A 230,686-nucleotide genomic window follows, 5' to 3' on the forward strand; every position below is an offset into this window, starting at 1 on the left:
CCGCTCGACTTGCATGTATTAGGCACGCCGCCAGCGTTCGTCCTGAGCCAGGATCAAACTCTCCATTATAGAGTAGTCGATTGCTCAATAGTTGCTGGCGTATCGCCGTCCGAAGACGCGCGATTCGCTTTGATCTGCCGAAGCTGATCAGTAAGTCTTTTGCTCCAATCGCCTAAAGGCGACTCTCGCAAATATTGTTTCTCGCGCTAAGCGCTCGAAACATATTCGTTGACGTTTTGCTGTTCAGTTTTCAAGGTTCATGTTGTGCGCCTTGTTTTGGCGACTTGACTAATATAGCACGCTAGAAAAATCGCGTCAAGCTTTTATGAAAAACTTTTACACTTCTTATTATAACGTAATATTCTTAATATTCAACTAAAAAATTATTACAGTTTTGAAAGGGGGTTGCTTCCTTTCATACAAATACTTCCCTCCTTCTCCAATCGTTAATAATGGTGTATGCAAATAGAATGATAATCATAAATGAACCATCTATTAATGATTCATATACATGGGCTTTCTACTATATAGTAGAAAACTTTCTTATAGACATAAAAAAAGCTGCCGACATAAGTCGACAGCCTCTCTTTAAGCAAGAAATATAAAATACAAAACAAAGATAACAAACAGCCCATACATGATAGGATGAATTTCTTTTCTTCTTCCCGCGACGATCATCGTGATTGGATAGAAAATGAATCCGATTGCGATCCCGGTTGCGATACTATAACCAAGCGGCATCGCGATCATTGTAAGAAATGCTGGAACAGCGATTTCAAACTTACCCCATTCAATCTGTCCGAGAGCTGAGACCATCAAGACTCCGACGATGATCAAAGCTGGTGCTGTTACCGCACTGGTAATGACCGACAACAACGGGTAGAAAAGAATCGCAACTAAGAAGAGCAATCCTGTGACCACCGACGCAAAACCGGAACGTGCTCCTGCTGCTACACCAGATGTCGACTCGATATAGGACGTTGTTGTCGAAGTTCCGAAGATTGCCCCACTTACAGTCGCAATTGAATCTGAGAGCAAAGCTTTTCCTGCACGCGGTAATTTATTGTCTTTCATCAAGCCGGCTTGGTTCGCTACCGCTACCAATGTTCCTGCGGTGTCGAAAAAGTCTACGAACAAAAATGTTAGCACGATGACCAAAAATTGAATGGTCATCAATGAACCGGGATCATTGAAGATCGGCTCTAGCGCAACGCCGAATGTCGGCGCAAGGCTTGGAACATTCAAATCGATGATCGCAGTCGGCAAGCTGACTACTTGGAAAATCATCCCTACCACGGCAGCGATTAGAATGCCAAAGAAAATTCCGCCTTTCACTCCGCGCACCATCATGATCACGGTGATGAACAAACCGAAAATCGCGAGCAAAGCTGAACCATTTGTCAAATCGCCAAGCCCCACAAGCGTATCAGGATTGCCTACAACGATTCCTGCATTCTGCAGCCCGATAAATGTGATGTAAAGCCCGATGCCGGCACCGACTGCATATTTCAGCTGAGCCGGGATGGCGTTGATGATTGTTTCACGAATGCCTGACAGAGTCAGAAGAATAAAAATCAATCCGGATACCAATACCCCGGTCAATGCAGTTTGCCAAGGCACTCCGTACGTAAGAACAACTGTATAGGAGAAGAAAGCGTTGAGCCCCATCCCCGGCGCTAGAGCAAGCGGATATTTAGCGATGATTCCCATCAATAGGCTACCGATAGCGGCCGCTAGAGCAGTCGCCATGAATACAGCTCCGTAATCCATGCGAAGGGCAGGATCTAAATCAGGAATCGAGTCCATCGTCAGCGTCAATGGGTTGACAACCAAAATATAAGCCATTGCCAGGAATGTCGTTAAGCCGCCGATGAATTCCTGTCGATAGTTTGTTCCAAGTTCTTCAAATTGAAAATACTTCTTCATGCATAATTCCTCCGTACGCTTTTGTATAAGTCTAAGAAAAAACGCATACAGCGATTTGCCGTATGCGTCCGATTATCCCCGCCCGAAAACAGGGAGTCCCCCTTTTTTATGTGGGGGACTAAAATCGTAGTCGGATCATTTACGGTGAACCGGTAGAGACTTTCAGGCCATATCCCTGAATTTATACGACAAGCTTATTTAATTTCAGTTATAGAATACCATGATAGGTATTGGAAAACAAGATAAAACACGAACAATTATATCTTTTAATAATTTAAAGTTCGTAAAAAATAGAAAGACGGCTGCTAATTGCAGCCGTTTGTTTCTATTCCCACTCGATTGTTGCAGGCGGCTTGCTCGTAATATCGTATAATACACGATTGATGTGATCTACTTCGTTGACTAGGCGTACACTGATTTTCTCGAGTACGTCCCACGGGATGCGTGCCCAGTCCGACGTCATGCCGTCAATCGATGTAACTGCACGGATCCCGATTGCGTAGTCATATGTGCGGGCATCGCCCATGACGCCGACGCTGCGGATATCCGGCAGAACCGTGAAGTATTGCCAAACGTCGCGGTCAAGACCGGCTTTTTTGATTTCATCGCGCAAAATCCAATCCGATTCGCGGACGATTTCAAGCTTTTCTTCCGTTACCGCTCCCATGATGCGGATGCCGAGGCCTGGGCCTGGGAAAGGCTGGCGCCAAACGATTTCATCCGGCATGCCAAGCTCGGTACCGAGTGCACGTACTTCATCTTTGAACAAAGTGTTGAGCGGTTCGATCAATTCGAATTGCATGTCTTCCGGCAATCCGCCTACGTTGTGGTGGGATTTGATTGTTTGGGCTGTCGTTGTGCCGCTTTCGATAATATCTGTATAGAGTGTGCCTTGGGCAAGGAAATCCATGCCTTTCAGTTTCTCTGCTTCATCGTCGAATACATAGATGAATTCATTGCCGATGATTTTGCGTTTCTGTTCAGGGTCGCTGACGCCTTCAAGTTTTTTCATAAAGCGCTCGCGGGCATCGATCTTGATGACGTTCATATGGAAACCGTCAGCAAAGGTTTTCATGACGCTTTCCGCTTCCCCTTTGCGGAGCAGGCCGTGGTCGACGAACATGCAAGTCAATTGATCGCCGATCGCTTTGTGGATCAAGACGGCCACAACAGAAGAATCGACGCCGCCGCTCAGTGCGCAAAGGACTTTTTTGTCGCCCACTTGCTCACGGATTTTCGCGATTTCCAATTCAATGTAGTTTTCCATCGACCATTCGTCTTTCATGCCGCAGACATCGAAGACGAATTGGCGCAGCATTTCGTTTCCATAAACAGAATGGCGAACTTCCGGATGATACTGGACGCCGTACAATTTGCGCTCTTCGTTTGCCATTGCTGCAATTGGGCAGCCGGGGCTTGTCGCGATAACATCAAATCCAGGAGGTGCCGCTGTGACGAGATCTCCATGGCTCATCCAGACAACTTGTTCTTCTGGCACTTCCTTGAAGATGGAGCTTTCTTTCGTCAAGGTCAATTCGGCTTTTCCGTATTCGCGGTTGGAAGCTTTTTCGACTTTTCCTTCCATACGAAGCGCCATCAATTGCATGCCGTAGCAGATGCCGAGGATCGGCAATCCCATTTCAAAAATTTCCGGGTCGATGGAGAACGCATTTTCGTCATAGACGGAATTCGGCCCGCCCGAGAAGATGATTCCCGTCGCATTCATTTCCTTAATTTCAGTCGCGGTAATCGTGTGCGGGTGGAGTTCGCTATAAACACCGATTTCACGGATGCGGCGCGTGATCAATTGGTTGTATTGGCTGCCGAAATCCAAGACGACGATTTTTTTCTGTTCCTTTAACATAGGGCTGACTGGCAAATCCTTCACCTCTTCTATTCGATTCAGGCCACAATATAAAAAAGAACGCGAAAAATCACTCCTCGCGTTCTTGTCCTCTACGTTTAAAAGACGAATGCGCATGCAAATAAGCATGCGTCATCCGCCTTCATAGTCAAGTCATTTCCGGTGACTTGGTAGAGACATCCGAACCGTATCATCGGACATATATGAGGGCACTGTATTCTATAATTTTCTCAATTGTACAGGCTAGTGTTTTCAAAATCAACCGCTTGTCCGATTGATTAAATTTTCCCAACTTTCCTTCAGTTTTGGCCAATCGACTGACTGAGCGTCCCCGCCGTAAACGGATTTTTCATAAGCTGCCGTCAATTCTGTCATTTCTTTCGTTCCATAAAATGAATCAACGTATTCGGCATACGAACGCAATGTTTGGCCTGGGGCTCGTTTTATTCCATAAAGCTCCAATTGCTTCAAGAGCCGCAGATAGGCTTTTTCGAAGGTTTCCGCCCCGCCCTCTTTCCGGCGATAATACGGGATCAACACTTTCGGCATCCATTTTTTACGAATCTTGAACAGCATTAAAGCGAATAAAAGCAAGCCGATTGTTGCTGCGATAAGTTTGCCTACATGATCGGAGACAAAAGCAAGGAAACGCTCACCCGCTGTCGGTGCGGCAGTTGTTCCTGTATCGGCGTCCGGTTGTTCAGGCTGTGCTTCGGGTTCAGGTTCAGGACGGTCAGGCATCTCTTCTTCTTCCGTTTCCGAAGCATCAATTTCCAAATCGAAATCAATGGATGAGGCGCCGGTAAAGCCGATGGTCGGCTCGAACATCATCCAGCCCACACCCGGCATATAAGCTTCCACCCACGAATGCGCGTTGTTATTCGTAACTTCATACACATCGTAGCCATCCACCGTATCGATGACTTCCCCTTCATTGAAGCCTTTCACCCAGCGTGCTGGAATATCGAGCGAACGCAGTAAAACGACCATGGAAGTTGAGAAATTATCGCAATAGCCCCGCTGCGTTTCAAAGAGGAATTGATCGACATAATCTTCGTCCTCTTCTGGAACTGCGATATCGCTTTGGCTATACTCAAAACCATTCGTACTGAAATAGCGTTCAACCGCCTGCGCCTGCCCATAAACCGTGCCTGACCCGGCGGCGATTTCTTCCGCCAGTTCCCCGACCCGTTCCGGCAATTCATCAGGCAATTGCAGATAGCGGTCATATTCAGGCGGCAAGTCGGACAGGTCTGCCGTATCGGTTTCACGCAGCGCCGTCAGGCTGTAGGACGGTTCACTATAGAACACTTCATAGACATCGGGTTCAAAAGCGGCATTTTCCTGCAACGTGTCGAAGCGCTGTTGAATTGTATCGTAGCGATAATCAGGTGTTTCTTCCATTAAGAAAGAAGTAGTGCCGTAAGGATAGAGAACAAATGGGAATGGCAGCTGCATATCGACGAGAGCCGAAGAGCGCTCTTCCCCTGCTGGTGGAAAGTCTGTCGCGACTTCATCTCCGTTTTGGTAAAGCTGCTCATCCGCATTTTCTTCTGAAAGTTCCCAGCCTTTGGTTGTATAGACATCTTTCACTTCAACTTTCCAGTATTGGCCCTCTTCGACTTCCGCCCTGAAGACAGTCGTATCATCAGAGACAAAAGAGCCGCCGAGCTGTGAATCATCAACGCCGTAGCCGATGCGCCCAACGCCCCCTTCCCCGACACCGCCCTTTCCGGAATAGGAGGTAATGTACGGAACAGGGTCCGGCCAAATCGGCTCGGCTTTCGGCAGATAAAATGCTAGAGCAGTCGAGGCGACCAACAGCAATAATAAGGGAATCGAAAAGACCAGTAATTTCTCCGTCTTCGCTGCCGCACCGTGACGCTCCATCCATCTAGCCAAATGCAATAATCCTGCTAACAACAAGCCGATGACCATGATGCGGACTATCGCCGCATCGCCTGAATACGGGCTGAATGTATCCAATACAGCCACAAAAATGACCGTCAGTAGATAGAATAGGAAGATGCTCAGCCGGAAACTGACCCAATAATGAATAAGATAGATGGCCATCCACAACAGCGCAAAAAATAGGACGGTGCGAAATACATCAGTCGTCGCCTGCCAATCTTGGCTCAAGAGCGCGGATATGCTGATGCTCGCCTGCTCCACGATAAAAGCTAGGCTTTCTGCTGTAAAAAATAGATTGCCGGTATAGACGTACACGATAAACCATAGGACATAAAACAATTTAAGCGGGCCCGTGATCCACCACGGAATGTCGAAGAACGCCATGACGAGACCCAGTGCCACAAAAGCCAAAAACAGCCGATGATGGCCGGTTTCGGTCAATTCAATGACAGGACGGAGCCATTCCGACAACAGGAAAAATACCAATATATACAATAAGCCCATAAATACTTTATTTTTTCTGATGGATGTCATTAACGGTTCGCCTCCATAAACGCCGAAGCGAAATTCTCTGGCCCGATAACTTTCACGTGAAAACCTTTGGATCTTGCGTATTGATGGTTTTTTTCATCTTCCGGGGTGACCGACTGGCCTGCTTCTGTCACGACCAGGCACAAGCACTGGCTCAAACTCGTTACATTCCGGCGGATTTCATCCACCATTTCGCGTGACAATGAACCCGTCACATAGACTAGGCTCGACACGCGGACTTGCTTCAAATCCTGTCCGACAACCGCTTCGATCGGCCGGTCTAAATCATCCTGGACTTTTGCCAAATGATAGAGGGCCCGCTGCAATTGTTCATCACTTTGGATTAGCGGGAAAAAGGCGCGCGGCGTGCCGGCGGATAAATAGGCGACACTGGCATGGGATGCGACGACAGATGTAAGGATAGAGGCGATCAATTCAACTTGTATTTCGAAAACCGGGGATGGCGAACGGTCATCAAGCAAGAACAAATCCTGTGATTGGCGGTCTTCAAATTCTTTTGTGCGCATCGTCTGCGTCCGCGCAAACGATTTCCAGTGAATCCACGATACCCGGTCTCCCGGCTGGTAATCGCGGATGCCGCTCGCCATTGTCGTATCTTTCACTAAAGTGAATGGGGCTGCAATCGAGCCTTGGTCAAAACTGGAACCGATTGGGCGGTACATCATTTCAACAGTGTTCGGATAAACCAAGACCGACTGGCGGGCTGGCAACAGCTGGCGTTTTTTCACCCATCCGAAAAAATCGGCGGTTTCTACCGTGACGCCTTCTAACACATGCTCGCCCCTTGGCATTTCCCCGATTTCATACGTCCAGGAAACTTCACGGCGAAACCCCGGAAGCAGCAGCTGGCGACCTGCTTCCGCCATGCGGACTTTAAGGCGGGCAGATTGCGCTTGTTCCTCGAGGACGGTGTAAAGCAGTGGAAATGGAAACGCCCGCCGAACGGTGACAGTGGCTGAAAAGCGGTGGCCGCTCCTCACTCGCGGCGTGTGGATCACCCGCTGTGCGCGTAAATTCTGCAACGGATAGAACCACAATAAGACCGAGTAGAGAATGAAAGGAAGAGATACGTAGAAAATGAACCAACTGACGAAACCGCCTTGGAACATGGCGAACGAAAAAGTCAAAAAAAGCAGGATGAGCACAAATATCATCCTGCCCGAAGAACCCAAAATGTGTTTGACCCGCCTCATTGATTTACAAGCCTTTGTACAGGAACACGTGTCTTCGCAATGATGCGCTCTGTCAATTCTTCGGCTGTAATGCCGTCATAGCGGGCTTCCGAACGGAGCATGATGCGATGGCCAAAGACGAATTTCGCTAAGTACTGCACATCATCCGGCGTGACATAATCACGCCCTTTGAGCATGGCATAAGCTTGTGCCGCTTTCATCAAGGCAATCGAGCCACGCGGGCTGACGCCAAGATAGACATAAGGATCGCGGCGGGTTTGGGTCGCGAGTTCTACAATATAGGTACGGACCGTATCATCTACGCGAATCGTCCGCACTTCTTCCTGCAATTTAAGCAGTTCTTCGAGCGTCAGCACTGATTCCAGTTCTTCGATTGGCGGAATCGACTGGGAACGGGTCAATACTTCAATTTCTTCTTCCCGCGTCGGATAGCCCATTTTCACTCTCAGCAAAAAGCGGTCCAATTGCGCTTCCGGCAATGGGTAGGTTCCTTCGTATTCGATCGGGTTTTGAGTCGCCATGACGAAAAACGGTTTGGGGATCTGCATCGTCACGCCATCTGTCGTGACTGACGCCTCCTCCATCGCTTCCAATAATGCGGACTGTGTTTTCGGGGATGTCCGGTTGATTTCATCCGCCAAGACGATATTCCCCATGATCGGGCCCGGGCGGAAATGGAATTGCATGTCTTTCGGATTATAGATGGAAACGCCTACCACGTCTGACGGCAAGAGATCCGGGGTGAACTGGATGCGCTTAAAATCCGCTCCGACCGATTTTGCCAGCGCCCGGACCAGCATCGTTTTGCCAACGCCCGGAACATCTTCAAGCAAAACATGGCCATGCGATAACAAAGCGACCAAACTCAACTCGGCGATTTCGCGTTTCCCGATAATCACTTTTTCGATATTATCTATGACTTTTCCTAAACGTTCTGTCGCTTTCATATCGGTTCCTCCCATATAAGTGAAAAAGGTTTTGAATTATCACAATCTTATTGCCATCATATCGGATTCCAGTCGATAACTCAACTGAGCCATGCGGTATGCCGGTTTAGAAGTATTTCTTTGCCACCCTTAAAATAGAAAAACGGGAAAAGCTCATGCTTTCCCCGTTCGTTGATCTTATTTACTTTTTTTCCAGAAATCATCGAAAATTGTTACCGGCAAATTGCGCTTATGCTGGGTCTTCAAATAATAGCCTTCCAGTTTTTCACGCGCGTCTTCAGCAATTTCCTTGCCTTCAAGATAGTCATCGATTTGCTCATAGGTAATGCCAAGCGCGACTTCATCCGGAATGGCCGGCTTGTCTTCTTCCAAATCGGCTGTCGGGACTTTTGTATACAAATGCTCCGGCGAGCCGAGTGCCTTCAGCATTTCACGCCCTTGACGCTTATTCAATCGGAATAATGGCACCACATCAGCCGCACCATCACCGTATTTCGTATAAAAGCCGGTAATAGCCTCAGCTGCGTGGTCGGTGCCGAGAACGACCGCATCGTGCATGGCGGCAACAGAATACTGTGCTTTCATGCGTTCACGCGCTTTCTCGTTGCCTTTTGCAAAATCCGTCAACTTGATGCCTTCCGCTTCTAACGCACGGTCGCTTGCATCGACTGCTTCTTTAATATTAATAGTATAAATTTTAGTCGGCTGGATAAATTCGATGGCATCCTGTGCATCGTGTTCATCTGATTGGACGCCGTATGGCAGGCGTACGCCGTAAAAACCATAAGTTTGGCTGCCTGTTTCCTCGTTCAGTTCATCGACTGCCATTTGAGCCAGCTTGCCCGCAAGCGTCGAATCCTGGCCGCCCGAAATGCCGAGCACGAAGCCTTTGAGGAATGAATGGTGCTTTAAGTATTCTTTGAGGAATTCGACCGTGCGCTTGATTTCTTCCTGCGGATTAATAGAGGGCTGTACCTTCAATTCATTGATGATCTGCTGTTGTAATGTCGACATGTGGATCCTCCTTATTTGTTCGTGAATTCCTGAACCGATTCCCGCACTTCCTGGATGTTCCGCATTTTATTGTTCCAACATTTTTCGCTTAAATCGACCGGGTATTCTTCCGGGTTAAGCGACCGCTTGTACTCCTCCCACAGCAAATCGAGCGTTCCTACCGCGTACTTCTGTATTTCCTCGAGCGGCGGGTTTTCATAAACGACTTCGCCTTTATTGATGACTTGCTGATGGATGTTGACGGCATCGAAATTGGTGACGAACTTCGAGACGAATGTATGGACTGGGTGGAACATTTTCAAACGTTCTTCAGAAGCCGGGTTTTCGTCGTGCATCGTGATGTAATCACCTTCTGATTTCCCATTTTCCCTATCTATAATCCGGTAAACGTTTTTCAATCCAGGCGTTGTCACTTTTTCCGCATTGCCGGAAATCTTGATGGTGTCTTCCATTTCGCCTGCACCGTTTTCGATCGAGACAAGTTTGTATACCGCACCCAGCGCCGGCTGGTCATAGGCAGTGATAAGCTTCGTCCCGATTCCCCATGCATCGACGCGCGCGCCTTGCGCTTTCAAGTTGAGGATGGTGTATTCATCCAAATCGTTGGAAACGACCACTTCCGTCTCAGGGAACCCTGCCTCATCGAGCATTTTTCTCGCTTCCTTGGATAAAAAGGCAATATCCCCGCTATCCAGGCGGATGCCGCGGAAATTGATTTTATCCCCGAGCTCCTTCGCCACTTGTATGGCGATCGGCAAGCCGGATTTCAGCGTGTCGTAAGTGTCGACCAAAAAGACACATTCACGATGGCGTTTTGCATAGGCATGAAACGCCTCGTACTCGTCTTTATAGGCTTGGATCATGGAATGGGCATGGGTGCCGGCTGCTGGAATGCCGAATAATTTAGCGGCACGGGTGTTGCTGGTCGCTTCCAAACCGCCGATGTACGCAGCCCGGGTGCCCCATATCGCTGCATCCATTTCCTGTGCACGGCGCGTACCGAATTCCATGACGCGCTCTGTGCCAACGACTTGTTTGATGCGGCTTGCTTTGGTGGCAATCAACGTCTGGTAATTGACGATATTCAAAAGCGCTGTCTCGACTAATTGCGCTTCCAAAAGAGGCGCTTCGATGCGAATCAGCGGTTCATTTTGGAAAACAAGCTCGCCTTCAACGACTGAATAGACATCGCCCGTAAAACGGATGTCTTTTAGGTAATCCAAAAAATCATCCTTATAGCCAAGTTCATTGCGCAAATAAGCTATATCGCTTTCCGAAAAATGGAAGTTATTTAAATAATCGAGTACTCGCTCAAGCCCCGCAAATGTGGCATAACCATTGCCGAATGGCAATTTCCGGAAAAACAATTCAAAAACTGCTTTCCGTTCGTGCATTCCATCCGCCCAGTAGGTCTCCGCCATATTGATTTGGTATAAATCGGTATGTAATGCCAAGCTGTCATCTGCATAACGCGTTTCCACAAAAATCCCCTTCTTCCACAGTAATGACTATCATTATACATCAAATTTCTTATTTTATAAGATGATGAATTTCCGCATAGCCCTATCATTGACATATACCCAAAAATATGAGATGGTATTCAGAGTTAACTACGAGGTAACATATAAATTTTGATGACTGGCATTCTACGCAATGTTTTTGAAGATACTTATTCACACTGGCGCAATTACAGGATTGCAAGGACGTAAAAGAAGGTAGGGTTTACGTTGCTTAAGTTTAAAGCACCCAGTGGAACTATTACCGCGGCAATGAAAGCAAACACTTTCAATGGAAATGATTCCCCGTTCGTTACGGGTTAATATTTAAGTCAAAACGCATGATTGTTACCTATAACAAAGGGCTGTCCTCACTTGAGGGCAGCCCTTTTCCAATATTTCAGTATTTCAATGCTACATTTTTCAAGACGGTATAATTACGCAAGGCTTCGAGCCCTTTCTCACGGCCAAAGCCACTTTTTTTATAGCCTCCGAATGGCATTTGCACACCGCCACCAGCGCCATAATTATTGATGAACACTTGTCCCGCGCGAATTTTTGAAGCGACTCGGTGGGCCCGGGCGCCGTCTTTTGTCCAGATGCCTGCCACTAGCCCATAATCTGTCCCATTCGCAAGCCGTATCGCTTCCTCTTCCGTCTCAAAAGCGAAAGCCGCAACGACCGGTGCAAAAATCTCTTCCTGGGCAACATGGCTTTTAGGGGATAAACCATCAATGATGGTCGGCTGGAAGAAATAGCCACCGGCCAATTCTTCTCCTTCTTGCCTTTTGCCTCCGCAGAGGAACTTCGCGCCTTCCTCCCTCGCTATGTGCATGAAGCTTTCAATCCGCTCAAATTGTTTTTCGTTCAGCACTGGGCCAAGGTCGAAATCGTCTTCGCCTTTGCCGAGACGCACTGTTGTTAAGCGTTCAGATAGCTTGTGGAGGAATTCTCGTTTGATCGATTGATGGATCAATAACCTGGACCCCGCCGAACATGTCTGCCCCGCATTTTGGATAATGGAACGCATCACCCAGTCAAGCGCTTCCGCTTGGTCGCAGTCCTCGAACAAAATGTTCGGAGATTTGCCCCCGAGTTCCAGCGTGACCGGCTTGACGTTTTTTGCAGCTGCCGCCATGACAGCAGAACCGGTCTGGACCGACCCCGTAAAGGTAATATGATCGATATCGGGATGTTCGCAAAGCGCGGCCCCTGCTTCAAAACCATAGCCTGTTACAACATTGAAGACACCTTTTGGCAATTCAGTCTGATCAATGATTTCCGCAAGCTTTAGCGCCGTCAAGGGGGTGTCTTCCGCAGGTTTTGCAACGACCGTATTGCCTGTCGCGATTGCGGCTGCCGCTGAACGCGCAATAATCTGCAGCGGATAATTCCATGGCACAATATGTGCGGTCACGCCAATCGGCTCCCGCAATGTGTAGTCGAGAATGCCGGGCTGCACTGGAATGGTTTCACCGAAAATCTTGTCGGCCATGCCGGCATAGTATTCAAAATACTGAGCTGCCGCTTCGACATCTTTCCTTCCTTGGGTCAGGGGTTTTCCTGTATCGCGTGTTTCAAGCAGCGCAATCGCTTCCAGGTCTTCCCGCAGTGCTGCAGCGATTTTTTGCATAATCCGCCCGCGCTCTGCCGGGTGGAATTGCTGCCAAGCTTCCGATTCGAAGCATGCTCTCGCAGAGGCCACTGCACGGTCGATGTCTTTCGCTTCTCCCCGTGGCACTTTCGCGAGCACTGCACCGGTCGACGGGTCTTTCGTTTCGAACCATTCCAGGTTAACGCTGTCCTGCCAATCGCCTGCCACATACATTTTCTGCTTATCCATTTGTTCGCTTCCTCCCATTAGATCCCCCGCCCGCCGTCAACATTGACGACGCTTCCGGTCATCATTTTCGCTAAATCCGAACTCATATACAAAAGGGTATTGGCAATATCCTGAGGCTGAATCAAGTCGCCAAGGGGAACGCTTTTACGGAAAGTATGTTCTTTCATCGCCTCTACATCGGATCCCGCTGCTGTAAATTCCCCAAGCATTTGAGTATCGGATGGTCCCGGGTTGATGCAATTGACCCGGATCTGATAAGGGGCCAACTCGATCGCCAAAGCTTTCGTCAACGATACCGCAGCGCCTTTCGATGCGATATAGGCATTCAAGCCGGGGCGCGGCCGTTCGACAGAGATCGATGCCACATTCAGGATTGATCCTGACCCTTGTTGCTTCATATATGGGACCGCTGCACGTGAAGTGAGGAAGACCGCCTTCGTATTGATGGAAAAGATTCGCTCCCACATTTCCAGTGAAACGTCTTCGATGTCCGTCGCCGGTTGGGCGATTCCCGCCACATTCGCCACTGTATCGATGCGTCCATAAGCATTATGGATTTTTTTAAACGCCGCTTCGACGCTTGCTTCTTCTGTCAAATTGCAGTCGATGATAAGCAATTTCTCTGGATGCCGGTTTTTCAGTCCATTTAATGAATCCGTCCGGATATCGAGCGCAGCGACGTTTGCACCGCTTTCCAGGAAAGTCTCCACTGCCGCCTTGCCCATGCCGCCACCCGCTCCAGTAATGATTGCTGTTTTGCCATCCAATCGAATATCCATTTAACGCCCTTCTTTCGCTGTGAGTTTTTCTTTCACTGCTTGTGCAATCTCCATACCGAGCTGCTCGGTCGTGGCGTTGCCCCCGAGATCCGGCGTACGGACCTTTCCTTCGCCTAGGACTTGCTCGATTGCCGACACGATTGCCTTGGCCAATTCCGGCCTGCCGAGGTGGTCGACCATTAATGCAGCCGACCAGATTTGTGCGATCGGGTTGGCGATGCCTTTTCCGGCGATGTCCGGCGCAGAACCATGGATCGCTTCAAACATCGATGGAAAATCACGTTCGGGGTTGATATTGCCTGATGGCGTGACACCGAGCCCACCGACAATGGCGGCACCCAAATCCGTCAAAATATCCCCGAACAGATTCGAGGCGACCACCACATCGAATGATTCCGGACGCTCGACAAAATAGGCGGCGAGTGCATCGATAAAATAACTTTCAAGTTCGATGCCGTCATACTCCCCCGCCACCGCAGCGACCGCTTCATCCCACAACTTCATGGAATGGATGATCGCGTTCGACTTCGTGGCGCTCGTCACTTTTTTACGGCCTGCAGCCTGTGCGTACTCGTATGCATAGCGCGTGATGCGCTCAACGCCAGCACGGGTGATGACTGTATTTTGTATCGCCATTTCCTGCGGCTGTTCAGCATACAAGCGCCCACCCGCGTTCGAATATTCCCCTTCCGCATTTTCGCGGAACACGACGAAATCGACAGGCGCATCATTTTTCAACGGCGACTCAATGCCCGCCAATCGTTTAATCGGCCTCATATTGACATATTGGCGGAAGTTCTTGCGGATCGGCATGATCAATTGCCAAATGCTGATTTCATCCGCAACACGTGCATCACCGATGGCACCGAACAAAATCGCATCGAATGCTTTTAATTGCTCAAGGCCATCTTCTGGCATCATACTGCCATGTTCCAAATAATATTCACTGTTCCAATTGAATTCGGTAAAATGGATGTCGAATTCCGGGTCCACTTCACGAAGCAGTTCCAGTACACGAACTGCTTCCCTCGTCACATCCGGACCGATGCCATCGCCCGGCAATACCGCTATATTGTAAGTCGCCATGAACTTCCCCCTAACTTAATCTCCTAATAAGAACAAACTGATTTCCGGTATAAAGGACAGAATGATTACATCAATCACCATGATGAGAATGAAAGGCACAATTGCCCGCAACAGGCTTTCGAATTTGGTGCCCGCGATATTCGCAGCCACAAACAAATTAACCCCGACCGGAGGCGTGATAAATCCGATGCCAAGGTTGACAACCATGATAATGCCAAAGTGGACCAAGTCGATACCGAGCGCACTCGCAATCGGTGCAAGAATCGGCGTCAGGATAATGATGGCTGCAGATGTCTCCAGGAAAACACCGCATAGCAGCAGCACTAAGTTGATAATCAATAAAGCGACGATCCAATTGTCGGTCAAGCTCAGCATCATCTCGGTTAGTTCAGCCGGGATGCGCTGGCGCGTCAGATAATAACCGAAAACGGAGGCTCCCGCGATGATGAACATGATAACCGCGGTCGTCACGACCGAAGAAGAGAAAATCGCTGCAAGGTCTGTGAACTTGATTTCCCGGTAGACGAATAAACCGATGACAAGGCCGTAAACCACCGCGACAACCGCCGCTTCTGTTGGAGTGAAAATACCGCCATAGATGCCGCCGAGAATGATGACCGGCATCAATAAAGCGAGAAACGCATCGGCAAACGCTTTGAAAAAATCTTTCGTTCCGAATTTCTCTCCCCCGCCGTAGCCTTTTTTCAAGGAAACGAAATAGACGAGCAAGATCAAAGACAACATGACCATCAGCCCCGGAACGATTCCGGCGATGAACAGATCGCCGACCGATACACCGGCTGCTACACCATATAAAACAAGCGGGACGCTAGGCGGAATCATGATTCCGATGGTGCCGCCAGCCGCTTGGATGGCAGTGGAAAAGCTTTTATCATAGCCTTTATTGACCATCGCCGGAATCATCAGCGCACCGACCGCAGCTGTCGTGGCGGCTGCCGAACCTGAAATCGCCGCAAAAAATGCGCAGGCTACGATGGAAACAATCCCGAGCCCGCCTTTGACGCGGCCGAAGATGACATTCGCCAAGTGAATCAGGCGGTTTGAAATCCCGCCGCTTTCCATCAATTTACCTGCCAAAATGAAAAATGGAATCGCCATCAATGGAAAAGAATCCACCGAATTGAACATACGTTGAATGATGACGATGATTGATACATTGCCTTCCAAATAAAAAATCAGTGCAGAAGCTAGTCCGAGTGCTACGGCAATCGGTACATTAATCAAAAATAAGGCAATCAAAAGTATAAACAATAAGATGGCCATATTCACACACCCCCGCTTTTAAAGTCCTGCGTAAAGCGTGCAGCCATATTAATGATTAAAACGGCACCACTGATCGGGATGATCATGTAAATTGCCCCCATCGGTATGCGCAAAACCGGTGAAGTTTGAGCCATGCCCTGCATCGCTAAGTTATAGCCTTCGACAACCATAAGCAAAAAAAACATGAGACTCGCAATAGAGGCCAGGATATAGAGCGCTTTCTTTGCGGGTGTCCGGAATAAGTTGACGAAGAACTCCATGCCGATATGCGCTTTTAGCGACATTGCATAGGCCGCACCCAAAAATGTCAGCCAAATCAGGCTGTAACGTGCCACTTCTTCCGTCCAAGCGAGCGGCGAACCGAGCACAAAACGGAAAATGACTTGCAGAAATACAACTGTCACGAGTACTGCCATAAGTAGATTTAAGAAATGCTTAATTCCTAAATTCAAATAACCGATCCATCTCATCATCGATTTCCCCCGATAGAAAAAAAGAGAGAGGGCACTCTCTCTTTTTTAAGTTTCTACTATATGTTACTTATGCCATCTCAAAACGCTGCGAAAACTTCATTGAAAAGAAGCCTTCTATTACTGGGCATCTAAAATACGGTTCAGCAATTCCTGGTGCTCGATCTGATCATAAACTGGGCGTACCGCTTCCTGGAACGGGGCAGTATCGACGTCCTCAATGATTTCCATGCCCTCATCTTTCAGGTTCTGCAATGACTCCTGCTCCATTTCAACAATCAGGTCGCGTTCCATAGCGCCTGCCTTCTGGCCTTCTTCCATAACAATGTCCCGGAGGTCTTCCGGAAGTTGGTCATAAGTCTGCTGGCTCATCATATAAATCGCCACAGAGTAAACGTGGCCCGTCAAACTCATATATTGTTGGTTAGCGTCATACAAGCTGAATTGGTCCGCCACGATTGCCGGGTTTTCCTGGGCATCCACGACGCCTTGCTGAAGCGCTGTGATTGCCTCGGTCCAGGCCATCGGTGTCGGCTGAGCCCCTAGTTCTTCAAAGGCCGCCAAGTGAATTTCGTTTTCCTGGGTGCGGATTTTCAATCCTTCCAAATCTGCTGGCGTATTGATCGGTCGTACGGCATTCGTCACATGGCGATAGCCGTTTTCTCCCCACGACAAACCGATGATGCCATTTTCTTCAAGCTTCGTGAATAATTCATCGCCGATTTCCCCTTCGAGAATTTCTACCGCAGAGTCCCGATCGTTAAAAAGAAAAGGCACATCCAAAACACCAAGCTCCGGCACAAAGTTGGTGACCGGCGCGGTAGAAGAAACGACTAAGTCGACCGTGCCAAGCCCCATGCCTTCCGTCAATTCGCGTTCTGCCCCGATTTCACTGTTGGCAAACACTTCAATTGTCACGCGGCCATCTGTGCGTTCTTCCACATTTTCGGCCATTTCCAAAAAGCCGAGATGATAAGGGTGATCTTCTGGCAAGGAATGCCCAGCCTGTAAATTAAAAGTTTCTCCCGAATCACCGCCGGATGTGTCACCATCAGAATTTCCACAAGCCGTTAAAGCAAGCGCGCCCCCCACCAACACAGTCGCAAACCCCATTTTTTTCATCGCCATCTTGTTTCCCCCTTTGTTTATTGCTTATCGCATTATTGCGGAATTACTAGTTTCATAAAACAGCTTTCCTCGATTCAAGAGTTTTTTTTGGACCCACAGCTTTTTAGCGCATGCACGACCAACTAAGCATCGCCATGTTTATGCCTTTTTTCTCTCGCAGGTTTTATCTATTCAAATAATCCGTAACGGCTCCTTTGGAAGAACAGGAAACATTATGTGCGTATTTTCCGAGAACGCCTTTGCGGTGAAGCGGCGGCGCGACCCATTCGCTTCTGCGCTTATCGAGTTCTTCTTCGGAAACGTCCATGGAGATTTCCTGCAGATCCGAATCGATCGTGACCATATCGCCTTCCTGGAGCAAAGCAATCGGCCCGCCTGATTGCGCTTCCGGGGAAATATGCCCTACAACCAGGCCATGCGTACCGCCCGAGAATCTTCCGTCAGTCAACAGCGCGACGGATTCGCCCATTCCTTTCCCGACGAGAATCGCTGAAATCGACAGCATTTCCGGCATTCCCGGCCCGCCTTTCGGGCCGACGTAGCGGATGACCAACACATCGCCATCGTTGATTTCATTCGCCATGACCGCTGCGGTCGCTTCTTTTTCATTATTGAAGACGCGCGCCGGGCCTGTATGGCGGTTGACTTTGACGCCGGACACTTTCGCGACGGCACCTGTCGGGGACAGGTTACCTTTCAAGACGATCAACGGGCCGTCTTTTCGTTTCGGGTTATCGAACGGCATGATGACGTCCTGCCCTTCTGTCAGGCTCTGTGCTTCCTGCAAGTTTTCTGCCACGGTTTTTCCGGTAACGGTCATGCAGTCGCCGTGCAAATAACCGGCTTCCAATAGCATCTTCATGACAGCTTGAACGCCGCCGACGCGGTGAAGGTCTTGCATGACGTATTTGCCGCTCGGTTTCAGGTCCGCAATATGCGGAACTGTTTTTTGTAGGCGATTGAAATCATCGATCGTCAAGTCCACTTCTGCGGCGTGCGCGATTGCCAATAAGTGAAGGATGGCATTGGTTGAGCCGCCGAGCGCCATAACAACGGTGATGGCATTTTCGAATGCTTCTTTGGTCATGATGTCTTTCGGATAGACGCCAAGCTCAAGAAGATTATGCACCGCAGCACCCGCCGCTTCACAGTCCGCTTCCTTGTACTCGGACACTGCCGGATTCGAGGAACTTCCCGGCAAACTCATGCCCATCGCTTCAGCAGCTGACGCCATCGTATTGGCTGTGTACATCCCGCCGCACGACCCTGCACCTGGGCACGCACTGCATTCAATCTTGCGCAGCGCCGAATCGTCAATAGCTCCATTATTATGCTGGCCGACGCCTTCAAATACGGAAACGATGTCGATGTCCTGGCCGTTGTAGCGCCCGGCTGCAATGGTTCCACCGTAGACGAATACTGCCGGCACTTCAGAGTTGGCGATGGCAATCAAACAGCCAGGGATGTTTTTATCGCAGCCACCAATTGCCACAAGCCCATCCAGGCTTTCAGCGCCGACGACCGTCTCGATGGAATCCGCGATGACATCACGGCTCGATAATGAATACTTCATGCCTTCCGTCCCCATGGAAATCCCGTCAGAAACGGTGATGGTATTGAAGATGAACGGTACAGCCCCCGCTTCTTTAGCTCCTTTTTTTGCAGCTCTTGCCAGTTCGTCAATATGTATATTGCAGGGGGTTACTTCACTCCATGTGCTCGCGATGCCGACCATCGGCTGCTTGAATCCTTCATCCGTCACTCCGACTGCCCGTAGCATGGCACGGTTGGGCGCTTTCATCGCCCCTTCGCTGAATACTTTACTCTTGATGCGCAAATCCTTTTTCATAAGTATCCTATCCTTTCTTTTCTATGTATCCGCTTTGTGGATTCATAGGGCACCTATTAACTTTGAGGGTCCCTTGGATCAACTAGCTGACAGCAAGGAAGCATTTTCCTCGCTGATTTGAGTTTCTCTTAATTATAGATGACATTTTTCAGAATTCAATGAATAAAACGATAATTAATAATAATATTTCACAATTTGTCACAGATATTATATATGTATACGCTTTCACATGATATAAAAGCTTTTCTGGCTACGAATGGTTATTACACTGACTGAATTTACATAGTGCGCTATAACATTAAAAAGCACGCACTTTGTAAGCTGCGTGCCGTTTTTTGATATTAGCCCAATTTGAAGCAGACGACTTTCGTGTCGGTCATTTCCTGGATGGCGTATTTGACGCCTTCCCTGCCGAGCCCCGATTGCTTGACGCCGCCAAATGGCATGGCATCTATCCGGAAATCGCTGCTGTCGTTAATCATGACGCCGCCCACTTCAAGTTCTTCGATCGCACGGTGGGCATGGTCAAGGTTTTTCGTAAAGATTCCTGCCTGCAGCCCATAATCGACGGCATTTGCCCGTTCGATCGCTTCATCCAAATCAGCCACTCGATAGAGCAATACGACAGGGCCAAAGATTTCTTCCGATGCGAGTGCACAGTCTTCTGGCACATCCGTGAGGACAGTCGGCGAAAAGAACGCGCCGTCCCGTTCGCCGCCGGTCTCGAGTGTGGCGCCTTTATCCAGCGCCTCCTGGACCAGCCCTTCGACGCGCTTCGCTTCTTTTTCCGTAATCAACGGACCCATATCCGTCAGTTCGGATTGTTTATCGCCGACGATATAGCGTTCGGTCTGTTCGATGAATTGTTCTTTGAACGAATCGAATACGCGGTCTTCGATATAGACCCGCTGGACGCCGAGGCAGTTTTGCCCGGCTGCCCAAAATGCACCCGATACAGATGATGCCACCGCGTCTTGTAAATCGGCGTCTTTGAGCACGATGACGGGCGAATTCGATCCAAGTTCCATGCCCACTTTTTTCAAGCCCGCTTTCTTGGTGATTGCAAGCCCGGTCTCGACGCCGCCGGTAAAGCTGATCATTCGGACAGCGGGGTGTTCAACTAAGACATCCCCGATTTCCCCGCCTCTCCCCGTGATAACAGACAGGATTTTTTCCGGCAAGCCCGCATGAGAAAAGGCTTGCGCCAATAGCAGCGCACTGAGCGGCGTGACAGTCGCCGGCTTGACGATGATGGCGTTGCCTGATGCAATCGCCGGGCCGACTTTATGCGCCACCAAATTCAGCGGGTCGTTAAACGGCGTGATTGCCCCGATGATGCCGAGTGGAAAACGACGGTAATAACCGACTTTTCCGATTCCGCCGGGCGATTGGTCGAACGGGATCGTCTCTCCGGTGATACGCCTCGCTTCTTCTGCGCTCAAGCGCAAAGTTTCCACTGCCCGCCCCACTTCTTTTCGTGCTTCACGAATGGTCTTGCTGCTTTCTTTGGAGATGGTGCGCGCATAATGGTCCTTATTCGCCTCAATATAATCTGCCGCTTTCCCGATAATTTGCATGCGTTCGATGACCGGCATCCGCGCTGCAATTTCAGCGCCTGACTTGGCAGCCCCGATGCACGTTTCCATATCTTCTTTCGTTGCGGCAGGCACCCGGTCGACCAGCGATCCGTCCTGGGGATCGGTAACATCGATCCAGTGTTTGCCGTCTACCCATTCACCTGCCAGAAACATCTTCCGGCCTTCGACATGTGTCGCCATCTATTTTGCCTCCTTTCATGACCGCACCGTTTCCCTGGCCTTTGCAATCGTCAATAAATCGATGAGCAAGGAAAAACCCGTTTCCGTTTTGCCGGCTCCTGCGCCGCTCAATGTGACGGGTCCGAGCAGGTCGGTTTCATAAGTAATGGCATTGAGCGCCCCCGACACGGAAGCGAGCGGATCGTCCAGCGGCACTTTTTCGGCTGATACTTTCGCCGAAACTACCCCGTTTTCTTTTTTGGCCGCAGCGATCAGCTTCCAGCGCTTCCCTTCCCTGCGTGCTTGTTCGATCAGTTCCGGGGTCATTTGCGAAATGCCGGTGCATTCGACGTCTTCGACCGACAACGGCATGCCCATGACATGCTGCGTGAGGATAACAATTTTATAGCGCGCATCAAGCCCTTCGACGTCGCTCGTCGGGTCCGCTTCCGCATAGCCGAGCTTTTGAGCTTCCTTGAGCGCCGATTCATAGCTTTCGCCTTCGTCCATGCGCATGAGCATGAAATTGGTCGTGCCGTTCAAGATGCCCCGGATTTCAGTGATGTCATTTCCAGCAAGTGTCATGGCCGGCATCCGTAAAGCAGGCGTCCCGCTCATGACCGTGCCTTCAAAGCCCCATGACACCTGATGCTTGTTTGCCAACGATGATAGTTCCTGGTAAGCGAGTGCAACCGGTCCTTTATTGGTCATAACGACATTCTTGCCGCTTTGGAATGCTGCGCGGCAATGGTCGATTGCGGGCTGCCCTGTTTTTACGTCCGTATAGGACACTTCGACCACGGTGTCGGCATTCGATTGCCGGATTGTCTCCAGGCTGTTCCAGCCGGTGATCAGCCCTTCCGTTTTCGGGTAGCTGTCCAAGCTCCCGGTCTTTTGCACAACGCCCAATACCGTTTCGAGATCGAGCCCATCCGGATGATACAACGAACCTTTCTTGAAATCGGATATCGCGACGACTTTCGCTTCAAAGCCTTCGCGCTCCCTCAGGCTTTGCCGTTTACTATGCAGGATTTCAGCGAGCCCTTGGCCGACGACTCCGAATCCGATAAATGCCAGTTTATGTGTCATGCTTTCCCTCCTTCTCTCCGTGTCCGCCCGGTTATGTGAAAAAGCCGATTGCCGCATTCGCTAAAATCGCAGCGCCGAGCGGCAAACTGCGCTCATCGATGTCGAAATGCGGTGTATGCAAATCCCGATCGATTCCATCATCCAGCGAACAGCCGAGGAAAAACATCGCCCCCGGCAGCTGCTGCGTAACATAAGCGAAGTCTTCTCCTCCCATGCCGAACGCCTGATGGGTACATTTGACGGATGGATCCGTTTTTCGTATGGCTTTTGTGACCTGTCCATTCACATGCCGGTCATTGATTAGCGCAGGCTCCCCCCGCTGGAAACGGAAGGAATAATCGCCTCCCAATTGTTTGGCGAGTGCGAAAGCATCGCGGATTTCTGTTTCCAGCAAATCACGCGTCCTGGCCGAGTAGCTCCTGACTGTTCCTTCCACTTGAACTTCGTGCGGGATGATGTTGCTGGCAGTTCCTGCATGAATCTGCCCGACACTGACGACCGCGGGTTCAAGCGCGGATATTTTCCGTGCTACGATGCCATGCAGCGCCTGTAAAATGAGGCCGAGCATCCAAGTCGGGTCGCTGCCGAGTTCAGGATATGCCCCATGGCCGCCAGTTCCCCGGATCGTTCCGTGATAGACATCGACGTTCGCCATGCTGATGCCGTCATGCATTTGAACCGCACCGACCGGTAGCCACGGGCACATGTGAAGAGCAATCGCCAGCTCCGCTTCGTTGTAAACGCCCGCTTGAAGGAGATACGGCGATCCTGACATGGACTCGTCGTCAATCATTTCTTCTGCCGGCTGGAAAATGAATTTGACCGTTCCGTTCCATTGCTTCGCCTGGTAATGTTCGGCAAGAAGCGAAGCCGCACCGAGCAGGATGGCGGCATGCGCATCGTGTCCACAGGCATGCATGACCCCAGCGGTTTTCGACCGGTAATCGCATGTATTCGCTTCATCGATCGGCAAGGCGTCGATATCCGCGCGCAGCGCAATGACCGGTTCCCGGCCGCTCCCGAGCGTTGCAATCACGCTCGTTTCTAAGCCGATTCCCCGCTCGACAGCAATGCCATCGATAGTCGCCAGCACAGATGCGATGAAATCCGCCGTCTCGAATTCCCGGAAGCTCAGTTCGGGGAATTGGTGCAGCGTCCGCCGCCATTCGCTAAGTTTTCTGCTCATTTTTTCCGCCTTGATCAGGAGTTCATCTTTGTTCTCCATGTTTACACCCGGCTTTCCGATTAGACGTTCATCACCGTTTCGACGTGCTGGAACGCCTGCTCAAAATCGTTGATGATGTCTTCGATTTCCTCAATGCCGCAAGAGACGCGGATCAAGCCTTCCGGAATGCCCATGGCGGCACGTTCTTCCGGTGTGCATTCCACGTGGCTCGTCGTGCGCGCTGGGCCGACAGTCGTCTCGACCGCTCCGAGATTCGCTGCACGGTTCGCATATTGGAGTTTCGGCAGCAAGTCGCGCACTGTGTCGACGCCGCCTTTCACCGAGAAGCTCAGCATGCCGCCGAATCCTTTCATCTGGCGCTTCGCGATATCGTGATTCGGATGCGTTTCGAGCCCCGGGTAGAAGACGTCTTCGACGATGTCCTTCGTCTGCAAGTACTTCGCGAGTGCCATGGCGTTCTTGCTTTGTTCACGGATGCGCAAATGCAAGGTTTTCATGCCGCGCAGCAGCAGGTAAGCGGCCATCGGGTCCATCGTCGCGCCGTTGATTTCGCGGTAATGATAAACCTGTTCAACAAGTTCATGCGATCCGACCAAGACGCCGCCGAGTGCATCTGCGTGCCCCCCGAGGAATTTCGTTGCGCTGTGGAGGACGAGGTCGACGCCGTCTTCAAGCGGGTTTTGGTTGATCGGCGTGCCGAAAGTGTTGTCGATGATGACGAGTGCGCCTGCTTCGTGACCCGCTTTTGCCATGCGTGCAATGTCCGTGATTTTGACAGTCGGATTGGTCGGTGTCTCCAAATAAAGGATCTTGCAGCCTTTTTGGAGTTCCACTTCAATTGCCTCGTGGTCTCCGGTATCGACAAGCGCAACGTCGATTTGCTGGCGCGGCAGGAATTCCGTGAAAATCTTGTTCGTCCCGCCGTACGTATCTTTGATCGAGACGATGCGGTCGCCCGGCACAAGGAAGGCTGCGAGCGTATTGCTGATGGCCGCCATGCCGGTCGAGAAGCTGGTCGCTGCTTCTGCGCCTTCGAGCAATTTCACTTTGTCTTCGAAAGCCTGGACGGTCGGGTTCGTATTGCGCCCGTAAATATGTCCTTTTTTCTTGCCGATCGCGACGTCGTACCAGTCGTCCATATCGTCATACGTATAGGCAACGCTCAAGACGACCGGCACTTGCGATGCCCCGTGTACCAGATATTCTTTTTCTCCGCCCCAGACTGCTTGTGTGGATTGATGGATTTTTTTGTTTGTCATGAGCTCACTCCTCAAATTTTGATGCCTTGTAGGCAATATCGTTTTTCATTTCCAATCGATCAGGCGCCGCCTTGATAACCGATCAAATGCCCTTTTGTAAACAAGCCCCTCGGCATATTCGCCAGCGTCTCACAGCCGGATTCCGTCACGCGGAAGGTTTCGCTTACTTCAAACCCGGAATCATCGAACCACATTGCCGGAATCATATGGAACGTCATGTTCGGTTCGAGCACAGTGCGGTCGCCCATGCGGATGCTTGCGGTATGCTCACCCCAATCCGGCGGGTAATTCAAGCCTACTGAATAGCCGATGCGCGCTTCTTTTTCAAATCCGTAACGGGCGATCGTTTTCGTCCAAGTGGCACATACTTCCTCTAAATAAATGCCCGGTTTGATCATCGCAAGGCATTCGTTGATGCCTTCTGTCGTCACCTCAGCAAGATGCTGAAGCTCCGCATCCGGCGTTCCGATAAACACGGTGCGTGCCAGCGGCGAATGATAACGTTTATAACAGCCCGATATCTCCAGCGTGACCGATTCCCCTTGTTTATAGCGCTTGTCGGTCCATGTCAGATGCGGTGCGGCGGTGCGTTCACCCGTCGGCAAAAGCGGCATGATCGATGGATAATCGCCGCCGTGTTCTTTCGTGCCGCTCACTTGCACTTCCAGTATCCTTGCCGCGACGTCGCACTCCCGGACACCTTCACCAATCATTTCCATGCCTGCTGTCATCGCTTTTTCCGAAAAACGTGCGGCGCGTTTCATGTAGACGATTTCAGTATCGGATTTCACCACCCTTACCCAATTGACCAAGGAGGTGGCATCGTGGAAACGGGCATTCGGCAGTCCTTTTTGCAGGCTGGCAAAACATTTCGCTGTAAAGTAATAACTATCCATTTCAACGCCAATCGAACGCCGATCCTGGCCGATTTGCGTCAAGATTTCCGCTACAAAATCCATTGGGTGGCGCAATTCCGTTTGGACATAGATTTCAGGGTAGGCAATGATATTGTCGTGATAAAGCCAAGTAGTGATCTTCGCGCCATTTGCATCCATTACGCGGCCAACCCATATAGGCTGATCTTCGTCTTCAATGACAATGAGCATCTGGTGTACATAGAACGACCAGGCATCATACCCCGATAAATAATTCATATTGGCAGGGTCGGTAATGAGCAGCACTTCAATTCCTTGTTCTGCCATCCGCTGTTTCGTTTTTCTGATACGCCCCTGATACTCTGCAGTTCCAAACGCCATGGGAAATCCCCTCCTCAGTTCACGGATTGAAAGTCGGAATAGTCAATCTATTATCCTTGTGTTCACTATAACTTCCTGGCTTCTTTTCATGCATCCGTCATAGTGTATGAAAATGCGCGCAGCCCTTTAGTCAATTTTTTCACAAAAAAAAGCCTTCTTGAGCAGAAGGCTTTTATTCAAGCATCATCATGTTCAGTTGCCCGTATGCGGTAGGTCCGGACGCATAATTCCAATAGAAACAAATCATCCGGGTCGACCAGCGACAATCCGGTCAAAGACTCAATTTTACGCAAACGGTAAAGCAGCGATTGGCGATGCAGATTCAAGGCGCGCGCTGTTTGGCTGACATTGCCCTGATAATGGTTGTAGGCTGAAAAGGTGCCGATCAGGTCCATTTGCCGCTGCCGGTCATAAGCGACGAGCGGTTCAATCGTCGACAGGATGATGTCTTTCATCCCTTCCGTTTTCGCCAGTTGCAACAGCAGCCGGTCTGCACGGGTATCGCGGTAATCCATCCGATGCCCCGGCCCTTTTTTCATGCGCCCGATTTCCAGCGCCGCTTTCGCATGCCGGAAACTGCTGCTGAACCCTTCGAATCCTTCCGCGTGATCGCCTATGCCCCAAGACAACACGACTTCCGGCAATAAATTCCCCAGCCGCCGTTCGATCAAATCCAGGAAATTGATTTGGTTTTCCTGTCCACTTTCAGGCGGCTTTTCCAGGAAGGTGATCAAATATCCGTCGGCATAGCCCGTCATCACCGTGCGCTTCATGGCATGCGCCGCGTAATGGATTTCTTCTTCAATATAGGCCACCATGCTTTTCGACCACTCTGTATACGAACTGCGGTCGGGTTTTCGACGTTCGAATAATTCACGGAAATTCTCCGGGCTTCCCGCCAGTCCAATATACGGGAGCTCCAGGTCATAGCCGAGTGCGCGCGCCCTGGAAGCCGCTTGCTCTTTGGTCGAGAACTCCCCGTTAGCCAGTTCGCGGACGAAATCCATGCGCAGCGCAGCTTTTGTCTCTTCGACGGCATTTTGCCTGGAGCGCCATAAGGAAATGGTCGTTGCGGCATGTTCCAGCACATGGACTGAAAAAACATCGAGACGCCCATCCCCGGCATTTTCCGGAAGTTCTATAAATATGTACCCTTGGGCTTCCTCCGATACTTGAAGCACCGGTACTTGGACGAGTCTTCGGCCGCCCATTTCGCCGCTGCGGAATTTCTGGATCATCGGGTCGCGGTTTCCTTTCGGAGCTTCCTGGCGAATCGGAAACTTCCCTTTGCGCACCTGCTGATGCCACATTTCCAATTTGGCACGCGAAAAACCGGCAGCTGCTTGCACGGCCCCGTATGCATCGGTTATGAGCAGTGCACTATCGAGCTCGCGGCGGATATAAGCAGCGATTTTCTCCAACTCCGCATCCGCCAAGATCAGTTTCAATAAATCCTGCTGCACTTGCTCTGATCGCTGCCGCTCTTGCCGGTGCAGATCGTTCAAATCGATCATCACTTCTTCGATGACCGTGGAAAAGCGCAGCTCCCACGGCAATTCAACGAGCACGAATGCCTGCTCTTCAGCCAGTTCCGCAATCTCTTTCGGAATTTCAAAAACATGCCGCCCCATCGCAATCATGAGGGCGGCCGCCCCGGAATCGATGATATCCTGGACAAATCCGCGGAAAATCTCTACATCGTTTTTACACCCCATCGCAGTTGTCAGCACCAGCTCATTGCGGCGCACGAAATTCTCCACCGGCATTTCCATCACCGACACCCAGTGTACAGGCTGCGCATGTGCATATTTTTTGGCGGTACGGACGACCGCCCCTTCCATCAATTCATAATCCAAGACATCCTGCACGGTCAGCTGCATGTGATCCCCTCCGCGCCTAATCGTTTCTGCCAGTATAGCAAAAACAAGCCTGTTGAAAAAGCTGTTATCCGAATAATCAGAACAACAGATCAATGAAATGGATTTTGCCATTCCATCAGCAAAGCGTAATTGTGCGATTCTTCATCATCCAAATAACCGGGTACTATGGTGACGGGCATGCGCCCGCTGCTTAGCAAGAAGCTGATGACCGGATCCTTCAGTTCACCTGCCAGTACTTGTTCGATATACTGTTCAGCCGTCAGCTTCTCTGCATGTCGATGATACCCGGGCATGCGCCCGCCGCCGATAAGCCTGTCGAGCCGGTCTGCGACGACCCGTTCATACATCGCTTCCATCAATAGCTTGCCAAGTTTCAGTTTGCGGAATTTCGGCTTGATGCCGATATCGACGACATACAGCGATTTCCCGTCCGGGTCGTGCGTTCCGATCGATCCCGAATCGGTCACTTCTTCCCAAGTATGCAAAGGGCGAGCAGGATCGAACTTCGTGAGCATCCCTGTCATGGATCCTGCGATCTCACCATCGATTTCGACGCAAATTGCGCCTTCTGGATAAAGCGCGATATGATTTTTTAGCTGCTGCTCATTCCATAGCAATTCCGGCGGAAACGGCGGCGGAAAGCTTTCACGCTGCACTTCGATCAAGCCTGGAAAATCGGCTTCGGTGTAGGTCCGGATAGTCGCCAAGACCGGACGCCCGTCTTTGAAAACGTATTGCTGTTTTTTATACATGGCACTCCTGCCTTTCTTTTTGTTTAGTTTACCCCAGCAAGGCCCATATACACATAAAAAACAACCGGCAAGTGGCTTTGGCTGAGGCGAATTTTGCCCAAAAGAAAAGCCTGCCAAGCCGGCAGGCTTCTCTATCTTTCTTTGGTTAAACCGGCGGCAATACTTGCGGCCCGTTGATTGTTACACTTCCGTCAGCACTTTCTGCTTCAGCTGCAATTTGAGGCAACCCAGCCGACAACGCCAAGATCAACGCTAAAGCGGCGCCTGCCAATAATTTTTTCTTTTCCATATCATTCACCTTCGCTTTCCAGAAATTGAGTTTGATAGTAATAAGCTTTCTGCCAATCCTGCTGCTTTTTGTAATGAGCGGCAAGTTCTTCAGAAAGATGCTTAGTGTCTTTTATATAACCATATTTTTTGAAAAATGGAAACATTTTATCTTCTTTATAGTTCAAAAGTTCCTGTTGGGAAAATTCCCGTTTCCCGTAATAATCACTGTACAGTTTAAAGTATTCTTCATCTTTAGGAGTGCCGGGCATGCGCAATTGTTCGACCAGCTCACCAGCCTCTTCTTCGCTTACACCTTTCAGTTCCAGGAGATTGACGATTACTGCTTTATAAATATAGCTCCCGGGCTGCACTACATCTTTCAGCTCCGAAAACAGCTCGAATGCTTCGCTGTCCTGCTTCTGGCTTTTCAGCAATTCCGCATAATTATAGAGAACCGATTGGTATAGTTCATGTTGATGCGTCAAATGGGCGTTGCGTTTCACCACTTCATACAAGCTGGCGGCCTGGGTGCTCAGGTTGCGCCTTGTGTAGTTGATCGCCAGCAGCAATTGCGCGTGAAGGAGACGGATGTAATTGTGGTGCATCTCATAAGAGCGCACCGCCCGCTCTGCAAAGTATGCGGAAAGCTCGAGACGGTCATGCACTATTAGAATTCTTGCTTTTTGGTAATAGAATTCCCCTTCCAGTTTTTGCGGGATGCTTTGAAGGCCTTGATCCAATCGGTCCATCAAGTCCATTGCCTCTTTTTGCTGGCCTAAAGTAGTGAAATAAAGCGCTTGGAAAAATCGGCTCATCCACAGCTCCGGTGCTGTAAAAGACGCTTTCAACTTTTCCAGCAGTTTTTGTTGGTGTGTCGCTTTGTCCATTTGCATATCCAAGACGTAATAACGGAATTTATACAATTCGTACTGATTTACCAGATCGGTAGATTGGAGATAATCATCTTCACCCAGTAGCTCTTCATGGATTTTATGCAAATTATCGAGATCGTAATGAAGTGCGCAATCAATAAAACGCCCGAGTTGTTGTTCGAGCCGCTTCTGGTGTTCCAGTTCTTTTTTCAATTGCACGCCCATTTTGGTCAGCAGTGCTTCATAAGTTTCTTCGTGTGGCGTATAGGTATTGGATTCGATCTTGCTCAAATGCGATATCGAACAGATGCCATCAGCGAGCTGTGACTGTGTGAGATTGTGCTTGAGCCGATAGTATTTAATCACAGAACCGATGTTCATAAACTCACCTTTCTTTGTCAGAATATATAAATAATAACATAAAAAAACAAGCCCGGCTGTTACAGCCGGGCTTGTTTTGAGCTAACTCTTATGGCAGGCGGTAGAATCCGAATCCAGAAGCGGAGTCGTCTCCAGATCCTGCGTAATAGCCGGACAAGATATCGTTGTCAGCTGCGCGGTTTTGAAGATCACCGCGGATTTGCGTGTGTGTCGCAGATGGGTTTGCTGCCCAGATTTTCGCTGCAAGGCCTGCTGCATGAGGAGATGCCATCGACGTACCGCTGATTGTTGCATAGCCTCCGTCATACCAAGCAGAATAGATGCTTGCGCCTGGTGCTGATACTTCTACATCATATTTGCCGATTGAATAGTCGCCAGCATATTGGCTGTATCCGCGGGATGAGAAATCCGCTACGCGGTACGTGCCGTTTTGCTGCACGTTTTCAAGAGCTGCTACCGCTACGGCATTTTGCAATGCGCCCGGGAAGCCGATCGACCCTTGATACGGGCCTTCGTTGCCTGCTGCGGCAATGACAAGAACACCTTTACCGTATGCGTAGTTGACCGCATTCGTGATCAAGCTGCTTTCTGCTGAAGAGCCAAGAGACATATTGATGACGGTTTTCTGGTTCAGCGCAGAAGCCTGATCGGCTACGTGGCGGATGGCCGTTGCGATATCATCGGCAGAACCGGATCCATTATCGCCAAGAACTTTGTAGCCCCAAAGATCTGCTTGCGGAGCTACACCGTACAATCCGCCATTGCCGTTCGCAAGAGCCGAGCCGGCTACGTGCGTGCCGTGCCCTTGACGGTCTGTGCAAGAACCGTTGCGGATGCTGGTTCCGACAGTGAAGTCTTTACATTGCTCGACGTTCGCCGCAAGGTCGGGATGGCTTGTGTTGACGCCAGTGTCCAGCACGGCAATGTTGACGCCTGAACCGCCGCTTGTTTTCGTAATGGAGCTGTTATTGTATACTGCTTTGATGCCCCAAGGTGTGGACTGGGAAGCGGCAGCTGTTTTATAACGCGCTTGCGGTTCAAGCGTCGTCGTTTCCACGGTGTATTCCGGAACCTTTTCAATGGTCACATTCTTGTTTTTCTTCAATGCTTCATATTGCTTTTCATTCATTTCGGTCGTGAAGCCCTCGCTATTGAAATCCCAGTGGACGCCGTATTGATCTTTCGCTTTTTCGAGCTCATTTTTTCCTGGCATGTCGATGAGCACGCGGATCTTGCCATTTGCGTTCGCATTTTGTGCGTCCGGAGCTTCATTTGCTGAAACCCCCATTGCCGGTACGAGCATCGTCGCTGCCAGCATTGCTGTTGTAATGAACTTTGCCGATTTTTTCATCTTTCGAATCCCCTTTTCCGAATAGATTTTCATGGCTCTGTGCAGCAAGCGGCGTCCCGCCTGTTGTCCTGCGGCTATTGCCATGCTTTAAATCTAGCAGAGAAAAATAGATTGCGTAATTGGGAAAATACTTGCCCGGGAAAGAGATTACTACCATTAATAGTTCATTACACCTACACCTATATACCTTTAAGCCAGTCTACAAAGAAGCCATTTTGGGGCGACTTTTACTTCAACAGGTAGACACGCGCTTCATATGGCTGCAGTTTACCGTCCAGATGGCTGTCGTAATTCGATAATAGCAATTCACCGTCTACCGGGCTCCACCACGGGCATGTGTCATCGTCGAGATGCGAAATGACCAAGTATCGTGCTTCCCCGTACTCGCGTGTATAGGCATAGACGAACGGGCATTCCAAAAACGCCAAATGCGTGCTTCCGTACACCAAAGCTTCGTGTTGTTTTCGCAAACGCAGCATCTTCTTATAGAAAGACAGGACCGATTGCGGATCTTTGCGCTGCGCTTTTACATTCAGCCAATTGAAATTCGGGTTTACCGGAATCCACGGCTTGCCGCCTGTAAAACCGGCGTTTGCGCCGAAATTCCATTGCATCGGTGTTCTTGCATGGTCCCGGCTGATTTTCTTGATGGTCTTCATCAAATCTTCGTGAGGGACGCCTTTTTTGCGGTTATAGCGATACATGTTCTTCGTCTCGATATCCCGGTACATATTGATATCGTCAAACGGCGCATTGGTCATGCCGATTTCCTGGCCTTGGTAAATGAATGGCGTGCCTTGCATGAAAAAATACATGCACCCGAGCGCGGTCGCACTTTCCCGCCAATGCTCCCGGTCATTGCCCCAGGTCGAAACGGTGCGCGGGCGGTCGTGGTTTTCCAGATACAAGGAATTCCAGGCAATCCCTTGTGCACTGCGCTGCCAGCGATCAAGCACCAGCCGCAAATCATCGACATCGACTCCCCCTTCTGTTTCTTCATCCCACGCCTCTTCATGCGCTTCCAAGTGGAAGATCATATTGAATTTCCCTTCCGCTTCGCTGATCCACTCGCCGATTTCATGTGAACGTACGCTATTCGCTTCGCCGACCGTCACTACATCGTATTTGGCAAAAGTCTCCCGCCTCAATTCCGCCAGTAAATCCTGTATCCCTTCAACATTCGTCATTTTTGGCCAGGCCGGCACATAATTCAGCCCTTCCGGATTCGGCATGTCCGTATAATCTTTTTTCAAATGATTGATGGCATCCACTCGGAAGCCGTCGATTCCTTTATCAAGCCACCAGAGGATCATATCGTAGAGCGCTCGACGCAATTCCGGGTTTTCCCAATTCAAATCGACTTGGCTTTTGGAAAATAAATGGAAATAGTATTGCCTCGTTTTCGGGTCGTACGTCCAAGCCGGCCCGCCGAATATGCTTTCCCAATTCGTCGGCTTATCGCGCCAGACATACCAATCGCGTTTCGGGTTGTCGCGCGACGATTTCGACTCGAGAAACCACGGGTGGTGGTCGCTCGTGTGGTTCAAGACCAAATCCATCATGATTTTCATGCCGCGGGAGTGAATGTCCTCAAGCAAACGGTCGAAGTCATCCATCGTGCCCATTTCATCCATGATCGCCTGATAATCGCTGACGTCATAGCCGTTATCGACATTCGGCGATTTGTAGACCGGGCACAGCCAAATCATGTCGACGCCGAGTTCCTGCAGATAATCGAGTTGTGCCCGGACGCCGTTCAAGTCCCCAATTCCGTCGCCGTTCGTATCGAAAAAGCTGCGCGGGTAAATCTGATAGACTACCGACTCTTTCCACCATGTCTTCTTCAAGCTCATCCCCCTCTTCCTGCTGTTGTGGAATTGATGTGCTCATATTGGCCATTGGCAACCGTTATTTTTTATATAGTATACGCCTTTTCCCATGAAATTCCTCTTTGCTTGCATGATAAAAACCGCCCGCGGCATGCGGACGGTTTCGGTCAATTGTTCAAGTAATACTGTTCCATGGCACTCGCGGAAAAGCCTGCGACGTAATCGCTGCCGCCATCGTCTTCGATCGACTCGATCATCATCGCCAAAATGAAGTCCTGCTGCTCAGCGTGATAGGAAACGAAGAAGCCGTTCTCTTGGCCCTCCTCACCGAGAGCGCCTTTCAATTCAGCTGTCCCGGTTTTCCCGGCGATCGGCACAGCGTCAATATCGGCCGATTTGGCGTAGCCGTCCGTAACGACATTGCGGAGATTTTCTTGAAGCACCGCCGCATTGCCTTCGCTGATTAAACCTTCTTTCCACACTTGCCCTGCTTCTTCGCTGGCGTAAAGCGTCGGCTCATAGATCGTGCCGCCGTTAAGGAATGGTTCGTAAATCGAGGCTAGATGCAAGATGTTGGAGAGCATCTGCCCTTGACCGAATGACGTATCCGCCAATTGCCCTTCTGAACCCAGGCTGCCGTCATTGGAGATTTGCGAACTCTCCAAGCCGATCGCAAATGGGATTTCCTCGCCGAAGCCATACGCAGTCAAACCGTCGATGAATGTCTCCGTCCCCATCTCAAGCGCCTGCCTTGCGAAATAAATATTGTCCGAATAGACGAGCGCACGGTTCAAATCAATCGGGTTCGGCGCTTCTGGGTGAAGGCGAGATACCCGGTAGGAGCCCCATGAGCTGTCTTTTTGCCAAGTCTGGCCGTTGATTTCGAGGCCTTGCTGCGGATCGAGTGTTCCCGCTTCCATGCCAATCGCCGCTGTTACCGGCTTAATGGTCGATCCCGGTGCATACCTTGCCGCAAAGCGCGTGAACAACGGGTTCAATGGATCTTCAGCCAGTTCCGTATAGCGCTCTCCGCCGATTCCTGCGATAAATTCATTCGGATCGAAGCCCGGGGAACTGATAAGCGCTAAAGTTTCGCCGTTTTCGGGAGATACCGCCGCAGCCGTGCCCGGTTCTCCTTGCATCGAATCATATACGGCGGTCTGCAATTCGGCATCGATCGTCAGTTCGACGTCTTCTCCGGCTGTCGGTTCCTGTTCAGCGAGGACGATATCTTCCGCTCCCTCTTCCTGCTTCTGGATCAGGATGCGTGCGCCGCTCTCACCCCGCAGGCGTTCTTCCAAGCGCCGTTCAAGCCCCTGGCGGCCGATCAAGTCATTCGCGCCATAACCTTGGCCCTTTAACTCTTCCAATTGCTCGGCCGTGATGGACCCGATATAGCCGGTCAAATGGCCGAACGCTTCGCCGTAAGGATATTCGCGCATCGCCGTTTCCTGATAAGTCACGACATCGCTTGCTTCCACGTCTGCGATCAATTGTTCCGCCGATTTCGCCGCCTTCGTCAGCGGCACGAATTGATCGGGCTGGACCCAGCTTTGGTTCAAGCTTTCTTCAATCGACTCTGCCGTCAATCCGAGCAGTTCAGCGGCTTCCTCCAGATCGCCGTCCCCTTCTAGCCGCTCCGGCACCACGCCGAGATTATAGCCGGTGCCATTGATGGCAAGGCCGCGCCCTTCACGGTCCACGATTTCCCCTCGCTCAGCAGCTTCTGTCCGAACTGCGACCTCATCGCCTTCTTCAAGATCCTTGAAGATCAATGACGGGTCCCAGTCGACAAACCAGTTCTCTCCACTTTCCTGCTCTTCGTGGACCAGTGAAACTGTCTGGTCGAATTCAACCGGCCCGGCAAGCGTCTCCATCTTGATAGTAAGCGGAAACTCGGCCGGCTCCGCTTCGTCCCACTCCGCATCTTCCTGCGCGGAGTAGCTGACTTCCAGATTTTCGATCCCGAGGTCTTCAATCAATTGCTGCTGGCGCTCATCGAACGCTTCTGGGGGGAACGCTTCTTTCGAGGCTTGCGCCAGATAGTCTTCGTACATGGCGGTGAAATCCTGTTCGTTCCAGTAGCCGACGTATTCATCCAACCGGTCTTCCGGCGTCGGCTGCGGCTGGCATCCTGCCAGAGCAATTACCCCTGCCCCCGCTGCTATTGCTATGTATCGTTTCATTTCCATGACCTCCTGTAACTTTCTGCTTGCTAGATTACCCCTTGCTTTGCACAAAATCCCCCTTATTCTAAGCGGAAAATTAATAGTACGCAAAATAATAGCCAGTCTGACTCCATTAACCGAGCAACAAACCCAAGCTAATTGAAGTTTCTCTTTATTTTACCAATAAGTGGCACCGAAGAAAACCCGATTCACTCGGTTTCAAAGCTTTGCAGTTTTTCTTGCCGGGTATGCTATCGTTTCCTCCACTATGGTAAAATCAGTAATCATAGAAGAGGAGGATGCTTATGATCAACTTAACATATTCCGAGGCCATCGAGTCTGCGGTGGATCTCAAAATGAAAACACGTTTGCAGCAAATCCGGGAAGATCTGTATGCGAAACAAGGTGCCGGCTCTGATTTCCTCGGCTGGCTCGACTGGCCGTCTACATTGCCGGAGGAGTTCCTAAAAAAAATCGAAGATACTGCCAAAGCGATCCGCGACAAGGCCGATGTCTTGGTCGTCATCGGAATCGGCGGCTCTTATCTTGGGGCAAAAGCCGTCCTTTCTGCGCTGTCGTCCTATTTCCCGAAAGACGAGCAATTGGAAGTGCTGTTTGCGGGACATCAAGTGAGCGGTGAATACTTGAAGCAATTGCTTGCCCATTTAGAGGGCAAGGAAGTCGTCATCAATGTCATCTCCAAATCCGGCAAGACGACGGAACCGGCCATCGCGTTCCGTTTCCTGCGCGATTACATGGAAAAACGCTATGGCGACGGGGCGGCGGAACGCATCATCGTGACAACCGACGCGGAAAAAGGGGCGCTTCGCCAACTGGCCGAAACAAAAGGCTATGAACGCTTTATCGTGCCGGATGATGTCGGCGGGCGCTACTCCGTCTTCACAGCAGTCGGGCTGTTGCCGATTGCTGCTGCCGGGCATTCGATCCGTAAGCTTGTAGACGGCGCAAAAGACGCGGAAGCGGCTTACCGGGAGGCAGGCCCTGACCGGAACCCCGCGATGCAATACGCGGCGATCCGCCATCACCTGTATGTCCAGGGCTATACGACAGAAGTGAACGCCATCTTCGAGCCGAAGCTGTCGTTCGTCCAGGAATGGTGGAAGCAATTATTCGGCGAAAGCGAAGGAAAAGAAGGAAAAGGCATCTTCCCGGCATCCGTCGTCTTCACGACGGACTTGCATTCGCTTGGCCAATTCATCCAGGACGGTCAGCGCAACCTGTTCGAAACCTTCCTGCTCGTGAAAGAAGCCCAGGAAGATCTGGAGATTTTCGAGACACCTGAAGACGGCGACGAATTGAATTATATTGCGGGCTTGTCCTTGCAGGAATTCAACCACATCGCCCATAAAGGCACATCAAATGCCCACTTGTCCGGCGGCGTGCCGCAATTGAGCTTGACGGTGGACCGCATCGACGAATCCCAGATTGGCCATTTATTGTATTTCTATATGCTGAGCTGTGCATACAGCGCGTATCTCCTCGGCATCAACCCGTTCGACCAGCCGGGCGTTGAAGAATACAAGAACAATATCTTCAAGCTGTTGAAAAAACCAGGATTCTAAAAAAAAAACGCTTTTCCCGACCCGCCTTTTGGCCAATCGGGAAAAGCGTTTTTCAATAGGATATTTCTGTTCATAAGCCTTAAGCGAGCTTGTACACCCGCGCTTCATACGGTTTTAATTGGTGCAAGTCACGGTCTTCGTAGTTGGCGAGCAGCAGTTCTGCGCCTTCCGGTTCCAGCCAAGTGCAGGTCGTGCTTCCAAGGTTCGAGAGAATGAGCACTTGTTCGTCACCTTGCGTCCGGGTGTAAGCGTAAACGTCCTCGCAGTCGGTCTCGGCCAAATCGTAGCTGCCATAGACCAACACGTCCATGTTTTTGCGCAAGAAAATCATTTGCTTATAAAACGACAACACGGATGCCGGGTCTTGCATCTGGCTTTCGACATTAAGCCACTCGAAATTCGGGTTCATCTGCAGCCACGGAGAGCCTGTCGTGAATCCGGCATTTTCTCCCGCGTTCCACTGCATCGGCGTGCGGGAATGGTCGCGGCTGGTCGACTTCAATAAAGTCATGATCGCATCGTGTTCCATACCTTCCGCTAAATTGTAGAAATACAAATTATGCGTATGGACATCATCATAATGATGGATTTCCTCAAACGGCGCATTGGTCATGCCGATTTCCTGGCCCTGATAGATGAACGGTGTCCCCTGCATGAAGAAATACATGCAAGCGAGCGCAGTTGTACTTTCGCGCCAATATTCGCCGTCATTTCCCCAAGTCGAGACGACGCGCGGCTTGTCGTGGTTTTCGATGAACAGCGCATTCCAGCCGACGCCGTCGACCGCTTTTTGCCAGCGTGTCAAGACGGTTTTCAAGTCATTGACGTTGATGCCTTGTTTGATATCGCTGTCCCACAGCGTCAAATCCTCGAATTGAAACACCATGTCGAATTTGCCGTCTTCTTCGCTGATCCATTCGTCGATGTCTTCCGCATAGACGCCGTTCGCTTCCCCGACAGTCATGATGTCGTATTTCGCAAATGTCTCATCGCGGAGTTCTGCAAGCAAGGGCTGGATGCCGTCGACATTCATCATTTTCTCCCATGCCGGCACCCACGGCTTGCCTTCTTCAATCGGCAAGTCGCTGAAGTCTTTCTTGATATGGCTGATGGCGTCAACGCGGAACCCATCGATGCCTTTATCAAGCCACCAATTGACCATTTTGTAGATCTCTTTGCGGACTTCCGGATTTTCCCAGTTTAAATCCGGCTGCTTTTTCGAGAAGATGTGCAAATAGTATTGCCCGGTCTTCTCGTCGAGCTCCCATGCCGGCCCGCCGAATATGCTTTCCCAATTGGTCGGGCGGTCGCGCCAAATATACCAGTCGCGTTTTGGGTTGTCGAGTGACGAACGCGATTCCAAAAACCACGGATGCTCATCGCTCGTATGGTTGATGACGAGGTCGATGATCAATTTCATGCCGCGCGCATGCACTTCCTCAAGCAAACGGTCGAAGTCGGCCATCGTCCCGAGTTCATCCATGATGTCCTGATAATCGCTGATGTCATAGCCATTATCGTCATTTGGCGATTTGTACATCGGGCAAATCCAGATGACATCGATCCCGAGTTCCTTCAGATAATCCAGTTTTTCCGTGACGCCATTGATATCCCCGATGCCGTCTCCATTCGAGTCGTTGAAGCTGCGTGGATAGACTTGATACGCCACTGCTTCTTTCCACCATGTTTTGTTCATAATCGTTTCCTTTCAAAGACTTTGACAAGAGCCTCTTTCGATCAATGTCGCCGGAACGATGATGTTCCGGGGAGGCGAATTGCCATCGTTTATTTTTTCCAATACCAGATTTGCCGCTTCCATTCCAAGGTCAAAAATCGAGATATCCACCGTGCTGAGCGGTGGTTTCAAATGGCTCGACAAAGTATGGTTGTTGAACCCAACGATCGATACATCAGCCGGTACAGTGATATTCAAATCTTCCAAATAACTGATGACTTCATAGGCGACCAGGTCATCGTGCGTGACGATGGCCGTCGGCGGCTTCTGTTGTTCCATCAAGTTGCGGATTGCCTGCTGTTCATGGCCTTCCATCTGTTCCTGTGTAACGACATACTCCTGGATGAACGGGATCTTCGCTTCGCCCAGCGCTTGCCGGTAGCCGCTCAACCGATCCGCAGACACGATAAAATCGGATGCGCCGCCGACAAATGAAATGTCCCGGTGGCCCAGTGAAATCAAATGGCCCACCACTTCTTTCGCAATGGCGACATTATCATTATCGACATAGGAAATGGCGTCCGGGCGAGTGTAAGGCCGTCCGACTACAGAGAACGGAATGCCGTTTGCGAGCAGGTAATCCATGACTTTATCATCGATTTTCGAATACAGCAAGATGATGCCGTCGACGCGTTTTCCTTGTGTCATCGCCACCACTTCTTCATAAATTTCCTGCTCGGTCGCGCTGGTCGATAAATACAGGCCGTACTGGCTTTGGTGGGCGCTGACGGAAATGCCGCGCAACACTTCCGGGAAAAACGGGTTCTGGAAAGCAAGCGTCGTGGAATTTTCCATGATGACACCGATCGCTTTGCTTTTTTGCGCCACCAGGTTGCGCGCCTGGAAGTTTGGGTAATAACCGAGCTCTTCCATGGCTTTTCGTACTTTGCGCTTCGTTTTCGGGGTGATCTTCGGATGATCCGCAATAACCCTAGAAACCGTCGCCGGCGAAACTTCCGCCAGTTTCGCGACATCTTTAATTGTGATCGCCATTGCGATTGCCCCCTTATTTTACAGCGCCATCCGAGACACCTTTGATGATCGAGCGCTGCGCAAAGAAATAAAAGATGATGACTGGGATGATTGCCAGCGTCAGCCCCGCGAGCGCCAAATGCCATTGTTTCGTATATTCGCCGAAGAAGAAGAACATCTTCAGCGGTATCGTTTCACTGCCTGTCGTGTTGATGACAAGAGACGGCAGGAGATAATCGTTCCAGATCCAGATGATATTGAGTATGGCGACCGTGACGGTGATCGGCTTGAGGATCGGGAAGATGATATGCCAAAACACTTGCCAGCGATTCGCCCCGTCAATTTTCGCCGCTTCATCGAGCGATTTCGGGACATTATTCAAAGCCCCATGATACAGGAAAATCGACAGGCTCGCACCGAAACCGATATACATGAAAATCAGCCCGCCGCGGTTGAGCATATCAAACTGTCCGAACACCGTGACGAGCGGGATCATCACCGATTGAAACGGGATGAGCATCGCCGAGACGAACAGGAAAAACAGGAATGTGGAAATCTTGCTTTTCGCACGCGACAACGCGTAGGCAGCCATCGCCGAGAATAAGACGATCAGGACGACACTGACGACCGTGATCAATAAGGAATTGAACAAAGTTCTGAGAAAATCGAGTTCCTGGAATGCTACGAGGTAGTTATCGAAGCTCCACGCTTCAGGCGGGCTCGTCGTATCAAGAAAGATTTCCTTTTTCGACTTGAAGGAATTGACGAACATCAAATAAAACGGCAATAGCCATAGAATCGCAAGTGCGACGCCGAGCACTTCGACTTTTATATTCCAGCGGTTGCGCATTACATTTCGACCTCCCGGCGTTTATTAATATACACTTGAATGAGCGCGATAATAGCGACAATCAGGAAGAAGATGATCGCTTTTGCCTGCGCATAGGCGAAGGCATTTTGCACGAACGCTGTCTTGAAAATCTCCATGGCGACCATTTCGGTCGAATTGTACGGGCCGCCCGCTGTCAGCGACAAGTTTTGGTCGTATAGCTTGAATGTATTCGACAAAGTCAAGAACATGCTGACGGTGAACGCCGGTGCGACGAGCGGGAAGATAATGTAGCGGAATCGCTGAGCCGTCGACGCCCCGTCAATTTCAGCCGCCTCGATCAACTCTTTCGGCAAACCTTCCAAATAAGCGATATAAATGACCATGATGTATCCGGCCATCTGCCAGCTCATCAAAATGACCAAGCCCCAAAAACCGGTTTCAGTCGTCGACAGCCATGCTTGCAAGCTTTCCATGCCGACCGCTTCGCCGACGCTCGCGAACACTTTCAGGAAAATGAACTGCCAGATAAAGCCGAGGATCAACCCGCCGATCAAGTTGGGCATAAAGAAAGTCGTTCGCAGCAAACTGCTCGTTTTGATTTTTGACGTGACGATCAAAGCGAGCGACAGCCCGATGAAATTGATCAAAATGACGGACACAACCGAGAACTTCGTCGTGAACCAAAGTGAATCAAGAAAGCGCTCATCCGTGAACAAATTCAGGTAGTTCTGCAACCCGACAAATTCGCCGGTTTGGATGCCGTTCCATGCCGTGAATGAATAGAAAAGCCCGAGCAGCATCGGCACAACGACGACAAGTGCCAGCGCCAATAATACAGGCGCCAAAAATAACCAATAGGAAAGATCCCGTGTACGCATAGTTTAGCCTCTCTTTCTAGTTAAGCCCTGAAACAAAACAAAGCAGCACAATGGCTGCTCTGTTTTGATGGACAAATTACTCTTTGCGGCTCGTTTCCCATGCCGCTTTCGCTGAATCGACCACTTCGTCCCAGCTCGCTTCATCGCTCAAGTATTTCTGGATGCCAGCGCCGAGTTCATCTTCGCCCCAGCCAGTCGGATAGCCCATGAAGACCCAGCCGATTGTTTCGCCGGCTTCTGAAGCATCGTAAATCGCTTTGGACATCGGATCGGTAATTTTGGATGTGTCATAGCCTTCGTATGCCGGGATGAATTTAAAGTCTTCCAAAACGGCTGTTTTTCCAGTGTCGGACGTGTAGAGCCAATCGAGGAAATCTTTTGATGCCGCTACGACTTCTTCATCTTGGTTCGAGTTGACGCCCCAGTACATCGGCACGCCGACCGGCAATCCGCCGTCTTCCAAGCCTTCAACCGGGATCGGCATCATGCCGACGCCTGAATCCGCGAGTTCCTGGTCGATTCCCGCAATCGAGCCGTACACCCAGTTTCCTTGCTGGATGATCGCCACGCGTTCAAGCGAGAACAATTCTTCCACTTGCTGCGAATAATCGAGGCTCACGGTCGGCTGCTTCGAATACTTGTTTTGCAAATCGAGAATCTTTTTGAAGCCTTCGCCGTATTCAAATTCCACTGCATCTGCATCGTAAGCCGTCAAGACATTATTATCGAACTCGGGCGCGAGGAACGTGTTCGACAAATGCAGCCCCGTCACCCATGTCTCTTTTCCTGGAAGAGCGAAAACGGATTCAAGGCCGAGTTCGTCTTTTTTCGAATCAAGCGTTTTCACCGCTTCTTCCAAGCTTGCATAATCGGTGATGGATGCGGCATCGATTCCCGCTTCCTCGAACAAGCGCGTATTGTAGATGAATCCGTAGCCTTCCTGGTTATACGGCAATCCAAGCACTTCCGATTCGACCGTCACCCCATCAAGCGTGCCTTCAAGGGCTGCATCCGCTGCACCTGTATCGGACAGGTCCGTCAAATTATCTTTCCAATCCGCGACGTCCTGAGGCCCCCCGATGTTAAAGATGGCCGGTTCGTTGCCCGATGCAAAGCGGGAGCGAAGTGCAGCACCGTAATCTTCGCCGCCGCCGACTGTCGTGATTTCGATGTTGACATCAGGATTTTCATCTTCGTATTGTGCGACGACAGCTTCAAACTGGTCTTTGAACTCTACTTTAAATTGGAAAATGTCGACTGTTACTTGTTCGCCGCTGCCTTCTGCAGTTGCTCCTTCATCCCCTGAACTGCATGCTGCAAGCGCCCCGGCTGACAATAAAACAGATGCCAATAACCCTTTGCTGAACTTTAATTCCTTCATTTGAACTCCCCCTTTGAGTTGTTGTGCAAACGATTGCACAATAAAGCAGAAAAAAATGGAAACTCTTTGGTAAGCGTTTCCAACAATTAATTAAATACAGATTATCACAATGAAAACGTTTGCACAATCTATTTTTAAAATATTTTAATTATTTTTATGTCGTGTAATTGCACGGTCGACAACCGGCGTCCTGCACGCCTTGCACCAGCCTTTTCACTTGGGCATGGCGCGAGGCGCAGGACAATTGATCATTTGTTTTTATTTATCCAAAACGAGCAGCGCTGCCCCAAGCATGCCGGCGTCATTTTCGAATTGTGCCACTTCCACCGGCAGTGGATTCAATAGCACTTCCGCCAATTGGCGCTTCAGTTCATCCATCCAGGCAGAGGCCGATTCCGACACGCCGCCGCCAATGATGAGCATGTCCATATCGAAGATGGCCTGCAAGCTGCTAATGTAGATCGCCAAGTCTTCCGTAAATTCAGCGACCAGCTTTTTCGCCCGGGCATCTGTTTTGGCCAGTTCGAACAATTCCGGCGGCGTCACCGATAGCCCCGCCTTCTTGATGCGGCGCACGAGTGCGGTGCCAGACACATATTGCTCCGCGCAGCCAAGCCGGCCGCAAGCGCATCGTGCGCCGTTTGGATACAAAATCATATGGCCCAGTTCTGCAGCCCCGCCGTGCGGGCCGCCGCTTAAGAGCTTGCCGTCCCAGATGATGCCGCCGCCAAGCCCCGTGCCGAGCGTGATGCAAACGACGCGCCCGAGCCCTCGCGCTGCACCGAATTTCGCTTCAGCGAGCGCCGCACAATTGGCATCGTTCTCCACTTCCACGTATCGCCCTGCCGCTTGTTCCAGCGGTGCTTTGACCTCTGTCCCTGTCCAGCCCGGCAGCATGTCGCCAGCGAAAACGATGCGCCCTGCTTTCGGGTCGACAAATCCGTGCGTCCCGATGCCGATTGCGGACACATCAGGATGCTCCTCTAAAAACAACAGCACTTGACGCTCCAAATGCGGATATAGCGGAAATTCCGTTTTCACTTGACGCTCTGCGAGTATCCGGCCTTCTGCATCGATGACCCCCATGCGGATTTTTGTTCCCCCAATGTCTACACCGATCACTTTACTCATTTTCCCCATCCTTTCCTAAACTCATTCACCTATTTTTTGATTGCCATCATAAAAGCATAAAGCTTCATATGGCCTTAGCTGCACTGCGTCCCGATTTTCTTGCGGAGGATAATTTCCGATCAGCACCTGGCCCGTTGGCAACGGCAGTTCACGCGGCGTTTCGGAAAAATTGCAGTAAACCGTCAATTGCGCGTTTTCCGTATTGCGTATGTAGGCAAAAATCTCTTCGTCTTCACGGTGCAATAGCTTGAAATCGCCTTCTGTGATGACCGGCAAGTCTTTTCGGAACGCGATCAATCTTTGGTAATAATTAAAGACTGAATCCGCTTCGCGCCGCTTTTCCGCATTGATCTCCGGGTAATTCGGGTTGACTGAGATCCACGGCTCCCCTTTGGTGAAACCGGCATTTTCAGAAGCATCCCAATGCATCGGCGTTCTGGCGTTGTCACGGCCTTTTGCGTGAATCGACCTCATGAGCTCTTCGTGCGGTATGCCCCCGGCCCGCTTTTCCTTATACATATTCAAGGTCTCGATATCCCGGTAATCATCGATCGATGAAAACGCCACATTGGTCATGCCCAGTTCTTCCCCTTGGTAAATATACGGCGTCCCTTGCAGGAAATGAAGGCAAGTCGCGAGCATTTTCGCCGATTGCTTCCGGTATTTTCCGTCGTTTCCGAAACGCGAGACGATACGCGGCTGGTCGTGATTGTTCCAATACAAACTGTTCCAGCCTTTTCCGTAAAGCTCCACTTGCCATTTCTCCAAATTTTCTTTTAAATCCGTGAGGCGCAGCGGCTGAAGCTCCCATTTCCCGCTCGGTCCCTGGTCCAAGTTCATGTGCTCGAAAGTGAAAATCATATTCAGTTCGTTGCGCTCCGGCCCCGTATACAGTTTGGCGTCTTCCGCGCTAGCACCCGGCATCTCCCCGACAGTGACGATGTCGTAATCGGATAGCACGTTTTTGTTCATCTCCTGCAAAAACTCATGGACGCGCGGCCCGTTGAAAAAATAAGGCGTGCCGTCCCCATCGATGCCGTCGGGAAAATTCTGATCTTTGGAAATCAAATTGATGACATCCATCCGGAAGCCGTCGACGCCTTTATCGAGCCACCAGCGCATCATCTTGTACACTTCTTCCCTCAGCTCTTCGTTCTCCCAGTTCAAGTCCGGCTGTTTCTTGGAGAACAAGTGCAGATAGTATTGCTGCCTTTCTTCATCGAATTGCCAAGCCGAACCGCTGAAAAAAGAGCGCCAATTGTTCGGCTGGTCTTTCCAGATGTAATAGTCAGGGCGTTCCGTAAACCAACCGTGCTCGTCAGAGGTATGATTGACAACCAAATCCATGACAAGGCGCATCCCGCGCTCATGGATTCCGTCAAGCATCCGGTCGAAGTCGGCCATCGTCCCGAACTCCTGCATGATTTTTTGGTAATCGCGGATGTCGTAGCCATTGTCATCGTTCGGGGAATCGTAGACGGGCGATAGCCATAACACATCGACCCCGAGTTCCGCCAAATAATCCAGCTTGCTGATGATTCCTTGAATGTCGCCGATCCCGTCGCCATTGGAATCCATGAAACTTCTCGGATAAATTTGATACACAACCGCTTTCTTCCACCACTCTGTCATAGTCTCGCCCACTTTCTTGAGAGTTAGTTCATTTCTATTCATCATACGGAAAATTGGAAAAGAAACACAGAACTTTTTAAGTAAACCTTTTCAAAAAATAAGTTGACTTAAAATATCCCATTCTCTATACTCAGTTTTAGTACATAGTATATGGAGGGTTTTTCATGACAACTTCAGTAACCAGATCCAGCAATCATTCCCGCACCTTAACACTCGTGCACATCGCCATGTTCGCGGCACTGATGGCGATCGGCGCCAATATTTCCTCATTCCTGATTGTCGGGGGCGTGCCGATCACTTTGCAGACCTTCTTTGCGGTTCTTGCCGGCATTCTGCTCGGCAAGCGCCTTGGCGCTGCCGCAATGATCGTCTATGCCGCAATCGGCCTTGCCGGCGTACCCGTCTTCGCCAAGTTTTCGGGTGGCATGGACACCTTGATCTCCCCGACATTCGGCTTTATCGTTTCCTACATCTTCACCGCTTTTGCGGCCGGCTGGATTGCGGAAAAAATGCCTTCCAAAAAAGGATTTATTTTAGCAGCTCTCGCAGCCACCGCCATTAACTATATTTTCGGTACCAATTGGATGTACGCCGCTTATAAACTCTGGTTCGCTGCGCCGGAAGGCTTCACTTACGGCATGGCTTGGGCATGGATGGCGGTACCTCTTCCGAAAGACGTGCTGCTCGCGGTCTTCGCCGGCCTGTTCGGCTTCCGGATGCAGCCCATCATTAAGAAATACTTGCCTTAACAGGAAAAGCCATCTGCCGGAGTTCCGGCAGATGGCTTATTTTTGTACAATCGGTTCGTCTACGCGCAGCTTGTAGTTTTGTTCGATGATGCGGATCAACCTGGCCAGGCTGGCATTGACGGGTGTTTCGATTCCGTGCTGTTTCCCAAGTTTTACAATGCCGCCGTTGATGACATCGATTTCGGTCTGGCGTTTCTTCAAGACATCCATGAGCATCGATGATTTATTGCCGCCGATATCCTGCCGGCCCATTCTCAAGCATTCTTCAACGACTGACTCCACGTCCGCGTCCACGCCTTCCGCACGGGCGACGAGCACCGCCTCTTCTGTGACCGCGCGCAGCAAATCTTCCCCTTCCTGCGTGTTGAGGATGTCCCCGTTCTTCAGGCGGGTCAGGGCCGTGACGGAGTTGAAAGCCGCATTGACGAATAGTTTATTCCAAATGACCGCTTTGACATCCGCCGACACTTCCGTTTTCATGCCCGCTTCGGTCAGTTTCCGTGCAAACGTTTCGAGTGTCTTGCTTGCGGCGCCTTCCTCTACATCGCCCAGATAGTTTGTGCCCCAGCCCCTATGGAGAATTGTGCCATCGTTCTCGACACTTGCCCCATGCCCGAGCGTGCCCGATACGACGGTGTTCAGCGGAAACAGCTGCTGGATCGTTTCGGCGTTGCCGATGCCGTTTTGCATCGTGACGATTACCGTTGTTTCAGCCAGCTTCCCGCGCAGTTTTCCGAGCACCGCTTCATTTGCCTGCGCTTTCAGCAAGACGAGAAGGATATCCACCTGCTCATCGGCTTTCAAATCCTGTACGACTTCCAACTCGGTTTGCGTAACCGAATTGTCCTTTTCGACGATGCGCAAACCTTGCTGATTGATCGCTTCCACGTGGCTATTCAAGCGGTTGTATAAGCGCACGTCTCCCCCGCTTGCCTTCAGTTTGCCCCCTGCTAAACACGCCATCGCGCCTGCCCCGGCAATTAAAATCTTCATCCCATTCCGCCTCCATTCATGTCTGCTTTCTTTCTTCACTATACCAAAAAGGCCTTCTGCGTGGCAGAAGGCCTGTTCTTAGTTTGTCGCTTTTTTGTCGCGCTTGGCTTTGTCGTTTTTGCCGACTTTGCGGATATCCGCCAAAATCAAGGCACCGATCAACAGCAAGCCGAGATAGCCGACTGCCGGGTACAGATAATTGACCAATGCCGTAAAGCCGACGAAGCTGAGTGCAAAGGCAATCAATCCGGCAATGATAACGAAGATCCGGAATTTCTTCGTGCCGATTTCCGTGAACCGTGCAGAGAACGATAACAGCATGCTGACCGCTGTATTGTAAATCATTGCGAAAATGACGACTGCCATGATAATGCCGAGAATCGGCGAGATGTCATCCCCGATGGCAAGCATCGGCAAATCCGCTCCCCCAACGACATCCACTTTCGCGAATATCGCCACATAGCTGAGCAGGATCAACACACCGAAGCCAATACCGCCGATCAACCCGCCGCGTGCTGCCACTTTCTCATCTTTTTCGGCACCGCCCATCACGAGCGACATCGAGGCGCCGAGTGCAATGGCGAGCGACACATAATTGACTGCTGACAATAGCCAGTTCGGTGTAGCGGAAAGCTGTTCTTTCGCAACCGGATCGAGCGCACTAAAGCTGCTGTCCATTGTGAAGACGCTGTAAATGGCGATGCCCACTACCATTAAAATCAAGAATGGCGTAATGCTGGAAATGACGGTGATGACTTTTTTGACGTTCATCATGATGGTCACGATGACCAAGACAATCATGATACTCCGCCCGAATGCCGGTGCCAAATCGAATTGCTGCGAAAATATAGATCCAGCGCCCGCGATCATTACGACTAAAATACCGAATAAGGTCAAAATCAATGTATAGTCGATTACTTTCCCGAGCCATTTCCCGCTGATGCGGTAGACGACATCTTCGTGTGATGTGGTTTGCATGCGGCTTCCAAGACGTGTCAAAATCATCCCGATATAACCGAACAATGCGGTGGCGACTAATACGCCGCCTATGCCCCAATAACCAAAACTGGTGAAGTATTGCAAAATCTCTTGTCCGGACGCAAAGCCAGCGCCGACAACGATCCCGATGAAGGCACTGGCTATTTTTAAGCTTCTTTTCATAAAATCCTCTCCCTTTTCCTGGTGGTGGTTGATCTGGATGTTCGAAAAAATGTTTTTATGTGGATAACTTTTTCATACCCCTAATTTGGGGGGCATCAAACAAATCCTTGCTTTTCCGCGCCGTTTCGCTTATTCTTCCTTATTAGTAATAGAAGCTGAAAGGCGGGGAGCACAGTGGATTTGGCAGAGTTTGAGCAAACGATTGAAAATTTCATCGGGCAGGCGGGACTTTGGGCGCCTCTTTTGTTCATTTTGCTTCATTTGATCCGGCCATTGCTGTTTTTGCCCGTAATCGCCGTGTGCATCGCAGGCGGATTTCTTTTCGGCTTTTTCCAAGGAGCCCTCCTATCCTTTATTGGATTGACCTTGATGAGTTACGTTTCATACATGCTGATCAATGAATTCCCGCGCTTCCGTTCCAAGCTTGCCGCCTTAAAAGATAAGTGGTTTCCGGATCGCAACCTGACCGTCTCGCAAGTGATGATCCTCAGGGTCATGCCATTTGTCCATTTTCATCTATTGTCTTTTTATTTGATGGAAATGACCAATACACGCAGGGAATACATGTATTACTCGGCACTCGGCTTGATTGCGCCGGCTATCCTTTACACGGCATTCGGCAAGGCCATTTCTGAATTCCCCTGGTATACGACGCTCAGCATGTTCCTGCTGCTCGCTGCGATTTTCAGCTTTATCGATAAATGGCATAGCCGCAAGCATAAATTGGATAAAACCTGATAAGCGCCGGCGGCTTCCCGTTTGTGCTTTTTTTATTGAGGTATAGTAATACAGTAGATTGAGATGAGAGGAAGAAAACAATGCCTATATTTACCAGAAATGATGTCAGCTTGTATTACGAAGATATTGGCAGCGGGCAACCGCTCCTTTTATTCCATGGATTGACCAGCAGCTCCGCCATGTTCCACCGCGAAATCAATTTTTTCCGCACCAAACGCCGTATCATCGCATTGGATTCGAGAGGCCATGGCCATTCGGCAAAACCCGATTCCTATACACTCGACGACCATATCGAAGATGCCGCAGCTTTAATGGATCACCTTCAGCTCGAATCGGTCGATGTCCTCGGTATTTCCATGGGAAGTTATATTGCGCAAGGAGTAGCCGCGAGGCGCCCGGAACGCGTGCGCAAATTATTGCTGGTCGCCACGAAATCCTTCGGGGCACAATCTTCCATGGCCGAATTATTGGATCGCCATGCAGACGAGTTCAATGGCTTATCCATCCATGACAAACTGGATAAAGCCCAGGAATATATTTTCCATCGCTTGACAGCCGTCAAGAAATCACAGGAAAAAGCTGCACGAAACAGCCCTCAATTGAGCATGGAGCAGCAAGGCATCGCTTCAAACGCCTTGGAGCGCTTTGATTTACGCCCGGAGCTCCCGGCGATTTCAGCAGAAACCCTGGTCATCAGCGGCCGCCACGATGAATTGAACCCGCCTGACAAGGGACGCGAAACCGCACAGCTCATTCCAAACGCAAGCTTTATGGAATTCAAGCGTTCCGGCCACGCCCCGAACGTCGAGCAGCCCCGCCTGTTCCTCGGCATCGCCGAAAACTTTCTCGACGACTGAACTTCATTGAATAGGCTTTATGAAAATAAGAAAGCACGGCGCATTTTTGCGCCGTGCTTTTATTGTGCTGTATAACCGCCGTCCAGGACCACCGCCTGGCCGGTGATGCCGCGGGCTTTATCGCTCGCGAGGAACATCGTGTAATCGGAGATTTCCTGCACCGACAACAAGCGTTTTTGCGGAACCAATGGGTAGATGACTTCTTCCAGAACTTTTTCCAGCGAGACATTGCGCGTCTTCGCCAAATCACCCAGCTGATTGCGCACAAGCGGCGTGTCGACATAACCCGGGCACATCGCATTGACCGTGATGCCATGCTCTGCGCCTTCTAGCGCCGCGACTTTCGTCAAGCCGATGACGCCGTGCTTGGCGCTGTTATAGGCCGCTTTTCCGGCGAATCCGACGAGGCCGTTGATTGACGCCATATTGATGATGCGCCCGAAACCTTGCTTCTTCATGACCGGAAATGCGTACTTGGTCGCCACAAACGGTGCGACAAGCATGATCTTGACCAACAGTTCGTATTTCTCGGTCGGAAATTCTTCAATCGGCGAGACATGTTGCATCCCTGCATTATTGATCAAGACGTCCAAAGAACCGAACGTTCCCACCGTTTGATCGATGGCTGCTTTGATTTCAGCTTCGCTGGTAACATCGCATTTGATGCCGATGCAGTCGAAGCCTTGCCCTTTCAACTCATCCGCAGCTTGTTGCACCGCTTCTTCGTTGATATCGGTCAGCACGATCTTTGCGCCTTCTTTGGCAAAATCCACGCTGATTTCATAACCGATGCCGCTCGCGGCACCGGTGATCAATACAACTTTCTTATCTACCATACTGGGATCCCTCCGAATGAAAAATTAAATTCCTAGCCCTAAGCTGAACAGCACAATCGCAATCGCTAAACCGATCAGCGGCACAATTACCGTGACGGCACCCATTGCACCGTAAGCTGCTCTGTGGGTCTCACCGCAAATCCCTTGAATCGTCGTCACGACGTAGCCGTTATGCGGCAATGAATCGAGCGCGCCGGAAGAAATCGCGATGGTCCGGTGAAGTGCTTCTGTGTTGACGCCCATATCGATATAATGAGGCGCAATCAAAGGCAATGCGATGACTTGCCCGCCGGAAGCGGATCCTGTCAAACCGGCGATGACACTGACCGCCAAGGCGCCGCCAATCAGCGGGCTTCCCGGAATGCTTGTCATGGCATCGACTGCCACTTGAAAAGCCGGCACCGCTTTTGCCACGCCGCCGAAGCCGACAACCGCTGCCGTGTTGCCGATAGCGATCAATGCACCGATCGTTCCGTCGGTCAATGCTTTGCCGAGGTTCGTGAAATATTTCATATTCAATAGGTACGTCGTAATGACGCCGCCGAGCAAGGCCAAGATCAAGGCCGACGTGCCAAGAGAATCATGGAAAATGAACGACACGGCCAAGACGACCAGCAACGGAATCAAGCCTGTGACCGGATGAGGCAACGCTCTGTCCGTCAATTGCGGATCCGATTCCCTCGCTTCAAAACGTTCGCCTTTGTTTACGGCTTTGTTGATCATGCGCTTCAACCACCAATAACCGAATACCGCCATGAAGACTGCGACAATGATGCTGACTTCCCAGCCGGCGTATGGGCTCGTATTCAAATACTCGATCGGGATCCAGTTTTGGATCTCCGGCGACCCTGCAGAAGTCATCGTGAACGTTACAGAACCGAGCGCGAGTGCTGCCGGGATAAAGCGGCGCGGCAAATCCGCTTGCTTGAACAAGCTGAGCGCCATCGGGTACACCGAGAACGCAACGACGAACAAGCTCACGCCGCCATATGTCAAAACGGCACAGGCGATGACAATCGCCAAGACCGCTTTTGACAAGCCGAACTTCCCGACCAGCCATTTGGAGACGCTGTCTGCAGCTCCTGTATCTTCCATGACTTTACCGAAAATGGCCCCAAGCAAGAACATCGGGAACCACGAGGTGATGAATCCCGAGAAGCCGCCCATATAATTCGACAATAAATTGGCTTCCCCTTCCCCGACTAATTGCGGAAACAGCGGCAAGCCGCTGAGCACCGCAACGAACAACGCCGACAATGGGCCGGCAATCAACAAATTGACGCCTCTCATCGTCAACACAATCAATAGAATAAGTCCTCCAACCATTCCGATCATACTCAACATGATAAATCCCCCTTTTTAATGTGTTACGGTTTTTTGAACAAATTGGAAACGCTTACTTTTCTCTTCGAAAAGCGCAAATGAATTATCTAAATATTTAGTCCTGAAACCTTTTAATACTATACAACGAAGAATATAATAGGTAAAATGAATAATTATAATAGCTTCAATAGATATTAGTTATAGATAAGGAGCATTCATATGGATATTCGACAGCTCAGCTATTTTATCGAAGTCGCTAAGCATCAAAGTTTCACAAAAGCCGCAATGGCGCTTCACGTAACACAGCCGACGCTCAGCAAGATGGTCAAAAATTTGGAACAGGAAATGGAGGTGTCCTTATTCGACCGCTCTTCCAGGAAAGTGCGCTTGACCGACGCTGGAGAAGTCGTCTTCGTCCAAGCCCAGAAAATCGTCAATAGCCTTGATGACCTGTCCTCTTCGCTCTATGACGTCATGCACTTGAATAAAGGCAAGATCAAGATCGGCTTGCCGCCGGTCATCAGCACTTTGTTTTTCCCGACCATCATCGCAGCGTTCCAATCCCGCTATCCCGATGTGACCGTCATCCTGGTCGAAGACGGCGCAAAGAAAGTGGAGGAAAAAGTGGTTGATGGCGAAGTGGATCTCGGGTTCGTCATGCTTCCTGTCGATCCCGAGCGCTTCGATGTCGTTCCCTTTGTCGATCAGGAAATCAAACTGCTCGTCCACGAAGACCACCCGCTCGCCGACCAGGAAACGCGGGATTTGATCGATTTCCGAAACGACCCGTTCCTGCTTCTCAGCAAGGAATTCACGCTCAATGGGCGGACCGTCGAATTTTGCCGGAGCGAAGGGTTCGAGCCGAAAGTTGCTTACGAAAGTTCGCAATGGGATTTCATCGTCGGCATGGTCGAGAAAAACCTTGGCGTCACTTTGATGCCGAAACTGATCTGCGACCGCGTTAAGAACGGCCCGTTCAAAACTGTTTCACTGACACAGACCTTCCCATGGCGGCTCGGCATCATCATGGCTAAAAACCGTTACGTGCCCTATGTTTCCCGTGAATTCATCACACTCGTCAACCAGTTGCCAAAAGTTTGATTCATACAAAAAGAAGCTGCCTCAATGGGCAGCTTCTTTTGCTTACGGTTATTTCCGGTCGACGAGTGTTTGGATCATGCTTTTCAGCTCGCCGACTTCTTTTCTCAAATCTTCAATTTCCGAGGTGTCTTCTTTGATGCCTTCGAGTTCAGCTGTTTCCTTGTCGATTTCATCTGAAATCTTCTGTGCATTATTGACGATTTCCCCGACGATCAAGTTGATCATCAGGAACGTCGATACGACGATGAAGGAAATGAAATACAGCCAAGACCATGGCTCCGCCGCAAAGACAGGGCGGAAAATTCCGCTCGCCCAGGATTCCAAGGTGAAAATCTGGAACAGCGAAATGAGCGAAAGGCCGAGATCCCCAAAATATTCCGGTTCAATGTCCGCATAAAAGAACGTCCCGATGACAGCATAAACGTAAAAGATGATCGACATAAGCAAGATGACGCTGGTGATGGTCGGAATGGCCATGAATAAAGCCGTCACGACGCGGCGCAGCGACGGAATTGTCGACACGGTCCGCAATACACGCAGTACGCGGAAAATCCGCAACACGCTGATGAATGGTGAGTTATAAAGAATAAGGCTGCCGACAACGATAATGAAATCGAAATTATTCCATGCGTTGCCGAAGAATTTGGCCCGATAAACGAATAGCTTGGCGAGGATCTCCAAAGCGAAAAAGGCCAGAATGATGATGTCCAAAGTCACCAGCCATGAACCGTAGTTCTCTGCAATTTCAGGATAGGTCTCCAAACCGACCAGCAGCGCATTGATTAAAATTAAAACAGTGATAAATGTATTGAACCGCGCACTTTCCACGATCCGCTTCAGTGATTCCTTCATAGGGCGATAGACGACTCCTTATATAATCTGATGTAACGATAAAAAAGTTCCATCCAATTATATCATGCAGCTATGCGGAAGTAGTCTTTGAGTGGGACGCTGCTTTGGGTATTGTTGCGAAAATGTGACGGTTCCACCTCTTCTCGGGACTTTGCACTGAAACGGACTTCAAAATCACGCAAAAAAAAGCGCCTCCAAAGAGACGCTTTGCTATTCTTGCACAAGAGATGCGTAGACGATCAAGCGTTCTTCCCTCGTGCCTCGGTCATAGTCATAGATTCCAGAGCAGGTAATCAACACCAGCTCTGGAGATGAATGATAACCGAAGACCGAATCGACATCCGCTAAATCGAGCGGCACCGACTTCATTGTATGGACCTGGAACCGCAACTCGCGATCGTCGCCGGATACGACAATTTCATCTCCCGGCTCGAGCTCCGTCAAGTCCCAAAACACAGCCGGGCCGTCCAAATCATCGACATGTCCCGCTATGACCGCCCGTCCTCTTTGGCCGGGTTGGTAGCCCGGCGAAAACCAGCTCAGTTCTTCGCCGTTATCCGGCACCGCCATTTCCCCCGTATCGGTTACGCCGAGATGCGTGACATCCGCTTCCACCCCAATGGATGGAATCGACAGCGTCTCTGGCGCGATGCCGGGCTGGTTCAGCTCATTGATCGGGTTGGCCGCCGGCTTCGACTTGGCCGCCGGTTTTTCTTTCTCAGCGGCATTCGCCTTCTCTACTTCTTTCGGTTGTTCTGACATGGCCGGCTCTGCCTTGACGGCAAAGCCGACTTCCGCACTGCGTAAGCTCACTTCATCTTGCGGGGCAGACGTGCAGCCTGCAAGAAACACGACAGCGAGGAGCAATGCGAATTTATTGAAATCGTTTTCTCCACACAAACCCGCCAGCTGCTACCAAGAACAACGCGCCGCCGATCAACAACCACATGGACTGGGATTGTTCCGGTGTACCAAGTCCAGTTGTCGGCATTTCATCCGGCGAACCAGCTGCTTCGTAATCGACAAGGGCGATTACTTCAAGCGAATCGACTGTGTTGACTGCAAAGACCGAGTAGACGGTATCTGCAGCAAGTTCAGTTCCTTCCAATGGCAATACTTGCGTGCCGTCCGGCAAACGGATTTCCAAGTCATACGTGTCAGGGGCTACTTCTGAGTAATCCGTGATTCCTGGGAACTCTGCTCCGCTGAACAACGCATCTCCGCCGATGATCCCAACATCAACTGCTGGAGCATCCGGGGACAAATGGCCGACGCGGATTTTCGCTTGGCCTTCTGTTACTTCCATAGAGTCTTCAGCTACAACAAATTCGATGGATTCCAAGAGATTTGCGGCAGCTACTGTATAAGCTTTTCCAGCTTCCACTTCCAGGTCAGCCTGCAAGACGCCTTCTCCTGCTGCATATTCAGTGCCTGCAGCGAATACTTCTACATCATGCGTGCCAGCCGGGACTTCCAAATAACCGGAATCCGTCTTGAACGGTACTTCCTCGAGCGTTAAATCACCGTTGACGTATACATCTACTGCAGGGGCATCAGGCGAAGCGTGCAACACCCGTACTTTTGCCATGTCACCGTGTTCATCCGCCATGACCAAAGATCCGAGAAGTGAAAACAGCACCAGCATTGCGACAAGAGAGACAGATAACTTCTTCATGTGTCCAACCTCTTTCCATATAGTATTTGTATAACTTTTGTACACCTCATTTATACACCCAGAAGAAAATAATTTCAATAGATTTCACACTATTCTGATAAATTTGAGCGATTTGACATAGAAAGTGATACAAACTTACATAGAATAGAAAAAGTTGCCAGGATTTCTTCTTCCTGGCAACCCTTCCCTATTCCTTCATTTATCGGCGTTCAAGTCGATCAAGCTTTCGATCATCGTCCCGCCGAGCGCTTGTGTCGCTAATCGGTCCGCTTCAGCATTTTCTTTTCTGGGGGCGAACTCGTATTCGGGATGGACCCCGATTTTCTCCAATCGTTGGTCGATCCGGTCAGCCCACCTTGCCAAGCTTTGTTCCGGCACGGCCCATTCGCCGCTCATCTGATTGACCAGTGTCCGGGAATCCCCAATAAAACGGACAGGCAGATGGTGGACGCCAAGCAATTCAATTTCCTGGATGGCCATCGACAGGGCCGCGTATTCCGCCTCGTTATTTGAGTCGATCTCGTCGATGACCAAATTTTTTCTTAACCGGTAATCCTTGCCGTTTTGCTTGAAGTAAACCGCGCAGCCGAGGCCAGCCCGTTTCGTGTGGCGGTCAAAACCGCCATCGTAATAGGCGATGACGTCATGCGGCTCCGTTTCCACTTCCTTGACGTAGTTTTTCAGCTCCTTGAGGCTCCACGTACTGTTGTGCCGGTCGGCGAACTGAAGGCGCTTCGTGCGCCCTGTGCGCTCCAAATCCCCGGCCACCATTAACGCTTCATTCGCTTCAAGCTCTTCGGAGAGAAATTGCACGACTTTGTTTTTCGGTGATTTATACGTCCAATCAATCCGTACTTTCATCCAGCCACCGCCTTTTTCCGTCGATTGGGCTGCCGTTCTTTACAGCCCCTTGTCTTCAAAGCGTTTAAGGTCGTCTTTATGCCCCATCGCAATCAAAATATCGCCTGCTTCCACTTGGTCTTCGAGCAGCGGCGCAATATTGACGTCTTCGCCGTGTTTAATCGCCAAAATCATGCAGCCATAATCTTTGCGGATATTCAATTCGCCGAGGGTTTTGCCGATTACTTTTTTCGAGGCTGCAAGCTCGATGATGCTGTAATTTTCCGATAGGTTGATATAATCGACCACCTTTTCGGAATCGATGTGATGGGCCGTCCGGACGCCCATTTCATATTCCGGCTGGATGACCCGATCGGCCCCGATACGTTCCAGGATTTTTTGGTGCTGCTGGTCGCGTGCTTTAACCCAAACTTTCGGGACACCCAGTTCCTTCAGCATGAGCGTGCACAAAACGCTCGCCTGCAAGTCATCGCCGATTGCGACGATGGCGTACTCGAAATTCCGGACGCCGAGCGATTTCAGGCTGCCTTCATCCGTCGCATCGGCTGTCGCGGTGTGGCTCGCATAATCAGACATCGCACTCACCGTTTCGGGGTTGGAGTCGATTGCCATGATATCGTGCCCCATCCCGTAAAGCTCTTGGCAGACACTGCTTCCAAAGCGCCCAAGCCCAATTACCACTATTTGTTTTTTCACATCTGTCCCTACTTTCCGTTGCGTGATTCGAACGATTTCCCGTTATCAAAATAGTACGCTACCAATTGGCGTTTTGTCGAAGATTTCATCCCGTCCAGCCTATTAGGCGACACACTTTCTTCTATAGAATCATGCTACCGCCATCATCTCCTCAAACAAGCGAATGGCATGACTTTTCGCTTTATACTACAATAGAAGAATATCCTTTATATCCGATAGAGAAAGGTTGTTTAGTTGATGAAACCATTTGATTCCATTACAGACCTGATCGGCGATACGCCTGTCGTTAAATTGAACCGCCTCGTTCCTGAAGGCGCAGCGGATGTTTATGTAAAACTTGAAATGTTCAACCCGACGAAGAGCGTCAAGGACCGCGCAGCTTATAATATGATCAAGCAAGCTGAAGAGTCTGGCGCCTTGAAGAAAGGCTCAACAATCATTGAACCGACGAGCGGCAATACCGGCATCGGCCTAGCGATGGTCGCTGCGGCCAAAGGCTACCGCTCCATTCTGGTGCTGCCGGACAACGCCACGCAAGAACGCATCAATTTGCTGAAAGCGTTCGGTTCGGAAGTCGTCTTGACGCCAAGCGACGATAAAATGCCGGGGGCGATCCAAAAAGCGCTCGAATTACGCGAAACGATTCCTGGCAGCTTTATCCCCCAGCAGTTTGAAAACCCGGCCAACCCCGATGCCCACCGCGGAACGACGGCGCTTGAGATCCTCGAGCAAATGGACGGACAGCTCGATGCATTCGTTGCCTCCGCCGGAACAGGCGGTACCATCACCGGAACCGGCGAGACCTTGAAAGAACACTTGCCGAATCTTCATATCACCGTCGTCGAACCGAAAGGCTCCCCTGTACTGTCAGGCGGCAAGCCCGGCAAGCACAAACTGGTCGGCACCAGCCCGGGGTTCGTGCCGGATACCTTGAATACAGGCATCTACGATGAAATCATGGCGATCGATGATGAAAACGCCATCGATATGTTCCGCCGCGCCGCCCGGGAAGAAGGCGTCTTTGTCGGCCCTTCTGCCGGAGCCACCATCTATGCGGCCATTGAAATTGCCAAACGGCTGGGGCCTGGAAAAAAAGTATTATGCATCGCCCCGGATACCGGGGAACGCTATTTGAGCATGAACCTATTCGAATGAATATGGTTTCCGGAAAGAGAGGCGGCTGCCTCTCTTTTTTTATTGCCCAAAAACTTTTTGCCGAGAATTATTGACAATACCTATAAAACTACTATACTTTATTAAATGATATCCGATTGGAAAGGTAGGTTTTATAACCGGTGAATTATTTTGTTTATTGAAATTCAGCACATCAATAAAATCTATACCGATAAAGACAATAATGCCAATACGGTATTAGAAGATATAAACCTTGAAATTCCGAAAGGTCAATTCGTCTCGATCCTTGGCCCTTCCGGCTGCGGCAAGTCGACTTTGTTGTCGATGATCGCTGGACTCACTTCCGCTTCTTCCGGGGGCATCGTCGTTGACGGAAAGAATGTCCAAAAACCCGGCAAAGACCGCGGCATGGTGTTCCAAGAAGCCGCACTGTTCCCGTGGATGACGGTTACGGAGAATGTTGTCTTCCCGCTGCGCAAGGAAATGAGCAAAAAACAAGCGATTGAACGTGCCCGCCACTTCCTGCAGATGGTGCAGCTCAGCAATTACGCAGGGCACTACCCGCACGAACTATCGGGCGGCATGCAGCAGCGCGTTTCGATCGCGCGTTCGCTCGCGATGGACCCGGCCGTGCTCTTGATGGATGAACCCTTCGGCGCGCTCGATGAACAGACGCGCAGCCGCCTTCACGGGCAGCTGGAGAAAATTTGGATCGATACAAAGAAAACGATTGTCTTCGTCACGCACAGCATACAGGAATCGATCAAATTATCGGATCGCATCGTGGTCATGGGCACGCGTCCCGGCACCGTCATCGCCGACATCGAAGTCGATATTCCGCGCCCCCGCGAAGAACATAAACAACAAGTCGCCGCACTCGAAGAACGCATCATGGGGCTGTTGAAAGGCGAAATCGATAAAGTCATAAACGAGGAGCTTGCCTATGAAGCCCGCAGTTAAGCGCCTCATCTTTTTTACAGCACTCATTTTATTCTGGGGGCTCGGCTCGCAATTCGAATTATGGCATGAAACGATCCTCCCTTCGCCATTCAGTGTCTGGGATGCCTTGGTTGCCGGATTCGCTGACCTTACCTTGGTCTATGATTTGGTCGCGAGTTTCCGCCGCCTGTTGATCGGCCTTGCCGTTTCCTTATTGATCGGCACTGCGCTTGGGATTTTGCTGGCACGCTCGAAAACGGCTGATGACACGATCGGATCGATGGTGCTCGCCCTGCAAAGCGTACCGAGCATCATCTGGCTGCCGCTTGCGATGATGTGGTTTGGCCTCGGCGAAGGCGCCATCATTTTCGTCGTCATCCTTGGCGGTACATTCGTCATGACACTCAATGTCCGGACGGGCATCAAAAACGTCAATCCGCTCTATATAAAAGCCGCACGCACGATGGGATCGAACGGCATCGACTTGTTCTGGAAAGTCATCATCCCCGCTTCCATCCCTTATCTCGTAACCGGTGCGCGGCTCGCTTGGGCATTCGCCTGGCGCGCGCTGATGGCCGGTGAACTGCTCAGTGCCGGGCCAGGGCTTGGCTATACATTGCGCTATGCTTCCGACTTCGGCAATATGGCGCTCGTTATCGGCGTCATGATCATTATCGGTGTCGTCGGCGCTGTCGTCGATCAATTGATTTTCCAACGCATCGAGAAAAACGTCCTGAAACGCTGGGGACTGGAATCCTAATATCTAAAACCATTCGAGGAGGAATTATTTCATGAAAAAATCCGGACTTATTTTGACTTCACTTGCGGCTGCGGGCATCTTGTCAGCTTGCGGGGCTTCAGGCGCTGCGACAAGCGATGCCGAAGATACCGTCGTACTCGGTTATTTCCCAAACCTTGACCACGCCACGGCAATGGTCGCAAAAGACCAGCAATTTTATGAAAGCAATTTGCCGGAAGGCACGAATGTCGAATACGTGACGTTCGCTGACGGCTCCGACTTCATGACGGCGCTGAAAACCGGTGATATCGACGGCGGCTTGGTCGGCCCAGGGCCTGCGATGAACAACTATACGAATGGCGCGGATGTGCGCATGATCGCCGGCGGCGCGAGTGGCGGAACCGTTGTCATGGCACGTGATGGCAGCGGCATCGAATCCATCGAAGATATCCCGGGCAGCACATTCATCACCCCGCGCGTCGGCTGCACGCACGATGTCCAGTTCGAGACATACATGAAAGAAAACGACATCACATCGAACCGCATCGGCGGCGAAATGATCCACCAGACAGGCAAGCCGGCGCAATATGAAGCGATGTTCGAAACCGGCAAGATCGATGTCGCGGTCGCCCCGGAACCTTGGGCCTCCGTCCTTGCGCAAAATACCGGCGCCAAAGTGATCATCGAACCGGATGAAATTTCATTTGGCACCACGCTTCCGGCATCTGTCCTCGTCACTTCGAGCGAAATGATCGAATCCAGCCCAGAAACAGTTCAAGGAATAGTCGATGCGCACGAAGAAGCTACCGCTTATATTGAAGAAAACCCTGAGGAATCAAAGGAAATCGTCATCTCTACCATCGATGACATCACTGGCCAGGAGCTTGAAAAATCCGTTATCGATGGCGCTTGGGACAATATGTTCTTCAGCACGGACATCGACGGCGATGAAATCCAGGCCTTTGGCGACTCGTCATTCGACTTGAAATTCCTGAAAGAACAACCTGATTTCAGCGAATTGACCGATACGCAGTTTTTGAACTAACTAGAATGAACGAAACCCCTCACCAGAATAATCGGTGAGGGGTTTCTTCATGTCCGCTGCGCTTTTTCAAGCCTGGCAACGGCGCGCCAAGCATGGTAAATCAAACGGTCGAACCATACCAAGGCGTCGACTTTTTTCAAAACGGTCGCGAGCTCCGTTTCGTTTTTGGCAGCACGGACATAATATTCATTGCGCCGCGCTTTCCGTTCGGCGGCCATTTCTCCGGAAGCGGAACTGAACTCCTTGGCAAGTTCCGGCAATTGTTCATCTTCGGTCATATTCGTTTGCGCTTTGTCGAGCAGTGGCATCCATTTTCCGGTGAGTCCTGGATGGACCTGATAGGCTTCCCGGCCGATCGGCTCTTCAATCACTTGCAGCAGGCGGTCGACATGGTCGAGGGTATGCAGGATTTGCACATGCCGCTGGAAAGCTTCCTGCGGCATGGACTGGATTTGGTCAAGGAACGTACGGATTTCCATTGCCGCCCCGTGCAATGTATCCACTTTGCGCCGGTCCACCGTGCCGTCACGCAACACCATGCGCATGAGCAGCATCAATTCCGCTAACACCAATTGAATCGCCTGATGCACTGTTTCGAGCGCCACTTCCGGAAGTTTGGCGACTTGCGGGTTTAGATGCCGGACGAACGGATTGCCTTTTTCCGGGACGATTTTTTCGATAAAGTGAATGAACGGGCGGATCAACACCGCAAAGACCAAAACACCGAGCACATTGAACAAAGTATGGAAAATGGCGATGCCAAATGCCGGATCGAACTCATCGAATACCATCTCGGTGATGGCAACCGTCGCTATCAATAATTGCGGCGTTAGCACAAGCGCCAACGCGGCGGTCCCGATATTGAACAGCACATGCGTCAAGCCGGCCCGCTTCGCGGCTGTCCCCGCCCCGATGGCCGCAACGATCGCGGTGAGCGTCGTCCCGATGTTTTGGCCGATGACGAGATACGCCGCCTGCTCGAATTCGATAACCCCCGAAAACAAAGCCGTCAGCGTCGTTGCGACAGCAGCGCTTGAAGATTGCATGATGACGGTCATCACAGTGCCGATCAACACGAGCAGGAAGATATTCGTCAGCCCGGCAAACGAGACGGCATGCTGCAGTTCTGCCATCCCTTCCTGCAAGACACCAATGCCAAGAAACAACAACCCGAATCCGGCGAGAACCGAACCATAAGCCGTGTTTCGCTCGGGCAGGAATGTTTTCAACAAGACCCCGAACCCAACGATCGGCAACGCCCAGCCTTGCAGGTCCACTTTAAAGCCGATGAGCGAAACGAGCCAGCCGGTGCTGGTGCTCCCGATATTCGCTCCCATGATCACGCCGACGGATTGCGCAAAGCTGAGCAATCCGGCACTGACAAAACCAATCGTCAAAAGTGTAACCGCAGTGGACGATTGGATGATGGCTGTAATGAGAGCACCGGAAAAAATGGCACGGCCGGTGCCTCCCGCGAAACGGTTCATCCACCCTTTGATGAATTCTCCAGTCAGTTCTTTCAAGGAACCCGTCATCATTTGCATGCCCAGAAGAAACAAGCCAATTCCGCCCAGAATCACCAAAAGCATCCCCATCACAACCACCTCCTTTGATTTCCAGTGTAAACGAAAACTCAGGTTTTTACCGAAAGAAGTTCGGCTATTTTTTTCGCTGGACAATGAACAAAAACCGCTCAAAAAAGAGCCTTCCGCAGAAGGCTCTTGCTCTTTACTTCAGGTCATGGGAAAACTTGATTTCTTCCCCGCCTTTATAATCGACTTCCAAATCAAAATCCTCTACTTCAGCCGCATCGATCGATAGCGCTTGCAGGACTTCGGCTTTCATGTCAGCGATGGAACGGCCTGTCGTGATCGTGACTTGGGCGATCAGCCGTTCCATTTCCTCAAGGGCCCCGGCCCCTTCACTTTCCGATCCATCGCGGCGTTCGATTTCCGCTTCCCGCTCATCGCTTTCGAATTCATAACTCGCTTCGCCCCCACCGGCAAATGTCAATTCGAGTGAGAATTCATCGACCTCTTCAGAGCTTGTGCCTTTGTTCACGTCGTGATCGATTTCCAATTCTTCGCCAGAATCGAATTTTACATCCAGTTCAAAATCACGGACATTTGACTGTTCAGCATTGACCGCTTCCAACACCTCACGTCTGATGTCTTCAAGCGGCCGCTCTGTCGAGAACTTCACCGCCCGGAAAAGCTGGGCAAATTCATCCTTGGCCTCCTGGCCTGATAACCGGTCTCCGGAATCGCGCTCAATCATAGCCTTGTTGCGGTCATATTCGAATTCCCATTCCCGGTCATCCGTGAATTCCACATCCAGGTCGAATTCACGGATCCCGCTGCTTGCTGCCGGAGTAGCTCCATTCTCATCTTGCGCTGCTTCTTCCGTAGTCTCTGTTTGGTCAGCCGACTCCTCCTGTGCTGTGCCGCTATCTCCATTCGATGCATCCGTCACTTGCTGCTCCGCCGCATTTTCAGTAGCTGCCGTTGTCGTTTCATTCGTTTCCTGTCCAGTGCCGCATCCTGCCAATAAAATCACCGCGGCCATTCCTGCCGTCATTTTCTTCATCTTCGAACACCCTTTCCCGCTTTATGATAGTACCATCATATCCGCGCGAACTGAGTGGCTGCTGAGGAGAACATTAAGATTCCATGAGAATGAAAGAAACGGAGGCACATAAGCCCCCGCTCCTTATGAAACACTGGTTTCTTGATTGCGCCAAAACCAAATAACGACAGGCACCAATAATAACGACAGAATTCCGCCGGCAAGCGACAGCGCCGCAAAACTGGTACCGGCTACGACCATTCCCGACATCCCGCCGCCAGTCGCTCCGGCAAGGGCGATCAGGACATCGACCGTCCCTTGCGTTTTGGCGCGCGCCTTCGGTTTCGTCGAGTCGACGATCAGCGCCGTGCCGCTGATTAAGCCAAAGTTCCAGCCGAGCCCAAGCAATGCCAGTGCCAGGATCAAAACAAACAGCGAATCCCCTGGAGCGAGCGCCGCCACCAGCCCCGCCGCGAGCAAGGTCACTCCTGCCGCGACGACCATCGCAACACGCCCCGCTTTATCGACCAGCACCCCGGTCACGAGCGAAGGCAAATACATCGCTGCTACATGGATGCCGATGACCATGCCGATTGCGTTAAGTGAATGTCCATGATGCCCCATATGCACCGGTGTCATCGTCATGATCGCGACCATGACGATTTGCGTGATGACCATCACCGTTGCCCCGAGAAAGACACCGCGGCTAATGACCGCCGGGCCCGCCACTTCTTCTTCTCCTGACGCTGCCTGATCCCGCTTTTGTTGATCGCTGATAAAACGCGACACCATGAGCGGATCCGGGCGCAATAACGCAAATAAAACGATGCCTGCCAATATATATGCAGCTCCCGCTAAAATGAACGGCCCGGCAAGCGCCGGCACCCCGATCGATTCAGCGAAACTTCCCATGACGCCGACCAGATTCGGCCCGGCAAATGCCCCGAATGTTGTCGCCACCATGGCGACGCTGATGGCCGTGCCGCGCTGTTTCGTGCTGGCCAGGTCCGTTCCTGCATAACGCGCTTGAAGATTTGTCGCCGTTCCTGCCCCGTAGATGAGAAACGACAGAAACAGCAGGAAGACATTCCCCCAGATTGCGGCAAATACGACGCCGATCGAGCCGATGCCGCCCGTAAGAAAACCGGCAGCCAAACCTGTCCTACGGCCGAAACCTTGGGACAAGCGCCCGACACCGAGCGCAGCCCCTGCCGAGCCGAGCGTAAAGAGAAAGACCGGAAGCCCTGCATAGCTTTCTGTGCCGAGCATATCCCGGGCGAGCAAAGCGCCGACCGTAATCCCAGCGGCCAAGCCCGCTCCACCGAAAATTTGCGAAAGCATGACAATCCACAAAGTACGCTTATACAAGTTTTGCAATTTCTCCGGCGACTTGATGTAGCTGTCAAGCTCTTGGCCGCCTGCTTGCGTTGTTCTTTTAGCCATCCGTCGGCCTCCATTCAAAAGTTAAATAGCAGATTCATTATAGCGCGTTTCCTTTTGCTATGGAGGATGGAATTTCAGGCATGAAAAAAAAGAGCCACTTGCGGCTCTTTCCTCAAACAGCCTGTTCGCTGCTTTCTTCCACTTCACGTCGCCATTTTCTCAGCGCCCGCCGTTTTCTTGAATCGCGGATCGTATACTGTTTCGCACGCCCAAGCAGTTGGATGCGTTCGGCTTCATGGGCGGAATCGATTTGCCCGAGATGGATCGCCAGAAAGAATTCCAAGAAGCGGATCGCTTCGATCTGTTCTCCAGTTGAAGAAGGATTTAGTCTGTCGAGATTCAATTTCATGCGCTGCAAATCCGATTGCCCTGGTTCACGGGACTTGGAAAAACGTTTGTAAAAAGCCATCATATCCGTATATAAACTACTGGTGTCTTTCCGAAGATTGCTTCTGGTCTGCAGTGTCCTCACGGAAAATCCCCCCTCATTTTCATTTCACCCGAACGTGCATACTTTAGGCAGTTAATGATTTCTACCCCATTTCGCCTTTCGATACACCTGTTCTGAAATAAAAATGCTCCCTGCCGCTTACTGTTGTGGTGGACATTTGTGCAGATAAGCGGCGAGAATTTCCGCTGTTCGCGTGCGCACATGGATGTAGGCATTGTCCATCGATTGGCTTTCCGTAATGGCTCCCCCTGCGACTGAATGCACTTCTTCGAAAAAGCGCTCCAAGTTTCTGCGGCTCTCCGGATCAATCACGCCCGACAATAAAATGACCGGCTTGCCACGGGCAGCGGCCAATTGCGCAATGCCAAAAGCTGCTTTTCCGGATAAGGTCTGCTGATCTGACTTCCCTTCACCCGTGAGAATTAAATCGCTCGACTGGACGTGTTCGACAAACCCCGAAGCTTCCAACACCACATCGATGCCGCGCTTCATGACCGCTGGAAAAAATGCCAAAAACGCGCCGCCAGCACCGCCAGCCGCACCCGCGCCTGGAAAATCATGCAACGGCATTCCCGTCTCTTGCTCCACAATATCAGCATAATGGCTGAGTTGTTGGTCCAGATTCCTTGCCATTTCATCGGTTGCGCCTTTTTGAGGGCCGAAGACATGCGAAGCGCCGTTCGGCCCGACCAGTGGATTGTCGACATCGCTCGCGATCACAAATCGGCATTCACGGATACGTGAGTCAAATGAGTTTCTATCAATCGTGCACAAGCCAGCCAATGCTCCACCCCCGGCCGGCAACGATTTGCCAGAAGCATCAAGGAATTTCATGCCGAGCGCACGGAGTATGCCAGTGCCCCCGTCATTTGTTGCGCTGCCCCCAAGCCCGATGATGAAATCCCGGAACCCGGCATCAAGGGCATGGCGGATCAATTCGCCGGTCCCTTCGGTCGATGCACGCTCAGGATTGCGCTCCGTTTCTGAAAGTAAAGTTAAACCGGAGGCCTCTGCAATTTCAATTACACAAGTCTTGGCGTTCCCGAGCACTCCGTAACTGGCAGCGACCGGCTTCCCAAGCGGCCCTGATACTTGGTGTGTGACTATGCGGCCGTTTGTCGCCGCGACCAGATTTGCCATCGTCCCTTCACCGCCATCCGCAGACGGCAATTCGATGACTTCGCTATCCGGAGCTTCATCCAATATCCCTTCCGCCATTGCCCGTGCAGCTTCCTTGGCGGTGATACTGCCTTTAAAAGAATCAGGTGCCACAACGATTTTCATCAACCTTCCCCCTCCATACCGATCGATTCGAAAAACATGTCTATACAGACTGTACAAGTTTCAATTATTTGCGGCAAGATGTTTAGTGTTGTTCAGCATGTGGTAACTACTAAACAGAAGCGTATAGTGAGCTTCCCCCTTCACCCCCTTAATTTTTTGAAGGCCCGATGCAGGCGACTGCACCGGGCCATTTCTTTTGGCGTTCAAGCAAAAAATCCCCGCAGCGAATTTCGCTGCGGGGATTTTCCCTTTATATGATGCCTTGCCAGCGCAAGATCATTTCAGCGATCAAGGCCGATCCGATAAATGTCCCAAGGAAAACCGCAATGGCGACCAAAAAGCTTCGGAAACCGAGCTTGCGGAAATCCGCCCAATTCGACCCGACCGAAATCCCGGCGTAAGCAAGGATCGGCGTCGCCAGCGCCAATATGCCGATTTGGCTCGTCCAGGAAACGACATATTCCGAACCCGGAAACCATGGCAAGGAAATGATAATGGCGAGTATGCCGATATAGCCGACGGCCGGCATGCTAAAAGGCAATGCTTTCTCCAGCATCAAGCCGACAAGGCTCACTGCGATCAGGACAAGCATTCCCGGGATCGCGTTCCAGGGCAATACGTCCATGCCGAACCAGTTGCCGATCAAGGCAGCGACGCCGAAAATGGCCAAGACCCACGTCCATTCAATTACGCTTTTAAGCATTCGGCCCGCCTCCTTTCGCAGCTTTCCGTTCCGACCTTCTCGTCATGACGCTGTACAATTTCTCCGTCAGCGGCAAGCCGATGAAAATACTGAAATACAAACCGGTGGAAAGCGACAGCAAATTACTTGCCCCGGCAAAGGCAACGATCTGTTCTTCCAATTCCGGATATGCCCCAATTAGCGAACCGCTCGCTGCAGCCATCATCGATCCGCTCCCGACTCCTGATGCCATGGCGAACGACAAGGGATGAAGCGGCGTCGCCGTTGCAAGCAATCCGGCAATCAAGCCAAGAAAAACGGCTCCAAACACCGTTCCGAAAATATAAACCGCCATAACGCCGCGGCCTTCCGGTGAAGAGAATCCGAATTTGTTGACGATCAGCCCGACATTCGGCTCCCGCGCAATCGAGTGGGTCATGCCGATGCTTTCACGACGGAACCCGAGCAGCACCGCAAGCGGCAGTGCCAGAAAAATCGTTCCCAAATTGCCGAGCTCCTGCAATAGAAGCGCCGGTCCCGCCGCGATGATTGCTTCGATCTGCGGCCCAATCGTGACACCGATTTTGGCAATGAGCAAAGTCACCCCTAAAATGATAAGCGGTTCTGCGTTTTTGGCGTTTTTCTCCGAAATGAGCGGCGTAAAATACAAGCCAAGCCCCAGAAAGAATGCATATAGCATCGGCAATAATAGAATAACCCCAGGCCCTACAGCAATGCTGAATTGGCCGATGGCTTCGGTGACGGCTACCAAAATGAATGCAATGGCATGCAAACGCCAATCCTTGATGACAGTTTTCAATTCTACTTTCTCCATCTTTTCTCCTCGCTTTCTTCGGAACTGACAACGATTTTTCATTTAAATCGCAATCCATAAACCTAGTCTACGCTATATGACGGACGATTCAATAGATTTTTCAAATTTTGTTCGCTTTTTATTCTATAGAAAGCATGTCATTTACAGAAGTGACAGATTTTTCAAACCATATGAAAAAGCAGAAGCCTGGGCTTCTGCTTTCATTCTGTCGGATCGTATAAAGTGACGCTTTCGATGTAGTTGATGTACTTTCTCAGTTCTTTTGCCTGTTGACGCGTGATTTCCCCGGCATCGTACATATCGTAGATTTTGGCGCGCCCCATGTCCATGACGTTGATGCGCAATTCCTCTTTCTGCATCTCGTAGCGTTCATCGTATAAGGTTTCGGGGCGTTTGAGGCGGCTGATCATTTTCCGGTACTCGGTCAAAACCGCTTCGACGATGTCTTTGCGTGAAGCTTTTTGATGATAGGCTTCCAGATTCTCAAGGGCGGCTTCAAGCGCCTTCAATTGCACTTCACGGCCGACCTGGTATTCGACCAGCCGGATTTCCTCATCCTGCCAGTTTTCCCCTCGGAACCTGCGCCATGCACGGATCAGTTTGCCTTGCAAATAGATCAATGTGGAACGGGCGTTATGGGCGATCGCTTCCTCGCGGCGGTTCAGCGAATGCTCAAATGCTTCGTAGACTTCCCGTTCCATGCCTTCTGTCTTCTTCAATCTCTCGATAAAGCGGCGCTCGGCTTTCAAAGCCCGCAGCCGCACTTCCTTCATGCGGCGCTGGTATTTCTTATTGGCCTCTTTCGCTTCTTCGCCTTCCGGCTGTACTTGCTGGAAGCGCAAACGGTATTCATCCATCAATTCATATGCCGCCGTTTCATTTGCTTCACTTAGTTCGGATTTGATGCGGGCGATCGATGCCAGCAGAAGGCGGCGCCGTGCTTCTTCCAAATCGATCGCGGCATCTTCTTCACCTCCTGCCAATTTGCCTTTGCTGAGCAGCGGCAAGCACGCGGTCGCAAGAAGCAGCGTCAAGAGGATCGTCCCCACTGCGAGGAACAGCAGCAGTGAACGCTGCGGAAAGATATAGCCGCCTTCAATGATCATCGGCAAGGACAAGATCCCGACCATCGTTACCGTTCCGCGAACGCCCGTCAGGCTGACAAATAAGGTCAGCTTGAGGCTTGGCTTGGCGGCATCTTCCATCTTGCCGAAGCGGTATTCGTATTGGGAGAATAAATAGGCCCAAATAAAGCGGATGCCCAGCAGCATGGCGGTAATCGCCACTACATAAGACAACAGGACGCTTTCATCCATGCTCGGATTTTCCAACGCCCCGCTCATTGCGCCCGGGATGTTGAGCCCGAGCAAGAGGAAGATGATGCCGTTCAGCACGAAGGTAATGATCGTCCAAATGTTTTCCGTCAACATCTGCTCTTCTGCAACCAGCGCTTCGGTATCTTCCTGCACGAGCGAATGGACAATCCCGCCGACGACGACAGCGATGACGCCGGATGCCCCTAATAACTCCTCAGCGACGACAAAGATGATGAACGGCGTCATGATCTGCAACAGCGAATGGAAGGTGACGTCATTAATTCCTTGTTTGCGGAACAATAAGCGGATGCCGACGAACAGCAAGGCGATCACGGCACCAAGAAGCGCTCCTGCCAAAAACTTATAGGAAAAATTAAAAACAGCGGAGTATAGCGAGAAGGTTCCCGTGACGACTGCGGCAACTGCGTAATTAAATGCGACGAGCCCTGAGGCATCATTGATCAGCGATTCTCCCCGCACGAGGCTCAAGACATTGCCCGGGATGCGGACACGCTGCGAAATGCCGTTCACGGCGACCGGGTCCGTCGGCGACAGGATGGCCGCGAGTGCGAACGCAGCGGCGAGCGGGATGTCTCCTATAAGCCAGTGGATAAAATAGCCGCCGATCAAAGTCGTCAGCAGTACCAGGATGACTGCGTTGCCAAAAATCGGCCCGCGCATGCGCCATAATTCCTCACGCGGAAAATGCCGCCCGTCGTTGAACAGAAGTGGTGCGATAAACAATAGCAGAAACCATTCGGCTTCCAATTCAAACCTGAAATCCTCGAAGACCAGCACGATAATCGTTCCGAGCGCCACTTGGATAAGTGCTGTGGGCACTTGCGGCACGTAGTGGCTCACTACATTGGAGACGAGAAGCGCGATCAACAGGATCAGGATAGTCAGCAATAATTCCATCGATATTCCCCATTTACTTGTGATGATACATGTATACCCCGATTATGTTTTCGGTTATCCATTTCTTGCTTAGTTTCTAATTAGAACACATACGTTTCGGGTAAACTAGAAGAAAGCACCGGCCATCCGGTCGAAGGAGGTCCAGAACTTGTCACGGCAATCCTACCGTAAAGAAAAAAACCAACTGACTTATACCCAGCAGCATCTCGCAAACGAGCGCACCTATCTCGCCTGGATCCGCACGGCGATTTCCATCGTGGGCGTCGGGTTCCTCGCGACGAGCCTGCATTTCACGATGGGCGTCGTACGCAATCCCTTTGTCGATTTGTTCACAATCATCCTCGGCATTTTCGCATGCGTCTTCGGCTTGGTCATCATTTTCACGGCCACGCGGACCTACCGGGAAAAGCGCCAGCAAATCATCCAGGAAACGTTCTATTCCTCGAACCTGCGCATCAGCATGATTTCCACAATGTTATCAATCATGATTATCATGGTTATCATCTATTTCTTTATCATTATGTGAATCATTTGCGGCTGAAGTTTATTTTCTCTCGGATTCCCCACCAGAGGGCAGGAGATTTATCACGGTAAAAACACAAAACAACTAGTCATTTCCTCACGGTTATAGTATTCTGAAGTCAATCAATCTGACGAATACATGCTGTTCCCGCCCTGCTGTCTGGGCAGGACATCCGAAAGGAATTGACTCATGGCGACTCTCCTAAAATGGTTTATCGTATCCCTGGCTGCTTTTGGAGCTTTGGCCATTAGCCATGGGCAGACATTTGCGGCTGAATCTGCCCTGCCTGAATTTACATTGCGCCCTGTTCCGCCTGCGATGATGCCAGAGCGATTGGCGAGAAACCACCGCGTGAGCTTGTCGGCAATCGGGGATGTGCTCATCCATGAGCCTCTTTACGAAGATGCCAGAACAGGCAGCACGTATGACTTTAATTCCATGTTTGCGCCAATCCAACCTTTCCTTGAATCTTCCGATATTACCGTCGCCAATTCCGAAAGCATCATCGGCGGCAGCGAGATCGGCGTTTCGAGCTACCCATCGTTCAACAGCCCATTCGAGCTCGGCGATGCCATGAAACAAGCCGGAATCGATGTTGTCTCCATGGCAAACAACCATACCTTAGACCGCGGTGTACAGGCTATCGAAAATGCCATTTCTCACTGGCAGGACATCGGCATGGTGTCAACCGGTTCTCACTTGTCCGCACAACAGCGTGCCGACATTCCGGTACTCGAGCGCAACGGCGTCACCTTGTCGTTTTTATCCTATACGTATGGCACCAATGGCGTCCCCACGCCCGCCGGCCGGCCATACCTAGTTAATCGCATCGACCGGGAGTTGATCCAACAGGATTTGGCGTATGCGCGCAAGCATTCCGATGTGACGGTGTTAAGCCTCCATTTCGGCAATGAATACGAACCGATGCCTACCGAAGAGCAGATGGACCTTGCCCGTTTTGCGGCCGAAAACGGCGCAGACATCATCCTTGGCCATCACCCTCACGTCCTGCAGCCGCCTGCCTGGATTGACACTGCAGATGGCCGCCGCAGCTTTGTCTTTTACTCGCTCGGCAATTTCCTGTCCGGCCAAAAAGGCGTTGAACGGCGGATCGGCGGCATCGCTCATCTGGATATCGAAAAACTGGAAACGGCACAAGGATCAAGCATCGCCATCACGAATCCCGCCTTCACCCCAACCTTCGTCCAGCACGACAGATATACGGATTTTGAAGTTTTGTTATTGAAAGACATTAACAATCAATGGAACGCCAATACGAAAGCCCATCTTGCCACTTGGATGCCGGAACTCGAATTCCGCGAATAAAGGAGTGAAGTGATGATGCAGGACTGGAAAACGGAGGAACAAAAAGTCTACACCCCTGCCACCGAAGCACAGGCTGTCCACATCCCGAAACAACTCTATTTTGTCATCGGCGGGCGCGGAAGCATCGGGTCCGAGGATTTCCATGAACGCCTTCGTCTATTAACTGCCTTATCGGAAGCGGTGCGGATGATTCCGCAGCACGGCTATTGCCCCCCGGGTTTTGCCGATTATTCCCTTTATCCGCCGGAAACATTCCACCATGCTGAAGGACAGGACGGCGCCCCCGCGGCTTATTCACTGATGATCCGGCAGCCCGATTTCATTGATAACGAAACAATCGACCGCGCGTTCAACCTGATCCACCAAAAGCGAAAATTCCCGCTCCTTCCGGAAGTGGCATTCGAGGAATTCGAAGATGGGCTATCGGTTCAATTGCGCAGTTCGAAAAAGCATGAACCGGCTGCGGAAGCATTCAGGAAAATCGACCGTTTCCTGCTGGCGAATGCTTTGAAGCGGCGCAACTTCCAATACCGCAAAATTTATACAGGACATGACAGCGCTTTGCTCGATGATGTGGTTTACCGGGTTTTTGTCGAGGATGCGGAATAGCCGCCTAATGGGGACGGTATTCACCATGCAAAGGAAAAGCCGTCCGGAAAAGTGTCTTTTCACTTTTCCGGACGGCTTTTTTCCATTACATCGGATTTTTCTTATAGTTTTCGTCTCGCCGGAAGTTACCGACCACTTCCATCGTCTCGGTGATGCTGACAAAAGCGTTCGGGTCGATTTCCCGGATCAAGGGGCGGACAAACGCCAGCTCGTAGCGGGTGATGACGCTATGCAGCACTTTCACCTTGGCGCCAGTATAGGCGCCTTCCCCGTCCGTAACCGTAATGCCGCGGTATAAGTTCGTCAAAAGTTTTTTCTTCACTTCGTCGCCTTTTGCCGTCACCACCATCAAGCTGAGCTTGATATGGCGCGTATGGATGCGGTCGACAACGATGCCCGTGATATAGATCGATGCCATCGTGTACATCGCGAGCTCCCAGTTGAAGATAAAGCCCGAGATGAAAACGACGCCGCTGTTTAACGTGAACACCATAAAGCCAAGCGGGATGTCGCGTTTCATTGTCAGCAAAAGGCCGATTACATCAAAGCCGCCCGTCGATCCATAAAAGCGGATAATGATCCCGACTGCTGCGCCTGAAATGACGCCCCCGAAGACCGATGACAACAATGCATCTTCTGTCACTTGGACAATCGGGATGTACAGCATGGCAATCGACGTGACGGCCACTGAGAAAATACTGTTGGCGATAAAGGTCTTGCCGAGCTTCATCCAACCGACAATCAAAATCGGCAAGTTCAGCAAAATCAGCCAAATCCCCGAGTTGACCGGCGTCATCAAACCGAAGATCATGGCAACACCGGTGACGCCTCCTGATAGAATTTCATGCGGCAATAGAAACATATTAAAAGCGATCGCCATAACAATGGAAGCAATGAAAATTGCCCCGAGGCGGTAAAATTTGTCCATTTTTTATTCTCCGTTCATTTAATTAATGAGCGATGCCCGCATTCCGTTGATGGCGATGAGGCAAGGCAGCGATTCATATTATAGGGGGGGCGCTCATAGAAAAGCAAGCACTTCTGGTTGGATTTTCGCTTTCTTGCCATTCTCGGAATATTCCTTGTTTGAACGGTGTTTCAAAAGCTTCAATTGAATGCCGGGAACATTAAGACTAAAATAGAAGAAGACAGTGCACGGCAAGGAGAGATACTATGGATCCGTTAGACATCATCGACAATTTGGACAAAGTCATGCCGGTGTTCCAGCCGATCGTCAGCGCCGTCAAACACGACGTCATCGGCTATGAATTGCTCGGCCGCTACATAGAACCGGACGGAATTAAATCACTCGGCGATTTCTTCAATGACCCGGAAGTTCCGGACGAGTTCAAAACCGAAGTGGACCAAAGGCTGCTTGAAATGGCGCTCGACCAAATGCTGGCCGAGAACAACGATTGCCTGCTGTTCATCAACCGCAATGCCCGCCAACTGATGGCAGGAGACGGTGAAGATTTCCTGAAGGCCTTGCTCGAATACCGCAAACGCGGATTCCCGCTTGAGCGCATTGTCCTTGAAATCACTGAGCACGATTTTAACGATGATTTCGATACACTCAATCACTTGCTCTTGTATTTCAAAACCTACGGCATCCAGATTGCTGTCGATCATGTGGGCGCGAAAAGTTCGAACATCGACCGCATTCGCCAGTTGCGGCCGCATATCTTGAAAATTGATATGAGCATCAGCCGCCATCACCAGCCCGATGCGCTCCAGGACATCATCCATTCCCTATCGATGCTTGCCCACCGCATCGGCGCCCGCCTGTTATACGAATACATAGAAGATAACCATCAATTGTATTTCGCTTGGAAACACGGCGGGCATTATTACCAAGGCTATTACCTGGCCCATCCGGACCCTGCCCTGCTGACGACGGATGCCTTGTCCATCCACGTCGGCGATCAAGTAAAGGAATTCGTCCACCGTGAAAAAGCGATGGTCAGCGAACGCTTGGCCTATACCGCCCGTTCCGAGGAAAAGCTCAAACGCTTGATGGGCAAATGGCAAAGCCCAGACTATGCCGACCAGTTCATTCAGGAAGTGCTGCCGCTTTTCGAAACGGAGAGTTTCCGCATCTATATTTGCAATGGCGACGGTGAGCAAGTTTCCTCCAACTTCCGGAAAACCGCCGGAAGCTGGCAAGGCGAACCACAGCAAATCGGTTCCCACTGGGCTTTCCGGCCGTATTTCCTCGAGAATATGATGCTCATGAAAGCGAGCCATAAAGGACGGCTGTCGGACATTTACGCCGATATCGAAACAGGGGAAATGATCCGCACATTCAGCTACCCGCTATCGGACGAATGTTTCCTGTTCATCGATTTAAGCTACGAATTCATTTCCGAAAATGATTATCTATTGTTTCAATAATCACAATCAAAAAAGAACCCGAAGCAGCATTTGCCGCTTCGGGTTTTGTCATTGCGCTTCCTTTTCCAGCTTGTCGATATAATGGTCAAGCTTGCCTTTTTGCTCACCGCTGATCTCAGGCAATTCCGGGTTGATTTCCTCCAGCATTTCCACCATCACCTGGGCGATGATCAAACGGGAATACATCTCATCATCTGCTGGCAGTATATACCAAGGGGCATGGTCTGTAGACGTGTGTGTCAGCATATCCCCAAAGATATCTTGGTAATCCGCCCAATGCTCGCGCTCCTCGACATCACTGAATGAAAATTCCCAATTTTTCTCAGGGTTCTTCATCCGCTCGAGGAGGCGCTTCGTTTGTACTTCCTTTGAAATATTAAAGAAGAATTTCACAAACGGAAAACCGTTCTCGGCCATATACCGTTCAAATTCGTTAATCTGCCGATATCGCCGATTCCATACTTCCCCGTCAATCAACTGGTCGGGCAAGGGCTCTTCTTCGAGCAGATCATGGACGCGCGGCGCAATCACTTCCTCGTAATGGGAGCGGTTCAAAATGCCAATTTGCCCCCGCTCCGGCAAGGCGTCGTGCAAGCGCCACAAATAATCATGCTTCAATTCCTCTTCGGTCGGTTTTCCGAGCGTTGTTACTTTAATCCCCTGGGCAGTCAAGTTCGAGAACAAATACGTAATAGCTTCATCTTTTCCCGCCGCATCCATTGCCTGAAGCGCCACCACAATGCCTTTTTCTTCTTCCGCATGGAGCCGGATATGCCATTTTTTCAATTCTTCAATTGTATCATTTAATTGTTGTTCAATTTGATCGGATTCTGCGCTATGGTCTTCATGTGTCGACCAATCTGCCAAATCCACTTTCTGCCCAGCCTTCACTTTATATTGTTGCGTCTCCATGTAATCACTCCTTGAAATACCAATAGTTCCCCTTCTATACCCCTTTTCAGCATTTGGAATTACAGGGCTTTTTTCTCAATCTAATATTCCCTCTGACACCAGGATGTGCACACAACATGAAAAAGCCCCTTCGAGATCCGTCGCGGATTTCAAAAGAGGCTTTTCGCTTTGGGTTGAGCTTCGTTATTCGTAGGCAATCGACCCGTCTGCCTTCTGTTCATACGTGATATCTTCCTGTTCCATCAAGGAAATCAAGATTTCGGCTTTGTCGTCCGCTTGCTCTTTTTGGCGGTCCAGGATTTCATCCAGTTTTTCATGGACTTCCTCGACATGGTTTTTCTGCAAAGTCTTCGTCATTTCACGCGTCAACTCGATTTGGGCAACATGATAGGATTCCAATCGCGCAAGACGTGGATCGTCTGTATCGAGGTCTTTGGACAATTGCTCCAGCTTTTCCTCCATCTCATTGATATGGAGTTCCGTAAGCGAATTATGGTCATACAGGCGGATGAGCGAATTGCTCACTTCCTTGAGCACTTCCTCGCTTTTCTCGCTTTGGAAAATATACTGTTGGACTTCGTCCTGTTCCGCACTCGCTGTCGAATGCTCATCGTTCCACGGAGCGACATAGCTCGCAAAGGAATACACATTCCACAGGATGAACAACAGCAAAATGCCGCCACCGGCCTTCAGCCAAAGTTTGCGGCGCCCTGGATCTTTTTTATTGGATCGAAAATTTGGCGGTTCAGCACCGGTTTCGTTGCTGTTTTCCGCTTTGTTTCGATTGGATTCATTATTGGGATTACTGTCTGAAAACTGATTGTAATTATCCATGTTACCCTCCGGACATCTATTCGTAACACGATTGTAACAAAAAACATTAAAAATAGCATCCGTTTTTTTAATAAACACAGAAATTATGACAATTTTCGACAAAGTTATGGCATTTGCCGTGGCTGCAAGGGCGTATGAAACATCTCCCATACATCAGTTGGAAAGGTTAGCCCTCCGCTTTTTTCGGGTAAACTGTTTGCAAGCATCATCAGCTGATTGGATTGCTTTTTCATTTATCAGCCATCCTTCTTCCTGGCGATTAGAAAGAAAGGCGGTTTTTCATGCGCATCTCCTGTATGGGAAGTTTACTGATTTCAATTATCCTATCGATTGTATTGACCATTTTGCTGAACTTGCTATTTTTCTAGCTGCCGCTGCAGTTGCCGGTCCATGGCCGCGAAAGTTTTGCATGATTAGAAATGGAGGAACTTCAGATGACAAGAACATTTGTGATTTTGTTGATCGTGTCGGCGCTGTTGTTCATCGGATTCTATTTTGCCATTACGCTCTATAATCGTTTTGTCGGAGGGGTTGTTTCAGTGGGGATGGAGTTTCCAACGGCAGCCATCTTTTATGAAATGCTGTCACCCTCATTCCAAGTGTAAAATTCTTCAGCTAAAGGACCCCCATCACCTGAGCGATGGGGGTCCAGTTTATTTTGCGGGAGTTTGTTCCGTGCTTTCCGCTTCGGATTTGCGGTAATCGAATTGCCACTGCACGCCGAATTTATCTTCCACGACGCCGTATGCTTCGCTCCAATAGCTCTCCTCGAATTCGAAGATCACTTTGCCGCTTTCCGCCAGCTTCTTGAAATCGGCTTTCATTTCACCCAGCTCTTCCGAACGGATGGATACGTGAAAATTGCTGCCGAACGTCGCCGGCTTGCCGGGCATGGCGTCTGATAGCAGCAAATAATCGCCGTAAAGCGGAATTGCCGCTTCCAAGATCAATTCCTTTAAATCTTCATCGAGCTTCGATCCGGGGTTGTCGCCGTAATGGATGACGGACACATCGGTTACGCCGAATACGCCTTCATAATAAGACAGCACTTCTTTGCAGTTCCCGTTAAAAATGATTTGCGGATGGATCGCCACTTTTTAGCCCCCTCTTCAACTTTTCGTATCGTCCCCTTTTCCCTTCCATTTTCAGCATTAAACTCCTGCCGCTATTTCCATACGGGCAATTTTTTCAAAAATGAATAGACGATCGGCCCCAAAAAAACCGCCGCCAAGAAGAGATAAAACGACACCGAAGCGATGAGTACCGTGAAAATACCGCTCCATAACGCCGCCACCGAATACAAAAACAGCAAGAGCACCGCCCAGACAATGCTGATGCGAAGCGCCGCATTTTTCATCCGAATCCGCCTCAGCGTCGCCAAGCCCAACGACAACAGAAAAGCGGGGACCACCATCCACAATAAGGTGCTTGTCGCCATATCGCCTCTTACTTCATCATTCAATAACAGCGTGTCCGAACCGCCAGAAGTCGCCATCGTCACAAACAGCCCGACGACAGTAATCAATCCATAAAGCCCCAAGCCAAACAACAGATCCTTGACCAATTCCACCGCTTTCCAGTTTTCCAACGCCTTCCCTCCTCATCGTTCCCGTGGATTTTCTCGTTATTTCGTTTACCGGGAAATAATCGTTATTCCGATTAGTTCGCCGCAAGCCCCTTTTTCCCCTGCCTGCCTTACAAATCCACATTCGGCCTTTCCAGCAGTCATATACCGCGCATGTGAAATATTTTTCATTTCATGACGTCTCCCGCTTTGTGGCCATGCCCAAAATGCACTAAAATTATTATGCAACTATGATCTTTAAGGAGTGACGATACATGAACGAAACGATCCGCCAGTTGACCGATGATGACTTACAAGCTTTGCAAGATATGGATACCGGAATCGACGATGATTATGTGATCCGGGTATTCGACCGGATTTCTACAGGGCCTAACCGTTTATTCGGTTTGTTCCATGACGGCCGCCTGGCGAGTATCGGCGGCTATACCATTTTCGCGGGCAGCTATGCCATGCTCGGGCGCATGCGGAGCGATGTGCGCTTCCGTGGCCAAAGCCTATCCTCCCGGCTGATGGCCCATGTCCGGGATGCGGCACTCGACCATCCCGGCATCCGTTTTGTCGGCGCCAATACACAGGAGTTCAACCTCCCGGCACAGCGCGTCCTGGAGAAAATCGGCCTATCCCGCCAAGCCGAGTTATTTTCCGCCATTGCAGCGAATGTGGAAACTTTCGAAAGCGGCACTGCACCTTGGCGAAAAATCGAAAGCACCGACGAGAAGATGCGCTGGCTCGAGGCGGTCTACATCCGCTCTAGACGAGTCTTTCCGTTCGAATGCTATTACCCGTTTCCCGCAAGCCCCGATCTTTTTTCCGGCCAAGCGCTTGCACAATGGGACTTCTATGAAAATCCTGCACGTGACCGGATCGTCATCACCAAGCACGACGTGAAGAAATTCGATTACTTGCATACGCTTTATCCTTGGGACGATTTACTTGAACAGCCGGGATTATGGGAAACCTTGCGCGCCCCCCTCGAGAACATCCGCCGAAATTCTGAGGAAGGCGCTTTTGTCTGGATGGACTTGACGCGTACACAGGCAAGCCAGCTGCCCGAAAACCACCCTTTCGACTTGCCGTCGCCTTGGTTTTTATACGGCACGGATATCCAGTAAGTTGTTCTCCTCCCCTTCTAAATGTTTAAGCTTCATTCTTAATAGGAAGACATAGTGTATAGAAGGAAATCAGCCAAGGAGGAGAACAAGATGACACAGCAGGAACATCGCCAAGAAGAAGTAGCAGAAGACTTGAAGCAGGAAATGCCTGCAAAAGAAGTGAGAAACGGCGTTGAGCTTTCGAATCCGCTCGAAATCGTCCAGCGTATGCTCGAAGTGGCGACGCAGGAACTCGAATTGCCGCAAGGGGTGTACGAAATCCTCAAAAAACCGAAGCGCATCTTGAAAGTTTCGATTCCGGTGCGCATGGACGACGGGACCTATCGCGAATTCGAAGGCTATCGTTCCCAGCATTTGGACGTGCTTGGCCCGACAAAAGGCGGCGTACGCTTCCATCCGGGCGTGACCGAGGACGAAGTGGCAGCTTTGTCGATTTGGATGTCGATGAAAGCGGCCATTCTCGGGATTCCCTACGGCGGAGGCAAAGGCGGAATCGTCGTCAATCCGAAAGAGCTGTCCAAGCGGGAACTCGAAGAATTGTCCCGTGGCTTTATCCGCGAACTCGAACCGATCATGGGGCCCGAAAGAGACATTCCAGCACCGGACGTCAACACGACGCCGCAGATCATGGGATGGATGATCGATGAATTTTCCAGACTGAAAGGTAAAAATGTGCCCGGGACGATCACCGGCAAGCCTTTGATCCTTGGTGGATCGGAAGGCCGCGTCGAAGCGACCGGCCGCGGCGTCGTCTTCACCATCGAAGATGCCGCCAAGAAACTAGGGCTCGAACTGGAAGGCATGACCGCAGTCGTTCAAGGCTTCGGGAATGTCGGATCGATTACTGCCAAACTGTTGCATGACCGCGGCGTGAAAGTGATCGGCATCGTCGACGCTGGCGGCGGCATCTATCATAAAGACGGACTTCCGATTGAAGAGTTGATCGGCTATGCCCAAACGACCGGGACCGTGGCCGGATACAATGGCTACGAATCGCTCAGCAACGACGAGTTATTCGCCGCTGATGTGGATATATTGGTGCCCGCGGCGCTCGAGAACCAGATCACTTCAACCACCGGCCCGACCATCCGCGCCAAGATTGTAGCGGAAGCGGCGAACGGCCCCACGACGCCGGACGGCAATGCCGCGATGGAAAAGAACGGTGTCACCGTCATCCCGGATATTCTATGCAACGCGGGAGGCGTCACGGTTTCCTATTTCGAATGGGTACAAAACACGACCCATCTGCGCTGGACCGAGCAGGAAGTGAATGAACGGCTCCACACCGAGATGACAGATGCTTTCGATGATGTCTATGAAATGAAAGAACAAAAAGGCTGCACAATGCGCGAAGCAGCGTATTTGGTCGCTGTGGAACGCATCGCACAAGCGATGGAAGCACGCGGCTGGATTTAGTAGAAGAGGCTGTCCCAAAAGCTCATGAAACAGGGCTTTCGGGGCAGCCTCTTTTTTCTTTTTTTCCGCTGATGTTTCCGGACGCCCGTTTACAGGTAGTGAATAGGAAAGGCCCTCACCGCCAGAAAAGGAGAACAACCATGAAAACAATCGATTACTGGGTCTATTTGGCCTTTTCCGCATTTAAATTATTCCTCTTCAGCTTATACACCGCTACACCGTTCAGTTTCGGCTTTTTCCTGATCAGCTTATCCAGCGCGCTGCTTCTTTCAAGCTGGACCTTGCTGATCGATAGGCGTAAGCGGCGCTGGATTTTATTGTCGCTTTTGGCGCTCCACAGCGTCCTGTTGATTTCGGATGTCTGGTATTACCGTTATTTCGGCAATCTGTTATCGGTGCAATTGATTCCTTCAATGACGCAAATGAATGACGTAGGCGGCGGTTTTTTGAGCTTGATCCGCTGGACGGACTTTTTCTTTTTTGCCGACTTCCTGTTGTTTCTCATCTTCATTCTCGTGTTAAAAAAACGCCGCACCAGTTACGGTCGGACAACGAACGGCAAACTGGCAGCAGTAATTGCTGCAATCGGCCTCCTAATATTCACCGCCCCCCTCCTATCGAGCATCGCAAAAGGCGAACGCTGGCTGACTGGAGATGCCGCCAGCAATATGCGTGAATACTACGAGCTCGGGTTTTGGGGCTATCATGGCTATGATTTCGGGAAAGGCGTGGTTTCCATTTTCCGCGATCCCGAGCCTTCCGGACAGGACAAAGCCCTGCTCTTGGAAGCTGCCGCAGAAATCGGCACACAAAATAGCGGCGAGCAGCCAAATGTTATACTCGTCCAATTGGAATCGCTGCAAACGTCCGTCATCGGCCAGGAAATCGGCGGTGAAGAAGTGACGCCTTATTTGAACCAGCTGGAAGAAGAAATGCTTTACTTCCCTTCTTTCCATCATCAGACCCATGAAGGACGCACATCGGATGCGGAGTTTGTCATCAACACCTCTTTGCATCCACTGCGCACAGGCTCTGTCTATACCCGCTTCCCGGACAGCACATTCGCTCCGCTTCCGGAGACCTTGCGAAAAGGCGGCTACGACACAGCGGCGATGCACGCTTACGAAGCGAGCTTCTGGAATCGCAATACCGTCTATGAACATATCGGCTTTTCCCGCTTCTTCAGCGAAAAAGACTACCCCGATACGGAAAAGATCGGCATGGCGATCAACGATGAAGATTTCTTCCGGACTTCGGTCGAACACATTCGAAAACTGGAAGAACCCTATTACGCTTTCATGATTGCGTTGAGCAGCCATATCCCTTTTACGATTCCGGAAGATAAAAAAGAGTTGGCGCTGCCAGGCTATGAAGATGAGCTGGTACGGAATTATTACCACACCGTCCATTATGTCGACGGTGCGGTCGAAGTGCTTGTCGATGAATTGAAACAGCAAGGCATGTGGGACGATTCACTGGTCATTTTCTATGGTGACCACGACAGCGGATTGACCGAACAAGGCCGTGAAATGGCGAATAAGCATGACGCTAATGGCACGACGGAACAATTCGAATTGTTCCGGGAAGTCCCATTGTGGATCAAGCCGCCAAACCTGCCGGAAGGCGATACGGTCGAGACTGTCGGCGGCCAAATCGATTTAGCCCCGACGATCCTTGAACTTGCAGGCATCGACCAAGGCTTCATGCTCGGCACTTCATTGCTGTCGGATACCGAAAGGCTCGTCGTTTTCCGAGACGGCTCGTTCCGAAAAGGCGATGTATATTTCGAGCCGGATTTGACGACCACATCCGGTACTGGTGAATGCTACTCCATCGAAAGCGGTGAACAAATCGACGACGCGGAATGTGAGCCGTATATCAACGATGCGCTCGATCAATTGCGCATTTCCGATACCGTAATTGAAGACAATGGGCTGGACTATATCGAACAATGAAAAAAGCGATGGACTCGAGGTTAGAGTCCATCGCTTTTTCATCTCATGACGCTGCCTCCGGAAATCTTCACCGATTCACCGACGATATTCGGGGCGGCATCCGTTAACAGGAACGCTATTGTTTGGGCGACTTCTTGAGGCGTCGACAGCCGGTTTGAAGGAATGCCTGCCTGAGCTTCCTCCAGCGCCCGCTCAACAGATATGCCTTTTCGTTCCGCCTTTCTTCGGATACTCGCCCTTGCCATTTCCGTATCGACATAACCCGGGCATACCGCGTTGACGCGGATGCCATGCCCAATCGCTTCCAGCGCCATTGACTGTGTCCACCCAACCACCGCGAATTTACTCGCTGCATACGCCGTGTTTCCGGCCGTGCCGCGTAGCCCAGAAAGCGAAGCGAGATTGACGATATCGCCTCTGCCTTCTTCCATCATGCGCCGGTATACCAATTGCGTCAGCATGAATGTCGAGGTGTAATTGATGTTCATCAAGTGTTCCAAAAACTCCTGGTCCAGTTCTTCCACTTGCTTTCCGCCTGCTGCTCCGGCTGAATTGACCAAGCCGCCGATAAACCCGAGCCGCGTTTCAGCGGTTTCGACCAGCTGTTTTCGGTCTTGAGGATCCGTTAAATCCGCCGCGTGGACATGCAACCGGCTGGCATCCATCAGCGTTGCTAATTCGTTTTCCAATTTTTTCAACTTGTCCGGATCGCGCCCGGTAACCGTCAGTTTCGCTCCCATCTGTGCTGCCGTTTTGGCGGTTTCCCAGCCGATGCCGCCAGTCGCGCCAGTGATCAAAATGTGCTTTTGCGCCAAAGCTTGTTTGTCAAAAATATTCATGTATACGCCTCCCTTGCCTGCAGTGATTCCCTTAACTGCACTGTATTCAAACATGCATGGAGGCGGACAAGCGACGTAGAGGCACGAAGTAGTATATACTAGCATGAGGTACACAAGTGCTGTCATTTTTTCACTTCCAGCTATGCTATTCCAGGCTGAAGACGAATTTCATCACTATATGGAAAATGCGTTACATGGAGGGAATAAAATGAACCAAAAAATGAGTGATTTTACTGAAACATTGCGCCAAACCGATTATGCGCATATCTTTTACCTGACCGAACAAACAGATCTTTATATAGAAAATGCCGTGTCTTATGTCCTGGACGGCGTCCGGAATGGCGACCGCGTCTTATTCGTCGAAAACCCCCGGATCTATCCCCAAATCCAGAAAAAGCTTCAGCATGTGTTGACTCCCGAAGAATTGGATTTGATCCTTTACGTCAATAACTTCGATTTCTATTGGCGAAAAGGCAGTTTCCAACCCGAAGCCATCCTGGAATATTTCGAGAGTGTTGTCGGGTCTTTCACCGCGGATGGCCGGCAATGCCGGACATGGGGCCATATCGAATGGGGCAGCCAGGAAGATATTGAGCAGAAAATCATCGATTATGAAACAGAAATCGACGGGTCCATCCCGCAGCGAAAAGTCATTTCCGTCTGCGCATATGATGCGCCCCGCGTCTCGGATAGTTTGCGCGAACAGCTGATGCATTGCCATGGATACCTGATGAAAGACCACAGCATATCCGCATTATCATTTTACGACGATCGAAAAGCCCGGAATTGAGGTTCCAGGCTTTTTCATTTGGAATGAAATCTGCTTTAGGTTCATGCATACTTCCCGCTCACTCAGGGAATACCTAAAGCAACCGCCTGCTGAAGGCGAAAGTGTATATAGAATGAAGCGGAGGATACAGCCATGAAAAAAGAAATCACAGTCGGTGCGGCCGAGTTAAAATGGGATTTGGAAACAGGGGAAGTGCTCTTTGACGGGGGCGATGTCGTCTTTTTCTGGACTTCCGCCATGGAAACCTTTTTCGACACGATCCGGGAAATCACCGGCACCGAAGCGACCGACCTGGTGCTTGAGACCACCGGGTTCAGGCAAGGGATCGTCGTCGGCGAAGGATTCCGGGAACTGAAGAATATCGATGCCAGCAATGTCGTCGAATGGATTTCCAATACATACGCGCCGGCAGGCTGGGGCAAAGTGGAGATCGTCGAGATGGACATCGATCACTATACATTTAAAATGCATATACAGGATGATTGGGAGTTCAAAATGAACCAATTGAACCGAAAAGGCACAAAAGGCATTTTCGTCCCTTCCCATTACGCGGGGGTGTTGACGGGATTATTCGGCCAAAACTTCTGGTACCGGACCATCCGCTATCAAAATGAAGAACAGCCCTACAGCATAGTGGAATATTATCCGTCGGATGTCACCGTCCAGCAGAACATCCGGGAACTTGCGAGGCGACAGGAAGACAAGCAGATCCGACAGCTTGAAGAGATGGTGGATGAAAAGACCAAAATGCTCCAGAAACTGGTGCGCGAACTTTCTTCGCCAGTCATCCCCGTGCTCGAAGGGATCATCGTCGTGCCGATGATCGGAAGCTACGATGAAGACCGGACAGAAGACTTGATCAACAACACATTAAACGAACTGCCAAAGCACAAGGCAGAATTTTTGCTGCTTGACCTGACAGGATTGAACCGCAATATTTCAGAGCATACCGCCCAATTGATCGACAAATTGGCGGCAGCAGCGCGGCTGCTCGGCACAGAGACAATTTTAGTCGGCGTCTCGCCGGAACTCGCCATGATCATTACGCGGACGATGCAGGATTTGTCGAAATTCGAAACCTTGCAGAGCCTGCAGCACGGCATCTATTATGCGCTTGGGCGCAGCGGCCGCTCCATCAGCCAAAAAAACAAGTGAAACGAGGAGTTGCCTCGTTTCACTTGTTTTTTTCATCCCTGCTGGCAGGCGGCTGTTTCAAAAAACGCCCGCCTGTATTCATATAAATCAAAGCCGCCCCGGTAAACCCAAAAAATAAGGCAACGCCGATATAGAACATCCAACTTTTCTCGAGCACCATGCCAGCCAGCCAAAACAGCATGCTGAACGCCAAAGCGAATAATAGTTTCCCGATAAAACGGGCCATGGCAGGGCCATCGTATTTCGCTTTTTCTTCTTTGGGCATCGTGTTGTAGCCGGCGATTAAAAAAGCGCCTTTCCCTTGCCGCATATAGAACCCCAGGAGCACCATCATGAACGCCACCCCGCCGATGACCAATGCCCCCGACTTCACTTCATCCATTCAATCCCCGCCTTGCCGCTTGAATTCCCTCTCCATTTTTTATTCGGCAAAGATTCGATAATTCCTTTTCAACCACAAGAAAATCCCGCACCCGTCTTCCCTGTGCGGGACTTTCCAAAAACCACTGGCACGGCTTCCACTAATGTGTCCAATTTTTGAATGAGAATACCATCCCGATGATGACAACAGCTATTCCGCCGAAAATGAGCATAGGCAACAGCCCGACAATGTCGGTCATCTCAAGGGCACCTCCTTTTCTTCAATCATACGCCCATATTGAAAAAAACGCCATAAAATTGTTTGATTTTTCAGTTACTTTAAGTTGCGCTGTGCGCTAATTAAAACTAAGATGACAATAAGGAGCACCAGTAAGGCAGCCAACCCCATCAGGCAGATTGGAAACCCGAGATTCATCTTCAAGTTGCCATCTCCCTGCTTTAGACTAAGCGAACGCCGCTTGACTAAATAATTGACCCGTATATCGTGGCCGTCTTGTAAATTCAAAAAAACCGCCGGCAAAACCGGCAGCCCCCTGTTTACAATTTGTCGATAACGGCCCTGTAGACCGGCGCCAAAACTTTACGCAAAGCTGCAACGGGCGGCACCGGGCTTCTCTGTTGCCATTGGATCCATTCGAGCGCCACCAGGCTCAACACTAGCCAAATCGTGCCCGCGATATAGCCTGCCAAGACATCACTTGGGAAATGCGCTCCTAGATAAATCCGGCTGATTCCGATCAGCACGATCAGCATGCTGAGCCCGAACACCGCTGCCCATTGCAGCCATGGTTTCTGTTTCGTCCGGATGACCAGGTAAATGAGGAAACCATAAAAGATGAGCGAACCCATTGAATGGCCGCTTGGAAAACTATAGCCGACCGCATCGATCGCTTCATTGATGCTCGGCCGCTCCCGGCTGAATAAATGCTTTAATAAGACGGTCAACAGCGAGCCGCCGCCGACTGCCACCAAATAGAACAAAACGCCCCATTTGTCGCGCATCCTGACACCCAATATCCACAAGACGCCAATCGACATTAATACCAGAAACCAAACCGACCCAAGCTCCGTAATGATGAACATGACCGTGTCCATCCAACTGCTTCCGATCGCTTCCAGCAATCGGATGGTAACCGCATCAAATACGGCCAATTCCTGATCGAGCATTTCATCAGCCAGTTCTGCGAACAAGACAATGAATAATGACGCCAACCCGAGGCCGACAAGCAACACGATAAAAGCAAATCCCGATAATTTCGTTTCTCTATCCATCCAACCGCCCCTATATTTTTTCTTACCGTCAGTTTACCCGGCTTTGCCGATAAGTATGCCAGATCCTTGCAGTTCCAGGGTTCAAGGGCCTTCATTTAGGGAATAGCACAAATAGATAGCAAATCAAGCAAGAAAACGCTAAACCTTTGCTGAACCCTCACCTGGAAGGATGATCACCATGAAACTACCACTCCGGCTGCTTATATTGGCTGTCCTTCTGCTTGCCTTCACTTCCTGTTCGGAAGCTTTATCGGAAAACCGCGGACACGCGGCACCTGACTTTGCATTGCCTGACCTTAACGGCACTGTGCACCACCTTGATGATTACAGGGATGAAAAAGTCTACCTCCTCTTCTGGGCTTCCTGGTGCTCAATTTGCCTTTCCGGAATGAATGAAATGGAAGAGTTGATCGAAAGCAATGAAGATTTCACTGTCCTCACAATCGTCTCCCCCGGAACTTACGCCGAACGAAACGCCAATGAATTCAAAGCATGGTTCTCAAGCATCGATCATGACGGCGACTTTATTGTCCTGCTTGATGAGGGAGGGGCAGTATTTGGCCAGTACGAAATAGAAGCTTACCCCAGTTCCGTCTGGATCGGCTCTGACGGCAGGATTATCGAACAACGCACCGGCCATGTGACCAACTACGAGATACTCGAATTGATGAATTCGATTCGCTAGAAAGGCGGAACCCATCATGAAACGATATTTTCTGCCTGTGCTTTTATTGTTGCTGCTGGCGGGCTGTTCAAGCGAAGCGGTCAGCGACTCAAGCACCGCTTCTTCTTCAGAATCACGTTTTCCGGACAATCCGAACGAAGAATTGGAATTCGACACAGAAAACCTGCAAGACATTTGGTTTGCGGGCGGCTGCTTTTGGGGTGTTGAAGCCTATATGGCGCGCATCTACGGTGTCTATGACGTGACTTCGGGCTACGCAGGCGGAACGATCGAAAACCCGACATACGAACAAGTGCTGACAGGCGATACCGGCTATGCCGAAACCGTCCATTTGCGTTATGACCCGGAACGCGTGTCGCTCGAGGAATTGCTCGACCGCTATTTCCTCATCATCGACCCGACACTCGTCGACCAGCAAGGCAACGACCGCGGCAACCAATACCGGACCGCCATTTTCTATGACGATCCTTCGGCTGTAAGCACGATCGAGAAGGCAATCGCCGAAGAGCAACAAAAATACGAGAAACCCATTGTCACCGAAGTCGAGCCGCTGACGAATTACTATCTCGCGGAGAATTACCACCAAGACTATTTGGAGAAAAATCCCGACGGCTATTGCCATGTCGATTTCACGAGCCTCGAAAGCCAGGAAATCCCGCAGCTGGTCGATCCGGCTGATTACCCGAAGCCGGATGAAGACGAGATCCGGGAGATGCTGACCGATGAGCAATACCGCGTCACACAGGAAGACGGAACAGAGAGCGCTTTCGATAATAAATACGATGGCTTCTACGAGCCCGGCATCTATGTCGACATCGTCACAGGCGAACCGCTCTTTTCGTCCAAAGACAAATACGATTCAGGGACCGGCTGGCCAAGCTTTACGAAGCCGATTGATCCGGCAGTCGTGACCGAACACGACGACCTTTCCCTGTTCGGTATGCGGACCGAAATCAGAAGCCGCACGGGCGACAGCCATTTGGGGCACGTCTTTGAAGACGGGCCGGACGATGCGGGTGGTTTGCGCTATTGCATGAACAGTGCAGCACTGCGTTTTGTGCCGCTCGAAGAGATGGAAGCACAAGGCTATGGATACCTGACGGACAAAGTAGCTGAATGAGCACAATAAAAGCCGGAAGCCATTTTGAATGGGCTTCCGGCTTTTATGATAGACAAGTTTGGGTTATTGGCTTTCTACCCGCTTCGCCAAGCGGCGGTCCAAAATGCCTTCAACAATCATGAAGTTTTCGTGGCATTTCGGTCGGTATAGTCCTTTGGCGATACCATCGATTGTCAAGCTGCTGACACCGTATTTCATGCCCAAGTATTCAGCAGGAAACTCTTCAATATGATAAAAATACAAGATGCTGTAGACAGCCTCATCGCTGAGCTTTCTCAAATCGTGCGCTATGGTCATTATGCTCGGCCCCCTTTTCGTGATGCTTATCAGACCTGTCGCGATTAGACTTATATTGTAAATACCCTTTGATAAAACATTCATAACTTGCGTCAAAAGCGGCATTGTGCTCTCTAATTTCCTTTAATTCCTCCATATTAAGCACTCCTTTGTAATCTTTATGAACTCTCAACGAGATATTTTTCAATTTGAGTGAATTTTTCATAACAATCTCTTCTAACCTGTCCAGAAATCAAATCATTGAGCGATTCGATGCTGATACAAAACCGTTGGCTTAGTTCGTCTACCGAAAAGCCTTTAACTTTCGCTAGATACAGAATGTGATAAATATCCTCTTCACTGAATTTGATTAAGTCAGTCGGAGTATTCATTTCCTTTACCGCCTTTCACTTATATTGATATAGCTGAACTGATTGCTCCAGGCAATTAATTACTGAACTCAGCCTCGCCACAAATACTTTAGAGGATTCATGTGTACGGATTCGCACGTGAAATCCACCTTCTGCTTCTTCTAGCGTATGCAAATAGTTTGTCGGAAGAGGAAACGAATGCTTGATCAAAGCATCGAAGAAAATGGGCATTTCCATCGTAGTCAACCAAATATCCAATTGGTTTACAGCGCGTCCTTCATTGTCATAGCCAAAGAACTGGACTATCCGTTTCTTTTTATCACTAGCTAATATTGAGCACTCCCTTTCCCATGCTTTATGCCGCGAGTCCTCATAAAAGTTTGTCGAATCATAATTATGGATCATTTGTGTTTCTCCCCTTGTTAATGCGCACCAAAAAACGCCGAAAAGAAACCTCTTTTTGAGAGGAATATCTTCGGCGTTGCGTACAGCGCTATTGTCTGCCACACTCGTCCAACCCTTTATTTTTGTTTGTGTAAAAAGGCAGGGTCTTTACTCCTTCCTTAAATAAACAAAATTTAATCATTTCGCGTTATAGCTATAAAAAGTTTTTATTTTACAAGAAAATAACGGGTTGTATAACCACAACTGATAGGATAAGACTACAATATTTATTTTTTTCTGTAAATAGAAAAGTAACTGAAAATTAAAAATAATATTTTTTTATCATCCATTTGTATATTATTGTTAAAAGATCATTTAAATCGTTTCGAAATGATGACGGTCGCTGCAACAGATAATGTGCTTCGATAAAAAAAGTGCCACGCGCTTAACATCGTTAAGCGCGTGGCCAGAGTGTTGAATAAGTCCATTAATCAGTTATGAATTAGAATGAGGTCATCTTTTCGACATTCAAAAATCAATGACCTATCTAAGTATTTGGAGAAGCGTTTGCTCGACTCCTGTGGGACTAGCGGGTTTGAGAGACCCCGCAGGTCGCGATAGCGGCTGAGGAGGCTCGATTCCCGCCCCACGGAAAGCGAGCGATAAGCTTCGGAAAATACGGCTTCTTACCTTTCTCGACAGCCTGGCCACGCGCTTAACATCGTTAAGCGCGTGGCACAGCCATTAAATCAGCAAATTGAAAAGCAATGAATCGTTATTGATGTCTTTATACGGAAAGCCGTTTTGCGCCATGCGTTCAACGAGCGGCCCGTAATCTGCCGGGTCCTTCAATTCGATTCCCACCAAGACCGGACCGTGTTCCCGGTTATTCCGCTTGGTGTACTCGAAATGGGTGATGTCGTCCTGTTCGCCGAGCACATCTCCCATGAACTTCCGCAGGGCTCCCGCACGCTGGGGGAAGGTCACGATGAAATAATGCTTCAAGCCTTCATAGATCAAGGACTTTTCTTTGATTTCCTGCATGCGTTCGATATCGTTATTGCCGCCGCTGACAACACAGACGACATTTTTCCCACGGATCTCCTCGCGGTAAAAGTCGAGTGCCGCCACCGATAATGCGCCTGCCGGCTCTGCGACAATGGCATTTTCGTTGTACAGCTCAAGTATTGTCGTGCACACTTTGCCTTCCGGGACTGGAACGATGCCATCCAGCACTTTTTGGCAGATCGCCATCGACAAATCCCCGACTTGCTTGACCGCTGCCCCGTCGACAAACGTGTCGATCGTATCAAGCCGCGTCACTTGGCCTTCCTTAAGGGAAGCTTTCATGCTCGCCGCGCCTTCCGGTTCGACGCCAATTAGTTTCGTTGCAGGAGAAACGCCTTTTAAATACGTCCCGACGCCAGACGCCAAGCCCCCGCCGCCGATTGCGCAAAACATATAATCGACCGGTTCCTGCATATCGTTAAGCACTTCGACTGCGACGGTGCCTTGCCCTGCAATCACCGCTTCGGTATTGAATGGATGGACGAAGGTCTTGCCTTCTTCCGAACAGACGTCCATCGCTGCCGCAAAGGCATCGTCGAAGCTATCGCCGATCAAGACGACTTCGGCGTACTCGCCGCCGAATCGTTTCACTTGTGAGACCTTCTGGCTCGGTGTCGTAAGCGGCATGAAGATCTTCCCTTCGATGCCAAGCGCCTGGCAGGAATAAGCGACGCCTTGCGCATGATTGCCAGCGCTCGCGCAGACGACGCCTTTGGATCGTTCGGATTCGGTCATGCTGCGGATGAAATTATAGGCACCGCGCAATTTGAACGAACGGACCACTTGCTGGTCTTCGCGCTTCAAAAAGACATTGCAGCCATAGCGTGCCGAAAGAATCTCGTTGCGCTGCAAGGGCGTCCGGATGATGACATCCTTCAGCGCCTGATTGGCGACCATAATATCGGCCACGGTCACCTCTTTAGCAACGGCTTCCCTTTCCAGCTCTGTGATGTTTTTTGCCATCTGAATCACCCTCTTCATTTTGATTATTGAATTACTCTAACACATCAGCGCGCTTTGTTGTGTAAAAATTTAGACAATTGGATGGCCTTTTTGCAATATTTTCGGTTTTTCCTGGATGTATGCGGTTTCATTTTTCAAATGGGGTAAACTAGATAGAAAAGAAACAACGAGCAGCATAAATATTTTTTAAAGAGGAGATGATTTCTTGCAGGACGTCCATCATAAAATCGCCATTATTACAGGCGGCAATAGCGGCATCGGATGGGAAGCCGCCAATATGCTAGCCGGCCGGGGCTTCTCGATTCTACTGGCGGTCCGCGACCTGGTTAAAGGCGAAAACGCTAAACGGGAAATCCTCGATTACCATCCGGAAGCGACGGTCGCCGTCCTGAAGCTCGACTTGGCCGATCTCGCAAGCGTCCGCCATTTTGCGGACAGCTACAAAAAGCATTTCCGCTCACTCGATTTGCTGGTCAATAACGCAGGGATCATGATGCCGCCTTATGGAAAAACGAAAGACGGCTTTGAATTGCAGTTCGGCAGCAATTACCTCGGCCATTTCGCGTTGACCGCCCACCTCTTGCCGCTGCTTGCGAAAACCCCGGGCTCGCGCGTCATCACGCTCGGGAGCCTGGCGCATAACCGCGGTACGATCGATTTCGATAACCTCGATGGATCGAAAGGGTACCGCCCGAAAAAATTCTATAACCAAAGCAAACTCGCCAATATGCTCTTCGCGATGGAACTCGACCGGCGGCTGAAAGAGCACGGCATCGAGACAATCAGCGTCGCCTGCCATCCGGGTGTTTCGGCTACCAATATCTTCAAGATCGGCAAATACGATGCGCCGGTCCTGCTGAGGGATTTCGCCAACCGCTTTTTGCAGCCGCCGGACATGGGCGCGCTCGCCACCGTCCACGCCGCAACCGAACCGGATCTCACGGGAGGCGAATACATCGGCCCCGCCGGCAAAGGGCGCAGAAAAGGCTATCCGGCACTGGATACGCCCCACCCAGCGGCCATCGACGAAGCACTCGCCCAAAAATTATGGGGCGTGTCCGAGCGATTGACGGGTGTCAGCTTCGATTTCGAAGCGGCGAAGCAGAAACATCCTGCGGCTGATAATTAAAAAACGGCACACCTGATTTCATTTTTGATGAAAAATCCGATTATTGGTACACTTAGCAGGGAAAAGCACTAATGTAGTCAAAATTTCTTAATCTAAGGAGCTGAGACGATGAACACGAAACAATTTGAAGTAATGAAAAATGGCAAAGGCTTTATCGCAGCGCTCGACCAAAGCGGCGGCAGTACGCCAAAAGCGTTAAAACTTTACGGTGTGAATGAAGATGCTTACTCCAACGAAGATGAAATGTATGACCTGATCCACGAAATGAGAACACGCGTCATGACCGCACCGGCGTTTACGTCGGATTATGTGCTCGGGGCCATCCTGTTCGAGCAGACGATGGACCGCGACGTCTATGGCAAATACACAAGTGATTATTTATGGGACGCAAAAGGCGTTGTGCCATTCCTTAAAATCGATAAAGGCTTGGCTGATGAACAGAACGGCGTTCAATTGATGAAGCCGAACCCGAATCTGAACGAGCTGTTGAAGCGCGCGGTCGAACGCAATGTCTTCGGCACGAAGATGCGTTCGGTCATCAAAGAACCGAATGCGGACGGCATCAAACAAGTGGTCGACCAGCAATTTGAAGTGGCAAAAGAAGTAATTGCCGCAGGACTTGTGCCGATTATCGAGCCGGAAGTGGACATCAATAGCGCAGACAAAGAACGCATCGAGGCTATGCTGAACGACGAAATTCTCAGCCACCTTGATAAGCTCAGCGACGACGAGTACGTCATGTTGAAATTGACGATTCCGACGCTGGCGAATTTCTATAAGGAATTGATCGACCACCCTCGCGTCGTGCGTGTTGTGGCCTTGTCCGGCGGATATCCGCGCGAACAGGCAAACCAGAAGCTTGCCGAAAACAAAGGCTTGATCGCCAGCTTCTCACGCGCCTTGTCAGAAGGGTTAAGCGCTGACCAGACAGACGAAGAGTTCAACACGACGCTCGAGAAGTCCATCAAAGAAATCTACGAAGCATCCATCACATGATATGAAAAAAGCGCTCCCTTTGTGGTGCGCTTTTTTTCTTATGGGTTAAATTAAAAAAACAAAACGTCAACAGATTGTAGCGGAAATGTAAAGGATGAAGATTGAGCTTCAAGGGGACGCTTTCTGAGGGGGCCGGCTTCAGCCGCTTCCCTCGCTAGCGCTCAGTCCAGGGTCTTCCGCTCGTCCTGATCCCTCCAGAGTCGCCCCTTTCCGCTCCATCTCTAGTTTTAGAGAAGAAATGAAATTCATCACACATTATTGAACAGCACACGAAACTTCTCTGCAATTATCAAGTCCAGCTAAGCGTCGCCACCAGCGGATGAAGACAACTAACAGTGACATTTCTTTGCATATACTATCCAATGACATCTTAAAGCCGAACCGCGCAAACGGGCGAGCCGATGCCATGAGACAAGCGTTTTTCTTGGCTTATGGCTAGAGGCCAGCCCAAAGCGGGAGGCGGCTGCTTCATGATGAAATCATCAATGCACAATCTATCTCACTCACAAACCTAACTAAGCATCATCCACCAGCGGATGACCACAAAAAACGAGATACTTTATCACTCAAAAAACCCAATGAAATCTATTAGCCGAACCGCGCAAACGGGCGATCCGGAGCCATGAGACAAGTGTTTTTCTTGGCTTATGGCTAGAGGCCAGCCCAAAGCGGGAGGCGGCTGCTTCATGATGAAATCATCCATGCACAATCTATCTCACTCACAAACCTAACTAAGCATCATCCACCAGCGGATGACCACCAAAAACGAGATACTTTATCACTCAAAAAACCCAATGAAATCTATTAGCCGAACCGCGCAAACGGGCGATCCGGAGCCATGAGACAAGTGTTTTTCTTGGCTTATGGCTAGAGGCCAGCCCCAAGCGGGAGGCGGCTGCTTCATGATGAAATCATCCATGCACAATCTATCTCACTCACTAACCTAACTAAGCATCATCCATCAGCGGATGACCACCAAAAACGAGATACTTTATCACTCAAAAAATCCAATGAAATCTATTAGCCGAACCGCGCAAACGGGCGATCCGGAGCCATGAGACAAGTGTTTTTCTTGGCTTATGGCTAGAGGCCAGCCCCAAGCGGGAGGCGGCTGCTTCATGATGAAATCATCAATGCACAATCTATCTCGCATGCTTGCCTAACTATTTTCGCTTATTTCATTCGCAAACACCCCACTGAAAAGGAGAGATTACATGTTATATTTCCTGGTTCCGATCGCTGTTGTGGCGGGCCTTGGTTTTATCGTCGACCGCCGCCGCAGAGCTTCCGCCTATTACGATAAGCCGATACATCCGGACGCTAAGCCCGGCGACAGCTCGAATTACACGATGGGCGACAATCGCTATACGAGCGGCGGTGAATAAGTGCCAATCAAAAAAGCCGCGGCCATCCCCAATCGGGTGCCGCGGCTTCTCGTTATGGACGATAATTGAGCGTGATGCCTTTGAGCAGATTGCGCATGAGCTGGTCGCCCAGTTCCTTATAGTTTTTATGGCCTTCTTTGCGGAGAAAGGCGCCAAGTTCGCCTTTGGAGACATTGATCCCGGCCAGCTTCCATAAATCGAGCAAGTCTTCGCTCGTCAATTCCAACGCAATGCGCAGTTTTTTCAACACCAGGTTATTGATATGCTCGCCGCTTACTTCGGGCGGGCCGGAGTCGCCGGGTTTCGGTCCGCGGTTGAAGGTGATCAACCCGTTCAGGAAGCGCTCCAATTGGTCGTTTGCCAATGGGATATTGGCTTCTGCCCCTTCGTCGTCCGGTTCCGGCGTTTTCGTTAAAATCAACGGCACCTCGACAGCATCCACTTTTTCGCCGCCGAGTGCGAAAATTTCTTTTACATCGCTATTTTTCAAATCCAGCGCATAGCGCAGCCGGATCAAAATATCGTTATTGTCCATATGAAAAACCCTCCTGCCATGTTCTATTCAAATCCTGTTCCATCATAACACAGAGAAATGGCGCCCCGAATCATCAGGGCGCCAGTTTTCAGCGTTCGATAAACGTATGGCGGAACCATGTATATTCGCTAATATGCAGTTCGCGCAATTGGTATTTCAAAATCTTCCCTGAAGCGTTGCGCGGCAGTTCGTCCGCAAACCGGAACTTTTTCGGCGCTTTATGCTTCGGCAAGTGCTCGAGCAAGTATTCAGAGAGCGCCACTTCATCGATCGGCGATCCCCCTTTCGGCACGATGACGACACCGACGATTTCTCCCCATTCTTCTTCTGGGATGCCGACGGTCGCTGCTTCCTGGACTTGCGGATGGCGGTTTAGCACTTGTTCGATTTCGATCGAATAAATATTATTTCCTGCAGAAATGATGCGGTCGGATTTGCGGTCGACGAGCGTAATATAGCCGTCTTCATCGATCGTCGCGAGATCGCCCGTCAATAGCCAGCCATCCCGGAAGGCTTCCTTGGTTTCTTCCGGCATATTGTAATAGGATTTCATGATGGTCTCGCCGCGCATGATGAACTCGCCGACTTGTCCTGGAGCGACGTCGTTCATTTCTTCATCGACCACGCGGACGTGGGTCATATACATCGATTTGCCGCCAGCCCCTTCTTTCCGCGAATGTTCGCTTGGCAGCAAATAGACGCCGCCCGGCCCGCCTTCGGTGAGGAAGCAGAGATTATAGAATTGTTCATGGCCGAAGAATTTCATCGCCCGTGCGACAAGGCCATTTGGCATCGGGTCGGTCCCGTACATGCATTTCCGGATCGTCCCCAGGCCATGTGCGCTCCCAGGCGCCTCCATCAAGGCATGGTACATATCCGGCAGCCCGAAAAATACCGTACAGCCGTCCCGTTGGATTGCATCCAATACATCCCTCGCCGCGAAGTCGCGCAGAATGGTTTGCGGGATGCCCAGCATGACCCCTGTCACGAGAAATAAATTGAGCTGGGATGGATGGAAAAACGGCGCAGCATGAAGCAAGCGGTCATCATGGTTGACGCCCGTCCCGAGAATGAACGAAGTGCTGACATTGATGATGCGCTGATGGTCAAAAAGCGCTCCCTTCGGCGGTCCGGTCGTCCCCGAAGTATAGAGGATTTCCGCATCATCATCCGGGAAGATTTCGACTTCCGGCTCCGAGCGGTCATCGCCCAGTACTTCACCCCAACTGAGATGCGCGTCTTCTTTTGCTTCGGGATAGACGATGACTTGATGCAGCAGGTCGTCCAATTCTTTCGCTTCCGCCACTAGACTTTCGAATTCATTGTCGCAAAACACATAGGCCGCATCCGACTGGCCGAATAGGTAACCCGCTTCCTCGGCGTTCAGCCTGTAATTGACCGGAACGACGACGCCGCCTGCTTTCAAGGCGGCAAAAAACGCAATCACATAGGCATCTGAATTCTTCATGAACAATGCCACTTTATCGCCTTTTGAAATCCCTTCCCGGACCAAACCGTTCGCCAGGCGATTCACTTCCGCGTTCAACTCCAGATACGTATAGGATTTCCCTTCAAAATGCAATGCCGATAAATCGGGCTGACGCGTCGCATTCATCGTCAATGATGTCGTGATGTTCATCTCCCATTCCTCCTTTTATAGCTCATGAATCTCCCCTTCTGCCTAATCGGTAGTCTTTTAATATTATAATATTCTGAAAATATAGTCAATATCCCAATAATTGGAACTAAAAAAGACTCTTCTCAGAGCCTTTCCCGTGCGCCTTAATTCATGAATAAATAGAGGAGATACAACGGAATCAATCCCATCGCCATGTATTTGGCGACTGTGACTGTGCTCATGCCGAGGCATTTCATTTTCGCCGTCAGCGCTTCGCGGAAATCGATGAACCATCCGGGCATTACAAGGCCCTCCTTTAGGGTATAGTGCTAGTATAGGACAGCAAGCGGGCACAAGAACAGCACAATGCACTCGTTTCTGTAACTTTTTGTGGCCACTTGCGGTCTACTCTATAGACAAAAAAGGGGGGCGAACCCGATGAGGCAAAAAACCGCAATCGGCTGGCTAATGGTTCTGATCGCCGCTATTTTGCTCGCGGCATGCGGCACCGAAAGTGACAATCTTCCGGAAGATCCGGATTCAGGGGGTGAAATCATCGAAGGTGAAGTGACATCGACCATCGAAGAGACCGGCAATGGAACTTACCGCTATACCGTTAAAAACGATACGCAAGAAGCAGTGACATTCAATTTCACGAGCGGGCAGCGTTATGATTTCACATTGACCGATGAAGAAGGCGTCGAAGTGTTCCGCATGTCGTCGGTCAGCATGTATACGCAGGCACTCGGCGAGGAAATTTTGCGCCAAGGCGAGGAGCTCCAATACGAGATCCAAGTGCCGGAAGCCAATCTCGAACCTGGCACCTACACGTTGGAAGTATGGTTGACACCGACAGAAGGCACGACTTATCCGGCAAAAATCGAGCATACGATCGAATAGAAAAAAACCGAACCGTTCAATGCGGTTCGGTTTTTTTCGTCCAGTCAGCCTCCTGCAGTTGCCGAGACTTTTTCAGCCAATAGCTCAAGCAGTGAGTCCAATTCCGGTACCGCCTGTTTTGGCACAATCAGCGCAGACATCGCGCTGTTGTACAAATACAAATTGTCCGCATCTTCCCCATATTTTTCGATTCCTGACCAGTGCACCTGGGCTTCCCCGTTTTTCGTCACTTCCCGGATCCCTTGTGAATCGATAGACAGCTTATGGACGCCGAGCAACCCTTCATTTTTTCCTTCTCTGATCATTTTCCGGCTTATGCGCTTAATATTCCAATAGAAATAAGGCGGAAAGAAAACAATCCACAAGACCGCGAATATGACAAAAGGAATCATCAGTCCCCCGATCGACCAATCGAAAATCGGCCCCATCACGAACGGCATCATCAAATAAACGATTGGAACGACAAAGCGTTGAATTGCCAATGAGCGTTTGACCGCTTGCGAATGTTTCGAGTGATAGAGATTAAACGCTACATATTGCTGTTCCTTCAACTCATAAGAAAACTCCTGCATGGCACAGCTCCTTTGAGCAAGATGAATTCATCATTGCCATTTTCTTCTATTATACGATGGTTCAGTGCAGAATATATTATATTTTTTTGATACGCTAATAACCTGTAAATGCATTTATTCGAAAGGAGCTTTCTGTTGGAACTCACACCGATACCCGATCACCTGAAGGACCATCTCGACATCCTGTTCGTCGGATTCAACCCAAGCATCCGCTCAAGTGAAACCGGCTACCATTACGCCAACCCAAACAACCGCTTCTGGAAAATCCTTGTTGAATCCGGTCTGACGCCAAGAAAATACACACCCGAGGAAAACCACGATTTGCTGGAACTCGGCTACGGTTTGACCAATATCGTCGCCCGCCCGACCAAAGAGGCAGCCGACATCACAAAAGAAGAATACAAAGAAGGCGCCAAACAATTGAAACGAAAAATTGAACGCTACCGCCCAAAAGCGGTCTGTTTTGTCGGCAAAGGCGTCTACCTCCAATTCAGCGGCAAAAAATCAACCCATTGGGGCAAGCAGCCGGATTCGACCGTTCCTGGAGTTATCGAATACGTCGCCCCCTCTTCGAGCGGCCTCGTGCGCATGAAGCAAGCCGAAATTGTGGAAATTTATGAGGGCTTGAACCAGTTAATCCATAAGAGCCATTGAATCTTCCTGTTAATCCACTACACTCTCCGCATTGATTATCCAGCACTTGTTGCGGGTAAACAAAAAAGGAAGCGATTTAGCACAAGGAGGAGATTCTACATGGCGAAAACAGCAATCATCACAGGAGGCGGCAGTGGGCTCGGCCAATCCGCAGCACTGCGCCTGGCACAGGAAGGCATCAATATCGCAGTCGTCGACATCAGCGAAAAAGGCGGCAATGAGACAGTCGAGAAAGTGAAAGCGCTCGGCCCGGATGCGATTTTCATCAAAGCTGACGTATCAAGAGCCGAAGACGTGAAAAACTACGTCGATAAAACGGTCGAACATTTCGGCTCCATTGATTATTTCTTCAACAACGCCGGGATTTCCGGAAGCGGCAAGCAATTCCTCGACACCGATATAGAAGAAATCGAGCAGATCGTCGGCATCAATATGCTCGGGGCGCTCTACGGCCTGCGCTACGTCGCGGAAATGATGGTCAAAAACGGCGGCGGTTCGATCGTCAACACGGCATCGAGCGCCGGGGTGATCGGCCAGGAAACGGTCGTGACGTATTCTGCGACCAAGCACGGCATTGTCGGCATGACCAAATCACTCGTCGCCGAATACGCCAAAGACGGCTTGCGCGTCAATGCCGTGGCGCCAGGCCCGACTGAAACGCCAATGGTCAAAGCGTATTTTGACGCCAATCCGAAAATGAAACAAAGCGCAGAAGAAGGCATTCCGCAAAAACGCCTCGGCACAGCAGACGAAGTCGCCGAACTCGTGGCGTTCCTGCTCACTTCAAAAGCACAATACATCAACGGCGATGTCATCCGCATCGACGGCGGGTTCACCAGCACGAAGTAATAGAAAAAGGTTCCACGGGATAAACCCCTTGGAACCTTTTCTTATGCGCCGATGCCTGCCCCGCCGCACACTTTCAACACTTCTCCTGTCACGTATCCCGCTGCGGGTGATGCTAAATAAGCGACCGCTTCGCCGATATCTTCCGGCTGCCCGGGGCGCTTGATCGATTGCAGCCCGAGTGGATAATTGACGCCTTTGGTGATGGCAGTCTCCACGGGCCCCGGTGCGACGCTATTGACGGTGATGCCGAACTCGCCGACTTCTTTTGCGACCCATTTCGTGAAAGCGATGATGCCGCCTTTCGATGCGGCATACGCAGGGCCTGAACGCCCTTGCCGTTCGCCGTCTTCGCCGTAAGAAATGGCGCCGCCCATCATGCCGGAAATCGAACTGATGTTGATGATGCGCCCGCTTCCCTGATTGACCATATGTGGATAGATGGCCGCTTGCGTGAACAAAAACGTGCCGCGCAAGTTCGTGTCGATATCGCGGCTCCACTCCTCATCCGTCATGTCTTTTAAGTTAAGGCGCGATACGGTGCCGGCGTTATTGACGACAATGTCGATGCCGCCGAATTCTTCTACCGTTTGGTGAATCGCCTGTTCGACTTGCGCCCGGTCACGGACGTCCACTTGCAGCGCCAACACGCGGATGCCGGAAAACGCGGATTCAAGCTGCTGTTTCGCATCGTCGCAATCGAGGATATCCGTGAGGACGATCGAAGCTCCCCGTTTTGCGAGTGCTTTCGCGCAGGCAAAGCCGATGCCGCGTGCGCTTCCTGTAATGAGTGCCACTTGATTGTTTAATGTGTCTTCCATACAGCCTTCTTCCTTTCTATTCGCCCAGTTTCTTCAATTCAAGTTCTTTCAGTTTATGCTTTTGGATTTTGCCGACGGACGTGCGGGGGAAGTCTTCAACAAACTCAATGGCTGAGGGCACTTTGAACTTCGCCAACTGGCCATTGCAGTAGTCAATCACTTCCTGTTCCGTCGCCGTTTGCCCCTGCTTCAAAATGACGAATGCTTTCAATGCCTCGTCATGCATCGCATCCGGAATTCCGATGACAATCGCTTCATAGACAGCCGGGTGCTCCATGATGACATTTTCCACTTCACTTGCCGCAACATTTTCACCGGCACGCTTGATCATGTCCTTTTGGCGGTCGACGAAATAATAAAACCCGCCCTCCGATTTCCGTGCCTTGTCGCCTGTATGGAGCCAGCCGTTTTGCAAAGTTTGGCTGGTCGCTTCCGGATTATTGAAATAGCCTTTCATGATCGTCTGGCCGGGAATGCCTTCAAGCAAGATCTCTCCCGGCTCCCCGTCCGGAACTTCATTGCCTTCTTCATCGATCAGCTTGATGCGCGACCCTGCGATCGGTTTGCCGATGCCCGTATTGTCTTTCGCCCCTTGCAAAGGATTCATTAAAGGCGGCGCGATCGTTTCCGTCATGCCGTAGATTTGGTAAAGCGAGGTATTGTATCGCTGTTCGAACGCCTTCAATTCCTCGGCTGTCACCGACTGGGCAAAAATGACGGCGCGCAGCTTATTACTCCGCTCCTCTTCATCGTATGGCTGTGCGAGGATCATGCGGATCGGCGCCGCAAAGAGCGAACCGAGCGTTGCGCCGAGGCGTTGAACTTGGCGCCCATAGCGGCTCGCGCTGAAGCGTTCGGTAATGGCGACGCTGCCCCCCGCCACCAGGCTCGGCATGATCATATAATATTGGCCGTTGCCATGGAACATCGGCAAGACGACAAGCGCACGGTCTTGTTCCGTAAAGCCGATATGCTCCGCTACGGCCTGTCCCGTGTAGATGTAATTGGCGTGTGTAATAAGGCAGCCTTTCGGTTTCGACGTCGTTCCGGAAGTGTACAAAATCGCCGCCACATCTTCCGGCAGAACATCCGCTTCCGGCGTTTCACCTGAGAACTCTTCTATCATTTTGTTAACGCTTTCAAAATTATCCGACTCGTCCGTCCGCGCCAGGACAATCTGCCGAAGCTTCGGGAGATTCCCTTGGATGGCTTTGAATTTCTCGATATACTCCGCTTCCGTGATGAGCATGACCGATTCGGAATGGCCGATCAAGTATTCCATTTCCGCTGCAGCCGATAAGATATTGGTCGGCACCATGATGGCCCCGAGCTTTGCGAGCGCGAACCAGCACACGACGAATTCCGCGGAATTCGGCAAATGCAGCGTCACTTTGTCGCCCTTGCGGATGCCGCGTGCGTATAGCGCGCCGCTGAATTTTTCCACCCGATCCAAAAATTCGCCGTAACTGTATTCTGTCACTTGCTCTTGATTGTCTTCGAATACCAGGAACGGCTGCTCGCTGCGTTTTTTGCATTGGGCATTTAAGAGATCGATCAATGTCAGTTCCGCTGTCAAAATCATCAACATCCTCTCTCGTCTTGTCAATTCCATAGACCGCAGTCTATAATCTATAGACTATAGTCTATTCAATTCGACAGAGCTTTGTCAATCGTTTTCAAACAATTCAGTCGAATCATAGAATACACTCCATTACAGATACCTTTTTTATTTGAGATTCTACTGTAGAAGATATTCCGCAAAACAGCTGAAAAGCTTTGCTCAACTCTCACGCTGTTCGAGCATCGCAAACGAATTAATTCAGCTACGCTTCACTAATTCGCTTCCTGGGGGCTTGCGCTGTTTTGCTCCATATCTATTGAATAGTTCAGATGAAACGACTTCATCACTTTCTTTTACTATACCGATATCTCTCATTAGTGTTATATGCTTAAACTAGAAGAAAGGTGGCCATTATGACGAGCAGACAGGAAAAAGCGATCGAGACAAAACAACGCATCCTCCGTACGGCTCTTGACTTGTTCAGTGAAAAGGGGTTTGATGGGGTGTCGGTCGATGAAATCGTCCGGAAAAGTGAAACTTCCAAAGGGGCATTCTATGGGCATTTTGCGTCCAAATACGATATCTTCTTAGAAAAAATCAAGGAAATCGACCAATTCTATCGTGATTTCCAGGAAAGCCTGCCTGAAATTTTGCCGGCAGAACAGAAGATCCGCAAGCTCGCGATCGCCCAAATGAAATATTTGCAGGACGAGTTGGGGCGGGATGGCATCCGTTCACTTTATGCCTATGCGCTCACTCCTTCTGTCGATAATTACCTGTCCGATACGGAGCGCCCGCTATACGCGATTCTCGAACAATTGGTTTTAGAAGGGCAAGAAAAAGGCGAATTGACCTCTTCCGCATCATCCGGCCGGCTTGCGCTGCTTCTCTCCCGCAGCATGCGCGGGACGCTTTATGATTGGGCAATCTTCAATGGCGGCTTCGATTTGGCCGGTGAAATCGACAGCTGGCTGGAATTGCTTTTTTCCGGGCTGCGGGTTAAAAAGTGAAAAGCGATTCTTCTTCCCTATGCGCAAGCTTCGAAAGGAGGCTTTTCGATAAGGGGGGCGAATCGCTTTTTCTTCATGCATGTCGGCTGATAAACTGCTTGATGGCCGTCGATCCTTCTGGTTGATGGCCGGACAAAAGATGGCCGCCGTTTTCAAAAATGGCCGTTTCAGGATGTGTGCGGGAGATGAATTTTTCGATGCTGCCGAACTTCGCCACGGGATCATCTTTAGCGTGAATCACAAGAATCGGGGCTTTGATTTCTTCTACCGGATACTTTTCGTAATGCACGTCCATGTCGAGATTCGTCAGCTTGGCGTCAGCTTCGATACCACCCCGCCGAACCTTGATCGGGAGCATCGTCTGAAAGAAAGCCTTATCGGCTTTTGAACCGAACATCACGCCGAAAACCGGTCGCATGAACTTCGTTGACAGCCATATCGTAAAGTCACTGAGCAATGCGCGTGGAGGGCCCGCTGGCTTCGCTTGTTCAGGCGTTATTTTACCGGAAGGAACTCCTGAAGAAATAAGGATTAGCCCCTTGATCCGTTCCGGGTAAAGCAGCGCAAAAGATATCGCTGCTGCACCGCCGGCAGAAGTTGCCAGCACGAAAGTTTTTTCGACATTCAGCCTATCGAGTAGCTCCGCAAATACTGCGGCTTGATTCTGAGGTGTCGGCTCGGGTGGAAGTTCGGAGCCCGGGTAGCCAAAACGGGACAATGCGATCTTGCGGCACCCTTCACCAACCACGCCTTGGAGCGAAACCATGCCTTGGTCGTAGCCGCCGAAAATACCGTGGCTTATTAAAACAACTTCCCCTTGGCCTTCATCTACATAAGCCATCTTGCCGAATTCCGATGTAAAAGCACTTGCCCGATATTCCTCGAGGCGCTTGTAGGCCTGCCGCCTGTCAATAACATACAGCGGCACAATGGCAGCAGCCACAAGGCCTGCAAGCTTAAAAACCTTGTTCATAAAACATCCTCCTTCCATCTGATGGTTCTGTTAATTTTTCCGTACCGTCCATTGTCGGCTGCAATGAACTGAATGCACATAGGAAAAAAGCCGTTCGCGACATACGTGAACGGCTTTTGCCAGTTATTATTCGACGAGCTTTTGCCCGCAATTTGGGCAGAACTTGGCGCCGCTCACCTTCTCGCCGCAATTCGGGCAGAAGTTCGGGCCTTGCTGTCCTTCTCCGCCCGCAGATGGCTGGCCACCCGGTTGGCCGCTCGCATTTGTTGATTCTTTTTGATCGTTCATCATTTCCTTGGCGATATTCATTCCCATCATCATGCCGGCCATATCGGACGCCGTATTCGATCCCGACGATTTGCCCATCGCATCCGCAACGGATATCTGCTGGTATCTCGAGACATCGCCGACCATGCCGTGCGAGGCGTTTTTATTGATCATGTCCTGGATTTCTTTCGGGTAGTTGAAGCTCATCACTTGGAAGCCGGTCACTTTCATGCCGTCATCCATGATCTCCATGTTCAAATCGTCTTGAATGCCACGGCCGATCTCGTGGGAATTGGACTGCAAATTAAACATGTCCTTGCCTTCACGCGTGATCCATTTCATCAACAATTGGTCAAGCCGCGCCGTAATGCGCAGCTGGACGTCTTCGACCAGATAGCTTTGTTTGACGCCCGCAACTTTGTCAATCAAATTGACATAATCATTCACTTTGAAATGGAAGGTGCCGTTTGCGCGGATCGGCATGCCGCCCGGAAGCTGCGGTGCGGGAATATTGATCGGGCTTTTCGTGCCCCATTTAACGGTAAATTCCTTCGTATTGACGAACAGCACCTCCACCCGCATGCCGCTGTTGAAGCCGAAGCGAAAACCTTTCAAGGTCGACAAAAACGGCACGATTTCAGAAACGATGTCGTACTCGCCTTCTTTTTCAAAAATCCCTTCTATCTTGCCGTTATTAAGGAAAATCGCGTCCTGTCCGGGCCGAATGATCAATCGGCTGCCTTTCTTGATTTCCTTATTCGTCCATTTCCAAAAGATCATATCGTCGCGGAACTCTTCCCATTCCACCACATCTGAAAATTGATTGCCGAAAAATGCCATGTTCTTCATTCCTTCCTCTCTTCGATTGCCTAGAAGCTGCGGCCGCCGCCGCTGAATGAACGCCCGCCGCCGGTCATGCCCCCGCCTCCGCCGAATCCGCCGCCATCCTTATTCTTCGGAATCTTGCTGCGGGTTACGGTTTTGTTGCGGAAGCGGTCATTCTGGCTGCGCACACGTGTGTGGTCGCGGTCGACATATGTGCCTGGGGTTGTCGTCACCCTGCCGCCGGCGTTATAGAGCATCGATCCGACGATGATGCCTGCGAGCAGAAGCGCGATAGCTAAATGAAACCAGGTTTTCAAAAAAATGCTCTCCGGGTTGACGCCGGGACGGTATTCCATGTATTCGCTCGAGGTGACCACGGTTTCTTCGAATGCACCGGCGTAATCGCCCGAGCGCATCTCCGGAATGATCCGGTCAAGCACGAGATCGACACGCTCCGAATCCAATGTCCGTTCGGCCGTGCCGAAACCGGCAAGATACACTTCTCGGCCGCCGATATCAATGGTGAGCAGCACGGCATCTTCTCGGCCGCTGCTGTCGGCGCGCTCATCGAAAAAGTCACCCATATAGCCTTCGATGGACTGCCCGTCGGTACTATCGGTCGAAAGGAACAGAAAATCCACGTCTTGTTCCGCGCCATATCGTTCCGCCAAAGCTTCCAGTTCCTGCGCTTGTTCGCCGCTGAGCAAGCCGGCTTCGTCGTAGATCAATTCACCGGTCTGTGCTGAAACGGAAAATCCGCCAATGAAAAACAACAGCAAAGCCAATATCGGCATCCACACCAGTTTATATGAACATTTTTTCACCACAATACACCCCCTACTGCAAAGGCGATGGCTTTCATGGCAACAAAGCTCGAAGCGGCGATGCCGGTGAACCACAGGGCAACTTTGCCGGCGCTGATCGGCGGCTTGCCGACCACTTTGCCGGTTTGGCCGTTCATCGCAAAGGTGTGTTCTTTATTGTCGAAATCGTAATACACCATCCATACGGGGAACAAAGTATAATAGACTTTCTTTTTTTGCGCATCGATTTGTTTATTCGTGTAGCTGACCGACGAATAGCCGGAAATGGTCGTGCTGATATAAGCGTCGATATACGGCACGATTTTCGATTCAACGCGTGAAAACAATTGCTCGTCGTCGAAATCGTATTTCTCAGCCAGGAAGCCGGCCAAATACGGCATGCGGAAATCTTTCAATTCACTGTAATCGTAAGGTTCCAGCTTGTCCATCAGCACGTCGTCCATTTTTTCGGAAGCATCCGCCGGCACTTTCAAATAGCTCAAATCGATTTCCCGGAACACGTCATAAAAGTTTGTTTCCGTATAAATCGTATCGCCGCTTTGATAGGTCCGGACTTGCGTGCCGATCGCCTGGATATGGGCTTCGCCTTCGATGTCGTAAAGCCAAAACGGCACATACATCCCGGTCATTTTCTTGATGCGGTCGCCGCTCGTAAAACCGCGCGGAGTCAAGCGCCCGCCGCGCGTCCATTTCTTGAACGCTGCGACCGCTTCGTCTTTGCTGACCGTAAACGGGATGACCTTGGCGGGGGCGAGATCTCCTGTCAACCGGTCTGCCAATACGACCGGTGCCCCGCAGAAGCTGCAATGGGTCGCGGTCGTCTCCGCTTCTGTCAGGATGATCGCCCCGCAGTTCTCGCAATGGTATTCCTTCGCTTCGCCTTCATCGAATTTCCGTTCAATGTTCTGTTCCGGAAAGGTTTCGATGTTTTCTTCATGGCCGCAGCTCGGGCAACTCAAGTGGCCCGAGTCGCTGTCGAACGCCATATCCGCCCCGCAATTCGGGCATTTATAATGGATGACCAAACGAGTTTCCTCCCTTCGCGCTTCAGGATCGTGTCCAGTGGCCGGACATTACTCGTTTTTTCCGATTTGGCTCTTCAATGCTTCGAGTTCCGCATCCACATTCGTGCCGGATTTCAAAGACTCCAGTTCCTCATCGACATTCGGGCCGTCGTCGTATTTCTTCGCCAAGTCCTTGATGCTCGTCTCGGAACTTTTATTGAGTTCAGCCATCGCGGCCGATTCGTCCAACTGTTGGTTGATTTTTTTCTCCATCGCATCGAATGCCGAGATGCGTTCGCCTGCGCCGCCAACGCTGGACGCGAAATCGTTCATGCGCTGCTGTGTCTTCGCGACCGCCGCTTTGCCTTTCAGTTCCTGGCGGCGCGATTCGAGTTCGCCGATGTCGCTCTCGAGTTTATCGTGCATTTGGCGCATCTGCTGCGTATTCGTCGCTGCGAGTTCGACCGCGGTTTCTTTGTCCGTCACGCGCTCCGACAGTTCCGCTTTGCGCTGGAGGAATTTCCGGGCGTCGTCTTCATTGCCCGCTTCGAGCGCTTTGACTGCGTAGCGCTGCATATCGTCCATCTCGTTTTTCAACTCATCCAGCTCACGGCGTTCGCGTTTCTCCGCAGCCATGATAGCCGCCGTCTCGGATTTCACTTTGCCGAGGTCGCTATTCAAATCGCGCAAATACTGATCGATCATTTTCTCCGGGTCTTCCGCCTTGTCCAGCATCGCGTGGATATTGCTCGTCATAATGTCTCTGAATCGTTTTAGGATCTCCATTTTCATTCTCCTCTTCCGTTGTTTTATTTGGCCATGCAAGCCTTGTTACCTGTCAGATTCCCTTTCATCACGCCAGTTAACCCTTCTCAGCAAGCAAATGGCGGAATAGTGTGAATACGGAAGAGCGGCGGAATTGGTTTCATTTGGTTTTTGCCGGAATGAAAAGAACCGCCCCCTTGCGCCGGTAAAAAAACGCTGGAGACGGTTTGAAATGATTTACATTGGGCCGTATTCGATAAACTGCGCGATGATGAGCGCCACCACGGCAACGGAGTACCAAACGATCAACAACGGGAAAATAAACTTCAGCCACTTCTCCCAACGGATCCCGCCGACAGCGAGTGTCGCCATGAAGTATCCGGATGTCGGGTAGAAAATATTCGTGAAGCCGTCACCGAGCAGGAATGCCAGGACCGCCGTTTGGCGAGTGACGCCGCTGATGTCGGACAAGCCGGTCATGATTGGCATCGTCACCATTGCCTGCCCGCTCCCCGATGGAATGAGGAAGTTGAGCGCCGCCTGGACGATGAGCATGAACACAGCTGTTAATGAATCCGGCATGATGCTGACGAATTCACCGAGCGCGTAAATGATCGTATCCATGATGTCGCCTGCATCGAGGACGACGGCGATGCCCCGCGCAATCCCGACGACGATCGCGCCGAGCAGGATCTTTTTGAAGCCTTCATTGAACGCATCGGCGATTTCGGAAGGCTTAAGCCCTGCGACAAGCCCTGCCGTAATGCCGATCAAGGCATAAAGGCCGGTCAATTCACGGAAATACCAACCATAATTCAAGAGGCCGAAGAGCAGCACGCCGAATGCCGCAAGCAATGTGAAAGCGGTCCACACTTGGCGCTTGGTCGCCTTCTGCGGCGCCATGTCTTCCGCCTCTGGCTCTACTTCGTTTTCATCGAAGACGATGCTCAGCTCCGGATTATTCTGGACTTTCTTGGCATAGCGCCAGACGTAAGCCATGCCGGCCAGCATGACAATCGCCAAGAGCGCAATTCTAAATCCGATGCCTGAATAAAGCGGCAGCTCCGCGATTTCCTGCGCTACCCCGAGGTTAGCAGGAATGGCCAAAGCCACGGAGAAACCGGCAATGGTCGAAACGAGCACGATGGCCGCAGCCGTAATACGGTCAAAACCAAGTTTTAGGACGAGCGGCAAGATCGCCGGAAGATAGATAAGCGACATTTCCACTTGGCCTGTAAAAGTCGTAAAGAGCGCAAACGGCAGCATCAAGGTCGGGATGATCCACAAGCCTTTGTCGGAAAACTTGCTGGCGAGTTTGTTAACACCGAGCGCAATGACCCCGGTCCGCTCAATCACCGCGAACATCCCGCCGATCATGATGATCCCGAAAATGATCTCCGCTGTCTGGATAAAGCCGTCCGGAATCGCGAACATGAATTCAAAGAACGTCACCGGAGATGATTCCGCGTATTCGAATGTTCCCGGAACGATGACTTCCGCCCCGCTGTCGTTCGCCTCGCGCTCGAATTGCCCAGCCGGGATGATATAACTCGCAAGCGAGGCGAGCGCAATCATGATGAAAAGAATGACGAAAATATGAGGCACTTTCACTTTGCTCTTTTTCTTCGGTTCTTTCGTTTCTCTCTGTTGTACCATCGAATCCCTCCTGCTTTGTTTTATTGACGAATATCTCCAGTCTATCCTATTTTCAGAAAACGGATGGGATAAATCCCAAATTCATGGTATTAGGCCTATAATCCGTTTAAAGGATAGGTGGATATTTTCTGTTTTGAACTTAGGATATTTTAATCAAAGATTTTTTGGATATAAAGTTTACAGAAACTTTCAAAAAGGAAATAGAAAGGAGAAATGAAATTGGAACATTAGGAGGAACTTTCGTGGGACATTATATTCAAGTTGAAGAAAACGTGAAAATTCATGTGGAAGATATCGGTTCAGGACAGCCGGTGGTATTTCTTCACGGCTGGCCGTTGAACAACAAAGCGTTCGAATACCAGACGAGCTTGCTTGCAAAGAACGGCTTCCGTTATATCGGCGTGGATATGCGCGGCTACGGAAAATCCGATAAGCCATGGTCAGGATACGATTACGACACCATGGCCAAAGACCTTGAAGCGGTCGTCAATGAACTTCGCCTTGAGCAATTCGTGCTCGCCGGCTTTTCGATGGGCGGCCCGATCGCAATCCGCTATTTGACGAAATTCGGCCAGGACAAGGTCGCGAAACTATTGTTGATGGGCGCTGCAGCCCCGAGCTTCACGCAGCGTGACGATTTCAATGTCGGCATGAAGCCGGAAGAAGTGGACGACATCATCGCACAAATCGAAAAAGACCGCCCGGCGTTTCTTGCAGAATTTGCAGACCTGTTTTTCGAACAGAAGCATTCCCCGCAATTCCTTGATTGGTTCCAGTCATTGGCACTTGAAGCAGGCGCACATTCCACGCTGAACTCAGCCGCAGCCCTGCGCGATGAAGACTTGCGCGGCGAACTGTCATCCATTACGGTCCCGACCGCCATTTTCCACGGCAAAAAAGACCAGATCTGCCCTTACGAATTCGGCGAAATCCTGGACAAGGAAATCCCGAACTCCGTACTCGTCCCGTTCAAAGACAGCGGACACGGCATCAACGCCGACGAGCCCGAGCGTTTCAATACCGAACTCTTGAGCTTCCTGAAAAGTTCAGGCGTCTGATTAAATGAAATCCAGCCTTCCCACATTCGGGAAGGCTGGATTTTTTAATTCACGGGGAAAGCCGTTGCAAATGAGCGCACAATGCTGATGATTTCTTTTCTGGCCTATCTTTTGTTTCTCCTCAAGACACCTTGCATGCATTTCGGGGCCAAATCCCAGATAATAAGAAAGTATTTACTAATGGGACGGCTTTTACGTACCCGAATTTAAGGAGTGTTTTGATGCAATCAATTAAAGGAAAAACAGCGATCATCACAGGCGGAGGGCGCGGCATCGGCCGGGCGACGGCCATTGCCCTTGCAAATGAAGGCGTCAATGTCGGCTTGATCGGCCTGAAACAGGAAAACCTCGACAAAGTGTCCGTCGAACTGCAAGATGCGAATGTCAAAGTGGCAACTGCCTCTGCCGACGTTACGGATCTTACCGCGATCGAACAAGCGGTTGAAAAATTGAAAAACGAACTCGGCGCTATCGATATCCTCATCAATAACGCAGGCACCGGGAAATTCGGCGGCTTTTTGGAACTGTCACCGGAAGAATGGAAAAACATCGTCGACGTCAATTTGATGGGCGTCTATAACGCAACACGTGCTGTCCTTCCTGGCATGATCGAGCAAAGTTCAGGCGATATCATCAATATTTCGTCCACTGCCGGACAAAAAGGCGCACCGGTTACGAGCGCGTATAGCTCCTCGAAGTTCGCTGTCATGGGCTTGACCGAGTCGCTCGCACTTGAAGTACGCAAACACAATATCCGTGTCACGGCGATGACGCCAAGCACAGTCGTCACGGACCTGGCCCACGAATCGAATCTGATCACCGGCGACGCGGAACGCGTCATGCATCCGGAAGATTTGGCCGACTTGATCGTCGCCAGCTTGAAACTGCATCCGCGCGTTTTCGTTAAAAGCGCGGGATTGTGGTCGACCAACCCGTCCTAAACAAAAAAAGGAGCTTGGGGGAATTCCCTCAAGCTCCTTTTTTTATTTCTGTTGTTCCGGTAAATCGCGCTCGTCTTCTTCAGACACATGCTTCGAGTATTCTTTTGCGTCTTCTTGCTGGTCTCGCCCTTTTTCTTCGCCGTAATCCGTTGCTTCGTTATCTCCGTCCAAAGCTTGTTTCGTTTTATTGATCGCTTTATCGATCGCAGATTCGCGCGCCCCGACTTGCTTTTCAGGCGTGCGTCCAGCCGTTCCTTTTCTAGCCATACAGCAATTCCTCCTTGTCGTGCATTTTGTATACTGTACCCGCTCATCCGGAACTTACACCTGCTTGGCTACAAAACCACTGTCAATCGCCCGGTTAAAACATGCCGCTTTCGTGATTATTGCGCCCTGCATGGCGGCTCGCATCTGCTTCCGCCGTACTTTGGTTCAAAGTCTTTTCTGTTTTGTCTAAGCTGTATTTCTTTTTGGTCAATTTGTCCACCACGTAACTGCCGATAAACAACGCCCCAAAGAACCCCCAGAAAATCCACATCATCCAATGCATAAAATCCTCCCCTTTCATTTTTTCTTGCCCTCATTTATCCCTTTGCCTTGTAATACGTTTCTCATTGCATAAAGTTTCAAAAATCGGTATTTTCAGTAATTTCCTCAACTAATTTCTTCCTGATTTTTGCAATTCCTCCAACTACCTAAGCAGCTGCACGAAACCAATCAGCATTTCAGATGGTCTTAATTAACATTAATTCCCTATACAACTGGAGGTGAAACTATGTGGTTCCTCTTCGGGCTGATTGCAATCGCTGCGACTTGTGTAAACCTTTATCTATACGTGAAAGGCAAAGAGTATAAATTCGCAATGGCTGCGGGGCTATCGTTTACCGCACTAACTGCCGTGGCAGATTACAGCATGGTCGCCGATTGGGTACGGGCAGAAGATTGGTCTGCGCTATCGGATGTGGTGCCGATCATGTCAACAACGTTATGGGTGTTGACGGTCATTTCGATTTTCTTGAACATCAGCCCTATGCTCTTGGAAATCAAAAGCAAGAAATGATGATAGCGTTCAAAAATCCCCGCACTCCTTGGTTACTGGAGGCGCGGGGATTTTAGTGGGCTTTCGCTTTCGATAAACCTTCACTATTTAACTTGGTTTATGAATTGTTTGAACTCATATTCACGATTTGTTCATTCGCACATATCAACAACTGTTTACCAGATCGATTCTGCCCATTCCGGATGGTCGACGAACGGGTTGCGGTTGCCTTGGATGTCTTCGATTTTCTCGTTGCGCTGCTGTTCCCAAGCGCTGACCGGATCTTGCTCATGCCACTCGAGCAACACGGAAATCTTGCCGTGGTAAGGCGTCGAGCCATTATTCACCAGGTCATTCAGTTCCAAATCCACTGCGTCGCCTGATTCATAACGGACCGCCATGTAGAAAAGCATCCGGGCGACATCGCCTTTCACTTCATCCGGCGGCTCCCAGGAAGTCGCTGTTCGCAAGCAGCCGTCGCATCCATTTACGGCACTGCCGCCGTAATCAAAGTCCAAATTGCCGCGCAGCCCGTTCACTTGAACATCGGTCGGGCGCAAATGGTGGATATCCGTCCCCGCGCCTCTTGACGTTCCAAAACCGCCATGGGACTTCGCCCAGGTGTGCTCACGGTTCCAGTCGCCGACATTGCCGCCGTTCAAGGATTTCGAGCGGGACTCGCCCGTATACAATAGCAGCACGTTATTCGAATTATTCGGGTCTTCGTCCGTTATTTTCAATGCATCCCATACTTGTGAATAACTAAGTTGCGTATGCCCGTCGATGATTTCATGAAGTTCCGCTTTCAATGCCTCCCCTTGCAGACCCTCTGCAGTGTCGTAATATTCATCCGGTGCTGGCGCTTCTGCAGACACTGTCACAGAAAATGACTGGGTGACGCTTTGATTGCCATCGCTTGCCGTGACACCGACGATATGCGATCCTTCCGGCAAGTCGAGCGTCAAGTCCGAGCCGTTGATCGTCCCTTTTGTCGATGAGAATGACAGGCTCTGCCCTTCAGGATCCGAGAAATATTCCGTCAGGTCATATTGCAAGCGATCCCCTGCCCATACTTGTTCCCCGGCAAACGCTTTCGTTGCTACGGGTGCTTTGTTTTCCTTTGGCAAATGTGGAGAAGAGATCGGCTCGCCGTCCGAATTGTAGAAGCGAATCGCTTCATGATCCGCTCCACCGATAAATTCGATTGTCTGGATGTTTTCAGCTCCCCTGATTTCAGAAATCTTCTCGCCATCCACGACCACGTGTTTTACCTCAATTCCGGTAAAATCAAAGATCGATTCTGCGCGAGCGGGGCTTAGCACCACCTTCACATCTTCAAAGCCCGTACCATGGAACTCTCCGTATTTCCCTTTCATATAGACACCATCCGTGATGGATGCCTTTCCGTCCAAGGTCACAGATACACTTGGTTGGCCAACCGTCAGTTTTTTCTTCTTCAAGTTTTCGTAGCGTAACTTCTTTTTGGGCTCCACCGGCTCTATCTCAGGATCAGCAACTGGCGCTTCCCCAGCCCCATCCATCGTATGGCTCCCTAAATGCTCAAATGTATCAGCGGGATATGCGGTCCATTCAGTGGAAGGATCGAATGCGTCATCTACTACGCTATCGCCCGATTGGATATCTGGATTACGGACAAGCGTGACGTCTTTCGTATTTTCAATGCGCGCGCCCACTTGGCCGATTGAATCGATCGGTGTTCCGTCTTTTTCCAAAACCAATGCATCGTCTCCGTTAAAATTAATCACGCCGTTGTTTTGCACATCGCCTTGTTCCTGAATCGCGGGGTCTGCGCCGCTATTATAAACAACGATCGTATCGCCGCTTGCCACACTACCGGAAAGCGCCATTTCACTTTGCACGGATGTGCTGCCGTTTGCATACAAGGCTATTGAATACGGGCTCAAGTCGATTGAAGCACCGGTCCCGTTATAAATTTCGATTGCCTTGTTCAAGCTGCTCCCTTCAATGTATTCCGAAATAAGAAGATCATTTGCCGGGGCAGCGGCTTGTGCCGTTGTTTGTGAAACGGGTACCCAAAGACTTGCCGCCAAGCCGACAGATAATAAAGCTTTCGCTGATTTGTTCCATAAGCTGTTGTGCATTGTAATGTCGTCCTCCTTTTTTGTAAAAGCGTTTTGATTCGTATTGCTGTTTTTTTCAATTCCCTTTTTGTAAATTATTGAGAATTAATAATCTTAATTTACATTTTTTTCTACTCACTCATTAAACCTTACAGAAGACATTCTGCAGCGTCAACATTATTTAGCAAAAATTACGTAAAGTTAACAAAACATAAAAAGCTCTGCAGCAATCGCGTTGTCAGCACACAATCACTGCAGAGCCTCATAGCTTAGTGAATAAATTACATCCAAAAATAAAAACCAACTCAATAATAAGTTGGTTCGATGATTTCTAGCTAATTAACTTGGATGGTGCTGGGTACGCTTTTTGCTAAGGACATACGTGTAAAGCAAAGCCCCTAGAACGAATGGAATTACTGCAATCAATATGCTCGTCGTTTCTGTGTAGATCAGAACGGCAGGCGAAAACAATAGAATGATGCTTATTATTTTTAACAAAGTATTCATCAACTTCCCCCTAAAGATTGCGAATCATGCTTCCGGCACGTTTGCTTGTCTTTACTAGACCTGTTCCCTCCACCATAAAGAAATACACTCTTTCAGAATATATTTCTTGGAGGTATTATCCGGACCAAAGCTTATTCGAGAACAGCGTAGAAAAGTTTTGAATCTCCAAGGAGGGTCAATTCATTTAAACCTTCACAGCTTGCTACATCATTAACTTGAATAGTGGAATTAAAGATTTCTCCATAAAGTATAGGAACTTGTACTTCTGATTCTGTCTCGAACTCGAAACTCCCCGTCGTATAAGGCAAGTCACCAGTGACTTCAAATCTGTGATTTGGAGCGCTTCGGTACCAGCTATAGCCCTTTTCACTTTCTGTGATACTTGCTACACCTAAAGAGTTATCCTGTGCATACAACACGATTGTTTCGCCGTCATATTCTTCAACGGACACATCAGCCGATGCGCTGATGCCTTCCTTTTGCAACCCGTTTTCAATTGCCTCATCCCTCGTATCGTACCAGTCGGATTGATTACAAGCAGCCAGTATGAACAATACACAAATACCAATCATTAAAGCTTTTAATTTTCTCAAATAAATCCTCCTTTGCCCTCTCGGCTTTTTCAAGACTTACCATCATAGTTAGAAAGCAATTGGCAGGTTTAGGAATTTGAAGAATTGAACCTTGCATGTATTTTATATCTATCTCCTTCGTCCACTGTATAAATTCTGCAGTTCTCCATAGCTGCCAATCTAAATGCCAGTGCACAGGCTATTTTGTAGTCAGGTGTACTATAGCTGCCATAAAGCCTTCCGTACATTTCGTTTGCTATGGAATCCGCCCATACATCTGCTTCATGCATAGTATCGAAAACAATCTCTTCTGTTTTTTGTCTGTTCATTTTATCTTCATCCCCAGTGTGAAAATCAGCTTCTTATTCAGTTGAAACTTAATCTGATTTGTCTGTTCAAGTTTGAAAGTATTGCTATCAGTTCATACTTTCCAGCTCTTTCTACTACAAAGGGTTTTCACCCTCTACCTCATGAATATACATGTCTACTTCAATAGTAGTTCCAGTTAAATAGCAAAATTCAATAACCTCTTCGTTAAATGAAATCCAAGGTGGTTCTTCATGATAAATACTCTTCATGAAGGACGAGCCAGAACCGCTTGGAAAAAGATCGCTGAAATTTAACCTAGTTTGATCCTGATATCGCATACCCGCTCCCTGCCAGAATCTCCTCAGCAGTCAATTCAAGCCATTCCGCAACTGTCATATCCGGGTGCTGCTTTAAAAATTTCTGCATAATGTCATATCCAATTATATGACTAGCAAACGGCGGTACTTCGAGAACAGCATTTCCGTAATAAAAATCATTCCAAATTTCGATCTCGGGAGAATCTTTTTCTTCCAAGAACAGTGCTTTGGTTTTTTCTGTAATCTTTTCATCTGCGTTCAATATCCAGTCTTGTTTCGTTTTTGGATAATTCATTCTCGCGAAAGCTTCAGCTTTTCCTTCCATTGAAGAAATGTTCTTGGCTAAGTAATTTTTGAGTTATTAAAAGAACAGCCGCAAGGGATGACAAGTGTTAATTATCATTAGCAAATAAATTCCCCGAATAAAGACTCCAGCGCTATGAAGTTTTCTAAAAGCTTTATAATGCTGGGGTCTTCGAGTAGTGAGCTATCAAAATTAAGAAGAGGATAAATATCATGTGACAACTTTGCAATTATAAATATATTAGCTTTGGCTTATTTTTAAATAATTTTTTACTAACGGCAAAATTTGATTTAATAATTGTTCATCTGTTAATTCGACTCCACGCTCAGTCCAAAATGTATATGCAGTACCTTTAAGGACACCTTGCGTATCAACCTCGCCATAAGGATTATCTTTGTAACAAAATATATCCGATTTATGAGATGCCTTTACGTATTCAATTTGTTCTGTGATAGCTTCTATATTAAGGTTGTCATTACTTGGGCTGTACACCAATGTATAAAAATTCGAATTGTGAAGTGCTCTTTTGTGCGATATAAACACCTCCGGGGGCAACATGCCTTCTTGCCAATACACGATTTCTACATTTGAATTTAATGCATATAACCCGGCTTCATTTAAAGAATCGTTCCATATTCTCGGCTTATAGCCGCATTGCTCGACATAACTGGAAATCGTATTTATAAACCTTACATACTCTTCTTGAAAGTTATTTGTCCCAGGTACTTCGTCACCTCCTATTGAAAATACTTGGTGCCCTTTATATTTGTCTTGCTTAAATAAAAAGGCTATTTCCTCTATCAGATATTTAACGAACTTTGTTGCTTGAGAATTATCGAAATAGTCAACTAAACCCTCATCAAAGTCTGACACGATAGAATTATAAAATTTTTCACCGAACTTTTCTTTGACAAGGCTCAACCATCCCTTTGAGTGGCTTGGAACATCAAAATCTGGAATGATCATCACATCTCTATCATTTGCATAAGTGATGAGTTCTAAGATTTCACTTTTAATGAGGTATTGGTCATTCGTTTCCATCAAAGTCTGACCTAAGATTTCAGAGTATAGCCGGTATCCCTCTGCATCCGAAAAATGCAATTGAAGATAATTACCGCCACCTGCTTGAATCTCATCGATAATGCGCATTAAGAACGGCACTGATACATGACGCCTGGAAGTATCTAATATAATACCGCTGATCAATCGGGACTGAGCAGCTTCTCCATGCAAGTGTTTTGATAAATTGAAGAGTTTTTTTATAATCCGATTCTGCAATATAAAAACCTCCTGATTTTAAGCATAAATGAAGAGTGACAAAGTGCATGGCTAATGTCGTTTTGTTGGAATCGAAACAGATGGACCTTTTTGAAAAGCTATTCTTATCCTTCTCAATTCCTATTCTTTGCTCCCAAGTTCTTTAAGGCCTTAATAAGATTGTTTTCATATGTTAACTGACGCTCTAATTAAATTCGGTATTCCTCTCTGATTATAACAACCGGTTATTCTGGTATCCTTAAGTAGATATAATGCCTAACAAACAGACCTTAATAAGCAGCTTATATATGAATAATAGGTGGCACGGGGTGTAGCCGTGTTACTAGGGATTGTATCCTTTTTCACAGGTGAAATCGTAACTTTCATAATGCTTGGTTTTATATTAATGGCTTTAATTAATATTAATTCAACCTTAAAAGCTAACTTTAAAAAAGAGTGGGAACAAAAAGAGAAATAAATTACCCTTAGAATGCCTCTCAAGACGTCCCCGAATTAAGGGGAAATTGCTTAACAAACATTCTAGATAGGAAGCGCACAGACAAATTCTTTACCTTTGTGGCTTGTTGCGGGATTTTACTAAGTCCCGGTTAACTTTTTCCGGTAATATTTACACTTAAGTTGGATGAAGCTTTAATTTAATGCGAATTAAGTGAATACTTTCAAAAAATCCAGAAAGGAAAATTATTTATAATTTTAACCGGTGGATTAGCTATATTTTTCTGCTTGGTTAAATTAGGAATAATTCGGTAATGATCATGAAAAAAATTCTAAACAAAAAAACCCTTTTCATCTCGCTTTTCATACTAGCTTTAGTCGTAATTCTGAGCTTCTCTATCTTTTTTATATGGTCTCAAAATACATTTGAAGCGGTAGATGCTGAACAAATCGAAATGGAGGAAGTTGTAGAACCCGAGGATGGGTGGTATATCTTTAGGGCAGAAAATGCAGAAAAAGGGTTGATCCTTTATCCTGGCGCAAAAGTCGAACCTGAAGCATATGCTTATTTAGCACAAGAATTATCAAAGCAAAATATCACAGTCGCTATTCCTTCAGTCAGATTAAATTTGTCTATTCTAGATGTTTCAAAAGCGGATGAAATCATAGAAAGTGACGACAGCATCGAGTGGTATGTTTCGGGCCATTCAATGGGAGGCGCAGCAGCCGCTATGTATGCCGATCAGCAGTTAGATCGCGTAAGCGGGCTCATATTGCTTGGGGCATACGCAGCAAGCAATGACTATTTGAGTGAATCCAACTTACCCGTTCTATCCATCAGCGGTTCACAAGACGGCTTAAGTACACCTGAAAAGATTAAGGAAAACAGCCCGAACTTGCCGGAAACAACAGATTTCATTGAAATCCCAGGCGGAAACCACGCGTATTTCGGCGTATATGGCAGTCAGTCCGGCGACAATGAGGCCCAGATTACCGTTAGTGAACAACAAGAAATCATCATCGATTTAATTGTTGAGTGGTTCGAAAATGATCATTCCTTAAGTCAAAGTGAATCATGATAAATTAAAAATTATAAAAAAAGCACACAATAAGCTGTGTGCTTTTTTTTACGATCATATTAATCTTCTAGTTTTCTTGAAGCGAACTCGTCGTCCATTTTCAGGAAATACTCGCCGCCTTCTTCGATGCCTCTTATGCGAATGATCATGTCCCGGAACATTTTTTCTTCTTCCATTTGTTCTTCGATGAACCAATCCAAAAATGAAAGCGTAGCATGTTCCTGCAGTTCATCCGCCATGCTTACCAGTTTATATATGTTTGCCGTGACTGACTTTTCCTGCGCCAGTGAAGCTTCTACAACATCCAGAGCACTGGTATATTCGTTTCTCGGTTCCGTTAACGCCTGGAGTACGGGTTGTTCATCCATCGTCACCAAGTAATGATAGAATTTCATCGCGTGAACATGTTCTTCTCGTGATTGGACTAAATAGAAATTGGCAAATCCATGATACCCTTTTTCCGAAAAATATGACGCCATCGCTGTGTACGCATGTGCAGCTTGAAGTTCGTTATTGAATTGATCGTTCAAGGCTTCCGTCAAATTTGTTGGTAGCATGTTGAATTCCTCCTCTACTCTATTTAGCGGTATTATAACACGTTCATTGATTAAGCAATTCAATAGGAGTTTGATAGGAAATAAAATTGTCAATACACTTCACAATGAACTATCAAGCGACGCCGCGTCCAAGGGCTAGGCGAAGCGATGAGACGGGCGCCCTCCCCGGCTCAGTGCAGGAGCCATGCCCAAAGCGGCCGGCGCGATGATTTCATACAATATCTTCATTCCAACAAGATCAATTTTATATCCTATAATAAACCAGACACTGCGACTCAGTGCGCAGCGCTGGGAGCATTCCACTCGCCTATATCTTTCAAACAGTGGAGTTTAAATAAATCATCCTCTTTTCACAATGAACAACCCCAGCGACGCCGCGTCCAAGGGCTAGGCGAAGCGATGAGACGGGCGCCCTCCCCGGCTCAGTGCGGGAGCCATGCCCAAAGCGGCCGGCGCGGCGAATCAAATACATGCCTTCATTCAAGCAAATAACATTTCTACAATGCTCTCCTAAATTCACCTCAAAAATGCTACACTGAAACTAAGTAAATAATCATGCAGGGAAAAGGTGCTGATTCGTCAGCGTAACAGGGAATCCGGTGGAAATCCGGAGCTGTTTCCGCAACTGTAAGTGCGTATGAAATAAGAGATGCCACTGGGGAGACCCGGGAAGGCCTTAGAGTAAAGCGATGCACAAGCCAGGAGACCTACCTTTTTCTGAACGTATTTTTGCTCTTCGGAAGATAAGAGGATCTACGGCAACTTTTTCCTATGGACAGCTTTGTGCTGGATATTCGCAATCGTGCCACTCTCTTCGTTGAGAGTGGCTTTTTTTGTCTCTTTTAGAAAGCGATACGTCTGCTGATATTTACGGATTCTATCCAGGAGGTGAACAAATGAAAAAAGACATGCGCTATTTGTGCTATCCGTTTATGAGGGAAAGCGCTTCGACGGTCGATTTCGAGATCCGCACCGATTCCTTGACGACGCGGATCGGCGAAGCCATCGCGGTCAACGATGTCCCTCAAATCATCGATGATTTGCGCTACCTGCAGCCGATGGTCTATCACTTGAACGGCTCGGTACGCGGGAAACTCGCCATTACCGAACAAGACCTCGCCGATCTCAGTAACTTGTACGACCGCTACGTCGCAGAAGTGAAAGAAGAAATTGACCAGTTCGTCCTGCCGCAAGGAACGCACGGTGCGTGCATTCTCCACGTCTGCCGCAGCGAAGCGAAAAAATCCGTCCGCGCCCTGCACCATGTGACGCTTGAGCGCGAAGTGCCGGAGCATTTGATGGACTATGCCAACCTGCTCGCCAATGTCTTTTTTGTCATGGCCGTCTATGCCAATAAGCAGCACGGCGTCAATGAAATCCCGTTCGTCAGCAAATCCTATCCAACAAAACGCATGAAGAAAAAGGAGACTCACTCGTGAAAATCAAATCATTTCTCTTACTCAGCATTCCACTCGCTTTAACACTCGGTGCTTGCCAGGATGAGGCTGCCGAAGCACCCGCAACGGAAGAAACAACCGAAGAAACGTCCACTGAAACGTCAAGTGACGCTCCGTACACCGTCACCGATGACCGCGGCGAAGAAATCGAATTCGAACAAGCGCCTGAAACGATCGTCTCGCTTATCCCGAGCAATACCGAAATCGTCTTCGCACTCGATGCCGGCGATCAATTGGTCGGCGTCACGGACTTTGACAACTACCCGGAAGCCGCACAAGACATCGAACGTGTCAGTGATTCAGTCGAATTCAATGCCGAGAAAATCATCCAGCTCGACCCGGATGTCGTTTTGGCTTATTCAACCGGCGAAGCACCGCCTGCGCTAGCGCAACTTGAAGACGCCGATATTCCGGTATTCGTCATCGAATCGGCCACTTCATTCGACGAAGTCTACGGTGATATCGAACAAATCGCCTCTGTTCTTGCGAAAGAAGAAAAAGGCGCTGAAGTGATCGAAGGCATCCAAACGCAAATCGAAGATGTCCAGGAACGCCTTGCCGCGGTTGACGAGCAAAAAGAAGTGTACGTGGAAATCAGCCCGTCTCCTGAAATCTACACGACCGGCAAGTCGACATTCATGCAGGAAATCCTTGACCACGCCCAAGTAACCAATGCCTTTGAAGATCTTGAAGGATGGCCGAGTATCTCCGAAGAAGAAGTCATCACCCGCGATCCAGAAGTCATCTTGACGACCGTTTCTTATGTCGAAGATGCCGTCGGTGATATCGAAGCGCGCGACAGCTGGTCGGATGTGGACGCCATCGAGAACGACGAAGTGCATTTCATCGATTCCGACATCACTTCCCGCCCTGGGCCGCGCATCGGCGAAGCCGTACAGTTAGTTGCGGAAACCGTTTATCCTGAATTGATGGAATAAGTCTATTCATTCAATAAGAGCAGGCACTTTTCAAGCTGCACCCGTATTTATCAAGTGCCGAGTAATGGGGGTGCAAGTGCTGTCATTCTTGCGTACCAATAAAAATGAATAATCAATTCATCAACAAAAAAAGGCGCAACCGATCAAACCGGTTGCGCCTTTTCTTTATTCATAACCCCGCTTCATCGCGGATGTCCTGTTCGGTGATCGCCCCGCCTTTCCCACTGCCTTTGACGCCTTCAAGTTTGACGCCCAGTTCTTTTGCGAGATGGCGCAGCCTCGGCGACACGCGGGTGAAGCCCGCCGTTTCCTGCGGCGCTTCGTTTTCTTCCGCCTGTTCGAGGTGGACTTTTTCGGAAGCTGCTGTGTTTCCGGCAGCTTGTCCTTTCGGGTCGATGACCGCAAGTAATGTGCCGGCTTTGGCGGAATCGCCGCGCTTCACGTGGATTTTCTTCACCGTCCCGCTCGTTTCGGCACGGATTTCCGATACCGCTTTTTCCGTCTGCACTTCACACAGCGCAGCGCCTTCTTCGACATAATCGCCTTCATCCACGAACCACAGGACAATCAAGCTCTCATCGGTATCTTCCGAAAGCTTCGGTAACGTCACATCATGCATTCCATCGCCTCCTCTTACGCTTCATCCATCATCTGTTTGACCGTTTCGACGATTTTGTCCGGCCCCGGCAAGACGAAATCTTCGAGCACATGGCTATACGGAATCGGCACATCCGGAATCGCGAGTCGCTTGATCGGCGATTCGAGTTCATAGAGCGCTTCCTCCGAGACGATGGCCGCAATTTCCGCGGTCATGCCATACGAGCGGTAGTCTTCGTCGACGACGACCAGCCGATGTGTTTTCTTCACCGACTTGATGATCGTATCTTTATCAATCGGCGCCAAAGAACGCAAATCGATGACTTCCGCTTCGATGCCGTCTTTTGCGAGACGTTCCGCCGCTTCCATCGCGAAATGCGTCATCATCTGGATGCCGACAATGGTCACGTCTTTGCCTTCCCGCATGACCTTCGCTTTGTCGAGCGGCACAGTATACGATTCTTCCGGCACATGGCCGACCGCATAATCAAGCTGATCCATCCAGCCGAGCCCTTGAAGCGATTTGTGGAACATGAAAACAACCGGATTGTCGTCGCGGATTGCGGAGGTCATCATGCCTTTCAAGTCATACGGCGTGCTCGGCGCGACCACTTTCATGCCCGGCATATGGGCGAACGTCGCATACAAAGTCTGGGAATGCTGCGCAGCGTCGCTATAGCCGCCGCCGACTGCTGTCATAAGCACCATCGGCAAGCGGACATTGCCGCCAGACATATAGGGGATCTTCGCCATATGGTTGTAGATCTGGTCCATGCAGACGCCGAAGAAATCGACGAACATCAATTCCGCAATCGGCCGCATGCCTTCTGCCGCCGCCCCGATGGCCGCACCGATAAACGCGGTCTCGGAAATCGGCGTATCGAGCACGCGCTCCGGCCCGAATTTTTCCATTAAGCCTTGCGTCGAGCCGAAAATGCCGCCGTATTTTCCGATGTCTTCACCAAGCACGAATACGTTTTTGTCGTTCTCCATCTCCTGGGCAATCGCTTCCGCCATCGCTTTATTGCCCGTCAGCATTCTTTTTTTCGCTGTCTCCATTTCGGAATCTCTCCTTTTCGGATTAAGATGTAAAGACGTCATCCAATGCGGCTTCAGGTTTCGGATAATCACTGTCGCGTGCGAATTGGTACGCGTCATCGACTTCTTGTTTAGCGCGGGTCTCGATATCTTGCAGTTCCGATTCAGTTACTTGTTCGGCATCCAGCAGCTGCTGGCGCAGTTTCATGATCGGGTCGCGTGCCCGCAGTCCGGGAACTTCTTCCTTATCCCGGTATAACTCGGGATCGCCTTGGAAATGGCCGAGGAAACGGAAAGTCTCGATTTCGATGATGGTCGGGCCCTGTCCGTTGCGTGCCCGGTTGACCGCTTCTTCGGAGGCTTTATACATCGCGACCGGATCGTTGTCTTTGACGTAAGCGCCCGCGACGCCATATGCGGAGGCGCGCAGATCGTTCGATTCGACCGAAGTCGAAGATTTCTTCGGTACCGAAATGCCGTATGAATTGTCTTCCACGACGAGGATCAGCGGCAAGTTCCACAAAGCGGCGAGATTGAGCGATTCATGGAACGCCCCGGCATTCGCCGCCCCTTCGCCGATGAAGGCAACCGCGACCCAGTCTTTGCCTTTCATTTTATTGGCCATGGCCGCACCGACCGCATGCGGAATGCCGGCTGCGACGATGCCGCCGCAAGAAAACTTCGCTTGCGGGTCGAACAAATGCATATGGCCTCCCTTGCCTTTTCCAAGCCCGCTTTCCTTGCCGAAAATCTCCGCCGTCATTTTCTTCAAATCGACGCCTTTGGCTATGGCGTGATGATGCGGGCGGTGCGGCGCAGTCACCGTATCGTCTTTCGTCAAATGCACCATCATCCCTGCGGCGGCTGGCTCTTGCCCCGTCGCGAGATGCATTTCACCCGGTACGGGGCCTTCGCCGATATTGAACACCGGTGATTTGCCTTCCGTGTATGCCTCCACCATCTGGTCTTCGTAATAGCGGATCTTGACCATTTGTTCGTACATCCACATCAGCTTGTCGACAGATACAGAAGGCTGCTTCTCTTCGAACTTAGTCACTGTTACTCCTCCTTTTTTACTCCATGAATTCAAAGGCATGCGACAAATTCCATAGGCCTAAACACTCTCAGTGTACTGTGTTTCTATAAATATTTCAATATTCTGATAACAAAATACTAGAGAATTTACAATTAAGTTAGTTTTATTATTTAACGGCGAAACTTGCAAAACTGATTAAACATGCGGCTATTGTTTCTTTCCTTTCAAAACTGTAATATCGCTAAACACTAATTATTTATTGATAAACGATAAATAAATCGCTATACTTTGGTTATTAACAAGTAAAGAGGTGTGTTTGATGAAACGGGAGACTTTGTTTTTGAAAGTGGTGCTGTTCCTTATGGCATTGCCGGTTGTTGCACTATGCATCTTCGTGGTGCTGCCGCTTTCGAGCATCATCCAGGACGGGCCGGAGCAGCTGGCGTTTTTGCAATATGTGTTTGTGGCTTTGCTTTATGCGACGGCGCTTGCGTATTTCGTCGCACTGTACCAGACTTATAAATTATTGAGCTTTATCGATGAAAATATCGCCTTCTCTGTGCGCTCAGTGACGGCGATCAAAAACATCAAACGGTGTGCACTCTTCATCACTGGCATTTACGTTCTCGCCATGCCGTTGTTTTACATGATCGCAGAAATCGATGATGCCCCGGGACTGATCCTCATGGGCGCAGCAATCGGTTTTGGCGCACTTGTCATCGCGGTTTTCGCCGCAGTTCTGCAGAAATTGCTTGCGCACGCCATCGACATCAAATCAGAAAACGATCTTACGGTCTGAGGTGATCTAATGCCAATCATCATAAACCTCGACGTCATGCTCGCTAAGCGCAAAATGAGCATGACCGAGCTATCCGAAAAAGTCGGCGTCACGATGCCCAATCTGTCCATCCTGAAAAACGGCAAAGCGAAAGCGATCCGCTTCTCCACACTCGAAGCCATCTGCAAAGTACTCGACTGCCAGCCTGGAGACGTATTGGAATACCGGGAGGAAGAGTAATCTAGGCCTTCTTCCCTTATGGAAAACGTGATATTTCATCGCATCGCCACTTGCTTATTCTTCGAACACAAAGGAGGAAAAGATCTTGCTGACAAAACTGGTCGCTGCTTTTAATCTCGCAATGTCCTTAGGCGCTTTTTATATGGGCATTTCCATGCTGCCGTTCATGGGGGTGTTCGTGGAGTTCCCGCCCGAGTGGGTCGGCGTCATGCCATTTGCTAGTTGGTCTGCTTTAGCTATTTATGGAATGGTTGTTTTTGGAATCGGAAACGCTGTGGCAGCGGTTTATGGATTCACTAAGAAAACGCGGACATGTTTCGCGGCTAACCTTATTTTAGGAGTGGTGTTATCTTTAAGTGCGGCATTGCCGATTGTGTTGCTCGGCGAATGGTATTTGCCGCTCGTGTTCTTTTTCTTCCTCAGCTTCATCCAAATAGCACTCGGCTTGTACGGCTTGTTTAGCAAGCACAATACCGGTTCCCAAGCTAGCAAGAAAATACTTCATCAATAGAAATATCGACAAAGGGCTGTCTCCAAGTCATCTTCATGACCTGGCAGACAGCCCTTTTTGGTTTCTTTACTTTACTGGAGCTTTTTCAATATACGTCAAAGTTTTTCCGCTGACTCCGAGCAGCACCGTCAAAAGAGGCGACAGCAAGCAGAAGAACGCAAACGGTAAATATTCCAATGTCGAAACGTCCAACACCGAGGCGATGAAAATCCCGCAGACGCTCCACGGCACGAGCGGATTGACGACCGTTCCCGCATCTTCCATGACGCGGCTCAAGTTCTTTCCGGCCAGTCCAACTTTTTCGTACGATTCACTGAACGCTTGCCCCGTCAGCAGGATCGATAAATACTGTTCCCCGACGAGGATATTCGTGCCGATCGCCGTCAAGGCGGATGCGACAATGACGGAAGACACTTTCTTCAGCAGGCTCTCGATTTTCGCAAGCAAACTTTGGATGATGCCGAGTTTGAATAGCAATCCGCCCATGCTGAGGGCAAGCAATACTAAAGCGATCGTAAAGAACATGCTTTCCATGCCTCCTCTTGAAAGCAAGTCATCGATTTCCCCAATGCCGGTCGATGATTCGTAGCCGCCGAACAGGATGCCAAGTATGGACGAGACTTGCAAGCTCTGATGGAACAAGGAAACGACAAGCGCTACCGCTGAACTTGCGGCCAAGGTCAACACCGCGGGCACTTTGAATACCGTTAAAAGAATTAAGATGACAAGAGGCGCCATGGCGTACCAATGGATCAACCCGGTCCCAAGCAAGCCTTCCTTGAACAGGGCGATGTCTTCGGTATGGCCCAAGGTAACCGACGGCGATAACAGACCGAAGAAAATCAATGTCAGGATAAAGGCAGGAACCGTCGTCCAGCCCATATTGCGGATGTGTTCGAAGAGATCCACGCCGACAATTGAAGCGGCCAAATTGGTCGTATCCGACAACGGCGACATCTTGTCCCCGAAAAAGGCGCCCGAGACGATAGCGCCTGCCGTGATCGCAAGCGACAAATCCAGCGCGCCGGCGATGCCGATCAAAGCCACACCGACGGTCGCCACCGTCGTCAAGGAACTGCCGACAGATAAACCGATGATCGCCGTGACGACAAAGACCACCGCAAAGAAAAATACAGGCGTCACCAGGCTGAATCCGGCATAGATCAAGGTCGGGATCGTCCCGCTCATCATCCAGCTGCTGATGAGGATGCCGATGAAGAAGAACAAGAACACCGCGCCCATTCCCGCACCCGCGCCTTCGATCAGCCCCCGTTCCAGTTCGCGGTACGATAATTTCTTCAATAAGCCATAGCACATCAATAACAATATCGAGATCAAGATCGGCACATGCGGCGCCGCTTCAAATCGGATGATGCTGACGCTGATAATCGCGACGACCAGTGCAACCAACGCCGCCGCCTCTTTCGTGCTGGGTGATAAAATCGATTTAATATGAAACATGTCCAGTTCCTCCTGTATTGTGAAAATAAAAAAAGAAAACCCATCATCCCTTTTTAAAAAAGGGACGAAGGTTTTCTCCGCGTTACCACCCTAGTTGATCTTCCGCTTTGGAACATCCACTCAATTGACCGTTGAAACTGCAGATGGCGTAATTCACCCCGATTGCTGCCTGAACTTCCACCGACCGTCCAGTCTCTTTTTGCTGCGCGCAATGAGCCTACTCATTCATCATTCAACTTATTCGTCGTTGCTTTTTGCAATTGCTATAAATATTAGCATCTCCCCCAAATAAGTCAAGAACGAATTCTTCAACGGAAAAAAGCACGCTCTCCTGCTTGATGGCTTTGCAGGAAGCGTGCTTTTGGGTCAAGTTTAGTTTTTCTTGTCGTCATTTCTTTTTCCATCTTGATCGCTTGCATCATCCAGCTTGAATTCTTCTGAGACCTCATCGATAACGCCTTTTGTCGAACTTTTAAATTCTTTCAAAGTCTGCCCTGCCGCTTTTCCTAGTTGCGGCAGTTTAGCTGGACCGAAGACGATCAAGGCGATGATCAAGATCAAAACCAATCCCGGGATTCCTATATTGGGCATAATGGTCCTCCCCCTTTCGCTAGCGTCATGCTTTCTGTTCCAATTTGTTTTTCGTTGAGCGCTTCATCGTGATGGCTGAAATGATGATGCTGATTTCAAATAGCGCAAACAACGGCACAATGATCAGCACATCCGATAGAAAATCGGGTGGTGAAATCAACACCCCGACCACCACCAAAACGAAGTAAGCGATTTTGCGCATTTTCCGCAGCGATTGCGGCGTAACGATGCCAAGTTTCGTCAAAAACATGACGATAAGCGGCATCTCGAAGACCAGCCCGACCGGAATGACTAAATTGAATAGGAAGGTGAAATATTGGCTCATCCCATAGGTTTCCGTCGCCCCGATGGACTGATTGATATCCGACATGAAGTTCAGCATCATCGGGAACATGATGAAGTAGCTGAAGCTGACTCCGATCAGAAACAATAGGAACGATGCCGGGATGAAGACATAGGTCCCTTTTGCCTCCGTTTCCGATAAGGCAGGTTTGACGAATAGCCAGGTCTGATGCAGCGCCACCGGCAATGTCAACAACACCGCCAGGACCAATGCGCATTTAAAATAAATCATGATGCCGTCGGTAAAGCCGAAAACGTTCCAATCGACATTCACCGCTGTCGGCTGCATCTTGATGAAATTCAAGATGTGCGCAGCGCTCGCAAATCCTGCGGCGAGTGACGCGATAAACGCCAGCACGGTGATGATCAGCCGTTTCCTAAGATCCGTTAAATGTTCGATAAGCGTGAATTCTTGTTCCATTTCCTGTACCACCCATTAAGGACAAAGCAAAAGCACTGAACGGCCCGCTCTAAAGCTCAAGCTTTCGGCTTCAGTCCTTTTTCGTTTCTTTAGTATCATTGGTTTTGTCAGTCGCATCGTCATCGCTCATCAATTCTTTTGTTGAGCTTTTGAACTCTTTCAAAGTTTCTCCGACAGCCCGCCCAAGTTGCGGAAGCTTCGCTGGCCCGAAAACGATTAACGCGATCACTAAAATCAAAATCAGTCCTGGGACTCCGATATTCGGCATTTTCTCTCCTCCTGTCTGTAGTTCTTGCCTGCCATCGTGCTTGTATGTGCACGCATCATTTGCTGTTCAGCCTATATGGAAGGTTCTCCGATTTTGGCTGCCGGCTAAAGGCTGCGTGAAAAAATATAGATTGACTCGGCTTTCCAAAAGTCATTATACTCTTAATTAATGATTTGTAAATCATATATTTACGGTTATCAATAATTTTATAGGTAGGTGAAATAAACATGACGAAATACAATGACGAGGAATTGAGAATGATCAACCAAGTTCTTCTCGGCATCTTCATCGCACTGGACTTCAGTTATTTCCTCTCCCTCTTCTATAGCCCCTTCCCTTGGTTTGCACTAGCTGGAACTGGATTAGGACTGGCAATGATCGTGTTCTTTTGGAGCGGAACGAAATACTGGCTGTTCATTTTTTCTTTATTATTCAGCACTGCCTTGTTTTCATTAAGCAATAATTTCCACGCTATCTTTTCTTGATGGCAGCGCCGCTCTTTTTGGGAGCGGTCTTTTTTCATTCATTAATATAACCATTAGGTTATGTAAATATGTGAAAACAAGTATTATTTTTTTCGTGTCCCTAAGCGTATAATCATTCATTGTGCTAGTTTTACGACTGTATAAACCGGCTTCTGAAGGCGGGATTTTTCTCTCATCACCCCGTGCTTTCTAGAGCCGGCAGTTTCTCATTGATGCTCATTCAACACGATACAGGAGGTTTTACCATGGCAGAAGACGCTAAATCCCCGGCGAAAAAAGGATCGACACGGCGCGAGTTTCTGAGGAATTCGGGACTCACGGTAGGCGGTGTCGTATTAGGCGGCGCCCTCGGCAGCCTGCTCGGCGGCAAAGAACAAGTCGCCACACACGACGTCGCCCCTGCCCCGCAGCTGACGGTCAACCCGGCAGAAGCGCTTCAATTCTTCACTCCCGATCAATACCGATTGACCCAAGCCGCAGCCGAACGCATTTACCCAAAAGACGATCACGGCCCCGGCGCGATGGAATTGAACGCAGCCATCTACATAGACCACCAGCTCGCAAGCCCGTGGGGAATCAATTCCAAAGAATACATGGCGGCACCTTTCTTTGAAGCAGAAGAAACACAAGGCAGCCAAATCCGCATCCTGCGCAAAGATTTATTCCTTCTTGGCTTGAAAGCACTCGATGCCTATAGCCAGAAACAATACGATAATCCATTTATCGACCTCGAACCGGAACAGCAGGACCAGGTCTTGACGGATTTCAGCGACGGCAAAGTACCGAATATTTCAGGCGTCAAATCGCCGCTGTTCTTCAGCTTGCTGCGCACCTTGACGATCGAAGGCGTCTATGCCGACCCGTTATATGGCGGCAATAAAAATATGGAGGGCTGGGCGATGCGAAAATACCCAGGCTCCCGCATGGCATACGTGAAAGAAATTCAACAGGACGAATTTGTGGAACTGCCGCCTCAAGGCTTGAACAGCCATATGGGGCATTGAGGAAAGAAAGGATGAATGAACATGGCTACAAAATTGCCTAAAGTGCCCGTCGTCGTTGTCGGCATGGGCTGGGCTGGCGGGATTGTCTCGGCAGAATTGACAAAAGCCGGCATCCCGGTCGTCGGCCTCGAACGCGGGAAAGACCGCAAGACGAGCGATTATTTGATGGCGCACGATGAATTGCGCTATCAGCACCGCGAAGAATTGATGCAGGATCTATCGAAAGAAACGATTACACATCGCAATAACGAAAAGATGCGTGCCTTGCCGATGCGTGATTACGGCACCTTCATCGTCGGCGACGGCGTGGGCGGCGCCGGATCGCATTGGAATGGTCAAACTTACCGCTTCTTGCCGTATGACTTCGAAATCAAATCGATGACCGATGAAAAATATGGCCCCGGCAAACTCGGCGCAGATTACCCGATCCAGGATTGGGGACTGACTTATGATGAGATGGAGCCGTATTATGATACTTTCGAAAAGATGGCCGGTATTTCCGGAGAGACGGTCGAATCCTACGGCAAACGCTCGAATCCTTATCCGACCGGCCCGATGCTCAAGACGCCCATCATGAAAATGTTTGAAGAAGCGACGAAAAATCTCAGCTATACGCCGTACGTCTTGCCGTCTGCCAATTTATCGGAAGCGTACGAAAACCCGGATGGTATTTCACGCGGCGCCTGCCAGTACTGCGCGTTTTGCGAGAACTTCGGCTGTGAATACGGCGCGAAAGCAGACCCTGCCGTGACCGTCATCCCCGTCGCAAAAGATACCGGGCAATTGGATTTGCGCACTCATTCCAATGTCACCGAAATCTTGAACGACGGAACAAAAGCGACCGGCGTCCTCTACATCGACATGATTACCGGCGAAGAATTTGAACAGCCAGCAGAAGTTGTCGTCGTGACCAGCTATGTCTTCAATAACGTCCGCTTGTTGTTGAACTCAGGCCTCGGCAAACCGTATGACTCAAAATCCAACACTGGCGTGATCGGCAAAAACTATGCTTATCAAGTCAGCTCGGCTTCTTCGATGATGTTTTTCGAAGACCAGGAATTCAATTTATACGGCGGCGCCGGTGCTCTGGGAATCGAAATCCCAGAATACGTAGGCGACAACTTCGACCATTCGGACTTGAAGTTCATCCACGGCGCAGGCATCCGCGTCACACAGTACGGCAACCGGCCGATCGCCAATAATGTTGTTCCAAAAGGCACACCTGCCTGGGGCGCGGAGTTCAAGAGCCAATCGATCAAATACAGCAATAGCTTCTTCCCGGTCAAATCACAAGGTGCCAGCATGCCTTACCGCTATAATTACCTGGATTTGGATCCGACCTATAAAGATGCTTACGGCAAACCTTTGCTACGCATGACATTTGATTATACAGAGCACGACCGTGAACTAGTGAAGTATATTTCGCAAAAAACACATGAAATTGCAGAAGAAATCGGTGCGGATATCATTGATACCAACGACACCCAAAACGATTTCAACGTCAATAAAGACACCAATACGCACAATACAGGCGGCGTCATCATGGGGACAGACCCTGAAACCTCTGCCGTTAATACGTATTTGCAGATGTGGGATGCTGACAACGTCTTCGTCGTCGGCGCTTCCGCTTTCCCTCACAATAGCTCCTTCAACCCAACCGGAACGCTCGGTGCGCTTTCCTACCGCGCGGCGGAAGGCATCCAGCGCTACTTGGATGAAGGCGGTTCACTCGTATAAGCTTGGACCGTGGTTCTTCGGAACTGCGGTTTTTTTGGTTTACAGGCTTTCATCAAACGCTTCGGCTTTCTTGAATCGATTTGCGGAATGGCTTCGGGGTAGGCTAAACTGACAGATAGAACACGCCTCCAGCGAAAGGAGCCCGCCGCATGGATTTATTGCAAATGCGCTATTTCCAGGAAGTAGCCAAGCACCAGCATTTAACGAAAGCTGCACAAGCTTTGAACGTTTCACAACCCGCCCTCAGCAAAACCATTTCGAAGCTCGAACAGCGCCTGGGCTATAAACTATTCAACCGTTCCGGCCGAAAAATCCAACTGAACCCGCTCGGCGAAGCGTATTTACAAGTCGTCGAAAATGTTTTTCGGGAAATCCAAAAAGGCGAAAAGGAATTGGCATTTTTGGCGGAAAAGCAAAACAATCTCGTCTCTGTCGCCGTAACCATTCCGACCATCTTGCCTGAACTGCTCGCTGGATTTCTGGATGTCTACCCGAATGCCCGCTTCCGCCAATACCAGGCATTTGCGGAGCGTTTGAAAAGCCAGCTTGAAACCGGCGAAATCGATGTCGCCATTTCCACCTTTCCGCTTGAAGGGGAGGATTTGGAATGGCGCCCGATCATCGAAGAAGAAATTTTCCTCGCCGTCCCGTCCAGCCATCCACTTGCCGATCGCGAAGACATCGCATTGATCGAAGTAAAAAATGACCCCTTTATCGTCATGCCTCCGGGCTACGGATTCCGGGACATGACCGAGCAATTTTGTGGAGAAGCTGGTTTCTATCCCGACTTCGCGTTTGAAGGAGATGAAACAGGCGTCACGTATGAACTGGTCTCCAAAGGGCTCGGTGTCGCTTTCAGCCCGTCCCTCATCCGAAGCAAGCGCCTTTCTACTCTGCCAGTGAAAGAATTGAGGATCTCCCAGCCCAACTGTACGCGCACCGTCGGATTGGTGTGGCATAAAGACCGCCATCAAACCGACGCCGTCAAAGAGTTTATCCGCTATGCCACCGGCTTTTTGGAACAGGTAAAAGCACAAGCCTCATCTTGACGGATAGCATCAAAAAAGCTCAAGGCACACGAAGCCTTGAGCTTTTTTGGTGTCATTATTTAAGCATTCGCTTGAGGATCCGGATCTGCCCCCGGTGGCTTGTTTCGTCTTCCACGACATGAAACCAGAGATAATATTTATTGTAGACAACTCCGTTATCATACTGCCCTTCTTCGTACAACCAGCTATCGTCCACACTTTCCAATAGCGACAGCGTCTTGTCCCTGACTTTTTTTAATGCATCCAGGTAATAATCAAGCGGCTGGTTGCGGATATCGCTTCTCGCCTTGTCCCCCAGTTCAAGCGGGACAAGCCATTGCTCCAGCTCTCGCTCCGTCAAGTCACGATTTTCGAATGCGATGACCTGGTGGACAAATTCAATCGCCGCCATATGCATCAAGAGTGCCCCGATCGAATTCGATTGCCCATCCGCCAAATAATCCAGCTCTTCATTCGACAAACCTTCCACATCCGCCAATGTAACCGCGCGCGTATACTCGAGCATCGAGACAAGTTCACCGACTCTCGGCGAGAATCCTGTTTGCTCTTTGATCCGGTAGTCCATTCTGCCGCCTCCTTTTGTATAGAACAGAAACTAATCCTAGCACAGGGATTTTTCAAATAATGAACTTTTCCAATTATCGAAGCAACGCTTCCATCCTCTCAAGCCAGACAATCCGGTCCGCAACCGTCGCGGGTTTCGGATGGCGCGGAAAACCATTTTCAGCTGCCACCCATGCTTTCGCATGTTCATACAACTTTTCCGGCCTGCCCGCTTGGAACAAGCCGAACTGCGCCGCGAGCCTTTTGGCGACAGTCGATGAGCCCCAGGCAAAAATGAGGTGATCTGCGGACGCCAATAAAGCTTCACGGTCTTGCGCGTTCCCTTCTTGGAATAGCGAGTGGGAAACACCGGCTCTATTGAACTTGTTTTCGATCGTCTTAAAATTGCCCATGTTCCCTTCGCAAATATCCGATAGATTAATGAGCGTGACCACATCCCACTCTTGCCGCTCCATCAAGTTCATCAGTTGGTATTGCGTCGGATTCGGGTTGGTGGAGACCCATTCCGTATCCTGTAGGCTCTTTGCGGTTTCCCCGGCTTGCGCACAATTGGACGGGTTGATCATGACGATTACCGCATCTGCGCGTGTGGTAAAGGCGCCGTTTCGCCTGATGCGTGCTTCGCGGCGCATGAGAATCTTTTCGTTCGCCAGTTCGGCATGATAAAACTTTGCCTCGACCGAAAAGATTTGCTTTAACTGTTCAGCTGGAATGAGCGACACCCAATCCCTCCCTGCGATTATTAGTAGTACCAGTCTATCAAAGACCTTTTCGTTGTACAAAAAAAGCTCCCAAGCCGTTATCCGGCCTGGGAGCTTGCTGTTGTTTATACTTTCGCGTCCACTTTGACCATGCCGTAAGACGTGATGGCGTTCCACATCGTTTCAGGGATGTCGAGTTTGCCGACCAGTTCTTGCGGGATCGTTTCGTTGATGTCCGCTTCGTTTCCTTGCTTCACTTTCTCGGTCCATTCCGGATCGACCAGTGCTTGACGGCCCATGACGACGATGTCCGCGCCTTCTTCAAGTGCGGCTATCGCATGTTCAGGCTGCGTCACGCCGCCGACTACGACAAATGCGACGCGGCCGTTGATTTGTTTCGACAGGATTTGGACGATGCTATCCCCGTCTTCCATGCCGCGCGGCGCTTTTTTGAATTCCATAAGCGACACGTGGATATAATGGATGCCGCCTTCGATCAACAATTCGACCAATTGTTTCGTTTCTTCAATCGTATAGCCGACCGAATCGGCATTGTTTTCTTCAGGAGACAAACGATAGCCGATGATGAAGCTGTCGTCTGCATGTTTCGCAGCGACTTGTTTCACTTCATCCAATACCGCGACACCGAATTTCAAGCGGTTCTCTAAGCTGCCGCCCCACTCGTCTTCACGCTGGTTGTAAGTCGCGGAGACGAATTGCTGGATTAAGTACGTGTTGGCGCCGTGGATTTCCACGCCGTCAAATCCAGCTTCGATCGCGCGGCGTGTCGTTTCGCCGAAATCGCGGATGATGTCCGTGATTTCTCCTCCGGTCAACGCACGCGGTGTCGGCTTGTCCGCGGATTCCGCGATGGCACTCGGTGCGACCGTTTCGCCCGCTTGGATCAAATCCGGCTGGCCTTGGCGACCGCCGTGCTGCATTTGCAGGATGGCTTTGCTGCCTTGCGATTTCATTTCCGACGCGAGCTGCTTCAAGCGCGGCATGACGTCGTCTTTGAATGCGACGAATTGGTTCGGGAACGCGATGCCGTTTTCCGAAACCGCGATGCAGGCAGAGACGAACAGGCTGCCGAGTCCTGCGCGTCGCTGGTAATACGAAAGTTCTGCATCTGAGACAGTACCGTCCGGATTTCCTGAATATGTAGTCATCGGTGCGACGCCTAAACGGTCAGACAGGACGACGCCATTTGGCAAAGTGATTTCTTCGAATAATGGCTTGTATTGTGGGTTCATTTAATTACCTCTTCCTTTGAATTAAAGTTAGTTATATTAAAATATCATAGCATTAGGACAACTACAACAATACGAGCTTGGCGAGCGGGAAATTTTACTTCCTTTCTTTGGGAATGGTACGCTCTTCTATGCAAACTTATTCCAAGGAGGAATCTACATGACACCAAACACATACAAAGAGATCCAATTGGCGAATCGACCGGAAGGCACACCGACCGACAGCGACTTCAATTTTGTCGAAAAAGATATCCCGCCAATCGGCACGGATGAATTATTGCTGAAAACTTTATACCTTTCCGTTGACCCGTATATGCGCGGGCGCATGAAAGACCAGAAATCCTATGTGGCACCGTTTGAATTGAACAAAGCGATTTCAGGCGGCGTCCTCGCTGAAGTCATCGAGTCGAATTCCGATGATTTCAAGCAAGGCGATATCGTCACCGGAACATTAGACTGGGCACAGTATAATGTGGCGGATGCGAAATCCGTGCAAAAAGTCGATCCATCCATTGCACCGATCACGACGCGCCTCGGCATACTCGGCTTGACTGGCCTGACCGCCTACTTCGGCTTGCTCGATATCGGCAAACCGCAACAAGGCGAAACGGTCGTCGTCTCAGGCGCTGCAGGAGCTGTCGGATCAGTGGTCGGGCAAATCGCCAAACTGAAAGGCGCACACGTCGTCGGCATCGCCGGTTCTAAGGAAAAAATCGATTACCTGATCAACGAACTTGGATTCGACGCGGCAGTGAACTACAAATCCGATAGCTTCAAAGAAGACTTCAAAAAGGCCATCCCTAACGGCGTCGACGTCTATTTCGACAATGTCGGCGGCGAAGTGTCGGACGCAGTCATTTTTGAAATCAACCGCAACGCACGCATCGTCTTATGCGGCGCCATCTCTGCTTACAACAACCCGGAAGCGGATATCGGCCCGCGCATCCAATGGAAATTCATTACGACAAGCTCGATGATGAAAGGCTTCACGCTCGGCGATTACGCGCATGATTTCAAAACCGGCGCACAAGAGCTCGGCAAATGGCTGCAAGAAGGCAAGTTGAAGTACGAAGAAACGATCGTAGAAGGCTTCGAGAAAACACCAGAAGCATTCCTTGGCCTATTCGAAGGCAGCAACCTCGGCAAGCAACTGGTGAAAGTCGCTGACCCGGAGTTCGCTAAACTGTAAATCTCACTTTCTTCTATAGAAACACAAAAGCTGAAGCGGGAACCTGAATGGGTTCCTGCTTCAGCTTTTTAGAGTATATAAAAAAGTAGGATTTCTATGCACAACAAAACTAATCAATTATGAGAGCAATTTTTTGAAGAATCTGCACTCACCAGTGTAGTGGAAGCCGGCGACTCCAGCGGGAACAGTACGAGCTGAAGACCCTGGACTGAGCGAAGCGAGGGAAGCGGCTGAAGCCGTACCCGCGGAAAGCGTCCGGCTGGAACGAAACGTAAAAAAGCTGAAACTAGAAAACCTTTAAAAATTTCCTGCTTCAGCTTTTTTCATATCACACCGTTTTCTTCTCAGCGACTTCGCCTGAATAGGCAGCATGGTAGATGGCGTAAATATCATCTCTCTCAAGCGGCATCGGGCTTCTCGCCAAGATTCTTGTTTGCTTGATGCCATCGTCCGCCAAGCTGTCCAAGGCGTCTTCCCCAATATCGAAGCCTTTCAGCGACACGGGAATATTGACGTCGGCGACGAGTTTTTTCAACTCCTCGACGCATGTATAGGAAGCTTGTTGTTCATCCAAATGCGTAACGTCGATGCCCATCGCCTCAAGGATGTCCTTCATTCTCTTCTCACAGCTCGGGCGAATATAGCCCATGACATACGGAAGCAAAACAGCATTGGATTCACCGTGCGAGATATGGAACTGGCCGCCAAGTGGATACGCCAAGGCGTGCACACCTGCAACGCCCGCATTGAAAAATGCCAGGCCTGCCAAATAACTGCCGTAGCTCATATTCGTGCGCGCTTCCTTGTTTTCCCCGTCTTCCACTGCCGTGCGGATCGACCCGCTGATCAAGCGGATTGCCTGCAATGCCAGGCCGTCTGTCACCGGGTTGGCGTTTTTCGATACATACGCCTCCACCGCATGCGTCAACGCGTCGATGCCCGTTGCCGCTGTCACTTTCGGCGGCAAGGAGACCGTCAAAGCCGGGTCGACGATTGCTACATCCGGCAATAGGTAATCATGTGTCACGACATCTTTCGTGGATTCCAATGACAATACGGCAATATTCGTCACTTCAGAACCGGTCCCGGACGTCGTCGGGATCAAGATTTTCGGAATGCCTTTATCGACTAGTATACGTTCACCCGTCAGGTTCAAATAGTCGGCCACTTTGCCTTCGTGCGTCGCAAGAACACCTGCTAATTTCGCAAGGTCCAAGGCACTGCCGCCGCCAAGGCCGATGACCAAATCGAATTTGTTTTCCTTCGTATAGGCGATCAATTTTTCGCCGACTTCAAGCGGCGGCTCCGGCACGACTTCTGTGTAGACGCTTGTCTTCCAGCCCTTTGCTTCGAGCGGTTCGACGATTTTTTTCGTCATCCCGAGCTCTTCGAGAAACGGGTCGGTGACGATAAGGACATTGCTGGCGTTCAGGCGTTCCGCTTCGCCCGTTAATTGTTCCAATGCGCCCCAGCCGGTATGGCTGATCGGCATGAAGGTAAGTTTGCTCGACACATCATCCACTCCATTTCGTTCTTTTACGATACTGGCATCATTAATAATAAGTCTTTTAAAAGAAGCACCTCATTCTTTTATTTTCTTACTCTTCAATTGTAAGTATAATTGTTTTAAAATTCAATCTATTAAAGATGCATAAAATCCCGCTGCCCTGGAAATGGGCAGCGGGATTTCTTATCACAACATTTTCTCCAAAGCCATCTTTGCTTCGACTGCCGTTTGTTCATCCACTTGGATGCGGTTGAGGACACGCCCTTCCACCAGTTCTTCCAAGATCCATGTGAAATGCGGCAAGTCGATCCGATTCATCGTCAAGCACGGGCACATATACGGATTCAAGGATACGATGTCGCGGTCCGGAAAATCCTTGATGAGCCGGTTGACGAGGTTCATCTCCGTGCCGATCGCCCATTTCGATCCGGGTTCGGATGCTTCAATCATATCGATGATGTATTTTGTAGATCCTGCGAAATCGGAAGCGCTGACGACTTCATACGTGCATTCCGGGTGCACGAGGATATTGCGATCCGGCTCTTTTTCGCGCAAATTGTCGACGTGTTTTGGCAGGAAGTTCATATGGACCGAGCAATGCCCTTTCCATAAAATCACTTGGACGTCTTCTATCGCACAGTCGAGTTCGAGCTTGTGCTTAATCGGGTCCCACACGGCCATTTGCTCGAGCGGGATGCCGAGCTTCACGGCGGTGTTGCGCCCGAGATGCTGGTCGGGCAAGAACAGCATGCGCTGTTTTTGCGATAACGCCCATTCGACCATTTCTTCCGCATTGGAAGAAGTAACGGTCGCCCCGCCGTTCCTGCCGACGAATGCTTTGATCGCTGCGGTCGAGTTGACGTAAGTGAGCGGAACAATCGTATCGCCGTATACTTTCTGCAGCTCTTGCCAAGCGCGCTCGGTTTGGTCGATATTGGCCATATCCGCCATCGAACAGCCTGCCCGCATGTCCGGCAAAATGACCGCTTGGTGCGGCTCGGTCAAGATATCTGCGGTCTCCGCCATGAAATGGACGCCGCAAAACAGGATATAATCCGCTGTCTGCCTCCCTGCGATTTGCGACAATTGCAGTGAGTCTCCGGTCACATCCGCGTAGTGGATCACTTCGTCTTTTTGGTAATGATGGCCGAGGATGTACAAACGTTCTCCGAGAGCCGCACGCGCGCGTTTCGCCCGCTCATGCAAGTCTTCCGTCGGGGCTGTCAAATAGCTTTTAGGCATAGCGTCCGCCATTTGCAGTTCTTCAAACAATGAAGTCATGATGCCACTACCTCCTTAGGGGATATGGAAAGATTCATGCTGATGTCGAGGTTCGACACGCTATGGGTCAAGGCGCCGATGGAAATGACATCGACACCGGTGTCGCGGTAACTTGCCAATTTCTCAAGGTCGATGCCTCCGGACGCTTCCGTGCGGATTGTCTCCGGAACGAGCTGTACCCAGCGCCGAATGGTGTCTGGCGTTTGGTTGTCGAACATGATCGTATCGGGATGTGCATCAATCGCCTCCATCAACTGCTGTTCCGTTTCGACTTCCACCTCGATCATCGTCATGTGGCCGAGCGAGCCACGCACTTTTTTTACCGCTTCGGTAATCGATCCAGCCGCTGCGATGTGATTGTCTTTCAGCATGACCGCATCGTACAGCCCGTTTCGGTGGTTGAACCCGCCGCCTGCACGGACCGCGTATTTTTCGAACATGCGCAGTCCGGGCGTCGTTTTGCGGGTATCGACGATGCGCGTGTGCTCTGAATCGAGCGCTGCCACACATTTCGCGGTCAATGTTGCCACCGCGCTCATGCGCTGGACCAGATTCAACAGCACCCGTTCGCCTGCAAGAAGCGATGCGACAGGCCCGGTGATTTTCACGATCGCTTCTCCTGCCTCCACTCGCTCCCCGTCTTGTTTCAATAATTCCACTTCGACTGACTCGTCGAGCAGGCGGTATCCCCATTCATAGCACTCGAGACCTGCCACGACGCCGCTTTGTTTCATGCGGACGAGCGCTTCCCCTGTATCCGTTCGATCGAATAATACAGAGGATACGTCGCGGTCACCGATGTCTTCGAATAAAAATTGCTTTAATGCTTGTTCTGCTTTCAAACGATTCATAGCATAATCTCCTTGATTTCAGTTTTTCGCATGGACAGATGGACGCCGCTAGTCGAGAGCCCGATGACTTGCCCGGACCACTCGGCTTTCGGCTCAGGTGCATCGATCCGGTAATGGCCGCCCCTGCTCTCTTCCCGCAATAACGCAGCGGATGCGATAAGACTCCTTGCGGTTTGGCGATGGATAAGGGCAATGAGATCATCCGGATAATCCTGGATCCTGTATGTCTTTAAAGGATGCTCTGCGAGGAATCTCTTCAAGGCTCCCGGTTCTCTCAGGATCCCAGCCACTTCCGTCATTTCCTGTCGCAGCTTGCCTTCTTCAACCGTCTCGAAAGATGCAAAAGGCGAGGCCGCATCACTTTCCGCTAAGCCAGCCTCTTTTCTATGCCCGGGCTCTTCGCCAATCCACTGTGCAAGCCGTTTGGCAAATACCAGCCCTTCCAACAAGGAATTGCTCGCCAGGCGGTTGGCGCCGTGAACGCCGGTCGATGCAACTTCCCCGACGGCATACAGCCCCGGGACCGACGTCCGTCCGTAACCATCCGTCCTCACGCCGCCCATATGGAAATGGGCGCCCGGCCGGACCGGCAACAACTCTTCCGTAGGGTCGACTTCGTGATTCCGGCAGTTTTCATAAATCGACGGAAAACGCTGGTTGAAATCAGCCAATTGCCTGGCATCGAGAAAGACCGGCCCTTCGGCTTGCCAATGCCGCTCAATCGCCCTTGCCACAATATCGCGCGGCGCAAGTTCCATGAACGGGTGGATGCCTTCCATGATGCGCTTGCCGTCTCCATTTACCAATAAGGCGCCTTCCCCGCGCACCGCCTCCGAAATGAGCCCGCGTGACTTGCCTTCGAGCGTCAGGATGGTTGGATGGAATTGGACGAACTCGAGATCTTCCAGTACGGCGCCTGCGTGGTACGCCAACGATAACCCGTCGCCTGTCGCAACGGATGAATTGGAAGTTTCGCTGTACAATTGGCCGATGCCGCCTGTCGCGAGCACGATGTGGCGTGCTTGAACGACCGAACGTTTTCCAGACAGATCCGAAACGAGCACGCCGGTGCAGCAGCCGCTCTCCATCCTTAATTCCAATGCTTGATGAAAAGCGAAACGCGTGATTTTTCCGGACGTTTCCTCCATTAGATACCGCATGAGCAGCTTGCCGGTCTGGTCGCCCCCTGCATGCACAATCCGGCGCTTGCTGTGGGCGCCTTCCATCCCGAGCATCGGCATTCCGACCTCATCGGTATCGAAAGGCAGCCCTTGCGCCATCAGATGCTTCATGATGGCAGAACCTTCAGTGGCCAGAATTTCGACGCGCTCGGCATCTGCATGATTTGCCGATGCGAGCAAAGTGTCCGTGGCATGGGATTCCGGCCGGTCATCGAAACTCAAGCTCGCGGCGATTCCGCCTTGTGCGAGGCTCGTATTTCCCGTTCCGGCATGGTCTTTCGTGACGACAGCGATGGAATAAGAATCAGGGAGCGAGCGCGCGAGCATAAGCCCGGCGACGCCTCCCCCGATGATGCAAACATCGAACAAACTTTACACCTTCTTTACAAGTGTCTTGACACTATTAATGACATAAAGATAAAGTGATTACAAGAATAAAGTCAGCAACGGAAAGAAGTTGATGGAAAATGATGATCTACCTGGATTCAGCGGCAACCGCCCCGATGAGAAAAGAAGCAATCGATGCTTACGTGGAAACGGCTACAAACGCATTCGGCAATACGCAAAGTTTGCATGATGCAGGATCTCTCGCAGCAGACTATCTCGCCTCGTGCCGGAAATTATGGGGACAATTTCTCAACGTGCGGCAAGACGGCATATATTTCACCGGCAACGCATCAGAAGCGAACCAGCTCGCCATCCGCTCGTTATTGAAAGGGCGCCCTGGCCATTGCCGGTCGATCGTGTCGACGCAACTCGAACACGCTTCCGTGCTATCGGTGCTTCATGAACTTGAGCAGGAAGGCTATGAGATTAACTACGTTCCGGTCGACCGGTTCGGGCGGATCGATTTGGATGATTACGAACAACTGGTCAACGAACAAACGGCGCTCGTCATCATGCAGCTCGTAAACTCCGAGATGGGCGCTGTCCAGCCGGTCAAAGACTGCACGCAAATTGCCAAACGCTTCGGCGTGCCGCTTCACTCGGATATCGTCCAGGGCTTCGGGAAGCTGCCGGTTGATATCGGCTTGTGGGGCGTCGCTTCGGCTGTTTGTTCAGCACATAAAATCGGCGGCCCCAAAGGCGTTGGCATCGCCTACCTCGACCCATCGATCCACTGGCAATCGGTGTATGAAGGCACGACTCACCAAGGCGGTTTCCGTGCCGGAACAATCGACGTGCCGGGCATCGTCTCCGCGACCATCGCCGCAAAACATGCTGTCGCGGAACAGCCTGAAAGCTTGGAACACGCGCGCAAGCTTCAGGCATATTTGCTTGAACACTTGCCGGATGGCGCGACGGCGACAGGCGACATAAAGTCGAAATCCCCGTTCATTCACGGACTTGTTTTGCCTCATGTCGAAGGGCAATGGATGATGCTCGCCTGCAACCGCGCACAGATTGCCATCTCCACCGGCACCGCCTGCAAGATCGGCCACGGGGAAGCGATGTCTGCAATGCTTGCGATGGGAACCGAAAGCGACGACGCGAAAAAATTCATCCGGATCTCATTCCACAAAGAAACCAGCAAATACGAGATTGACCGGTTTATCCAGTTAGTTGAACAATCACTGTGTGAATTCGTCCCCCGCTCTTGAAAGCCGCCATTAGTGCGGCTTTTTTTTATGCCTGAATTTTTTCTGACAACTTTGTTGACAAACAATGGCTTTCGTTATATGGTTATACACATAAGTATATAACCATATTACCTAATCACCCAGGGAGGTGTTTTCATGGTCAACCCATCCGATTCAGCGAAGCCTTTATTTTTACAGATTCGCGAATTGATCGAAGACCAGATCGTCAACGATCAATTGAAAGAAGGCGACCAAGCTCCATCGACAAATCAATTGGTCAATTTCTACAAGATCAATCACGCAACCGTCTCCAAAGGCATCACCCAGCTCGTCGACGAAGGCATACTTTTTAAGAAGCGAGGGATTGGCATGTTTGTAGCAGAAGGCGCAAAGAAAACTTTAGTCCAGCAGCGGAAAAAGGCATTTGTCGATAATTACGTGACCGGGCTCGTGCAGGAAGCGGAAAAACTCGGCATTACCGAACAAGAAATCATCGAATTGATCAAATCCACGAAAGGGCGTGATGCATGATGGCAGCTTCAGTCCAGCTCAATCACGTAACATTGAAATTCAAAAAGTTTGAAGCCTTGAAAGATGTAACACTGACATTGGAAGCAGGCAAAATCCATGGCCTCATCGGCCGCAACGGTGCAGGCAAGACCTCCTTGTTGTCGTTGATCGCCGCTTTCCGAGAACCGACGGCTGGCGAAGTGCTTGTCGACGGCTCCCCGGTGTTCGAAAATCCCGAGAAGATGGAGCAAGTGGCGTTCATTTACGATAAGGACTATAAGGAAGAAACCGAGAAAGTGAAAAAGCTAGTCGAAGTAGCTGCCTATTACCGCCCGAACTTCGACCAGGAGTTTGCCGATCATTTGCTCAAACGCTTTAAATTGCCGGTCAACAAGCCGGTCAATAAACTGTCCAAAGGGATGCAATCGGCGATGAACGTTGTGATCGGCCTTGCCAGCCGCGCGCCACTGACCATTTTCGATGAAGCCTATCTCGGCATGGACGCACCGGCACGCGAAATTTTCTACAAGGAATTGCTGAATGATCAAGCGGAGCATCCGCGCACATTCATCCTCTCCACCCATTTAGTGTCGGAAATGGATTATTTGTTCGACCATGTCGTCATCATCGACCAAGGCACACTGCTATTGAACGAGCCCTATGAAACCGTGTCATCACAAGGCGCATCCATCACGGGATCTGCCGAGCAAGTGGATGCATTCACATCTGACATGAAACGTTTGAACGAACAGCAGCTGGGCGGGACCAAATCCGTCATGGTCTATGGCGAACTCGACGACCAGCAAAGAACAGAAGCGCATAGCCGCAAACTTGAAATCGGTCCTGTCTCACTTCAGGATCTGTTCATCCATATAACTGAGGAGGAAGTTCAATGAAATCCGAACGCCAGTCAAAAGTAGCTGCCCATGTTTTTTACCAGCAGTTTAAATGGAGTCTATGGTTTTTCTCCATCCTGTTTGTGATTCATCTTGCGCGAATCTTTTTCCTGAACTCCGGCGTGGAAGCAGTTGATGGATTCTTCATCTTCGCATATCAACCCGTCAATGTTTTCATGCTCGTCTGCGGCATCATGATCGTCTATGTCTTTATGGGGCAGCATATCCATCAAGGCATCAGCCGGAAAGAATGGTATAAGGGAACGGCGCTTTCCGCTATCGGTCTGGCTTTGATCATCACCCTGGTGACGCTGCTCATCAACGGCATCCAGTATGTCCTCCAGCAATTTGTTAGCCTTCCAGTCGCACTCGACAACGCCATTGCCTTCGGGACATTTGAAGGGGCACTCGCTTCGATTGCAGGGTTTTACTTTAACGCCCTGACGTTTTACATGATTGGCTGGATGATCGGCATTGGCTATTACCGGTTCGGCTGGGTAATCGGCTTCGGTTTTGTGGCGCTTGCTCTTGTCGGGTTCAGCCTCAATGATTTTTTCTGGGAAGGCAATGCATACAGCACCCTTCTCGCTTCGTGGGTCCCGCAGTTTACTCCCAACACCAGTTTTGTGGTAGCCATTACCGGTTCGATTCTTTTAATAGCTGCACTGTTCGTTTTCATGGTCTCGATGACCAAACGCGTCACAATCAAAATGTGAGCGCTGGATGGAGGGCGCATAAAAAAAAAGCTGTTTCGAAGACGGTCTGATCGTCTTTGAAACAGCTTTTCCTTTTGATGGATTTTACCGGATCGCCCCGTGCGGCAAGATGGCGTGCACCCCTTTGACGCCGTTGACGATCTGCGTGACGTGCAAGTCGACGGCGACGCTTGCGAGCGCGGCCGCTTCCGTTTTCGACAGCGAATGAAACCGTTGGAGCAAGCCGACCATTTCATCGAGCGCCGTCGCCGCGGCTTCATTCAAGTCTTCATCAAAGCCGAACGTCACCCAGCCAGCCGGTGTTTTCGCTTTCGGCATATGAAGTTTCATTTCTTCATGAAGGATGACCGTCAAATTGACGAGATCCATCGGACACTCAATCGCGGTGCCTGAGTTCTCGCCGTCGCCCTGCACCGCATGCCCGTCGCCGAATGATAGCATTGCCCCTTCCACTTCAACCGGCAAGAACAGCGAGCTGCCTTTGACGAGTTCCTTGCAGTCGATATTGCCGCCCGTCCGGTACGGCGGCGAGGTGCGGTGTGTTCCCGCCTCCCCAGGCGCCAGGCCGATGAGCCCAAGAAACGGCGACAAGGCGACGCTGAATTCCTTTCCGGCCAATGTGCATTTGCCGGTCATTTGCTCCCGGTTGAGCGTCCAGTCGACTTGCAGGCGTTCGCTATGTGCAATGCCGAGTTTCTCATTTTGCCAAGCCGGGGTGCCGCCCGCCCAATTGCGCCCGTACCAACCGGGCACATTTTCGTTGATGCGCACTTCCACCACCATTCCAGGCTTCGCGCCTTCAATGTCGATCGGCCCGACCAGTGGATGCCCGAGCCGTTCTTCATTTTCGCGCGACCTGTAGATGATCCGTTCTTCGCCCTTGTTTGCCGAGTAGCCCCATTGGATATCCGGCGTCTTGGTTTCGATCGTATCACCTGATCGGATTGTCAAAATGGGTTTGTATTCTTTATTGAATGAAGAATGGAGGTTTGCGGATTTGAGTTCAATGTTGTGGTTCATGAGCTTCCCCTTCCGTAACTGCGGTTTCTTTTGACTATAGCGAAAAATAAAACTCGCCTTAACATGACAAAGCCTGCCGATGATCCGGCAGGCTTTCTAGTTATGCGCTGCGTTTCCGGAACGCGCGTCGTTCGGCGTATACGGCACATTGCGCACACACAACAACCGCTTCCTCACGGTCGTTAAAGTATTTCCGCGGCTCCCGGGCTTTCTGTTTGCATACGGCGCACTTCTTCTTGAAAAACGAGAACATATCTTGTAGCTCCTTTGAATTAAAATTCAACTTCTCTTTATTGTTTCATCGTAAAAAGCATAACAGAACTGACGAACATCCACAGCTGCAAGGCGCCGATATTGAGCCGTTCGACGAGCCCGAAATACGGCCAGCCTTGGGCGAAAAAGATGGCGGCCGTCCCGCCGGCAAACAAAATGAAGATCCCCGTGGCAAGCGAATAATTCCCATAGCTTCTGAAATCATCGCCTTTCCTAAACCCAACCCCCACCAGAAGCGGAGCCAAAATCGTCAGCGGGACGATCAATGCCGTGACCGCCAAATGCATGATGCCCGTAAAAGTCAGCGGCGCTCCCGGGGCATCTTGCGGAAACAAGCCATACGTAATCGACACGAGATGCATCGCCAGAAAAACCAACATGCCTGTGCGTGAAATTCTCGGCGCAAAGCGCTTGAATGCGATATATGCACTCGCCGCAAACACAATCGAACAGAGGCCATACAGCACTGTGATGCCCGTCAACAACCCGCGGTCCGGTGCCCCTTGAGCCGTCAAATCACTGATCGGCTGATGCAGATGGCGATAGCCTTCCCACAGCCAGCCCCCAAGCACAACGTGGAAAACGTAAAAAAACACAGCGATTGCTCCAAAAATCGTCAATTTTTGTGCCATGCCGAACAGCTCCTTTTCAGGTTTTGCAGCAGTTGTCTCCGGTTCGATCACGATGATGGTTGATTATCGCCATTATCTCTCTTTTGAAACCTTTTGCCAATGCACTGGGCCAATAACTAATAAAAATCTCCATTTAAATTAAAAGATGCCCCGGACCGAAAAACGGTTCAGGACATCTTTTCTCTTATTGTGTGGAATCCGCGGATTGCTGGTAATAATAATCCGCCGGGTCTACGGGTGTGAAGCCATTCGGCGTGTAGAATCTCAATAAATCGCCGTTAACGACTTCATCCGATAGCTGCAATTCATATCTTCCGTGCTGCTTCAAGGCCTCGGCTTGTTCGATTTGCTGTTCTTCTTCGAGCGGCAAGCCGGTTTCCGGATCGTAGAACGCTTCTCCGATGGAATAGACCTCGGGGCTGACGTAATCGCCGTTGCGGAACGCGACGAGTTCTTCATGTTCTTCCGACAATAGATCGGTTCCGAAATGCACGTACTTCTGCGTTTCCACACCGAGCAGATGCATCACAGTCGGCAATAGATCGATCTGGCCGCCGTATGTATCGTTGATGCCGCCTTCCATGCCCGGCACGTGGATGAACAACGGCACGCGCTGAAGCTTGGCGTTCTCTACCGGCGTAATGTCTTTTGACAACACCTCAGACATCGCCTTGTTGTGGTTGTCGGAAATGCCGTAATGGTCGCCGTACATGACGATCATCGTATTGTCCGCAAGGCCGGACGCTTCAAGCTGTTCGAAAAACTGCTTGATCGCTTCGTCTGCATAGCGGGCCGTCTGGAAATAATTATCGACGCTCGCATCCCCCGTAGTCCCTTTTTCGATGGTCGCCAATTGCTGGTCCATGGTATAAGGGAAATGGTGCGCCACGGTGATGAATTTCGTATAGAACGGCTCCGGCAGCGATTCCAACAGCGGTGCCGACTGCTCGAAGAACGGCTTGTCCATGAGGCCATATTCTGCCATATCAGCGGATGTCGTATTCGGATACGACTCGATATCGAAGAAATGGTCGTAGCCGAAAGACTTGTAGATTTCGGAGCGGTTCCAGAACGTTCCGTTATTGCCGTGGAACACAGCCGATGTATAGCCTTGATCTTTCAAGATCGCTGGAGCCGATTGGTACGTATTCTGTCCTTTCGTGATGAACGCGGATCCTTTCGGCAAGCCGAACAAGGAGTTTTCCAGCATGAATTCGGCATCCGAAGTTTTGCCTTGTGCTGTCTGATGGAAGAAGTTATCGAAGTACAATGTGTTCGGGTCATCCATTATCGAATTCAAGAACGGCGTGACTTCTTCCCCGTGCAGTTCATAATCCATCAGGAAAGTCTGGAATGATTCGAGATGCAAATAGACGACGTTCATGCCTTCCGCCGCACCAAAATATTCTTCGTTGGGGCTCGCGTAATTGGATTTTGTGTAGTTCAACACTTCCGTATTGTCGTCGCTGTCCGCCATGACCCGCTGGGAAGAAGCTTTCACGCTCTCCACCGTGTCATACAAAGCGTAATTGTACATCCCCAAATACTTGACGATGTACGCGCGGTCAAAACCGCGCGTCAACAGGTCGGGACGGTCCGATTCCGCAAGCGATAAGTTAAAGAAGGAAATCAATAAAGCTGCCGCGATCAACGGCAGGGCCATTCTCTTTTTGATCGTGCGCATGTCTTTTTCTGCCCGCTTGGAAATGACCAAAGCGCCGAGGATCAAGACGTCCACAAAGAACAGGAAATCCATCGGCTGGATCAAGGTCAGCACGCTGCCGCCTAAATCGCCGAAGTTCTGCGTCTGGAACAAAGTCGGCAAAGTGATGAAATCACTGAAGAAGCGGTAATAGACGACATTGGCATACAACAGGATCGACATGCCGAGATAAATCGAAAGCAGCGCCCAATATTTCCGCGTTCCTTTGAAGAACAATGAGAAACTCAATAATAACAGCGCTGAGCCTAAAGGATTGATCGCCAGCAGGAATTCCTGCAGCGCCCCTTCCACTTCCAGCGTGAATTGGGTTTTTTGTGAGATATAAGTTTTCGCCCACAGCATGGCAACTGCTACCAGAAACAAGGGCATGTAGTTATTCATTTTCATTTTATTTTTCATTTTGCAATACACCTTTTCATCATCGATTATCTGAAAGCAGCATCAACGCGACTGCCTGTAAAGAAACAAACTCTATTGTACTCCCATTTTCCGGGAATTTAAAGCATGAAGCGGCTTTTTAGGATAGTTCCGCCTGTTTCATCGCTTCGCGCCATTCGACGAGTTCCTGCTCTTCAATCTGCTTTTCAAGCAATTCATCCCATGCGCCGAGCCGGGTGTTCCAGACACGCGCGTAGAAGAGGTCCTGTTTTTGGTCATATAATTGAAACTCGATGCACGGAATGTATTCCCTGCCAAGTTCTTCACACGATGAAATGTCCGCGACGATGACTTGGTAGCCATCTTCTGCGCTGTTTCTTTCTCTCATTAACAGCTCATGGATGCGGCCAGCATCAGCATCGCGGCTAAGCGCATAACGATAGGAGGGTAAGTCTTTTCCATTTTCTTCAAGCTCTCCTTCCGACAACCAATAGGCGTCGTGCACGGCGCTAAAGGACACGATTGTCTCGCCGCCTTCCATCGCTTCTTCGAAAATGCCTTTCTCCAAATGGCCATGGCCTTTGTCGGTGAGCCGGTAGCCTTTTGCATCCAGGCGGATCAGCTGCGTGCTGTGCATTTTATCGATCAAATCGCGAATGAACAGCTCTTCGACAAACAGCATTTCAGCAAGCGTGGCAGGACGGCGGATGTCCGCTTCTTGGAACGCCAGCAGCAGCATCTTCATCAAAATATCCATTTTGAGCCGCTTGACGCGGGAAAACGACACGCCATAAGAGATGAGCGGCACATGCCACGAAAGTTCCTGTACGATCGTCACGTCTTTGTTCGACGCCACTTCCTCACGCAGCTTGTTATTCAGTTTATCCATTTGCTCACCCCTCCTGCAGCATTTTTACACCGTGTTTTTGTTCAGCCACATCGAGCACGTGCTGATACATCCGTTTCGTCTGTGGTTGTTTTGCGCGTTTCGTGAACATCTTAGAACTGCCGACCATCACGAGCAATTGCTTGGCGCGCGACAACGCGACGTTCAATCGGCGGTAATCTTTCGCAAAGCCGATATCGCCGCGGTCATTCCGGTTATTGCGGACCATGCTCAGGAGAATGATCTCCATTTCGCTGCCCTGGAATCGGTCGACCGTGCCGGTACGGATCAATAAATGCGGCAAGCGCAATTCCTGGTCAATCATGCGCTGCAGCCGTTTCACTTGTTCGCCGTAGAACGAAATAACGCCGACCGTTTTCAACTCATCCTCCGGAATTCGCCCGGCCACTTTCGCTTCGGCCACCGCCTCGTTGAGTTCCACCAATAGGCGGCTGATTTCTGCAAGTTCCGACGGGTTGTACAAGCTTTTCCCGCCGCTCATGCGTTCTTCGAAATACGCCGGTTCGTTCGGCAAATCGAGCCACATGAGGTGGTTGCTGCGTTTGACCGATGCCGACTCAAGGAAGTGGTCGCGTTCGATGTCTGAATCCGCCAAGCCGCACTGCAATTGGACATTCTCATCCTTATAGAACGGCGAGATCGTTTCCATGATGTCTTCATGCATGCGGTACTGGATGGCGAGCATCTTCTTGTTCGACTCGGGCAAGTTTTTGTACAAGCGCTCAAACAGCGATTCTTCGAGCAGTTTCTCGAGTTCGCGTTTTTCCTCAAAGCCGCTGCCTTCTTTGATCATTTCTTCCAAGGTCTCTTCCAAGGTATCGTTGCCGAGCAATGGCGGCAGTTGGTGGTGATCCCCGACCAAAATGACCTTTTTGCCTTTGAGCATCGGCAACAGCAGTTCCGGAGGCGTCGCTTTCGACACTTCATCGACGATGACAACATCGAATACCGGATAATTGTCCTGGAAATCCTTGCGTGCCGACGCGACGCAAGTCGTACCGATGACATTGGCGTGTTTTATGTAGAGCTTGCGGATTTCATCCAAATCGTGTTCATTCGCCGTCTCGAGCAGCCCAATCCACTGCTTCTGCACCGATTGCAGCAGGGGAAAGTTTTTCTGTTCTTGCTTGAGCGATTGCACATCGAATGACAAACTGGCGAGTTGTTTCGCGGTTTCTTCGTATGCCGCTTCCGGATCCGCCAAAAGAATGGCTTCCAAAGCTTGAAGTTCCTGCTCTTTCTCTGTTAGACGCCGCATCGCCGCGTCAAGTTGCGCAGTAATCTCTGCAATTCGCTGTCCGGCTTGTTCGAATGCCGTTTGTTCAGCGAGCAAATGGGCGTTCTGCTGCTCCAAATCCGCTGCCACCCGTGCGGAATCCGCTTGGTCTTTCCGGAGCTGCGCCAATTGTGTTTCGTGATCGGCAATCGCTTGTCCGATATCTGCCGGCACTTCGATTGAAACAGACAAACTGGCCACTCTTCGTTCGATGCGCGAAAGTTCTTCCCGTTGCCGTTCGAATTGTTCGAGACCGCGTTCGTCCAAGTCCAGGTAGCGCTGTCTTTGCTTTTCGAGTTCCATGCAAAGCGCTTTTTTCAATTGGCCGAATGCCCGTTTGGATTCTTCTATATAAATGTCCGCGGCTTTTAGCATCGCCCCTCTTCGCCATACATCATTCTGCCGTTTGTATAAGCCGCTCAATGCCTTCGCGAGAACGCCCGAATCAATGTGCTGGGAACTTTTCAGCATCGTCCGCAGCTTTTCAAGAAACTCATCGATATTGGCTGAAGTGAACGATTCCGTTTGCGACAAGGCGCGCTCTTTCACTTGTGCCGCATCGACGCCAGAACCCGCAAGCATTTTCTCGACATAGCCGATCGCCGACGTGACGCTTGCATTATAGGCTTCGAGTTTTTTGCGCTCTGCCATCTTGTCGCGGATCATATCGAGTTTGCTGAGGGAGAATGTGATCGCCGGCACTTCTTCTATTTGTTGTTTGTTCATCACTTCAAGCAAGCCATCGACTTTTTTCATGCCCTCGACTGTCTCGAGCACGGCTTGCTTTTGCTGCGCTTTCGCCATCACTTCGTCGCGCTTTTCTTCGATCAATTTCATCTCTCGGCGCAGTGCGGCAAGTTGTTCGTTCAGTTGTTTAGCCTCGCGTACGCCTTTGAGCTGCTCGATCGTTTCGGTTGTTTGCTGCTGTTGCTGTTCAAACCACTCGCGCCCATGCCCCCTATCGAGCAAACTTTGCGCTTGATCGATTGCCGCTTGCAAGGCGTCCATTTTCTCTTCGATGCTGTGCTTGCGGCTTGTTGCTTGCCGCTGTTCAAGCTCGCTTGCCCATGCTTTGTTTTGCAATGGTTCGATGGATGCCTGCAAGTCGCGTTGTTTCGCTTGGGCTATTCTTTTATCTTCCACGGCTTGTTTCCTTTTTTCATAAACCGGCTGCAACGCCGCGTAGGCCTGTTCCGTTTCTTCAAGCTTGTGGGCGACTTCTCTTTCGCGGGCTTGACGCGCCTCGAATTGCGCCGTGATTTCTTTTAAGGTATGGTCTTTCCAATACTGGCCAACGTTTTCTTCGATGAATTTCTGGCCGTCTTCTTCGATGCTTTCGGTGCGCCCGACGCGTAAGATACGGATATCTTTGTGCGCAAGCAAGCGCCCAAGCGCATTGTCGACCGCCAGATTCGACTGGGAAGCAACGAGTGTGCGCAGTCCTTTTTTCGCATTTTGCAGGCAGATTTCTGAAATGACCGTCGTCTTGCCGGTTCCGGGTGGCCCTTGGATGACATACAAATCTTCTGCTGACATCGCCCCTGTCACCGCTTGCTGCTGGAATTCATTCAAGCGGTTGTGGAACTCGAGCTTCGGCAGTTCTTTTAGCGATGCCACATTCGGCCGTTCCTCAAATAATAATCGGTCGAGCTGCGGGTTGACCGCCAAGCCCTTCTCGAGATTGGTGAAGCCCTGTCGCAATCTCCGGATTTGGCTGAGTGCCGCGAAATTGCTGAACACGGCTTCCTTCTTATGAAGGGCATGCGCTTTTTCGCGCAGCTGCTTGATGATGTATGGGTTCAGTTCGATTTCGATCGCGCGGTTTTTCGCCTTGAAGACCGTGCCGACATCGCCGTCGATGCCGGTCAAGCGGACACTCAAATTGCGCAGGTTTTTCCATTCCTTCTCGTCCATCCGGCAGCCGGTCAAGGTGATGCGGCTGAAATCGTGGCTGAATGCCAGATTCGAATAGCCCGTCTTGATATCCGGAATGTCCATGCCCTGTTCCTGGATTTTCAAATAGCCTTCCCAGCTCGAGATGCGCTTTTTCACATAATCCGAACGTTCTTTCGCGGGCGTCATCCGGTTGATCAAGTTCATGAACGCTACCGGCACGGGATCGCGCGAATTGTTGAACTGAATCGATTCTTCGCGCTGCCAATTGGTGCCGAGTGCCTGGTAGGCTTTTCGGAGCGTCACGTTGGTCACCAATAATTGATGGTTCGCGAACACGCAATGCAGCACGGCGAGTTGTCCTGACGCTTGATCCGTCAGCCGCCCCGTCTCTTCGGCATTGAACAATAACGCAACGGAAAGAGAGCCATCCGCAGTCGACGGATAGCGTTCAAGAAATACCTGAAACGGTTTGTCCGCCATAAAAAAGGAGCGTTCGCTGATGCCGAACCCTCTCATCTTTTCCGATGCGGTTTTAGTTAAACGTATAGACGTTTGGTATGTGGTTGTCTGCGTTGCCATTGTCATCACCTGTTCCGCCAAACTGAAAAAGCCGAATAGCCCGGCTGGTTTTTCCGTGTTTTCGCTGTCGGTCGTATCTTCTAATCATATCACCTGCAGTGCGCGAATGTTTTCTGAACTTATGTATTTTACCGGAAACCCTTCTTTTGCCTCACCTAGTTTCCACTCGACAAGCGCTGGCGCGAACTTCCCTGCGGCGCCAAGCTGTGAAAATTAAAAAACACCGGTGGCTTGGACAGGCAATCCAAAGCACAGGTGTTGTTGAATACTGCTATTTTATTCCCGGTTATTGCGCGGTATAGCCGCCGTCGACCAGGATAGTGGTGCCGGTGGTGAAGTCGTTTTCGCTAAGGAAAATGATGGCATGGGCGATTTCGTCCGCTTTGCCAATGCGGCCAATCGGATGTTTGCTGACCAGCTGCCCGTAGAACTCTTCGCCGAGCGCTTCGCGATTGACCATGCCGGATTCGACATAGCCAGGTGCGACAGCATTGACACGGATGCCGTATGGCGCATACTGCAACGCCAAGGATTTTGTCATCAGATTGACCGCGCCTTTTGATGCGTTATAGGCAAACGCTGCCCCTTCGCCGACACTTCCAAGGATTGAAGAAGTATTGACGATGGCGCCGCCTCCATGGTTCATCATATGGCGAATTGCGTGCTTTGCGCCGAAAAAGATGCTGTCTTGGTTCACTGCGATCACTTTGTGGTAATCTTCATAGCTCAGTTCGTGCGTCTCCGTCAACGCGCCAATGCCTGCGTTATTTACGAGCAGGTCAATTGTGCCAAACTGATCGATCGCAAAATCGATCATGCTCTTCACCGAATCCTCGTTTGCCACATCCACTTTAATGAACAGGATATCGCCATCATTCTTTAAGCTCTCTGCGGCTTGTTTGCCGCCTTCTTCATTGAAGTCGGCAATGACCACTTTTGCACCTTTCGCCAAATATGCTTTTGCTGCCGCCAGACCGATTCCGGAAGCCCCGCCTGTCGCTACTGCCACTTTGCCTGCCAAGTCCATCCTACCGCCTCCACTTCCATTTTTTGTATCACTTTTATATTATCAGAATTATCTATTATTTAGAAACCCATTTTGGTTATTTTTGTTCCAGTTCCTTCATTAGCGTATAAATCTTCCGCACAGTGTTGACGTTGCGGACGGTAACCAGTTTGTACAGCTTGGTACCGACGATTTTTGCCATTCCGCTTTTTGTTACATCCCCTCTGTCGACCGACCAAAGAATTGCCCCCGGCACGTATTGCACACGGTCGATGCCTGGTTTTAAGGGCAATTGCTCCAGCATGCGCTCATCATCGGCTTGTTCCCATAAAAACAACACATCGCTTTTCAAGCGTTCATCATTGGCCCATTCCGGCGGGACCGCTTGTGCAATCCGGCTGTATTCGTCGAATGAATAAACGAGCACCTTGATGTGCAGCCCGAAATGTTCAACAATTGCCTCTTCCAACACAAGCGTCACTTGCTCTTTATTGCGGGCGTCCTTGAAGACGATATTGCCCGAGTTGATATAGGTTTTGACGGATGACATGCCTGCTTGTTCAAACGCTTCTTTTAGCTCCTTCATATTGATTTTATTATTGCCGCCGACATTGATTCCGCGAAGCAATGCTGCGTAGATCATGGCCATCTCCCCCTTTTGAAGAGTTTTAAAACAACCGGTTGAGTCAGGCTTCATAGTATCTGATTTTCCAGAACCTTAATTTTTGACTAGCTTCTCATAGAAGGCGTACAGTAAAGACAATTACACGAAGGAGGAGTTCTGAGATGAATGATATCCCATTGATCGTGACAACAGACTGGCTGGCGAAGCATTTGGACGACCCGGATTTGCGGATTGTGGATGCTACGGTATTCATGAAATTTCCGGAAGGCGGCGGGCCGCCGGATATCGAATCCGGCAAACAATCTTTTGCACAAGGCCATATCCCGGGAGCGGTATATGCCGACTTGCTGGGAGAGTTGACGGACAGCGAATCGGATTTGCCGTTCACGGTGCCACCTCGCGACGCGTTTATCGACAAAATGACCGAGCTCGGCATCGGCGACGGCACGCGGACTGTCGTCTACGACCAAAACGCGCTCGTCGGCGAGTCAGTCGCTGCTTCGTACTGGGCGTCGCGCCTCGCATGGCAACTGCGGTATGAAGGATTCGGCCAAATCGCCATTCTAGAAGGCGGCTTGCAGAAATGGCAAGCGGAAGGCCGCGATTTATCGACAGAGCCAGCTTCCTATCCGAAAGCGAGCTTCACTGGAGAGCGGCGCAGCGAGATGCTCGCCACAAAAGAAGATGTCCAAAGAGCCATCGATGATGAACACACCGTCCTCATCGACAGCTTGTCGCCGGAAGAATATCATGACAGCCACATCCCAAGCAGCCAGAATGTCTTTTTCGGCGCTCACGCAGACGAACAGTCAAAAGCATTGTACGACGACGAAAAGCTGCGGGCGGCGTTTGAGCAGACCGGCGCGCTCGATCCCGGCAACAAAGTGATCACGTATTGCGGAGGCGGCATCGCTGCCACATGGAACGCCTTGATGCTGAACAAACTCGGACAGCCGAATGTAGCCGTTTACGATGGCTCGATGAACGAATGGACAAGCGACCCGTCCTGCCCGGTCGTCAAAAGTGAAACTCGCTGATATTGAAAACTCCCGGCCCAATTCGTTGGCCGGGAGTTTTCTTGTTTCACGGCACTGGTCATTTCAACTTTTTCTTCAATCTCAGCTGCTTATGTTTTTTCTTTTCTGAAACCAAGGGCTTTGGAGCCGGGTTGTAATCATCCTCATACAATCCGGTATACGCTTGATACCACGTAAACAAATGAACCAAGATCACTTTGCCGACCGCATAAGCGGGAATACCGAGAATGACGCCCGTGATGCCAAACAGATTGCCTGCCGTCAACAGAACAACAATGATGGTGACGGGGTGAATATTCAAATTGCTGCCGAGCACGAGCGGTTGAATGACACGCCCCTCGAGCGTCTGCTCGATAAAGAATACGATGGCCACTTTAACGAGCATGAACGGGGAATGCAAGACGATCGCAATGACGACAATCGGAATGAGCGCGAAAAATGTTCCAAGAAACGGAATCAGATTCAAGACGCCCGCTAAAATCCCGAGGATCAATGCATACTCGAGCCCGATAATGCTAAGGCCAATCCAAAACATCACCCCAACAAAAAAAGCGACAATCAATTGGCCCCGGATATACTGGCTGATCTGCAAGTTCATCTCCCGCAGCACCAGATAACTTTGCTCGCGCATTTTCGACGGTACAAATTTCATAAGATAGTATGGCAAGTAATGCCCGTCCTTCAGCAAGTAAAACAAGATGAACGGTGTCGTGATTACCGCAAGCGCTGTTGTTGACAGGACGCCGACGACACTGCCGATTCCCGTGACGGTCGTACCGACGACATCATCTGCCTGGTCGGTGATGGATGTCGACAAATCCCCTTCGCCGCCTATCAATTGCTGCTGCACCTGCGACAACAAATCGTTCTGGAAAAAAGCGTCGACTTGCGTGATGAAGCTGTCGACGTATTCGCGCCAATTGTCCAACAGGCTTGCCGTCTGTTCACGGATAATGGGGATCAAGGTCGCGATGCCCCATGCCAGCAGTCCAAGAATCGCTGCGAGAACCAATGTGATTGCCGCAAGGCGAGGAATTTTTTTCCCCTCCATCCAGTCGATTAACGGATTGAGCAAATAATACAGCACGCCTGCCATGACAAAGGGCACCCCCAACACATCGACAAAAGCGAGCAACGGCACGAAGATGAAACTGACTTTCGGCAACAGAAACAAATTCAGCAACGTTAGCAGGATAATCAACAGCACCGCAACCGCCTTATTATTCAACACCCATCTCATAAACCAGGAAGCGGCATGGCTCAACGTGTTTTTATTTCGCTCCATCAACATCTCCCTCTTCCCAAAAAGCCAGAATGGTTTTGGACCTTTAGGTGCGAAGTGCCTTCTGCAGCAATGACCGTTCTATTAGTTATGATTTAAATACCCGAACTTGAAATTTTCACACCGTTTGTTAGTGCTGGCCATTGTAAGTTGAAGTAAATTACTCCCAGCATTCGACAGGAATTTAAATACGATCATGCTAAAAAAAAGATTTGAAATCAGCAGGAAAATGAACTGTCTTCCAGAATTATTCCATTAACTAAAAGGATCGGAAGCAAGCTTTGCCAAACTGCCTTTGAATTTATTCGGAAAGGAGGCCGCTTTTCTTACAATCTATGCTTTTGACAGTGGCGCTCTTCCATAAGATTAGGCGCAAGCAAAGATTAAAAAGGAAGGAGTCTGAGGAAGATGGGTGGCACGTTCATTAAAATAGCGGCTGTCTATCTGGCGATCGGCATCACTCTAGGGATTTATATGGGGATTACCGAAGAATTTGAGTATACGCCTTTACACGCTCACCTCAACTTGCTCGGTTGGGCAACAACTGGGATCTTCGGGTTAATTTACATTGCTTTCCCCTCGGTGAACGGAAAGTTGGGAAAAACCCATTTCTGGCTCCACAACATTGGAGCTCCCCTCGTTCTGATAGGGATGATCTTGTTCATTAACGGACAAGAAGGAATTGCATTCCCCATAGCACTGAGCGGATCACTTATGGTTCTCGGGGGCACTTTTGTGTTTATGGTAAATATGTTCAAAAATATCAAGAATGGCGAAAGTGGTGTCCGGAACAAGCAAAAGCTCGAAAGATAAGCAAAATAAGAAAAAATCGGCTGCCCTTTTCCAGGTTAGCCGATTTTTCACTACTTATTTTGGATCGTTGAATTCTACAGTATCGTTCAGTTCACCGTCATTGTCATCTACGGAATCCTTGCTTGTCAGTTTCTGCGCAAATTTCTTCACGGTTTTCAGCGTATTGCCCGACTCCCAATATTCCGCAGTTTCCGGTGTCACTTTGATCAGCACTACGTTCGGGTCGTCGTAGCTGGTCTCCAGCATTTTATCGAAGATCGGGTTCCAGTATTTCTTCTTGCGTTCCAGATCTTCCATAAATTCAGCTGTGCCGCTGACAGAGACGTAAGATTTTCCGGCATAAGCCAAATTGACCGTCGGGTTCGACGCAATCTCGTCGTATTTATCCGTGTCTTTCAAGGTAACGAACCACAAATCGCCGTCGAACTCAGTCTCCTGTGTTTGCATCGGGCGCGATACGGGCTTGCCATCCACGACTGTGGTCATCATCGCGACCTTGATATCCTTGATGAGATCTTTGACCGTTTCCACTGCTTCTTCATGTGTATGCTGTTGAGCCATGTTATTTCTCCTCCATTCAATGAGTAGCCTGCGTTTAACTAAGTACAGTCTCTTAGTTTCCCGCAACGGATTACCGTTAAACTTTGGAAGAAATCCCGAAAAAAGCATGCCCCTTGATCCAGAGTTGGACAAGCTGATGTTTAAGTATTGCCTTCTCTCGATTTCCATTTTTCCAGCACCGCTTGTTCCCTATCATTATCAAGCCCCGCCTTACGCTCACGCGCTTTGTGCCCGAGCTCCCATTCCCGCGTATCGCGAATCGTTTCAAAAAGCGGGCAGAACGTGAGCCCTGCCGTAAGTGCTTTATCGATATCAAGCGACAGGAAGCCTTCCATCTGTTCGCTATCCGGTATCCATAAAGGCAGTTCCATCCAATAGCCGATCTCGTTTTCAAGGAGAAACGCTTCGTCCACCCACACGAATTCCGTATCGCTCTTCAATGCTTTTTTACATTCGCCGAGAAATGCTTCCATCGTCAAGGCCGATTCGGGCCCCGCTGCATTGAAAACGCCGCTATTCTGTTGTTCGACCATGCGGATGATCCATTCCGCCAAATCCCGGACGTCGATGAATTGGATGCGTTTGTCTTTACGGCCAGGCGCGAGAACTTCGCCGCCCGTGGCAACGCGGTTGACCCAATAGCTGAAGCGGCCCGTGAAATCATACGGCCCGACGATCAGCCCAGGGCGGATGATGAGGCTGCGCCCGGGAAATTGCTTTTCCACTTCCTGCTCACATAAAAACTTCAGTTCACCGTAGTATTCATTATTCGGCGGGTTCGTCACGCCTTTTGTCATCTCTTCCGCATCCGACAGAGACATCTGGCCGACGGGATGCTGTTCACTGATCCCCGCGTTTTCCAATTCATCGTAGACGGAAGCGCTGGAGATGAAGGTGTAATGCCTTGCGCGTTCTGCAAGGAGCTTCGCCGATTCCCGCACCACGCGGGGCACAAAGCCGCATGTATCGATGACCGAATCCCACTCGCCCTGTTCGAGCGCGGACAAATCGCCTCCCCGGTCGCCGATCAACTTCTCCACTTCCGGAAAAAGGTCCGGGTTTTCTTTTCCACGGTTGAACAGCGTGACTTCATGCCCGCGCTTTAGCGCCGATTCCGTCAGAAAGCGCCCCAAAAACCGGGTACCGCCGAGTATCAGGATTTTCATTGCGATTCCTCCTGTCATGATTTTTCATTGCAGTATGTGCAGAACCCATTTATTCAAACTTATTCGCTAGAAATTTTCCACAGTCCTTCTTGAATGCGTTCAGCATCAGTTAATCCCGATTAATTAATCAGAATATTCTGCATAATAGTTGTGGTTTGGCTTCAATTCCTATATAATAGCAGTGCCTAATTTATCGGAGTGTAGAGTCACTTAATTTGAAGATGCTGTGATTCACAGGAGAATCGGCAAAAAGCAAAGACATCCAGTTCAGGGTTATCGAGGCGTGCCCATCAAATCCAGCTTGAAGAATTGGCGGTTGTTTCAGCATCAGTTGTAATCGGCAAAAGATTTCCCGCATCGTTTCAAAACCTATGAGGCGAAGAACGATTCGAACCTCACTTCCCGTACCCGGAGCACAAACGAGGAGGAGCATGGTATGTGGAATATCAAAAAAAGCGTCTATATCGACAGGCCGATCGATGAAGTTTACCATCATGGAATCGACCCGACCCGCTGGTTCCAATGGTACGTCGGCCTTTCCGAACCTGAAAACCTAGTTGGCCAAGGAGAGACCGGAACGACCATGAACATGAAATACACGATGCTCGGCATGCACATGCCGATTGAACTCGAAGTCGTAGAAACGGGCAAAGACGGCGACGGCTATCTATGGAAAGGTACCGTCAAAGGAGCGATCACATCCGATCAGCTCTGGAAATATGTCCCGGAAGGTAAAGGCGTCGAAATCTTTTTGGACATGAATTATGAACTGCCCGGTAAATTGGTGGGCAAAGTCGCCAATAAACTCATCATTCAAAAACTGATGAACAATTCCATGGAGCAAACCTTGAACAATTTCAAAGCCGTCTGCGAAATGTCCGACACCTACAGCATGAATGCGGAGTGAATACCGGTTCGCCAACTGATCTTGGCATTCGCCAATTCAAAACAGCTGCCCATGGCGATGGAAAACCATCCGGGCAGCTGTTTTTTTCATGCAATCAAGGTTTTCTTCTATAGTTAAGTGCGAAATCATGCCCCCAATGAACTCCGTCTATTGATTGTTCCCAGGAACTTTCGATAAGGTTTCCTGCCGCATTCACTTTGCCGCTGAAACGCTGATGGAAATCGAGCGGAGAGAAATCGGGTGTGGTCCGCCACAACTTCCAGACCCCCTCTTCAAAACTCATTCCATACAAACGGGTCACGCCGCGCGAATCGAAATAATGCTGCACGTATTGCCCCTTCGCATCGTCCCAATCGTAGATGATGATGCTGCCCGGAAATTCAGGCTTGTCGATTTTCGTGCGCTGAATGACATAGCACTCGTCCAGCCATTCGAAGCTTGCCTCCCCAGTAATCGGTACTGGTTGAATATGCGGATGGGCCACTTCGATTGCCCAAGTCCCGATAAAGAAATCCAGGCGATTCATCATTTCTTTCCGTGTCGATGGAGTCACTGTATCCACACCTCCTTCATTGCAATATCTTCACATAATTTACTGCTTGATTCGCGTAAAGAAAATAAACCCGATGACTGCCAGTAAACGAACCTTGTCCTTATCTGCTGTATCGTCCGCCAACTCGACAATATCGTTATGCGTATCCCTGAACAGATGGGTGTATTCATGTGGAAACATGCCATTATAGAAGTAAGCCAAGCGATGCCCCTGTTGGTCATTCCAACTGAAACTGCCAGAGAATCCGGACGCTTTAATGGACAGCACCTCTTCTTCCTTTTCGTTATACAATACCCCGTTGATATTGAAAAGCGCTTTTAATTCTTCTTGTATGTACATACCGACTTTTTCCTGTTCATTATCGAAAATCTCAAGTTTTGACTGCTTCAGCCACCCCGTTTTCCGGAACGTTATTTCACTTATGCCCTCGTTGTTTGCCAGTCTGTAAGTCATTGGAAACAGGGCAAGGAGCGAAGCGTCAAAAATTAGGAACGGATACATCCACCAAGAAATTTTCGCCATTTCGACGCTTCCGATATACTGTCCGCTTTTTTCGAATAATAAAAGCCTCGGAATCAATGCGGCATCTTTCTTGATGACAATGTCTTTCAAATCCAGCAACTGCTTTTCAGATCGTGGAATTTGAATGTCTTTCACTTTTTTATAATGTGCGCGGCTGATCAATACGACCCCTACACTCAAGCCAATCGGGAATAAAAAAGGCAGCAGTTCCACCCATTCCGAAGATGTCTCCGGCGTTGCGAATATGAAAAATACGAGTGCAATGGCCAGCGTTCCGACGAGAAACACATAAGCGAGTTTTTCACGTTTTTTATACATTTCGGCAAGCATCATGTTCCTCCTTCATTACATGGAGGAGGTTTCCTATAACGGCCCCCCTCCAAAAGCTTCTTGCCTGGCCATTTTAACATACTATAATTTTCCATTCAGCACGCATTGAAATTAAGTTCCTCTAATTACTGAATGCCCTTTTAGAAAGTAGACTTTAATGCTAAGAAGAGATCATTTATAATGTTTTTCAATATTTATTTATTGATAATCGATAAATAACATGATATATTCAATATAATAAACATGAACGGAGGGATTTCCATGAGAGCTAAATATGCGGCGATGCTGTTCTTAAAAGGGGTCCTGCTATTGATGACCGCTGGTATGATTGCCTTATATGTGTTCGGCTTGCCTGAAATGGCTGCAAGAGAAGCAGCACAGGATCCCGGGACACCTTATCTTCAATATTTATTTTTATTATCCGCTTATGTCTTCTTTACCCCAGTGTTGATCGCGTTCTATCAGACTTTTAAGTTGCTCAGTTATATCAGCCGTGGTGAAGCCTTTTCCAGTTCGGCACTCAAGGCTTTGAATATTATCAAGTACTGCGCCCTTGCGATCATCCTATTTATTGCACTCGGCGAACTGGCTACAATCCTGTTCATCGATGATGACATCACGCACATCATCACGCTCGGAATCATCGGATCTCTCGCTTCAGGTGGCGTGGCCGCTTTTGCTGTCCTATTGCGGAGCTTGCTGAAAGATGCGATCGCAATAAAGTCGAATAACGATTTAATCGTATGACCGTTATTCGAATGGTCCGTTCATTTTTATAGCCCCTCTTTCCGACATATGCCATACTGATATCACTAAAAACTAGGGGGAATTCAAATGGCAGAATTAAATGCAATGTTGGGCTGGACTTTCCTGCAGGAAATCGATGTACCGGACTCGGTCAAGGACTTGCTGGTGGACGGCGAACAAGCAAAAGTCGCTTATAAAACGGTGCGCGATACCGCTGTCGTAACGAATAAGCGCATCATCATTTCCGACAAGCAAGGCTTGACCGGCAAAAAAGTCGAAGTCTACACCATCCCGTTCGCATCGATCAATATGTACTCAACCGAGAACGCGGGTACCTTTGATGCCAATGCCGAAATCCAGCTTTGGACCAGAGCCGGAAACTTCAAACTGAACTTGAATAAGAAAGTCGATATCCGCAAGCTGGATAAGATTATTGCGGAAGCGATTCTGTAAGCTTCGATTGGGCTATACCTACACGTCTCACGGGCGAATGGGTATAGTTTTTTTATCGGCTGCATTGTCCAACTGTGGCAGAATCCGCACTTTCACAATTCTTTACACTGGGTTTACGGCAGCTTAGCAGTGGTTTGAGATACTGATGGCATCAAATGCAGAAGGAGTTGTTGAACAGAATGAAAATTGCAGTGATTGGAGATTTGCATTTCCCTTCGGTAAAAGAGGACTATGCTTTTATTCGGGAAGATCGGCAGTCATTTTTTGAATCCTTCATGGAACAGTTTTTCTCGATTCCGGCAGACCTGTATGTATCGATTGGTGATTTGACGAATTTTGGTTCAGCTGACGAATTGGAAGATATATACGACATGGTCCGCCAACACCAAAAACCATTTGTCCATGTGCTCGGCAACCACGACGTCTATGCGATGCCAAGAAAAAATGTTCTCCACATCACACAACAAGAGCGTTTTCATACCATTTCAACAGAACATGCAACATTGGCATTTCTAGATACCGCAAAAGAACAAAATTACGAAGACTGGGGAGGCACTTTGGATCTCGTCCAACAACAATGGCTTGAAAATGTTGTACAGGAATCCGGTGACCTCCCACTTATCGTCTTCGGCCATCACCCTGTCCATGGCACTACCAAAAACTCCGAAAAAGAAAAGCGCTGCATTGCGCCAGACATCCCGATGTGGGAATTGCTGAAACCAAAGCAGCGTGCTGGATTGTACGTAAATGGGCATAACCATTACAATTCCATCGCGGCAAGAGAACAGTGGACGTTCCTCCAAATAGCGGCTGTTTTGGACGAACAGGCTGTGCGGATCATTGACGTTTCTGAGTCATTGATTGCTATCGATTATATTCCTTTAGTGGATCCGAAACTAAAATCGGCCGCACACACGATCGGTACAGCCATCGACCACTTTCAACCGAAACCCCACCCTCTCGGCACCCAGGCCGATGTGAAATACACGATTCCGCTTTCCGCCTCATCCCCAATTGCTACTGGTTTGGATTTGGAGGACATACAAAAGATCAAGACGAGATAATAAAAGCCGGGCGAGAGAAGAGAATCATTTTTGATGCCGGTTTTGACAAGTTTTTAACCAATCGAAGAAAAAAAGATGGCGCCAATTCCTCACTGGATTGGCGCCATCTTTTTTATTTAGTAGAGAAATCCATGGATTGAGCTGCGTGTTTTAAGCTCTTCTCATTTCGGCAAAGCAAGATTTTTTTATATGATCTTAAATGACTAAATTGTTTAAATAATCACAACACTAAATGATTATACTTTATACTAGTACAAGACGCCCTCTAAATTCTCTTTCGTCCATTGTATAAAAAGCCTATGAATTATCTGCCCGGCCTTGAATCGTATAGCAAACAACATCCATACTTCCCAACTCAGACTTCCAGGTATACATATTCAATTACTTGTTTCTACCACCACTTATCCAATTAAAAGGAGTGTTTCAATGATTAAACGATCCACGAAAATGCTTGCGCTGTTAACGATGTCCCCTTTTCTCTTGATGGCGTGTTCCGGCGGTGATTCCGGAAGCGAAGAATCCACCGGACAAGATACGCTCATTTTTGCGCGTGGCGGCGATGCGGTGTCGCTCGACCCTTCTGAAGTGACGGACAATGAATCCGAAAACGTTGCGCAAAGTGTACTCGAGACATTGACGACTTTCGCGGAAGGTGAAACGACCGTCGAACCGATGCTTGCGTCCGAATGGCAGGAATCAGGCGATGGGCTGACCCATACCTTCACGCTTCGTGAAGGGGTAAAGTTTCATGACGGCACAGATTTCAATGCAGATGCCGTGGCCTTCAACTTCGACCGCTGGATGAACGGCAGCGGGGATCAATTCCCGATGTACGGCACGGTGTTCGGCGGCTATGCGGGTGATGAAGCCCATAATATCGAATCCGTCACGGCCGTCGATAAATCGACGGTCGAAATCCAATTAAACCGTCCGCAGCCGACGCTGTTGAAAGATTTGGCATTGACGCCGCTGTCGATTTCGAGTCCCGCGGCCATCGAAGAATTCGGGGATGACTACCGAAGCAATCCGGTCGGCACCGGCCCGTTCGTTTTCCAGGAATGGCAGCCGAACGAACGGATCGCCCTTGAGAAAAACGATGATTATTGGGTCGATGGCCTCCCGAAGCTGGAAGAAGTCATTTTCCGCACGATTCCTGACAACTCTTCCCGCCTCAATGCCTTGCTGAGCGGCGAAGTGGATTTGGTGGCCGGCTTGGATTCCGAGTCCCACGAACAGATTGAAGGAGAAGCAGGGCTCGAACTTTATTCCCGCCCGCCGCTCAATCTGGGGTATCTCGGCATGACCTTGACCCATGAACCATTCGACGACCCACTCGTCCGCCAGGCGCTAAGCCATGCGGTGAATAAAGAAGCGATGGTCGAAGCGTTCTTCGGCGAAGGGGCAATCCCGGCGAAAAACATCATCCCGCCTGCCGTTGAAGGCTATAACGATGACATTGAACCGTATGCGTATGATCCGGAACGGGCGAAAGAGTTGCTGGCAGAAGCAGGGCTCCCGGACGGATTCAGCATGGAACTGTACGCAATGCCGGTATCGCGCCCGTATATGCCGGACGGCGCAAAGGTCGCTGAATATCTCCAATCCAATTTTGCCGAGGTCGGCGTGGAAGCAGAAATCGTCAGCTTTGAATGGGCGACGTATATCGAAAAAGCGACCAACGGCGAAGCGGATGCCTTCCTGCTTGGCTGGACCGGCATGAACGGCGATGCCGACAACTTCATCTATACGCTATTGCATGGGGACAATATCGGTTCGACCAACTCGACGCAGTACGATAATCCGGAACTGAACGCATTATTGGATCAGGCACGGATCATCACCGACCAGGAGGAACGCAACGAATTGTACCGTGAAGCGCAAGTCATTTTGCATGACGATCCGCCGATCATGCCGCTTGTCCATACGTCTCCGTCGCTTGCCGGAAAAGACAATATCACCGGCTTTGACCCGCACCCGACAGGACGCGTCATGACCGCGGAAATCGATTTTGAATAATTGCCTTAACAGCTGGCTCTCCTTCTACAGAATGGGAGCCAGCTTTTTTATGTTTTGGACCGCGATTCGAGAAAAGAAAAAATAGTTTTCAATTAATTTCACCCAGTACCTTGCATTGAACAATACTAGATGATATATTACTCATTAATCACTACTGTTTATAAAATACTAGCTAGGAAAGGAGGAAATCCTGATGAACATTCAATTTAAAAAAGGCGTGTTGAATTTATGTGTGCTGGTGCTGTTGGATAAACAAGACCGCTACGGCTATGAACTCGTCCAGAAAATCTCGAGCCGCATCGCCATCTCGGAAGGCGCCGTCTATCCCCTGCTCCGGCGGCTCACCAAGGAAGGCTATTTCACCACGTACTTGCAGGAATCGAGCGAAGGACCGCCACGGAAATATTACTCGCTCACAGAACTCGGCCGGACGTATTTACAGGAACAGCTTGAAGAATGGAAAAGTTTCACGGATGGGGTCAACCAACTAATTGAAGAGGGTGTGCAAAATGACTGAAAACCAATTTTTGCAAGAACTTGAAACAGCGTTAAAACGATTGCCGAAAGAAGAACAGAACGACATTCTCCAGGACATCCGCGAATATTTCGCGAACGGACAGGCGGACGGCAAGACGGACAGCGAAATCGCTACTGAGCTCGGCTCGCCGCAGGAAATCGCCGATGAACTGATCGCGTCTTTTGATTTCAATCAAAATGATTTCAGCAATACGGCAAATGAACTGACGGAAGACAAATTCGATCAAGTCGATATCCAGATCGATAACGGCGTGCTTACGATCGGCCCTTCGGAAGACGGCAAGATGCATGCGGACATTGCCGATAAAAGCTACCGCCAGCAGCTGTCCGTCGATATCCTCAACCGGACGCTTGTCATCACCTTGAAAGAAGAGCCAAGAAAATGGGGCATCTTCAGCTTTACCGGCAGCATGAAATCACCGAAACTCGACGTCCGCTTGCCGAAGAAACTGTACGACAAAATCCAAATCGATTCCGACCACGGCATGATCACTGGCGAGCGCCTCGACAGCCGCCAATTGTCCATCAAAACGGATAACGGCCGCATCGAGCTCACGCAAATGACGGCGGGCCAAGCGACGGTCGAATCGGACAACGGCGATGTTGAGTTGGCACAGGTACAGGCGAAGAAACTGAAAGTCGGCACCGATAATGGCCAACTCCAGCTGCGTGACATCCAGACAGACGAACTCCACGCTTCGACAGACAACGGCGCCATCGACTTGAAAGACATCGAAGGCAATGTCCGTGCGAAAACCGACAACGGGCGCATTCGTTTGGCGACTGTGGACCTTGACCGCACAATCAGTCTCGAAACCGACAACGGCGCCATCTCGGTCGAAACCCAGGTGCAGGCAAAAAACGCCACGATCCGCGCGAATGTCGATTGGGGAACCGTTTCCGTATTCGGCGTAAAAAACCGCCACAGCGTCTTCGGCAGCGGCGAGAATGTGGTCGATCTACGGTCGGATAATGGCAGCATTACGGTGGATTTGGTGAATGAAAGAGCTTGATTTCATTAAGCAGCTCCATGAACCAAAACCAGCTATGAGAGCGATTCATTCTCATAGCTGGTTTTTTGTTGACGAAAAGTAAAGTCTCAAGATTCTGCCGTCTGCTGCAATTCCCCGCAAACCATGCCTGCTATTCCAAAACTTCCACTCCATACTCACTTGCTAGCCCAAATAGCTTTTCCATATCCGTTTGCACATCTTCTGGAGGAAGCTTATAGCCATCTGCCGGCACACTGCAGTCGATAAACAGCTTTTCTAATCCAGCTGGCGCCAGCATGGATAAAATCTTTGCGGGCTCTGTCCCTTCGACTTTGTACATGTGGGCAAGATCTTTAGGCGCGAATACAAAGGTTCCAGGCTTAGCTGAAATGACCTGTTCACCGATCGTGAAGGTCACTTCCCCCTCCAATACATAGAAATATTCATCTTCATTGTGATGAATATGAAGCGGTGCAGCGAAATTCGGCGGATCGATTTCTTCAAGTATACTGAATAAGCCACCAGTTTCTTCTCCCATCACTTTCACTTCCATCAACGTCCCTAAAAACCAATACTTCTTTCCTTCTCCGCTTGCCAGCGCAAATGCATCACTATGCGGCCTCATCGAACCACACCTCCTGTTATAATGCCCGCGGCCTCTACTGCGCAGTATTTAGATTCTGCCCCCCCTTTCCCTATGAATCCAAAACGGCATCCCTTCCCTAGATATATATCGCTTCTCAATTCATATTATACCTTCATTTTTCAGAACATTCTTTAACTTCAACTCAACTGCACTATACGCAATTGAAACCTTCCCCCTCCTCATCCGTACTCCTATACAAGAGGTGATGAATCGTGAAGGACAAAAAAGGATTGGCTATCGCCATGTTCATTTTCCTGCTGCTCGTCCCGGCCCAGGCGTTTGCCATTGATTTCGATATTACGGAGGTGGAGATCGAGGCCCAGTTGAATGAAGACGGTACGGCAGATGTGACCGAACAGTTCACGTATGAATTCGAGGATGATTTCGAGGGCATCACGAGAAGCTTGATTCCGAAAGAAGGAACGTCGATCGAGGCATTTACCGCAAATGACAGCCGCCGGGACTTGGAAGTCGAAGTGGAGAATGGCTTGTACAAAATCTACCGCTCCGGTAATGACGGCGATACGATCCATGTCGAACTGAACTATCGGATTATCGGGGCTGTCGAGAAGTTTGAAGACGGCGCCGAGTTTTACTGGCCGTTCTTTGATGCAAGCAACGAAAGCGAATACGGCGATATGATGATAACGGTCATCCCGCCTGCCCCGGCAGCTGAAACCGAAGCGCTCGGATACGGCGAGGCATTTGATACATCGAGCATTACACAAGACGGCAGCGCTGTTTTCGATTTAGGCAATGTGCCATCCGGTGAAAACGCGGATATCCGGGCAATTTTTGAACCTGGATTGTTCCCTGGCGTCATAGCCCAGGATGGCACGGTGCGCGATGAGCTCGCGGATGACCGCGAAGAACTCGAAAACGAAGCTGCGGCTTTTGCCCGCAACCAGCAACTCGCGAAATCGATTGGGCTACCCGCTATCGCGACACTCGGTGCTATCATCATCGGGCTCGTTTTATTCGCTTGGCTGAAGGCATTCCGGCGCAAACGGCACGTTCAAAGCGGGCCTTACGAATTTTTCGTGCCGGAAGATTCGATGAGCGTTCCGGCGCTGCTTTATTTCACCAACTCCACGACATTGTCGCCAAACGTCATTTCAGCAGCCATCATGGAACTTATGCGAAAAGGCAATATACGGCAACTGTCGGAAGATCATTTCGAGCTGATCGACCGAAAAGTGGACCATGATCATGAAGAAGCATTGATCGGATTGCTGTTCGACCATATTGGGGATGGCCAGGAGTTCACGCTCGAGCAAGTCGAGATCTATACCAAACAAGAGTACAATCACGAGCCTTATAATGAGGCCCTTGCCGGATGGAATACCGCAGTCGCCAATGAAGTGAAAACCCATCATTTTTATGAAAAACATCCCGGACTGCGCTGGGCGGCGGGTATTATGAGTGCCGCTTTTATGGCCCTTGCCATCTATACCGGCATTTACGAGCTGTTTCCTTGGATGGCGGCTTCAATTGTTCTAGCGATGCTTGCCTTTGGCTTCGCCCTCGGTTATTCACCGATCACCCAAGAAGGGCATCGCTTGCGTTATGAATGGCGCAAGATGAAAGCCGCCATGAAAGATTTGCCTGCTGAGCAATGGGAGCGCCTGTCGTTGGACGAAAAGCAGCGCGCTTATGCATACTTGCTCGGCAGCGGCGAAAAAACGGCCGAGCGCAAGGCTTCTGCCTTCATAGCGGTAGAACCGGCAAATGATGTGTCCGGCTTCGCGATGAACCCGGTCCTCATGACGGCCGTCTTCGTTTCAGCCAGCACCACGACGAGTTCTGCGACCAGCGCAAGCGGCGGCGGAATTGCCGGGACTGGAGGCGGAGTCGGCGGCGGTGGCGGCGGCTCCGGCGCCTTCTAAACTAAATGCACAACGCAAAAGGAGGATGGCAATCGCCATCCTCCTTTTCTGATTTATAGAGAAACGTAAGTCATTCTTGATATTTTGAATGGCGGCGGAACGTACCCGGTTGGAATGAAACACCGAAAAGCTCCTGATTTTTCTTTATGGAAGCGTCCAGTTCCGTCACAAAGGGATTAATGCGTTCCGTCCGGTTCCTGTTCAACCGGAAACTTCGTGAAAAAGATCGTGCCTTCAGGTCCTGTTTCGATATGGATCTCCGCATTATGGCGCGCCGCCACTGCGTAACAGATGCCCAGGCCGAGCCCCGTGCCTTCTTCTTTTGTCGTATAGAACGGTGTGCCGATTTTCTCGATGATTGCGGGATCGATGCCGCTGCCCTGGTCCTGCACTGCCAGCACCACGCAATTCTTTTCGAAATAGGTGCCGATGGTCAGTACTTGCCCTTCATCCATCGCTTCAAGCCCATTCCGGTATAAATTGATGATCAATTGGCGGATTTCATTATGGTTCAACAACAGTTCCGGCACTTCCTGCGTGTAAATGCGGATTTGTTTGTTCTGATTGGACGTATCGACTTTGATCAACGGGGAGATGTCCTCGAGAATGGTGTTCAAGCTCATCATTTTCATATCGGAAGTCTGCGTATTGCCGACCGATAGAAATTCAGTGATGATGGCATTCGCCCGGTCCAATTCACCGATCATCAAGTTGAAATGGGGGGCATGCGGCTCCAACTGCTCGTTGCTTAACATCAATTGCAGGAAACCGCGCACCGTCGTCATCGGATTGCGGATTTCGTGGCTGATCCCTGCTGCCATCTGGCCGATCAGATCCATATTGGCGAGCCTTTTCAATTCTTTTTCGTATTTCTTTTTCTCTTTGATGTCTTTCAACATACAGCATATGCCGTCATCAAACGGATAGGCGGTAATTTCAAACCAAAAATCATGCACATCGGACTGAGTCTCAAAGCGGACTGTCACCCGGTCATTCATGGCTCGATGGAATTCGGTATAGGTGATGGTTCCCACAGTTTCCGGAAACACCTCCCAAATGTTCTTGCCAAGCACTTCTTCCACTTTCTTCCCTCCTGGAAAAAAATGATGCTTGTTGACATAGGTGTATTCCCAGTCTTTATTGAGCACAAAAAAACCATCCGTAATGCTTTCAATCACGCTGTTAACACGCTTGTTCGCTGCATACAACGCACTTGTCCGCTCTTCGACCATGCCTTTCAATCGATCCTTGTGCAATAAATTCGAAAAGACGGGGGTAGTGGCCTCGATAATGGACTGCGCGAAAGGGATCTGCGCAGCTATGCCAGTTTGATCCGTCACGCGGCTGCACGCCGCAGAAACAACGCCATGGACTTTCCCCATGGAAATCATCGGCAGCACTAGCAGTTCCCCGCGAGCGCCCAGATCAGTCCGGATGGGCTCTTTCTGTGAAATGGAACGTCTGATTAATTCCGCATAACTTTTGGTTAAGCCCATTGCGGCAATATGCGCCTTCCAGGCCTGTTCGGCCATTCCATCAGCTGCATGGAACTGGAGCGGCGTGCTGTCTTTCGCGTTCGGCGGTTTTATGATATGTGCGGCAAAATCCCCGCTGTCAAACGCCCGTTTCAAATAGGTAAAGCAAACGTTCAGGCTTTCCGAGATTGTCGAACAGAAAGACAATTCACGTGTAAGGTCGAGCAATAATTGCTTTTCCCTCAACAGCTTTTCTTTTTGATGGAGGGCTTTCGCGTTTTGGATTGCGACGGCTGCCATGTTTACGTAAGCTTCAACACTTTCTATTTCTGTTTGGGTCAAATTCATCGGTGTGCCGTAATCAAACAAGAATACCATCCCGATAAAGTCCTTTTCATAGGAAATCGGCAGCGCCAATAAGGATTTGATTCGGAAGGCTCCTATCGGCTTCAAGTCCGGCCGCTTATCTTGTGAGGTATCCGCTATGTAAATGGTTTTCCTTGTCTTTATCAGTTCCGCTGCCAAAGGGTCCGTTTCCGGATCGATAATTTGCGATTGCAGCGTCACGCCGTTCATCATCTCCGGTTTTCCCGCAAATCCGCGGTAAGTGCCATCGCCTTCCGGCAAAAAGATCCCGACAGAATCGCACCGGACAATTTCCTCCGAAATTGCTATCGTGACCTGCTGCAAAACTTCATGCAAATCCAGCTTCGTATTGACGATGCGCGTGATGTTCGCAAGCCTCGAATACCGCGATTGATCATTCACCATACAATAACTCTCCATTCCCGCCAACTGATCGTTGGAGTCCATCTGCCCATATTGTTTAAAAATCTCTTCCGGATCACTCTGTTCACTTGTCTACAATATTACTATATATATTTAGTTACAAGCCTTTTATTTGTTAATAAATGTTTATTAACAAATACTTCCCTTTTTTAATGATGAATGACTGGCTCAATTTCTAGTCCAGAGTGGCTTGGGCGGAACGCCGGTAGATGCGGAAAGTATTTCTGACGCCCTGAAAAAGGAGGATGGCAGCTGCCATCCTCCTTTTCCTTATTCTCTCCCTGCGATATAAGCCCATTTGTAGCTGAAATCGCCGGTGAACGGATGCGTGATGACATCATGCACATACGGTTTTTGTAGTGCCATGCTGCCAAATTGATACATGTTCGCGATGGCCGCATCTTCTTCGACGAGAATTTTTTCCACTTCCGCTAACGCTTGCCAGCGCTCTTCCGGCTTCAAGGCAAGTTCGCCGTTCGCCTGTTTTAGCAATCCATCCACTTGTTCATTGGAATACGACATCGAGTTTTGAGGTGAATCAGTCGCGAACAAATCAAGGAATGTAATCGGGTCCTGGAAATCCGGGCCCCAGCCGGTGCTTTGGATATCGTAATCCTGCGCTTCGTTTTTATCGAGCAGGACGTTGAACGGCACTTGGCTCAACTCAAGCGCCAAGCCTTCCAGATTGCCTTCCATCTGGTCTTTCATATAGGCATCGATCTTTTTCGACAGTTCCGTATCGCCGCTCAAGTATTCAAGCGTCACTTCCGTCAATCCTTGTTCTTCCATGCCTTCTGCCCATAAGGCTTTTGCTTCTTCCGCATTGAATGCCATCATATCCCCATTGACCTGGCGGAAATCTTCATTGTTTGCGTCAAACGCAAATTCCGTCGGGACCAAGAAATCTGCCGGGATTGATCCGTTAGCGAGAACGATATCGGCCAGATCCTGTTTATTGAACGACAGCGCCAAGGCTTTGCGCAATTTCGGGTTCGCAAGCGGTGTCGGCTCGCCTTCACGCTCCTGGTTGAATTGCAAATAATAGACAGATGGCTTCAACACGCGTACGACTTCTTCATCGTCCGCGTATTGCATGGCAAATTCACCCGCCAAGCCGGCACGGTCTGCTTCTTCTGTTTCGTATAAATTGACCCCAGTTCCTGGGTCCGGAACGATATTGAATTCAACTTTGTCCAACTTCACCGTTTCCGCATCCCAATATTCAAGATTTCTCTCCAGCTCCCACGACATGGCAGCAGCGTCCCAGTTCGCCAAGACGAATGGCCCGTTCGACAAGAGCTTGTCCGAATCCATGGCGTATTGATCTGCGTGTTCAGTGACGTACGCTTCCTTCTGCGGATAAAACGTACCGAATGCCATCAATGACAAGAAATAAGGAATCGGGCGTTCGAGTGAAATGACCAAAGTTTGGTCATCTTGCGCTGTTATGCCGAGTTCCGATTTATCCATTTTTCCTTCTGCAATCGCTGCGGCATTTTTGATCGTTCCGGACATCATATACGGGCCGTATGTGGAGCCTGTTTCCGGGTCGGCTGCACGCTGCCATGCAAAGACAAAATCATGCGCTGTCACAGGTGTGCCATCAGACCAGTTTGCGTCGCGCAACTTGAATGTATAAGTCAAGCCGTCTTCGCTGATTTCTGGTTCGGCTGAAGCCATCGCTGGGATGGCGGTATTTTGCTGATCCAGCCGGTAAAGCCCTTCACCGGCATTGTTCAACATGGTGAACGATACCGCGTCATCCGCCAATACCGAATCCATGGTCGGAACCCCGGACCCTGTCGTCAAGCGCAATTCCTGGACACTGTCCAATTCGCTTTGTTGGGCAGCACTTTCTGTGTCTGTGGCGGTTTCCTGTTCTCCGCCGCACGCTGCAAGCACAGCAGCTAAACTAGCCGTGATCGCCAGCGCCCATGCTTTATTTTGTTTGATCATTGTACATCCTCCTAAGTCTATTGCTCTAGTGCATTCCTCCTCTTATTATATACAAATACTAATTTTCTTGAAAAATATATAAAATTTTGAATTTAATCACGTGGATATTGTCACTTATTTATTTCTATACAGAACAACAGGCCTTCCGCTAAAGGAAGGCCTAGTGTTCGCTAAAACTATTTCCGGTAGTTCAATTGCTTGGACACGATGCGCATGAATTCTTCGAAACTGGCGGAATAGCGGGTCCAGTGGTGGTACCATTTGCGGATCGTGTCGAGCAGCCAGAACGGCACCGGCTTGCCGTTGATGACCGAATAATACTCGTCATAAGCTTTCTTCAAATGCTCCCAGCGGAAATCGTTGCCGGGCTTGATGTATTCGGACACGTCGAGCAATTTCGCGTGCCCGTTTTGCAAGATGATATTTTTTAAGTGGATGTCCCGCGGATTCAAGCCGATTTCGCGGATGTAGTCGCGCGCTTTTTCCACATCCACGATGGCCTGTTCCGGCACATACACGCCTTGCAGCAGGCAATCGAATAAAGTCGGGCCTTCCTCGAATTTCAATACCAGCATGCGTTCATCTCTTCCGTAGCAAGTCGAGAAGTACATAGATTGCCCAATTTGTTCATACACGTCCGCTTCGGCTTCGAGCTTGTCTTTTTTGCCTTCGGCGTATACTTTAAATGCATATTCCGGGAAATTCTCGGACTGGAACACGGCAGCATCCGTCCCGACGCCGATGCACCGGTAGCCTTCTGCGATTCCGGTGATCGTGACCGGTTCATTATCGGGCTGGGCCGTCACGGTTATTGCGGACAAGGCTTTCGCAGCAAGTTGCCATTGGTCTTCCTTCATGGCCATCTCTCCTCTGGTCGGTAAAGCTTCATTCCATTAAAAGAACGAACCGCTATTGCTATCGGTTCGTCTTTATCATAGCATCCGTTTTGCAATTAATCCGTTTACGCGCCCGGTTTCATTTCCTGGCGGTTGACCCATTCGCGCACGATTTCAAGGTACGCTTCGGGTTCTTCGATTCCCGGCATATGCGAGCTGTTTTCAAACACGTGAAACTCCGCACCCGGGACGAGGCTCGCATAATGTTCCGTCGCTTGAGGTGTAGCTTCATCGTACCGGCCGCACGTGAACAAGGACGGGATATCGATCTCTGGCAGGCGGCCTGTCGCATCGAAATGCTTCAAGGTGCCGGTAACGGTGAATTCCGACGCTCCCCACATATAATTGTAGACATTCGGGTTCAGCTGAGCTAGATCATCCGACAGCTCATCTGGCCAAGGATCGACGCGGCACATATGCGTTTTGTAATACTGCATCATCGCTTCCTGGTACTCATCTGAATCAGTCGTTCCCCGGCTTTCGCTCTCCTCGATTGTCTTTTGCACTTGTTCCGGGAATTGCTTCAAATACGCGCGCTGGTCTCGCTCCCAGCGCTGTGCATCCAGCGCGGGACCGGAGAACATGACGCTGCGCACGCCTTGCGGTTTTGTAAACAGATAAGACGCAGCAAGCATTGTCCCCCAGGAATGGCCGAGCAGATGGACTTCTTCCAGCTCGAGCGCTTCGATCACTTGTCCGAGTCTTTCGACGTAGCGGTCCACTGTCCAAAGAGACGCATCTTCCGGCCGCTCCGATTTCCCGCAGCCAAGCTGGTCGTATTGGATGACCGGCCGCTCCGTCCCTAACTTGCGCAGCGGGTCGCTGTCGCTGCTTTTCATACCCGGCCCGCCGTGCAACAGCAAAAGCGGGATGCCCGGCCCTTTTCCGGTGATGCGGTACCATACCTTGCCCCCCGTTACGGGAATAAATCCTTCTTTGACATATTCCATAAATGCTTGCGCCTCCTTTTTTTGCCCGTTAACAAGAAGTTCTGCATTTAAGCAAAATCCCCTTCATTTTCATCTGCCCATCAACAAAACCGCCATTCCGAAAAGGAATGGCGGTTGCGGCTTTATACTAATTGACGGGATTTATTCTTCCAGAAAACCATTTTCCACAAGCCAATCATAGGCGACGACGGAAACGCTCTGTCCTTCGACGTCTACATAGTAATTGAGTTCTCTCATGATGTCGCTGTCCAGGTTATTTGCCAAGCGCGCCGTGATTTCTTCGATTTCAGGGTATTCGTCCAATACTTCCTGATTGATCGACACAGCTGCACGGTATGGCGGGAAAAACCGCTCATCGTCTTCCAGTACGACAAGGTCATAACTTCTGATTGTCGCATCGGTTTCAAAAGCGACCGACACGTCCACTTGTTCATTATGAAGTGAGCGTTGTGTCAAGCCGAGATCCATCTGGTTGACTTGGCCGGAGCCGAATTCAAACCCGTATGTATCTTCGACGCCCGGCAAGCCGTCAGAACGGTTGGCGAACTCGGCATCGGATGCCATCGACAGTTCTCCCGGGTTGTCATTGATGTAGCTGGCAAGGTCGCTAATCGATTCGATCCCGAGCTCCTCTGCCTGTTCGCTTCTCATGACCAGCGCGTAAGTGTTATTGACTTCCGACATGTTCATCCAGTGGATGCCGTTTTCACTGTCGATGTCTTTCACTTTCTGGAAAGCCGCTTCCGGGTCAGCAATCGACTCTTCGCCCATATAGGTGATGAGTGCTGTTCCCGTGTATTCCCACATCATGTCCACTTGGCCGTTTTCGAGTGCGGAACGGACCACACTGCTGCCAAGGTTGTTCATTTGGTTTACTTTGAATCCTTCTTCTACTAATAAAAAAGCTGTCATCTCAGACAAGATATATTGTTCTGTAAAGTTTTTGCCCCCGACTGTCACTTCTTTTCCTGTTACACCTGAACAGGCGGACAGGATCAGCATAATGACCAGCAGAGGGATAAGTTTGAGTGATTTAATCACAAATTCCAATACCTCCTATTCGCTAAGCTTTCTCAATATGCCTTGATCCTTTTGGCACGACGATGTATTCCACCTTGCGCAGGAGATAATCAGCGAGAATCGCCAACAAGGTCACCGGAATCGCCCCTGAAATGAGGAACCCGTTATCAAACAGATTGATGCCGGTAAAGATCCATACACCGAGGCCGCCTGCCCCGACCACATAGGCTAGAGCCGCTGTCCCGATATTCAAGACGACAGCCGTGCGGATGCCGGCAAGGATCGAGTAAGCCGAATTGGGAAGTTCGATGCGGAACAAGATCTGGTGTGGTTTCATGCCCATTCCCTTGGCTGCATCGATCATGTTCTTATCGATCGAATCGATGCCGGCCACGGTGTTTCTGAAAATCGGCAAGATCGAATAAATGAACAGTGCAAACACCGCGGTCTGAAAACCGATGCCCAAAATACTGATCATCAATGCAAGAACGGCGAGGCTTGGAATCGTTTGCCCTAAGTTTGCGATATTGGAAAATACCCACTCCGCTTTTTTGAATTTTGGCCGCGTGATGAGGATGCCGGCCGGCACGGCAATCAAAATAGCGAGCAGCGAGGAGACCAGCACAAGTACAATATGCTGTCTCAACAACACTAAAAATGTTTCCGATTGGCTGAAAATATAGTCAAAATAATTATTGGAGATCGCCCAGATAAAAAATGCGGCGACCGCTGCATAAAGCGCATATCTGACAATATTGCCTATCAATTTTTTACGTTTCACCGGATCACCCTTCCTGGGAGGCGGACATCTTCCCTTTGATTTCAAAATGCAAGTATTTTTGGACCATGTCGATGGTAATCGTCCCGATATTTTCACCCTGCTCGTCTTTGACGATGACTTGTTCCGCTTCCTGGTTCAGCAGCATCGACAAAGTATTGCGCAGGTCTTGATGGACATGGATCGTTTTCGTATCTTGGACGGTCTCGTCGACGGGGCCAAGCCCGATGACTTCCCGCAAGTTTTCAACCGTATGCAAGCTCAAACTTTTAATGGCGCGGTCTTTGCCGAAAAACTGGGAAACAAATTCATTTTTCGGATGCGCCAGCATTTCCGAAGGCGTATCGAATTGCATGATTTTGCCGTCGCGCAGCAGCACGATTTTGTCCGCCATCTTGATCGCTTCGTCGATGTCATGGCTGACAAACAGAATCGTTTTCTTCACTTCGCGCTGGATCTGCAGGAATTCTTCCTGGATCTTGTCGCGGATGATCGGGTCAAGCGCGCCGAACGGTTCATCCATCAGCATGACCGGTGGATCGGCCGCAAGCGCGCGCACCACGCCGATGCGCTGCTGCTGGCCGCCTGACAATTCGTGCGGGTGGCGCTTGCCATAGTCTTTGGCGTCCAAGCCGATCAACGTCATTAAATACTCGAAGCGCTCGCGCTTGTCTTTTTTGCTCCAGCCGAGCAGGTCTGGGACGAGCATGACATTTTCTTCAATCGTCATATTCGGGAACAAGCCATTGCTTTGGATCACGTAGCCGATCTTGCGCCGCAATTCGATCGGGTCCAAGTCTTTCGAGTTTTCCCCATTGATGATGATTTCGCCTTTCGAAATCGACTCGAGCCGGTTGACCATTCGAAGCAGCGTCGTTTTCCCGCAGCCTGAGGGGCCGAGCAGCACGACAATCTTTCCTTGTTCAACCGTGAAGTCGACGTCGTCGATCGCGGTTATCTCTTCTCCGTAGCTTTTTGTTACGTGGTTAAATGAAATCATAGACTCACCTCTCTGCAGTTACTCCGCTATTGCTTTTTTCGTGAAACGCTTTTGGATCAATAAAAGAATGGAATCCGCAATGATCGCCAATATCGCCACCGCGATGGATCCGCTGATGATCAGATAATTGTCGTTCCTGCTGATGCCTTGTGTAATGAGGACCCCAAGACCGCCCGCGCCGATATAAGCCGCGATGACAGCGATCCCGATATTCATGACCACCGCCGTACGGACGCCCGCCATGATGACCGGCAAGGCATTCGGGATTTCGACACGCAACAGGCGCTGATGGGTTTTCATACCCATGCCGATTGCTGCGTCGCGCATTTCGGGATTGACGTTTTTGATGCCGGTATACGTATTGCGGATGATCGGCAATTGCGAATACAACACAAGCGCCACAAAAGCCGGCACAAAGCCGATTCCCTGGTTGATCAGGGAGAAGATCGGGATCATGACCCCAAAGAGTGCGATACTTGGAATGGTTAATGTAATGGAAGCGATTTGAAGAACTGTGTCTGCAAGGTATTGGTTCGTAGTTAAATAAATGCCGAGTGGAATTCCGATCAATAGCGCTACAAAAATGGCTAACGAGACGAGCACAGCATGGTCAATCGTCAACTCTAAAATGCGAGGAGCGTTCACCTCAAGAAACCTGGCCCAATTTCCCATTGAAACACCTCCCTTCTTTAAATAGAAAAAAATGAATGGAACGGCGACTCGGCCATTCCCGTAACTTGAACGGATGCCTATGCACCCCGCCCTTCTGGCACACCCATTTTCTCGGTGCAAAAGAATGATATGGACCGCAGGAAAAAGAAAAAACTTCATCCCCTTAGTCATTTCATCCTCTACAAGCATAACATGTATTTTTCTAATAAAATGATTTCTTTGGTAATTAACGAGATTAGCTAAAATCGAAGCGAGCGAACGGACAGCCGAAAATGGGCCCACCCCCCTTTTTTCCCAATAAAAATAAACTCCTTTTTCGCTATCCATTCAGAAAAAAACAAGCCAGCTCATTGATTCCGGATCAAAGGCTGGCTTGTTTTTATTTTTAATAGAATAGCATTATTCGCCTCCAATTCAGCTCCCGATTCTCAACGCCTTGCCTTTATTCTGGAGCACCGACAGAATGCTGAGTGCCGCCAGTAAACTCGTTTTCGGGTTCGCTGCCATGGGGTTGTTTTCGACTTGCAGCCGCATCTTGCCGAAATTGCCTTGTGCTTCAATCGTATGCGTATTGCGTTCGATTTGCGGGTCGACAATGATTCGCACTTTCGTCTCGTGCACCCCGATGCCCGCAATCGCGAGTACGAGAGCGACATTGATGTTCTTCGGGAATTCACCGACCGCATCAAACGCCGTCCCGTCGAACAGCACCTGTTCCCTGTCCGTTTCCATCCCGAGTGACTTTGGTGACTTTCGCGTCGTGAGGCGGACAGATTCCAATCCGCCGAGCGCCCTTGCCGATTGCAACACATCCAAACCGCCAATTGCACCGGACGGCAAGTACACTTTCGTGCCGTTCGCTTCGGCTAATCCCGTCAGTTCATCCAGGAACGCAAAATCTTTGAACACGCCGATGCTGCTGATAATGAGGTCTTTTTTGTGCTCGGTTACCTGTTTCAAAAACAGCCTTGCCGCATCCACCGTCACAGCTTCCACGACCGTATCGATGGAGGCCGACAGGAATTCGTGAAGATTCGTGTGAAATTCGATGTCAAAACGCTCTTCCAGACGCGTTCCCGCTTCCGCGTTGCGGCCAAACACCGCGGTAATCCGTCCATCTGCCATGCCCTTTTCGTTCACTTGCTCGAGCAAATACGTGGCGATATTGCCGGTGCCGATGATTCCGATGTTCATATTAGCTCCCCCCTGAATGGATGACCTTATTGATCAGCTGCGGAAAAAATGAAGTTCTAGCGAATGAAGTCAAAAGATTACTCCCCTTCTCATCAATTCCGCTACCGCATGTGCCCGGTTGGAGACGCCGAGCTTTTTCACAGCCTGCTTCACGTATTGCTTAACGGTAGCCTCACTGATTTCCAGGCGACCAGCGATTTCTTTTGTGCCCGATCCCCAAGCGATTTCACTCATGACTTCCAATTCTCTCGCGCTTAACATCGATTGATATCCGGATGTTGAAAAAGAACACAAAACTTTCCCGGCTTGCTCACCAAACTGTGTGAGGCGATCCATTAATTCCGGCGAACACACGGTTTTGGGATTGATGCCGTAAATGAAGCCATGCACGGTAGTGCCGGTGAAGACAGGCGTCACGAGAAACGACCGGACCGTAGAATCGATGATGTAATTGCTGCTGGTCTTTTCGAAAATTTCCTGGCCCTCGTAATATTTCGCCCTCCGCTCCAGAAGTGCAGCTTCAATCGTTGGCAGGCTGCGGATATCATAGCGCAGTTCCGGGATGTGCTTAACTTTGTCTTGTTCCAGTGAAATAATTCCTTCACCCAAAAAGCCGATAACCGAGTAACGGAAAAAATAAGCTTCCGCCATCTGGCATTGATCCACAAAGACTTTCAGCAGTTCTACCATCGACTGTTCCTGATTGTTGCCTCGCTTCAATATTCCAGCTTGATCGGCGAAAGCCATCATCACTCATCCTTTCGAGGGAGGCACTTCCTGCTAAAAAGGGAATATGCCCGGGTTATTAGTTATTGTAACATTAATAATTGATAGAATATTCCCATTTCCATTCAAAAGATATGAGGAGGAATCATCATGACAGAAAAAGTGGTCTTAATTACCGGCGGCGCAGGCGGGATTGGCATGGACACGGCGAAAGCTTTTTTGGAACAAGGCGATCGCGTCGTCCTTGTCGACATCAACCAGGAAGCCTTAGATAAAACGAAAGGCTTGTTGGAAGCCGGCGACGAGCAAGTCAAAGTCATTCAAGCAAATGTCACCGAAGAAAGCGATGTGGCAAATTATGTACAGGAAACCGTCGACGCTTTCGGCCGCATCGATGTCTTTTTCAATAACGCCGGCATCAACGGCCCCCATAAAATGATCAAAGACTTGGAGAAGGAACATTTCGAGAGCATTATGGGCATCAATGTCACAGGCGTTTTCCTTGGGCTCAAGCACGTTATCCAGCAAATGGAGAAACAAGGATTCGGCAGCATCATCAACACCGCTTCGAATGCCGCTTATATCGGATCCCCTGGCATGCCGGGCTATATCGCTTCCAAACACGCAGTCGTCGGATTGACGAAAACAGCGGCTTTGGAAACAGCGGCGCAAGGCATACGCGTCAATGCCGTTGCACCGGCAGCCATCGATACCCAAATGCTGACCGCCATCCAAAGCAATATTTCCCCGGACGATCCCGACGCAGCTGCGGCAGCCATCCGCCAAGGCATCCCGGTCGGCCGTTTCGGGACGCCAATGGAAGTCGCGCAAATTGTGTTGTTCCTGGCTTCGGATAAATCCTCTTTCGTCACCGGCTCCATTTACAATGTCGATGGCGGCATGCAAGCCGATTGATATGGATAAAAAAGAATAAGAGCCCCGGGAAACGGCTGTTTCCCGGGGCTCTATTTCATTTGCTGCACTTTTTTACTATCCGGCTTTTACGAAGCTGCCCATACGTCTTTTGCAAAGCGGCCGGACTGTTCGAGTTCGCCGAGCCAGGCATGCGCTTGTTCACGCGTCGTGCCTCTCAGCTCCTGATAGCTGCGGACCAAGCTTTCTTCCACGGCTGGCGCCATCTTGCCGCCATCTCCGCAAATATACAGATGCCCGCCTTGTTCCAACAATCCCAGAATCTCCTGTGCGTTTTGTTCCATTAAATGCTGCACATAGACTTTCTCTTGCTGCTGTCTCGAGAAGGCGCTGTGCAACTCGATCAACCCAAGCTCTCCGGCTTGCTTCAATTCTTCTTCATATAAGAAATCCTCTTCTCGATGGCGGCAGCCGAAATACAGCTGCGCGGCGCCGAGGCGGGCTCCTTGTTCTTTCAACACTTTCCGTGCTTGGATAAATCCGCGGAACGGCGCGATGCCGGTGCCAGGGCCGACCATGATGAGCGGCGTTTCCGGGTTCTCCGGCAACTGGAAGGCGGTTTGAGGCGTGCGGATAAAGCAGGCGATTTTATCTCCTGCCCCGCGCTTCGCCAAATAATTGGAAGCGACGCCTTCGTATTCACCCGTTCCGCTCCAAGCGTCGCCTTTGACGACGCTGACCGTGATGCTCGCCTTGCTCGATGAGACACGCGGTGAGCTGGAAATCGAGTAATAACGGGCTTTCAATGCCGGCAATAGAGCCAAAAAGTTCTCGAATTCCATCTCGCATGACATAAAACGCTCGAGCAACTCGAGCATCGTCACACGCTTCGCGAGCACGTCCCGTTTATACGTCTCATCTTCCACCATTTGCTCGAGCTCTTGCTTATGCGGCGGGCACGGATTGCTTTTCGCGAGTTCGCGGAGCTGCGCGCGCGTCGCCGGTTCTTGCAACTCCACATAGCTTGCGAGCAGTTGCGCGAGCTGGACGGGCTGCCCGGTCGGCAGATGGTTCGCACGTCCCGCGCTGCCTTCAAGAACCACGTGCTCTTCGCCTTTCAAGCCGAAACGCGTCAATACCCGTTCCACCAACTCCCGGGAATTCTCCGGCAGCACACCGAGATGATCGCCCTCTTGATACGCCGCTCCTTCAGGCAGCTCGATCTCAACATGGCGGGTGCTGCGGTCTGCGGTCTTCAATAACTCGTCATTGCCGCTGATTACCGCAGTGAACGCATCATAGGCACGCGCTGACGGGGTATGGCTGACGCCGCTGATGAATTCCATCGACAGCTGATTGCTTGCTTGTGCGTTCGTTTCCAAGTCGAGCCCGAATTGTTCGGCGAGTGCCGGCCATAGGGCTTGCTGCCATTTTTCCAGCTCCCCGTCGAAATCTTCGCTGGCATCGCCTTCACCGCGGCCGATGAGCTTTTTGGCGCCTGTTGCGGAGAGTTGTTCATCGATGATGCTCGGCACGCGCTGATAGGTCGTCGCCCAATTGCGGTCTCCGCAGCCGAAGACGCTGTACGTAACGCCTTCAGCGGAATCGGCAGCCGCCAGCCACTCCATAAAGCGCGCCGCATTGTCCGGCGGGTTGCCGTTGTAGGAAGCCGAGACGATCAGGACTGCTCCTTCAGTCGGCAAATTGCCCGCATAGTCATCGAGCGCGGCTACTTGCGATTCAAACCCTTTAAAACGGGCCGTTTCCGAAAGTTCCCGTGCCACGCCTTGTGCCGTCCCCAGGTTGGATCCGTAAAGCACCAATAGTGGCGTGCCATGAGACTCGATCGCTTGCTCGGCTTTCGGCGCTTGTTCTGGCTCTTCCGCAATCGGAGCCTGGAACATCTGCACTTTCCGTCTCGGTTTCACTCTCATCGTCAATCCGTCCGGTTTGAAGGTCAAAGTTTCTTTCACTTCAAGTTGATAATCGGTATGGTCAATCAGTTCGAAATGCTGCAGCACCATGCCGAGCACAAGCACCGCTTCATGAAGCGCAAATTGCTGGCCGATGCAGGCGCGCTGTCCGTTTCCGAACGGCTTGTACGCATGATGCGGGATTTTCGAAATGTCTTCGAAGCGCTCGGGCCGGAAACTTTCTGCGTCTTGTCCCCAAACGCTTTTGTCGCGGTGGAGTTCCGGAATGAGCAAAGTGAACGCTTCGCCTTTTCCGACTTCGTACTTGCCGGCAAGCGTCGTGTCTTCTTTCGCATACACTGAAAATGCCGGCGCGGTCGGCCACAGGCGCAGCGCTTCATTCAAAATCATGCGCACGTATTTCAATTGCTTCACTTGCTTGAATGAAGGCGTGGCATCGCCAAGCACTTCGTCCACTTCGGCATAGGCTTTTTCAAGTTTTTCCGGATGCTTCAAGAGATACTGGATCGCAAATGACAACAAGCCGCTCGTCGTTTCATGCCCCGCAATCAAGAACGTGATGATCTGGAAGCGGATGTTCTCATCATCCAAGGATTCACCGGTTTCCGGGTCTTTGCCTTTTAGCATATGCGACAGCAAATCATCTTCTCCCTGGTCGCCTGCTTCTTTGCGTTCCGCAATCAATTCGTCGACCAAATTAAACATATAGTCGATGTCTTCCTTGAATTGCTGCTTCGAGCGCACCATCAATTTGTCCTGGATGCCAAGACGTTGCGTCTGGCTCATCGACTCATCCAAAGCCCGGACCATTTTCTCGATGAACGGATGGGAATCTTCGCGGTAAAAGCTGTTGAAGCGGTAATTGAACCCGCACAAGCCGATCGTATCGAGCGTTAACCGTGTCATATCATCCGGCACGTCGATCTCTTCGTTCGGATTGAGCCGCGCCCATTTCTGCACCAATTGCGATGCGAGGTCGATCATCTTCTCGTGATAGCCTGTCATCGCCTGCTGGCTGAAACTCGGCAACAGGATATTATGGGCTTTCTTCCAGTTCGGCTCTTCGGTTCCGCTCGTAAACAAGCCGTCGCCGCCGAAAGCACGGACTTTCTGGAGAGCCGGCCCGATTTTTTTGTCAAAGCGCGTCTCGTCACAAATTTCCGCGGCCAGTTCCGCGCTCGATACAAACGTGCTGGCACGTCCCGGAAAATGGAATTGATAGATCGGCCCAAGTTCACGCGCTTGCTTCATGAACGATTGCACCGGCTTTTCTTTATCGATCAATGGCAAATTGCCAAGCGGGCCGTAGGATTTCGGTTGTGGAAGGTTTTTCATTTCAATCATGGATTAGCACCTCTTCTGTAAAATTAAAACGGAATGAATATTCATTCCTATAAAATGAGAAAAAAACTGGCATCATCACGAATGATGACGCACAGCATCCCAGCAGCTTTCCTCGACTCCCTCCAACAGTTCTGCAGAGGCTTCTAGTTCCCCCACGCGAATCAATTGGTAAAGTTGCAAAAAGCCGCCGAAAATAATGGCGATCAGCGCCTTGGACGGAAGCGGTCGGATGTGGCCATGCTGTTTGCCTGCCTCGAAGAAATCTTCGAAGATCATCAGCAAATGGCTGAATTGCTCCCGGCTTTCGGCGTCCAGAAAATAAGCGGAAGTGTGGGTTTTGATGAAATACAAGGCATGGTCGTGCTCGTTCGTAAAGCGGATCATCCCTTGGAATAGGTGATGGAATTGCTCACGAATGCCCGCTCCCTCAGGATAGTCTTTTTCCAGCGCCTCCTTGAACAAAGTGACGTAATGCTGGAACAAGGTGTTAACGAGCACTTCTTTATTGGCGAAATAACGGTAAATCGTCCCGGCCCCGACTTTTGCATCGGTCGCGATCATCGGGATGGTCGTGGCATCAAAGCCGCGTTCGGCAAACAAAGTCAGCGCACTGTCGAGAATATCGTCTCGTTTATTGGTGGATGTCGGCATCTGGAAAAACTCCTCCTTCTGTTGCGGAATGAACATTCATTCTCCGACAGTGTACTCCTTCCATTGCCGAAAATCAACGATTAACCTGAAAGTGCATATGACCAAAACGAAACGATTTTGCTGCCTGTCCGTATAGCATAGTATCAGGTAAAGGAGGAATCATTCATGTCGAAGTATTCCATCAAGCAATTTGTCCAGCAAACCAAACAGCAAGAAAGCGCGCGCGACTTTTTTGAACTCGAAACCGACCGCCTGCTCGAAGTGAATTTGAACGGCCAAGTGTGGGCCAAAGCCGGTTCGATGATTTCCTATGAAGGCAATATCAAATTCGAGCGCGAAGGCATGCTCGAGCACGGCCTCGGGAAGTTCGTCAAAAAAGCGCTCAGCGGGGAAGGCGCCCAATTGATGAAAGCGAACGGCAACGGCAAGCTCTACGTCGCGGACAGCGGCAAGAAAATCACCATTTTGGACCTCGAAGGCGAAAGTATCTTCATCAATGGCAACGACTTGCTCGCATTTCAGGACGGGCTCGACTGGGACATCAAATTGATGCGCCGCGTCGCCGGGATGATGGCGGGCGGATTGTTCAACGTCCGACTGGAAGGCCATGGCCTCGTCGCGTTCACTTCCCATTATGAGCCGCTCACTTTGCTCGTCACCCCGGATACGCCGGTATTCACCGACCCGAACGCGACCGTTGCGTGGTCAGGCAATTTGGAACCGGATTTCGTCACCGATGTGCAGTTGAAAAGCTTTTTCGGCAGAGGCAGCGGAGAATCCGTGCAGATGAAGTTCTCCGGCAACGGCTTTGTCGTCGTCCAGCCATTCGAAGAAGTCTACCATGCGCCGCAAGGTTGATCCTACTATAAAAAAATACTGCCCCGCAGCGATTAGGCATTTTCCTAATCGCTGCGGGGCAGTTTGTTTTGTGTTAAAAGCTGATGTTCCATTGTTGTTTCAATTGCGCAAGCAGATCCTCTGGAGGGTTGTCGAGGAAATACGTGGCCCCTTCTTGGTCCGCTTGGATCGCCCCATCATTATAAAAAATTATGGAATACAGATGTTGGTTTTCATTGCCAACTCCAGGAGTATTGTATAGCATCATCCGGTAACTGCCCGTCTGTTCGAGCAGGTCGGCCCGTTCCTGCAGTTCCGCTTCAGTGGCTTTTACCAGTTCTTTTCCGTTCAACTGGTCGATCAATTCATCCGCTTTGTCTTGCCCTTCAATAAACGTTTCATCATAGCCTGCGGTTTGGACCGTGGAATAGGCGCTTGAAACGAGGACCCCTTCAAATTCCCCGCGGTGTTCAATCGCGAGAGTTTCCGGCCCTTCTTCATTGGAACAGCCCGCCAATACGGTAATGATTAATAAAAATGCCGGTATCGATAATTTAGCCGAAGCTCTCATTCTCCCCCTCCAGTTCTTGTCACTAGTCCATAGTATAACAAATGGTAAATTTGTAAAATTAAAGATAAGCCACTTCAACAGTAAACGCATGTTTCGATAAAAATAGATGGTTCGTCTATGACAAAAGGTTCCGGCCTATAGACCGGAACCTTTTGTCGTTCTCTACTGTCATTTTTTCGGCAATACGGCTTTCGGGGAAACGAGGCCTTTGTCGACGAGCTCGTCCCAAAAGGCAGACGGGATGTCGGCTGTCATGGCGGCCAGGTCTTCCTTGATGCGGTCTGGCCGCGTCGAACCGGTGACGACCGCTTTGACCGCTGGATGCGCCGTTGAAAATTGCAGCGCGGCGTCTTTTAAATGCACGCCGTGGTTTTGTGCGACGTCGTTGAAACGCGCCACTCGTTCTTTGATTTCTGGCGTGATTTCTGCGTAATCGAAATGATCGCCGCCGAGCAGAGCTCCTGAATTGAACGCCGAGCCGATGACTAGGCCGCCTTCAGTTTTTTCAGCAAGCGGCATCATGCGCTCCAGTGCGCGTTCATGCTGCAGCAAGGTATACTGCGTGGCGGACAAGCTCAAATCAGGGTGCGCTTCTTCCAGCTCGAGTGCGACTTCGATCGGCGTCGTCGTATTGACGCCGAGGCCCCATGCTTTGATGACGCCTTCGTCTCTTAAGCGGTCGAGCACTTTGAAAGCACCAAGGCGTGCTTCATCAAACTTCGTGATCCATTCATCCCCGAGAAAGTCCGGTGAGATATCGTGCACATAGACCATGTCCAAACGGTCCGTCTTCAGGCGCTTCAAGCTATCTTCAATTGAACGCAATGTGCCCGATTCCGTGTAATCGGTCTGGATTTTATTTTTGCGGCCGAATTCGAACAACCCTTCTTTTTCTTCTTGCTCGTCCAATACGATGCGGCCGACTTTTGAGCTCAGCAAATATTCATCGCGGTTATAAGAAGGCAAAATCTCACCGAGCCGCAGTTCCGCAAGCCCAGCCCCGTAAAATGGCGCCGTGTCGAAATACCGGATGCCTTCATTCCACGCCGATTCGATGGTCGCCATCGCTTCGTCTTCCGGTACGTCCCGGAACATATTGCCGAGCGGCGCTGTGCCAAGGCCGAGTTTATGTTTGATTGTCACATCATTTTTCATTCGTGAACACCTCTTCTTTTTAGTAAACGTATACCCATATCTACCCGTTGAGGAGGCCATTAAACGAATGAAATCCCAACGATTGGCAGGCATGAGAATAGCCCGGTTTTTCATTGCCATAATGAAAATTCGGGCTATCAGCGGCACTCTCTCCTTTTATCATACAGGAAAGAAAAATTTATTTGCAGCCTACTTTTTGGGCGAGGGTTGCCCTATACTCAAAATACTAGACTGAAAACAGGAGGCAAAATGATGAATGAATCGACAGACGTTTTGGACTTGGGCCCTTTCTTTCACGGAACGAAAGCGCAACTGGCAGTAGGAGATTTGCTGGAGGCACAGAATCCATCCAACTTCCAGGACAAGAAATCCAATTACATCTATTTCACCGCCACACTCGAAGCAGCGAAATGGGGTGCGGAACTCGCCGCCACGGATTTACCCGAACGGATCTACATTGTCGAACCGACAGGCGCATTCGAGAACGACCCGAATTTGACCGACAAGCGGTTTCCCGGAAACCCGACACGCTCCTACCGTTCCAAGTCGCCGTTGAAGATCGTCGCGGAACTCGCTTCCTGGGAACGCCATAGCGATGAGCAGATCAACCATATGCTCAACTCGCTGAAATCGCTTCGCGAACAAGGCAAAGCAATCATTATTGATTAAGCTTTACTCATTAGAATATCCTTATTACTCATTAGTAATCTACAAGAAAGTGAATATCTCACCTCCCAGCATCTTTCACCACTCAAAAACCACCCAAATGACGGGTGGTTTTCGCAGACACAGTATTCACTTATTTGGACTCGGAATTCACTGCCGGTTTGACCCGCGCGGCAAAATACTTTCCGGCAATGGCACTTAATGATTGCAATACCTTCATTTGAACGTCTCCTTAGTCTTCACTTTGACGTTTTTGCCCGGATTCAATAGATTGTGCGGGTCCAGCGCCCGTTTGATTTTCTCCATGACATCAAGCGCCGCGCCGTGCTCTTGCTGTTGGTATTTCTGTTTGCCGAGCCCGACGCCGTGCTCGCCGGTGCAAGTGCCGCCGCGCTCGAGCGCGTACTCGACGATGCGCCCGTTGAATTCCTGAGCACGCGCCACCTCATCGGGGTCTTCCATATTCATCATGATAAGCGCATGGAAATTGCCGTCGCCGACATGTCCGACGATGCCTCCCGGAAGCCCGAGCGCCTGCAGGTTTTCACGCGCATGGCCGACTGCGCCAGCGAGTTCTGAAATCGGCAGGCAAACGTCCGTCACCATCATTTTTTTGCCGGGATGGCCGTGGATATAGGCATAAGCCAAATTATGGCGCGCTTCCCATAATTGACTGCGCGCCGCGGTATCGGTCTCAAAAGCGATGGCTTCGCACGCATGCCCTTGAACGATTTCTTCCATAAATTCCACGTCTTGCTTGAGCCCTGCTTCATTGCCATGGAATTCAAGGAACAAAGTCGGCTGTTCGGGGTACGTTGTTTCACTGTACTTGTTCGCCTGCTTCATTGATTGTTCATCGACCAGTTCGACACGGGCGATCGGGATCCCGGCTTGCAGGATCGACACGACCGCTTCGACCGCATCTTTCACAGTCGGAAACGATGCGCGAGCCGCCGTAACGAATTCAGGAATGCCATACACTTTCAAAGTCATTTCCGTAAAGCAGCCAAGCGTCCCTTCAGAGCCGACGAACAAGCCGTTCAAATGAAGCCCGGAAGACGACTTCGCCGCTTTATTGCCGGTGTGGATAATGGTGCCATCCGCCATGACCACTTCCAAGTCGCGCACCTGGTCGCGCATGACGCCGTATTTGACAGACGTCGTCCCGCTCGCATTGGTCGCCGCCATGCCGCCAAGCGTCGCATCCGCCCCAGGGTCAACACTGAAAAACAATCCATATTTCTTCAATTCCTTGTTCAATTGCGTCCTGGTGACCCCCGGCTGGACGGTGACCAGAAAATCTTCCGCATCGACATGCAGCACTTTATTCATCAAGGAAAAATCGACGGTGATGCCGCCCTGTTCCGGAATGACGTGGCCTTCGAGGCTTGAGCCAAGGCCAAATGGCACGACGGGAATCGCGTATTGCTGTGACAGCTTCATGATATTCGATACTTGCTCCGCCGTTTCCGGAAACACGACGATGTCCGGCAATTGCATGGCATGATAGGATTCATCCCTGCCGTGCAGCTCCTTGATCGTCTCGTTGACGCTGATTTGCTCGCTTGTAAGAAACTCCGCCAACTTGTGCAGGATTTTCTCCTGATGAGGAATTGCCATTTCATTTCGCTCCTTTTTGGTTATTCACACTATATAAACTTAATTTCAAAATTATAATAGAGAAAAGCTTATTGAATCGTTCCAGGCGGACGCTTTCCGCGGGCATGGCTTGAGCCTCCTCGGTCGCTACGCTTCCTGCGGGGTCTCAAGACTCATGTTAGCCCCCAGGAAAGCTAGCTGTTTTGTGGAATATCGATTGCGATGCCCTACCAAAAGTCTTACAACAGTATGTATACACACCGATGCATCTTAGTACCTCTGGAAATTGGTCCTACCAATTAAACCAATTATACATAATAATCTGAAAAGTACAATGTGTTTTTTCAGACATTTCGCATTTCTTTCGGTATGATGAAAAGAGCACATAAAAACAACTCAGCGGGGAGAGAGTTCCGTGTTATTGAATCCGAAAAAACGCACCTATGAATTAGTCGTCGAACAGATCCAAACGCTGTGCCTGGAGAACAATTTGCCCCCTGGCGGCCGGCTTCCTTCCGAGCGGGATTTGGCGAGTTTATTCGGCGTCAGCCGCAATTCCGTCCGCGAAGCGCTGAAGGGCCTGGAAAGCAAAGGCTTTCTCGAAATCCGCCAAGGCGGCGGCAGTTTTCTCGCTGAGACAAAGCACGATATGCTCGGCAATGAACTCGGCACGCGCATCGATGCGGCGGAAATCCAGTACATCGACGATATGCTGGAGCTCAGGCGCGCTTTTGAAGTCGAAGCCGCCTCCCTCGCCGCTCAGCGGGCGACGCCTGAGAACTTGCTGGCGATCCGTGAAGTGCTCGGGCAAATGGCTTTGGCGGCGAACGATCCCGAACTCGGTGTCCAGGCTGACGTGGATTTTCATATGCAAGTCGCGAATGCTACCAAAAACCGATTATTGATCGATCTGATGGAAACCCTCGCAAAGCGGCTCGAGGAAAACATTCGCGCCACGAGACGGCACCGTTTCACCGACACCGAGCGGCACCAAGATACGTACAAGGAACACGAAGAAATCTATTTGGCGATCGAAAGCGGCAATAGCGAGCTGGCCAAGCAATTGATGAGCGAACACATCTCCCGCATCCGCTCGGAATTGCATCGCCCAACATAAAAAGGACATCCCTGAAATGCAGCGATTTCAGGGATGTCCTTTTCCATTTCTCTATTTAGCCATTTCTTACTTGATCAATTCCTCGCCCTCCGAATCGCCGGCCACTTCAATTCCTGTTTCTTCCTTGACGAAGAAGAACGATTTGAACACAACTGCCGCAATCGCCGCCCCCACCAGCGGCGCCAAAATGAACACCCATACTTGCGCGAGAGCATCGCCGCCCGAAAAGATGGCCGGCGATAAACTTCTTGCCGGATTGACCGACGTCCCGGTGAGCGGAATGCCGATCAAATGAACGAGCGTCAAGGCCAACCCGATGACGAGCCCGCCCATATGGGATGTCGCCTTGCTCGATGTGACACCAAGAATCGCCAACACGAAGATGAAAGTCAGCACCACTTCAACGGCCAATGCGCCGCCTAAGTTCAAGCCGACCGCACTCAACTCACCGTAGCCGTTCGCCCCGAATCCTTCGAGAGTGGCCGAACTTGCGACCAGAAACGCCAGGAATGCAGTGCCTCCAAAGGCCCCGATGACTTGCGCCGCGACATAGCCGCCAAATTCCTTCGCGCTTAAATTGCCGGACATCCAGACGGCAAGCGAAACGGCTGGGTTCACATGGCAACCTGAAATATGGCCGATTGCATACGCCGCTGCGACAATCGACAGCCCGAACGCGAGCGCAATGGCGGTCACGCCGAGATACCCGGTTTCTGTCCCTCCTGTGTATCCACCCAGCACGACAGCCGTTCCTGTCCCCAAAAACACCAAAATGAAAGTACCGATAAACTCCGCTAAGTATTTCTTCATTTGCTCTCCTCTTTTCCAGAAGTTTTAACCCGCAAGAAGACAATGAATGATACATTTTTAAAAATCAAAACGATTTTATGGCGCGGGTTCCCTATGCTGCCTTCCCGTTCTTCCCGTGTTCCTTCCTCTTTTTCTGCCAGTACCAGCACAATGGGGAGTTTGGTGGGCATTTCAGCTTTTACCGTTTATGCCGCCATAAACCTCTATCGGCAAGAAAAGGTTAAGTAGGCCCGTCTTCTAAAACCCCTCCTTGCGTAAGCCAGTCATGGACTGGTTGTTGCACTTCCTCAGCGGCAATGGGGATATTTGTCTTCGGCTCCCACTTCGTAGTTATGGAAAGGCTATCCACTACTTTCCCGCCCTTCTTCTCAATTCTTTTGGCAATCGAATCGATAACCTGCTGGGGAACTTTTTCATCGCCTTTTGTAAGGAAAAGCCAAACTTTCTTATCTTTGAATGAAGCTTTTTTTAGGTATGCGTTAATGGCAGGAGGAGTCTTCCCTGCCCAGACGGGAGCACCAAGAAATATATTTTCGTATTTTTCCAATGAAAAATCCATTGGCTTTATGTTGCTTCTTAAACCCAAAAACGCTCCGAGTGCTGCGCCACCGATCTTCCTTCAATTTTTTGAATATCGAACTTGGCAAGCTCGTGGATTTCCTTTGCGACGACTTCTGTGCTGCCTATCCATGAATAATACACAATCAGGCTGCGCTCTTTCATTTTCATCATTCCTTTGCTGTTAATCATTCTTTGGATCATCTTATAAGGCGGGGAGAGGCACTTCTCCTCTCGCCAGGGCTTTCTTGATCCAAGGGCGAAGGGTTTGGAACCATCTGTTGGAACAGCAAAGGCAGGCCGGAAAATCATTCAACTGACTTTCGGTCTGCCTATTGCCCTTACTCGATCTCACTGATATCCTTCAAGTTTTGCAAGGTCTGTTCGACTGAATTGTACATGAGCTTCTTGATATAAATCGTGTTGGCCAATTTCCCGAGTATGCTGCCGGGGAGTTCATAGTCCATCTCGAATTGGATTTCGGTGCCGCCGTCTTTCGGGATATAGCGCCAGGTTTGGGTCGCGTCAAAAGCGCCGCTAATGAGGCAGCGCCACACGTAGCCATCTTTTACAGCCGCGTTTTCCACGACCAATACATGCAAAGCCAGGCTTCTTCCGAAAAAATAATACTTCAAATTCATGCTCGTGCCTTTCTTGCCCGTGCCGATCAGATCTTCCGCTTCAGACAATCCGGCATACCATTGATACCAAAGCAGCGGATTGGTCGCAAAGTGATGAACTTCCTTTACCCGCCGGTCGATAAAAACCGTATTCTTTACACTCCACATGTCGGCACCCTCCCTCGCCTGATCATTTCCGGACTTGCCGGCTAGCGGCGGAACGTTTTCCACGCCCTTCCTATAGTTATTAATATAGCATATTTTCACTTAAATAAACTGACTTTTCTGATATTTATAGTAAAATGTCGTTAGGGGGGTATGTGGAGCGGCCAACTGTCAATGCTTCCTCACATACAAGCCTTTGCGCCTTAATTTCAAAATGGCGAATGCGGTAATCGCCCCGCCAATCAACCCCATGATCATGTCGATCATTGTATCGTCGGGATCCCTGCCCTGCGCCGTGAAACTGAACAGTTTATCGCCTGCAAACTCGAGCAGCTCCCATACGGCTGCCGCGGCCAATGAAAACGAAATCATATATAAGGCGATGAACGAATCCGGAAGCTGGGACGCTCCCCCATTTCGCAGCAAGCGCCTTAAAATGATCCAGCTCGCATAACCGATCCAAATGCCGGAGAAAACATGAAGAAAATCATCGAAATGGTTGATCCGGTAGCCACCCCCGAACGTGCCGATGACGACTGAGAAAAAGATGAAAAAATAGACGATGCTCGCAAAAATGGCCGGCAAGGGATACCCGAAGCGCCTTTGGACGAGCGCCAGCGCAATCATGACCAGGACGGTGAGTGCGCCCATGAACATTTTGGTGCCGTTATTTTGTGTGTACATATAATAGATGCCTGCAATCAGCGATGCCTGGACCGACCACCAGACGACCCGTTCTACGGCAATCGCCCGCCTATTCTGCATGGACTCCATCGTGACCACCCTTTCTATTCCAGATCCGGCTCTTGTTCTATATATTCAACGCCGGATGGAAAAACGCCTGTCAGGGGAAAGCTTGAATCCTATTCTTTTCATGAAGGGAGAAAAAACAGATGAAAACTTTTTGGAGGCTCGTCCTCATCCTCGCCAGTTTGACCTTGCTTGGAATTGTCATTGTCGTCTATATCCTTGGGCAAGCCGGCCCGAACCAGCAGGAAGTGCTCAATGAACAAAGCTTCAACGAGGAAATCGAGCATATGGAAATCACGGTTGAAAATTCCCGCGTGGAAATTATGCCAAGCGATGACACCATGTCCCGCATCGTATTATTGGGCAATGACGACGACTTCACCTTAAATACCGAAGCTGCAGGCGGGCGCCTCGCGATCGAAGTCGACGACCGCTCGCCGTTCTTCAATTTCGACTTTAACCGCTCCTATACATTGCAAGTCTACGTACCGGCAAGCGGGCTCGATTCCCTGTCGGCTGAAAGCAATAACGGCAGCATCGAGGCGAATGATATCAGGGCCGCCGAGTTCACGCTGGAAGCAGACAACGGGCGCATCGTGTTGGCTGCAGTCGACAGCGAGACGGTCGATGTCGAAACGGATAACGGCCGGATTGAATTGAAAGACATGGAAGCTGACATCAGCGTCCGCTCATCAAATGGCCGCATCTCGTTCAGTGAAGTGTCAGGCGAACTGGAAGCACAGGCAAACAACGGCCGCATCGAATTGGAAACGGACATGCTTGATTTCCCTGTCGATTTCGAGACGGATAATGGGCGCATCGAAATCCGGACAGAAACCGAACCTGCAAACGCCCGCATCGAAGCGCGCGTCGATAATGGCAGCATTGATGTATACGGCCGTGAAAACGAAGAAACCGTGTTCGGCAGCGGTGATGCGCTGATTCGTCTCGTTTCGAATAACGGCAGCATCACTGTCGAATGAAAGATTGCCGTCCATCAAAAAGATCCGAAAATTGCGTGAAAGAAATGAGTAAGTCCAGGCCGTCTCGGGGTATGGAATAAAAAGGAGGCATTTCAATGAATTTGCATGACAAAGACGAAACGAAATTATTCAGCCCGGAATTCACCAGAAACCCCTACCCTGCCTACGACCGGCTGCGCGAACAAGACCCGGTGCACCAAGTTCGTTTCCCGGACGGCCAGCTCGGTTGGCTCGTGACGCGCTACGCGGATGCGGAAGCTGTATTGAAAGAGCCGCGCTTCATCAAGGATTTCTCGAAACTGTTCGGCGGCAGCATGGATGAAATGAGCGTCTTCACCCAGAACATGCTATTTTCCGACCCGCCGGACCATAAACGGCTGCGTGGGCTCGCACAAAAAGCGTTTACGCCGAAAATGATCGAAGGCATGAAGCCGCGCATCCAGCAAATTACCGACGACTTGCTCGATGGATTCAAAGGCAAACTATCCGTTAAGTTGATCGATGAATTCGCCTTTCCACTCCCCATCATCGTCATTTGCGAAATCCTGGGCGTCCCGTCAGAAGACCGCGATAAATTCCGCATGTGGTCGAATTCGCTCATCGAAGGCACGAGCGGCGAAGCAGGTGTCAGCGTTTATGAACATATGAATGAATTTATCCGCTATCTCGGCGAATGGTTCCAAAAAGTCCGCCAAGAGCCCGGAGATGACTTGATCAGCCGATTGATCGAAGCGGAAGAAGCGGGCGACCGGCTGACGGAAAAGGAGCTGTACGGCCTCGTTTCGTTGCTGATCATCGCAGGGCATGAAACGACCGTGAACTTGATCGGCAACACCGTACTCACGCTGTTGAAACACCCCGAACAGCAGCACGAATTATGCGTACAGCCTGAACTTATCGGGCAAGCCATCGAAGAATCGCTGCGCTTGAACGGCCCGGTCGAGTTCAGCACGTCGAGATGGGCTGCGGAAGACATGGAATTCGGCGGAAAAACGATCCACCGGGGTGATTTGGTCATCGTGGCCTTGAACGCCGCGAACCATGACCCCGAGCAGTTCGATCACCCGGAACTATTCGACATCCACCGCGAGAAAAGTGCGCATCTGGCGTTTGGAAAAGGCATTCATTTCTGCCTCGGCGCGCCGCTCGCACGGCTTGAAGGCCAAATCGCGATTGATGGGTTATTGAAACGCTTCCCAGCCATGGCGCTCGCTGTCCCGGAAGACGAACTCGAATGGCGGCCCGGCATGATTGTCCGAGGCGTGCGTGAACTTCCGGTGACACTCGGAAAATAAACATGACAAAAGGCGTTGCCGATGACTTGTTAAGGTCATTGGCAACGCCTTTTGAATTGTAGTCGGCCTGAGCCAGGAAGATGGGAAATCCAATACCCGCTTCGGAGCTGAAGGCTTCTAGTTACTTTCGTTATCGCGTTTGACGATCTTGTCGCTCACTTGCTGGCCGCTCAAGGTCACCATCGGCATCCCGCCGCCCGGGTTGACGGTGCCACCGACAAAATACAAATTGTCGTACAGTTCGCTTTGCTTCTTGTGCTTGAAGCCGCCGTTCTTATTCTTGTCAGAAACCGTGCCGTAAATCGCGCCGCGGTCCGAACCATAGATGCGTTCGATATCATGCGGCGTCCAGACGTCGCGCACCACAATGTTTTCACGCAAACCGTCCAGCCCCATGCGTTCGAGCTTGTCGATGACGCGCTCTTCGAATTCCTTGTACTGTTCCGGCGTAAACGGATTGTCCTGAATATACGGGATATGCGGCAGGATCTTGATGTTCTCGTGCCCTTCCGGCGCTTGCGCCGGATCGGTCTTGTTGACGTTGACGAGGTAGATCGTCGGATCGTCCGGCAGTTCGTGGCGCTCGAACACTTTGTCCATCTGCTCTTTTAAATTGTCCGAGAAGAAGAAATTGTGGTGATTCAGCTGCGGGTACGTCTTCTTGACGCCGAGATGCAAGACGAGCCCGGAACTGGCCGGTTCGTATTTCTTCTCCAGTTTGTCGACAAAGTCGTGCTCCGCCTTGACCATTTTTTGATAGAACGGGATGACTTCCATATTTGATACGTAATAATCAGCGGTTTGGAAACTGCCGTCTTCGAGTTCGACGCCGGTGATCTGGCCTTCCGCGCTCGTCAAGGCACGGATCACGCCCATGCCGGTATGGAGCTGGACGCCAATTTCGCGCGCCAATTTTTCCATGCCGCCTGCCAAATTGTGCATGCCGCCCGGCACATACCAACAGCCTTGCGCGTGCTGCATATAAATCATCATATTGAGCACGGCGGGCGCGCTGTAAGGCGAAGACCCGACGTATTTCACATAATACGAGAGCATATCGCGCAAATGCGGATTCGTGATGCGCTTTGAAATCGCGCTGTACATCGTCGAGGTCAAATCAAATCCAGTCAAAGTCGCAAGGATGCCGTTTTGAGCGACCGCTTCTTTTGGCGACTCGAATCCTTCTTTCAAATAGCTGCGCTCGGTCGTCTCGTAAATCCGCTTCGCATACTTCAATAGCGCGTAATATTCCTTCATGTCCTTTTTCGACAACGCCGGATTCGCCCGCTCCATCAAATGAAGGTCATGATACAAGTCGATCACCGTGCCATCCGGGAAAAACGAGCGCCACTCGCGTTCCAAGCGCTGCATCGGCACATAATCCGTCATGTTCTTGCCGCTCGCTTGGAACAGGCGGTCGAAAATATGCGGCATCGTCAAAATCGACGGGCCCAGGTCAAAACCGAAGCCGTCACGTTCCAAGCGGTTCACTTTTCCGCCGATATGCTCGTTCTTTTCATATAACGACACCTCGTAACCTTTTTGCTGCAACGAAATCGCCGCCGACAAGCCCCCAAGGCCGCCCCCGATCACGATTACGGATTTCTTCGCCTTCCCCATATATGTTCCGCCCCTTTTTCATTGAAATATGTATCTTTTTTCATCAAAATTGCCTGTATGGCGATTTCTTCCACACGCAGCCGGTATCCTTGTTATTCCCTTCATAATAAGCTTAAAAACGCATATTGTATAGTTTTTGTATAATCACAGGCGCCCTGTTTAATTTAAGAGTAAACAGGACATCGAACGGGAAAAGTGGAATGGTATAAAGACAGGCAAGCCAAAAGACAGGAGTTGACCGCTATGGCTGGATTTCTGCCACGAATATACGACACTGCCATGAAGCCGCTGGAAAAAACACGTTTTGAGAAAATCCGCAAAAACCTCGTCCAGCAAGCAACTGGACGCGTGCTTGAAATCGGCTTCGGGACAGGCGCAAACTTCCGCTATTACCAACATGCCAAACGGGTAGACGCCATCGAACCGAATCCGGAAATGAGCAAACAGGCAGAAAAGCGCATCCAAAAATCGAAGACGCCGATCTATACGTACGAAGCAGTCGCTGAAAAACTGCCCTTCGCCGATAACAGCTTCGATACCGTCGTCGCAACTTTAGTCTTTTGCACGATTCCAGACCCAGCCAAAGCGCTCGAAGAAGTCTATCGGGTTAGCAAACCCGGTGCCCGGATTCTCATGTTCGAACATGTCAAAATGGACCAGCCGCTTATAGGCAAATCCCAGGAATTTTTGACACCCGTCTGGAAAAAGCTATGCGACGGGTGCCATTTGGACCGCGATACGCTCGATTTGGTCAATCGCTCACCGCTCGAAATCGTGAAGGTGGAATCCTATTACGGCGGGCTGTTTTTGACCATTGAGAGCCGGAAACCGTTGTGAATTGTAGCTGTCCCTGTGTACGGCACAATTATGACTATTTACCTGAAGGCATGAAAATACAGAAGGAATATTACTGATCCTGATTTGAAGGTATTTCTTATTCACTTATCCTGCATGGGGCACTACTCGAATTGTGTGGTGCACAGGGACAAAAAATAATTCCCAATTCCCTTGCAATTGTCCGAAGATTGGTTTAATGTGAACAACATCAACCAGCAACTAACTTAATAATCGATTTCTTATCAAGAGAGACGGAGGGATTTGGCCCTGTGAAGTCTCAGCAACCGCCCTGATTCAGGACAAGGTGCTAATTCCAATAGGCGCAAGCCTAGAAGATAAGAAGAATGCATTTTCCATCAACGGGGCTTTCTTCTTATCGAAGAAAGCCCCGTTTTTTTTATTTCTACCACCTACACTTAAAACAGAAAGAAGGAATTCCTCATGACCCATTCAACTATTCAAACAAACCTAAAACTGACAACTGCCCCATTCAAGGCGGACCATGTTGGCAGCTTGCTGCGTCCCGACAGCATTCACGAGGCGCGCAAGCAGTTCAAAGAAGGCGCCATCACCGCGGAACAGCTGCGGGAAATCGAGACGACGGAAATCAAGCGCATCGTCGACAAGCAAATCGAAGTCGGCCTCAAAGCGGTGACAGACGGCGAATTCCGCCGCACGTTCTGGCATACCGATTTCATGGCGCATATCAACGGCTTTGAAGGCTACACGCCGGAAAAAGGCTATCAGTTTAAAAACGTCGAAACCGAAGCTTACGACGTCCGCAATACCGGCAAGATCTCGTTCAACGAAAACCACCCGTTCCTCAGCGATTTCATCGAATTCAAGGAAATCGTCGGCGGCCGCGCGGTTCCGAAACTGACGATCCCAAGCCCAAACCAATTTTTCAACCAAGGCATCCGCGACGAAGCCATCTACCCGGATTTGGAAGACTACGCGAAAGATGTCATCCAAGCTTACCGCGACGCTTTCAAGGCGTTTTATGACGCCGGTGCGCGCTATATCCAGATCGACGATGTCTATATCGCAGGGCTGTCATCGCCCGACATCCCGTTCAACGACGGCAAATACAACCGCGACTATTTGATCGACTTGGCGCTTCGCGTCGCAAACGGCGTGTTGGAAGGCAAACCGGAAGACCTTGCCGTGACGACTCACCTGTGTCGCGGCAATTATCAATCCGACTGGGCCTTCGAAGGCAGCTACGCATTGATCGCGCCGACTTTGTTCGCCAAAGAAAAAGTCGACGGCTTCTTCCTGGAATACGACGACGACCGCTCCGGCAGCTTCCAGCCACTCGAGCACATTCCAGACGGCGGACCGAAAGTCGTGCTCGGCGTCTTCACTTCAAAAAACGGCGAGCTCGAAGACAAACAAGCGATCAAAGCACGCGTCGCAGAAGCCGCAAAATACGTGCCGCTCGAGCAGTTGTGCATCAGCCCGCAATGCGGATTCGCTTCGACGCATCACGGCAATCTCCTCACCGAAGAGCAGCAATGGGACAAACTGCGGTACATCGTGGAAGTTTCTGAAGAGATTTTTGGAGAGTAAATTAAAACAGGCAAGCGCGAAAAATCGCGCTTGCCTTTTTGCTTGGAATTGTGTGGTGCACAGGGACAGTTTTATATCCTACGTCACGCACTATGCGGTTTCAGCTGTTCGAATTGTGTGGCACACAGGGACACCACTCATAACTTGGCCGTCATGCCGCCATCGATCACAAATTCGGAACCGGTGGAATAGCTGGCTTCATCCGAAGCCAAATACACCACCAAATTGCTCACTTCCTCTGGCTGGGCGGTGCGCTTTAAAGGGATGGCTTTGGCAAGTTCCCTCACTGTCTCTTTGGTATCTTCCTGTATGATCATCGGCGTTTCAATGATCCCTGGATGAATGGAGTTGACGCGGATTCCCTCCGCACCCAATTCGACTGCTGCCGTTTTCGTCATGCCCCTAACCGCAAACTTCGAAGCATCGTACGCCATAGTTCCTTTGCTTCCTCTCAGACCACTAACGGATGAAATATTGATGATAGAGCCATTTTTTGCTTTGGACATGGACTTATGAACATGTTTCATACCTAAAAATACCGATACTTGATTGATATCAATGACTTTCCGGTAATCCTCTTCTGTTAGTTCATCCATTGGCTTCACGTAGACGATACCCGCGTTATTCACCAGAATGCTGACAGGGCCAAAAGCGGATTCCGTTTCTGCCACTACCTTTTCCCACTCCGAACCTTTCGTGACATCATGTTTCATAAATTGGATGTTCCCGCCAAGTTCATTTGCCATCGCTTCGCCTTCTTTTTCCAAAATATCGGTAATCATGACCTTGGCGCCTTCTTCTAAAAATCTTTTGGCATGGGATGCCCCCATCCCCCTAGCTCCCCCAGTTATAATGGCAACTTTTCCATCCAACCGTCCCATTCACGATCTCCTCCTCATTGATATCTTCCTGTAAACCCTGAGTAGATTTCATTCACAATCATTATAAGGAAACAATTCTGAATTTTCAATATTTAATTTAATTCAAGCTGATGCTCAATGAAAATGAAGCCCGGAATTGTGCCGGACACAGGGACGGTTTCACACCCTTTTCCACTGCCCATGCGTTTTCTGTGACCTGAATTGTGTGGCACACAGGGACACCGGCGGATATTTTTCTCTCTAGCGCTAGAGCTTCCGTTCGCTCTGCTGTAAAATAAGGCAAAACTTAACTAGCATTCAATCCCCAAGCGAGCAGACAAAGGAGCGTGAGTAGCCATGAAAAAAGCCCAACTGAAAAATAGAATCGATGTTGCCAACAAGCAGAAAAAAGCAGACCTGGTCATCCGCCATGCCTCGATCGTTAATGTCTTCACGAAAACCTTGACGACCGGAGATGTCGCGATCAGCGACGGCGTCATTGTCGGAATCGGCAACTACGAAGGCATTGAGGAAATCGATGCCACAGGCAAGTTCATCGCTCCCGGTTTGATCGATGCCCACGTCCATATCGAATCGTCGATGGTGACACCTCAGCAATTTTCGCAAGTCGTTCTGCCGCATGGCGTGACGACCGTTATCACCGACCCGCATGAAATCGCCAATGTCAGCGGAACGGCCGGGCTTGAATTCATGCTGAAAGATGCAGAGCTGGCCATGCTCGATATTAAAATGATGCTGCCGTCCTGCGTCCCGGCGACATCTTTCGAGAATGCGGGCGCACAGCTTTCTGCCGACGATTTACGGCCTTTTCTCAAGCGCAACCAAGTGCTCGGCTTGGCGGAAGTGATGGATTTTCCTGCAGTTCTGCAAGGAGACGAAGCGATGCTCGATAAACTGCTGCTGAGCCGGCAGATTGACGGCCACACAGCAGGCCTCACCGATAACGACATCAATGTCTACGGCACCACCGGCATCTTGACGGATCACGAATGCGTGACGAAAGAAGAAATGACGGCGCGCATCGAACGCGGCCTGTATGTCATGCTGCGCGAAGGTTCGGTCGCCAAAGATCTCCACGCGCTGCTTGAAGGCGTGACCGAACAAAACGCGCAGCGCTGCTTGTTCTGCACCGACGATAAGCATCTCGATGATCTCATCGAAGAAGGCAGCGTCGATTACAACGTCCGGACGGCAATCCGCTACGGAATCAACCCCATCACCGCCATTTCGATGGCGACCCTCAACGCCGCCCAATGTTTCGGGCTGCACCAAAAAGGCGCCATCGCTCCTGGCTACGATGCGGATTTTATCCTGCTCGATAATTTGCAAGACTTCACGATTGCGGAAGTTTACAAGGCCGGGCAATTGGCAGCGAAAGACGGACGCTACATGGGTCCTATGAATGCAGACAGCGACAGCTCGCCGGTGCGGGAGACGGTGCGCATTGCCGAGCTGTCCGTAGAGAGTTTGCAAATTTCAATGGGGGCGAATGCAAGCGCCCATGTCATCGGCATCAACCCGAACAAATTGATCACCGAGCATTTAATCGAAGAAGTGCCAGTCGCCGACGGCATGTTTGTTTCGAATCCGGAAAGCGGCCATTTGAAAATCGCCGTCATCGAACGCCACCGCGCGACCGGCAATATCGGCCTCGGTATTGTCAAAGGGCTGGGACTTCAAAATGGCGCCATCGCGACAACCGTGGCGCACGACTCCCATAATGTGATTGTGGTCGGGACAAACGATGAGGACATGTTGGCGGCAATTAATGCACTCCAAGAATTGCAAGGCGGGCTCGCCGTCGTCCAGAACGGCCAAGTCTTGGCGAGCTTGTCGCTTCCGATTGCCGGCTTGATGTCCACCCAACCGTTCACCGCCGTTTACGAGCAACTCAAGACACTCGATGAAAGCCTGCTGCGGATCGGCGCGCCGACTTATTTCAACGCGTTTCTGACCTTGTCGTTTCTGTCGCTGCCGGTCATTCCCCACCTGAAACTGACTGACCGCGGCTTGTTCGACGTTGCGAAATTCCGGCATATTTCCGTACCTGTCCCTGTGTTTGACACAATTCAACCATCTGGAGATGAATGAGAACATTGATATGGCGGAGTTTGTCTGTTGGATATGCCTGAACTCGTCCCTGTGTGCCACACAATTTAAGCAGAAAAACATGAAGACCCCCTGAGAATATGGAGGGTCTTCATGCATTTTTATGTCGATATTTTAATTGATTGTATCCATAAGAAAAGAGCCTCCTACGAGACTCTTTTTTCTCCGTTTATTTCCCTGGAATATTGAAGTACTCTTCAAGCGTTTTTCCAGTAGCTTTGATTTTAGTAGCGTTATCCTCGCCAATATAACGGAAGTGCCACGGCTCAAACATGTAGCCTGTGATGTCTTCCTTGCCTTTTTGGTAGCGCAAGTGGAAACCGTATTTATGAGCGTTTGAAGCCAGCCATTTTCCTTCTTTGGTGTTCGCAAACGACTCTTCAAACCAGTGGGCTTGATTAACTCCGCCTAAATCGAACGCTAATCCAGTCTGGTGTTCAGAATGCCCAGGACGTGCGCTGAATCGGTCAGCTTTTGCTTTGCCGTGCTTTTTCACATAGTTATTATACAAGGTGTCTTGATACGAATAAGAACGATATGAACTCGTGATTTTTAATGTGACGCTCTGTTTCTTTGCCTCAGCAATCATGGCGTCCAATGCTTTTTTGGCCGTCGCATTGACTCCAGGATTGTAAGTTGAAGGCAACGCGTACTTTTTGTTCACGATCAGGATGTCGTCCACGTATTTGCCTGGTGTGTCCGTCGAAGGAGCCGGGTATTTCGATGGTGCTGCTTCCCCAATTTTCGTTAGGTAGTCCGAGTGAACATAACCTGTTTTCGTGCCATACTTCACTTTGTACCAGATGCCGCTTTTGGAGATATACGAAACTTTTCCGTTTTTTGGAATCTGCAAAACGATTTTGTGTTTTGTCGAAGCCCCTGTACGAAGGTTCACGTTGCTTTTCGCAAAATGCGTGGCCGGGCTTGCCTTTGGTGTTTCTAGTGCTGCTTTCTCGACTTTTGCTAGGTAGTCGGAATGAACATAACCTGTTTTCGTGCCATACTTCACTTTGTACCAGATCCCGCTCCCCGAAATGTATTCCACTTTTCCGCCCTTCGGAATTTGCAATACGATTTTATCTTTTAACGAACCGTTCGTGCGGAGGTTCACATTGCCCTTCGCCACATGAGTTGCTGTTGATGCCTCTGCTTGAATCACGCCAAATTCGAAAGTGCTAAAAACATTTCCTGCCGGCATGATGGTAATAGCCAACGCGAGCACCGCCGTTGAGACAGCCGCTTTTGTTGTCATTTTGCTTTTCGTCATAAAACCAACTCCCTCTTCTCTTACCGCGCTTTAATTATACATAAAACCCAGGCTGTATATCTCGGAAACCACCTTACAAAGTTTTCGCTTCGTTCATGATCAATCATACCACCTATACTAGCTTCTTTCTGCGGATAGTCATTCGACCCATTCACTTTGAAGGTGGCTAGTGTCACCGAGATGCCTTGTACTCGAATCAACTGCCTGCTTTCATTTTTAATGAGTTGAATTGTATCTCAACTGACTAGAATAGAAAAATTCATGAAAAAGCTCCCCCTATCTTAGAGCCTCCTTCGCCGGAATTGTGTCTTACACAGGGACGATTCCACACCCAAACCCCTCCCTACCGCCATTCTCTAGGCTCGAATTGTTCCGAACACAGGGACAAAACCGCCGCTCGAATTGCGCCTTGCACAGGGACAAAACAGACAATTTCCTGTATAACTTGAATTATGCTTAATACATCAAGGCGATTTTTTGAACGGAGGAAATCATGGAACAGCTATTGACCATCGAGAAAGTATTGAACAACAATGTCGTGATCGCCCGCCATGATGCCTATAAGGAAGTCGTCTTGATCGGAAACGGCCTTGGCTTCAACCGGAAAAAAGGCGACGTCATTTCGTTTGACCATGCCGATAAGACCTTCCTGTTAAAAGATGAGGCGGAAAAGGAACAATACGTCAATATGATTCCGCATATCGATGAAGACCTGATCGCATTTATCAACGACCAGCTATTATATATTGAAGAACAGATGGGCACCGAGTTGAATGAACACATCCACGTCGCGTTGACGGATCATTTGTCTTTTGCCATCAAGCGCATCCAGCAGAATATGCAGTTTTCGAACTCCTTCCTGTTTGAAATCGAGTCTTTGTATCCGAAAGAATACCAGGTGGCCAAAGGCGTGGTGAAAGCCTTCCAAAACCACATGGACATCGTGTTTCCGGAAGGCGAGATCGGGTTTATCGCGCTCCACATCCATAGCGCGGTGACCGACAAGTCCTTGCGCGACATCAACCGGGACCACTCGCTCATCTCCCGCCTGACGGAACTGATCGAAGACGGGTTGAAAGTCGACCTCAGCAAGGACAATGTCAATTACCATCGCCTGATCCAGCATCTGCACCGGGCGATCGACCGCATCCATCACGGGGAGTCGCTGGGTGATGAAAATAAACTCGAAGCGCTATTGAAAGCCGAATACCCCGTGTGCTATAATCTGGCTTGGAAGCTCATTAAAGTTATGCAAAACCAATTACAAAAGCCTGTCGACGAAGCGGAAGTGCTTTATTTGACGATTCATCTGCAGCGCTTGACCCATACAAACTGATTCATACGTGTTACTGATTCGATCAGGCATGAGTATGAAAAGGTACAACGGTTAATCCAGGGGACTTCTCCCCTTTTTTACCGATGCCTTTTCCGCTCATGCCTTTTTTGTATGCTTTAGCTTCTGCCAAACACGCTAATCCCGTTTGATCCGCATTCAGTTTTACCAATAAAGGAGGAAATTTTATGTCTACTAATGTATTCGGTACATTGCAAAAAGTCGGGAAGGCATTGATGCTTCCTGTCGCGCTGTTGCCCGCAGCCGGAATTTTGCTGGCTTTCGGCACAAGCTTTTCACAAGACACATTTGTGGAAGCGGTACCATTCTTCGGCACACCATGGGTCCAATCACTGCTCTTCATTATGGCGGAAGCCGGCGGTGTCATCTTTGACAACTTGCCACTGCTCTTTGCGGTCGGCGTCGCGATCGGCTTAGCCGGCGGTGACGGCGTCGCAGGCCTTGCCGCGATCATCGGCTATTTGATCATGAATGTCACTATGAAAGCGATCGGCGGCATCACAGAAGAGATGGCCACTTCAGACCCTGCGTACGCCATGGTCCTCGGCATTCCGACCTTGCAGACCGGCGTCTTCGGCGGGATCATCGTCGGGATAATGGCCGCAGCTTTGTACAATAAATTCTACAATATCAACTTGCCGCAATTTCTCGGCTTCTTTGCCGGAAAGCGTTTTGTTCCGATCATTACCGCGTTTTCGGCATTGTTTTTAGGTGTTGCGATGTTCCTTGTGTGGCCTTTCGCACAGAACGGCTTGAACTCCTTGTCTTATTTCATGCTTGAAACGAACCGCACACTTGCGGCGTTCGTCTTCGGCCTCGTGGAACGCTCATTGATTCCTTTCGGGCTTCACCACATTTTCTATTCGCCGTTCTGGTTTGAGTTCGGCTCGTATACGAATGCGGCTGGTGAAATCGTCCGCGGCGACCAGCGCATCTTCTTTGAACAATTGCAGGACGGCGTCGAGTTCACAGCCGGCACGTTCATGACAGGGAAATTCCCTTTCATGATGTTCGGCCTTCCAGCAGCGGCGCTTGCGATCTACCACTGTGCACGCCCTGAACGCAAGAAAGTCGTCGGCGGCATCATGGCATCAGCTGCCCTCACTTCATTTTTGACAGGGATCACTGAACCGCTTGAATTCGCATTCCTTTTTGTAGCACCTGTGTTGTTCGGGATCCACGCAGTATTCGCTGGACTGTCGTTTATGATCATGCACATTCTTGATGTTAAAATCGGCATGACTTTCTCCGGCGGTCTCATCGACTTCCTGCTGTTCGGCGTCATGCCGGGCAGAACGGAATGGTTCTGGGTTCTCGTCGTCGGATTGTTCTTCGCCGTCATTTACTATTTCGGCTTCCGTTTCGCCATCACGAAATTCAATTTGATGACACCGGGACGTGAAGACGAAGAAGCAGATGAAGACAGCGACGAAGCTGTCGGCGAACTGCCTTATGAAATCCTGCAAGCAATGGGCGGGCAAGAGAACATCACCCACCTCGATGCTTGCATCACCCGCTTGCGCGTCAGTGTAGACGACAAGAGCGCAGTCGATAAAAACAAATTGAAAAAACTCGGGGCTTCCGGCGTCATGGAAGTCGGCAATAACATCCAAGCGATCTTCGGGCCAGTATCCGATAATCTGCGCGGGCAAATGCAAGACATCATCAACGGCAAAACGCCGCGCACGAAACAAGATGTATCGCAGATCATCGACCAGGCAAAAGACGCTGGAGATGCACCGGTACGTCTCGGCGTTGTTGATTTCAGCATCCCGATTACAGGCGACCTCCTGCCGATCACCGATGTACCGGACCAAGTCTTCTCCGGCAGAATGGTCGGCGACGGCTTCGCGATCAAACCATCGGAAGGCAAAGTCTACTCGCCCGTAAACGGTGAAGTCGTGACGCTGTTCCCGACAAAACACGCGATTGGCCTCAAAGCAGACGACGGCACTGAACTGCTGATCCATATCGGCATCGATACCGTCCATCTGAAAGGCGAGGGCTTTACTGCTCACGTTGAGCAAGGCGACCTGGTCGAACAAGGACAGTTATTGATGGAAATGGATCTCGCCTATATCAGCGAACACGCCCCGTCCATCATCACGCCTGTTGTGTTCACGAGCCTCCACGAAGGACAGCACGTGAACATCAAAACATCCGGCCATGTCGAGTCGAATACGAAAGACCTGATTGAAATCACTGGCGGGAATGAAGAAGTGTAAAAGCTCCTTCCTCACCAGCTTCAAACCCGGACCGATGCGAATCTCTTCGCTTCGATCCGGGTTTTCTTTAAAATCGCAATACCTTGGAGGAATGAACCGATGAAACTACTGACCTTGAATTGCCACGCTTGGCACGAAGAAAACCAACTGGACAAGATTCGCCATTTGGCATCGGCCATCGCAGAAAAACAATACGACGTCATCGCCTTGCAGGAAGTCAACCAATCGATCGATACGGAAGCAGAACATATCGTTAAGCACGACAATTACGCACAGGTGCTGCTTCAGGAGTTGGAGCAACTCGGCGTGACGGGCTATTCGCTCGTATGGGATTTCTCCCATCTCGTCTATGGCCGCTACGAAGAAGGTTTGGTCATCTTGACGCGCCACCCGGTTATCGAAGAGCATAGCTTTTTCGTCAGCCAAGGCGCGGACAAGCACTCCCCGAAAACACGGAAAATCGTCGGCGCCACCATCCACTACGCCGGCCAGCCCTTGACGTTTTATTCCTGCCACATGGGCTGGTGGCACGACACGGTAGAGCCGTTCCAATACCAGGCCGATCAGCTGCTGAAGCATATGAGGCAAGACGTACATGCCTTCTTGATGGGCGACTTCAATAACGACGCTTCGCTCGAACAACAAGGCTATGATTACTTATTGGAAAACGGGCTTCACGACACCTACACATTGGCCGAGGAAAAAGATGGCGGCATCACCGTCAAAGGCGAAATCGCCGGCTGGAGCGACAACAAGCAGGACTTGCGCATCGACTTGATCCTCTCCACCGAACCTGTCACCGTCAAATCGTCGAAAGTCATCTTCAACGGCGAGCACAAGCCGCTGGTGTCGGACCATTTCGGTGTGGAAGTTCATTTAGTAATGGATTAAAAAGATAGTGATGAATCGTTCCAGGCGGACGCTTTCCGCGGGCATGGCTTCAGCCGCTTCCCTCGCTACGCTCAGTCCAGGGTCTTCAGCTCATGTCGCTCCGTCGCGCTGCTCCGTCACTGCTCCCTTAGGAGTCGCCGCCTTCCACTTTTTCATCTGGACTGTTCAATAGATATGAAACAAAATAGTGGGAGTATCCGGAAATTGCATTGCCTAAGATTCAGTCAAGAAACAGTTCCAGAGTGATTTTGCGTAATCGAACTAAATGAATTTCATCAGTTCATTTTAAACAAAAAACCCGCTTCTCCCTCCACATATACTGGACAGGAAAAGCGGTTTTTTCGTTGACTATTTTTCATTAAAGCAAAAGCTTTGTCACTTGCCGGGAGATTTCGTGCGTGTTGATTGGGGACTCTATTTGCCCGTCACGGACGCAGCGGATAAATTCGTCGAGTTCGTAATACATCGTATCGAACTCGTGCGGGACGGAAATGTCTTCCGTCGTGCCGTCGCGGTATTTGATCAGCACGTGTTTCGGGTCGCTGATTTTGTCGATTTCAATGACGCCTTCTTCGCCTTGGATTTCGCTCGGCAAATACGAATCCGAGATCTTCGAGTACATGATGATTGCTTCGCATTCGCCGTAATCGAGGATCATGCTGCCTTGCCCTTCCGCACCGGTCGACAACAGGTAGCGGTTGCGCAATACCGCATCCGGCTCACCCGCCAGGTGGACGAGCGGCGCCAAGCCGTAAACGCCGAGATCCGTTTTCGCGCCGTTGCCGAGTTCCGGCTTGAACGCGTTTTCGACGATGCCTTCTTTGTATTTATCGTAGCGGGACGAATACTGGTTGTAATGAAATACGTAGCGGCGGACCGGTCCGATCTTATGCAGCTCTTGTTTCAGCCGCAGGAAAGTCGGCGTCACGGTCGACTTCATCGCTTCCATATAGGTCATGCCGGTTTCGTTCGATGCCGCAATCACCCGCTCCATCTCATCCAAGCTGACAACAACTGGCTTTTCGCATAGCACGTGCACGCCGTGTTGCATCGCGAGCAGGCTTTGTTCAGCGTGAAACGCATTCGGTGAAGCAATATAGACCGCATCAATTCCGCCTTCTTCGAACATTTTTTTCATATCCGTATAAACCGCGTCCACCCCGTATTTATCCGCAAACGCGCGGCCGGTCTCTTCCGCTCTCGAATATACGGCCCCGATGCGGAAATCCGGGTGCTGATTCGCTGCTTTGATGAAGCGGTCGGTAATCCAATTCGTGCCAATGATGCCGAATTTCATGTTCAGTTCCCTCTTCTCTTTATGTACTTGAGTTCAAGCATAATGCAAGCGCGCCCCCATGTCACATACCATCCAATCCAGTCGCTATCTCGAATGAAAAATTTATTTTACTTTTATCTCGAGATAATAAAACCCAAGATTTTCTAGACTTATATGGGAAGCAGCAAAAAGTCTTTAGTCCTCAAAACCCACTGGATGCGCTTTCAATTTTAACTTTCTTATCAACTATCTGTCGCTTTGCCATAAATAAATAGAAATATTCGTTTTTTCAAAATATTATATTTTATTTTCTACAAAAGATGCTATCATGTGTTATACGATATATCACTGACACCAGGAGGACGACGCATATGGTTACATTTTTCGCAGCACTTGCACTATTAATATTGGGATACGTTTTTTATTCAAAATTCATCGAAAAGGTCTTCGGCGTCGACGACAAAACACCAACACCCGCCTACGCGCAGGCCGATAACATCGACTATGTGCCGATGAGCTGGTGGAAAGGCAATTTGATCCAGCTATTGAACATCGCAGGGCTTGGCCCGATCTACGGGGCTGTAGCGGGCGCATTGTACGGGCCCGTCGCTTTCATCTGGATTGTCGTCGGCTGCATCTTCGCAGGCGGCGTCCATGATTACTTCTCGGGCATGATGTCGATGCGCCACGGCGGAGCGCAATTCCCGACGCTTGTCGGGCGTTATCTCGGAAAGAACGCGAAAGTCTTCATCAACGGCTTGTCGCTCGTGTTGATGCTGCTCGTCGCAGCGGCCTTCACGGCTGGCCCCGCTCAATTGATCGCCCAAATCACGCCGATCTCGTTTATCTGGGCACTTGCACTGATTTTCGCTTATTTCGTTCTCGCGACCGTCTTGCCGATCAACCGCATCATCGGCCGCATCTACCCGGTGCTCGGCGGCATCCTGCTGTTCATGGCCATCGCAGTAGCCGTGGCGCTCTTGTTCTCCGGCAAACCGATGCCGAACCTGACCTTCAGCAATTTGCACCCTGGTGAATTGCCGATCTGGCCGCTACTTATGGTTACCGTCTCTTGCGGCGCGATCTCCGGCTTCCATAGTACACAAAGCCCGATCATTGCCCGCACGATGAAAAAAGAAACCGACGGCCGCAAAATCTTCTACGGCGCCATGGTCATCGAAGGCATCATCGCTTTGATCTGGGCCGCGGCCGGCATGACGTTCTTCAACGGCACGGAAGGACTCGGCGCAGCACTTGCAGCCGGCGGGCCATCAGGTGTCGTCAACGACATCTCGATCTCGCTCCTTGGCACGCTCGGCGGCATCCTCGCAATCTTCGGCGTCATCATCTTGCCGATCACAACGGGCGATACCGCACTTCGCTCATCGCGCATGATCTTGGCTGATTTATTGTCAAAATTCACAAAGACTGACGGCACTTTGCGCATCCTGTTAATCACCGTCCCTCTCGCCATCCCGACGTTCTACATGGCAACGATCGACTACACGTTCTTGTGGAGATACGTTGGCTGGACCAACCAAGTCGTCGCCACGTTCATGCTGTGGACAGCCACCATGTATTTGCTCAAGAACTACAAACTGCACTGGATCAGCGGCGTGCCCGCCATGTTCATGACCGGCGTCGTCTCCATGTACATCTTCTATGCACCGGAAGGCTTGAATATGGAATACCACATCGCCGCCATGATCGGCTCGGTCATCACCTTGGCTGTCGCATTATGGTATATCGCGCAGATCGTGAAGTACCGCGCTGCGAAGCAAGTGGATTCGGAAGTTGAAGCTGTTTAAATGAAAAAAGATGAGCTCCGGCAGTTGTTGCCGGGGCTCATCTTTTTCATTTATTCCAGGTTTTCGACCGCGTAATCAGCTTCTTCTTGTGTAAATTGACCGCCATAATCAGAGGTCAATTGATCGCGAATAGCTTCTTTGGACATGCTCATGCTTTCCTGATAAGTCTTGGCCGATTCCAAAGCGTTCACTTTCCAATCCGCATCCACATTGTCGATCGCGTATTGTGCAGCGTCTTCTGGGAACTGCCCGCCGTATTCTGAAGTCAATTGATCGAACACGCCGGCTTTCGACATATGCATGGTATCGGAGTAAGTTTGTGCTTGATTCAATGCAGATTCAAACTCAGTCGATACTTCCGGCTCAGCTGGCTCTTCTTCAACCGGCTCTTCCGTTTCAGCAGCTTCTTCCGTTTCAGCTGGTTCCTCAACTTCTTCTGTAGAAGTTTCTTCTGTTGCTGTTTCTTCTGTTGCCGGAGCAGTATCTGTAGCACCCTCGGTTTCAGTGGAATCTTCTCCGCCACCGGCCAAAGCAACCAGTATGGCCATTAATACAAATAAGCCAATAATGCCGAGACAGCCAATTTTAAATACTTTTTTCATCATGAATCCCCCTTATTTTCGAATCAATTTCACGTGTTATTGCTGTTCCTTCTTCGCTCGAGCCTCATAATCCCGCTCAATCTCTTTCTTCCACTCCCGGTCAATCTTCTTCCCGGTCCGGAATGAACTGACCGCTTCGCTCAATACTTGATAATTCAATTCCGTCCCTTCCGCATCCGCATGGTAATCCACCGCGAAATCTTCATCGACTCCGAATTTCTTGGCGGTCACGACCGCATCGATATTCGCACCGAGAAACATGAATTCCCAGCCGGCCGTCTTTTTCGAGGCGATCATTTCGTGGATTTTCTTATACGTGTATTCACAGCTGGAGTTTTCCAGGCCGTCTGTCGTGATGACAAACATCACCCGGTCAGCCTGGTGCTTTTTCAATGTCCCTTTTTGTGCGTTGCTGATTTTCTGGATCGTCGAGCCGACCGCATCGAGCAAAGCCGTCATGCCGCCTACTTCGTAATCGCTATCCGTCATCGGCGAAATGCCTTCGAGCGAAATCCGGTCGTGCAGCAACTCGTATTCGTGATTGAACAGCACCGTTGTCACGCGGACCTCTCCCGGGAGTTTTCGCTGCTTGTCGATCAAGGCATTAAAGCCGCCGACCGTATCTTGTTCGAGCCCTGCCATCGAGCCGCTCTTGTCGAGAATAAACACCAATTCCGTCTTTTCATTTTTCATCTTCGTTTCCTCCTTTGGGTTACTTGCTACCCCTAGGATACGATTTTTGCATAGAAAAAAGGTCGCTTCGAAAGCGACCTTTTAGAAACCGAGAAGGATTTCATCAAACGATAATTATGAATAGTGCTAATTTATTCCTAGATATGAATTACTTTTGATCAACCGTTCTATATTTTTAAAAACCAATCATGTTGTCCATAAAATGAACGAACTGATTGTTTTGCAGTGATTGTACGTATTCAGACTTCAGGCCATTTGAATTCTCCGTAATAGTAACTTTCTTTTAGTCGATTAAGATCGTATTCCCATTCTGTAATGGCATGTAAATACTTATGTTCACCGGATGATTGTTTTTTTCTTATTCTTATATTTGCACTAATAATACTTACTACTTTTTTTAGCCCCAACTCTAAAACTGCTTGGTTTAGAACTTTCCACCGTTCATCTCTAGTAGAATCACTTATTCTATAACCTATTTCATTTAATTCACTTTGTTCACTAAACAAAGTGTCTTTGGGTACATAAGATAATGGATTCTTGTCGTCCTTTACTTTTCTTTGAACCTCGGTTTTTTTAATGCTGCTCTTTTCAGGATTTTTAATTTCGGTATTTATAAATTGTCTATACCTGATTACTAGTGGTGAATATCTTTTAAGTAACTTATTAAATTCACTTTCCATCATATATATTTCTTTATTCAACAAATCTATTAAGACAGTTTCCACTTCAGTATATAAGTAAATCTCTCGAGAGTGTTTCGACTCATACAGAGGCAGTATAGCCTCACGTTCAACTAAATTATATTTCGGAATAAGTTGTTCAAGAGTCCTTTGATTAACAACATTTACTTTGTGGCGATAGATAGATGGCTTTAAAGAATTATTTAAAGCAGCAAGGTCTTCCATAATAGATGAATCGGAGGCTTTAGAATTTTCGTAGTAAGATTTTTCTCTTTTTTTCTTTTCTGCTGCCGCTTTTAAATCGTTTTGGACTTCTACTAATGTCTTTTCCCATTCATCATTTTTACTATGGTTCTTATTAGTATTAGACAAAATTTCAATTGAAGCTTTTTCTTCTGTTTTCATCGTTTTAGCCGGATGAATTTCAGAGTCTTTCACATTTTTTGCCTTCTCTAAATATAAGTCACTTTGAAGTAACGCCTTTTCTCTTTCACTTAATTTAAGCTTTGCTCTTAACTCTTGAATCAAAATTTCCTGTTTCTCTATCTCTCCTTGCTGCTTTTTGTACTTTTGCAGCTCAGCGATTTCTTCCTTTTGGCTTTTAATAGTTGCTTCGTAATTGGATATTAATTGATTGATTTCCATTTCAGTTGCCGCAACAACTTCCAAGATTTTCGATTTAAAATCCATAGCAACGTTCCCCTCTAAACTAAATGGATATATTATACAAGCAATTTAATAGTAGCATAACTCTATTAAAGGCGGATCGACTTAAATTTCAATTCTCCGGTTAATTCCTTAAAAACTTTTATGTCTTTTCACATCGTTTTTTCATAGCCTTTTTTGCAACAGATCTCTTCATTCCCATTTTCTATTATAGAAAACTGCTTTATAGCAGTCTTTTTAAGAACCAAGAAGCGCTTCATCAAATGCGAACAAGGCTTCATTGATTTCAAAAATATTGTATTGTTCCCGCTCGATGAAATAGCGGATGATCAAGTCGAATTTATGGCTGTTCGACAAGCGGTAGCCGGCTGTCCCGAGCAGTTCCTCTGTCTCGTCGAGATCCAGTTCGAGCGCGATCGCAAACGCCAGGATGGTCTTTTTCTTCGGCGTGTAGCCTGGGGAATTTCTGATTTTGGAAAACAGTTTCTTGTCGAGGTTCGCCTTTTTATAGGTCTCGGCATCGGTCATGCCCCGGTCGTCGATGAACTTGAACAGCCGCTGCGAAAAGGATTCGTCCACTTCTTCCAAGAACTCTTCGAGGCTCAGTTCCTGTTCCAGCATTTCTTCCGGTTTGGGCATCGGGATTTCGAGTGGCCGCTGGTCGCGATAACGGACAGCCTTTTCTTCCAAAACCGCAGCTTCCTGTTCATTGATGAACGTTTCGATCGATTCGTAAAGCTTCTGGCTGATGCCGAACGACTGCTTGTCCAAGACGACCAGATAGACGTCCATATCGTGTTCGTTCAGAAATTCATCGATCTCTTCCGTCGCCACCCGTAACGCCGGTTCTTTCGGATAGCCGAAGATGCCGGTCGAGATGAGCGGAAACGCAATCGACTCACAGCCAAGCTCGAGGGCAAGTTCCAGCGAGTTGCGGTAGCAATTGCGCAGCAACATTTCCTCGTTGCGCCCGCCGCCTTCCCACACCGGGCCAACCGTATGGATGATGTATTTCGCATCAAGCGCGAAGCCGTCGGTATGCACCGCTTCCCCGGCCGCACAATAACCGATCCGGTTGCACGCTTCCTGCAGCGGCTTCGGCCCCGCTGCGCGGAAAATCGCCCCGCACACGCCGCCGCCCATCTTCAGGCTCGAATTGGCGGCATTGACGATAGCCCCGGTGTTCATTTTGGTGATGTCGTTACGCACGATTTGCAGTGGCATGGGTTCATCCCTTTCTGTTTCTTGTCTCTTTTCATTCTACCACCCGTCGTGTCCCTGTGCGCCACACAATTTCAAGCGAAAGATTTACTGACAAGCGAGATACAGCGCGGGGTTTCTGTTTGGCGAACGGCATTTTGTCCCTGTGTGCCACACAATTCGACGACGCAAAAACACCCCGAAAGCGAAAAGCTGACGGGGTGTTCATAGGGCCTCCTCCAACTCGGGAGCTTTATTGGGCTGTGTAACCGCCATCGATGACGATTGTTTGGCCTGTGATGCTTTTCGCTTTGTCGCTTGCCAAGTACAAAGCGCAGTCTGCGATTTCTGCTACGTCAAGCAAGCGTTTTTGCGGGACGAGCGGCAATAGGACTTCTGCCAATACTTTTTCAAGCGGCACATTGCGTGTTTTGGCCAAGTCGGCCATCTGCCCGCGGACGAGCGGCGTGTCGACATAGCCCGGAGCAACGGCGTTTACCGTAATGCCGTGCTCTGCGCCTTCTAGTGCCGCCACTTTCGTCAAGCCGATGACGCCGTGTTTTGCGCTATTGTAAGCCGCTTTCCCGGCAAAGCCGATCAAGCCGTTGATGGATGAAATGTTGATGATGCGGCCGAACCCTTGCTCTTTCATGACCGGGAAGACGTTTTTCGTCAAAATGAACGGTGCCGTCAACATGATTTTGATCATCAATTCGTATTTCTCTGTCGGGAATTCTTCGATTGGCGATACGTGCTGCAGCCCGGCATTGTTGATGACGATGTCGATGCGGCCGTAAGTGCTTTTCGTTTCCGCCACCAAGTTTTCCAAGTCTTTTTCACTCGTCACATCCGCTTTGACGCCCATTGCTTCAAATCCGTTGTCTCGGAGCGATTGTGCCGCTTCCTGCAACACTTCATCGTTGATATCCGACAATACGACTTTCGCTCCGCTTTCTGCGAAATGCTTTCCGATTTCAAATCCGATTCCGCGTGCAGAGCCGGTAATGATGACGACTTTTTGTTCTACCATGTTCAATTCCTCCATATAATGTAATTTGCGGACAGCAGGCTAGACTAAGCCGATGCCGCCCATGATGATGCCGATGATAACTGCGATCGTCGGGATGATGAATGCGACGACAAAAACATCTTTATATGTTTCTTTGTGCGTCAGCCCGGTCACCGCCAACAAGGTCAGCAAGGCGCCATTGTTCGGCAAGATGGATGCGCCCGATGCGACAGCAGCCATCCGGTGGAACACTTCCGGGTCGATGCCCGTCGTTTGCGACAAATTATAAAACGTATCGCCCAAGGTGCCGAGCGCGATGCCCATGCCCCCTGAAGCAGAACCCGTGATCATCGCCATAACTTGAACCGCCAGCGACTGGCCGACCAGCGGGTTGTCCGATACGTTCAGCAACCAGTCGGTGATGCTGTCGAATGCCGGCACGATCGCAATGACTGCGCCAAAACCGACAGCGGCACTCGTGTTCAAAATGGCCATGACCGATCCTTTGGAACCTTCGTTGATGGAGAAGACGAACTTCTTGTACATCTTCACATTGATCAGCATGATGGCGACAATGCCGAGCATCAACGCATAAATCGGCTGCAGATTGACGATGTTCAAAAAGACGACGACAACAATGAGTGGAACCAATGACAACATCCAGTTCGGCGCGTCGCCATCATCCGCTTTCGATGCGCCTGTTTTTTCGCGCACTTCAAACCCTTCGCCTTGTGCCGACAGTTTCTTCTCGCGGTACGCCAACCACGCGTACCCGCCGACTGCCATGATCAATGTAGTCACGATCCCGATCACCGGCCCTGCCATTGGGGTGGTGTTGTAAGAATCCATCGGGATGAGGTTTTGAATCTGCGGAGTGCCGGGCATCGAGGTCATCGTAAAGGTAAATGCCCCCAGCGCAAAAGTCGGCACCAACAATCTGCGCGTCACGTTTGCCTCGCGGAACAATTCAAGTGCGATCGGATAAACCGCAAATACCACGACAAACAAACTGACGCCGCCATATGTCAACAAGGCAGCGGCGATCAGTACGCCCAAAATGGCCCGCTTGCCGCCGATCAGCTGCGTGACTTTCTTGGCCACGGCACTTGCCGCCCCGGTTTCTTCCATCAACTTACCGAATATCGCCCCCAACAGGAAGATGGGGAACCAATTCTTCACAAAGTTCACCAACCCGGTCATATACGTATCAGTGTAGGTTGTGTAAACGTCCAAGCCGCTCAACAGCGCAACGACGCCGGCCGCTAACGGAGCCACCCAAATAATTGACCAGCCTAAATAAGCGAGCGCAATCAATAAAATCAATCCAATAAAAATGCTCAACATCTGTACTCACTTCTTTCTTTTCTTTTACCCTTCACCGTATTAAAGCACTGCCCATTATACACGAATAAAGATATATTGAAATAGATATCACTTGAAAAAGTAAATGATAAATAATTTCGATATTTTGATTTTTTCCTGAAATTATCACGTATATTTATTATTAATACCATCCATTCCAAAAAAGAATAGTTTTACTGAGATAATTTTGTCCCTGTGTCACACACAATTCCCAAACAATTCATCCACAAAAAAACACACCCGCCAGTTTCGTACTGGGGGTGTGCATGGGGACATATCAATCGTCTTGAATGGATTGCGTCGGACCCCTGGACATTATTTGAAGGCCCGTGTCGCCGCAACCGCTTGCTTCCAGCCATCGTACAGTTTTTCACTCTGTTCTGCTGGCATGTCACTCGTGAAGGTTTTATCGATTTGCCATTGCTTCGCGATTTCTTCTTTGCTTTCCCAGAAGCCGACCGCGAGCCCTGCAAGATACGCCGCTCCAAGTGCCGTCGTTTCCTGGACGACCGGGCGCTCGACCGGCACGTCCAGGATGTCGCTCTGGAATTGCATAAGAAAATCGTTCGACACGGCGCCGCCGTCCACGCGCAAGGTTTTCAGTTCAATGCCCGCGTCTTCGATCATGACATCGACGACATCTTTCGTTTGATAGGCGAGCGATTCAAGTGTCGCGCGTATGAAATGCGCTTTCGTCGTGCCGCGCGTCAAGCCGAAAACGGCGCCGCGTGCATCCGTGTCCCAGTAAGGCGTGCCGAGTCCGACAAATGCCGGGACCATGTAGACGCCGTCTGTTGATTCGATGGAAGTCGCGTATTGTTCACTCTCGGGTGCGTTGTCCAAAATCTTCAAGCCGTCGCGTAGCCATTGAATCGCAGAACCGGCGACAAAAATGCTGCCTTCCAGGGCGTATTCCACTTTTCCGTCGATGCCCCATGCCAATGTCGTCAATAGGCCGTGATCGGAAACGACGCCTTCTTCCCCGGTGTTCATGAGCATGAAGCAGCCGGTGCCGTACGTATTCTTCGCCATGCCTTTTTCAAAGCACGCCTGGCCGAATAACGCCGCCTGCTGGTCACCCGCAATTCCGGCAATCGGTACTTCGTAGCCGAAGAAATGGTAATCGATCGTGTTGGCATAGACTTCTGATGACTGGCGGACTTTCGGCAGCATGCTTTTCGGCACGGTCAAAATGTCCAGCAATTCCTGGTCCCATTCCAAATCGTAAATATTGTACATCAAGGTCCGGGATGCGTTGCTGTAATCGGTGATGTGCGCCGCGCCGCCGGATAGTTTATAGACGAGCCACGTATCGATTGTCCCGAACATCAAATCGCCGTTGTCCGCTTTTTCACGCGCGCCTTCGACATTATCCAAAATCCATTTGACTTTCGTTCCGGAAAAATACGCGTCGATCAACAAGCCCGTTTTCTTGCGGAACAACTCTTCGTGTCCCTGCGCTTTTAGTTCGCCGCAAATCTCCGCGGTTTGGCGCGACTGCCAAACAATCGCCTTGTAGATGGGCTTGCCGGTGTTGCGGTCCCAGACGACAGCCGTTTCGCGCTGGTTGGTGATGCCGATGCCGGCGATTTGGCCCGGTTCGACGTCCGCCTTTCGCAAGACGCCCGCCATGCACGCTAAAACGGATGTCCAGATTTCATTCGCGTCGTGCTCGACCCAGCCCGGTTTCGGGAAAAACTGCTCGAACTCCTGCTGCGCCGTTTCCACGATTTCCCCTTTATGGTTAAACAATACCGCACGCGAACTCGTCGTTCCTTGGTCAATGGACATAATATACTCTTTGCTCATCATCTATTCCTCCCAAATGGTTTTGATTTCCGCCGGGGCTCTAGCCCTGCCCCCGACACTCTTTTTTTTATTAATTAACAGCCATGGAAAAGCCCATAAAAAAATCCGCAATTAATGACAGTCCTCCTTGATAGAAGGGCTCATTAATGTGCGAATCTCCGGGTCTCCAACACAGCTCTTAACTTGTTATCTATAAAGGTATACGGAAAAGAAAGCGCTGTCAACTTATTGTCTGAATTTTTGTGTAAATTTTGCATTTACATAGCGCTGAAATCCATGAAAAAAGCAGGGCTCTGCACGATAACGCTGCAAAGCCCTGCTTATGGAGATGGCGATCATGCCATTACTTAGTTGTTTTTCTTATCCAAGGCTTTGGCCAATTCCTCAGCCAACGCTTCAGAAGCGAACGGGTCGCGCCCCGTCAGCACTTGCTCATTGCCCCACACCACTTTTTCGTCAGCGGTGTAATTCGCCACTTCGCTCATCTTGCCTTCCAAGCTAAACGGCAGGATTTCCGGGAGCCCTTCCGGTTCTACCGCTTGCGGATATCCAGTAACGTTCAGTCCGGCGATGAGACTTTGGCCGTCCGGGCGCTTCGTCCAGATCAACGGCGCCGGTCCGTGGCAAACCGCCGAGACGATCTTGCCGTTGTCGTACACGGCGTTGATGATCCCGTGGAGCGTTTCGTCTTCCGCGAGGTCATACATCGCCCCGTGGCCGCCGACGATGAAAATCGCGTCGTACTCTTTCGCGTTCACATCCGACAATTTTTTCGTGTTATCCGCAAGGCCGGATTCGTACATTTTCTTGTACTTGCCTTCCGGGTCATACTCTTCGCTGATGCTGACTTCATCAAGCGTCGGTTTGCCGCCTTTTGGCGAAGCGAGCTCTACGTCGTGGCCTGCATTCTTCAATACTTCCATCGGCGCGAAAAGTTCTTCTGCCCACCAGCCGGTTTCGTAATTGTTTTCCGTATCTTTATGTCCACTTGATAACACTGCTAAAACTTTAGCCATTGATAGTTCCTCCTCTGAAAATCATTCTGTCACTAGTTGTTCCCGAATGTTTTCGGATTTAAACAAACTTGCAATTCCCGCAAATCCGTTGTTCTTCTATTCCCGGGCCGGGTCTTTCAAGAACAGCGCATTGCCGTTTTTAATGAATCGCCACACGGCCGCCGCCAGGAAAATGACGATCCCTGCAATCAACATGCCCTGGATGATTGAAGCCATTGCCGGGTCTAGCTGGCCGTTCGCATACGAGCTATAGATGCCGAAAAAGGCCCAAGCGAGCGGAAGCGGAAACGCGGCGTTTTTAAAGCGCGACAAGTAGAACAAAACAAACGCGATGGCGATCCCGAGAACGATGATGGTCCATACCGAATCCGAAATGCCGAAGCCGTCCCATTCCAATTGCACCAACAACAGCGAGATGTTGACGATCGTCGCGATGAACACCCACGCGCCGTACAAAGTGAACGCGAGCCCCGCCAGTGTCGACGGTAACTCGAAGCGGTGTTTGTAGATCCGTTCGACGATGAACAGCAAGGAGAACAACAGCCCCAAGATCAACAGCGTCGAGATGCCGAGCGCTTCATACGAAAATGCCACGATCCACCCCATATTGAACAGCGAACTCGCGATGAACAACGGCGAGATCAACAGCACCAGCCGGCTGACCTTATCGTCTTTTCGCTTGATGAATAAATAGACGAGCGTCACCAGCACGAGCGTGTAAATGACGCCCCAAATCGAAAACGTAAACGGCGCCGGCGAAATGAGCGTCATGTACTTATCCGAAATGTCTTTTTGCGTGTTGCCGTTAAAGAACCCCGACGAGCCGAGGTAATTGACGCCAAGCGTCGCAAAATAAGCGACCAGGTTCAAGATGGCAAACAGTTGGGTTTTCTTCAATGTGCGTTCATCCATGATGGTTTCATCCTCCTGAAAGATAATAGTCCCTGGCAAAATGTGACTCTTTCTTTCTGTCTTCCCGATTTTGCCAGCCGGCGAAACGGTTTTCCGGAATGATTCGCATGGAATTGTGTCGCGCATGTGTAAATCGTTTCGAACACAAACAAATTGTGTGGCACACAGAAATAATTGTGCCGAACACAGGGACATTCCCGCACCGAAATGCCGCTCCTGCAAGGTTTCTGCCTTCCGAATTGTGTCTAGCACAGGGACAAAACGCTGCCGCTCTACCCCTCCACACCATCTCTCAGCCATTTCGCCGTCAACGTATCCGCTCCGAGCATCTCTTGCGGCGTGCCTTCAAACAACACTTCGCCGCCTTTTTTGCCGCCGCCCGGGCCCATTTCGATGACCCAGTCGCTCGCCGCGATCAAGTTCAGGTTGTGCTCAATGACGATGACCGAATTGCCTTTGTCGACCAGCCCTTGAAAGACGTCCAATAGATGGGCAGTGTCCCGCGCATGCAAACCGAGTGACGGTTCGTCCAATAAATAGATCTGGCCTTCTTTTTTCAAATGGCTCGCGAGCTTCAAACGCTGCACTTCGCCTCCGCTCAGCGAACCGGTCGTTTGCCCAAGCGTTAAATAACCGAGTCCCACGTCTTTTAACGTATCCACTTTCTTGACGATCTTCGGCATTTCCAAATACTCGTTCGTTTCGTCGATCGTCAGCTCCAGAATTTCCACGATGTTTTTTCCTTTGTAGCGATACGACAAGGCTTCATCTGAATACCGCGTGCCCTTGCACGCTTCACAAGTCACCGTCACGGGATCCGCAAACGCAACATTCGGCGTGGTGACGCCTTTGCCTTCACATACCGGGCAGGCGCCCAATGAATTAAAGCTGAACAAGCCCGCCGGCTGTCCGCTTTGTTTGGCCAGGATTGACCGGATGTCGCTCATGATGCCCATATACGTCGCGAGAGTCGAACGGCTGGACGTGCCGATGCTGCTTTGGCCGACCGCAATCGTTTCGGGATAGTTGCCGGCAAATGCGCCGAACATCAATGAACTTTTTCCGGACCCGGAAACGCCGCATACCGAAACGAGGGCATTCTGCGGAATTTCCACGCTGACATTTTTCAGATTATGATCGGAAGCATTTTTGATGGAAAACGTATTTGCGGCTGTTCTCGGCTGTTCATTCACCGTCACGGTATGGTCCAAATCCGTGATAGCGGAAGCTTTCTTCAAGCCTTCCTGCCCGCCTTGATACACCACTTCGCCGCCGCTTCTGCCTGCGCCCGGGCCCATTTCGATGATTTCGTCCGCCGTCTTGATGACTGCCAGATTGTGTTCGATGACGACGACGGTATTGAAATTGTCCCGCAAACTTTCCAGCATATGCGTCAACATATTGATTTCTTCGGGATGCAAACCGGCACTCGGCTCGTCAAAAATATAAGTGATGTTGTTGAGGCTGCTGCCGAGATGGCGCGCGATTTTCACACGCTGCGCTTCCCCACCGGACAAGGTGCCCATTTTGCGCGACAGGCTCAAATAGCCGAGCCCCAAACCGACCAATTGCTTGACGCTTGGATGCGCCTGCTGGGCAATCGACTTGCCGATCGGGTCGTCGATCTTCTCCAGTTCACCGAGCAGTTCCGTCAATTCCAAGCGGGCGTAATGGGCAATGTTCAAACCGTTGATTTTGCACTCCAGCACTCTCGGATTGAGTCCAGAACCTTCACAAACCGGGCACGGGGCACGCGTCGTCAGCGCCAAAACGTCTTCCTGGGACACGACTTTCAATTTCGTCAGGTCCCGGTTGATGTACAGGCGAATAAACCTCGGAAGAAGGCCGTCCCATTCGATGTCGCGATTGCCTTCTTTGTAATAATAAGTGCTAAATGCCCGTTCTCCTTCCGGCGGCCCGTACACAAGCAGATTGTATTTCTCTTCCGTGAAATCTTTGATGGGGAGATCCGGGTCGAATAATCCGCCGTCTCTCATCCATCTGCCTTGCCAGCCAGGAGGCGCCAGCGGCTTAAAGCGCACCGCGGATTCCCGGATTGATTTTGAGTGGTCGATCAACTTGTGGATATCCGGCGTCACAACTTCCCCGAAGCCATTGCATTCCGGACAGTTGCCGAACGAACTTTCACTCGAAAATTCAGTCGCCGAGCCGATCGGCGGGCTGCCGATTCTCGAGAACAACAGCCGGATCAGCGGATCGATGTCCATATACGTGCCGACCGTCGAACGGGAATTGCCCCTGACCGGCTTTTGTTCCACAACCACCACCGGGCTCAAATGCTGCATCAAATCGGCATGCGGCCGCTCGTACCTGGGCATCTGGTGGCGGATGTACAGAGGGTAGTTCAAGGTCATCTGCCTTCTGCTTTCCGTCGCCAAGGTATCGAACACGACCGAACTTTTCCCCGAACCCGACAAGCCGGTGAACACGTTGATTTTCTCTTTCGGGATATTCAAATCGATATTCTTCAAATTGTTTTCGCGAAGCCCTCGCAATATGATTTCATCTTGTTTATCTGGCATGTTAACATTCTCCTTTTCCAATCCGTCCAAGGGATTGCGCTACTATATAGAAGCGTTCCCTGTTTCGGGGTGGTTCACACAAACAGTTTGTCCCTGGGCGCCACACACTGCATCGAGACGCGAAAAAGACGCACCCGCCAGCGCGGATGCGTCAAATTGTGTGGTACACAGGGACATTCTCACGCCGAAATGCTTCCGCACCAGGGTCCTGGATCTCTGAATTGTGTCTAGCACAGGGACACCACCATTTCCTCTCGACACGGATGATATACTGAAAATACAGTCATTCCACGAAAAGGAGCCAGTACTTATCTTATGATGCGATCTCTGCGTTTCAACGGCAGCCGAATAGTGAAAACCGGTCTCGCAATCTTTTTGACCGCGACGATCTGCGTCTGGTTCAATTGGCCGCCTGTCTTCGCCGTCATCACGGCCATCGTGACGATCGAGCCGACAGTCAGCGATTCGATCAAAAAAGGCTTGGTGCGTTTTCCGGCATCGGCGATCGGTTCGGCTTTCGCCGTTCTCTTTATCACCTTATTCGGGAATTCCCCGATCACGTATACACTGGCCGCGGTCGCCACGATCCTCGCGTGTTACCGGCTCAAGTTGCATGCGGGCTTGCTTGTCGCGACCTTGACTTCAGTCGCGATGGTGGAAGTCATCCACGATCATTTCCTGTTCTCGTTCTTCATTCGCCTGGGAACGACGACAATCGGCCTGGTCGTGTCGACCGCCGTTAATATGCTCGTGTTCCCGCCGAACTACAGCACGGATATTCTGAAAAGCATTCACAGCATCAGCGGCCGGGCGGGAAGCATGCTCGCACACACTTTCCATACCATCCTGTTCGACGGCGATGCGACCCTCCAGGAAGACAAGCAAATCGTCAAACAGCTGACGACGGAAATCCGCAAGACCGAGAAATTGGTTCATTACCAGCGCGACGAAGCGAGCCTGTATCCATGGGTCCGCAACCGGGAAGCCGAGCTGCAGATGGCGGAACGGCAATTGCTGTTCCTCGATAATTTCGAATACCACCTGAACGCCTTGCTCCGCGTCCCCATCCAAGACATTGAGTGGACACAAGCCGAGCGGGAAATCGTCATGGATGCCGTAGCCGCGCTCGCGGACGATCTTCAGCATTCCATCAATTTCGATCACGAAAAACATCAAGCGCAACTGAAAAGCATCACCGACCTGTTCTGGGAAAACAGCAAACGCGTGCCGGCAAACGACGCGCTCCACCCGACCTTGTTCCCGCCGGAATTCACGATTCTTTACGAACTCATCACCATCTATGATTTGGTCGATAAGTTTTTCGACCCGAATAGCGTGAAAGCCGTGCAGGAAGCAGATAAATCATAAAAAATGAAAAAGGCCGGGGCTGAATTCAGCCACGGCCTTTTTCGATTGAATTGTGTGGCACGCA

214 protein-coding genes, 1 rRNA gene, 2 pseudogenes and 4 riboswitches are annotated in these 230,686 nt (G+C 50.0%); of the genes and pseudogenes, 70 read left to right on the plus strand and 147 right to left on the minus strand.

What is annotated here, in order from left to right:
- From AB9R92_RS07100 to AB9R92_RS07230, 27 genes are all read right to left on the minus strand, one after another.
- Positions 1-69, minus strand: a 16S ribosomal RNA gene (locus tag AB9R92_RS07100); the annotation flags it as partial.
- Positions 70-588: 519 nt separating this feature from the next.
- A complete protein-coding gene (locus tag AB9R92_RS07105) occupies positions 589-1,926 on the minus strand; it encodes an NCS2 family permease (RefSeq protein ID WP_370668769.1) in 1,338 nt (445 codons plus the stop codon).
- Positions 1,927-2,033: 107 nt separating this feature from the next.
- Positions 2,034-2,135, minus strand: a riboswitch (purine riboswitch).
- Between the two features lie 116 nt (positions 2,136-2,251).
- On the minus strand, positions 2,252-3,790 hold the full coding sequence (gene guaA, locus AB9R92_RS07110) for a glutamine-hydrolyzing GMP synthase (protein ID WP_370669093.1): 1,539 nt from the start codon (positions 3,788-3,790) through the stop codon (positions 2,252-2,254).
- Positions 3,791-3,915: 125 nt separating this feature from the next.
- Positions 3,916-4,017: riboswitch (purine riboswitch) on the minus strand.
- 31 nt (positions 4,018-4,048) lie between these two features.
- Positions 4,049-6,235, minus strand: a complete 2,187-nt coding sequence (locus AB9R92_RS07115; protein ID WP_370668770.1) for a transglutaminase TgpA family protein — start codon at positions 6,233-6,235, stop codon at positions 4,049-4,051.
- Positions 6,235-7,407 carry a DUF58 domain-containing protein gene (locus AB9R92_RS07120; RefSeq protein ID WP_370668771.1) on the minus strand — a complete coding sequence of 391 codons (1,173 nt, stop codon included), beginning with the start codon at positions 7,405-7,407 and terminating at the stop codon, positions 6,235-6,237. Before AB9R92_RS07120 ends, AB9R92_RS07115 begins: the two co-directional genes overlap by 1 nt.
- A gap of 35 nt (positions 7,408-7,442) precedes the next feature.
- The gene (locus AB9R92_RS07125; protein ID WP_370668772.1) at positions 7,443-8,393 is read right to left on the minus strand and encodes an AAA family ATPase; all 951 of its coding nucleotides are present in this window, start codon (positions 8,391-8,393) and stop codon (positions 7,443-7,445) included.
- 177 nt (positions 8,394-8,570) lie between these two features.
- On the minus strand, positions 8,571-9,407 hold the full coding sequence (gene nadE / locus AB9R92_RS07130; RefSeq protein WP_370668773.1) for an ammonia-dependent NAD(+) synthetase: 837 nt from the start codon (positions 9,405-9,407) through the stop codon (positions 8,571-8,573).
- Between the two features lie 11 nt (positions 9,408-9,418).
- Positions 9,419-10,888, minus strand: a complete 1,470-nt coding sequence (locus AB9R92_RS07135; protein WP_370668774.1) for a nicotinate phosphoribosyltransferase — start codon at positions 10,886-10,888, stop codon at positions 9,419-9,421.
- Positions 10,889-11,303: 415 nt separating this feature from the next.
- A complete protein-coding gene (locus tag AB9R92_RS07140; RefSeq protein ID WP_370668775.1) occupies positions 11,304-12,746 on the minus strand; it encodes an aldehyde dehydrogenase family protein in 1,443 nt (480 codons plus the stop codon).
- 17 nt (positions 12,747-12,763) lie between these two features.
- Positions 12,764-13,525 carry a glucose 1-dehydrogenase gene (locus AB9R92_RS07145; RefSeq protein ID WP_370668776.1) on the minus strand — a complete coding sequence of 254 codons (762 nt, stop codon included), beginning with the start codon at positions 13,523-13,525 and terminating at the stop codon, positions 12,764-12,766.
- A complete protein-coding gene (locus tag AB9R92_RS07150; protein ID WP_370668777.1) occupies positions 13,526-14,611 on the minus strand; it encodes a tartrate dehydrogenase in 1,086 nt (361 codons plus the stop codon).
- Positions 14,612-14,626: 15 nt separating this feature from the next.
- Positions 14,627-15,895 carry a TRAP transporter large permease gene (locus AB9R92_RS07155; protein ID WP_370668778.1) on the minus strand — a complete coding sequence of 423 codons (1,269 nt, stop codon included), beginning with the start codon at positions 15,893-15,895 and terminating at the stop codon, positions 14,627-14,629.
- A 2-nt stretch (positions 15,896-15,897) separates the two neighbouring features.
- Positions 15,898-16,368, minus strand: coding sequence for a TRAP transporter small permease (locus AB9R92_RS07160; RefSeq protein ID WP_370668779.1), 471 nt, complete (start codon positions 16,366-16,368; stop codon positions 15,898-15,900).
- Between the two features lie 117 nt (positions 16,369-16,485).
- Complete coding sequence (locus tag AB9R92_RS07165) at positions 16,486-17,493, minus strand: TRAP transporter substrate-binding protein (RefSeq protein ID WP_370668780.1); 1,008 nt, start codon at positions 17,491-17,493, stop codon at positions 16,486-16,488.
- A 163-nt stretch (positions 17,494-17,656) separates the two neighbouring features.
- Entirely contained in the window at positions 17,657-19,342 is a 1,686-nt protein-coding gene (ilvD, locus tag AB9R92_RS07170) for a dihydroxy-acid dehydratase (RefSeq protein WP_370668781.1), read from the minus strand.
- A 341-nt stretch (positions 19,343-19,683) separates the two neighbouring features.
- The gene (locus tag AB9R92_RS07175; RefSeq protein ID WP_370668782.1) at positions 19,684-21,120 is read right to left on the minus strand and encodes an aldehyde dehydrogenase family protein; all 1,437 of its coding nucleotides are present in this window, start codon (positions 21,118-21,120) and stop codon (positions 19,684-19,686) included.
- 15 nt (positions 21,121-21,135) lie between these two features.
- On the minus strand, positions 21,136-22,188 hold the full coding sequence (locus AB9R92_RS07180) for a homoserine dehydrogenase (protein WP_370668783.1): 1,053 nt from the start codon (positions 22,186-22,188) through the stop codon (positions 21,136-21,138).
- Between the two features lie 31 nt (positions 22,189-22,219).
- Positions 22,220-23,374, minus strand: coding sequence for a M20 metallopeptidase family protein (locus AB9R92_RS07185; protein ID WP_370668784.1), 1,155 nt, complete (start codon positions 23,372-23,374; stop codon positions 22,220-22,222).
- Positions 23,375-23,433: 59 nt separating this feature from the next.
- Positions 23,434-24,633 carry a cystathionine gamma-synthase family protein gene (locus AB9R92_RS07190; protein WP_370668785.1) on the minus strand — a complete coding sequence of 400 codons (1,200 nt, stop codon included), beginning with the start codon at positions 24,631-24,633 and terminating at the stop codon, positions 23,434-23,436.
- A gap of 59 nt (positions 24,634-24,692) precedes the next feature.
- Positions 24,693-25,889, minus strand: a complete 1,197-nt coding sequence (locus AB9R92_RS07195; RefSeq protein WP_370668786.1) for a M24 family metallopeptidase — start codon at positions 25,887-25,889, stop codon at positions 24,693-24,695.
- A gap of 176 nt (positions 25,890-26,065) precedes the next feature.
- Positions 26,066-27,769: a PucR family transcriptional regulator gene (locus AB9R92_RS07200; RefSeq protein ID WP_370668787.1), complete on the minus strand. Its 1,704-nt coding sequence runs from the start codon at positions 27,767-27,769 to the stop codon at positions 26,066-26,068.
- 89 nt (positions 27,770-27,858) lie between these two features.
- Positions 27,859-28,521 carry a GNAT family N-acetyltransferase gene (locus AB9R92_RS07205; protein WP_370668788.1) on the minus strand — a complete coding sequence of 221 codons (663 nt, stop codon included), beginning with the start codon at positions 28,519-28,521 and terminating at the stop codon, positions 27,859-27,861.
- Positions 28,522-28,666: 145 nt separating this feature from the next.
- Positions 28,667-28,810: a hypothetical protein gene (locus AB9R92_RS07210; protein ID WP_370668789.1), complete on the minus strand. Its 144-nt coding sequence runs from the start codon at positions 28,808-28,810 to the stop codon at positions 28,667-28,669.
- A 1-nt stretch (position 28,811) separates the two neighbouring features.
- Positions 28,812-30,044: a helix-turn-helix domain-containing protein gene (locus AB9R92_RS07215; RefSeq protein WP_370668790.1), complete on the minus strand. Its 1,233-nt coding sequence runs from the start codon at positions 30,042-30,044 to the stop codon at positions 28,812-28,814.
- Positions 30,045-30,132: 88 nt separating this feature from the next.
- On the minus strand, positions 30,133-31,395 hold the full coding sequence (locus tag AB9R92_RS07220) for a S8 family peptidase (protein WP_370668791.1): 1,263 nt from the start codon (positions 31,393-31,395) through the stop codon (positions 30,133-30,135).
- Between the two features lie 227 nt (positions 31,396-31,622).
- Entirely contained in the window at positions 31,623-33,248 is a 1,626-nt protein-coding gene (locus AB9R92_RS07225) for an alpha-glucosidase (protein ID WP_370668792.1), read from the minus strand.
- Between the two features lie 143 nt (positions 33,249-33,391).
- Positions 33,392-35,410, minus strand: coding sequence for a penicillin-binding transpeptidase domain-containing protein (locus tag AB9R92_RS07230; protein WP_370668793.1), 2,019 nt, complete (start codon positions 35,408-35,410; stop codon positions 33,392-33,394).
- Positions 35,411-35,691: 281 nt separating this feature from the next.
- Here AB9R92_RS07230 and AB9R92_RS07235 point away from each other — a divergent pair, with 281 nt between their 5' ends.
- Entirely contained in the window at positions 35,692-36,975 is a 1,284-nt protein-coding gene (locus AB9R92_RS07235) for a glucose-6-phosphate isomerase (RefSeq protein WP_370668794.1), read from the plus strand.
- A 79-nt stretch (positions 36,976-37,054) separates the two neighbouring features.
- Here the strand turns inward: AB9R92_RS07235 and AB9R92_RS07240 are convergent, their stop codons facing one another.
- The 7 genes from AB9R92_RS07240 to AB9R92_RS07270 form a co-directional block, all read right to left on the minus strand.
- Positions 37,055-38,671 (minus strand): glycoside hydrolase family 13 protein, encoded by a 1,617-nt coding sequence (locus AB9R92_RS07240; protein WP_370668795.1) that lies wholly within the window; start codon positions 38,669-38,671, stop codon positions 37,055-37,057.
- Positions 38,672-38,683: 12 nt separating this feature from the next.
- Positions 38,684-39,703 (minus strand): LacI family DNA-binding transcriptional regulator, encoded by a 1,020-nt coding sequence (locus AB9R92_RS07245; RefSeq protein ID WP_370668796.1) that lies wholly within the window; start codon positions 39,701-39,703, stop codon positions 38,684-38,686.
- 13 nt (positions 39,704-39,716) lie between these two features.
- The gene (locus AB9R92_RS07250) at positions 39,717-40,532 is read right to left on the minus strand and encodes a carbohydrate ABC transporter permease (protein ID WP_370668797.1); all 816 of its coding nucleotides are present in this window, start codon (positions 40,530-40,532) and stop codon (positions 39,717-39,719) included.
- Positions 40,532-41,392, minus strand: coding sequence for a carbohydrate ABC transporter permease (locus AB9R92_RS07255; RefSeq protein WP_370668798.1), 861 nt, complete (start codon positions 41,390-41,392; stop codon positions 40,532-40,534). Before AB9R92_RS07255 ends, AB9R92_RS07250 begins: the two co-directional genes overlap by 1 nt.
- A gap of 76 nt (positions 41,393-41,468) precedes the next feature.
- Positions 41,469-42,773, minus strand: a complete 1,305-nt coding sequence (locus tag AB9R92_RS07260) for an ABC transporter substrate-binding protein (protein WP_370668799.1) — start codon at positions 42,771-42,773, stop codon at positions 41,469-41,471.
- A gap of 258 nt (positions 42,774-43,031) precedes the next feature.
- Positions 43,032-43,904: an ROK family protein gene (locus tag AB9R92_RS07265; protein ID WP_370668800.1), complete on the minus strand. Its 873-nt coding sequence runs from the start codon at positions 43,902-43,904 to the stop codon at positions 43,032-43,034.
- A gap of 21 nt (positions 43,905-43,925) precedes the next feature.
- Complete coding sequence (locus AB9R92_RS07270) at positions 43,926-45,536, minus strand: glycoside hydrolase family 13 protein (RefSeq protein WP_370668801.1); 1,611 nt, start codon at positions 45,534-45,536, stop codon at positions 43,926-43,928.
- A 164-nt stretch (positions 45,537-45,700) separates the two neighbouring features.
- Between AB9R92_RS07270 and AB9R92_RS07275 the strand changes: the two genes are divergently transcribed.
- Entirely contained in the window at positions 45,701-46,285 is a 585-nt protein-coding gene (locus tag AB9R92_RS07275) for a biotin transporter BioY (RefSeq protein ID WP_370668802.1), read from the plus strand.
- A 36-nt stretch (positions 46,286-46,321) separates the two neighbouring features.
- Here AB9R92_RS07275 and AB9R92_RS07280 read toward each other — a convergent pair whose 3' ends face one another.
- Both AB9R92_RS07280 and AB9R92_RS07285 read right to left on the minus strand, forming a co-directional pair.
- Positions 46,322-47,278 (minus strand): ketopantoate reductase family protein, encoded by a 957-nt coding sequence (locus AB9R92_RS07280; protein ID WP_370668803.1) that lies wholly within the window; start codon positions 47,276-47,278, stop codon positions 46,322-46,324.
- A gap of 78 nt (positions 47,279-47,356) precedes the next feature.
- Positions 47,357-48,439 carry a YkvI family membrane protein gene (locus AB9R92_RS07285; protein ID WP_370668804.1) on the minus strand — a complete coding sequence of 361 codons (1,083 nt, stop codon included), beginning with the start codon at positions 48,437-48,439 and terminating at the stop codon, positions 47,357-47,359.
- A gap of 174 nt (positions 48,440-48,613) precedes the next feature.
- On the opposite strand from AB9R92_RS07285, the gene AB9R92_RS07290 reads away from it, so the two are divergent.
- Together AB9R92_RS07290 and AB9R92_RS07295 are read left to right on the plus strand one after the other, a co-directional pair.
- The gene (locus AB9R92_RS07290) at positions 48,614-49,177 is read left to right on the plus strand and encodes a TVP38/TMEM64 family protein (RefSeq protein WP_370668805.1); all 564 of its coding nucleotides are present in this window, start codon (positions 48,614-48,616) and stop codon (positions 49,175-49,177) included.
- Between the two features lie 80 nt (positions 49,178-49,257).
- The gene (locus AB9R92_RS07295) at positions 49,258-50,034 is read left to right on the plus strand and encodes an alpha/beta fold hydrolase (protein ID WP_370668806.1); all 777 of its coding nucleotides are present in this window, start codon (positions 49,258-49,260) and stop codon (positions 50,032-50,034) included.
- Positions 50,035-50,093: 59 nt separating this feature from the next.
- Here AB9R92_RS07295 and AB9R92_RS07300 read toward each other — a convergent pair whose 3' ends face one another.
- Positions 50,094-50,870, minus strand: a complete 777-nt coding sequence (locus tag AB9R92_RS07300; RefSeq protein ID WP_370668807.1) for a 3-hydroxybutyrate dehydrogenase — start codon at positions 50,868-50,870, stop codon at positions 50,094-50,096.
- 24 nt (positions 50,871-50,894) lie between these two features.
- The gene (locus AB9R92_RS07305; protein ID WP_370668808.1) at positions 50,895-52,214 is read right to left on the minus strand and encodes a GntP family permease; all 1,320 of its coding nucleotides are present in this window, start codon (positions 52,212-52,214) and stop codon (positions 50,895-50,897) included.
- 198 nt (positions 52,215-52,412) lie between these two features.
- Here AB9R92_RS07305 and AB9R92_RS07310 point away from each other — a divergent pair, with 198 nt between their 5' ends.
- Positions 52,413-53,294 carry a LysR family transcriptional regulator gene (locus tag AB9R92_RS07310; RefSeq protein ID WP_370668809.1) on the plus strand — a complete coding sequence of 294 codons (882 nt, stop codon included), beginning with the start codon at positions 52,413-52,415 and terminating at the stop codon, positions 53,292-53,294.
- A 48-nt stretch (positions 53,295-53,342) separates the two neighbouring features.
- Here AB9R92_RS07310 and AB9R92_RS07315 read toward each other — a convergent pair whose 3' ends face one another.
- From AB9R92_RS07315 to AB9R92_RS07335, 5 genes are all read right to left on the minus strand, one after another.
- Entirely contained in the window at positions 53,343-54,146 is an 804-nt protein-coding gene (locus AB9R92_RS07315) for an ion transporter (protein ID WP_370668810.1), read from the minus strand.
- Between the two features lie 210 nt (positions 54,147-54,356).
- A complete protein-coding gene (locus AB9R92_RS07320; protein WP_370668811.1) occupies positions 54,357-55,046 on the minus strand; it encodes a class F sortase in 690 nt (229 codons plus the stop codon).
- A complete protein-coding gene (locus AB9R92_RS07325; protein ID WP_370668812.1) occupies positions 55,021-55,821 on the minus strand; it encodes a DUF4397 domain-containing protein in 801 nt (266 codons plus the stop codon). The genes AB9R92_RS07320 and AB9R92_RS07325 overlap by 26 nt, the downstream gene beginning before the upstream one ends.
- 195 nt (positions 55,822-56,016) lie before the next feature.
- Positions 56,017-56,682 carry a reverse transcriptase-like protein gene (locus tag AB9R92_RS07330; RefSeq protein ID WP_370668813.1) on the minus strand — a complete coding sequence of 222 codons (666 nt, stop codon included), beginning with the start codon at positions 56,680-56,682 and terminating at the stop codon, positions 56,017-56,019.
- 39 nt (positions 56,683-56,721) lie between these two features.
- The gene (locus AB9R92_RS07335; protein ID WP_370668814.1) at positions 56,722-57,378 is read right to left on the minus strand and encodes a potassium channel family protein; all 657 of its coding nucleotides are present in this window, start codon (positions 57,376-57,378) and stop codon (positions 56,722-56,724) included.
- 237 nt (positions 57,379-57,615) lie between these two features.
- Here AB9R92_RS07335 and cysK point away from each other — a divergent pair, with 237 nt between their 5' ends.
- From cysK to AB9R92_RS07355, 4 genes are all read left to right on the plus strand, one after another.
- Complete coding sequence (cysK, locus tag AB9R92_RS07340) at positions 57,616-58,533, plus strand: cysteine synthase A (protein ID WP_370668815.1); 918 nt, start codon at positions 57,616-57,618, stop codon at positions 58,531-58,533.
- A 150-nt stretch (positions 58,534-58,683) separates the two neighbouring features.
- Positions 58,684-59,472: an ABC transporter ATP-binding protein gene (locus AB9R92_RS07345; RefSeq protein ID WP_370668816.1), complete on the plus strand. Its 789-nt coding sequence runs from the start codon at positions 58,684-58,686 to the stop codon at positions 59,470-59,472.
- Positions 59,456-60,211: an ABC transporter permease gene (locus tag AB9R92_RS07350; protein ID WP_370668817.1), complete on the plus strand. Its 756-nt coding sequence runs from the start codon at positions 59,456-59,458 to the stop codon at positions 60,209-60,211. Before AB9R92_RS07345 ends, AB9R92_RS07350 begins: the two co-directional genes overlap by 17 nt.
- 31 nt (positions 60,212-60,242) lie before the next feature.
- Positions 60,243-61,235: an ABC transporter substrate-binding protein gene (locus tag AB9R92_RS07355; protein WP_370668818.1), complete on the plus strand. Its 993-nt coding sequence runs from the start codon at positions 60,243-60,245 to the stop codon at positions 61,233-61,235.
- Positions 61,236-61,282: 47 nt separating this feature from the next.
- Here the strand turns inward: AB9R92_RS07355 and AB9R92_RS07360 are convergent, their stop codons facing one another.
- From AB9R92_RS07360 to AB9R92_RS07395, 8 genes are all read right to left on the minus strand, one after another.
- Entirely contained in the window at positions 61,283-62,830 is a 1,548-nt protein-coding gene (locus tag AB9R92_RS07360; RefSeq protein WP_370668819.1) for a Na/Pi cotransporter family protein, read from the minus strand.
- Positions 62,831-62,963: 133 nt separating this feature from the next.
- Positions 62,964-63,821, minus strand: coding sequence for a YusW family protein (locus AB9R92_RS07365; protein WP_370668820.1), 858 nt, complete (start codon positions 63,819-63,821; stop codon positions 62,964-62,966).
- Positions 63,822-63,944: 123 nt separating this feature from the next.
- Positions 63,945-65,243, minus strand: a complete 1,299-nt coding sequence (locus AB9R92_RS07370) for an MFS transporter (RefSeq protein ID WP_370668821.1) — start codon at positions 65,241-65,243, stop codon at positions 63,945-63,947.
- A 112-nt stretch (positions 65,244-65,355) separates the two neighbouring features.
- Positions 65,356-65,715: a hypothetical protein gene (locus tag AB9R92_RS07375; RefSeq protein WP_370668822.1), complete on the minus strand. Its 360-nt coding sequence runs from the start codon at positions 65,713-65,715 to the stop codon at positions 65,356-65,358.
- A 117-nt stretch (positions 65,716-65,832) separates the two neighbouring features.
- A complete protein-coding gene (locus AB9R92_RS07380; protein ID WP_370668823.1) occupies positions 65,833-66,978 on the minus strand; it encodes a glycerate kinase in 1,146 nt (381 codons plus the stop codon).
- A 250-nt stretch (positions 66,979-67,228) separates the two neighbouring features.
- Positions 67,229-67,681 (minus strand): hypothetical protein, encoded by a 453-nt coding sequence (locus AB9R92_RS07385; RefSeq protein ID WP_370668824.1) that lies wholly within the window; start codon positions 67,679-67,681, stop codon positions 67,229-67,231.
- A complete protein-coding gene (locus AB9R92_RS07390; protein WP_370668825.1) occupies positions 67,674-68,495 on the minus strand; it encodes a DUF3100 domain-containing protein in 822 nt (273 codons plus the stop codon). Before AB9R92_RS07390 ends, AB9R92_RS07385 begins: the two co-directional genes overlap by 8 nt.
- Before the next feature lie 200 nt (positions 68,496-68,695).
- Positions 68,696-70,729, minus strand: a complete 2,034-nt coding sequence (locus tag AB9R92_RS07395) for a Na+/H+ antiporter (RefSeq protein WP_370668826.1) — start codon at positions 70,727-70,729, stop codon at positions 68,696-68,698.
- Positions 70,730-70,877: 148 nt separating this feature from the next.
- On the opposite strand from AB9R92_RS07395, the gene AB9R92_RS07400 reads away from it, so the two are divergent.
- The 3 genes from AB9R92_RS07400 (at position 70,878) to AB9R92_RS07410 (ending at position 73,187) form a co-directional block, all read left to right on the plus strand.
- Complete coding sequence (locus AB9R92_RS07400; RefSeq protein WP_068488018.1) at positions 70,878-71,255, plus strand: YidH family protein; 378 nt, start codon at positions 70,878-70,880, stop codon at positions 71,253-71,255.
- Between the two features lie 186 nt (positions 71,256-71,441).
- Positions 71,442-72,578: a CapA family protein gene (locus AB9R92_RS07405; protein WP_370668827.1), complete on the plus strand. Its 1,137-nt coding sequence runs from the start codon at positions 71,442-71,444 to the stop codon at positions 72,576-72,578.
- Positions 72,579-72,590: 12 nt separating this feature from the next.
- Positions 72,591-73,187, plus strand: a complete 597-nt coding sequence (locus AB9R92_RS07410) for a hypothetical protein (protein ID WP_370668828.1) — start codon at positions 72,591-72,593, stop codon at positions 73,185-73,187.
- An 85-nt stretch (positions 73,188-73,272) separates the two neighbouring features.
- On the opposite strand, the gene AB9R92_RS07415 is transcribed toward AB9R92_RS07410, so the two are convergent.
- Positions 73,273-74,115 (minus strand): YitT family protein, encoded by an 843-nt coding sequence (locus tag AB9R92_RS07415; RefSeq protein WP_370668829.1) that lies wholly within the window; start codon positions 74,113-74,115, stop codon positions 73,273-73,275.
- A 245-nt stretch (positions 74,116-74,360) separates the two neighbouring features.
- Here AB9R92_RS07415 and AB9R92_RS07420 point away from each other — a divergent pair, with 245 nt between their 5' ends.
- On the plus strand, positions 74,361-75,578 hold the full coding sequence (locus AB9R92_RS07420; RefSeq protein ID WP_370668830.1) for an EAL domain-containing protein: 1,218 nt from the start codon (positions 74,361-74,363) through the stop codon (positions 75,576-75,578).
- Between the two features lie 48 nt (positions 75,579-75,626).
- Here AB9R92_RS07420 and AB9R92_RS07425 read toward each other — a convergent pair whose 3' ends face one another.
- The 3 genes from AB9R92_RS07425 to AB9R92_RS07435 all read right to left on the minus strand — a co-directional run bounded on the left by AB9R92_RS07425 (position 75,627) and on the right by AB9R92_RS07435 (position 77,557).
- Positions 75,627-76,490: a PPK2 family polyphosphate kinase gene (locus tag AB9R92_RS07425; protein ID WP_370668831.1), complete on the minus strand. Its 864-nt coding sequence runs from the start codon at positions 76,488-76,490 to the stop codon at positions 75,627-75,629.
- Between the two features lie 183 nt (positions 76,491-76,673).
- Entirely contained in the window at positions 76,674-77,324 is a 651-nt protein-coding gene (locus AB9R92_RS07430; protein ID WP_370668832.1) for a hypothetical protein, read from the minus strand.
- A 104-nt stretch (positions 77,325-77,428) separates the two neighbouring features.
- Entirely contained in the window at positions 77,429-77,557 is a 129-nt protein-coding gene (locus AB9R92_RS07435; RefSeq protein ID WP_370668833.1) for a hypothetical protein, read from the minus strand.
- A 201-nt stretch (positions 77,558-77,758) separates the two neighbouring features.
- On the opposite strand from AB9R92_RS07435, the gene AB9R92_RS07440 reads away from it, so the two are divergent.
- Positions 77,759-77,929, plus strand: coding sequence for a hypothetical protein (locus AB9R92_RS07440; RefSeq protein WP_370668834.1), 171 nt, complete (start codon positions 77,759-77,761; stop codon positions 77,927-77,929).
- A gap of 48 nt (positions 77,930-77,977) precedes the next feature.
- On the opposite strand, the gene AB9R92_RS07445 is transcribed toward AB9R92_RS07440, so the two are convergent.
- Together AB9R92_RS07445 and AB9R92_RS07450 are read right to left on the minus strand one after the other, a co-directional pair.
- The gene (locus AB9R92_RS07445) at positions 77,978-78,418 is read right to left on the minus strand and encodes a VOC family protein (RefSeq protein ID WP_370668835.1); all 441 of its coding nucleotides are present in this window, start codon (positions 78,416-78,418) and stop codon (positions 77,978-77,980) included.
- Positions 78,419-78,489: 71 nt separating this feature from the next.
- Positions 78,490-78,912: a hypothetical protein gene (locus AB9R92_RS07450; RefSeq protein WP_370668836.1), complete on the minus strand. Its 423-nt coding sequence runs from the start codon at positions 78,910-78,912 to the stop codon at positions 78,490-78,492.
- A 251-nt stretch (positions 78,913-79,163) separates the two neighbouring features.
- Here AB9R92_RS07450 and AB9R92_RS07455 point away from each other — a divergent pair, with 251 nt between their 5' ends.
- From AB9R92_RS07455 to AB9R92_RS07465, 3 genes are all read left to right on the plus strand, one after another.
- Complete coding sequence (locus AB9R92_RS07455; RefSeq protein ID WP_370668837.1) at positions 79,164-80,021, plus strand: GNAT family N-acetyltransferase; 858 nt, start codon at positions 79,164-79,166, stop codon at positions 80,019-80,021.
- Positions 80,022-80,111: 90 nt separating this feature from the next.
- The gene (locus tag AB9R92_RS07460) at positions 80,112-81,437 is read left to right on the plus strand and encodes a Glu/Leu/Phe/Val family dehydrogenase (protein ID WP_370668838.1); all 1,326 of its coding nucleotides are present in this window, start codon (positions 80,112-80,114) and stop codon (positions 81,435-81,437) included.
- A gap of 140 nt (positions 81,438-81,577) precedes the next feature.
- Positions 81,578-83,392: an LTA synthase family protein gene (locus AB9R92_RS07465; RefSeq protein WP_370668839.1), complete on the plus strand. Its 1,815-nt coding sequence runs from the start codon at positions 81,578-81,580 to the stop codon at positions 83,390-83,392.
- Positions 83,393-83,430: 38 nt separating this feature from the next.
- Here AB9R92_RS07465 and AB9R92_RS07470 read toward each other — a convergent pair whose 3' ends face one another.
- Positions 83,431-84,231 (minus strand): SDR family NAD(P)-dependent oxidoreductase, encoded by an 801-nt coding sequence (locus tag AB9R92_RS07470; protein ID WP_370668840.1) that lies wholly within the window; start codon positions 84,229-84,231, stop codon positions 83,431-83,433.
- A 208-nt stretch (positions 84,232-84,439) separates the two neighbouring features.
- Between AB9R92_RS07470 and AB9R92_RS07475 the strand changes: the two genes are divergently transcribed.
- Positions 84,440-85,021: an MEDS domain-containing protein gene (locus AB9R92_RS07475; protein WP_370668841.1), complete on the plus strand. Its 582-nt coding sequence runs from the start codon at positions 84,440-84,442 to the stop codon at positions 85,019-85,021.
- Positions 85,022-85,153: 132 nt separating this feature from the next.
- The gene (locus tag AB9R92_RS07480) at positions 85,154-86,176 is read left to right on the plus strand and encodes an STAS domain-containing protein (RefSeq protein ID WP_370668842.1); all 1,023 of its coding nucleotides are present in this window, start codon (positions 85,154-85,156) and stop codon (positions 86,174-86,176) included.
- 19 nt (positions 86,177-86,195) lie between these two features.
- Here the strand turns inward: AB9R92_RS07480 and AB9R92_RS07485 are convergent, their stop codons facing one another.
- Both AB9R92_RS07485 and AB9R92_RS07490 read right to left on the minus strand, forming a co-directional pair.
- Entirely contained in the window at positions 86,196-86,558 is a 363-nt protein-coding gene (locus AB9R92_RS07485; protein ID WP_370668843.1) for a DUF3784 domain-containing protein, read from the minus strand.
- A gap of 536 nt (positions 86,559-87,094) precedes the next feature.
- On the minus strand, positions 87,095-87,829 hold the full coding sequence (locus AB9R92_RS07490; RefSeq protein ID WP_370668844.1) for a phosphatase PAP2 family protein: 735 nt from the start codon (positions 87,827-87,829) through the stop codon (positions 87,095-87,097).
- Positions 87,830-88,007: 178 nt separating this feature from the next.
- Here AB9R92_RS07490 and AB9R92_RS07495 point away from each other — a divergent pair, with 178 nt between their 5' ends.
- Both AB9R92_RS07495 and msrB read left to right on the plus strand, forming a co-directional pair.
- A complete protein-coding gene (locus tag AB9R92_RS07495) occupies positions 88,008-88,514 on the plus strand; it encodes a TlpA family protein disulfide reductase (protein WP_370668845.1) in 507 nt (168 codons plus the stop codon).
- A gap of 16 nt (positions 88,515-88,530) precedes the next feature.
- The gene (gene msrB / locus AB9R92_RS07500; protein WP_370668846.1) at positions 88,531-89,634 is read left to right on the plus strand and encodes a peptide-methionine (R)-S-oxide reductase MsrB; all 1,104 of its coding nucleotides are present in this window, start codon (positions 88,531-88,533) and stop codon (positions 89,632-89,634) included.
- 63 nt (positions 89,635-89,697) lie between these two features.
- On the opposite strand, the gene AB9R92_RS07505 is transcribed toward msrB, so the two are convergent.
- The 4 genes from AB9R92_RS07505 to ilvA all read right to left on the minus strand — a co-directional run bounded on the left by AB9R92_RS07505 (position 89,698) and on the right by ilvA (position 92,696).
- On the minus strand, positions 89,698-89,931 hold the full coding sequence (locus tag AB9R92_RS07505; protein WP_370668847.1) for a hypothetical protein: 234 nt from the start codon (positions 89,929-89,931) through the stop codon (positions 89,698-89,700).
- A 158-nt stretch (positions 89,932-90,089) separates the two neighbouring features.
- Positions 90,090-90,302 (minus strand): hypothetical protein, encoded by a 213-nt coding sequence (locus AB9R92_RS07510; RefSeq protein ID WP_370668848.1) that lies wholly within the window; start codon positions 90,300-90,302, stop codon positions 90,090-90,092.
- A 15-nt stretch (positions 90,303-90,317) separates the two neighbouring features.
- A complete protein-coding gene (locus AB9R92_RS07515) occupies positions 90,318-90,788 on the minus strand; it encodes a hypothetical protein (protein WP_370668849.1) in 471 nt (156 codons plus the stop codon).
- Between the two features lie 621 nt (positions 90,789-91,409).
- Complete coding sequence (gene ilvA / locus AB9R92_RS07520) at positions 91,410-92,696, minus strand: threonine ammonia-lyase IlvA (RefSeq protein WP_370668850.1); 1,287 nt, start codon at positions 92,694-92,696, stop codon at positions 91,410-91,412.
- A 205-nt stretch (positions 92,697-92,901) separates the two neighbouring features.
- Here ilvA and AB9R92_RS07525 point away from each other — a divergent pair, with 205 nt between their 5' ends.
- The 3 genes from AB9R92_RS07525 to AB9R92_RS07535 all read left to right on the plus strand — a co-directional run bounded on the left by AB9R92_RS07525 (position 92,902) and on the right by AB9R92_RS07535 (position 96,206).
- On the plus strand, positions 92,902-93,825 hold the full coding sequence (locus AB9R92_RS07525; protein ID WP_370668851.1) for an oxidoreductase: 924 nt from the start codon (positions 92,902-92,904) through the stop codon (positions 93,823-93,825).
- Between the two features lie 108 nt (positions 93,826-93,933).
- On the plus strand, positions 93,934-94,821 hold the full coding sequence (locus tag AB9R92_RS07530; protein ID WP_370668852.1) for a fructose bisphosphate aldolase: 888 nt from the start codon (positions 93,934-93,936) through the stop codon (positions 94,819-94,821).
- Between the two features lie 1,214 nt (positions 94,822-96,035).
- On the plus strand, positions 96,036-96,206 hold the full coding sequence (locus AB9R92_RS07535; RefSeq protein ID WP_370668853.1) for a hypothetical protein: 171 nt from the start codon (positions 96,036-96,038) through the stop codon (positions 96,204-96,206).
- A 52-nt stretch (positions 96,207-96,258) separates the two neighbouring features.
- Here AB9R92_RS07535 and AB9R92_RS07540 read toward each other — a convergent pair whose 3' ends face one another.
- The 3 genes from AB9R92_RS07540 to AB9R92_RS07550 form a co-directional block, all read right to left on the minus strand.
- The gene (locus AB9R92_RS07540; RefSeq protein WP_370668854.1) at positions 96,259-96,741 is read right to left on the minus strand and encodes a YehS family protein; all 483 of its coding nucleotides are present in this window, start codon (positions 96,739-96,741) and stop codon (positions 96,259-96,261) included.
- 88 nt (positions 96,742-96,829) lie between these two features.
- Entirely contained in the window at positions 96,830-98,380 is a 1,551-nt protein-coding gene (locus tag AB9R92_RS07545) for a class I adenylate-forming enzyme family protein (protein WP_370668855.1), read from the minus strand.
- 143 nt (positions 98,381-98,523) lie between these two features.
- Positions 98,524-98,661, minus strand: coding sequence for a hypothetical protein (locus AB9R92_RS07550; protein ID WP_370668856.1), 138 nt, complete (start codon positions 98,659-98,661; stop codon positions 98,524-98,526).
- 136 nt (positions 98,662-98,797) lie between these two features.
- On the opposite strand from AB9R92_RS07550, the gene AB9R92_RS07555 reads away from it, so the two are divergent.
- Positions 98,798-99,259 (plus strand): BsuPI-related putative proteinase inhibitor, encoded by a 462-nt coding sequence (locus AB9R92_RS07555; protein ID WP_370668857.1) that lies wholly within the window; start codon positions 98,798-98,800, stop codon positions 99,257-99,259.
- 44 nt (positions 99,260-99,303) lie between these two features.
- On the opposite strand, the gene AB9R92_RS07560 is transcribed toward AB9R92_RS07555, so the two are convergent.
- Positions 99,304-99,831, minus strand: a complete 528-nt coding sequence (locus AB9R92_RS07560) for a YcxB family protein (RefSeq protein ID WP_370668858.1) — start codon at positions 99,829-99,831, stop codon at positions 99,304-99,306.
- 108 nt (positions 99,832-99,939) lie between these two features.
- Here AB9R92_RS07560 and mug point away from each other — a divergent pair, with 108 nt between their 5' ends.
- Together mug and AB9R92_RS07570 are read left to right on the plus strand one after the other, a co-directional pair.
- Positions 99,940-100,485 (plus strand): G/U mismatch-specific DNA glycosylase, encoded by a 546-nt coding sequence (gene mug / locus AB9R92_RS07565; RefSeq protein ID WP_370668859.1) that lies wholly within the window; start codon positions 99,940-99,942, stop codon positions 100,483-100,485.
- A gap of 99 nt (positions 100,486-100,584) precedes the next feature.
- Entirely contained in the window at positions 100,585-101,334 is a 750-nt protein-coding gene (locus AB9R92_RS07570; RefSeq protein WP_370668860.1) for an SDR family NAD(P)-dependent oxidoreductase, read from the plus strand.
- Between the two features lie 41 nt (positions 101,335-101,375).
- Here the strand turns inward: AB9R92_RS07570 and AB9R92_RS07575 are convergent, their stop codons facing one another.
- Together AB9R92_RS07575 and AB9R92_RS07580 are read right to left on the minus strand one after the other, a co-directional pair.
- Positions 101,376-102,152 carry an SDR family NAD(P)-dependent oxidoreductase gene (locus AB9R92_RS07575; RefSeq protein WP_370668861.1) on the minus strand — a complete coding sequence of 259 codons (777 nt, stop codon included), beginning with the start codon at positions 102,150-102,152 and terminating at the stop codon, positions 101,376-101,378.
- Positions 102,153-102,168: 16 nt separating this feature from the next.
- Positions 102,169-103,734: an AMP-binding protein gene (locus AB9R92_RS07580; protein WP_370668862.1), complete on the minus strand. Its 1,566-nt coding sequence runs from the start codon at positions 103,732-103,734 to the stop codon at positions 102,169-102,171.
- Positions 103,735-104,126: 392 nt separating this feature from the next.
- Here AB9R92_RS07580 and AB9R92_RS07585 point away from each other — a divergent pair, with 392 nt between their 5' ends.
- A complete protein-coding gene (locus AB9R92_RS07585) occupies positions 104,127-104,723 on the plus strand; it encodes a TetR/AcrR family transcriptional regulator (protein WP_370668863.1) in 597 nt (198 codons plus the stop codon).
- Between the two features lie 73 nt (positions 104,724-104,796).
- Here AB9R92_RS07585 and AB9R92_RS07590 read toward each other — a convergent pair whose 3' ends face one another.
- From AB9R92_RS07590 to AB9R92_RS07615, 6 genes are all read right to left on the minus strand, one after another.
- On the minus strand, positions 104,797-105,696 hold the full coding sequence (locus AB9R92_RS07590; protein ID WP_370668864.1) for an alpha/beta fold hydrolase: 900 nt from the start codon (positions 105,694-105,696) through the stop codon (positions 104,797-104,799).
- 126 nt (positions 105,697-105,822) lie between these two features.
- Positions 105,823-106,803, minus strand: coding sequence for an SPFH domain-containing protein (locus tag AB9R92_RS07595; RefSeq protein WP_370669094.1), 981 nt, complete (start codon positions 106,801-106,803; stop codon positions 105,823-105,825).
- Positions 106,804-106,832: 29 nt separating this feature from the next.
- Positions 106,833-107,612 carry a TPM domain-containing protein gene (locus AB9R92_RS07600; RefSeq protein WP_370668865.1) on the minus strand — a complete coding sequence of 260 codons (780 nt, stop codon included), beginning with the start codon at positions 107,610-107,612 and terminating at the stop codon, positions 106,833-106,835.
- Positions 107,609-108,637 carry a TFIIB-type zinc ribbon-containing protein gene (locus AB9R92_RS07605; protein WP_370668866.1) on the minus strand — a complete coding sequence of 343 codons (1,029 nt, stop codon included), beginning with the start codon at positions 108,635-108,637 and terminating at the stop codon, positions 107,609-107,611. Before AB9R92_RS07605 ends, AB9R92_RS07600 begins: the two co-directional genes overlap by 4 nt.
- Positions 108,638-108,685: 48 nt before the next feature.
- On the minus strand, positions 108,686-109,402 hold the full coding sequence (locus AB9R92_RS07610) for a PspA/IM30 family protein (RefSeq protein ID WP_370668867.1): 717 nt from the start codon (positions 109,400-109,402) through the stop codon (positions 108,686-108,688).
- Positions 109,403-109,618: 216 nt separating this feature from the next.
- Positions 109,619-111,037 (minus strand): YfcC family protein, encoded by a 1,419-nt coding sequence (locus AB9R92_RS07615; RefSeq protein WP_370668868.1) that lies wholly within the window; start codon positions 111,035-111,037, stop codon positions 109,619-109,621.
- Positions 111,038-111,279: 242 nt separating this feature from the next.
- Between AB9R92_RS07615 and AB9R92_RS07620 the strand changes: the two genes are divergently transcribed.
- Both AB9R92_RS07620 and AB9R92_RS07625 read left to right on the plus strand, forming a co-directional pair.
- Entirely contained in the window at positions 111,280-112,095 is an 816-nt protein-coding gene (locus AB9R92_RS07620; protein WP_370668869.1) for an alpha/beta fold hydrolase, read from the plus strand.
- Positions 112,096-112,316: 221 nt separating this feature from the next.
- Entirely contained in the window at positions 112,317-113,036 is a 720-nt protein-coding gene (locus AB9R92_RS07625; protein WP_370668870.1) for a 3-ketoacyl-ACP reductase, read from the plus strand.
- 42 nt (positions 113,037-113,078) lie between these two features.
- Here AB9R92_RS07625 and AB9R92_RS07630 read toward each other — a convergent pair whose 3' ends face one another.
- Entirely contained in the window at positions 113,079-113,303 is a 225-nt protein-coding gene (locus AB9R92_RS07630; protein WP_274842055.1) for a hypothetical protein, read from the minus strand.
- Between the two features lie 94 nt (positions 113,304-113,397).
- Complete coding sequence (locus tag AB9R92_RS07635) at positions 113,398-113,586, minus strand: hypothetical protein (RefSeq protein ID WP_370668871.1); 189 nt, start codon at positions 113,584-113,586, stop codon at positions 113,398-113,400.
- 225 nt (positions 113,587-113,811) lie between these two features.
- Here AB9R92_RS07635 and AB9R92_RS07640 point away from each other — a divergent pair, with 225 nt between their 5' ends.
- Positions 113,812-114,096, plus strand: coding sequence for a hypothetical protein (locus AB9R92_RS07640; protein WP_370668872.1), 285 nt, complete (start codon positions 113,812-113,814; stop codon positions 114,094-114,096).
- A gap of 155 nt (positions 114,097-114,251) precedes the next feature.
- On the opposite strand, the gene AB9R92_RS07645 is transcribed toward AB9R92_RS07640, so the two are convergent.
- The 7 genes and pseudogenes from AB9R92_RS07645 to AB9R92_RS07675 form a co-directional block, all read right to left on the minus strand.
- Entirely contained in the window at positions 114,252-115,055 is an 804-nt protein-coding gene (locus AB9R92_RS07645; RefSeq protein WP_370669095.1) for an endonuclease I family protein, read from the minus strand.
- 723 nt (positions 115,056-115,778) lie between these two features.
- Positions 115,779-116,198 (minus strand): annotated as a pseudogene (locus tag AB9R92_RS07650) (lamin tail domain-containing protein); the annotation flags it as partial.
- A gap of 318 nt (positions 116,199-116,516) precedes the next feature.
- Positions 116,517-116,684, minus strand: a complete 168-nt coding sequence (locus AB9R92_RS07655) for a hypothetical protein (RefSeq protein WP_370668873.1) — start codon at positions 116,682-116,684, stop codon at positions 116,517-116,519.
- Positions 116,685-116,815: 131 nt separating this feature from the next.
- A complete protein-coding gene (locus AB9R92_RS07660) occupies positions 116,816-117,277 on the minus strand; it encodes a hypothetical protein (protein WP_370668874.1) in 462 nt (153 codons plus the stop codon).
- Between the two features lie 68 nt (positions 117,278-117,345).
- Positions 117,346-117,585 carry a hypothetical protein gene (locus AB9R92_RS07665; protein WP_370668875.1) on the minus strand — a complete coding sequence of 80 codons (240 nt, stop codon included), beginning with the start codon at positions 117,583-117,585 and terminating at the stop codon, positions 117,346-117,348.
- Between the two features lie 295 nt (positions 117,586-117,880).
- Complete coding sequence (locus tag AB9R92_RS07670; RefSeq protein ID WP_370668876.1) at positions 117,881-118,207, minus strand: DUF2268 domain-containing putative Zn-dependent protease; 327 nt, start codon at positions 118,205-118,207, stop codon at positions 117,881-117,883.
- A gap of 219 nt (positions 118,208-118,426) precedes the next feature.
- The gene (locus tag AB9R92_RS07675; RefSeq protein ID WP_370668877.1) at positions 118,427-119,464 is read right to left on the minus strand and encodes a family 20 glycosylhydrolase; all 1,038 of its coding nucleotides are present in this window, start codon (positions 119,462-119,464) and stop codon (positions 118,427-118,429) included.
- Positions 119,465-120,213: 749 nt separating this feature from the next.
- On the opposite strand from AB9R92_RS07675, the gene AB9R92_RS07680 reads away from it, so the two are divergent.
- Positions 120,214-120,978, plus strand: a complete 765-nt coding sequence (locus AB9R92_RS07680; protein ID WP_370668878.1) for an alpha/beta family hydrolase — start codon at positions 120,214-120,216, stop codon at positions 120,976-120,978.
- A gap of 59 nt (positions 120,979-121,037) precedes the next feature.
- Here the strand turns inward: AB9R92_RS07680 and AB9R92_RS07685 are convergent, their stop codons facing one another.
- Complete coding sequence (locus AB9R92_RS07685; RefSeq protein WP_370668879.1) at positions 121,038-121,535, minus strand: ferritin; 498 nt, start codon at positions 121,533-121,535, stop codon at positions 121,038-121,040.
- 549 nt (positions 121,536-122,084) lie between these two features.
- Positions 122,085-122,264, plus strand: a riboswitch (cobalamin riboswitch).
- 167 nt (positions 122,265-122,431) lie between these two features.
- Here AB9R92_RS07685 and AB9R92_RS07690 point away from each other — a divergent pair.
- On the plus strand, positions 122,432-122,974 hold the full coding sequence (locus AB9R92_RS07690; RefSeq protein WP_370668880.1) for a hypothetical protein: 543 nt from the start codon (positions 122,432-122,434) through the stop codon (positions 122,972-122,974).
- On the plus strand, positions 122,971-123,930 hold the full coding sequence (locus tag AB9R92_RS07695; RefSeq protein ID WP_370668881.1) for an ABC transporter substrate-binding protein: 960 nt from the start codon (positions 122,971-122,973) through the stop codon (positions 123,928-123,930). The genes AB9R92_RS07690 and AB9R92_RS07695 overlap by 4 nt, the downstream gene beginning before the upstream one ends.
- A gap of 169 nt (positions 123,931-124,099) precedes the next feature.
- On the opposite strand, the gene AB9R92_RS07700 is transcribed toward AB9R92_RS07695, so the two are convergent.
- Genes AB9R92_RS07700 through AB9R92_RS07710 form a run of 3 tightly spaced genes read right to left on the minus strand, consistent with a single transcriptional unit; the run spans position 124,100 to position 126,574 of the window.
- Complete coding sequence (locus AB9R92_RS07700) at positions 124,100-124,549, minus strand: biotin/lipoyl-containing protein (RefSeq protein ID WP_370668882.1); 450 nt, start codon at positions 124,547-124,549, stop codon at positions 124,100-124,102.
- Between the two features lie 14 nt (positions 124,550-124,563).
- Positions 124,564-125,586, minus strand: a complete 1,023-nt coding sequence (locus tag AB9R92_RS07705; protein WP_370668883.1) for an alpha-ketoacid dehydrogenase subunit beta — start codon at positions 125,584-125,586, stop codon at positions 124,564-124,566.
- A gap of 22 nt (positions 125,587-125,608) precedes the next feature.
- Positions 125,609-126,574, minus strand: coding sequence for a thiamine pyrophosphate-dependent dehydrogenase E1 component subunit alpha (locus AB9R92_RS07710; RefSeq protein WP_370669096.1), 966 nt, complete (start codon positions 126,572-126,574; stop codon positions 125,609-125,611).
- A gap of 346 nt (positions 126,575-126,920) precedes the next feature.
- Here AB9R92_RS07710 and AB9R92_RS07715 point away from each other — a divergent pair, with 346 nt between their 5' ends.
- The 3 genes from AB9R92_RS07715 (at position 126,921) to AB9R92_RS07725 (ending at position 128,130) form a co-directional block, all read left to right on the plus strand.
- A complete protein-coding gene (locus tag AB9R92_RS07715; RefSeq protein WP_370668884.1) occupies positions 126,921-127,400 on the plus strand; it encodes a DUF2975 domain-containing protein in 480 nt (159 codons plus the stop codon).
- A gap of 9 nt (positions 127,401-127,409) precedes the next feature.
- Complete coding sequence (locus tag AB9R92_RS07720; RefSeq protein WP_058381523.1) at positions 127,410-127,619, plus strand: helix-turn-helix domain-containing protein; 210 nt, start codon at positions 127,410-127,412, stop codon at positions 127,617-127,619.
- Between the two features lie 85 nt (positions 127,620-127,704).
- Positions 127,705-128,130: a hypothetical protein gene (locus AB9R92_RS07725; protein ID WP_370668885.1), complete on the plus strand. Its 426-nt coding sequence runs from the start codon at positions 127,705-127,707 to the stop codon at positions 128,128-128,130.
- A gap of 66 nt (positions 128,131-128,196) precedes the next feature.
- On the opposite strand, the gene nhaC is transcribed toward AB9R92_RS07725, so the two are convergent.
- From nhaC to tatA (AB9R92_RS07745), 4 genes are all read right to left on the minus strand, one after another.
- Entirely contained in the window at positions 128,197-129,591 is a 1,395-nt protein-coding gene (gene nhaC, locus AB9R92_RS07730; RefSeq protein ID WP_370668886.1) for a Na+/H+ antiporter NhaC, read from the minus strand.
- A 372-nt stretch (positions 129,592-129,963) separates the two neighbouring features.
- Positions 129,964-130,185, minus strand: coding sequence for a twin-arginine translocase TatA/TatE family subunit (tatA, locus tag AB9R92_RS07735; RefSeq protein WP_370669097.1), 222 nt, complete (start codon positions 130,183-130,185; stop codon positions 129,964-129,966).
- A gap of 22 nt (positions 130,186-130,207) precedes the next feature.
- Entirely contained in the window at positions 130,208-130,945 is a 738-nt protein-coding gene (tatC, locus tag AB9R92_RS07740; RefSeq protein WP_370668887.1) for a twin-arginine translocase subunit TatC, read from the minus strand.
- A 70-nt stretch (positions 130,946-131,015) separates the two neighbouring features.
- A complete protein-coding gene (gene tatA, locus AB9R92_RS07745) occupies positions 131,016-131,213 on the minus strand; it encodes a twin-arginine translocase TatA/TatE family subunit (protein WP_058381528.1) in 198 nt (65 codons plus the stop codon).
- 227 nt (positions 131,214-131,440) lie between these two features.
- Here tatA (AB9R92_RS07745) and AB9R92_RS07750 point away from each other — a divergent pair, with 227 nt between their 5' ends.
- The 4 genes from AB9R92_RS07750 (at position 131,441) to AB9R92_RS07765 (ending at position 135,488) form a co-directional block, all read left to right on the plus strand.
- Positions 131,441-131,698: a hypothetical protein gene (locus AB9R92_RS07750; protein WP_370668888.1), complete on the plus strand. Its 258-nt coding sequence runs from the start codon at positions 131,441-131,443 to the stop codon at positions 131,696-131,698.
- 245 nt (positions 131,699-131,943) lie between these two features.
- A complete protein-coding gene (locus tag AB9R92_RS07755) occupies positions 131,944-132,702 on the plus strand; it encodes a gluconate 2-dehydrogenase subunit 3 family protein (RefSeq protein WP_370668889.1) in 759 nt (252 codons plus the stop codon).
- Between the two features lie 21 nt (positions 132,703-132,723).
- Positions 132,724-134,439, plus strand: a complete 1,716-nt coding sequence (locus AB9R92_RS07760) for a GMC family oxidoreductase (RefSeq protein ID WP_370668890.1) — start codon at positions 132,724-132,726, stop codon at positions 134,437-134,439.
- Between the two features lie 149 nt (positions 134,440-134,588).
- Positions 134,589-135,488 (plus strand): LysR family transcriptional regulator, encoded by a 900-nt coding sequence (locus tag AB9R92_RS07765; protein WP_370668891.1) that lies wholly within the window; start codon positions 134,589-134,591, stop codon positions 135,486-135,488.
- A 55-nt stretch (positions 135,489-135,543) separates the two neighbouring features.
- Here the strand turns inward: AB9R92_RS07765 and AB9R92_RS07770 are convergent, their stop codons facing one another.
- The 3 genes from AB9R92_RS07770 to AB9R92_RS07780 all read right to left on the minus strand — a co-directional run bounded on the left by AB9R92_RS07770 (position 135,544) and on the right by AB9R92_RS07780 (position 138,006).
- Positions 135,544-136,053, minus strand: a complete 510-nt coding sequence (locus tag AB9R92_RS07770) for a DinB family protein (protein WP_370668892.1) — start codon at positions 136,051-136,053, stop codon at positions 135,544-135,546.
- Positions 136,054-136,126: 73 nt separating this feature from the next.
- Positions 136,127-136,774 carry a DUF1643 domain-containing protein gene (locus AB9R92_RS07775; protein WP_370668893.1) on the minus strand — a complete coding sequence of 216 codons (648 nt, stop codon included), beginning with the start codon at positions 136,772-136,774 and terminating at the stop codon, positions 136,127-136,129.
- Positions 136,775-136,878: 104 nt separating this feature from the next.
- The gene (locus tag AB9R92_RS07780) at positions 136,879-138,006 is read right to left on the minus strand and encodes an NADH-dependent flavin oxidoreductase (protein WP_370668894.1); all 1,128 of its coding nucleotides are present in this window, start codon (positions 138,004-138,006) and stop codon (positions 136,879-136,881) included.
- Positions 138,007-138,163: 157 nt separating this feature from the next.
- Here AB9R92_RS07780 and AB9R92_RS07785 point away from each other — a divergent pair, with 157 nt between their 5' ends.
- Positions 138,164-139,192, plus strand: a complete 1,029-nt coding sequence (locus tag AB9R92_RS07785) for an NADP-dependent oxidoreductase (RefSeq protein ID WP_370668895.1) — start codon at positions 138,164-138,166, stop codon at positions 139,190-139,192.
- 328 nt (positions 139,193-139,520) lie between these two features.
- Here the strand turns inward: AB9R92_RS07785 and AB9R92_RS07790 are convergent, their stop codons facing one another.
- The 4 genes from AB9R92_RS07790 to nadB form a co-directional block, all read right to left on the minus strand.
- Positions 139,521-140,684, minus strand: a complete 1,164-nt coding sequence (locus AB9R92_RS07790; protein ID WP_370669098.1) for an iron-containing alcohol dehydrogenase — start codon at positions 140,682-140,684, stop codon at positions 139,521-139,523.
- 201 nt (positions 140,685-140,885) lie between these two features.
- Positions 140,886-141,980 (minus strand): quinolinate synthase NadA, encoded by a 1,095-nt coding sequence (gene nadA, locus AB9R92_RS07795; protein WP_370668896.1) that lies wholly within the window; start codon positions 141,978-141,980, stop codon positions 140,886-140,888.
- Positions 141,977-142,831 (minus strand): carboxylating nicotinate-nucleotide diphosphorylase, encoded by an 855-nt coding sequence (gene nadC / locus AB9R92_RS07800; RefSeq protein ID WP_370668897.1) that lies wholly within the window; start codon positions 142,829-142,831, stop codon positions 141,977-141,979. Before nadC ends, nadA begins: the two co-directional genes overlap by 4 nt.
- Complete coding sequence (gene nadB, locus AB9R92_RS07805; RefSeq protein WP_370668898.1) at positions 142,828-144,381, minus strand: L-aspartate oxidase; 1,554 nt, start codon at positions 144,379-144,381, stop codon at positions 142,828-142,830. The genes nadC and nadB overlap by 4 nt, the downstream gene beginning before the upstream one ends.
- 98 nt (positions 144,382-144,479) lie before the next feature.
- Here nadB and AB9R92_RS07810 point away from each other — a divergent pair, with 98 nt between their 5' ends.
- The 4 genes from AB9R92_RS07810 to AB9R92_RS07825 all read left to right on the plus strand — a co-directional run bounded on the left by AB9R92_RS07810 (position 144,480) and on the right by AB9R92_RS07825 (position 147,714).
- Positions 144,480-145,613, plus strand: a complete 1,134-nt coding sequence (locus AB9R92_RS07810; RefSeq protein ID WP_370668899.1) for an IscS subfamily cysteine desulfurase — start codon at positions 144,480-144,482, stop codon at positions 145,611-145,613.
- 135 nt (positions 145,614-145,748) lie between these two features.
- Positions 145,749-146,123 (plus strand): GntR family transcriptional regulator, encoded by a 375-nt coding sequence (locus AB9R92_RS07815; protein WP_370668900.1) that lies wholly within the window; start codon positions 145,749-145,751, stop codon positions 146,121-146,123.
- Entirely contained in the window at positions 146,123-146,998 is an 876-nt protein-coding gene (locus AB9R92_RS07820) for an ATP-binding cassette domain-containing protein (RefSeq protein ID WP_370669099.1), read from the plus strand. Before AB9R92_RS07815 ends, AB9R92_RS07820 begins: the two co-directional genes overlap by 1 nt.
- Positions 146,995-147,714 carry a hypothetical protein gene (locus tag AB9R92_RS07825; protein WP_370668901.1) on the plus strand — a complete coding sequence of 240 codons (720 nt, stop codon included), beginning with the start codon at positions 146,995-146,997 and terminating at the stop codon, positions 147,712-147,714. Before AB9R92_RS07820 ends, AB9R92_RS07825 begins: the two co-directional genes overlap by 4 nt.
- Before the next feature lie 84 nt (positions 147,715-147,798).
- Here AB9R92_RS07825 and AB9R92_RS07830 read toward each other — a convergent pair whose 3' ends face one another.
- From AB9R92_RS07830 to AB9R92_RS07860, 7 genes are all read right to left on the minus strand, one after another.
- A complete protein-coding gene (locus tag AB9R92_RS07830; RefSeq protein WP_370668902.1) occupies positions 147,799-148,734 on the minus strand; it encodes an acetamidase/formamidase family protein in 936 nt (311 codons plus the stop codon).
- Positions 148,735-149,024: 290 nt separating this feature from the next.
- A complete protein-coding gene (locus tag AB9R92_RS07835; protein ID WP_370668903.1) occupies positions 149,025-149,639 on the minus strand; it encodes a DUF998 domain-containing protein in 615 nt (204 codons plus the stop codon).
- A gap of 184 nt (positions 149,640-149,823) precedes the next feature.
- Positions 149,824-151,761 (minus strand): lipoteichoic acid synthase, encoded by a 1,938-nt coding sequence (gene ltaS / locus AB9R92_RS07840; protein WP_370668904.1) that lies wholly within the window; start codon positions 151,759-151,761, stop codon positions 149,824-149,826.
- Between the two features lie 118 nt (positions 151,762-151,879).
- Positions 151,880-152,629 carry a hypothetical protein gene (locus tag AB9R92_RS07845; protein WP_370668905.1) on the minus strand — a complete coding sequence of 250 codons (750 nt, stop codon included), beginning with the start codon at positions 152,627-152,629 and terminating at the stop codon, positions 151,880-151,882.
- A gap of 4 nt (positions 152,630-152,633) precedes the next feature.
- On the minus strand, positions 152,634-156,404 hold the full coding sequence (locus AB9R92_RS07850) for an AAA domain-containing protein (protein ID WP_370668906.1): 3,771 nt from the start codon (positions 156,402-156,404) through the stop codon (positions 152,634-152,636).
- A gap of 280 nt (positions 156,405-156,684) precedes the next feature.
- Positions 156,685-157,425 carry an SDR family NAD(P)-dependent oxidoreductase gene (locus AB9R92_RS07855; RefSeq protein ID WP_370668907.1) on the minus strand — a complete coding sequence of 247 codons (741 nt, stop codon included), beginning with the start codon at positions 157,423-157,425 and terminating at the stop codon, positions 156,685-156,687.
- Positions 157,426-157,501: 76 nt separating this feature from the next.
- Positions 157,502-158,047, minus strand: coding sequence for a DUF1697 domain-containing protein (locus AB9R92_RS07860; RefSeq protein ID WP_370668908.1), 546 nt, complete (start codon positions 158,045-158,047; stop codon positions 157,502-157,504).
- 143 nt (positions 158,048-158,190) lie between these two features.
- On the opposite strand from AB9R92_RS07860, the gene AB9R92_RS07865 reads away from it, so the two are divergent.
- The gene (locus AB9R92_RS07865; RefSeq protein WP_370668909.1) at positions 158,191-159,066 is read left to right on the plus strand and encodes a sulfurtransferase; all 876 of its coding nucleotides are present in this window, start codon (positions 158,191-158,193) and stop codon (positions 159,064-159,066) included.
- A 58-nt stretch (positions 159,067-159,124) separates the two neighbouring features.
- On the opposite strand, the gene AB9R92_RS07870 is transcribed toward AB9R92_RS07865, so the two are convergent.
- Positions 159,125-160,351, minus strand: coding sequence for an AI-2E family transporter (locus AB9R92_RS07870; RefSeq protein ID WP_370668910.1), 1,227 nt, complete (start codon positions 160,349-160,351; stop codon positions 159,125-159,127).
- Positions 160,352-160,756: 405 nt separating this feature from the next.
- Between AB9R92_RS07870 and AB9R92_RS07875 the strand changes: the two genes are divergently transcribed.
- Entirely contained in the window at positions 160,757-161,161 is a 405-nt protein-coding gene (locus tag AB9R92_RS07875; protein WP_370668911.1) for a cbb3-type cytochrome c oxidase subunit I, read from the plus strand.
- 54 nt (positions 161,162-161,215) lie between these two features.
- Here AB9R92_RS07875 and AB9R92_RS07880 read toward each other — a convergent pair whose 3' ends face one another.
- Positions 161,216-161,722 carry a pyridoxamine 5'-phosphate oxidase family protein gene (locus AB9R92_RS07880; protein WP_370668912.1) on the minus strand — a complete coding sequence of 169 codons (507 nt, stop codon included), beginning with the start codon at positions 161,720-161,722 and terminating at the stop codon, positions 161,216-161,218.
- Positions 161,723-161,862: 140 nt separating this feature from the next.
- On the minus strand, positions 161,863-162,888 hold the full coding sequence (locus AB9R92_RS07885; protein ID WP_370668913.1) for an SDR family oxidoreductase: 1,026 nt from the start codon (positions 162,886-162,888) through the stop codon (positions 161,863-161,865).
- 436 nt (positions 162,889-163,324) lie between these two features.
- Between AB9R92_RS07885 and AB9R92_RS07890 the strand changes: the two genes are divergently transcribed.
- Positions 163,325-163,795, plus strand: a complete 471-nt coding sequence (locus AB9R92_RS07890; RefSeq protein WP_370668914.1) for an SRPBCC family protein — start codon at positions 163,325-163,327, stop codon at positions 163,793-163,795.
- A 94-nt stretch (positions 163,796-163,889) separates the two neighbouring features.
- Here AB9R92_RS07890 and AB9R92_RS07895 read toward each other — a convergent pair whose 3' ends face one another.
- Together AB9R92_RS07895 and AB9R92_RS07900 are read right to left on the minus strand one after the other, a co-directional pair.
- Positions 163,890-164,348 (minus strand): hypothetical protein, encoded by a 459-nt coding sequence (locus AB9R92_RS07895; protein WP_370668915.1) that lies wholly within the window; start codon positions 164,346-164,348, stop codon positions 163,890-163,892.
- Positions 164,349-164,387: 39 nt separating this feature from the next.
- The gene (locus tag AB9R92_RS07900; protein ID WP_370668916.1) at positions 164,388-165,200 is read right to left on the minus strand and encodes a hypothetical protein; all 813 of its coding nucleotides are present in this window, start codon (positions 165,198-165,200) and stop codon (positions 164,388-164,390) included.
- A gap of 261 nt (positions 165,201-165,461) precedes the next feature.
- Here AB9R92_RS07900 and AB9R92_RS07905 point away from each other — a divergent pair, with 261 nt between their 5' ends.
- From AB9R92_RS07905 to AB9R92_RS07930, 6 genes are all read left to right on the plus strand, one after another.
- Positions 165,462-165,947, plus strand: a complete 486-nt coding sequence (locus AB9R92_RS07905; RefSeq protein WP_370668917.1) for a DUF2975 domain-containing protein — start codon at positions 165,462-165,464, stop codon at positions 165,945-165,947.
- An 87-nt stretch (positions 165,948-166,034) separates the two neighbouring features.
- On the plus strand, positions 166,035-166,400 hold the full coding sequence (locus AB9R92_RS07910; RefSeq protein ID WP_370668918.1) for a PH domain-containing protein: 366 nt from the start codon (positions 166,035-166,037) through the stop codon (positions 166,398-166,400).
- Between the two features lie 179 nt (positions 166,401-166,579).
- Positions 166,580-167,464 (plus strand): metallophosphoesterase family protein, encoded by an 885-nt coding sequence (locus AB9R92_RS07915; RefSeq protein ID WP_370668919.1) that lies wholly within the window; start codon positions 166,580-166,582, stop codon positions 167,462-167,464.
- Positions 167,465-167,890: 426 nt separating this feature from the next.
- On the plus strand, positions 167,891-169,480 hold the full coding sequence (locus tag AB9R92_RS07920) for an ABC transporter substrate-binding protein (RefSeq protein WP_370668920.1): 1,590 nt from the start codon (positions 167,891-167,893) through the stop codon (positions 169,478-169,480).
- A 193-nt stretch (positions 169,481-169,673) separates the two neighbouring features.
- Positions 169,674-169,997: a PadR family transcriptional regulator gene (locus tag AB9R92_RS07925; RefSeq protein ID WP_058381572.1), complete on the plus strand. Its 324-nt coding sequence runs from the start codon at positions 169,674-169,676 to the stop codon at positions 169,995-169,997.
- Entirely contained in the window at positions 169,990-171,030 is a 1,041-nt protein-coding gene (locus tag AB9R92_RS07930; RefSeq protein ID WP_370668921.1) for a DUF4097 family beta strand repeat-containing protein, read from the plus strand. The genes AB9R92_RS07925 and AB9R92_RS07930 overlap by 8 nt, the downstream gene beginning before the upstream one ends.
- Before the next feature lie 130 nt (positions 171,031-171,160).
- Here AB9R92_RS07930 and AB9R92_RS07935 read toward each other — a convergent pair whose 3' ends face one another.
- Positions 171,161-171,634 (minus strand): quercetin 2,3-dioxygenase, encoded by a 474-nt coding sequence (locus tag AB9R92_RS07935; RefSeq protein ID WP_370668922.1) that lies wholly within the window; start codon positions 171,632-171,634, stop codon positions 171,161-171,163.
- A 233-nt stretch (positions 171,635-171,867) separates the two neighbouring features.
- Between AB9R92_RS07935 and AB9R92_RS07940 the strand changes: the two genes are divergently transcribed.
- Positions 171,868-173,541 (plus strand): DUF2207 domain-containing protein, encoded by a 1,674-nt coding sequence (locus AB9R92_RS07940; RefSeq protein ID WP_370668923.1) that lies wholly within the window; start codon positions 171,868-171,870, stop codon positions 173,539-173,541.
- Positions 173,542-173,717: 176 nt separating this feature from the next.
- Here AB9R92_RS07940 and AB9R92_RS07945 read toward each other — a convergent pair whose 3' ends face one another.
- The 10 genes from AB9R92_RS07945 to AB9R92_RS07990 form a co-directional block, all read right to left on the minus strand.
- Positions 173,718-175,787: a GAF domain-containing sensor histidine kinase gene (locus AB9R92_RS07945; protein ID WP_370668924.1), complete on the minus strand. Its 2,070-nt coding sequence runs from the start codon at positions 175,785-175,787 to the stop codon at positions 173,718-173,720.
- Between the two features lie 288 nt (positions 175,788-176,075).
- The gene (locus tag AB9R92_RS07950) at positions 176,076-177,761 is read right to left on the minus strand and encodes a peptide ABC transporter substrate-binding protein (RefSeq protein ID WP_370668925.1); all 1,686 of its coding nucleotides are present in this window, start codon (positions 177,759-177,761) and stop codon (positions 176,076-176,078) included.
- A 176-nt stretch (positions 177,762-177,937) separates the two neighbouring features.
- On the minus strand, positions 177,938-178,618 hold the full coding sequence (locus AB9R92_RS07955; RefSeq protein ID WP_370668926.1) for a protein kinase family protein: 681 nt from the start codon (positions 178,616-178,618) through the stop codon (positions 177,938-177,940).
- A gap of 104 nt (positions 178,619-178,722) precedes the next feature.
- Entirely contained in the window at positions 178,723-179,607 is an 885-nt protein-coding gene (locus AB9R92_RS07960; protein ID WP_370668927.1) for a proline iminopeptidase-family hydrolase, read from the minus strand.
- A 141-nt stretch (positions 179,608-179,748) separates the two neighbouring features.
- On the minus strand, positions 179,749-180,648 hold the full coding sequence (locus tag AB9R92_RS07965; RefSeq protein ID WP_370668928.1) for a glycine betaine ABC transporter substrate-binding protein: 900 nt from the start codon (positions 180,646-180,648) through the stop codon (positions 179,749-179,751).
- A 22-nt stretch (positions 180,649-180,670) separates the two neighbouring features.
- Positions 180,671-181,408 carry an ABC transporter permease gene (locus AB9R92_RS07970; protein ID WP_370668929.1) on the minus strand — a complete coding sequence of 246 codons (738 nt, stop codon included), beginning with the start codon at positions 181,406-181,408 and terminating at the stop codon, positions 180,671-180,673.
- Positions 181,409-181,412: 4 nt separating this feature from the next.
- On the minus strand, positions 181,413-182,405 hold the full coding sequence (locus AB9R92_RS07975) for an ABC transporter ATP-binding protein (protein WP_370668930.1): 993 nt from the start codon (positions 182,403-182,405) through the stop codon (positions 181,413-181,415).
- 18 nt (positions 182,406-182,423) lie between these two features.
- Complete coding sequence (locus AB9R92_RS07980) at positions 182,424-183,077, minus strand: ABC transporter permease (RefSeq protein ID WP_370668931.1); 654 nt, start codon at positions 183,075-183,077, stop codon at positions 182,424-182,426.
- A gap of 414 nt (positions 183,078-183,491) precedes the next feature.
- Positions 183,492-184,271 carry an aspartate dehydrogenase gene (gene nadX / locus AB9R92_RS07985; protein ID WP_370668932.1) on the minus strand — a complete coding sequence of 260 codons (780 nt, stop codon included), beginning with the start codon at positions 184,269-184,271 and terminating at the stop codon, positions 183,492-183,494.
- A gap of 69 nt (positions 184,272-184,340) precedes the next feature.
- Positions 184,341-185,018: a response regulator transcription factor gene (locus AB9R92_RS07990; protein WP_370668933.1), complete on the minus strand. Its 678-nt coding sequence runs from the start codon at positions 185,016-185,018 to the stop codon at positions 184,341-184,343.
- A gap of 129 nt (positions 185,019-185,147) precedes the next feature.
- Between AB9R92_RS07990 and AB9R92_RS07995 the strand changes: the two genes are divergently transcribed.
- Positions 185,148-185,912, plus strand: a complete 765-nt coding sequence (locus AB9R92_RS07995; RefSeq protein WP_370668934.1) for an SDR family NAD(P)-dependent oxidoreductase — start codon at positions 185,148-185,150, stop codon at positions 185,910-185,912.
- Between the two features lie 86 nt (positions 185,913-185,998).
- Here AB9R92_RS07995 and AB9R92_RS08000 read toward each other — a convergent pair whose 3' ends face one another.
- Together AB9R92_RS08000 and AB9R92_RS08005 are read right to left on the minus strand one after the other, a co-directional pair.
- On the minus strand, positions 185,999-189,148 hold the full coding sequence (locus tag AB9R92_RS08000) for a bifunctional cytochrome P450/NADPH--P450 reductase (RefSeq protein WP_370668935.1): 3,150 nt from the start codon (positions 189,146-189,148) through the stop codon (positions 185,999-186,001).
- Positions 189,149-189,223: 75 nt separating this feature from the next.
- Positions 189,224-189,799 (minus strand): TetR/AcrR family transcriptional regulator, encoded by a 576-nt coding sequence (locus AB9R92_RS08005; RefSeq protein ID WP_370668936.1) that lies wholly within the window; start codon positions 189,797-189,799, stop codon positions 189,224-189,226.
- A 165-nt stretch (positions 189,800-189,964) separates the two neighbouring features.
- Between AB9R92_RS08005 and AB9R92_RS08010 the strand changes: the two genes are divergently transcribed.
- Complete coding sequence (locus AB9R92_RS08010) at positions 189,965-190,657, plus strand: AIM24 family protein (protein ID WP_370668937.1); 693 nt, start codon at positions 189,965-189,967, stop codon at positions 190,655-190,657.
- 73 nt (positions 190,658-190,730) lie between these two features.
- Here AB9R92_RS08010 and AB9R92_RS08015 read toward each other — a convergent pair whose 3' ends face one another.
- Together AB9R92_RS08015 and AB9R92_RS08020 are read right to left on the minus strand one after the other, a co-directional pair.
- Positions 190,731-191,207 (minus strand): hypothetical protein, encoded by a 477-nt coding sequence (locus tag AB9R92_RS08015; protein WP_370668938.1) that lies wholly within the window; start codon positions 191,205-191,207, stop codon positions 190,731-190,733.
- A 168-nt stretch (positions 191,208-191,375) separates the two neighbouring features.
- Positions 191,376-192,362, minus strand: a complete 987-nt coding sequence (locus AB9R92_RS08020; RefSeq protein ID WP_370668939.1) for an aldo/keto reductase — start codon at positions 192,360-192,362, stop codon at positions 191,376-191,378.
- A 252-nt stretch (positions 192,363-192,614) separates the two neighbouring features.
- On the opposite strand from AB9R92_RS08020, the gene arr reads away from it, so the two are divergent.
- Positions 192,615-193,031: an NAD(+)--rifampin ADP-ribosyltransferase gene (gene arr / locus AB9R92_RS08025; protein ID WP_370668940.1), complete on the plus strand. Its 417-nt coding sequence runs from the start codon at positions 192,615-192,617 to the stop codon at positions 193,029-193,031.
- Positions 193,032-193,244: 213 nt separating this feature from the next.
- Here arr and AB9R92_RS08030 read toward each other — a convergent pair whose 3' ends face one another.
- Positions 193,245-194,648 (minus strand): FAD-binding oxidoreductase, encoded by a 1,404-nt coding sequence (locus AB9R92_RS08030; protein ID WP_370668941.1) that lies wholly within the window; start codon positions 194,646-194,648, stop codon positions 193,245-193,247.
- A 394-nt stretch (positions 194,649-195,042) separates the two neighbouring features.
- Between AB9R92_RS08030 and AB9R92_RS08035 the strand changes: the two genes are divergently transcribed.
- Positions 195,043-195,744, plus strand: coding sequence for a FadR/GntR family transcriptional regulator (locus AB9R92_RS08035; RefSeq protein ID WP_370668942.1), 702 nt, complete (start codon positions 195,043-195,045; stop codon positions 195,742-195,744).
- Positions 195,745-195,810: 66 nt separating this feature from the next.
- Here AB9R92_RS08035 and AB9R92_RS08040 read toward each other — a convergent pair.
- The 5 genes and pseudogenes from AB9R92_RS08040 to AB9R92_RS08060 all read right to left on the minus strand — a co-directional run.
- Positions 195,811-196,557, minus strand: a pseudogene (locus AB9R92_RS08040) (aquaporin); the annotation flags it as partial.
- Positions 196,558-196,774: 217 nt separating this feature from the next.
- On the minus strand, positions 196,775-197,140 hold the full coding sequence (locus AB9R92_RS08045; protein ID WP_370668943.1) for a flavodoxin family protein: 366 nt from the start codon (positions 197,138-197,140) through the stop codon (positions 196,775-196,777).
- Complete coding sequence (locus tag AB9R92_RS08050) at positions 197,131-197,304, minus strand: hypothetical protein (RefSeq protein WP_370668944.1); 174 nt, start codon at positions 197,302-197,304, stop codon at positions 197,131-197,133. Before AB9R92_RS08050 ends, AB9R92_RS08045 begins: the two co-directional genes overlap by 10 nt.
- 149 nt (positions 197,305-197,453) lie before the next feature.
- On the minus strand, positions 197,454-197,900 hold the full coding sequence (locus tag AB9R92_RS08055; RefSeq protein ID WP_370668945.1) for an SRPBCC family protein: 447 nt from the start codon (positions 197,898-197,900) through the stop codon (positions 197,454-197,456).
- Between the two features lie 168 nt (positions 197,901-198,068).
- A complete protein-coding gene (locus AB9R92_RS08060) occupies positions 198,069-198,671 on the minus strand; it encodes a DUF2238 domain-containing protein (protein WP_370668946.1) in 603 nt (200 codons plus the stop codon).
- A gap of 119 nt (positions 198,672-198,790) precedes the next feature.
- On the opposite strand from AB9R92_RS08060, the gene AB9R92_RS08065 reads away from it, so the two are divergent.
- Positions 198,791-199,630: a DUF4097 family beta strand repeat-containing protein gene (locus AB9R92_RS08065; protein ID WP_370668947.1), complete on the plus strand. Its 840-nt coding sequence runs from the start codon at positions 198,791-198,793 to the stop codon at positions 199,628-199,630.
- Between the two features lie 95 nt (positions 199,631-199,725).
- A complete protein-coding gene (locus AB9R92_RS08070) occupies positions 199,726-200,925 on the plus strand; it encodes a cytochrome P450 family protein (RefSeq protein WP_370668948.1) in 1,200 nt (399 codons plus the stop codon).
- 117 nt (positions 200,926-201,042) lie between these two features.
- Here the strand turns inward: AB9R92_RS08070 and AB9R92_RS08075 are convergent, their stop codons facing one another.
- Positions 201,043-202,545 (minus strand): phytoene desaturase family protein, encoded by a 1,503-nt coding sequence (locus AB9R92_RS08075; RefSeq protein WP_370668949.1) that lies wholly within the window; start codon positions 202,543-202,545, stop codon positions 201,043-201,045.
- Positions 202,546-202,788: 243 nt separating this feature from the next.
- Here AB9R92_RS08075 and AB9R92_RS08080 point away from each other — a divergent pair, with 243 nt between their 5' ends.
- Both AB9R92_RS08080 and AB9R92_RS08085 read left to right on the plus strand, forming a co-directional pair.
- Entirely contained in the window at positions 202,789-203,382 is a 594-nt protein-coding gene (locus AB9R92_RS08080) for a class I SAM-dependent methyltransferase (protein ID WP_370668950.1), read from the plus strand.
- Positions 203,383-203,618: 236 nt separating this feature from the next.
- A riboswitch (SAM riboswitch) is annotated at positions 203,619-203,724 on the plus strand.
- 99 nt (positions 203,725-203,823) lie between these two features.
- Positions 203,824-204,951, plus strand: coding sequence for a 5-methyltetrahydropteroyltriglutamate--homocysteine S-methyltransferase (locus AB9R92_RS08085; protein ID WP_370668951.1), 1,128 nt, complete (start codon positions 203,824-203,826; stop codon positions 204,949-204,951).
- A gap of 137 nt (positions 204,952-205,088) precedes the next feature.
- On the opposite strand, the gene AB9R92_RS08090 is transcribed toward AB9R92_RS08085, so the two are convergent.
- Positions 205,089-205,832, minus strand: a complete 744-nt coding sequence (locus AB9R92_RS08090; RefSeq protein WP_370668952.1) for an SDR family NAD(P)-dependent oxidoreductase — start codon at positions 205,830-205,832, stop codon at positions 205,089-205,091.
- Positions 205,833-206,168: 336 nt separating this feature from the next.
- On the opposite strand from AB9R92_RS08090, the gene ade reads away from it, so the two are divergent.
- Positions 206,169-207,923: an adenine deaminase gene (gene ade, locus AB9R92_RS08095; protein ID WP_370668953.1), complete on the plus strand. Its 1,755-nt coding sequence runs from the start codon at positions 206,169-206,171 to the stop codon at positions 207,921-207,923.
- A 187-nt stretch (positions 207,924-208,110) separates the two neighbouring features.
- On the opposite strand, the gene AB9R92_RS08100 is transcribed toward ade, so the two are convergent.
- Positions 208,111-209,208 (minus strand): D-alanyl-D-alanine carboxypeptidase family protein, encoded by a 1,098-nt coding sequence (locus tag AB9R92_RS08100; RefSeq protein ID WP_370668954.1) that lies wholly within the window; start codon positions 209,206-209,208, stop codon positions 208,111-208,113.
- Between the two features lie 493 nt (positions 209,209-209,701).
- Between AB9R92_RS08100 and glcT the strand changes: the two genes are divergently transcribed.
- From glcT to AB9R92_RS08115, 3 genes are all read left to right on the plus strand, one after another.
- Positions 209,702-210,544, plus strand: coding sequence for a glucose PTS transporter transcription antiterminator GlcT (glcT, locus tag AB9R92_RS08105; protein ID WP_370668955.1), 843 nt, complete (start codon positions 209,702-209,704; stop codon positions 210,542-210,544).
- Between the two features lie 185 nt (positions 210,545-210,729).
- A complete protein-coding gene (ptsG, locus tag AB9R92_RS08110; RefSeq protein WP_370668956.1) occupies positions 210,730-212,787 on the plus strand; it encodes a glucose-specific PTS transporter subunit IIBC in 2,058 nt (685 codons plus the stop codon).
- Positions 212,788-212,886: 99 nt separating this feature from the next.
- Positions 212,887-213,678: an endonuclease/exonuclease/phosphatase family protein gene (locus AB9R92_RS08115; protein ID WP_370668957.1), complete on the plus strand. Its 792-nt coding sequence runs from the start codon at positions 212,887-212,889 to the stop codon at positions 213,676-213,678.
- 358 nt (positions 213,679-214,036) lie between these two features.
- Here AB9R92_RS08115 and AB9R92_RS08120 read toward each other — a convergent pair whose 3' ends face one another.
- A complete protein-coding gene (locus AB9R92_RS08120) occupies positions 214,037-214,975 on the minus strand; it encodes a Gfo/Idh/MocA family protein (protein WP_370668958.1) in 939 nt (312 codons plus the stop codon).
- 350 nt (positions 214,976-215,325) lie between these two features.
- Between AB9R92_RS08120 and AB9R92_RS08125 the strand changes: the two genes are divergently transcribed.
- Entirely contained in the window at positions 215,326-216,762 is a 1,437-nt protein-coding gene (locus AB9R92_RS08125) for a carbon starvation CstA family protein (protein WP_370668959.1), read from the plus strand.
- A gap of 50 nt (positions 216,763-216,812) precedes the next feature.
- On the opposite strand, the gene AB9R92_RS08130 is transcribed toward AB9R92_RS08125, so the two are convergent.
- The 10 genes from AB9R92_RS08130 to AB9R92_RS08175 form a co-directional block, all read right to left on the minus strand.
- Complete coding sequence (locus AB9R92_RS08130; RefSeq protein ID WP_370668960.1) at positions 216,813-217,364, minus strand: Ltp family lipoprotein; 552 nt, start codon at positions 217,362-217,364, stop codon at positions 216,813-216,815.
- 36 nt (positions 217,365-217,400) lie between these two features.
- Positions 217,401-218,057: a vWA domain-containing protein gene (locus AB9R92_RS08135; RefSeq protein ID WP_370668961.1), complete on the minus strand. Its 657-nt coding sequence runs from the start codon at positions 218,055-218,057 to the stop codon at positions 217,401-217,403.
- 239 nt (positions 218,058-218,296) lie between these two features.
- Complete coding sequence (locus tag AB9R92_RS08140; protein WP_370668962.1) at positions 218,297-219,427, minus strand: hypothetical protein; 1,131 nt, start codon at positions 219,425-219,427, stop codon at positions 218,297-218,299.
- Between the two features lie 213 nt (positions 219,428-219,640).
- Positions 219,641-220,627, minus strand: a complete 987-nt coding sequence (locus AB9R92_RS08145; RefSeq protein ID WP_370668963.1) for a macro domain-containing protein — start codon at positions 220,625-220,627, stop codon at positions 219,641-219,643.
- A gap of 229 nt (positions 220,628-220,856) precedes the next feature.
- Entirely contained in the window at positions 220,857-221,633 is a 777-nt protein-coding gene (locus AB9R92_RS08150) for a 3-hydroxybutyrate dehydrogenase (RefSeq protein WP_370668964.1), read from the minus strand.
- Between the two features lie 39 nt (positions 221,634-221,672).
- Positions 221,673-222,956 carry a GntP family permease gene (locus AB9R92_RS08155; protein ID WP_370668965.1) on the minus strand — a complete coding sequence of 428 codons (1,284 nt, stop codon included), beginning with the start codon at positions 222,954-222,956 and terminating at the stop codon, positions 221,673-221,675.
- 333 nt (positions 222,957-223,289) lie between these two features.
- The gene (gene glpK / locus AB9R92_RS08160; RefSeq protein ID WP_370668966.1) at positions 223,290-224,783 is read right to left on the minus strand and encodes a glycerol kinase GlpK; all 1,494 of its coding nucleotides are present in this window, start codon (positions 224,781-224,783) and stop codon (positions 223,290-223,292) included.
- Between the two features lie 347 nt (positions 224,784-225,130).
- On the minus strand, positions 225,131-225,799 hold the full coding sequence (locus AB9R92_RS08165; protein ID WP_370668967.1) for a type 1 glutamine amidotransferase domain-containing protein: 669 nt from the start codon (positions 225,797-225,799) through the stop codon (positions 225,131-225,133).
- A gap of 96 nt (positions 225,800-225,895) precedes the next feature.
- Entirely contained in the window at positions 225,896-226,711 is an 816-nt protein-coding gene (locus AB9R92_RS08170; protein ID WP_370668968.1) for a tryptophan-rich sensory protein, read from the minus strand.
- Between the two features lie 272 nt (positions 226,712-226,983).
- Complete coding sequence (locus AB9R92_RS08175; protein ID WP_370668969.1) at positions 226,984-229,254, minus strand: excinuclease ABC subunit UvrA; 2,271 nt, start codon at positions 229,252-229,254, stop codon at positions 226,984-226,986.
- Between the two features lie 318 nt (positions 229,255-229,572).
- On the opposite strand from AB9R92_RS08175, the gene AB9R92_RS08180 reads away from it, so the two are divergent.
- Positions 229,573-230,622, plus strand: coding sequence for an aromatic acid exporter family protein (locus AB9R92_RS08180; protein ID WP_370669100.1), 1,050 nt, complete (start codon positions 229,573-229,575; stop codon positions 230,620-230,622).
- Positions 230,623-230,686: the final 64 nt, after the last annotated feature.

Source organism: Planococcus sp. SSTMD024 (assembly GCF_041320495.1).
Taxonomy (GTDB): domain Bacteria; phylum Bacillota; class Bacilli; order Bacillales_A; family Planococcaceae; genus Planococcus.

What these genes read in the sequence shown, in the direction of transcription:
- AB9R92_RS07105 (WP_370668769.1), bottom strand. Translation starts at nt 1,926, where the DNA reads ATGAAGAAGTATTTTCAATTTGAAGAACTTGGAACAAACTATCGACAG.
- guaA (WP_370669093.1), bottom strand. Translation starts at nt 3,790, where the DNA reads ATGTTAAAGGAACAGAAAAAAATCGTCGTCTTGGATTTCGGCAGCCAA.
- AB9R92_RS07115 (WP_370668770.1), bottom strand. Translation starts at nt 6,235, where the DNA reads ATGACATCCATCAGAAAAAATAAAGTATTTATGGGCTTATTGTATATA.
- AB9R92_RS07120 (WP_370668771.1), bottom strand. Translation starts at nt 7,407, where the DNA reads ATGATATTTGTGCTCATCCTGCTTTTTTTGACTTTTTCGTTCGCCATG.
- AB9R92_RS07125 (WP_370668772.1), bottom strand. Translation starts at nt 8,393, where the DNA reads ATGAAAGCGACAGAACGTTTAGGAAAAGTCATAGATAATATCGAAAAA.
- nadE (WP_370668773.1), bottom strand. Translation starts at nt 9,407, where the DNA reads ATGTCGACATTACAACAGCAGATCATCAATGAATTGAAGGTACAGCCC.
- AB9R92_RS07140 (WP_370668775.1), bottom strand. Translation starts at nt 12,746, where the DNA reads ATGGATAAGCAGAAAATGTATGTGGCAGGCGATTGGCAGGACAGCGTT.
- AB9R92_RS07145 (WP_370668776.1), bottom strand. Translation starts at nt 13,525, where the DNA reads ATGGATATTCGATTGGATGGCAAAACAGCAATCATTACTGGAGCGGGT.
- AB9R92_RS07150 (WP_370668777.1), bottom strand. Translation starts at nt 14,611, where the DNA reads ATGGCGACTTACAATATAGCGGTATTGCCGGGCGATGGCATCGGTCCG.
- AB9R92_RS07155 (WP_370668778.1), bottom strand. Translation starts at nt 15,895, where the DNA reads ATGGCCATCTTATTGTTTATACTTTTGATTGCCTTATTTTTGATTAAT.
- AB9R92_RS07160 (WP_370668779.1), bottom strand. Translation starts at nt 16,368, where the DNA reads ATGATGAGATGGATCGGTTATTTGAATTTAGGAATTAAGCATTTCTTA.
- AB9R92_RS07165 (WP_370668780.1), bottom strand. Translation starts at nt 17,493, where the DNA reads ATGGCGATGAAAAAAATGGGGTTTGCGACTGTGTTGGTGGGGGGCGCG.
- ilvD (WP_370668781.1), bottom strand. Translation starts at nt 19,342, where the DNA reads ATGAAAAAGGATTTGCGCATCAAGAGTAAAGTATTCAGCGAAGGGGCG.
- AB9R92_RS07175 (WP_370668782.1), bottom strand. Translation starts at nt 21,120, where the DNA reads ATGGCGACACATGTCGAAGGCCGGAAGATGTTTCTGGCAGGTGAATGG.
- AB9R92_RS07180 (WP_370668783.1), bottom strand. Translation starts at nt 22,188, where the DNA reads ATGACACATAAACTGGCATTTATCGGATTCGGAGTCGTCGGCCAAGGG.
- AB9R92_RS07185 (WP_370668784.1), bottom strand. Translation starts at nt 23,374, where the DNA reads ATGAGCAGAAAACTTAGCGAATGGCGGCGGACGCTGCACCAATTCCCC.
- AB9R92_RS07190 (WP_370668785.1), bottom strand. Translation starts at nt 24,633, where the DNA reads ATGACAAACAAAAAAATCCATCAATCCACACAAGCAGTCTGGGGCGGA.
- AB9R92_RS07195 (WP_370668786.1), bottom strand. Translation starts at nt 25,889, where the DNA reads ATGGCGTTTGGAACTGCAGAGTATCAGGGGCGTATCAGAAAAACGAAA.
- AB9R92_RS07200 (WP_370668787.1), bottom strand. Translation starts at nt 27,769, where the DNA reads ATGCAGCTGACCGTGCAGGATGTCTTGGATTATGAATTGATGGAAGGG.
- AB9R92_RS07205 (WP_370668788.1), bottom strand. Translation starts at nt 28,521, where the DNA reads ATGTATAAAAAACAGCAATACGTTTTCAAAGACGGGCGTCCGGTCTTG.
- AB9R92_RS07210 (WP_370668789.1), bottom strand. Translation starts at nt 28,810, where the DNA reads ATGGAAAAGAAAAAATTATTGGCAGGCGCCGCTTTAGCGTTGATCTTG.
- AB9R92_RS07215 (WP_370668790.1), bottom strand. Translation starts at nt 30,044, where the DNA reads ATGAACATCGGTTCTGTGATTAAATACTATCGGCTCAAGCACAATCTC.
- AB9R92_RS07220 (WP_370668791.1), bottom strand. Translation starts at nt 31,395, where the DNA reads ATGAAAAAATCGGCAAAGTTCATTACAACAGCAATGCTGGCAGCGACG.
- AB9R92_RS07225 (WP_370668792.1), bottom strand. Translation starts at nt 33,248, where the DNA reads ATGAGCTTGAAGAAGACATGGTGGAAAGAGTCGGTAGTCTATCAGATT.
- AB9R92_RS07230 (WP_370668793.1), bottom strand. Translation starts at nt 35,410, where the DNA reads ATGAAACGATACATAGCAATAGCAGCGGGGGCAGGGGTAATTGCTCTG.
- AB9R92_RS07235 (WP_370668794.1), top strand. Translation starts at nt 35,692, where the DNA reads ATGCTTATGATCAACTTAACATATTCCGAGGCCATCGAGTCTGCGGTG.
- AB9R92_RS07240 (WP_370668795.1), bottom strand. Translation starts at nt 38,671, where the DNA reads ATGAACAAAACATGGTGGAAAGAAGCAGTGGCGTATCAAGTCTATCCA.
- AB9R92_RS07245 (WP_370668796.1), bottom strand. Translation starts at nt 39,703, where the DNA reads ATGGCGATCACAATTAAAGATGTCGCGAAACTGGCGGAAGTTTCGCCG.
- AB9R92_RS07250 (WP_370668797.1), bottom strand. Translation starts at nt 40,532, where the DNA reads ATGCGCAACCGCTGGAATATAAAAGTCGAAGTGCTCGGCGTCGCACTT.
- AB9R92_RS07255 (WP_370668798.1), bottom strand. Translation starts at nt 41,392, where the DNA reads ATGCGTACACGGGATCTTTCCTATTGGTTATTTTTGGCGCCTGTATTA.
- AB9R92_RS07260 (WP_370668799.1), bottom strand. Translation starts at nt 42,773, where the DNA reads ATGAAGGAATTAAAGTTCAGCAAAGGGTTATTGGCATCTGTTTTATTG.
- AB9R92_RS07265 (WP_370668800.1), bottom strand. Translation starts at nt 43,904, where the DNA reads ATGAGTAAAGTGATCGGTGTAGACATTGGGGGAACAAAAATCCGCATG.
- AB9R92_RS07270 (WP_370668801.1), bottom strand. Translation starts at nt 45,536, where the DNA reads ATGACAGAGTGGTGGAAGAAAGCGGTTGTGTATCAAATTTATCCGAGA.
- AB9R92_RS07275 (WP_370668802.1), top strand. Translation starts at nt 45,701, where the DNA reads ATGACAACTTCAGTAACCAGATCCAGCAATCATTCCCGCACCTTAACA.
- AB9R92_RS07280 (WP_370668803.1), bottom strand. Translation starts at nt 47,278, where the DNA reads ATGAAGATTTTAATTGCCGGGGCAGGCGCGATGGCGTGTTTAGCAGGG.
- AB9R92_RS07285 (WP_370668804.1), bottom strand. Translation starts at nt 48,439, where the DNA reads ATGAAAAGAAGCTTAAAAATAGCCAGTGCCTTCATCGGGATCGTTGTC.
- AB9R92_RS07295 (WP_370668806.1), top strand. Translation starts at nt 49,258, where the DNA reads ATGCCTATATTTACCAGAAATGATGTCAGCTTGTATTACGAAGATATT.
- AB9R92_RS07300 (WP_370668807.1), bottom strand. Translation starts at nt 50,870, where the DNA reads ATGGTAGATAAGAAAGTTGTATTGATCACCGGTGCCGCGAGCGGCATC.
- AB9R92_RS07305 (WP_370668808.1), bottom strand. Translation starts at nt 52,214, where the DNA reads ATGTTGAGTATGATCGGAATGGTTGGAGGACTTATTCTATTGATTGTG.
- AB9R92_RS07310 (WP_370668809.1), top strand. Translation starts at nt 52,413, where the DNA reads ATGGATATTCGACAGCTCAGCTATTTTATCGAAGTCGCTAAGCATCAA.
- AB9R92_RS07315 (WP_370668810.1), bottom strand. Translation starts at nt 54,146, where the DNA reads ATGAAGGAATCACTGAAGCGGATCGTGGAAAGTGCGCGGTTCAATACA.
- AB9R92_RS07325 (WP_370668812.1), bottom strand. Translation starts at nt 55,821, where the DNA reads ATGAAGAAGTTATCTGTCTCTCTTGTCGCAATGCTGGTGCTGTTTTCA.
- AB9R92_RS07330 (WP_370668813.1), bottom strand. Translation starts at nt 56,682, where the DNA reads ATGAAAGTACGGATTGATTGGACGTATAAATCACCGAAAAACAAAGTC.
- cysK (WP_370668815.1), top strand. Translation starts at nt 57,616, where the DNA reads ATGAAACCATTTGATTCCATTACAGACCTGATCGGCGATACGCCTGTC.
- AB9R92_RS07350 (WP_370668817.1), top strand. Translation starts at nt 59,456, where the DNA reads ATGAAGCCCGCAGTTAAGCGCCTCATCTTTTTTACAGCACTCATTTTA.
- AB9R92_RS07355 (WP_370668818.1), top strand. Translation starts at nt 60,243, where the DNA reads ATGAAAAAATCCGGACTTATTTTGACTTCACTTGCGGCTGCGGGCATC.
- AB9R92_RS07360 (WP_370668819.1), bottom strand. Translation starts at nt 62,830, where the DNA reads ATGGGGATGCTTTTGGTGATTCTGGGCGGAATTGGCTTGTTTCTTCTG.
- AB9R92_RS07365 (WP_370668820.1), bottom strand. Translation starts at nt 63,821, where the DNA reads ATGAAGAAAATGACGGCAGGAATGGCCGCGGTGATTTTATTGGCAGGA.
- AB9R92_RS07370 (WP_370668821.1), bottom strand. Translation starts at nt 65,243, where the DNA reads ATGGCTAAAAGAACAACGCAAGCAGGCGGCCAAGAGCTTGACAGCTAC.
- AB9R92_RS07380 (WP_370668823.1), bottom strand. Translation starts at nt 66,978, where the DNA reads ATGAAAATCGTTGTGGCACCTGATTCTTTTAAAGGCAGTATCACCGCC.
- AB9R92_RS07385 (WP_370668824.1), bottom strand. Translation starts at nt 67,681, where the DNA reads ATGCTTAAAAGCGTAATTGAATGGACGTGGGTCTTGGCCATTTTCGGC.
- AB9R92_RS07390 (WP_370668825.1), bottom strand. Translation starts at nt 68,495, where the DNA reads ATGGAGAAAGTAGAATTGAAAACTGTCATCAAGGATTGGCGTTTGCAT.
- AB9R92_RS07395 (WP_370668826.1), bottom strand. Translation starts at nt 70,729, where the DNA reads ATGGAATTATTGCTGACTATCCTGATCCTGTTGATCGCGCTTCTCGTC.
- AB9R92_RS07405 (WP_370668827.1), top strand. Translation starts at nt 71,442, where the DNA reads ATGGCGACTCTCCTAAAATGGTTTATCGTATCCCTGGCTGCTTTTGGA.
- AB9R92_RS07410 (WP_370668828.1), top strand. Translation starts at nt 72,591, where the DNA reads ATGATGCAGGACTGGAAAACGGAGGAACAAAAAGTCTACACCCCTGCC.
- AB9R92_RS07415 (WP_370668829.1), bottom strand. Translation starts at nt 74,115, where the DNA reads ATGGACAAATTTTACCGCCTCGGGGCAATTTTCATTGCTTCCATTGTT.
- AB9R92_RS07420 (WP_370668830.1), top strand. Translation starts at nt 74,361, where the DNA reads ATGGATCCGTTAGACATCATCGACAATTTGGACAAAGTCATGCCGGTG.
- AB9R92_RS07425 (WP_370668831.1), bottom strand. Translation starts at nt 76,490, where the DNA reads ATGGAGACGCAACAATATAAAGTGAAGGCTGGGCAGAAAGTGGATTTG.
- AB9R92_RS07430 (WP_370668832.1), bottom strand. Translation starts at nt 77,324, where the DNA reads ATGGATAATTACAATCAGTTTTCAGACAGTAATCCCAATAATGAATCC.
- AB9R92_RS07435 (WP_370668833.1), bottom strand. Translation starts at nt 77,557, where the DNA reads ATGAAAAAGCAATCCAATCAGCTGATGATGCTTGCAAACAGTTTACCC.
- AB9R92_RS07440 (WP_370668834.1), top strand. Translation starts at nt 77,759, where the DNA reads ATGACAAGAACATTTGTGATTTTGTTGATCGTGTCGGCGCTGTTGTTC.
- AB9R92_RS07455 (WP_370668837.1), top strand. Translation starts at nt 79,164, where the DNA reads ATGAACGAAACGATCCGCCAGTTGACCGATGATGACTTACAAGCTTTG.
- AB9R92_RS07460 (WP_370668838.1), top strand. Translation starts at nt 80,112, where the DNA reads ATGACACAGCAGGAACATCGCCAAGAAGAAGTAGCAGAAGACTTGAAG.
- AB9R92_RS07465 (WP_370668839.1), top strand. Translation starts at nt 81,578, where the DNA reads ATGAAAACAATCGATTACTGGGTCTATTTGGCCTTTTCCGCATTTAAA.
- AB9R92_RS07470 (WP_370668840.1), bottom strand. Translation starts at nt 84,231, where the DNA reads ATGAATATTTTTGACAAACAAGCTTTGGCGCAAAAGCACATTTTGATC.
- AB9R92_RS07475 (WP_370668841.1), top strand. Translation starts at nt 84,440, where the DNA reads ATGAACCAAAAAATGAGTGATTTTACTGAAACATTGCGCCAAACCGAT.
- AB9R92_RS07480 (WP_370668842.1), top strand. Translation starts at nt 85,154, where the DNA reads ATGAAAAAAGAAATCACAGTCGGTGCGGCCGAGTTAAAATGGGATTTG.
- AB9R92_RS07485 (WP_370668843.1), bottom strand. Translation starts at nt 86,558, where the DNA reads ATGGATGAAGTGAAGTCGGGGGCATTGGTCATCGGCGGGGTGGCGTTC.
- AB9R92_RS07490 (WP_370668844.1), bottom strand. Translation starts at nt 87,829, where the DNA reads ATGGATAGAGAAACGAAATTATCGGGATTTGCTTTTATCGTGTTGCTT.
- AB9R92_RS07495 (WP_370668845.1), top strand. Translation starts at nt 88,008, where the DNA reads ATGAAACTACCACTCCGGCTGCTTATATTGGCTGTCCTTCTGCTTGCC.
- msrB (WP_370668846.1), top strand. Translation starts at nt 88,531, where the DNA reads ATGAAACGATATTTTCTGCCTGTGCTTTTATTGTTGCTGCTGGCGGGC.
- AB9R92_RS07505 (WP_370668847.1), bottom strand. Translation starts at nt 89,931, where the DNA reads ATGACCATAGCGCACGATTTGAGAAAGCTCAGCGATGAGGCTGTCTAC.
- AB9R92_RS07510 (WP_370668848.1), bottom strand. Translation starts at nt 90,302, where the DNA reads ATGAATACTCCGACTGACTTAATCAAATTCAGTGAAGAGGATATTTAT.
- ilvA (WP_370668850.1), bottom strand. Translation starts at nt 92,696, where the DNA reads ATGGCAAAAAACATCACAGAGCTGGAAAGGGAAGCCGTTGCTAAAGAG.
- AB9R92_RS07530 (WP_370668852.1), top strand. Translation starts at nt 93,934, where the DNA reads ATGAACACGAAACAATTTGAAGTAATGAAAAATGGCAAAGGCTTTATC.
- AB9R92_RS07535 (WP_370668853.1), top strand. Translation starts at nt 96,036, where the DNA reads ATGTTATATTTCCTGGTTCCGATCGCTGTTGTGGCGGGCCTTGGTTTT.
- AB9R92_RS07540 (WP_370668854.1), bottom strand. Translation starts at nt 96,741, where the DNA reads ATGGACAATAACGATATTTTGATCCGGCTGCGCTATGCGCTGGATTTG.
- AB9R92_RS07545 (WP_370668855.1), bottom strand. Translation starts at nt 98,380, where the DNA reads ATGAACATCACGACATCATTGACGATGAATGCGACGCGTCAGCCCGAT.
- AB9R92_RS07550 (WP_370668856.1), bottom strand. Translation starts at nt 98,661, where the DNA reads ATGCCCGGATGGTTCATCGATTTCCGCGAAGCGCTGACGGCGAAAATG.
- AB9R92_RS07555 (WP_370668857.1), top strand. Translation starts at nt 98,798, where the DNA reads ATGAGGCAAAAAACCGCAATCGGCTGGCTAATGGTTCTGATCGCCGCT.
- AB9R92_RS07560 (WP_370668858.1), bottom strand. Translation starts at nt 99,831, where the DNA reads ATGCAGGAGTTTTCTTATGAGTTGAAGGAACAGCAATATGTAGCGTTT.
- mug (WP_370668859.1), top strand. Translation starts at nt 99,940, where the DNA reads ATGCATTTATTCGAAAGGAGCTTTCTGTTGGAACTCACACCGATACCC.
- AB9R92_RS07570 (WP_370668860.1), top strand. Translation starts at nt 100,585, where the DNA reads ATGGCGAAAACAGCAATCATCACAGGAGGCGGCAGTGGGCTCGGCCAA.
- AB9R92_RS07575 (WP_370668861.1), bottom strand. Translation starts at nt 102,152, where the DNA reads ATGGAAGACACATTAAACAATCAAGTGGCACTCATTACAGGAAGCGCA.
- AB9R92_RS07580 (WP_370668862.1), bottom strand. Translation starts at nt 103,734, where the DNA reads ATGATTTTGACAGCGGAACTGACATTGATCGATCTCTTAAATGCCCAA.
- AB9R92_RS07585 (WP_370668863.1), top strand. Translation starts at nt 104,127, where the DNA reads ATGACGAGCAGACAGGAAAAAGCGATCGAGACAAAACAACGCATCCTC.
- AB9R92_RS07590 (WP_370668864.1), bottom strand. Translation starts at nt 105,696, where the DNA reads ATGAACAAGGTTTTTAAGCTTGCAGGCCTTGTGGCTGCTGCCATTGTG.
- AB9R92_RS07595 (WP_370669094.1), bottom strand. Translation starts at nt 106,803, where the DNA reads ATGGCATTTTTCGGCAATCAATTTTCAGATGTGGTGGAATGGGAAGAG.
- AB9R92_RS07610 (WP_370668867.1), bottom strand. Translation starts at nt 109,402, where the DNA reads ATGGAGATCCTAAAACGATTCAGAGACATTATGACGAGCAATATCCAC.
- AB9R92_RS07615 (WP_370668868.1), bottom strand. Translation starts at nt 111,037, where the DNA reads ATGGTACAACAGAGAGAAACGAAAGAACCGAAGAAAAAGAGCAAAGTG.
- AB9R92_RS07625 (WP_370668870.1), top strand. Translation starts at nt 112,317, where the DNA reads ATGCAATCAATTAAAGGAAAAACAGCGATCATCACAGGCGGAGGGCGC.
- AB9R92_RS07630 (WP_274842055.1), bottom strand. Translation starts at nt 113,303, where the DNA reads ATGGCTAGAAAAGGAACGGCTGGACGCACGCCTGAAAAGCAAGTCGGG.
- AB9R92_RS07635 (WP_370668871.1), bottom strand. Translation starts at nt 113,586, where the DNA reads ATGCATTGGATGATGTGGATTTTCTGGGGGTTCTTTGGGGCGTTGTTT.
- AB9R92_RS07640 (WP_370668872.1), top strand. Translation starts at nt 113,812, where the DNA reads ATGTGGTTCCTCTTCGGGCTGATTGCAATCGCTGCGACTTGTGTAAAC.
- AB9R92_RS07655 (WP_370668873.1), bottom strand. Translation starts at nt 116,684, where the DNA reads ATGAATACTTTGTTAAAAATAATAAGCATCATTCTATTGTTTTCGCCT.
- AB9R92_RS07665 (WP_370668875.1), bottom strand. Translation starts at nt 117,585, where the DNA reads ATGAACAGACAAAAAACAGAAGAGATTGTTTTCGATACTATGCATGAA.
- AB9R92_RS07670 (WP_370668876.1), bottom strand. Translation starts at nt 118,207, where the DNA reads ATGGAAGGAAAAGCTGAAGCTTTCGCGAGAATGAATTATCCAAAAACG.
- AB9R92_RS07680 (WP_370668878.1), top strand. Translation starts at nt 120,214, where the DNA reads ATGATCATGAAAAAAATTCTAAACAAAAAAACCCTTTTCATCTCGCTT.
- AB9R92_RS07685 (WP_370668879.1), bottom strand. Translation starts at nt 121,535, where the DNA reads ATGCTACCAACAAATTTGACGGAAGCCTTGAACGATCAATTCAATAAC.
- AB9R92_RS07690 (WP_370668880.1), top strand. Translation starts at nt 122,432, where the DNA reads ATGAAAAAAGACATGCGCTATTTGTGCTATCCGTTTATGAGGGAAAGC.
- AB9R92_RS07700 (WP_370668882.1), bottom strand. Translation starts at nt 124,549, where the DNA reads ATGCATGATGTGACGTTACCGAAGCTTTCGGAAGATACCGATGAGAGC.
- AB9R92_RS07705 (WP_370668883.1), bottom strand. Translation starts at nt 125,586, where the DNA reads ATGGAGACAGCGAAAAAAAGAATGCTGACGGGCAATAAAGCGATGGCG.
- AB9R92_RS07710 (WP_370669096.1), bottom strand. Translation starts at nt 126,574, where the DNA reads ATGTGGATGTACGAACAAATGGTCAAGATCCGCTATTACGAAGACCAG.
- AB9R92_RS07715 (WP_370668884.1), top strand. Translation starts at nt 126,921, where the DNA reads ATGAAACGGGAGACTTTGTTTTTGAAAGTGGTGCTGTTCCTTATGGCA.
- AB9R92_RS07720 (WP_058381523.1), top strand. Translation starts at nt 127,410, where the DNA reads ATGCCAATCATCATAAACCTCGACGTCATGCTCGCTAAGCGCAAAATG.
- nhaC (WP_370668886.1), bottom strand. Translation starts at nt 129,591, where the DNA reads ATGTTTCATATTAAATCGATTTTATCACCCAGCACGAAAGAGGCGGCG.
- tatC (WP_370668887.1), bottom strand. Translation starts at nt 130,945, where the DNA reads ATGGAACAAGAATTCACGCTTATCGAACATTTAACGGATCTTAGGAAA.
- tatA (WP_058381528.1), bottom strand. Translation starts at nt 131,213, where the DNA reads ATGCCGAATATCGGAGTCCCAGGACTGATTTTGATTTTAGTGATCGCG.
- AB9R92_RS07750 (WP_370668888.1), top strand. Translation starts at nt 131,441, where the DNA reads ATGACGAAATACAATGACGAGGAATTGAGAATGATCAACCAAGTTCTT.
- AB9R92_RS07755 (WP_370668889.1), top strand. Translation starts at nt 131,944, where the DNA reads ATGGCAGAAGACGCTAAATCCCCGGCGAAAAAAGGATCGACACGGCGC.
- AB9R92_RS07760 (WP_370668890.1), top strand. Translation starts at nt 132,724, where the DNA reads ATGGCTACAAAATTGCCTAAAGTGCCCGTCGTCGTTGTCGGCATGGGC.
- AB9R92_RS07765 (WP_370668891.1), top strand. Translation starts at nt 134,589, where the DNA reads ATGGATTTATTGCAAATGCGCTATTTCCAGGAAGTAGCCAAGCACCAG.
- AB9R92_RS07770 (WP_370668892.1), bottom strand. Translation starts at nt 136,053, where the DNA reads ATGGACTACCGGATCAAAGAGCAAACAGGATTCTCGCCGAGAGTCGGT.
- AB9R92_RS07780 (WP_370668894.1), bottom strand. Translation starts at nt 138,006, where the DNA reads ATGAACCCACAATACAAGCCATTATTCGAAGAAATCACTTTGCCAAAT.
- AB9R92_RS07785 (WP_370668895.1), top strand. Translation starts at nt 138,164, where the DNA reads ATGACACCAAACACATACAAAGAGATCCAATTGGCGAATCGACCGGAA.
- AB9R92_RS07790 (WP_370669098.1), bottom strand. Translation starts at nt 140,684, where the DNA reads ATGCCGATCAGCCATACCGGCTGGGGCGCATTGGAACAATTAACGGGC.
- nadA (WP_370668896.1), bottom strand. Translation starts at nt 141,980, where the DNA reads ATGACTTCATTGTTTGAAGAACTGCAAATGGCGGACGCTATGCCTAAA.
- nadC (WP_370668897.1), bottom strand. Translation starts at nt 142,831, where the DNA reads ATGAATCGTTTGAAAGCAGAACAAGCATTAAAGCAATTTTTATTCGAA.
- AB9R92_RS07810 (WP_370668899.1), top strand. Translation starts at nt 144,480, where the DNA reads ATGATGATCTACCTGGATTCAGCGGCAACCGCCCCGATGAGAAAAGAA.
- AB9R92_RS07815 (WP_370668900.1), top strand. Translation starts at nt 145,749, where the DNA reads ATGGTCAACCCATCCGATTCAGCGAAGCCTTTATTTTTACAGATTCGC.
- AB9R92_RS07820 (WP_370669099.1), top strand. Translation starts at nt 146,123, where the DNA reads ATGGCAGCTTCAGTCCAGCTCAATCACGTAACATTGAAATTCAAAAAG.
- AB9R92_RS07825 (WP_370668901.1), top strand. Translation starts at nt 146,995, where the DNA reads ATGAAATCCGAACGCCAGTCAAAAGTAGCTGCCCATGTTTTTTACCAG.
- AB9R92_RS07830 (WP_370668902.1), bottom strand. Translation starts at nt 148,734, where the DNA reads ATGAACCACAACATTGAACTCAAATCCGCAAACCTCCATTCTTCATTC.
- AB9R92_RS07835 (WP_370668903.1), bottom strand. Translation starts at nt 149,639, where the DNA reads ATGGCACAAAAATTGACGATTTTTGGAGCAATCGCTGTGTTTTTTTAC.
- ltaS (WP_370668904.1), bottom strand. Translation starts at nt 151,761, where the DNA reads ATGAAAAATAAAATGAAAATGAATAACTACATGCCCTTGTTTCTGGTA.
- AB9R92_RS07845 (WP_370668905.1), bottom strand. Translation starts at nt 152,629, where the DNA reads ATGGATAAACTGAATAACAAGCTGCGTGAGGAAGTGGCGTCGAACAAA.
- AB9R92_RS07850 (WP_370668906.1), bottom strand. Translation starts at nt 156,404, where the DNA reads ATGACAATGGCAACGCAGACAACCACATACCAAACGTCTATACGTTTA.
- AB9R92_RS07855 (WP_370668907.1), bottom strand. Translation starts at nt 157,425, where the DNA reads ATGGACTTGGCAGGCAAAGTGGCAGTAGCGACAGGCGGGGCTTCCGGA.
- AB9R92_RS07860 (WP_370668908.1), bottom strand. Translation starts at nt 158,047, where the DNA reads ATGATCTACGCAGCATTGCTTCGCGGAATCAATGTCGGCGGCAATAAT.
- AB9R92_RS07865 (WP_370668909.1), top strand. Translation starts at nt 158,191, where the DNA reads ATGAATGATATCCCATTGATCGTGACAACAGACTGGCTGGCGAAGCAT.
- AB9R92_RS07870 (WP_370668910.1), bottom strand. Translation starts at nt 160,351, where the DNA reads ATGGAGCGAAATAAAAACACGTTGAGCCATGCCGCTTCCTGGTTTATG.
- AB9R92_RS07875 (WP_370668911.1), top strand. Translation starts at nt 160,757, where the DNA reads ATGGGTGGCACGTTCATTAAAATAGCGGCTGTCTATCTGGCGATCGGC.
- AB9R92_RS07880 (WP_370668912.1), bottom strand. Translation starts at nt 161,722, where the DNA reads ATGGCTCAACAGCATACACATGAAGAAGCAGTGGAAACGGTCAAAGAT.
- AB9R92_RS07885 (WP_370668913.1), bottom strand. Translation starts at nt 162,888, where the DNA reads ATGAAAATCCTGATACTCGGCGGTACCCGGTTTTTGGGGCGCTTTCTG.
- AB9R92_RS07890 (WP_370668914.1), top strand. Translation starts at nt 163,325, where the DNA reads ATGTGGAATATCAAAAAAAGCGTCTATATCGACAGGCCGATCGATGAA.
- AB9R92_RS07900 (WP_370668916.1), bottom strand. Translation starts at nt 165,200, where the DNA reads ATGCTTGCCGAAATGTATAAAAAACGTGAAAAACTCGCTTATGTGTTT.
- AB9R92_RS07905 (WP_370668917.1), top strand. Translation starts at nt 165,462, where the DNA reads ATGAGAGCTAAATATGCGGCGATGCTGTTCTTAAAAGGGGTCCTGCTA.
- AB9R92_RS07910 (WP_370668918.1), top strand. Translation starts at nt 166,035, where the DNA reads ATGGCAGAATTAAATGCAATGTTGGGCTGGACTTTCCTGCAGGAAATC.
- AB9R92_RS07915 (WP_370668919.1), top strand. Translation starts at nt 166,580, where the DNA reads ATGAAAATTGCAGTGATTGGAGATTTGCATTTCCCTTCGGTAAAAGAG.
- AB9R92_RS07920 (WP_370668920.1), top strand. Translation starts at nt 167,891, where the DNA reads ATGATTAAACGATCCACGAAAATGCTTGCGCTGTTAACGATGTCCCCT.
- AB9R92_RS07925 (WP_058381572.1), top strand. Translation starts at nt 169,674, where the DNA reads ATGAACATTCAATTTAAAAAAGGCGTGTTGAATTTATGTGTGCTGGTG.
- AB9R92_RS07930 (WP_370668921.1), top strand. Translation starts at nt 169,990, where the DNA reads ATGACTGAAAACCAATTTTTGCAAGAACTTGAAACAGCGTTAAAACGA.
- AB9R92_RS07935 (WP_370668922.1), bottom strand. Translation starts at nt 171,634, where the DNA reads ATGAGGCCGCATAGTGATGCATTTGCGCTGGCAAGCGGAGAAGGAAAG.
- AB9R92_RS07945 (WP_370668924.1), bottom strand. Translation starts at nt 175,787, where the DNA reads ATGGTGAATGATCAATCGCGGTATTCGAGGCTTGCGAACATCACGCGC.
- AB9R92_RS07950 (WP_370668925.1), bottom strand. Translation starts at nt 177,761, where the DNA reads ATGATCAAACAAAATAAAGCATGGGCGCTGGCGATCACGGCTAGTTTA.
- AB9R92_RS07955 (WP_370668926.1), bottom strand. Translation starts at nt 178,618, where the DNA reads ATGAAGGAAGACCAATGGCAACTTGCTGCGAAAGCCTTGTCCGCAATA.
- AB9R92_RS07960 (WP_370668927.1), bottom strand. Translation starts at nt 179,607, where the DNA reads ATGGAATATGTCAAAGAAGGATTTATTCCCGTAACGGGGGGCAAGGTA.
- AB9R92_RS07975 (WP_370668930.1), bottom strand. Translation starts at nt 182,405, where the DNA reads ATGATTTCATTTAACCACGTAACAAAAAGCTACGGAGAAGAGATAACC.
- AB9R92_RS07980 (WP_370668931.1), bottom strand. Translation starts at nt 183,077, where the DNA reads ATGGGAAATTGGGCCAGGTTTCTTGAGGTGAACGCTCCTCGCATTTTA.
- nadX (WP_370668932.1), bottom strand. Translation starts at nt 184,271, where the DNA reads ATGAACATCGGAATCATCGGCACCGGCAATATCGCCACGTATTTGCTC.
- AB9R92_RS07990 (WP_370668933.1), bottom strand. Translation starts at nt 185,018, where the DNA reads ATGGCTTTCGCCGATCAAGCTGGAATATTGAAGCGAGGCAACAATCAG.
- AB9R92_RS07995 (WP_370668934.1), top strand. Translation starts at nt 185,148, where the DNA reads ATGACAGAAAAAGTGGTCTTAATTACCGGCGGCGCAGGCGGGATTGGC.
- AB9R92_RS08000 (WP_370668935.1), bottom strand. Translation starts at nt 189,148, where the DNA reads ATGATTGAAATGAAAAACCTTCCACAACCGAAATCCTACGGCCCGCTT.
- AB9R92_RS08005 (WP_370668936.1), bottom strand. Translation starts at nt 189,799, where the DNA reads ATGCCGACATCCACCAATAAACGAGACGATATTCTCGACAGTGCGCTG.
- AB9R92_RS08010 (WP_370668937.1), top strand. Translation starts at nt 189,965, where the DNA reads ATGTCGAAGTATTCCATCAAGCAATTTGTCCAGCAAACCAAACAGCAA.
- AB9R92_RS08015 (WP_370668938.1), bottom strand. Translation starts at nt 191,207, where the DNA reads ATGAGAGCTTCGGCTAAATTATCGATACCGGCATTTTTATTAATCATT.
- AB9R92_RS08020 (WP_370668939.1), bottom strand. Translation starts at nt 192,362, where the DNA reads ATGAAAAATGATGTGACAATCAAACATAAACTCGGCCTTGGCACAGCG.
- arr (WP_370668940.1), top strand. Translation starts at nt 192,615, where the DNA reads ATGAATGAATCGACAGACGTTTTGGACTTGGGCCCTTTCTTTCACGGA.
- AB9R92_RS08030 (WP_370668941.1), bottom strand. Translation starts at nt 194,648, where the DNA reads ATGGCAATTCCTCATCAGGAGAAAATCCTGCACAAGTTGGCGGAGTTT.
- AB9R92_RS08050 (WP_370668944.1), bottom strand. Translation starts at nt 197,304, where the DNA reads ATGATTAACAGCAAAGGAATGATGAAAATGAAAGAGCGCAGCCTGATT.
- AB9R92_RS08055 (WP_370668945.1), bottom strand. Translation starts at nt 197,900, where the DNA reads ATGTGGAGTGTAAAGAATACGGTTTTTATCGACCGGCGGGTAAAGGAA.
- AB9R92_RS08060 (WP_370668946.1), bottom strand. Translation starts at nt 198,671, where the DNA reads ATGGAGTCCATGCAGAATAGGCGGGCGATTGCCGTAGAACGGGTCGTC.
- AB9R92_RS08065 (WP_370668947.1), top strand. Translation starts at nt 198,791, where the DNA reads ATGAAAACTTTTTGGAGGCTCGTCCTCATCCTCGCCAGTTTGACCTTG.
- AB9R92_RS08070 (WP_370668948.1), top strand. Translation starts at nt 199,726, where the DNA reads ATGAATTTGCATGACAAAGACGAAACGAAATTATTCAGCCCGGAATTC.
- AB9R92_RS08075 (WP_370668949.1), bottom strand. Translation starts at nt 202,545, where the DNA reads ATGGGGAAGGCGAAGAAATCCGTAATCGTGATCGGGGGCGGCCTTGGG.
- AB9R92_RS08080 (WP_370668950.1), top strand. Translation starts at nt 202,789, where the DNA reads ATGGCTGGATTTCTGCCACGAATATACGACACTGCCATGAAGCCGCTG.
- AB9R92_RS08085 (WP_370668951.1), top strand. Translation starts at nt 203,824, where the DNA reads ATGACCCATTCAACTATTCAAACAAACCTAAAACTGACAACTGCCCCA.
- AB9R92_RS08090 (WP_370668952.1), bottom strand. Translation starts at nt 205,832, where the DNA reads ATGGGACGGTTGGATGGAAAAGTTGCCATTATAACTGGGGGAGCTAGG.
- ade (WP_370668953.1), top strand. Translation starts at nt 206,169, where the DNA reads ATGAAAAAAGCCCAACTGAAAAATAGAATCGATGTTGCCAACAAGCAG.
- AB9R92_RS08100 (WP_370668954.1), bottom strand. Translation starts at nt 209,208, where the DNA reads ATGACGAAAAGCAAAATGACAACAAAAGCGGCTGTCTCAACGGCGGTG.
- glcT (WP_370668955.1), top strand. Translation starts at nt 209,702, where the DNA reads ATGGAACAGCTATTGACCATCGAGAAAGTATTGAACAACAATGTCGTG.
- ptsG (WP_370668956.1), top strand. Translation starts at nt 210,730, where the DNA reads ATGTCTACTAATGTATTCGGTACATTGCAAAAAGTCGGGAAGGCATTG.
- AB9R92_RS08115 (WP_370668957.1), top strand. Translation starts at nt 212,887, where the DNA reads ATGAAACTACTGACCTTGAATTGCCACGCTTGGCACGAAGAAAACCAA.
- AB9R92_RS08120 (WP_370668958.1), bottom strand. Translation starts at nt 214,975, where the DNA reads ATGAAATTCGGCATCATTGGCACGAATTGGATTACCGACCGCTTCATC.
- AB9R92_RS08125 (WP_370668959.1), top strand. Translation starts at nt 215,326, where the DNA reads ATGGTTACATTTTTCGCAGCACTTGCACTATTAATATTGGGATACGTT.
- AB9R92_RS08130 (WP_370668960.1), bottom strand. Translation starts at nt 217,364, where the DNA reads ATGAAAAAAGTATTTAAAATTGGCTGTCTCGGCATTATTGGCTTATTT.
- AB9R92_RS08135 (WP_370668961.1), bottom strand. Translation starts at nt 218,057, where the DNA reads ATGAAAAATGAAAAGACGGAATTGGTGTTTATTCTCGACAAGAGCGGC.
- AB9R92_RS08140 (WP_370668962.1), bottom strand. Translation starts at nt 219,427, where the DNA reads ATGGATTTTAAATCGAAAATCTTGGAAGTTGTTGCGGCAACTGAAATG.
- AB9R92_RS08145 (WP_370668963.1), bottom strand. Translation starts at nt 220,627, where the DNA reads ATGCCACTGCAAATCGTGCGTAACGACATCACCAAAATGAACACCGGG.
- AB9R92_RS08150 (WP_370668964.1), bottom strand. Translation starts at nt 221,633, where the DNA reads ATGGTAGAACAAAAAGTCGTCATCATTACCGGCTCTGCACGCGGAATC.
- AB9R92_RS08155 (WP_370668965.1), bottom strand. Translation starts at nt 222,956, where the DNA reads ATGTTGAGCATTTTTATTGGATTGATTTTATTGATTGCGCTCGCTTAT.
- glpK (WP_370668966.1), bottom strand. Translation starts at nt 224,783, where the DNA reads ATGAGCAAAGAGTATATTATGTCCATTGACCAAGGAACGACGAGTTCG.
- AB9R92_RS08165 (WP_370668967.1), bottom strand. Translation starts at nt 225,799, where the DNA reads ATGGCTAAAGTTTTAGCAGTGTTATCAAGTGGACATAAAGATACGGAA.
- AB9R92_RS08170 (WP_370668968.1), bottom strand. Translation starts at nt 226,711, where the DNA reads ATGGATGAACGCACATTGAAGAAAACCCAACTGTTTGCCATCTTGAAC.
- AB9R92_RS08175 (WP_370668969.1), bottom strand. Translation starts at nt 229,254, where the DNA reads ATGCCAGATAAACAAGATGAAATCATATTGCGAGGGCTTCGCGAAAAC.
- AB9R92_RS08180 (WP_370669100.1), top strand. Translation starts at nt 229,573, where the DNA reads ATGCGATCTCTGCGTTTCAACGGCAGCCGAATAGTGAAAACCGGTCTC.